Consider the following 227,722-nt stretch of genomic DNA (forward strand, 5'->3'; position numbering starts at 1 on the left):
ACATCGTTGGCTTCTATAACCCAGTGCGCTTGCACTCAACCCTGGGGTATCTGTCGCCCACTGCCCACGAGGCGAAATCGACAGTGAAAGAACCTATCCGCCTGTCCGAAATAACTTGACCACCACACCCGCTTGCGGGAGAGGGGCCGGGGGTGAGGGCAGGAGGGGCCATGGCTGACGCCCATGAGTTAGAACCGAAGGCCTTGCTTGATGTGGTGCCTAGCTAGACCACCCCTCACCCCAACCCTCTCCCCTGAGGGGAGAGGGAGAACACCTTGCTTAGGCTAGTTCGGGCGGTTTGGGCGCACTTTGCCTAGGCTAGTCCGGGCGGTCTGGGTGCACTTTGCTCAGGGCCAGTTCGCTTGTCTTTGACGAGCTTGCTTCAGCCACCCAGCAGCCTGTAGCACAACCGCGCCGCCACCCGCGCCCCACACCCATCCCGGTCGTACAGCGGATTGAATTCCGCGATGTCCGCCACGCGCAGCTTGCCGCTGTCGCGCAGCCGCGTGGCGATGGCTTCCACCACGGACAGCGGTACGCCGTACGCGGCCGGCGCAGACACGCCCGGCATTACCGCGGCGGGCAGCACGTCGAGGTCGATGGTCAGGTAGACATGGTCGGCTTCTGCCACCCATTCATCCAGCGCGGCCAGGCGAGCGTCGAGGTGGCGCTCCTGCAGGTCCGCATCCTCCACATACCGCACCCCCAACGTACTGGCGCGCGCGAACAGCGCGGCCGTATTGCCGAGCCGGCTTACGCCCAGGCAGGCGTAGTCGAAGCGCAGGCCGCGCCGCTGGCAGTCGATGGCGATCTGGTCGAAGGGCGTGCCCGAGCTGGCGGGGCGGCTGCCACGCAGGTCGAAGTGCGCATCCAGGTTGACCACCAGCACGCGGCCGCGGTCGCCGTGCGCGTCCAGGTGCGCGCGCAGGCCCTGCCACGTGCCCCAGGCCACCTCGTGGCCGCCGCCAAGCACCAGCGGCCAGGCGCCCACCGCCAGTTCGGCGGCGACGGCCTGACCCAGCCGCTGCTGCGCGTCTTCCAGCGCATCGCCTTCGCAAAGGATGTCGCCGCCGTCGATCAGGCGGCCGATGCCGTGCGCCGGCACGCCCGCCAGTGCGCGGCGGATCTCGCGCGGGCCGCCGGCGGCGCCGGGCCGACCCTGGTTGCGCAGCACGCCGGCATCGCAGCAGAAGCCCAGCAGCACCGGCACGCCGGGCGTGCGCGGCGTGGCCGGCCCGCCGACGATGTCGAACAGGCGGCGGGTATCGCCCGCTTCGCCGGCATCGCGCCGGCCGCGCCAGACCGTGTCGCCGGACTGCGCGAGTTCGGCCAGGTCGCTCATTTCAGGCGTCGTCCCAGGGTTTCGGGCACCATCGCCAGGCCGATCAGCGAGACCAGGCCGCAGCCGATCACGTACAGCGCCGGCGCGTTGGCGTCGCCGGTGATCTGGATCAGCCGGGTCGAGAAGTACTGCGCAAAGCCGCCGAAGATGGCGATCGCCACGCAATAGGCAATGGACAGGCCGGTGGCGCGCAGGCGCTGCGGCAGCACCTCGCTGACCAGCACCATCGTCGCCGGCGCGGTCATCGACATCGGCACCGACAGGCAGCCCACCACCAGCAGCAGGCGCGCCAGCGACGGCTCGGCATTGATCAGCACGAAGGCCGGGTAGATCATCGCCAGCAGCGCCACGCGCGACCACAGCACCACGGTTTTGCGGCCGATGCGGTCGGCAAGCCAGCCGGCGAACGGCGACAGCGCCACCTGCACCAGCGCGGCAATGCACGCGGCCCAGATGCTCAGCGACAGCGGCATCTTCAGCACGCTCACGGCGTAGTTGCTGATGTAGTAGACGACGATGTAGGTGGAAGAGGCCAGGCCGATCATCAGCAGGATGCTGGCAAGCACCTCATGTGCGTGCGCACGCAGCAGTGGCCATTGCGCGGCATGCTCGCCGTGGCGCGCGGGCGCGGCGGTCTCTTCCAGCCGGCGGCGGATCAGCAGGCCGACGGGAATCACCAGGATGCCGATCAGGAAGGCCAGGCGCCAGCCCCACGCTTCCAGGTCGGCCGGCGCGAGCACGTTGCTCAGCACCAGGCCGGTGATCGCGCCCAGCAGCGCCGCCAGGCCCTGGCTGAACGGCTGCCATGCGGTATAGAAGCCGCGCGTGCGGTCGTCGGCGTATTCCAGCAGCAGCGCGGTGGAGGCGCCCATCTCGCCGCCAATGGCGAAGCCCTGCACCAGCCGCGCGATCACCACCATGATCGGGGCGAGGATGCCGATCTGCGCGTACGGCGGCGTGACCACGAAGATCAGCGAGCTCAGGCCCATCAGCCACAGCGTCAGCGCCACTGCCGGCTTGCGGCCGGCGCGGTCGGCGTACATGCCGATCAGCAGGCCGCCGAGCGGACGCATCAGGAAGCCGACGCCGAAGGTGGCGAACGACATCAGCAGCTGGCCGGTGGGATTGTCGACGGGGAAATAGAGCCGGCCGATCAGCGTGGCAAAGAAGCTGTAGACCACGAAATCGTAGAACTCGAGGCCATTGCCGATGGTGATGGCGGCAATGGCGCGCGTGCGCGACAGCGGCGGCTGCGGCGCGGCGACCGCCACGCCGGCGGTGGTGTCGATGGACATGGGTGTCTCCGTGAAGGGTATGGCGACGGCCGGGTGCGCGCGTGGCGCCCCGGCCGGTAAGGCGGCTCTTGCTGGCCTGTTGGCCGGGATCAGTCGCGCGACGCGTTCAGCATCGGCAGGTCCAGGCCCTGCTCGCGTGCGCAGTCGACAGCGATCTGGTAGCCGGCGTCGGCATGGCGCATCACGCCGGTGGCGGGGTCGTTGTGCAGCACGCGGGCGATGCGCGCGGCGGCCTCATCGGTGCCATCGCAGACGATCACGACGCCGGAATGCTGCGAGAAGCCCATGCCCACGCCGCCGCCATGGTGCAGCGAGACCCAGGTCGCGCCGCTGGCGGTGTTCAGCAGTGCGTTCAGCAGCGGCCAGTCGGAAACGGCATCCGAACCGTCCTGCATGGCTTCGGTCTCGCGGTTGGGGCTGGCGACCGAACCCGAGTCCAGGTGGTCGCGGCCGATCACGACCGGCGCCGACAGCTCGCCGCTGCGGACCATCTCGTTGAACGCCAGGCCCAGCTTGGCGCGCAGGCCCAGGCCGACCCAGCAGATCCGCGCCGGCAGGCCCTGGAAGCTGATGCGCTCGCGCGCCATGTCGAGCCAGCGGTGCAGGTGCTCGTCGTCGGGGATCAGTTCCTTGACCTTGGCGTCGGTCTTGTAGATGTCCTGCGGATCGCCCGACAGCGCGGCCCAGCGGAACGGGCCGATGCCGCGGCAGAACAGCGGGCGGATATAGGCGGGCACGAAGCCGGGGAAGTCGAAAGCGTTGGCGACGCCTTCTTCCTTGGCCATCTGGCGGATGTTGTTGCCGTAGTCAAAGGTCGGCACGCCCAGCTTCTGGAACGCCAGCATGGCTTGCACGTGAGCGGCCATCGAGGCCTTGGCGGCCTTCACCACCACGGCCGGCTCGCGCTGCGCGCGCTCGCGGTATTCGTCCCAGGTCCAGCCGGCGGGCAGGTAGCCGTTGAGCGGGTCGTGCGCGCTGGTCTGGTCGGTGACCATGTCGGGGCGCACGCCGCGGCGCACCAGTTCGGGCAGCACTTCGGCGGCGTTGGCGCACAGCGCGATCGAGATCGCCTTGCCTTGCGAGGTGTAGCGGTCGATGCGGGCCAGCGCGTCGTCCAGGTCAGTGGCCTGCTCGTCGACGTAGCGGGTCTTCAAACGGAAATCGATGCGGCTCTGCTGGCATTCGATGTTGAGCGAGCAGGCGCCGGCCAGCGTCGCGGCCAGCGGCTGCGCGCCGCCCATGCCGCCCAGGCCCGCGGTCAGCACCCAGCGGCCCTTCAGGTCGCCGTTGTAGTGCTGGCGCCCGGCTTCGACAAAGGTTTCATACGTGCCCTGCACGATGCCCTGGCTGCCGATGTAGATCCAGCTGCCGGCGGTCATCTGGCCGTACATGGCCAGGCCCTTGGCGTCGAGTTCGTTGAAGTGTTCCCAGTTGGCCCAGTGGGGCACCAGGTTGGAGTTGGCGATCAGCACGCGCGGGGCGTCGCGGTGAGTCTGGAACACGCCGACCGGCTTGCCGGACTGGACCAGCAGGGTCTGGTCGTCTTCCAGGCGGGTCAGCGCCTCGACGATGCGGTCATAGCACTCCCAGTTGCGGGCGGCGCGGCCGATGCCGCCGTAGACCACCAGTTCCTTCGGGTTCTCCGCGACCTCGGGGTCGAGGTTGTTCATCAGCATGCGCAGGGGGGCTTCGGTCAGCCAGCTCTTGGCGGTGAGCCTGGTGCCGCGGGCGGCGCGGATTTCGGTGTCGCGGAAACGGGTGGTGGTCATTTGGACGGGCTCCTTCGGTGTCTCTTTGCTTTGCCTTGGGGTGTCGCTTTTTTGGGCGACGCATAGGCATGTATAATCTTGTATATACAGGTAAGGATGTATAGGGGTTATCCCGTAGTTTTGGTGTTCGTTTATTGCTCCTGTGGAACTGGGGTCGCTTTGCGGACCTGGCAGGCTCGCTTGAATGGTTGGCGTAGCTGGCAAGGCACTTTTTGTCCGGGCGACAAAAAGGATGGTGGCGGCACGGCGATTTGGCTTTCTTTACTTCGTTGGGGCTCCGGCCCTCACCCCGGCCCTCTCCCGCAGGCGGGAGAGGGAGCGAACAAGCGGGCAGGGAAAGGCTTGCACCCGCGATAGCGCCAAGCGAGCGCAGCGACGCGTTCCATGCCAGGGGCCCCCGACCTGAGATACTGCCGGCGCGCAGCGCAGCCGTAGGCGTTCCTGAGTTGACCCACGCAGCAGGGGCCACCCACAGCTCTGGGCTCGTTCAATCACCGCGTTAATCCCAGCCACCTTGGCGCACCAAGGCGTCAGGCAGCCCTGCTCCGCAACGAAGCAAAGCCCCGTACGAAAGCCCTTGCCCACTACGATAAGAGTGGCCGCCCGCAGGGCCGTAAACGCGCTTTTTGGTGACTTTTTGTCGCTCGGACAAAAAGTTACCCGCCCTTCAGGGCGGAACCGGGCATATCAAATATCCACCAGATGCCAAGCCCTAGCCAATCACGCAAACAAAGCCCAAATAATCAGGAAGTAAACCGCCCCTCAAGCCGATGCAACGACCCCGGATGCACCAGCCTGACAGACGTCACGACCCTTCCAGCCGACCATGTCCGTCTCCGGATCAGCAGGCACGGCTCGCCCTTGTCGATGTCCAGCAATGAGCATTCCTCCGGATGCGCCAGCACGGCTTCCACAACGTGCTCGCCTTCGGTCAGCGGCGCGACGCGCGTCAGGTATTGATAGGGCGTTTCGCGCGTAAAGTCCTGCTCCAGGTAATCCGGCGCGACGGAGGCATTGACGTAGCGGTCTTCCAGCTGGATCGCGACATCGTCTTCATAGTGGACGATCACCGAATGGAACACGCGCTGATCCAGCGGCACATCCAGTGCCGTGGCCTGCACGGCCCCGGCGCGTTCTTCCTGCACACTGATCACCCGCGCATGATGCCGATGCCCCCGCGCCGCAATATCATCCGCAATATTGTTGACCGCATAAAGCGCGGTCCGCAGCTTGGGCTCGGCCACAAACGTCCCCACCCCCTGCAGCCGCACCAGCATCCCCTCCGCGGTCAACTCCCGCAGCGCCCGATGCACGGTCATGCGGCTGACGCCCAGCGCTTCCACCAGTTCAGCCTCGGAGGGCACCCGATGGTGAGGCGGCCAGCTGCCGTCAGCAATCCTGCTGCTGATGTGTTGCTTGACGCGCGCATAGAGCGGCGCCGGCGTGGATGCGAGCGGCAACGTTTTCCCCCGGGTGGCGACAGCCGCCGAATGTATCACGCGCCCTGGTGTTGTTCGACGCCGCGCGGCCCGCACGCTTGCAGGAATGCATCGAGAGGCGTCGGCCGCCCGATCGCATAGCCCTGCGCATAGTCGACGCCGATCGCGCGCAGCGCGTCGAGCGTGCGTTCGTCCTCCACCCACTCCGCCACGGTCTTCACGCCGAGCCGGTGGCCGATGTCGTTGATCGAGCTGACGATCTCGCGGTCGACGGCGTTGTCCGCCAGCTGGCGGATAAAGCTGCCGTCGATCTTCAGGAAATCGACCGGGAACTGCTTCAGGTAGGCGAACGACGACAGCCCCGAGCCGAAGTCGTCGAGCGACACGGTGCAGCCCGCGCGCCGCATTTCCGACACCAGCCGGTTGGCCGCCGCCATGTTGTTGATCAGCGCCGTCTCGGTGATCTCCAGCCGGATGCGGCTGGCGGGCAGCGCGCTGGCATCGAGCTCGGCATGCAGGAAGGGCAGCAGGAACGGTTCGCCCAGCGAGTTGGCCGACAGGTTGATCGACACCGACAACCCCGGCACCGCACGCAGCCGCTCGCCATAGCCGTGCAGCACATTGTGGATGACCCAGCGGTCGACATGGCCCATCAGGTCGTAGCGCTCGGCGGCGGGAATGAAGGCGCCGGGCAGGATCATTTCGCCGCTCTCGTCGACCATGCGCACCAGGATCTCGATGTGGCGGATTTCTCCACGGCCCGTGCCGGCAGGCTGCAGCGCGCGGATTTCCTGCGCGAACAGGCGGAAGCGGTTGGCTTCCAGCGCCGAGTGGATGCCCGCGGCGACTTCCAGTTCGCGATGGTGGCGGCGCGCGTCGCTCTCGTCGCGCCGGTAGACCGAGACCCGGCTGCGGCCGGCGGCCTTGGCGGCGTAGCAGGCGACGTCGGCGCGGCTCATCAGTTCGCTGACGGGCGGCACGTCGAGGTCGATCGCGGCGATGCCGATGCTGGCGCCCATGTCATAGACCCGGCCTTCCCACGGGAAGCGCCGGCCGCGAATGGCGTCGATCACGCCCTGGCAGACCTGCTCGGCCTGGTCCACGGTGCAGTCCTTGAGCAGCAGCGCGAACTCGTCGCCGCCCAGCCGCGCCAGCAAGTCTTCGGGGCGCACGTGGTTGCGGATCAGGTAGCCCAGCTCGCGCAACAGCACGTCGCCGGCGCCGTGGCCGGCGGTGTCGTTGACGATCTTGAAGCGGTCCAGGTCGATGAAGCACAGCGCGGCGCGGTGGCCATGCAGCCGCGCGGCGTCGCAGGCCTCGCGCAGGCGCTTTTCGAACCAGGTGCGGTTGGGCAGGCCGGTGAGCGCGTCGTGCATGGCCGAGCGCGCCAGCTCGCGCTGCAGCGCGCGCGCGGTGGTGATGTCCTGGAACACCAGCACCGCGCCCAGTACTTCGCCGGCGGCGGTCAGCACCGGTGCGGCGGAGTCCTGCACGTCGTGGCGTTCGCCGGTCAGGCTCTGCAGCACCGCGCCGTCCTGCAGGTAGGCAGGCGTCAGCGTGCGCAGGCAGGATTCGACCGGGCTGGGGATCGGCTCGCCGGTGGCTTCGTCGACGATGCGGAAGACCTGCTCAAGCGGCAATCCGCAGGCGCTGCACATGGTCCAGCCGGTCAGCTGCTCGGCGATCGGGTTCATGAAGGTGACGTGCATATTGGCGTCGGTGCAGATCACCGCATCGCCGATCGAGCGCAGCGTGATATGCAGGCGCTCTTTCTCTTCGAACAGCGCCTCGGTCAGGCGGCGCTGTTCGGTGATGTCCCAGTTGGTGCCGACCAGCGCATGCGCCATGCCGTCGGCGCCGCGCGTGACCATGGCCATGGCGCGCACGTGGCGCACCGCGCCGTCGGGGCGCCGGACGCGGTACTCGGTGTCGAACGGCGCGGCGCCGCGGATGGCCTGGCGCATCTCGGTACTGACGCGGCTGACGTCTTCGGGGTGCAGCATGGCGACCCACTGCTCGGACTGTGGCGCGCCGAGCGCGGGATCGGTGCCGTGCAGCGCATACATGCGCGCGTCCCAGGTGATGACGGCGCTGGCGAAGTCCCATTCCCAGATACCCACGCCGCCGGCCTCTACCGCCAGCTGGATGCGGCGCGACAGCCGTTCCAGCTCTTCCTGCGCCAGCTTGCGCGAATGGACGTCCTCGACCTGGGCGATAAAGTGCTGCGGCGCGCCGGTGTGCTCGTCGCGCGCCAGCGAGACCGCCAGCAGCGCCCAGCGGTACTGGCCGTCCTTGTGCCGGTAGCGCTTCTCCATGCGGTAGGACTCGATCTTGCCGTCCATCAGCAGCGCCGCCTGGCGCAGGTCGTCGGTCAGGTCGTCGGGGTGGGTCAGCTGCTGGAAGGTGATGGCGCGCAATTCCTCGGCGCTGTAGCCCAGCAGCTCGGTCATGGCGCGGTTGACGGTCTCCCAGCGGCCGTCCATGCCAACCAGTGCCATGCCGATCGCCGAATGCTCCATGGCCTGTCGGAAGCGCTGCTCGCTGCTGCGCAGGCTGGCGCGGCCATGGCGGTTCTGTTCGGTCAGGTAGGCGATGCAGACCGGGAGCACCATGATCACCGCGGCCGACAGCGGTACCGCTTCATGGCGGTGCCCGGCCAGCATCAGCGCCTGCAGCGACAGTGTCGCCACCAGCGTCAGCAGCGCGGTGGCGAACGGGTTGCCGGCCAGCGCCACCAGCACCAGCGGCAGCGACATCGCGGCAAACGGGTCGTTACCCTGCCATTGCGCGAGCGCGCCGATCGCCAGGCACAGCGCCAGCAGGCCGGCCTGTGGCACCAATACTGGCCGCGCGAAGGCGGCGCGCACGCGCCCGGGCGTCATCGACAGCATCATCGGCAGCAGCAGCGCCATGCCCAGCGCGCTGGCCTGCCACCAGGTCCACCACACCGACGCAAAGGCAGTGCCGTGCAGGCTCGCGATGGCCGCGGCACCCGCGCTGGCGCCCAGCGCCGGCGCGACGATGCCGGCGACCGCCAGCATCACCGCGAACGACGCCAGCGGCCCGTGGCGGAACAGCCCGGCGTGCCGGTCGAGCAGCCGCAGCAGGCCGGTGGCGCACAGGATCTCGGCCAGGTTGGCGCCGGCCAGCATCAGCGCGCTGGTGGTGCTGTCGCCGGCGGCATGGTTGGCCAGCAGGTTCGCGCCCAGCATGCCGGCCAGCAGCCACGGCGTCTCGCGGCGGGGTCGGTGCAGCAGCAGCCCCAGCGCGAAGGCGTTGGGCAGCCAGACCGCGGCCACGTTGCCCGGCAGCCGCGCCAGCCACATGCCTGCCGCTGCCAGGGCGAAATAGCCGGCACCGGCCAGCAGCAGGGGCTGCCAGCGGCGCGGCGTGGCGGAATGGACAGTGGCGGCCTGGTGGCTCGGCGGGGCCGTATCGGGCGTCATGGACGGGTGCGGTGCAAAGGGCAGCAAATCGGTCGGGGCCGGGCGGCAGGCCTGGCGCGCCTGGCGACGGGGCAGTATCGGCCCGTCGAGGCGCGGACGGACTGCCGCCCAGCGTAGCGGCAACTGTAACGGGGATGGGCACCCGAGCAAAAGCCGGACAGCGGGCTGCAGTGGGCGTTGTTGCCACTGGTGTTCGCGCCGGTTTTTTGGTAGGGCGGCGGGACGGGGGTGGGGGAAGGCCGGCGATGACCTCGCGGGTAATCGCGGCGCTCCGGCGCGGCATCCATCATGCAGCCATGGCCCGCCAGCCGGGCCGACCGGAACCCCAACCAGCACAGGAGAACACCATGTCAGCTGCCGTCCAGTCTTCCCAGTCCACCGCTGCCACCGTGCCCGCCGATCCCGCCACGCTCGCCGACCGCTACCTCGCCGCCTGGAACGAAACCGATCCCGCGCGCCGCCGCGAACTGATCGCGCTGGCGTGGACCGAATCGGCCAGCTATGTCGATCCGCTGATGCGCGGCGACGGCCATGCCGGCATCGACGCCATGATCGCGGCGGTGCAAGGCAGGTTTCCCGGCTTCCGCTTCACCCGCGTCAGCCCCGTCGACGCGCATGGCGAGCACCTGCGCTTCAGCTGGGAGCTGGGGCCCGCGGGCGAGCCCGCGTTGGTGGTCGGCACCGATTTCGCCACCGTTGCCGCCGATGGCCGGCTGGCGCGCATGACCGGCTTTATCGACCGGGCTCCCGCCGGGCTGGCCTGAGCGCCCCGGGCCCAGGTGCCCACGCGCCCTCAGCGCCTCAGCGCCTCAGCGCCTCAGCGCTCCAGCGCTCCAGCGCTCCAGCGCCCCGGCGCCCCGGCGCCCCGGCGCGCCTGTGTGGCCTTGCCCACCGACAGCCCCCCGTCCGCTGGACGCATGCTGCTGCATCCAGTGCGGCGGACGGGGGAGCGAAGATGGCGCGTGTTTTGCGAGTGGCGGCGTGGGGGCTGGCCGGCGTGGCCGCCGCCGTGGCGGTGGCGGCCTATGCCGCGGTCTGGGTCGGCGAGCGCAAGGCGTCGCGGATCGTGGCGGTGCAGGTCGCGCCGCTGCCATTGCGCGACGACGCCGCCGCCATCGCCCACGGCAAGTACCTCTACGAATCGCGCGGCTGCATGGAGTGCCACGGCGCCGGCGCCGGCGGCAAGCAGGTGTTCGACGATCCCAACGGCCTGCGCGTGCGCGCGCCCGACCTGACCCGCGCCAATCCCGCCATCGCCGCGTACCGCGCCGAGGACTGGGTGCGCAGCGTGCGCCATGGCGTGGCGCCGTCGGGCAGGCCGCTGCTGATCATGCCGAGCGAGGACTACAACCGCCTCAGCGACGAAGACCTGAGCGCGCTGGTGGCCTACCTGCGCAGCCTGCCGCCAGGCATGGGCGCGCCCGCCGAAGTCAACCTGCCATGGATGGTGCGGGCGCTGTACGGCGTGGGCATGGTGCGGGACGCGGCTTCCAAGATTGACCACAGCCTGCCGGTGCAGCCCGCGCAGGTGCCGGCGCCGACGGCGAAGTACGGCGGCTATGTTGCCAATGCCTGCCTGGGCTGCCACGGACACGACTTCAGCGGCGGCAAGATCCCCGGCGCGCCGCCCGACTGGCCGCCGGCGGCCGACCTGCGCCCGGTCTCGGGCGGCGCCATGTCGCGCTATGGCCAGGCCGGCGCGTTCATCGAGATGATGCGCAGCGGCAAGCGGCCCGACGGCTCGAAGATCAGCCGCGTGATGCCGTTCGACTCGTTCGGGCGCATGAACGATACCGAACTGACCGCGCTGTACCTGTTCCTCGCCGATATGCCGCGGCGCTGACGGCGCGCTGTCACTGCACCCCGCGCTTGCACCCCGCGCTTCATTGCCTTGCCAGCCGGCGCCCGGCGGCGATGCCCGGCAGTTCCACCCAGCGGTGCAGCAGCAGCGCCAGCCCCAGCGCCAGCGCGGCGTCGATGGCAAAGCGCAGCAGCTGCAGGCCGGTCTGGTCGGGCGTCAGTTCCGGCATCAGCCGCTTGACGCCCTCGATCACCGTGGGATGCACCAGGTAGAGCGCGTACGACAGCTCGCCCAGCCACACCAGCGCGCGCGGCACGCGCAGCATGCCGGTATGCTCGGCCGCGACCGCGCCCGCCAGCAGCAGTGCCGCCGGCACGCCGCGGCCGGCCAGGCTGAAGTCCGGGCCGACCAGCGGCAGCGACAGCGCGAACGCCGCGCAGCCGGCGGCCAGCATCGCCAGCGCGATCGACGGCGTCAGCAGGTGGCGCCAGCGCGCATAGGCCCAGGCCAGCAGGCAGCCGAGCAGGAATTCCAGCACCAGCGGATTGCTCGCCATCGCCAGCCATGGCGCTGCGAACGGATGGCCCTGTGCGGGATCGGCGACCAGCGTGCCGAAGCGCCACCACGGCAGCACCAGTGTCGCCAGCGCGAACAGTGCCAGCACCACCCACAGCGCGCGCCGCCCGGCCAGCAGCAGCCCGAGCGCGAACGCTGCGTAGAACGCGATCTCGTAGTTGAGCGACCAGCCGACGTACAGCGCCGGATAGCCGTAGTAGGGCGCATGCGCGGTGCTGGTGGGCAGGAATGCCAGCGACGCGGCGAACAGCGCCGGCGTCACCGGATTGAGCAGCAGCGCGTGGAGCACTGACATCGCCCAGTACGGCGGCGCCAGCCGGAACGCGCGGCGCACCAGGAAGCTGAACGGGCGCTCCGGCCGCGGCCGCGCCAGCACCGCGACCCAGGCAATGATGAAGCCGCTGATGACGAAGAACACATCGACGCCGACGTGGCCGCGCTTGATCACATTGGCGGTCAGCCAGCCCAGCACGGGGGCGTCGGCCCCGCCCAGCGCGAGGCCGGAGTGGTAGACGACCACGAAGGCCGCGGCCAGGCCGCGCAGCGCCTGGATGCTGTCGAGCCGGGCAATGGCAGGGGAGATGGCAGGCGCGATGCGGGAGGCGGCGGGAGCTTCGGCGGCGCGCGGGCGTGCCGCGGGCTGCACGGCGCGTGGCGGTGCTGGCGTACCCGTCACCGGATGGTGGCGTTGTGGAATAGTCGGCGGCACTGTTTCAGCGGCAGGAATCCGCAAGCGATGAATCCATGAGGGACAGCGGGGGGATGCACAAAGTTCGTGCAAAAGCCGTCTGAACGCGCATTTGCGCCGCACCCGGCGCACGGCCTCCGGCAAGGTGACCGGAATTGCACTATCCTCACTTGTCCCGTGCGCCACGCTGTGCGCGCGGGCAGTGCCCCCGCATCCCCACGCGTTTGCTACACGCCGGCCCCCGCTGGCGCTGACCGCGTGCGGGCCCGGGCACGCCATGACCAGTGGGCAACGTACCCAAGGAGTGTCCCCCATGACCACCCTCAACATCAACGTCAACGGCAAGACCCGCACGGTCGATGTGGATCCGTCCACGCCGCTGCTGTGGGCGCTGCGTGACAACCTCGACATGACCGGCACCAAGTTCGGCTGCGGCATCGCCGCGTGCGGTGCCTGCACCGTGCATGTCAATGGCCAGGCGACGCGCAGCTGCGTGACGCCGGTTTCCGCCGCCGCCGGCGCCAGCATCACCACCATCGAAGGCGTGGACACCGACAAGGTCGGCCGCGCCGTCCTCGACGCGTGGATCAGGCACGATGTCGCGCAATGCGGCTACTGCCAGAACGGGCAGGTGATGAGCGCCATCGGCCTGCTGCGCGGCAAGCCGCGCCCCACTGACGCCGACATCGACCAGGCCATGGCCGGCAACCTGTGCCGCTGCGGCACGTACCAGCGCATCCGCGCGGCGATCAAGGACGCCGCGCGCGCGCTGGCCCCGTTGGCCTGAACAGGAGGAACCGATCATGCGAATCCGAGGCATTGAAGCACTGGCCGGTGGCCAGGGTAGCAACGACGGCGCGGCGCAGGGCGGTGGCATTGCCACGCTCAGCCGCCGCGGCTTCCTGAAACTCACCGGCCTGGCCGGGGGCGGGCTGGCGCTGGGCGTGGCTCCGCTGGCGCAGGCGCAGGAAGCGGGCAGGTCCAAGGCACCGCCGCCGCAGGCGTTCCTGATCATCGCGCCGGACAACACCGTCACCGTGGCGGTGAACCGGCTCGAGTTCGGCCAGGGCGTGCATACCGCGCTGCCGATGGCGCTGGCGGAAGAGCTGGACGCCGACTGGCGCAATGTGCGCGCAACGCTGGCGCCGGCGGGCGACGCGTACAAGGATCCCGCCTTCGGCATGCAGATGACCGGCGGCTCGACCGCGCTGAACCATTCGTTCGAGCAGTACCGCGAGCTGGGCGCGCGCGCCCGCGCCATGCTGGTGACTGCCGCCGCGCAGAAGTGGAAGGTCGATCCGGCCAGCGTCAAGGTCGAGCAGGGGGTGCTCACCTCCGGCAGCCATCGCGCCACCTTCGGCGAACTGGCGCCGGCGGCGATGGAGCTGCCCGTGCCGCAGCGGGTCACGCTGAAGGACCCGGCGCAGTTCCGCATCGTCGGCAAGCCCACGCAGCGGCTCGACGCGCGCGGCAAGATGGCGGCGACCACACCGTTCGGCATCGACACCAGGCTCGACAATATGGTGGTGGCCGTGGTCGCGCGGCCGCCGCGCTTTGGCGGCAAGGTGAAGTCGTTCAACGCCGACAAGGCGAGCGCGGTGCAGGGCGTGCACGGCGTGATGCAGGTGCCGGTCGATCGCGGCGGCACCGGCGTGGCGGTCGTCGGCAGCGGCTACTGGCCGGCCAGGATGGGCCGCGACGCGCTGGAGATCCAGTGGGAAGACACGGGCTCCAAGGCCTCGTCGCAGGCGCTGTTCGAGGAGTACGCCAGGCTGGCCGCGCAGCCCGGCATGGTGGCGCGGGCAGGCGAGGGTGATATTGGCGCGGCCATCAGTGGTGCCGCGCGCAAGGTCGATGCGGAGTTCCGCTTCCCCTACCTCGCGCACGCGCCGATGGAGCCGCTCAACTGCACGCTGCAGCCCGACGTGCAGGGCGGCAAGGTGCAGGCGGTCAAGGTATGGGTGGGGTCGCAGTTCCAGACCGTCGACCAGGCCGCGATCGCGCGCACGCTGGGCCTGCCGCCCGACAAGGTGGTGCTCAACACCATGATGGCCGGCGGCGGCTTCGGCCGGCGCGCGGTGCCGACCTCCGACTACCTCGTCGAAGCGGCCAACGTGCTCAAGGCCTGGGTCGCCGCGGGGCATGCCGAGCCGCTCAAGGTGGTGTGGAGCCGCGAGGACGATATCCGCGGCGGCTACTACCGTCCGCTGCATTTGCACCGCGCGCGCATCGGCTTCGATGCGCAGGGCAAGGTGGTGGGCTGGCAGCACACCGTGGTCGGGCAGTCGATCCTGAAGGGCACGCCGTTCGAGCCCTTCATGGTCAAGAACGGCGTCGACGCGACCATGACCGAGGGCATCGTCGAGAACGACTACGACCTGCCGCTGCAGATGTCGGTGCATCACCCGCAGGTGGACGTGCCGGTGCTGTGGTGGCGCTCGGTCGGCAACACGCATACCGCCTTCGTCAAGGAAACACTGGCCGATGAAATGGCCGCCGCCGCGAAGCAGGACCCGGTGGCGTTCCGGCTGGCGCGCCTCGACGAGAAGAAGCACGCGCGCCATCGCGCCGCGCTCCAGTTGGCGGTCGACAAGTCCGGCTACGGCAAGCGCAAGCTGCCCAAGGGGCATGCGTGGGGCGTGGCGGTGCACGAGTCGTTCAGCACCGTGGTGGCCTATGTGGTCGACGTGTCGCTGGTGAAGGGCGAGCCGCGCGTGCACCGCGTGACCGCCGGCGTGCATGCCAACCGCGTGGTCAACCCGCTCTCGGCCGAAGCCCAGATCCAGGGCGGCTGCGTGTTCGGGCTGGCGATGACGAAGCCGGGGTTTGCCATCGAGATCGAGAATGGCGCCGTGAAGAACAGCAACTTCACCGACTTCCCGCCGCCGCGCATCACCGACGCGCCGGTGGTGGACGTGCTCTTCGTGCCGTCGCAGGACAACCCCACGGGCCTGGGCGAGCCGGGCGTGCCGCCGATCGCGCCCGCGGTGGCGAATGCGCTGTTCCGGCTGACCGGCAAGCGGCAGCGGCAATTGCCGTTCGTGCTGGCGTAGGCGGCCGCCAGGGACTGGCGGGCGGCGCGTGCGTCCGGGGCTAGGGCGCGCGGCCGTCGGCCGTTTGCCATGCCTGGCGGAAGCGGTGCAGGTCCGGCGCGCTGGCGTCGGTCACTGCCCAGTAGTCCATGCCCCCCGCCTGCCAGCGCTCGATGCGGTAGCCCTGCCGCAGCCATGCGCCATCCATGTCGGCCGGATGCACCGCAGCGGCGGCGGGCAGCACGAAGACGTCGATCGGATGGTGGTTGCGCCGGTAGACCAGCACGGCCACGCGCTGGCCATGCAGGTAGTCGAGCCGTCCGCCGGCAAGCGGAAACCCCTCGGCGGCCAGGTCGTACACCGGGGGCGCATAGTCGAGGCGCCCGTTGAACCAGGGCTTGATCGTGTGGCGGTCGGTCGAGGCGATGTCGATGGTGTGCGCGGTGACCAGCGCGCGCACGTGGCTGCCGACCACTTCCCGCGTCATGGCTTGCTGCGGCGACTCCTGCCTCGCCACCAGCGTCAGCGCGAAGGCCAGCGATGCCACCGTCAGCGCCGCCAGCCCGGCGTTGACCGCCGGACTCCATGAGAACCAGCCGCGCCAGCCGGCGCGCGTGGCCTGAGCCGCCATCGGCCCCGTCGTGCCGGCTGGCGGCAGGGCCGCGGCGATGCGCGCGCGCAGCGCCGGGCTTGCCTGGTGGTAGGCGGCGCCTTGCCGCACGGCGGCGCGCAGGGCGCGCAGGCGGCGCAGTTCAGCCGCGCACGCGGGACACGTCGCCAGGTGCCGCTCCAGCCGCGGGCTTTCCGCCGCGCCGAGTTCGTCATCGGCGCAGGCGGGCAGGAGTTCGCAAACCTCATTGCAGTCCATGGCCTGTCTCCCCGGCCGGGCGCGATGCCGGCGCCACTGCCGCTACGCGCGGAGCAGCCGTTGCGGCATTGCCCTCGTGACGCAGCGCGGTGACCGTGGCCGCCAGCATCCGGCGCCCGCGCGCCAGCCGCGACATCACCGTGCCGATGGCGATATCGGCCACGCGGGCGATATCGCGGTAAGGCAGCTCCTCCAGCTCGCGCAGCACAAGCACCTCGCGATAGGCCAGCGGCAGCTGCTCCAGCGCACGGTGCACCAGCATCACGTCTTCCTGGCGCAGCAGCCACTGCTCCGGGCTGTCCGGGCCGTCGTGCCAGGCGGGCAGGGGCTGGTCCTCGTGCAGGTCGTCGTAGCCGCACACTTCGCCGGCGGCCTTGCGCTTCTGGCAGGCGGTGAACCAGGTGTTGCGCACGATCGCCAGCAGCCACGGCCGTGGCTGGTCGCCACGGAAGCTGCCGAACAGCCGCCAGGCGCGCAGGAAGGCTTCCTGCACCACGTCGTCGGCTTCCACGGCGCTGCCCGACAGCCAGCGCGCCAGGTTGTAGGCGGCATCCAGCTGCGGGAGCACCAGTTCGTCAAAGCGGCGGCGTTCGTTGGATGCGTGATCCATGCGAGCCTCGGTTGGTTGCGGCGCCGATGCGGCAGGTTCCCGCGGATCTGGTAATACCGGCACTGCGGCCAGTTTATTCCCGCCGCGGCCAGATTTCGCGCAACTGGCCGCGAGCGGGAATAAGCGGCCGCGCGCGGCGGTATGACAGGCAATGCAGCAACGCCGCGAAGGAGGCACCATGGACACACTGAAGCGACGTGATTTCCTCAAGCTGGCGGGGGCCGCCGGCGGTGCGGTATTCGCGTCGGGGCTGCCGGGGTGGGCGCACGGGCGCGACCAGGACTTCTATTTCGTGCAGCTTTCGGATTCGCACTGGGGCTTCCAGGGCCCGGCCAATCCCGACGCGCGCGGAACCTTGCCCAAGGCGGTCGCCGCGGTCAATGCGCTGCCGCAGGCACCGGACTTCATCATGTTCACCGGCGATCTCACCCACACCACCGACGATGCGCAGGAGCGCCGGCGCCGCCTGCGCGAGTTCCGCGACGTGATCGGCGGCCTCGGGGTCAGGACAGTGCGGCTGATGCCGGGCGAGCACGATGCCAGCCTCGATGCCGGCGCGGCCTTCCAGGAGTTGTTCGGGCCGACGCACTACACCTTCGACCACAAGGGCGTGCACTTCATCGTGCTCGACAACGTCTCCGATCCGGCGGGGCGCGTCGGGGACGCACAGCGCGCATGGCTGGCGGCGGACCTGGCGCGGCAGGCAAAAGACGCACGCATCGTGGTATTCACGCACCGGCCGCTGTTCGACCTGTATCCGCAATGGGACTGGGCCACGCGCGACGGCGCGCAGGTGATCGAGACGCTGATGCCATATTCCAACCTGACGGTGTTCTACGGCCATATCCATCAGGAGCACCATCACATGACCGGCCATATCGCGCATCACGCGGCGCGCTCGCTGATGTTCCCGCTGCCGCCGCCGGGATCGCAGCCGCAACGCCTGCCGCTGCCATGGGACGCGGCCCGGCCCTATCGCGGGCTGGGGTGGCGCCAGGTCGAGGCCAGGCCCGCGCCCCCGCGGTTTGCACTGGACGAGCGGCCGATCGCCGCCTGAGCCGGAGACCGCCATGCCTGCATCGACAATGGGACGCCGCACCGCCATGGGCCGGATGCTGGGGCTGGGGATGGCGCTGGCGGCCGGCACCGGCCGCGGCGATGCGGCGGCGCCGCGCGTGATCCGCGTGCATGCGCGCAAGTTCGTGTTCACGCCGGACCGTATTGCGCTGCGCGCGGGCGAAGCCGTGGTGTTCGAGCTGACCGCGCAGGACGTGATCATGGGCTTCAGCGTGCCGGACCTCGGCGTGCGGGCGGATGTGCCGCCCGGCAAGACCGTGCGCCTGCCGGCGACCGCCCGTGGCGCCGGCCGCTACGGCTTCCTGTGCGACATCTTCTGCGGCTCGGGGCACGAAACCATGAACGGCGTCATCGAGGTCTCGTAGCCCGCCATCACCCGGGCGGGTCACCCCCATTGCGCCGGCAGGCCACGCCGGCGCGCCCTGGCACCATGTTGTAATCGTGCAGCCGACAAGGCGGGCGGCAGGCGGCCCTATTGCCTTTGCCCTGCGAGCCGCGTAGAACGTAGGGGAATCGGCGCCGGCAGTGGCGCCGCAGCCGCCTGCCATGCGCGGCAGCGCACAATGCCAGAGGATCGAGGTGTGGCCATGGAGACCCAAGAGAGCGCGCTGACGCTTGCCCTGATGACCCAACCCGCGCGGGCCACGATCTGCCGCGCGCTGCTGGAAGCCGGCGAGGAAGGGGTGCCCGCCGCCGAGCTGGCGCGGCTGGCCGGCCTGAGCCTGCCGCGCGCCGCGCATGTGTTCCAGGAACTGATGCAGGCTGAAGTGGTGGCGCTGGCCATCCGCGAGCGCCAGGTCTGCTACCTGCTCAAGGCCAGGCGCGCGGTACGCGAGGCGCTGGGCTATATCGACAGCAGCGGCCTGGCTGACTGACCGACGCGGCTCACACGCCGGCGCCATGCCGGCGCCTATTTGCGCACCTGCTCCAGCGCCCGCTTGCGCGCGGCCTCCTGATCCTGCATCAGCCGGTACGCCGCGTAGTACTTGAAGATATTGCGCACATAGGTGGTGGTCTCGATGCCGATCTTTTCCGCCACCACGATCTCGACATTGTTGAACCACTTGTCGGGATTCAGCCCGCGCGCCGCCGCTTCCTTGCGCATCTTGGCAATATTGCCCGGCCCGGCGTTATAGCTGGCAAAGGCGAACAGCGGCCGGTCCGATTCCGAGAAATGCGCGTCGGGGAAGTACTTCGTCATCAGCCGGTCCATGTATTTGGCGCCGGCATGGACGTTGGACTCCGCCATCCTGATATTGCCGACATTCAGTTCCTTGCCGGTGGCCGGCATGATCTGCATGATGCCGACCGCGCCGACATGGCTGCGCGCCTCCTGGTTCAGCTGCGACTCCTGGAAGCCCTGCGCGGCCAGCATCAGCGGGTCGAAGCCATAGTCCTTGCCGTACTTCTCGAAGAAGGCGATGGTCTGCTGGAAGCGCTTGTACTCGGCATCGTCGGTATTGTTCTTGATCTGCTTGACGCGCTGCATGTACTGCTTGAGCAGGTACTCCGCCACGCCCTGCTTCTTGACGTAGTTGACGTAGAAGTCATCGATCGCCTGCCGCAGCTGCGGGCTGTTCTTGCGGAAGGCCCAGCCGACATAGCCGCCTTCGCGCACGGCGAGGTCTTCGCGCACCTTGATGTCCGGCAGGATCTGCGCCCACATCGCGGCCTTCCAGTCGTCGACCACCACGATCTGCAGCACGCCCGCGTTGAGCATCTCGAGCGCGTCTTCGTCTTCGAGCGCGTCGGGCAGCAGGACCAGCTTGATCGGCGCCTTGCCGGCGTGGCGCAGGCCGTCATTCAGCACGGTCAGGCTTTCGAAGTAGCTGCTGGCGCGCCGTACGTGCACGGTCTTCCCGGCGAGGTCGTCGAGACGCTGCAACGCCGGCGACTTAGGCCCGGTGACCACCAGCTCGCGCACCGGCTTGCGGTCGCGCGGCGCGGCGAAATCGACCTGCCTGAGCCGGCTCTCGGTCTCGGTCAGGTTGCCGGCGGCGATATCGCCAAGCCCCGCCATCAGGTCGGGCAGCAGGCGATCGCGCGTGGTCGGGATGATGATGACGGTCAGCGGGCGCTTGCCGAGCTGGTCGGCGTACTTCTTGTTCAGGTAGCGCTCGAAGTTGCGCACCAGCTCCGCGGTCAGTCCGCGCTCGCGCCCCTTGTCGCTGAAGTAAAGCGTGCGGCTGTATGGCACCAGCACGCGGATGACGCGGCTCTTGAGCATCACGTCGAAGTCGCCGGTGCGGGGCTTGTTGGCCAGGCTCATGCCACGTGGCTTGGCGGGTGCCGCCTGGCTCGCCGGCGCGGCAGTTGCCGGTGCCGCCGCGGCGGGCGCCGGCTTGGGCGAAGCCGGCATTTGCTGCGCGACGGCAGAGGGCGCGCGCAGGTCGAGGAAACCCATCAGGCCGGCTAGAAGGAGGCCTGCCAACCATAAGGACGGGCGGGCAGCGGACATGGCGTGGAATGCAAGCCGCGCAAGCATGCGCGCGGCTTGCCCACATCGAGTCTAGGCGCGATACGGCGCCTTGCAAGCACGGGCCAGTGCGCCGGCTGCGGAAGGGCTGCGAAGACATGCGCAACGCGTCGAGCGCGGGAAAAGAAGATGGCCGGCTTGCGCCGGCCATCCATGGCATCTGTACCTGCGCGATGCCGCTACTGCTTGGGCGCTGCCATTTCCTGGCGGGCCGCGGCGTCCGCCGCCTGGTTCTCGACCTTGCGCTCCTGCTTGGCCTCGCCGACTTCTTCCTTGTACTCGCCCTTGGCGGCCTTCTTCTTTGTCTTGTATTCGTCGGAGGCGCGCTTGCGTGCCTCGCGGCGCTCGACCAGCGGGTCCTTGGGCGGTTCGATCTGGGTCATGCCGGGCGGTACGCCCTGCGCGCCGGCCGGGGGCGCCGCGGGCGCGGCCGTGGTCTGGGCGAAAACGGTGGCGCAGCTGAGGCCTGCCACGCCGGCGGCAATCGCACCGACGATCTTGGGAAGGCGAGCGGGCTGTTTCGGATCCATGGAAAACCTCCAGAGTTGTTGTCGGACGCGCCGGCAGTGGAGGGGCCCGGCGCGGCTGAAACCGCGCATCGCCACCGAGGCGGCGATGCAGCGGTAGCCCTCAGTCTAGGCACCGGGGCCGCGTTGCGCTGTCGGTCGAACGCTGATGCGGCGCTGCCATTACTCTTACACGGCGGCATTGATGCATGGCCGCAACAAACTCCGGTAAAGGGGGCCGACCGTCACTCAACACCCGATCGCGCACCGCATCGCGCGGCCTCCGGCGCGGATTTCAGCGAGGCGGCGACAACGCCATACCGGCAGTGCGGCAATCCCTTCACAGCATGCTGAAGCGCGGCGGAGGCAAGCGCCGCCGCCAGCGGTGAGCGTCAGATCACTCCCTCCGCCCGAAACGCCTGCATCTCCTGCCGGGTCAGCCCGACCGCGGCGTAGATCTCGTCGTTGTGCTCGCCCACTGACGGCCCGGTCCGTGGCACGGCGGGCTCGTACCCGGAAAAGCGCGGCACGTGGCACGGCGCGGGGACCGAGCCCAGGTCCGGATCGGGCAGGCGCACGATGGCCTCGCGCGCGCGGAAGTGCGGGTCCTCCAGAATGTCCTGGATGGTGAAGATCTTGCTGAACGGGATCTGGTGCGCCTCCAGCGCCGCCGCCACGGCGTGGTAGTCGTGCGCCGCGAACCAGGCGCAGATGGCGGCATCCAGCGTGTCGAGGTGCCGAACGCGCGCCGGGTTGGTGGCGTAGCGCGCATCGTCCGCCAGTTCCGGCTGCCCGATCGCCGCGCACAGGCGCCGGAAGATCGGGTCGGACGATGCCACCATCGACACCCAATGGCCATCGGCGGTCGCATACATGTTGGACGGCGCCGTGTACGTGGCCAGGTTGCCCGCGCGCTGGCGCACCTGGCCGAGCTGTTCGTATTCCACCGCGAGCGGCTCCAGCAGGCGGAACAGCGCCTCGGTGGCGGACAGGTCGATATCGCGTCCGGGCGCCGCGGGATCGCGCCGGCGCTCCGCCGCCGCGGTGGCAATGGCGAATGCGCCGAACAAGCCCGCCACCACATCGCCGGCCGGATAGTTCATGTGCAGCGGCGGGCCGCCCGGCTCGCCGGCAAGGTTGGTGAAGCCGCTCATGGCTTCAAACACGCGCGCGAAGCCTGCGCGCGACGCGTACGGGCCGGTCTGGCCGAAGCCGGTCAGGCGCAGGACGATCAGGCGCGGGTTCGCTTCGCGCAAGGTCTTGGCGTCGAGGCCCCAGCGATCGAGCGTGCCGGTGCGGAAGTTCTCGACCAGCACGTCGAATCCGGGCAGCAGCCTGAGGAACAGCGCGCGCCCCTGCGGCTGCCGCACGTCGAGCGAGATGCCGCGCTTGCCGCGATTGGCCACCTTCCAGTAAAGCGGCAGCCCATCCTTGACAGGGGCCAGGCCACGCAGGGGATCGCTACCGTCGGGCAGCTCGAGCTTGACCACGTCGGCGCCCATGTCGGCGCACAGCGTGCAGGCGAGCGGGGCGGCCAGCACCGTGGCCATGTCGAGGATGCGCAGGCCGGCGAGCGGGCCGTCGGTCTTGCCGTTGCCGTCCACAAACGAAGTCTGGTTCATGCGTCCACCTTGATGTCGCGCGCCTTGATCAATGCTGCCCAGCGCTTTGCCTCGGCCTGCAGCAGCTGGTCGAACTGCCCGGCGTCGAGCGCGAGGACTTCCGCGTCCAGCGCCGCCAGCCGGCTGCGCACGTCGGCGGTGCCCATCGCCGCCTGCAGCGCGGCGCCGAGGTAGTCGACGATGGCCGGCGCCGTGCGTGCGTGAACGGCCAGGCCATACCAGGACTGCACCAGCGCATCGGGATAGCCCGCCTCGGCGATGGTCGGGACCTCCGGCAGCGAGCGCGTGCGCCGCGAGGCATTGACGGCGAGAGGGCGCACGCGCTTCGACTGGATCAGCGGCAGCACCAGGTTCTGTGACACCAGCGCGAACTGCAGCTGCCCGCGTCCCAGGTCCGGCACCGAAGGCGGCTGGCCCTTGTAGCCGACATTGGTCACGCGCACGCCGGTGGCTTCGAAAAAAAGCTCCTGCGCCAGATGCAGCGAGCTGCCCGCGCCCGGCACCGGCACGTTGACCGCGCCGGGCCGCGCCTTGGCCCACGCCGCGAATTCCTTCAGCGTCTTCACGGGCACGTCGTTGTGCACCACGAACACCGACGGCACCGCCGCCACCGAGCCGATGGCCCGGAAATTCTGCACACGGATGCCGGAGTCCGGGTAGAGCGTCTGCGCCACCGCCAGCACCGGCGTGACGCCGAGCAGCGTGTAGCCGTCCGCCGGCGCGCGACTGGCGAACTCGATGCCGATGCGGCCATCGGCACCCGGCTTGTTCTCCACGACCACGCGCTGTGGCAGGTCGAGCGACATGCGGTCGAGCGCGGCGCGCAGCGTGACATCCACCACACCGCCCGCCGGGTAAGGGATGACCGCGCGCAGCGGCCGCTCGGGGAAGTTGCCCGGGCCGGTGCCGGCGCGGGCCAGCGCCGGCAACAGGCCGGGCGCGGCCATCATCAGGGCGGTCTGGAACGCGGTCCTTCCGAATGCTCGGCGATCCATGTTGTCTCCTTTCATTCTTGTATCTGTGTTGGCGCCTGCCGGTCAGTCCGGCAGGTAGGGGCGCAGGCATTCGAGCGACTGGCGCGTCTGCCGCACCAGCCGGTCCATGATCCGCGCCACCGGCTCGACTTCCTTCACCCAGGCAACGCTCTGGCCGGCCGCCTCGTACATCAGCGGCGCGATCTCATGCTCTTCCACCGCCGCCAGCAGCCTGCCGGTCAGCGCCTGCTGGTAGGGCATGTCGAGCGGCGCCGGGGCATCGGCTGCCGCCCACGCATCGGAGAAGGCGCTGCGTACCACGCGGCAAGGCTTGCCGCTGTGCGCACGCGTGATCACCGTGTCTTCGCTGCCGGCGGACAGCAGCCGGTCGGTCAGCGCGGCCGGCAGCCGGTGCTCGGCGCTGCCCAGCCACACGGTGCCAAGCCAAGCGCCCTGCGCCCCCATCGCCAGCGCCGCGGCGATCTGGCTGCCTTCGCCGATGCCCCCGGCGGCAAGCACGGGGCGTCCCTCGGCAGCCGCGATGATCTGCGGCACCAGCGTGAAGGTGCCGATCGTGCCGGTATGTCCGCCGGCGTCATAGCCCTGCGCGACCAGCACGTCGACGCCGGCCGCGATCGCCTTGCGCGCATGCTTGACGGCGCCGACCAGCGCCATCGTGGTCTTGCCGGCACGGCGCACCCTCGCGATGGTATCGGCCGGCGTGCCGACACCGGCGGCGAACACCTCCAGCTCGCTCTCCGCCACGGCGGCGACCTGCTCCTCGAACAAGGCCTGCGAACGCACGTACTGCGAGAAGAAGTTGCCCGCCGTGGCCGGCGGCACGTCGAAGCGCGCGAACAGGCCGTCGACGAAGCGGCGATGTCCTTCGGGGATCGCGGCGCTGACATCTTCGGGGGTGGAGACGCCCGGCAGCGTGGTAGGCAGCAGCAGGTCCACGCCGACCGGCGCCTCCGGGCACAGCGCGCGCAGGTCGCGCAGCTTCTGCGCCAGCTCGTTGGGGCCGTCGCGTGCCGCGGCATACACGCCGAGCCCGCCGGCGTTGGAAATGGCCGCGGCGACTTCAATGCTGTGCGCCAGCCCGAACACCGGGTAGCGGATCCCCAGCCGGCGGCACAGCGCGTTGGCCAGGCCCTGGTCGGTAGTGCTTGCCATCACTGCGCTCCGAACAGGTCCGGCTCGAAGTCGAGGCACGGGTGCTGCGGCATCGCCGAAGCGGTCTTCATCACGTATCGGCCGATCAGGTTCTTGTGGACCTCGCTGGTGCCTTCGCCGATCTGGTTCATCTTGGCGTCGCGCAGGAAGCGCTCGATCGGATACGCATTCAGGTAGCCGTTGCCGCCCAGCAGCTGCGCGCAGTCCACCACCACGCGCATGCACAGGTCGGTGCTGTGCATCTTGGCGATTGAAGCGTGGATCGAGGTCTCGGGGTCCTTGCGGTCGTAGCGCTGCGCCGAACTGTAGACCAGACAGCGCGCGGCTTCGATGCGCGCTGCCATGTCGGCCAGCATCCACTGGACGCCCTGGTGCTCGCCTACCGCCTTGCCCGATACCTGCCGGTGTCCGGCGTATTGCGCGGCAATCTGCAGCGCGCCGGTCATCCGCCCCAGCGCGATCGCGGCATGGCCGATGCGTGCGCGCACCAGCGTGTCCTGCGCCAGCGCCATGCCCTGTCCCTCATCGCCGAGGCGATGCGAGACCGGCACGAAGACATCGTCGAGCCGGACCTCGGCGATCGGCACGCCATGCCAGCCGAGCTTGGGAATGATCGGCGAGACACTCAGTCCTTCGGCATCGCGCGGCACCAGGAACGCCGTCAGCCCCTTGCTGCCGCCAGGACCGTCGGCAAGCGAAGCCACCACGACAAACATGTCGGCCACGTTGGCGCGGGTGATGAATTTCTTTACGCCGGAGAGTCGATAGCCGCCGGGCTGCCGGCTGGCGACAGTGCGCAGCCGGGCGAGGTCCGAGCCGGCGCCGGGTTCGGTCAGCGCGAACGCGGACTGCTTGCTGCCGTTGGCGAGCAGCGGCACCGTCTGGGCGCAAAGCTCCGGCGACCCGCCCGCGACGATCGGGCGCGAGGACAGGTCGGTGCCGGTGACGAGCGACGCGGCCGTGCTGCACGTCCGCGCAATCTCCTCGATGATCCTGACGCGCAGCAGCATCGAAGCCTCGGTGCCGCCGAGCGCGGCGGGAAACGCCGTGGCGAGGACGCCGCTTTCCGCCAGCGCGCGGAAGGTGTCCCAGGCGAACTCGTCGTTGCGGTTCACCGCGTTGGCCCTGGGGCCGATGGTGTCGCGGACCAGTGCCTGGACACGGGCCAGCATGTCGTTCTCCGCCGCATCGAGCGGCGCCAGCGGATGGTGTTCGGCGGACAGGGGCATGGGGCGGGGTCTCCTTGGTGGTCGGGTGCGATTGCCTCTAACGATAGAGAGGCGGTATCCTCGGATCAATGCCGCCATGGGAAAGCAGATATCTCCATAGGAGATAGCAGGAGGGGATATGCAAACGGATGCGGGACACGACCTGACGCTCAAGGCGTTGGCCACGTTCGTCGCCGTGGCGCGCACGGGCAGCGTTTCCGGCGCCGCGGCGCAGCTTGGCCTGGCCCAGTCGGCAATCAGCCGGCAGGTCGCCGAGCTGGAGAAGATGTTTGGCGGCCCGCTGTTCTACCGCACGGGCCGCGGCGTGCGCCCGACCACGCTGGCTGCGCAGGTGCTGGCCGATGCCGGGCCGCTGCTGGACGGCGCCAGGCAACTGGTCGAGTCGGCGCGCGGCCGTGCCGGCAACGTCAGCGGCATGGTCACGCTGGGGCTGGTACCGGCGGTGGCGCCGCTGCTGTCGAGCCGGCTCTATGCCGCCGTGCAGGAACGGCTGCCCGCGGTGAAGCTGCGCATCGTGGAAGGCTACAGCGGCGAGATCGAGACGCGGCTGACCCAGGGCAGCATCGATCTCGCCGTGCTCAACCGCTATCGTGCCGAAGGCCGGAACAGCTACCGCCGGCTGCTCGATACGCCGCTGATGCTGGTTGGACGGCGCGAGACCTTGCAGGCCCACTGGCGCGCCGCAGGCGGCAGGCCGGCTTCGATGCTGCTGCGGCAGATCGGCGGCGTGCCGCTGGTGCTGCCGGTGCCCCCCAACGCCATTCGCAACCTGCTGGAAGAGGCTGCCGCCGCGCACCGCATCGTCCTCAATGTCTGCATGGAGGCCAGCTCATCGGTGGTCATCAAGCGCATCCTGTCAGACCATGCCGCGTTTTCCGTGCTGCCCTACCACGCCGTGGCGGCCGAGCTGGAGAGCGGAGAGTATGACGCCGTGCCCCTGGCCGACCGCGCCATGCGGCAGAGCGTGGTGCTGGCGACAAGCAGCCAGCGCCCCTTCACCGCCGCGGCGCGGCAGGTGGCGCAGATGATCCCCAAGCTTGCCGAAGCGCTGATCGGCGAAGGGAAGTGGCGGCGCTGACGGAGATGCGGGGCGCGTGACGCGCGACGGCGCTCACGGTCAGGCCCCGCTGTCCACATGCCTCGGCCCGAACGAAGCGGCTTCCATCACGATCCGCGGCTGCCTGAGCGCGCCCGGTAGCCCGCACCTCATCCGCACCTCGTCCGCACCGCACCTCAACTGCGGTCTTTATGCGTTCTTTATACGCACCGATCACCTTTCTACCCGGTTTTTACGACCCCGTCGCTAAGCTGCAAGGCGAAACCATTCAAAGGTACTTCGTCATGGACGGGATCTACTTGATCGCATTGATCGGCTTCGCAGTGCTGAGCGCAGCCCTGCTGGGGCTTTGCGCAGCGCTCGCGCCCAACGCCTCGGCAAGCGGCGAACACGGCGGCCCGCATCACCAGATGCCGGCAAAGAACAGCGCGTCGGACAGGGGGTTGTGATGAGCTGGACGGATCTGTTGAGCGGCGCGCTCGCCGTTGCCATTTTTGTTTACCTCCTCATTGCGTTGTTCCGGCCGGAGAAATTCTGATGTCCTCCCAATTCGTGGGCCTGCTGGTCCTCTATCTCGCCGTCCTGCTGGCGTGCGCCCCATTTCTCGGACGCTATATGCGGCGCGCTGTCGAGGACGGCAGCTATTCGCTGACCGTCTGGGGCCGTCCGCTCGAGCGCGTGCTGTATCGCCTGGGTGGCGTGCGCGCCGAATCCGAGATGGGGTGGAAGCAGTACACCATCGCCGTCCTGGCCTTCAACCTCCTTGGCGTGGTGGCGGTCTATGCGCTGCAGCGCGTGCAAGGGATGTTGCCGTTGAACCCGCAAGGCTTCGGCGCGGTCACGCCGGACTCGGCCTTCAATACGGCCATCAGCTTTGTCAGCAACACGAACTGGCAAGGCTATGCCGGCGAGTCGACCATGGGCTATCTGACGCAGATGCTCGCGCTCACGGTGCAGAACTTCCTGTCCGCGGCAACCGGCATCGCCGTGGTGTTCGCGCTGATTCGCGGCTTTGCGCGCCAGAGCGCCGCCACCATCGGCAACTTCTGGGTCGACATGACCCGGATCACGCTGTACGTGCTGGCGCCGATTGCGACCGTGATTGCACTGGCGCTGGTCAGCCAGGGCGTGATCCAGAACTTCGATGCCTACAAGGAAGTCAGCCTGGTCACGCCGGTCGAATATAGCCAGCCGAAGGTCGACGCGGCCGGGCAGCCGGTGCTCGATGCGCAGGGCAAGCCGGTGACGGAAGACCTGAAGACCGACAAGCAGACGCTGGCAATGGGGCCGGTTGCCTCGCAGGAAGCCATCAAGATGCTGGGCACCAACGGCGGTGGCTTCTTCAATGCCAACTCGGCGCATCCGTTCGAGAACCCGAATGCGCTCGCCAATCTCATCGAGATGCTGGCGATCTTCCTGATCCCGGCGGCGCTGTGCTTCACCTTTGGCGAAATGGTCGGGGACAGGCGGCAGGGCGTGGCCGTGCTGGGCTCCATGACGGTCATCTTCGTGGCGATGGCTTGTGTTGCGGCGATGTCCGAGCAGATGGCCAATGCGGCGCTGTCGGGCTTGCCGCTCGACCATGCCGGTTCGCTGTTGCAGGCAGGCGGCAATATGGAAGGCAAGGAAACCCGCTTCGGCATCGCTGCGTCGGCGTTGTTCGCCACCATCACGACCGCGGCATCGTGCGGCGCGGTCAATGCCATGCATGACTCCTTCACCGCCATCGGCGGGCTGGTGCCGATGCTGCTGATGCAACTGGGCGAGGTCGTGTTCGGCGGCGTGGGCTCGGGGCTGTACGGCATGCTGGTCTACGCCGTGCTCGCGGTGTTTATCGCCGGGCTGATGATCGGCCGCACGCCGGAGTATCTCGGCAAGAAGATCGAAACCTATGAAATGAAGATGGTGGCCGTGGCGATCCTGGTCACGCCGCTGCTGGTGCTGCTCGGCACGTCGGTGGCGGTGATGGCCGAGGCGGGGCGCGCGGGTGTGTTCAACCCCGGCACGCACGGCTTCTCCGAGATCCTGTACGCGCTCTCGTCGGCGGCCAACAACAACGGCAGCGCCTTCGCGGGCCTCTCCGCCAATACGCCGTTCTACAACACGCTGCTGGCCGCGGCGATGTGGTTCGGAAGGTTCTGGATCATCATCCCCGTCCTGGCGCTGGCGGGTTCGCTGGCAGCCAAGAAGCGCGTGCCCGTGAGCGGCGGCACGATGCCGACGCACGGCCCGTTGTTTGTCGTGCTGCTGGTGGGCACGGTGCTGCTGGTCGGAGCGCTGACTTATGTCCCGGCGCTGGCGCTGGGTCCCGTCGCCGAGCAGTTGCAGGGCGCGGTGACGGCAACCGCAGGCAAGTAGGAAGCCAGGTAAATCGACCACAGATCAAGACAACGAGCATTCCCACAAGTTCGGCCCCTGCAGGCCCTGGCCAATGCAGGTGCCGGCTGTCTCTAGCGGATTGCGGAGAAACCATGCAACATGAATCGACGGCCCCAGTGGCCAAGGGCAGCGCCAGCAGGACCGGCGCATCGTCCGCCAACCTGCCTCAGGCGAAAAGCGCGCCGGTATCGGACCGGCAACACGGTTCCCACCATCATCGCCCGCCCGCGCGCGGCATGTTCGCGCCGGAGTTGGTGAAGCCCGCGCTGATCGCGGCCTTCAGCAAGCTGTCGCCGCGCGACCAGCTGCGCAACCCAGTGATGTTCGTGGTCTACGCGGGCAGCATCCTGACGACCATCCTTTTCCTGAAGGCAATGGCGGCACCGGCAGCGGGCGGCGAATCCGCCGGCTTCATCCTGGCGGTATCGGTATGGCTGTGGTTCACGGTGCTGTTCGCGAACTTTGCCGAGGCGCTTGCCGAGGGCCGCAGCAAGCAACAGGCCGAAGCGCTGCGCGGGCTGAAGACCACGGTGACCGCCCGTGTGCTGAAGGAAGGAAGGCGCGGCGGCGCAACGGAAGCGCGCCCCGCGACGGCGCTGCGACGCGGCGACGTGGTGCTGGTCGAGGCTGGCGAGATGATCCCCGGCGACGGCGAAGTGATCGACGGCGTGGCCTCGGTCGACGAAAGCGCCATCACCGGCGAATCGGCGCCGGTGATCCGCGAGTCGGGCGGCGACTTCTCGTCGGTGACCGGCGGCACGCGCGTGCTGTCCGACTGGATCGTGGCGCGCATCACGACCAACCCCGGCGAAAGCTTCATCGACCGCATGATCACGATGGTCGAAGGCGCCAAGCGGCAGAAGACTCCGAACGAGCTGGCGCTGACGATCCTGCTGGTCGGGCTGACCATCGTTCTTCTGCTGGCGACGGCCACGCTGCAGCCGTTCTCGCTTTACAGCGTGCTGGTGACCAAGGCTGGCGTGCCGGTGACGATCACCGTGCTGGTGGCGCTGCTGGTGTGCCTGATCCCGACCACGATCGGCGGGCTGCTTTCCGCGATCGGCGTGGCCGGCATGAGCCGGATGATGGAAGCGAACGTGATCGCCACCTCGGGCCGCGCGGTCGAAGCCGCCGGCGACGTGGACGTGCTGCTGCTCGACAAGACCGGCACCATCACCCACGGCAATCGCCAGGCCTCGCGCTTTATCCCGGCGCCGGGCGTGTCGCCGTCGCAGCTCGCGGAAGCGGCGTGGCTGTCGTCGCTGGCGGACGAAACGCCAGAAGGGCGCAGCATCATCACCTTGGCCCGACAGCTGCCGGGGCTGACCGCACCCGCGATCGCAAGCCTGAAGCCGGAATTCGTGCCGTTCAGCGCGCAGACGCGCATGAGCGGCGTGGATCTGCGCGATGGCGGCAGCGAGCGCCAGGTGCGCAAGGGTGCCGCGGATGCCGTGCGCCGGTACGTCACGGAGCGCGCCGGCAAGTTCCCCGACGCGTTGTTGCAAGCCGTCGATGAGGTCGCGCGCGCAGGCAGCACGCCGCTGGTGGTTGCCGACGCCAACGGCGATTCGGTGCGCGTGCTTGGCGTGATCGAACTGAAGGACATCGTCAAGACCGGCATCCGCGAGCGCTTCGGCGAGCTGCGCAAGATGGGCATCAAGACCGTGATGATCACCGGCGATAACCGGCTGACGGCGGCTTCGATCGCGGCGGAAGCAGGGGTAGACGACTTCCTGGCCGAAGCCACGCCGGAAGCCAAGCTCAGGCTGATCCGCCAGTACCAGGCCGAAGGGCGGCTGGTCGCGATGACCGGCGACGGTACCAACGACGCTCCTGCGCTCGCACAGGCCGACGTGGCCGTGGCGATGAACAGCGGCACGCAGGCCGCCAAGGAAGCCGGCAACATGGTGGACCTCGACAGCAATCCGACCAAGCTGATCGAGATCGTCGAGATCGGCAAGCAGATGCTGATGACGCGCGGCTCGCTGACGACCTTCAGCGTGGCCAATGACATCGCCAAGTATTTCGCGATCATCCCGGCGGCCTTTGCCACCACGTATCCGCAGCTCAACCTGCTCAATGTGATGGGGCTGGCCACGCCGGCGTCGGCAATCATGTCGGCGGTGATCTTCAACGCGCTGATCATCGTCGTGCTGATTCCACTGGCGCTGAAGGGCGTGGTCTACCGGCCGCTGGGCGCCGCGGTCCTGCTGCGCCGCAACCTGCTGATCTACGGCCTTGGCGGCATCCTGGTGCCGTTTGCCGGCATCAAGCTGATCGACATGATCCTGGCCCTCTTAGGCTGGGTCTGATTTCCCCCTGCCTTCTGGAAAATTTCGGAGCATATTCATGAATACGCAAGTGCAGTCCCTGCAGCCATCGCCGGCACCCGCGCAAGGTGGCCTGTTGCGGCCCATGCTGGTGGTGTTCGCTGGCCTGTCGCTGGTGACCGGCCTGCTGTATCCCGGCGTGATCACGGCAATCTCCAAGGCCGTGTTCCCGCATCAGGCAGGCGGCTCGCTGATCGAGATGGATGGCAGGACCCTTGGTTCGGAACTGATCGGCCAGCCGTTCTCCGACCCCAAGTACTTCTGGGGCCGGCTGTCGGCCACGGCGCCGATGCCGTATAACGCCGCGGCTTCGGTCGGGTCCAACCTCGGGCCCTCCAATCCGGCGCTGACCGACGCCGCGCGCGCGCGCATCGACGCACTGCGCGCAGTGGATCCTGACAATCAGGCGCCGGTGCCCGTGGATCTGGCCACCGCGTCCGGCAGCGGGCTCGACCCGCACATCAGCCCTGCGGCCGCGGAATACCAGGTGGCGCGCGTCGCGCGCGTCAGGGGGATCCCGATTGAACAGGTCAAACAGCTGGTTGCGGCCAACACGGAAACGCCGCTGCTGCCGCTGCTGGGAGACCCAGGCGTCAATGTATTGAAGCTGAACCTGGCATTGGATGCCATCGCACGCAAGTAGCACGGTGCCTGTGATGCGGGACGATGCCGCCGCGCGCGGAAGCGTCCCGCATGCGTGCAACGACGATGTCGCGCGGATGCGCGGCGGTACTGTCTTGCCTGCGAGAAATCCCGGCGCCATCGCGGCACCATCGCGGCCCTTTAACTGCGGCCCTTTAATTGCGGCCCTTTAACTGGATTTGAACACGGGCACCGCGGCTTTTGATGCCGTTTTTACGCGTCAGGCCATATCGTGACGAGGCTCCCGGAAACGGGGGATTCCTTCAACTCTCGTCACATCAACAATGACTGACCTGCGCCATACCGCGGCCGCACTGCTCGCATGTTCCGCAACTTCCGTTCTCGTCTTCGCTGCCATGCCCGCCATGGCGCAATCCCAGCCTGACGCAGAGGCGTCCCCGCATACCTTCACGGCGAACGTCACGCTGGCTACCGACTACCGTTACCGCGGACTGATGCAGACGAACCGCCGGCCGGCGATTCAGGGCGGGTTCGACTACAGCCATTCGAGCGGCTTCTACCTGGGCAACTGGAACTCGAGCATCAGCTGGCTGGGCGACAGCAATGCCGAGGTGTCGGCCCCGATCGAGATGGATTTCTACGGCGGCTACAAGAATACGCTCGGCGGCGACTGGACCTACGACGTCGGCGTGCTGCAGTACTACTACCCGGGCGACTATCCGGCCGGCTACACGCGCCCATACACCACCGAGGTGTACGCGGCGCTGGGCTACGGTCCGGTGACGTTCAAGTACTCGTATGCCCCGACCAATCTCTTTGGCTTCGCCGACAGCAAGCACAGCTGGTACGCAGACCTGACCGCCAACGTGCCGCTCGATGTCTGGGACCTCACGCTGAACGCCCATGTGGGTTACCAGAAGGTGCAGGTCGCCAATGCCTCTTACGTGGACTGGAAGGTCGGCCTGACGAAGGACCTGGGCAAGGGACTTGCGCTGGCGGTGGCCTATATCGACACCAATGCCGACAAGGCGGTGTACACCAATGCCAAGGGCCGCTACATGGGCCGTGGCACCGCATGGGCTTCCCTGACGAAGACGTTCTGAGCGCGCGTGGCCGGCGCCGCTGATCTTGATGCCGATATTTTTGATGCCGATTTAATGCGCCGGCCCGATTTTCTTGCATCAAATTTAGACGGCGCTGGCTAGCATAAAACCATGTTCAACACGTGACCCGCCAGCGCGGGTTCATCCGATATGCGACAGTCAAGCCTGCCCGTTGATGGCGTTCCCCGACGTACGGCCTTGCGCGGCGGCGAAGGCACCATGCCCTCGCTGCGCGTGGTCTCCCGGCCGGCACCGGCCTGGATCCGCATGCGCCTTGCGGTGGCATCCACCGAGGTGTTCGGGCTGCGGCAGGCCATGCACAGCGCGCTCGGCGAGCTGGCTCGCGTCTATGTGGTGAACGTCGACTACCGCCACGGCGAGACCACGATGCACGTGGAGATCGCCCGTGCCGACCTCGACGCGGCCATGCACGCCATCATGCTGGCATTTCCGGCCGCGGAGTTCGGGGTTACGACTGCACTGGGAGACGACCATGTGGCGCACTGAGGAAGAGAGCTTCTCCGGGGCCGCGGTTGATGCCTGCACCGCAGCCTGCACCCGCCTCGCGGCAAGTTCCCGCACGTCGCCCTGGGGCATCTGGGTGCCCATGGTCACGCCGATGCGTGCCGGCTCGCTGGATTTGTCGGGCGCCGCCAGGCTGGCTGAACGCTACGTCGAGGCCGGCGTGAATGGCCTGATCATACTGGGAACGACGGGCGAGGGCAGCCTGCTTTCGTCGCACGAGCGGCAAGTCTTCACGGCAGCGGTTCTCGAAGCCGTGCATGGCGAGCTGCCGGTGATGGCAGGCGTCGGCGCCGTCGATACGCGCGCGGTGTGCGCGCAAATTGCCGAACTGGATGCCTTTGATCTTGCCGGCTACCTGGTGCCGCCGCCTTACTACCTGCGACCCTCCGATGAGGGCATCGTGTGGCATTTCAACGAAGTGGCGTGCGTAACGGCCCGACCCCTGATGCTCTACAACGTACCGAAGCGAACGGGCTGCGCGATGTCGCCGGCGCTCGTTCGATCGCTGCTTGCACATCCACGGGTTTCCTCGGTCAAGGAGTGTGATGCCGGCAATCTGCGCGCGCTTGCCGGCGATCCCTATGCCACCGCGTTGTGCGGCGAGGATGCTGCCATGCTGGATCATCTGCTGGCGGGCGGCGCCGGTGTCATCGCCGCGTCGTCGCATATCCGTCCGGATTTGTTCGTGCGCTTGCTGCATCTGGCGCAGACCGGCCGCTTGCGTGCGGCGCGCGCATTGTTTGCCAGGCTCGCGCCGTTGACCTCGCTGATGTTCGCGGAGCCGAATCCCGCACCGGTGAAGGCTGCCCTGGCACTATCCGGCGCGATTTCCCCGGAAACCCGCCTGCCGTTGCGGCCGGCAAGTTCCGCGCTGGTCCAGAGGCTGGAGGAAGCCATATCTCTTCTTCCGCCGACTTCCATGGCCCGGGATGAGCATCTGGCGGCCTGAAGGCATGCCATCGTTGGCCCCGAACCTGTCGAGGCGACAATGCAACCCTCCGTCCCACTCTTCCTTACCTGCACGGCGTGCGGCCATGTTCACTCCGAGACCCTGCAGCATGTGATCTCGGGAAAGCTGCCGCAGCCTCTGGCTTGTCCGGCTTGCCAACGCGCGCTGAGCATCGACTGGGACTGGGTCAAGGACCAGGCTGAACAGCTGGGGCTCGTCTCCTCGCAGCGGTAGGGCGCTCGCCCGTACCGCCTGCTCCCACCTCGATTTCCCGCCGTCCGGGAAAACCCCCATTTGGCCGCTGTCTTGAAATGGCCATACCCCGTCCCTATAATTAGCACTCGTCGGGGGTGAGTGCTAACAGCATGTAGTGCCCCTTGCGACACCTGAACATTTCAGACGGCCGTCGCCTCGGTAGCCGGCCGATTTGTGATTAAACACTCACTTTTGTATCTAGGAGTCCGTATGAACCTGCGTCCTCTGCACGACCGCGTGATCGTGAAGCGTCTGGACAACGAAACCAAGACCGCGTCCGGTATCGTGATTCCCGACAACGCTGCCGAGAAGCCCGATCAAGGCGAAGTGCTGGCGATCGGCCCCGGCAAGAAGGATGACAAGGGCAACAACATTGCCCTGGACGTCAAGGTCGGCGATCGCGTGCTGTTCGGCAAGTATGCCGGCCAGGCCGTGAAGGTGGAAGGCCAGGAACTGCTGGTCATGCGCGAAGAAGACATCATGGCCGTGGTCAACAAGTAATTCGTTACTTGCCACACCCCACCCGTACAGATTTCAGGAGATTCAAGAATGGCAGCTAAAGACGTAGTGTTCGGCGACGCCGCACGTGCCAAGATGGTCGAAGGCGTGAACATCCTCGCCAACGCCGTTAAAGTGACCCTGGGCCCGAAGGGCCGCAATGTGGTGCTGGAGCGCAGCTTCGGCGGCCCGACCGTGACCAAGGACGGCGTGTCCGTGGCCAAGGAAATCGAGCTGAAGGACAAGCTGCAGAACATGGGCGCCCAGATGGTCAAGGAAGTGGCTTCCAAGACCAGCGACAACGCCGGTGACGGTACCACCACCGCAACCGTGCTGGCCCAGTCGATCGTGCGCGAAGGCATGAAGTACGTTGCCGCCGGCATGAACCCGATGGACCTGAAGCGCGGTATCGACAAGGCTGTCGGCGCCGCCGTGGAAGAGCTGAAGAAGGTCAGCAAGCCCACCACCACCAGCAAGGAAATCGCCCAGGTTGGCGCGATCTCGGCCAACAGCGACGCCTCGATCGGCGAGCGCATCGCCGAAGCCATGGACAAGGTCGGCAAGGAAGGCGTGATCACCGTCGAAGACGGCAAGTCGCTGGCCGACGAGCTGGAAGTCGTGGAAGGCATGCAGTTCGACCGCGGCTACCTGTCGCCGTACTTCATCAACAACCCGGAAAAGCAGGTTGTCCAGCTGGACAGCCCGTTCGTGCTGCTGTTCGACAAGAAGGTTTCGAACATCCGCGACCTGCTGCCGGTGCTGGAGCAAGTGGCCAAGGCTGGCCGCCCGCTGCTGATCATCGCTGAAGACGTCGAGGGCGAAGCCCTGGCGACCCTGGTGGTCAACAACATCCGTGGCATCCTGAAGACCGCCGCCGTCAAGGCTCCGGGCTTCGGCGACCGCCGCAAGGCCATGCTGGAAGACATCGCCATCCTGACCGGCGGCACCGTCATCGCTGAAGAAATCGGCCTGACGCTGGAAAAGGCCACCCTGAACGACCTGGGCCAGGCCAAGCGCATCGAGATCGGCAAGGAAAACACCATCATCATCGATGGCGCCGGCGACGCAGCTGCGATCGAAGGCCGCGTGAAGCAGATCCGCGCCCAGATCGAAGAAGCGACCTCGGACTACGACCGTGAAAAGCTGCAAGAGCGCGTGGCCAAGCTGGCCGGCGGTGTTGCCGTGATCAAGGTTGGCGCTGCCACCGAAGTCGAAATGAAGGAAAAGAAGGCCCGCGTGGAAGACGCCCTGCACGCCACCCGCGCTGCGGTGGAAGAAGGCATCGTCCCCGGCGGTGGTGTGGCCCTGCTGCGTGCCCGCGCTGCGATCTCGGCACTGACCGGCGAAAACGCCGACCAGAACGCCGGTATCAAGATCGTGCTGCGCGCCATGGAAGAGCCGCTGCGCCAGATCGTGCTGAACGCCGGTGAAGAAGCTTCGGTGGTCGTTGCCAAGGTTATTGAAGGCAAGGGCAACTACGGCTACAACGCGGCTTCGGGCGAGTACGGCGACTTGGTCGAAATGGGCGTGCTGGACCCGACCAAGGTCACCCGCACCGCACTGCAGAACGCCGCTTCGGTGGCTTCGCTGATGCTGACCACGGACTGCGCTGTTGCCGAATCGCCGAAGGAAGAGTCGGCTCCGGCAATGCCGGGCGGCATGGGCGGCATGGAAGGCATGATGTAATTTGTGCCGACTGACTGCCGGCCGTTATGGCTGGCAGGCTGTCACAGCAAAAACCCCCGCGGGTGTGAGCCCGCGGGGGTTTTTGTTTGGGGTCTTGCCTGATTGATGACTGACGAATGACAGGTGGATGACCGACTGATGACTGGCTGACATCGGGCGCGGTGGCGTTCAGACCTCCACGACGCAGCACCAGTCGAAGCACTTGTTCTCCAGCTCGCCCGTGCGCCGGCTGACATAACCCCGCGGATTGCACACCACGCGCGAATCGTCGATGCAGTAGTCGAAACTGGTATGGGTATGGCCATGAATCCACAGGTCCGCCTGCGCCACCAGGTCGGGCCGGCGTGACAGGAATCCGCCGGAAACCAGGTCATGCGAGTAGCGCGGGTCAAGACTGCCCAGGTCAGGGCCATGATGGGTGACCACCACGGTCTTGCCTTCGAACGGTTGCGCCAGCTGTGCGGCCAGCCAGCCCGAAGCGGCCTCGTGGCGCGCCAGCGCGTCTTCCGGCGTGAAATGGCGGGCCTTGCCGTCGCCGCCGTCGACTTCGATCAGCCTGTGGTCCAGCATCACGCCCGCGCAGGCCTGCATCGAATCCTCGCGCCGGTCGACGCCGAACAGCGTGTAGTCCGTCCACCAGGTCGTGCCCAGGATCCGCACGCGGCCACCGGCGCTGTCGAACTCGGCAACGGCGCCATTGAGCATGTGCATGCCGGGATGCTCCGCAGCCGCCTCGGCCATCTGCCTGTCCACGGCGTCGAATCTGCCTTCGTAGTACTCATGGTTGCCCGGGACATAGATCACAGGCTGCGAGAACGTGCGCGCGGCCCAGTCGATGCCGTCGCGGCCATTGGCGATGTCGCCGGCCAGCACCACGATGTCGGCATCGCAGCCGGGCACTTGCTGCGGCATGTTGTGCTCGATATGCAGGTCGCTCAGGATACGCAGTTTCATGGGAACTCCGGGGCGATGGGTCTGGCTGCAGCCGCCGCGCCGGCGGTGGGGGCAGTGGTGGCATTCTTAAGAACCCTGGCGCCGCGGTCAAGTCCCCGGCGCGCACGCCGGCCGGCAAAGCAAAAAAGCCCGGAACCAGGTCCGGGCAAGGGACTGTCTGGCCGGCGTTGCACCGGGAGACAGCCGGGGGAACCGTCCAGGGTTACCCGTAAGTCCTATCCTCCCTGCCCCGCCATGGTGGGCAACAGGACGCGATAGATCTGGATAAACGCCGGCCCCAGCAGCACCAGCAGCAGCGAGGGGAAGATGGTGAAGATCAGCGGAAACAGCAGCTTGAGCGCGATCTTGGCGGCCTGTTCCTCGGCCAGCATGCGGCGCTTGGTGCGCAGCATGTCCGACAGCACCCGCAGCGATTCGCCCAGGCTGGTGCCGAAGCGGTCGGCCTGGATCAGCATCGAGGCGAACTTGTCGACGTCTTCCACGCCGGTGCGCAGCGAGAGGTTGGACAGCGCCTTTTCCTTGGAGAAGCCGGAGCGCAGTTCGAGCAGCATCAGATTCAGTTCGTCGGCCATTACCGGGCAGCGCAGCGCGAGCTCATCGGCGACCCGCATCAGGGCGGCGTCCAGGCCCAGGCCGGCTTCCACGCACACGGTCAGCAGGTCGATGACGTCGGGGAATTCCTCGAATACCGTGCGCTGGCGTTCGCCAACCTTGCGCGCCAGCACGACGTTGGGCAGGTAGTAGCCGATCGCGCCCAGCAGCGCCAGCAGGGCGAACATCGTGTACTGGTCGTCGAACGCCCGATTGCCATTCAACGCCAGCAGCCCGGTCATCGGCAACACTACCGCCAGCACGGTCTTGGCGCCAAAGTACAGCGGTGCCGCGCTCGCGCTGCGCCAGCCGGCATTGGTGAAGCGCACGCGCAGCTGTGAGTTCTCCCAGCCTTCCTTGGGCAGGGACAGCCGCGACACCGGTTGTGCCCAACGCACCAGCTTCTCGACCCAGGCCTGCTGCGCGCCTGGCGCGGAAGGCGTGCCTGCCTGGCCGGCGAGTTGCTCGACGCGTCCATGCATGCGGTTTGGTGAAAACGCGTACATCACGGCAAGCACTGTGCCGAATGCCGCCACGAAGACCAGCGCAAGCACGACCAGCTGCTCGGCAGGAATACCCTCGATGATGCCTTGCATGATTGACTCCCCTCAGGACCGTTGTGCCGCCGCGGCTTGTTGTTGTCTCATACACGGATGCGGATGATCTTGCGCATCCATAGCACGCCGAACACCATCGACACCAGCGCGCCGCCGATCATGCGCCAGCCGATCGGGTCTTCCCACAGCACCTTCATGAAGCCGGGGTTCACCACCATGATCATGCCGCCGGTGGCGAACGGCAGCAGACCCAGGATCCATGCAGACAGGCGCCCTTCGGCCGAAAGCACGCGGATCTTGTCGAACAGCTTCAGCCGCTCGCGCACCATGTTGGCGATGGTGTCGAGGATCTCGGCCAGGTTGCCGCCGCTTTCGCGCTGGATCAGCACGGCGATGACAAAGTAGCGCAGGTCGCCCACCGGCACCCGGATTGCCAGGTTGGTCATGGCCTCGTCCAGCGCCACGCCGTAGTTGATCTCTTCGAACGTGGTGCGGAACTCCGGGCCGATCGGGGCTTTGATCTCCTGGCCGACCATGCCCAGCGCACCGCTGAACGAGTGCCCGGCGCGCAGGGAACGGCTGATCATGTCGACGGCGTCCGGGAGTTGTTTTTCCATCTGCTTGAGTCGTTTGATCCGCAGGTGCATCACGTGCAGCACGGGCAACAGCCCGGCCACGGCGGCAATGGCCAGTACCACCGGCGCCGGCACCGGCACCAGCGGGATCAGTGCCACCGTGCACAGCACGACAAGCGCGCAGTAGCCCAGTAGTTGCGATACCGACCAGGAACTGCCGGACTGCTCCAGCCAGCGGTCCAGCGTGCCGATGCGTGGCAACCGCATCAGCCATTGCTGCATCCGCGGCGAATCGCTGAGCAGGCGCTTCTTCAGGATCGACAGGCGTTCGGCGTTGATGTGACCGCCCGCGGACAACGCACGCAGCCGGGCGTCGATACGCTTGGCGGCGGGGCCGTGGTAATTGTTCCACCAGAGATAGATGCCTTCGATGCAGAGCACCACCGCCGCGAATAGCATGATGCCGAAGGCATAGAAGATCGTGCTCATATGCGTCTCCCCCGAGAGAATGTGCCGCGTCCGTGGCGCGGATCACACTTCATAGCGATGCGCCGGATCGTAGGTTTCATCAGGCAAGCCCACGCCGAACACGCGCAGCCGTTCGGCAAACTTGGGATACACCCCGGTGGCGCGGAAATGGCCGCGCACGGTGCCGTCCGTGTCCACGCCGGAGCGCTGGAAGGTGAAGATTTCCTGCATGTTGATGATTTCGCCTTCCATGCCGGTGATCTCCGAGATGCTGATGATCTTGCGTCGCCCGTCGGTCATGCGTGCGGCCTGGACGATTACCGTGATGGCTGAAGAGATCTGCTGGCGAATCGCCTTGGCCGGCATGGTCAGGCCGGCCATGCTGACCATGTTCTCGAGACGGGTCAGCGCGTCGCGCGGAGTATTGGCGTGGATGGTCGTCAGAGACCCCTCATGGCCTGTGTTCATCGCGTTCAGCATGTCCAGCGCCTCGCCGCCGCGCACCTCGCCCAGGATGATCCGGTCCGGGCGCATGCGCAGCGAATTGCGTACCAGCGAGCGCTGCGTGATCTCGCCCTTGCCTTCGATGTTCGGCGGGCGGGTTTCGAGGCGCAGCACATGAGGCTGGCGCAACTGCAGTTCGGCCGCGTCCTCGATGGTGACCACGCGCTCGTCCTCGGGGATGAAGCCGGACAGGATGTTCAGCAGCGTGGTCTTGCCGCTGCCGGTGCCGCCGGAGACCAGCACGTTGACCTTGGCATGCGCCAGCGCCTGCAGCATCTGGGCCATCGGCGGGGTCAGGCTCCTCAGGTTCACCAGGTCGGATACCTGCAGCGGATTGACCGCGAAGCGGCGGATCGACAGCAGCGGCCCGTCGATCGCCGATGGCGGGATGATGGCGTTGACGCGGGAACCATCGGGCAGGCGCGCGTCGACCATCGGGCTGGTCTCGTCGATGCGACGCCCCACACGCGACACAATCTTCTCGATAACCTTCATCAGATGGGCGTCGTCGTAAAAGCCGATATCGGTGAGTTCCAGCTTGCCGCGCCGCTCGACATAGGTCTGCTTCGCCGTGTTGACCAGGATGTCGGACACGGTCGGATCCTGCAGCAGCGGCTCGAGCGGGCCGAAGCCGAACATCTCGTCATAGATGTCCGACGTCATCTGGCGGCGTTCCGTGTCATTGATCAGGATCCGCTCTTCGTCGATGATGGCGTCGATCAGCACCCCGATCTCCGTCTTCACCTGCTCCAGCGGGTAGCGCGCGAGCCGCTCGAGTTCTACCCGGTCCAGCACCGCGTCGTGGACGATCTTCTTGAAATTCCGGTAGGCCTGCGTGGTGCCATGGCTGCGGGCGGGCGCAGCATGGCCGTTCATTTGCAGAGGCGGGTTCTCCGGTAGGGAAAGCTGTTCGCGGATCGACATGATGGACTCCGGTTCGTGATGCGGTTCAGGCGGCGGTCGACTTGGGGCGCAGGAACAGCCTGGCCAGCGACGGCCTGGCCGGCTGCGCCTGCCGCTCGGTCCCGGTGCCCGCGGCGAGCGTGGCGCCGAGCGATAGCAGCGCCTTCGCGATGGCGCTGCGCTTCTGTTCCTTGAGGACGGGGACGCCGTGGCCGATCGATTCATCCACCACGGCAGCATCATCGGGCAACGCGTGGAAGACCTTCATGCCGAACACTTCCTCCAGCTTGGCACGCGGCAGCTCATCGCGGCGGCCCTGCCGGTTCAGCAGGATGCGGATCTTGTCCTCGGTGTAGTGCAGCGCGCGCAGGATATCCAGCAGGCGCTTGCCGGTGCGGACATAGGGGATGCTCGGCTGCACCGTTACGCAGATGCTGTGGCTGCGGTCGAAGGCCGCAAGCGACAGTGGAGTGACCGACTGCCCTATGTCGATCAGGATGAAATCGTAGCGCGGGCTGACCACGGACAGGATGTGGTCGATCCTGTCCTTGCGGACCTCATTGGCCTTGATCGGGTCGATCGCACCGGCCAGGATATCGAATCCCTCCTCGACGCGGGTCATGCAGGCGTCAAGGAAGGTATCGTCCATGCGTTCCAGCTGCGAACACACGTCCGGCAAGGTCGCCGGCGGCGTCTTGTCGCTGACCAGGAAAGCTGTGTCGCTGAACTGGGTGTTCAGGTCGATCAGCAGCACCCGCTTGCGCTCGCCGGCACTCAGCGCGTAGGCGAGGTTGCCGGCGATGAAGCTGGTGCCGGCGCCGCCCTTGCATGAAACCAGTGAGATCACGCGCGCTTCGTTGCGCTCCCTGGGCACGTGGTTTGCCTCCAGCCGCCCGAGCGCCTCGCTCAACTGGCCCTTGTCGAGCGGCCACGGCAGGATGTCTCGCACCCCGGCACGCAGCGCCCGGATCAGGACATCCGGTTGCTGCGCCGACGTTACCAGGATGCAGGGCAGGTCGGGATGCTGCTGGCGCAAGGCTTCGATGCCGAGCATCTGCGTTCCGCCGCGGAAGTCCTGGTCGAGGATGAGCGCATCCGCGCTGCGCAGGTGGCTGCCATGCGTGCATAGCGCGGCGGGAGCATCCTGCAGCCGCATGATCTGGAAGGTTCCAGAGGCGTCTGCCAGACGCGAGAGCTCGCCCAACCTTTCAGCATCCTCGGAAACGATCAGAATTCTGAGCATGGTGTTGCTCCTGGTTATGCGTGCTAGTTGCAGATCTTGCCGCCGGTTGAAGAGTTCAGGCTCTCCCGCGGCAGCGTGGTCGTGAACGAAGGCATGGCCAGCGTGATCGGCACGACCGGGATAAAGGTCTTGACCGAGACGTTGGCCACGCTGACGGTGACCGAGCGGCACGTGTTGCGGGCGGCGTCGGCATCCGCGTCGCACCCGCTGGGTTCGTAGCCGATCTGGATGTTGGCGGCCTGCAGCTTGGGCATCAGGTTGGTCATCCTGGCCTTGATGGTCGTGTCTTTGACGTCGCACACCGCCGCGATGCGGGCGCCCAGCCGCGTCGCCTCGCCAGCGGTGTTCCAGTAGAACAGCACGCGCGAGAATTCGGCAATGCCGATCAGCAGCATGAAGAAAATGCTGGCGACGATGGCAAACTCGATCGCGGTGGCGCCGGCCTGGTGCCGACGCGAACGGATGGCACGAAGCGGGGTCATAGCACTTGTCTCATCACGGTTGCGATATCGGAGAACGCCAGGTTTCCAACCTTGATGTAGGTCTGGATTGGCGAATATGCGTAACCCGTTATCTTCACTTCGACCAGGTTGATGGTGCCGGCCTGCACGCCTGAACTGTCGCCGTCCTCGTAGATCGGGACGTTGGCAAACTGCTTGCCGCCACAGCCGCTGGCGTCGACCCGGTCACAGACGACTATCATCGAAGTGCTGAGGCCTTTCACCAATACTTCGCCTTCGCAGACCGTCTTGCCATAGACGGCCATGCACTTTGCCTGCGCCAGCGGATAGTTGGGCTCGCTGGGTGCGTACTGCGACAGGAAGCGTGCGGCGTCGCGCGTGGCCTTGGTCAGGGCGTTGTATTGGTAGATCGCGCGGCCGTACTCCGCCACCCCGCTTACCAGCAGAAGCAACGGCACCAGTACCAGTGCGAATTCCACAGCCACCACCCCGCGCCGATTGCGCCGATGGTGTTGACTGCGCCTGCGCTGTCTGCATCGCTCCATGATTCGCTCCTATTGCACCAGCACCGGCACGCGGGGGCCAGCACCCGTATCGGACCCGGGCACACCCTGGGTCGCGCAGGGACTGGTGGCGTCCTTCGAATTACCGAGATATTCGAGGTACACCACATCCTTCGCGCTGGGCTCCTGCATCGGCTGCACCATCAGCATGCAGTTCCAGGAGACCACCTTGGCCAGCTTGGTCGAGGCGAATTCGGTGCAATCCACCATCGGCACGTGCACCAGCCTGCGGTCAGCGCCAGCCTTGTGCACCGCCTGTGTCGATGCCGTGCCCTTGGTGGTCAAGCCGCTATTTGCATCCGTCTGGTATGGCAAGTTGGCGCCTCGCTTCTGGATGAAGTCAGCGTAGGCGTTGCCACCGTTTGGCGGATTCCATGTGGTGACACTGTAGGCATAGCCGGTAAAGTCAGGCGCCCCATCAGCCGGTCCCTTGTAAGAGCCGGTATAGATGCCGAAGCGGGTATTCCATGCCGCGATCAGCGCCGAGATATTGCCCGGTTCGCCGACTTTGGAGCCCACTGCCGGCAGGTCGCACTGTCCGCTTCCGGCAATCAGGTCCGCCAGCTCGGAAGCACCGCCGGCCGGAGGCGACAGGTCAGCCCAGCCAAAACTGCCGGGGCCATACGGGTCCTTCGGATCGACCTTGGATTTGATCCAGTCGCCCTTGTTGTACGCTGCCTTTGGTGGATTCGCCGTTGGCGGAGTGCAGACATAGACCGGGATGGCACAGGCTGTCTGCGCGCTGGTGGTGGTGGCCACGGCCATTGCGTTCACGGTACTGGGCTGGATGTCGATGCCGGGCAGCAGGTTAAGGAGATGGATGAACCAGTGGGCAATACCGGTGCGCTCGGCGGTGCACTTGACGTACTTCACCTTGTCCAGCGCGTACGGCACGTTGTCCTTGGTGTAGTAGGTGCCGTCAGGCGTGTCGCTGTACGAGACGTTGAGATCCTTGACCATCTTCACTGCCTCGTTCTGGAACATGGCAGCGTTGCTCGTGCCGGTGGCGAGGCCGGCCGCCTCCGACACGAGCAGCGGCGTGGCCCCCGTGACATCGCGCGCGGCGGACAGCGCGCAGGCATCGACGCTGTTCTGCAGCTCGCTCTTGGTCACATAGAGCTTGCCCAGGTCGAGCGCCAGCCCGACGAAGCCAATCAGTACGGCCAGCGACAGGCCCACGATGATGGCGATCGCGCCACGCTGCCGCTTGCGCCAGGTGGTCCGCCGGCCTCGGTAAGTGGTAGGGCGTGACATATCGGCTCTCCGTGGTTTTCGCCGATCAGCGCGATCCGCCACCTGACATACCCACTCCGCCGTAGCCGCCGGCGCCGAAGTCGATCGTCATGGAGGGCGAGCTGCCTTGCTTGCCGTTGGCCAGCGAACGGTCGAAGTTCCTCATCGCCGCCACGGCGGTCTTGCCGTCGGCGCCCGTGACGGTGGGAAGGCCTGCGGGCGCATCGGGATTGATGATCTGCAGCTGCGTGACCGTGGCGAGCGCCACGCCGCGCTGGCCGTCCCACACCGGCGTCGAGGTCATGCAGGCCGACAGCGTGAGGCAGGCCAGGCCGCCGAGCATCAGCGTGGTGGCGCCGCGCGAAAGGTTGCGTTTCTTGCTCATGATCGTTCTCCTGTGGGCGCGGCGGTTCAGTTGCCGCCCGCGGCGGTGCGCGTGGCGGTGCCGGCGGCTCGTGCCTGGGCCAGGCGCGCAGCGGTGGCTTCGATGCGGGCGATGCGCGCGGCAGTGTCCTCGGCGGGTGGCGCGGCGGCGATATTGCGAGCAGCTGGTTGGGCCGGGTCCGGCGCGCCGGAGGTCCGAGGCATCGCGGTCGCGGCTGCCTGCGCTCCTGATGATCCGGCAGTTGCGGGCGGATCCAGCGGGCGGCCCGTCGGCACCATCGAGACCGACGTGGGCGCGCCCTCGCTGCGCGGCGCCGTCGGCGGCGTGACAGGTGCGGCGGCCGGGGCGGGCTGCGAGGGGGCCGGCGCGGGCTGCGGTGCGGGCTTGCCACTGCCTTCCATATTGCCCATGAAGTACAGCGACAGCGGGTTAGGCGTGGAGAAGCTGTCGGTCGGCAGCGGGTAGTTGTTGGTCTGCATCGGCTTGACCAGGCGCGGCGTGATGACGAACACCAGTTCGGTCAGGTCCTGCTGGTACTGCGTGCTGCGGAACAGCGTGCCCAGCACCGGCACCTCGCCCGCGCCCGGCAGCGCCTTGAGGGAGCCGCGCGCGCTGTCGGTGAGCAGGCCGCCGATAGCAAAGCTTTCGCCATCGCGCATCTGCACGGTGGTGGAGGCGCGGCGGGTGGTGATGACCGGCAGGATGGTCTGGCCTGCCAGCGTGCCGCCGCGGATGGTGGCACCCGTGGGCGACAGCTCGGACACTTCAGGCGACACCTTCAGGTGGATGCGGCCGTTTGCCAGCACGGTCGGCGTGAACTTCAGGCCCACGCCGAACTCTTCTTCCTGCAGCGTGACAGTGCCGGCCCCGTTCAGCACATTGGCCTGCGCCACCGGGATGTAGATCTTGCCGCCGGCGAGGAAGCTGGCCTCCTGGCCGCTGATGGTGACCAGGTTGGGCTCGGCCAGGATCTTGACCAGGCTGTCGTTCTTCTGCGCGTCGATGGCGAACTCGAACGGCAGGTTGTTGGCCTTGCTGCCGAAGATCGCCCCCGAAGCGCCGGTCAGCAGCGACGTCACGACACCACCCGTCCAGGAGCCGAAGCCGCCCTGCAGGTTGACTGCGGAACCTAGCTGGTTGAGCAGTGTCTTGGATACCTCGGCCACCTTGACTTCCAGCATCACCTGCTGCGGGCTGTCGACGGACAGCATGTTAAGCACGCCGCCTTTCCTGTCCCCGTTCTTGCCGTCGGTGCCTTGCGCAGCGTTGGCATACGCCTGGGCGATGTCCATGGCCTGCTGGGCGGACTGTGCATTGGTGACGCTGCCGGTCAGCACGAGGTTGTCGGCGGCGGTCATCACACGGATGCCAGGCTCGCCGGGCAGGAGCTGGCCGAGCGACGTCTGCAGGCCCCCGGCATCGGCATTGACCACGACGTTGATGATGGTGCAGGCGCCGCTGCGGCCCTGCACGATCATGTTCGTGGTGCCAACGCTGCGGCCGAGCACGTAGAGTGTCTGGGGCGACACCATGGTCGCCTGCACGACGTTGGGATTGCCCAGCGTGCGATTGCGCACGGGCTCCTGCAGCGAGATCAGCTGCGACTTGCCGACAGGCACCATCACGCTGGATTCGCTGCGGATCGCACCGACGCAGTTGGGGCCGCGCGCGTCGGCGGCCGGCGCTGGCGCCTGCGCCGAGGCCTGCGCCACCGTGGTCGGGGCGCCTGGCGTCATGCTGATGGTCATCTGCATGGGTGCCGCAGGTGCCTTGGCGGCTGCTGGCGTCGTAGTTTTGGTCACGATGCCCGCCTCCATGGCGGCCTGCGCCGCGGCGGCCAGCGGAGTGAAAAGGATGGCGGCAAGCACCAGGGTACGGGTGCCGCCTGCGGCGTCGGATCTTTTCTGGTTCATTTTGAATCTCCCCCCGGAGAAGCTGTGATGCAGATCAGGATTCGTTGAGCGTTGTGCGCGACGCGGTCAGAAGCACTCGACGCCGCCCTGCATGCCTGCCAGCACACCGATGCAGTTGCCACGCGCGGGCTGCGCTGCAACCGTGCGGGTCTTCACCACGGTGCGCGTGGCAGTCTGGGTCACGACCTTGACGGCCGGCGCTTCGGGCGCCTTGCCCAGCAGCGTGCCTTTGGTGGCGCCGCCAGTGTTGATGTCCGCGACGTCCATCTGGTTGCGCAGCACCAGCGACAGCGTGCCGACACTGCGTGCCACGTCGAGCTTCTCGGCCTGCTCCGGCGTTACTTCCAGCGTGACGGCATTCACCACCTTGGGTTGGGTGTCGTCGCGGCTGACCTGTTGCGCTACCGCCAGCACCAGGATCTTCTCCAGCACGATCTTGGAGATGTTGCTGTTCTGCGTATTGCGCGCTTCCTCATTCGTGTTGACGATCACGTCGACGTAGTTGCCCGGCAGCGCAAAGCCCGCGACACCGACCACGTCGTTGACGCGAACCGTGATCGCGCGCTTGCCGTCGTTGATGACCGCGGACAATCCGCCCTTGGTGCCGATCGGCGCCAGCTTGGCATCGAGAACCGGCTCGCCGCGCTGGAGGCTGGTGCGGATCACGCGGCCCTCCAGTGCCTTCAGGTCCTGGAAGGAACCGGGCGGAACGCTGCCAGCCGGCCAGCTGACCAGCTGCAGCTGGCTGCCGTTGAGCGGTTGCCCCAGGTTCAGGTCGTTGGCGGCGACCACCACTTGCCTGATCGAGCTCGATGACTGCTGCACCAGCCATCGCGAGGCCGACACCACTGCCGCCACGCCGGCGACCAGGGCAATCAGCAGCATCAGGATTGCGCGCATGTTTTTCATGATGACTCTCCCCAGAAATTCCGAATGGTGTCCGCGTTGGCTGCTACCGTTCAGCTCGCGGCGTGGTGGTTGTCTGACCAGCGGCGGGCGCTACCGGCCTTTGGCATTCCCTCGGGCGAAGTGCGCAGCCCGTAATAGCCCTGCCAGGCCGCCACCAGACCTTCCTCGGTGACCTGGGGCGCAGCGCCGTGGTAGTGCACGCCGGAGGCCACCAGGCGCAGCAGGTCGCGCGGAATGCAGGCGAACAGGGGCGTATCGCTGGCGTAGTGCAGGCTGTCGACAAGGAAGTCGAACACCGCCTCACTGGTCGCGAGCCCGTATTCGGCGGCGGTGCGCTGGTACACCTCGCGGTAGTCGTCCACCGAAAGCGGGCCCACGTAGAGCTTGCTGCCGAGCCGGCGCAGGAAGGCATCGTCGCCGAGCGCCGCCGGTTCAAGGTTGCTGGAAAACACCGGCCAGACGTCGAATGGCACCGAAAAGCGCACGCCCGTCTGCAGCGTGAACATGTCGATGTTGCGGTCCAGCGGCACGATCCAGCGGTTCAGCAGGTCGGTGACGCCAACCAGCTGGCGGCCCAGGTCGTCGATGATGTAGATGCCGTTGTTCGCCTTCATGTGCGGCGGAGCCTGGTAGAAGCCGGCGACGGGGTCGTGGCGCAGGTCCAGCATGGACAGGGTCAGTTCGCCGCCGGACAGCACTACCGGGCGGTGGCAGAGGATCCAGCGGCGGTCCAGGGAACGGCGCGCCAGCGAGCCTTCGCTGTCATCGCAGGGCACATGGACCAGCGGGTCGAATACCTGGATGATTTCGCCGGCCACGGTGATGGCATGCGGCACCGGCACCGCGCCCGGCAGCAGCATCCCCAGGCGCTGCGCCAGGTAGGTCTTGCCGCTGCCGGCGGGGCCGTAGATCATCAGGGCCCGGCAGGTATTCAGCGACATGCCGATGGCATCCAGCAGGTGGACCGGGATCACCAGGTCATGGAAGGCCGCGGTGACGTCGGCCTTGGTCACCGATGCCTGGCCGATCGAGTGGCGCTTTACGGCCTGGACATAAGCGTCCAGCGTGACCGGCGCAGCGCCGATGTAGCTGCAGCGCGCCGAGGCTTCGGCCGCACGGGCATAGCCGGCGTCCGTCAGCCGGAAGCGAACGTCCAGATCGCTGGCGCCGCGGTGGGCGATCTCCAGCAGGCGCTCGCGTACGGCAACGGCGGCGACCTCGTTGACCACGGTGCCCGGCAGCTTCAGCGTGTCGGTCAGCACCGCCAGCGTCACGGTGCGGTGCTGGTAGGCTGCCTTCATCAACAGGCTCAGCAGCAGTGCCACTTCCAGCCCGGTGTCGGCGATGGTGCGCGGCAGGACGTGCCAGGGGGACGGAGCCACCGTGCCGTGATCGGGCTGGGTACTCCTGACCGTCGCTACCGCCTCGAGATGCCGCGTAGCGTGTCCCGCGTCTTGGTACTCGTTCATTGCCATCCCCCGTTTGCTGATCTGCGTGTTCTTGTGCTTCAAGGCGCGCGTCGATTGACTGCGTAGTCGTGTTGGGTTCTCAGGTGCCGGCAAAGAGCATGGCAAGCGTGCCGGCGGCAATGGCGACGCCGTAAGGTATCGAGCCAGCGGATGCTTCCGCTTCTGGCTGCACCGGTCTCGCGCGGCGTTGAACCGCCACGCTGAGCATGTAGCTGACTCGCGACAGGGTCACCAGGGTCTGCCTGGTGATCAGAAGCTGCACCAGCGCCCACACACCGCCTATCACGCAGGTCGCTAGCGCGACATTCACAACCATGGCCATGCCAAGCCAGGCCCCCACGGCTGCCAGCAGCTTGACATCGCCAGCGGCCATGCCGCGCAGCAGGTAGAAGGGCAGGAAGAGAGCCAGGCCCACCAGCCAGCCATACAGCCATGTCAGCGAGCCCGCGGTGATGCCATGGATGGTCATCTGCACCGGCAGCGCGGCGAGCCAGGCGCCGAAGGTCAGCCAGTTGGGAATGCGGCGCCGGTCCAGGTCGATGGCCGCAGCGGTCAGCACGATGCCGATCGTGGCGGGGCCTACGAGGGAGGCGAGAGTGGTGGCGGCTTGCATGGCGTATCGGCTTGAGGGTTGGAGCGAGCGGGTCAGGGAATTCCTGGGCGGATGTTTCAAGGCATGCTTGAGGCGATCAGCTCGTACATCTCTTTCACCGCGCCGCTAACCTTGAAGACGGAGCCGATGATGGCCACCGCAATCAACATGCCGAGGAGAGCGTATTCGATAGAGGAGACGCCTTTGTCGTCTTGCAGCAGATCCCTTGATATGGTGAGGAGCTTCGACATTGGCGTCTCCGGTGTCACAAATGATGGATCGATCCGCTTGCGCGCTGTAGGGCCGGATCCTGGAAGGATGGCCGCACAGGCGCGCAATCTTTCGGAGCGATTGTTCGCTCAGCCGTTGGCCGTCTGGAGCTCGGTGCCGATCTTGTCGAACGTCTTGTCCAATTCGACGCCAACGAGCTTGACGGCCGCGATGATGACGACAGCAATCAGCGCGGCAATCAGGCCATACTCGATAGCCGTCACGCCTTCTTCATCACGGATGAATTGCTTGAACATAGTGGTCAGGTTTTGCATGATTAACTCCTCTGGTTGGTGACAACAAGCACTGCAGGACTTCAGGTTTGCGACGGAGATAAGCCGGCGCGAGTCTCAGCGCCGGCACGTACGAAAACACGGCGGAGCGCAGATGGCACATGCATGGAAGGGCCAGCGGCCAGGACCGCCGCAACTGGCCTGCGGGCTGCGCGCCTCCAATCGGCGCTCGGCCGAAGCGTGCATGCAGCGCGCTACGTGGTGTGCATGGCCTGCGCGGGCCATGCAACGGAACGGCACGCTGCCGCCCATGCGGGCGGATGCGGCATGGCAGGCGTTCCGGTGCGTCAGCGCGAAATGGCGTGCGGCAGGCATGGCAAGATTCCCCGTATCGTTTTTGGTTCTGATGCCGGCCAGTCGCTCCGGCATCTCGGCATTCGTCTTTGTGACGGTGCCGGTGCCAGGACATAGGCAAGCGGCGGGCCAGCCAGCGTGAAACCCTTGTGCCATAAGGCTTTGCGGGAAGCGGCGGTGAAACGGCGGCAGGCCATCGAGGCTTTATGCGAAGCTTTCACCGCGCTTCGTTGCCGGCGGGAAACGCAAGCCGCGCAGGCCATTTCGGATGAGCCAACTAACGGATGAGGACGCGCGGCGCGCCGGCGCGCGCAGGCGTTCGATCCGGGGCAAGCGCTTCAACCAAAAGCATGATCTGGCAGGGTTGGGGGAGAGCGATGCATACCGCGCTTGGATGGGTGATCGCGATGCTCGGCGACTGCGGCGCGGCCAGAGCCGTCTGATGGATGAGGAAGCCGGACCAGCGGGCCAGCGTTTCCGGATAGAAACGTTGATACCTCCTGTGGCGTGCCTGGCATGTCTTGAAATGTCAGTCAGATCCCTTGCAACCCCTGTATTTGTGCGGCTATCCGACCAGATAGGCCCCATGATTCACGGTGGAAACGTTGCCCGCTCCGGCGCCGCCCGGGATGGCGATCCACGCGTTGCCGACGCTCGCGCGCCTTGCTTTCCGTTCGGTCCGCGACAAAACTGGGCCAGGAAGAATGGCTGCGCACCCGCTATGCCCAACGGGGTGCCGCACGCACGAGACCAAAAAGACAGGGGGAATGATGTCGCATCGACAGCCGGCGTGGTTGCGCGCGCGCACGTCCCCTGATGCAGGTGTTGCGAGCATCGGAGGATCCAGGTCATGTCCAACTATGAAACCCAGCTCCTGTCGCTAGTGGTGCCGTTCCACAACAACGGCGCTGCGACAGATGGCTTCCTGGCGCGCGTGCTGCCGATCCTGGAATCGCTGCACGCCACGCAGTTCGAGATCGTCTGCATCAACGACGGCAGTACGGACGACACGCTGCCCAGGCTGGTCGAAGCAGCGCGCCGGGATGGCCGGATTCGCGTGATCGAGCTGACGCGCTGCTTTGGCAAGCAGGCGGCCCTGACTGCCGGCATGGACGAGGCACTCGGGGACGCCGTGATTCCGTTCGATGCGGATCTGCGCGATCCGCCAGAACTGATCCCGACGCTGGTCCAGTGCTGGCGACAAGGCGCGGAGGTTGTGCTTGCCCAATGCACGGGTCCCGGCAATGGCTCGTACCTGAAACGGTTTTCCGGAGCCGTTTGCGATCGCTTGCACAACGCACTGTCAGACCTGAATATGCCCAGCAATGTCGGTGAATTCCGTCTGATGGATCGTGCCGTAGTGAATGCCATCAAGCAGCTCCCCGAAAGGCACCGATTCATGAAGGGCCTGTTCTCCTGGGTGGGCTTCCATACCGTGATCGTGCCGTATCAGCGTGAACAGTGCCGTGCAGGCCTATCGAACGAGCAGGGAAGCGGGCGATGGAGGACGACGCTGGCCGACATCGCCAGCTTTGGTTCGGTGCCGCTGCGCGGCTGGACCTATCTTGGTTCGTGCATCGCGCTGGTCTCGATCTGCTACGGCCTGTACATCGCCGCATATAGTGCAATGGGCGATGCGGACGTGCCCGGCGTTGCGCCGGTGATCGCGCTGCTGCTGTTTTTCAGCGGCGTGCAGCTGATTGGCATTGGCCTGGTTGGCCAATACATCGGGCGCATCTACGAGGAATCAAAAGGCAGGCCGATTTACCTGGTCAAGCGCCGCTACCATATGCGCCGTCCGCAACGGCGCGCAGGCGGGGACGGCAAGGTCATTTCATTGGTGGCTGGCAAGCGCAGCTGACAAACGCCCTGCGCAGGGTGTGGCTGGCCGGCGTCGCGGTCGGCTATTCTTCGCAGGAAAGCGAAACGGACAATGCGCAAATGACACATCGCCGGCGGAGAGCCCCGATGGACTCCGCCAGCGACGTAGACACGAATAAGTCGGGCGTGAAGGGAAGCTGATATTGCGGCTGGTGCTGGAGGGTCTCCCGCCTCAACTTCCCTGCACGCAAACCATCCCCATATCCCCCTTCCTCACCTGCAGCTTGTAGTCCCGCATCAGCCTGAACAACGTCACCCGCGAGATCCCCAGCTCCGCCGCGACATCGATCAGCCGCTCATGATTGCGCTGCAGCGCCTCGACAATCGCATGCTGCTCCGCTTCCTCGCGAATTGCCGCCAGCGTCTTCGGCCGTTCTTCCACAGGCACGGCCAGTTCCAGGTCCGCCGGCTGGATCACCCCTTCCTCGCACATCGCCGCCGCATGGCGGATGCGGTTGATCAGCTCGCGCACGTTGCCAGGCCAGTTGTGCTGCTGGATCGCGCGTAGCGCGGTCGGCGAGAAGCCGCGGATCCGGGCCGGCGACTGCTTGCGCACGCTTTCGAGCACGTGCTCTGCAATCAGCATGATGTCGCTGCCGCGTTCGCGCAGCGGCGGCTGGCGTACTCGCAGCACGCACAGGCGGTGGTAGAGGTCGCCGCGGAAGCGTTCGGCGGCGATGGCGGCGTCGAGATCGACGTGGGTTGCCGAGATGATGCGCACGTCGACTTCGATCGATTCGGTGCCGCCGAGGCGCTCGATGCGGCCGGTTTCCAGGAAGCGCAGCAGGCTGGTCTGGCTTTCCAGCGGCATGTCGCCGATTTCGTCGAGGAACAGCGTGCCGCCCTGTGCCATCTCGATGCGGCCCGGCTTGCGCTTGGTGGCGCCGGTAAACGCGCCGCGCTCGTAGCCGAACAGTTCGGACATCAGCAGCGTGGGCGGGATGGCGGCGCAGTTGACGGCGACGAAGGGCTTTTGCGCGCGTTCGCTGGCACGGTGGATGGCCTGCGCGGCGAGTTCCTTGCCGGTGCCGGACTCGCCCGAAATCAGTACCGGGGTGTCCCAGCGCGAGACCTTCTCGATGCCGCGGAACAGCGTCTGCATGGCGGAACAGGTCCCGATCATGCCGTCCGGGCGCGAGCTGGCCGCGGCGCGCTGCACGGCTGGCCGCATCTGCGCCATGCCTTGCGCATGGCCGAGCGAGTGAGCCAGGTCGGCGGACTCGAATGGTGAGGTGTAGTAGTCGACGAAATAGAGCCCGAGCAGGCGGCGTGCCGCTTCGCTCAGCGCCTCGCGGCTGGCGACGATGCCGATCCAGCCGAATTGCGGCTGGGCCAGCCAGGGTTCGAACGATTCCAGCTCGGCATCGCTGAAGCCGCTGTGGACGTCGAGCAGGGCGGCAGCCGGCTGGGCGCTGTGGGCGAGCGCGTGCAGCTCTTGCAGGTTCGACGCGAAACTGAGCTTCCAGCCCCTTTGCGACAGGGCCCTGCACAGCATGGCGTCGTGGTGCTGCGACAGGTACAGCAGCGGGCGGTTGGCATACGCGCTCATACGATTTCCCCGGATTTCTTCTTATCTGTCGAAGCCGGCCGCGGCGGCTGCCACGCACCGGATTCGGTGGCCTCAAGCCTGCGCCGTCGATGCATCATGGATGCGTCGCTGGCGTCTTCCCCGAATTCTGTTCTTGCCGTCCCGCCGTTGCGCTGCGATGAACCGCTGCCGCGCCGATGTCGATGGCATCGGTCGCGGCAGCGGCATTTCGCCGCGCCTGCATGGCAGGCCGGTCAGCACCCCATTCATCCGGACGCGCCGGCAAGCCGGTGCATCCGCGGTCCCCATTGCCGCCCGGTGGTCCGGGCTGGCGGGGTCTTTCCAGGTTCCACGGGCCGCGCGCTTGCGCGCGGCCCGTGTCCTGAAAGACCTCCTCTAATCTTGTCGGCAACCGCTGCGCCATAGGCAACAGCGGGCACCGGTGCGGGCTAGTGACTGCCGCGTGGCCCAACGCTTACAGCACCAGCCCGACGCCCACCCTGGGATGCGAGAGTCGATCTGAAACTGACCCTTCGGCGAACGCATGCCAGTATGTTTGCCGCTTCCGTTTCAGACTTCCCCTGTGTCGGGCTTCTGTTCGCGGGGACATAAGTGCGACGAACGTGCCAGTGCAGAATAAGTCTTTGATTCGAAAAGAAAATCGTGAAAAACGAGAGTGCCGGTCGCTGACGTGTCGTAAAAAAACGTTCCGATCCTGATACATCGCAGGCTGTAGGTATGCTGCGATGCACCATATTCGGGGCGGACCATGTGAGACATGCGTCACAACTTTATAAGGCGATGTGCCGTTGGGTCTACCTGGATAGCTAATCCGCCATCCGAAAGAGGGGAGGCGCTAATTCGGACGTTCGGGCGTCATGGCTCCGATGCTGCACGCGGGAGCCGATTCAGGGGAGTTGCATTTCCTTTACACCGGCCGGGAGCTTTTTCTGTTCGCGCACGCCTGCCAGACATCTGCTGTCTCAGCCTTTTAGCGCTTCGCGGCCGGGCTTAGCCATCGCGGAAGGCTTGTGCGAAGGCCGTTGACAGGCATCTGCATGGTTTCGCGCATGACGCAGCCTTCGCCGTCTCATCATTTTGGATGAGTAGCGTGGGCGATCCATGCGCGCTGGCATGGCCAGCAAAACGGTTGCATCGGTGAAACTCAGGTTCGTGCGCAGGACTCGCTCAGAGGCACTGGGCCGGCGCCGGAATCGCCTGCCAGCCGTTGAATTATCAGGCGTTATCGAAAATGATTCGTATTGCCAACATCTGCGTACGAAACAATTTCATGAATGAAACTGCTGGTGTTGCCCGCCAACGGTGGATGCGCCTTGCGTGGCCTCGCCGCGCACCTGCTCCTGCAGCCAGGCGTGGAAGGCATGGATGGCCTTTTCCCGCGGATTGCCTTCGCGCCAGGTGACCCAGTAGTGCAGGCTGGACGGAATCCGGGTTGAGCCGATCTGCACCAGTTGGCCGCTGGACAGGTAGTCGTGCGCCAGCTGGGCGCGCGCGGTGGCAAGGCCCAGGCCGGCCACGGCCGACTGCAGCATCAGCCCCGCATCCTGGAAGATCGGGCCGCGCTCCGGCTCGTCGCCCGGCAGGCCGGCGGCTTCCAGCCAGTCGCGCCACGGGCGCAGCGCAAAGCGCAGCATCGGCAGGCGCGGCACGTCGGCCAGCGTGAAGCCGGGGTAGCGCGCCAGCAGCGCCGGGCTGGCCACGGCGATGACGTGGTCCTCGATCAGGTTGTGGCATTTGAAGCCGGGCAAGTCCACGCGCTGGTGCCAGATGCCGACGTCGACGCTGTACGGGTCGGGCGGGCTGATCTCGGCGTGCAGCCGCAAATGCAGGTCCAGCGACGGCACCTGCGCGTGCAGGCTGGGCAGCCGCCGGATCAGCCAGGCATTGGCCAGGTCCTCCATCACGCTGACCTGCAGCCGCACCACCGGCGGCGCGGCGCTGTTGCCGGCTTCGCGCAGCGCGCTTTCGATGCTGTCGAGCGCGGCGCGCAACTGTTCGGCCAGCCGCGTGCCCGCGCTGGTCGGCGTCATCTGGCTGCCGGTGCGCTGGAACAGCTTGGTGCCAAGGCTGGCTTCCAGCCCGCGGATATGGTGGCTGATGGCACTGTGCGTAAGCGCCAGCTCTTCGGCAGCGCGCGAGAAGCTGCGGTGGCGCGTGGCGGCCTCCAGCGCACGCAGCGCTTGCAGCGGCGGCAGGTGGAGGGGGCGATCGGCGGGTTTGCCGGGGGAGTTGGCCATGGCCGTCAAATTCTACTCACAATTGCCGCGGGTATCTTTCGTTGGCCTTGCACCGGAATGGGGATGACAATGCTGGCCATGACGATTACCACTCCTTCTGCCTTGTCTTCCGCCCCCGCGCCGACGCAACAAACCGCCGTCCGCTGGCGCGTGCTGGCCGTGTTCTCGCTCGGCTTCCTGGTTTCCTATGTATTCCGCGGTGTCAACCTGGGCTTCGCGCCGCACCTGACGCGCGAACTGGGGCTCAATGCCGGCGACCTGGGTTTGCTCACCAGCTTCTACTTTCTTGGCTTTGCCTGTGCCCAGCTGCCCGCCGGCATCCTGCTGGACCGCTACGGCCCGCGCCGCACCGAGGCGGCGATGCTGCTGATCGCCGTTGCCGGCTCGCTGGTGTTCGCGCTGGCGCCGGGCATGGCCGGGCTGGCCGCCGGCCGGCTGCTGATCGGCGTGGGCGTCTCCGTGTGCCTTGGCGCCGCCATCCAGGCGCTGTCGATGTGGTTCCCGCTGTCGCGCATGCCGTTGCTCAACGGCGTGGTGATGGCGATCGGCGGGTTCGGCGCGGTGCTGGTCGGCACCCCGCTGTCGTGGCTGTTGTCGCTGACGGACTGGCGCATGGTCAGCGCCGGGCTGGCGGCTGTGTCGCTGGCGATGGCGGCGCTGCTGTGGTTCGGCGTGCCCGACAAGCCGCGCGCCGGCAAGGAAAGCCTGCGCGAGCAGTTGCGCGGCACGCGCCAGATCCTGGGCAGCGAGCGCTTCTGGCGCGTGGTGCCGCTGACCCTGCTGAACCAGGGCGTGTTCCTGGCGGTGCAGACGCTGTGGGTCGGTGCCTTCCTGCGCGATGTGCCCGGCTTCGATCCTGCCACCAGTGCGCGGCTGGTCTCGGTGATCGGCTTTGCGATGATGGCGGGCTGCGTCGGCTCGGGCTGGGCGGCGCGCCACCTCGAGCGCATCGGCGTCAGCCTCTATGCCTTTGCTGGCATCGGCATGACCGGCTTTATCGTGGTGCAGGCGCTGCTGATGGCGCAGGTGCCGCTGCCGCCGGTGCTGCTGTGGGCGGCCTACGGCGTGTTCGGCTCCAGCGGCATCCTGACTTATGCGGTGCTGGCGCGCAGCTTTCCCGACGCGCTGATCGGGCGCGCGACCACGGCGCTGACGTTGACGGTGTTCCTGGCGACCTTTGCGTGCCAGGTCGGGGTGGGATTCGTGCTGGACCTGTGGCCGTCCAGCGGCGGCCATTACCCCAAGGCGGCGCACATGACGGCGTGGGGCGGGCTGGTGGTGTTGCAGGTGCTGGCGGCGGTGTGGTACCTGATGGGCGCGCGGCGGAAGCCGGCGGATGCCGGCGCCCGCTGAAACCTTCGCGGGAGGGCACACTGCTTAATAGATGCCAGGCACGGCGCGATACCGGACTTTCTCGCGATACTGGCGGTACTCGGGATCGTCGGATAGCAACGCCTCTTCCCGATTGATCCGAACAGCCTGAAGTGCATACAGGCCCGTGTAGACCAGCAGGTTTTGCAGTCCGAAGTTTGTGAGCAGGAAGCCGACGTCAGCGATGAGATAACCAAGGTAGATCGGATGCCGCACGAAGCGGTAAGCCCCGTGCGACACGATCCCGCGGTTGGCAGGCAGAATCCCGAACGAGAACCGCAGCGTCAGCTTGGCGTAGATTTGCCACACGATCCCCGCGATCTGCAGGATGGCGCCTACGAGCTCCGGCGCCAGGTGCTGCCCTGGGGTCAACTGAATACCAAGGAAGTAATACGTGCCGCCCAAGGAGCAGAGAACGGTGACTGGATGCCAGTCTCGCCTTTTTGGCACCCGGGCAAAGAGAGACAGGCCGACTGTCAGGCAGTTCGCAAGCACCAGCAACAGCAACGTGATGCGTGACGGATCTACCAGCCACTGCCGGATCGCGGCATAGGCGAACGCGCCAAGTATCAGCGCGGTAGAACATCTCAAAAGCACCTCGAGCAGTACTTCCCGAAAATCGACCTTAGGTTCCGATATAACCGGCTCGCTTTGGATGAGGCCTTCTGACATCGTTTCCCCCGTTCGTTCCAGCGGAATCTTCGCCCCGCCGTGATGTCTGCTTGTCCACAAAGCGTAACTTCACGGCCCCGGACGCCATATCGGGCAAAAGGATGTTTCATCTGTGAACGGCTGCACAGGGAGCCCGCTCAGAGCACGACCGGCCGGTCATCCAACTCATTGGGGTTGTGCCCCCCATCCGACGGAAAATGGCTGGCCAGCAACTCATGGATGCGCGCCACCGTGACCAGCACCGGCGCTACCGACAGGTCCTGCTTCAGCCCATGCGCCAGTTCATCGCACAGTTCGCGCCAGACTGCCGGACCCACGCTGGCATCAATGCCGCGGTCGGCCAGCAGCTCGACGGCGTGGTCGGCCAGGTTGATATAGAGCAGCACGCCGGTATGGTCGGCGGTATTCCAGACCTCAAGCGCGCCGAACAGGAAGCGGGCGCGTTCCCGCGGGGTCACGTCGGCCCACGCGTGGCCCAGCGGCAGGCTGGCTTCTATCACCACGCGGATTTCGCCGCGATGGCGCGACTCGCCGGCATGCACGGCCGCATGGAGCTGCTGCTGGGCCTCGGCCGGGAAGTGCCTGCGTGCGTAGCCGGCGCTGGTGGCGAAATGGTGCAGGGCACGTCGGAGATGGGGCATGGTCATCGCTCCTTGTGTCACCAGTTGCCGGACGCGCCGCCGCCATCGAAGCCGCCGCCGCCTCCGCCGCTGAAGCCGCCACCACCACCGCCACCGCCGAAACCTCCTCCGAAGCCACCGCCGCGGCGCCCCCAGTCCTGCCCCATGCCGTAGCCGCCCAACCCGCCCAGGCCGCCGGCGATCACGTCACGGCCGCGCCGGGTGGTGACGATCTGCGGCCCGCGCGAGCGCCGCATCGCGCCGATAAAGAAAAACAGGATGATCGCCAGCGGAAACAGCACCGGCAGCCAGTCGGCCAGCGCGGAAGATTGCTGCGCCTTGCGCGGCTGCGGACCGGCCAGGCCTTCCTTGTCGATGGTGGCCTGGATGGCGGAAATGCCGGCAGCCAGCCCGCCGTAGAAATCGTTCTGGCGGAAGTGCGGCGCCATCACGTCCTGCAGGATGCGCTTGGACATGGCATCGGTCAGCGAGCCCTGCACGCCTCGGCCGACCTCGAGCCGCATCTTGCGCAGCCCGGGCGGATTGTCCTTGGCGATCAGCACGATCACGCCGTCGTCGATGCCCTTGCGCCCGGCGCGCCAGGCATCGGCCACGCGGATGCTGTAGGCGTCGATGGGCTCGGGCTCGGTGGTCGGCACCATCAGCACGAAGATCTGGCTGCCGCGCTGCTGCTCGTATTCGGCAAGCACGTTTTCCAGCGCGGTGCGCTGCTGCGAGCTCAGCGTGCCGGTCAGGTCGGTGACGCGCTGGGTCAGCGGCGGCACCGGCACGAAGCCGTCGGCCGCCAGCGCCGGCGCGCACAGCCATGCCGCCAGCCACAGCAGCAGCGCTGCCATGCCGGTGCGCCAGAAGGACGGCTGCTGCGAACGGCCGACGGTCAGGCCCATGGCCGCTGCCTCAGAACTTGACCGCCGGAGGCGTCGAGATGGCCTTTTCGTTGTCCACCGTGAACGATGGCTTGACCGGGTACTTGAAGATCATCGCGGTCAGGTTGGTGGGGAAGCTGCGCGCCAGGATGTTGAAGTCCTGCACCGCGGCGATATAGCGCTGGCGCGCCACGGTGATGCGGTTCTCGGTGCCTTCCAGCTGCGACTGCAGGTCGCGGAAGGAGGCGTCGGCCTTCAGCTGCGGGTAGTTCTCGGACACCGCCAGCAGGCGCGACAGCGCGCTGGACAGCTCACCCTGCGCCTGCTGGAAGCGCTTGAACGCTTCCGGGTCGTTCAGGGTCTCGGGCGAGACCTGGATGCTGGTCGCGGCGGCGCGCGCCTTGGTCACCGCTTCGAGCGTCTCGCGCTCGTGCGTGGCGTAGCCCTTGACGGTGTTGACCAGGTTGGGGATCAGGTCGGCGCGACGCTGGTACTGGTTGATGACCTCGCCCCAGGCCGCCTTGACCGCCTCGTCCTTGGCCTGGAAGTCGTTGTAGCCGCAGGCGCTCAGCAGGCTGGCCATGGCCGCCAGCAGCAGCCAGCGCAGCACGGACAGCGGCGAGCGCGATGGCGAAGACGGGGAGGAAGAGGCGCGCATCGTGGGACTCCGCAGGTTAGGCATGGTTAGCATGGATCAGCGAGTCCCAAGTGTAGCGCACCGCCCATCTGCCAGGCGACGGCCAGGCGACGCCCGGGCAAGGCCCGGCGCGTCGCCCGCCGGCGGGGCCTCAGGCCGCCGCGAACGCCTTGCGCGCGGCGTCGAAGGTGGCGTCCAGGATGGCGTCGTCGTGCTGCGCCGAGACAAAGCCGGCCTCGAACGCCGACGGCGCCAGGTAGACGCCGTTGTCCAGCATCGCATGGAAGAAGCGGTTGAAGCGCGCGGTGTCGCTTTTGGTCACTTCGGCAAAGCTGCCGGGCACGCCTTCGCGGAAATACAGGCCGAACATGCCGCCGATGGCGTCCGCGGCGAACGGCACGCCGGCCGCGCGCGCGGCTTCGGCCAGGCCCTCGGCCAGCTTGCGGGTCTGCACGGCCAGCCGGTCGTAGAAGCCGGGCGCCTGGATCAGCTTGAGCGTGGTCAGGCCGGCGGCCACCGCCAGCGGATTGCCCGAGAGCGTGCCGGCCTGGTAGACGCCGCCCAGCGGCGCCAGCTTGGCCATGATGTCGCGCCGCCCGCCGAAGGCCGCCGCCGGCATGCCGCCGCCGATGACTTTGCCCAGGCAGGTCATGTCCGGGCGGATGCCGTAGTGGGCCTGGGCGCCGCCCAGCGCCACGCGGAAGCCAGTCATCACTTCGTCGAAGATCAGCACCGCGCCGTCGCGGCTGCACAGTTCGCGCATGGCCTTCAGGAAGGCGTCGCTGGCGCGCACCAGGTTCATGTTGCCGGCCACCGGCTCGACGATCACCGCGGCGATCTCGCCGGCGTGCCGGGCGAAGGCCTGTTCCAGCTGCTCGACGTTGTTGTACTCCAGCACCATGGTGTGGCGCGTGACGTCGGCCGGCACGCCGGCGGAGGAGGGCGCGTTCTGCGTGGTGTCGGCGAAGGTCAGCAGGCCCGAGCCGGCCTTGACCAGCAGGCTGTCGGCATGGCCGTGGTAGCAGCCCTCGAACTTGATGATCAGGTCGCGGCCGGTAAAGCCGCGCGCCAGCCGCAGCGCGCTCATGGTGGCCTCGGTGCCGGAAGACACCAGCCGCACCTGCTCGATCGACGGCACCAGCTTGCAGATTTCTTCGGCCATGACGATCTCGCCCTCGGTGGGCGCGCCGAACGAAAAGCTTTGGGCACAGGTCTCCTGTACCGCGCGCACCACCTCAGGGTGGGCATGGCCGACGATCATCGGGCCCCAGGAGCCGATGTAGTCGATATAGCGCTGGCCATCGGCATCCCACATATAGGCTCCTTCGGCGCGCGTGATGAAGCGCGGCGTGCCGCCCACCGAGCGGAAGGCGCGCACGGGGGAGTTCACGCCGCCAGGAATGGTCTGCTGGGCGCGGTCGAAGAGCTGCTGGTTACGGGACATGGCGTTGAGTGGGATCAAGGACTGCTGGGAACGTGGCGGCGCGGCCGGCGTCTCGTCGACATGCAGGCAATACCGTGGAATTTCACGGCAATTGACTGCCAATCCGGCGCTAACATGCGCGAACACGGCGGAACTGGCACGATTCTGGCGGTCGCCGGCTGGCGCGGGCGGCACGGTTTCGGTACCATCTGCGCTGGATTTTAATGGAGAGTGGCCAGAGCCTGTTATGGAATACAAGACTTGGATGTGCCTGATCTGCGGCTGGATCTACGACGAAGCCGCTGGCGCGCCGGAAGACGGCATTGCCCCGGGGACCCGGTGGGAAGACGTGCCCATCAACTGGACCTGCCCGGAATGCGGCGCGCGCAAGGAAGATTTCGAGATGGTGGCCATCTGACGCTGGCCGCCATCCGGCACGACGCCAGCTTGCGCGCCATCGAAGCTTCATAGAAAGCCGTCAGACTGGCCGCGCGCGTCGCGCCGATACGACAGAACGCCGGCAGGGGCCCGCCGCCCCGGATTGACGGCCCACCGGCGTCTTGTCACACTCTGTTGCAAATTATGTGGCCGTCCATCCACCATTGGTGGGGAAGACGGCTGGCAGGTGCGGGTTCCACGCACCGCCGTTGCCGGGTATGGGCCCGGCCTTGAAGGGAAGCAGAATAATTTTTTCGGGGGTCCGTCGGGGCGCGCATGGGTCGCGCTGCTCCGCACGGGTGTTCTCTGGTGCTTGCCGGCGCGCCGCATGGCGTGGCCGGTCGCGGGAACAACATGCGGGTCGCTCAAACAGAAGAAAACCAGCGGGTCAATGCCGCCGGCGTCAGCATTGCGGCGCCTGGCGCACCAATACCGGACACCCAGTCGCGCGCGCGCCGCAAGGTGCTGGTCATCGACGATTCCAGCACCATCCGCCGCACCGCGGAGATCTTCCTGTCGCAGGCGGGATTCCAGGTAATGCTGGCCGAGGACGGCTTCGAGGCGCTGGCCAAGGTCGGCGAGCTGCATCCGGACCTGGTCTTCTGCGACATCCTGATGCCCCGGCTGGACGGCTACCAGACCTGCTCCCTGATCAAGAAAAGCCCGCGCTTCCACGCCATCCCCGTGATCATGCTGTCCTCGCGCGACGGCGTGTTCGACCGCTCGCGCGGCCGCCTGGTGGGGGCGCATGACCATCTGGCCAAGCCGTTCACCCGCGAAGCGCTGCTGCAGGCCGTGCAGGCCTGCCTGCCGGTCCACGCTGACGGAGCGGAACGGGCTTTGCCGGCATGAACGAACCGAAGGAAACCTCATGACTGCCATCAACAAGATCCTGATCGTCGACGATTCCCCGACCGAAGCGCTGTTCATGTCCGACCTGCTCGGCAAGCGCGGCTTCAAGGTCTCGGTCGCCGGCAACAGCGACCAGGCCTTCGCGCGCCTGGAATCGGAAAGCTTCGACCTGATCCTCATGGACGTGGTGATGCCCGGCCAGAACGGCTACCAGGCCACCCGCGCGATCAAGCGCGACGACCGCTTCAAGGACATCCCCGTGATCATGTGCACCAGCAAGGGCCTGGACACCGACCGCATCTGGGGCATGCGCCAGGGTGCGTCGGACTACATCGTCAAGCCGGTCGACGGCGAGGAACTGCTGGGCAAGATCGCCGCGCTGGCGCACTGAGCCGCCAGCGCCGGCCGTACGGGATGCCACCACCAGTACCGGGGACCGCCATATGAACGCGCCACGCCAAGACCTACGCGCCCGCCACACCCGCCTGCAGGACTACCAGGCCATGCTGGCCCGGCGCCTGCGCGAGGCGCGCAGCCTGCCCGCCGCAGACAGCTACCTGGCGCTGCAGATCGGCGCGCGCCACTGGCTGCTGCCGCTGGCGGAGACCGGCGAGGTGCTCGACATGCGCCAGCCCAGCCGCGTGCCGCTGACGCAGCCGTGGTACAGCGGCCTGGTCAATGCGCGCGGCAGCCTGCTGGGCGTGATCGATTTCAGCCTGTTCTGCGGCGGCGCGCCCACGCCGGTGCAGCCTGGCAGCAAGCTGGTGGTGCTGTCGCGCCAGGTGGAGCGCGCCTGCGCGATCCTGGCCACGCGCGTGGCGGGTTTGCGCCATGCCGCGGAGCTGGGCCTGCCGCACGGGGAGGCGGCGTGGCAACCGGATGAGGCGCCGGCCTGGGAGGGCCAGCGCTTTGCCGATCGCGACGGGCGCGACTGGCAGGTGCTCAACGTGCCCGCGCTGCTGGACGCGCCGGCGTTCCTGCAGGTGGGCCGCAGCGCGGCCTGAGGCCGGCGCGCGCGGCGCCCGAGCCGCGCGCGGGAAAAAAGACAAGCGCTGGCCCCGGCCTGGCGCACCCGGCACGAGCCGCCGGGCACACAACGAATAAAACGGAAGAGGGTGCCATGGGTTTCAAGAAATTCAGCCTGGGCCGGCGTACGCCGGCAGCCGACGCCGCGGGAGCGGCCGCCCTTGGCGGCGGGCCGGACATGGCCTATGCCGGCGACCGGGAAGCCGCGCCCGCCGGGCTTGGCGCCACGCCGCTGGAGCATGTGTCGGCGTGGATGGGCCGCATGCCGTTCTCGTCGCAGCAGCGGGTGCTGACGGTGGGCGTGGTGGTGTCGCTGGTGGCGCTGCTGGGCTCGGTGTACCTGGATAACCGCATCGCCAACAATGCCGCGGCGCAGATCGAGATCGCCGGCGACATGCTGATGCACTCGCAGCGCCTGGGCAAGGCGGTGCCGGTGGCGCTGCTGGGCAATGCGCAGGCCTTTACGCAGCTGCGCGAGTCCAAGGAGACGCTGGCAAAGGACCTGAAGGCGCTGCAGGACGGCAGCGACGAGAAGCGCGTGCGCGCCACCGCGGGCGATGCCGCGCCGCTGCTGGAGGCCGCCATGACGTCGTGGAAGCGCTCCGAGAAGAGCGCGGCCGACGTGCTGGCCCAGCAGCCGGTGCTGACCACCATCGGCCAGACCCTGCAGGTCTTCAACGCCTCGAACCCCGAACTGCTGGAAGCCGCCGAGCAGGTGGCCGCGATCAAGCTGCAGTCCGGCGCCAATGCGCGCGAGGTGGCGGCCTCCGCGCAGCTGGTGATGCTGACGCAGCGCCTGGGCAAGAACCTGAACGAGTTCCTGGCCGGCGAAGGCGTCAATCCCGAAACCGCGTTCCTGCTCGGCAAGGACACCAACACCTTCCGCGAGACGCTCGACGGCCTGATGAACGGCAGCGAAGCGCTGCGCCTCTCCGCGGCCACCGACGAAGAGACGCGCGGCTACCTGAAGCAGCTGTCGCAGCGTTTCGACGCGGTACAGAAGACCACCCAGACCATCCTGCAGAACCTGCCCGGCCTGATCGCCGCCAAGCGCGCGCAGCAGCAGATCTTCAACGACAACGAGGCGCTGCGCGGCGAACTGTCGGCCTTGCAGCGCGCCTATGCCGAGTCGGCGCGCCTGCGCCCGGTGACGCTGGGCGCGACCGTGGTGTCGGCGCTGCTGACGCTGCTGTGCCTGGTCGGCCTGGCCGCGCTGTACCTGCGCGATTCGCGCATGCGCGCGGTCGAAGCCGAGGCGCGCGAACGCGAGGCCGAAGCGCGCCGCCTCGATGAAAAGCGCAATAACGACAACACCCAGAAGGCCATTCTGCAGCTGATGAACGAGCTGCAGGACATCGCCGACGGCGACCTGACGCGCCAGGCCACGGTGACCGAGGACATCACCGGAGCCATCGCCGACTCGGTCAACTACACCGTGGAAGAACTGCGCGAGCTGGTCGGCCGGGTGCAGCAGACCGCCGGCGAGGTGACGCAGGCGTCTGGGCAGGTGCAGGCCACCTCGACCCAACTGCTGTCGACTACCGAGGAGCAGTCGCGCCAGATCCGCCAGACCGGCGAATCGGTGGTGGAGATGGCCGACCGCATTACGCAGGTGTCGCGCGGCGCGGCCGAGTCGGCCAATGTGGCGCGTGCCTCGCTGACCGCGGCCGAGCAGGGCCAGCAGGCGGTGCAGGACGCCATCACCGGCATGAACGACATCCGCGAGCAGATCCAGGAAACCTCCAAGCGGATCAAGCGCCTGGGCGAATCGTCGCAGGAGATCGGTGAAATCGTCGAGCTGATTTCCGACATTACCGAGCAGACCAACGTGCTGGCGCTGAACGCCGCCATCCAGGCCGCCTCGGCCGGCGAAGCCGGGCGCGGCTTCTCGGTGGTGGCCGAGGAAGTGCAGCGGCTGGCTGAACGTTCCGGCGAGGCCACCAAGCAGATCGGCGCGCTGATCCGCACCATCCAGACCGATACCCAGGACGCCGTGCACGCCATGGAGCGCAGCACGCAGGGCGTGGTCGAGGGCGCGCGCCTGTCCGACAACGCCGGCGCGGCGCTGGTCGAGATCGGCCGGGTGTCGCGCCAGCTGGCGGAACTGATCGAGCAGATCTCGCAGTCCACCTCGCACGAGGCCGACCTTGCCACCACCGTGGCGCGCCATATCGAACGCATCCTGCAGGTGACCGAGCAGACCACCAGCGGCACGCGCCAGACCGCGCAATCCGTGCGCCAGCTGACGCTGCTGTCCGAGGAACTGCGCAACTCGGTGTCGCGCTTCAAGATCGTCTGAGTGGCCGGATGACGCCTGCGACCGCTTCCGCGCAGCGCGGCAACTGCCGCCACCGCCGCCACCGCCAACGCTGCGCCTGCCAACAAGCCAACCCAGCGCCTGCCTGCCGCCGCGGCGGGCCGCCCGCGGCCGCCCTGGCGGCGCCGCACTGGAAGCCGTCATGTCCATGAATTTCCCGATCCCGAGCGACGCGGCCGATGCCAACGCATCGCTGCCGGCGCCTGCCATGCCCGAACCGGAAGCGGCGCCGCTGCCCGCATCGGCCACCACTGCCGTGCCGGCCGACGCCGGCGGCGCGGCGCGCGACCTGTCGGGGCTGGCGTGGCTCGCGCCGAGCCTGCGCGGCGCGCTCGAAGACGCGGCCGCGGAGCTGGGCCACTACGTCGATGAAATCCGCCAGGCGCCCGAGGCGCTGGGCGCGCGCGATACCACCTCGCTGCGGCTTGCCGGCCAGCACCTGCACCAGGCCGCCGGCGCGGTGCACATTGTCGGCCTGCGCGGCACCGATCCGTACTGCCAGGCGCTGCGCCGGCTGCTCGAAGCCATCGATGCCGGCCAGCTCGCCGCCGATGCGCAGGCGCTGGCGGTGTTCCGCGCCGGCGTGCAGGCACTGGCCGAATATGTCGACGACCTGATGGCCGGCGACGACGAGGCCCCGCTGCGGCTGTTCCAGCCCTACGCCGGCGTGCTGGCGCAACTGCGCGAGGAGCGCGTGCATCCTGCCGACCTGTGGCTCGACGAGCTGCAGATGCTGCCCGGCATGCTGCTGCCGGCGCGCAGCCCCGCCGCCATCACGCGCGCGCGCCAGCAGTTCGAGGCCGCGCTGCTCAAGGCCATGCGCCTGCCCGCCGCGTGCCATGACGCTGCCCTGCTGCGCGAGGCCTGGCTGCCGCTGCATGCGGCGCTCGACGAAGTGCGCGCCAACGAGCAGGAGCCGCGCCGCGCCGCCGACCATCCGGACCGTGACGTCTGGCATGTGCTGGGGCTGGTGTTCCGCGCGCTCGCGCATGGACTGCTGCCGTCCGACCTGCTGGCCAAGCGCTTTGCCGGGCGTGCCAACCTGTTGCTGCGCCAGTACCAGCAAGGGCATGTGCGCGTGCCGCAGGCGCTGCTGAACGATGCGGTGTTCCTGCTGGTGTGCACGGGGCTGGCGAAAACGTTGGCCGGCGACGCGGCCCAGGCCGATGGCGCCGCTGCCGTGCGCAGCGACATCGCCCGTACGCTGGCGGCCTTCCGTCTCGACGCCGCGCACGCGGTGGCCGATGCCGACTTTCGGCTGCGCTACTACGGCTGGCTCGACCCCATCGATACGCGCAACCTGCAGCAGGCCGCGGCGGGGCTGGAGCAGGCCGCGGCCGGCGACCAGGCCGGCTGGGAAACCGCGCTGGCGGCGCTTGCCGAAGCCGCACAGCCGCTGGGCCAGCCGCCGCTGCAGCGCTGCCTGTCGCAGGCGGCGATGGCGGCCGCGGGGCCCGGTTGGGAGCTTAGCCGTGCCGGAGCGCTGGGCGCCAGCGGCATCGCGCTGTTCCTGGCGCGTGCGCTGGCCTTGCCGTGGCGCGTGCACGGACAATCCGCCCATCCCGCCGCGGCGCGCTTTGCCGCGCAGTGCGAGGCACTGGCCGACTGCCTGCACCAGTCGCTGTCGGATCCCGCCGTGGGCGCACCGGCGTGGCTGGCCAGCATGGTCGACGATGCGCGCGCGCAGGCGCTGCGCGGCGAGGCCGTGGCGCAGCTGCGCGCGCAACTCGACAGTGGCGAGTCGTGGCTGGACAGCTATGACCGCAACGCCGCGCGTGCCGATGGCGCCGGCCACCTGCGCGACGCACGCCAGGCGTTCGCGGCGCTGGGCAGCACGCTGGAGCGGCTGCAAGCGTCGCCGGCGCTGCCGGCCGTGCTGGCCGGCGACGCGGGCAGGGCCACCGCTGCGGTGCGGGACGTCAACGCGCGGCTGGCCGCGGTCGGCGATGCCTTGCATGCATCCGACCCCGCCACGCGCACCGAACTGCTCGCCGCCGTGGCGGCAGAGCTGGGCACCGTCCATGCCTTTGCCGATGCGCTCGAATTCGGCCGCGCCCGCCGTCACGACATCCCCGCCGAAGCGGCCGCCGCCGCCGACGGGCGCGCTTCCCAGGATCCGCTCGCTGCCGCCCGCGACGCCGCGGCCGAAGCGCTGCAGGCCGGCCCCATGCCCGACGCGCCGCAGGTGCAGCGCCTGCGTGCCGCGCTGCAGGCGCTGGCGGACCAGGCCGCGATCGACGACAACGCGCCGCTGCGGCGCCGCGCCGCCGATGCCACCACGCAATGCAATGCCTGGCTGGCCGGCAGCGACGATGCCGCCGGCCGCCTGATGCTGGCGCTGGCCGATGCCGCGGGCGAACCCGAACCTGCGCCGCTGCCTGCCGCCGCCACAGCGCCGGCCCTGCCCGCGGCCGGCGACAGCGCGGCGGTCGATGCCGAACTGCTCGACATCTTCCTGAACGAAGCTGACGAGGTGCTGGGCGGTATTGCCGGCGACCTCAACACAGGCGTCGATGCGTTGCGCGATGCCGATACGCTCAGCCGCGTGCGGCGCGCTTTCCATACGCTCAAGGGCTCGAGCCGCATGGTCGGGCTGCATCGCTACGGCGAAGCCGCCTGGGCGGTGGAGCAGGTGATGAACCTGTGGATCGCCGAGGCGCGCGCGCCGGTGCCGGCGCTGCTGTCGCTGCTGCGCCGCGCGCACGCCGAGCTCTCGGCGTGGGTGGCACAGCTGCACCGCGATGCAGCCGCGACGCACGACATCGCGACGCTGGTGGCGACCGCCGAGGCGGTGCGCGACGGCGGCCTGGTGAAGGCTGAAGAGCCGGTGCCAGCCGAGCGATCGATCCCCGACGCGGATCCGCAAGCGGCGTCCGCGCACGACAGCCAGCCGGGCGCGGCGGCACCGCAGGACACGCCCGCCGACGACGACAACGTCATCCCGTTCCGCCTCACCGGCGGCCTGTCCGGCGACGAGGACAACTACAAGGTCATCGGCCCGGTGCGCATTGGCCTGGCGCTCTACAACGTCTACCTGCAGGAGGCCGACGGCCTGCTGCGCCAGTTCGCCACCGATGTCTCCGAATGGCGCCACGAGGGCCGTCCGTGCCCGAGCGAGCTGGCGCTGCGCGTGGCGCACACGCTGCAGGGCAGCGCCTCGACCGTGGGGCTGGAGCCGGTGCGCGAGATCGCCGAAGCGCTGGAAGGACTGCTGCTGCAGCTGGGCGCGCACCCCGTGGCGATGCATCCGGGCGACTTCCGCCTGCTGGAGCAGGCGGCGGAGCGGCTGCGCGGCATGCTGCACCAGTTTGCGGCCGGCGTCTGGCCGCAGGCCGATAGCGGCCTGCGCCGCAGCCTGGTGGAATTCGGCGAACGCGCCTTGCTGCGCCCACGCGTGTCCGTGCCGGCATCGCCCGCGCCGGTGGACGGAATGGCGCAGCTTTATGGCCAGCCGCTGCACGAGGACAACGAAGCGCGCAACGAAGCGCCAAACGAAGCGCCATTGGTGCCCGCGCTTGCGTCCGCGCCAGCGCCGGCCCGGCCCGCGCCGCCTGCGCAGCACGATGCCGTCGTGATTACGCTGCCGACTTCGCACCGGCCGCCGGCCGCGGTGGAGGCCGCCGACGCTGCGGCCGACTCCGCGCCTGACCCCGCGCTGGTCCAGATTTTCCTCGAGGAAGCCCAGGGCACGCTGCCCGAACTCGGCAAGCTGGTGCGCACCTGGGAAGCGGCGCCCGCGGACACGCGCCACGGCGGACTGGTGCTGCGCGCGTTGCACACGCTCAAGGGCAGTGCGCGCATGGCGGGCGCGATGGCGCTGGGCCAGGCTGCCCACGAGATGGAGACACTGCTCGATGCCAGCCTGCGCGCGCAGGCCGGGCAGGGCGCGCCGGGTGCCGGCCCGCAGTTGTTCGGGCGCCTCTACGCCTGGTACGACCGCATCCTGGCGCACGCCGAAGCGCTGCAGGCCGGACGCCTGCTGCCCGCTGACGACCCCGATGCGGTCAACGGCCTGGGCGGGTCACCGCAGGAAGAAATTGAACCCGCTGCCGAAGCGCAGCCTGAAGTGGCCAGGGATGCTGCTGCCGAGGCCACCGCGGCGGTTTCCATGCTGCCCGTCATGCCCGGGCCCGCGGACGTGATGGTGCCGATGCCGCCCATTTCATCCGCACCGGCCACGGCACTCGCGCCGGCCGCCGAGCCGCAGCGTGCGCTAGTGCGTGTGCAGGCGCGCGCGCTCGACACGCTGATCAACGAGGCCGGCGAAGTCGGCGCGACGCGCGCGCGGCTCGACAGCGAGCTCGACGCGATGCGCACCTACCTGGGCGAACTCAACGACAACGTCGCGCGCCTGCGCGGCCAGTTGCGCGAGATCGAGATCCAGGCCGAATCGCAGATGGCGTCGCGCATCGCCGACGCGCAGCACAAGCAGGAGTTCGACCCGCTCGAGTTCGACCGCTTCACCCGCTTCCAGGAACTGACGCGGATGATGGCCGAATCGGTCAACGACGTGGCCACCGTCGAACAGAACCTGCAGCGCGGCTTCGACCGCGCCGCCGGCGACCTGGCTGCGCAGGCGCGCCTGACGCGCGGGCTGCAGCGCAGCCTGATGCAGGCGCGCATGGTGCAGTTCGACGCGCTGGCCGAGCGCCTGTACCGCGTGGCGCGCCAGGCCGCCGCCGAGACCGGCAAGGAGGTGCGGCTGCTGATCAAGGGCGGCACGGTGGAAATCGACCGCTCCGTGCTGGACCGCATGGCCGGCCCGATCGAACACCTGATCCGCAATGCGGTGGTGCATGGGATCGAGCCCGCGCTGCAGCGGCGCGCCGCCGGCAAGCCCGCCACCGGCGCGCTGACGCTGGAGGTGCAGCAGGAAGGCAATGAAGTGGTGCTGCACTTCGTCGACGACGGCAATGGGCTGGACCTGGCGCGCATCCGCGCGCGCGCGGTCGAGCGCCGCCTGCTTGTGCCGGACGACGACGCCGGCGAGGCGCGCCTGACCGAGATGATCTTTACCCCCGGCTTCTCCACGGCCGACACGGTCTCCGAGCTGGCCGGGCGCGGCGTCGGCATGGACGTGGTGCGGGCCGAGACCGTGGCGCTGGGCGGCCGCATCACGCTGGCATCGAAGGCCGGGCAGGGCACTACCTTTACCGTGCACCTGCCGCTGACCACCGCCATCACGCAAGTGCTGGTGTTTTCGCTGGGCGCGCGGCGCTATGCGGTGCCCAGCGGCATGATCGACCAGGTGCAGCAGCTGCGCGCGCCGGCGCTGGTGGAGGCCTACAACCAGGGACGCTTCGCGGTGGCCGGCGCCGAAGTGCCGTTCTTCTACTTCGGCGCGCTGCTGGAAGAGGGCAATGCCGTGGCGGCTGGCCGCAAGTATTCGCCGGTGGTGCTGGTGCGCAGCGGCGCCGAACGTGTCGCCGTGCACGTGGACGAGGTGGTCGGCAACCGCGAAGTGGTGGTCAAGCACATCGGGCCGCAGCTGGCGCGCCTGGAAGGCATTGCCGGCGCGACCACGCTCGGCGACGGCGAGATCGTGCTGATCTACAACCCGGTGGTGCTGGCCCAGCGGCTGCTGCGCGAGCGCGGCCAGCCCGCGCCGCAGCAGATGGTCCCGGCGCAGTTCGCGCCAGAGCTGGCGCAGCCGGCGTCCGAGCCGCTGGGCGCGGTGGCCGAGCTGGCCGGTGACGGCAGCGCCGCGCCGGTGCGCGGCCTGGCGCTGCAGCCCACGGTGATGGTGGTCGACGATTCGCTGACCGTGCGCAAGGCGACCCAGCGCCTGCTCACCCGTGCCGGCTACCAGGTGGTGCTGGCGCGCGACGGCGTGGATGCGCTCAAGCAGCTGCAGGACGTGATGCCGGATGCGATGCTGGTGGATATCGAGATGCCGAACATGGACGGCTTCGACCTGACCCGCAACGTGCGTTCCGACTCGCGCACGACGCACATGCCGCTGGTGATGATCACCTCGCGCACGGCTGACAAGCATCGCCGCTATGCGGAGGAGATCGGCGTCAACGTCTACCTCGGCAAGCCGTATAACGAGGACCACTTGCTGGCCACGCTGCAGCGCCTGCTGGGCGAACGCGCGGCGGGGACGGCGGCATCGGTGGCGCAGATGCTGGGCGAGGGGCCGGTGGGCTGAGCGTTTCAAACGCTATCGGTTTGCTCCCCTCTCCCGCTCGCGGGAGAGGGGCAGGGGGTGAGGGCGGGCGCGGCAGACCGACCCGCTTCACTTCGTCGATGCTCCGGCCCTCACCCCAACCCTCTCCCGCACGCGGGAGAGGGAGACCACCGTCAGTTGACGTGAGGCATCCGGCCAAAAGAAAAGCGCGCCATCGCGAGACGCGCGCTCTTCCTCTCCTCCGGCAACGCCGCGTTGCGGCGTTCCCATCCTCGACCTACCAGCGCATCTGGCTGTTGCGCCCGCCGGTGCTCACCGTAGCCGTCTTGGTCCGGCCCTGGTAAGTCGCCCGCACGCTGTACGTGCCGCTCGGCGCCTTCAGCAGGCAGCGCGGCCCGTCGGCGACAAAGCTCGCCACTTCCTTGTTGCCGCGCATCAGCTTGACGTCGACATCGGATAGATACTCGCCGCGATCGCCCTGGGTAAACAGCAGGCTCATGTTGAAGTTGCGTGCCAGCCGTTGCAGCGCAACTTGCTCGTCCTCGGCGACGCCGCCGCAGATATAGGTCACCGGCCCCGCGGTACGCTGCACCATGGCGTCACGTGGCGGCGGAGCCGGCGGCGTGGTCAGCGGTGGGCGGGGCTGGGCCGCGGTAGCTGGCGCTGCGGGCACGGCAGGTGCGGCACCGGCCGGTGGCGGCGCTGGCGATGCCGTTGGCGGTGGCGCGGCAGTACCCGGTGCCGGCTGGGCCACTGGCGGCGGCATGGTGGTGGGCGACTGCGTTGCGGGCGCGCTCACGCCCGGAGTTGGCGCGATGGCGCCGGCAGGGGGCGGGGCGGTCGCTGCGGGGGCAGTTGTTGCCGGAGCAGTCGTTGCCGGAGTGATTGCAGGCGCTGGCGCTGACGCCGGCGCAGGCATGGCGGGCGCGGGTGTCGGCGTGGCTTCGACCACCGGTGCCTGGGCATGGCTGGCAGCCGGCACAAGCGCCAGCAGAGCGACCACACCGGCGCTGAGCGCGATCACAAGGCGCTTGACGCGAGTGCGGCGTGCGAGCCGCGCTTCGACGCGCTTCAGTGACTGGGTCGGGGCAAACGGGGGCAGGTGCGGCATCGTGGCCTCCTTGGCGAACTTCAGGATTCACATGCCCGGAGGACCCCGTGTGGATCATTCCGGGTGTCTTCCTTTCCATGCTAGGGCGCTAGCCGTGGCCACACTGCCCGGCGTGGTCCTACATCCGCGTCAGCGGACCGCGCGTCATGGGCACCCGGGCGGCGTGCCAGGCACTTGCCGGAGTTCCAAAGTAAAACGGCGCTTCCCTTGCCGGAAAGCGCCGTTGCCTGGCCTCAAGCGAGACGTCTGCCTACCTGCGGCTCACCAGCCGGGCCGGGACCGACAGCGTCAGCGCCGCGCCCACCACCAGGCACGCGGCCAGCAGGTACATGCCGGAGTCCGTGCTTCTGGTCAGGTCCTTGAGCCAGCCCACCGCATACGGGCTGAGAAAGCCGGCGAGGTTGCCGAGCGAATTGATCAGCGCAATGCCCGCTGCCGCGCCGGTGCCGGCCAGGAACGACGTGGGCAGGCTCCAGAACAGCGGCAGCGTGGTCAGGATGCCGATCGTGGCCAGCGTCAGCGCGAACATGGCCAGCGTGGTATCGGTGGCCCAATGCACCGACAGCAGCAGGCCAAACGAGCCGAGCAGCGCCGGGACCGCGATATGCCAGCGCCTTTCGCCGCTGCGGTCGGCGCTGTGCGCCACCAGCACCATGCCGATCACCGCGCAGCCATACGGGATCGCGGTCAGCAGGCCGATGTCGAGCGCGCTCTTCACGCCGGTCTGCTTGATGATGGTCGGCAACCAGAAACTGACGCCGTACAGGCCCATGACGAAGCAGAAGTAGATCGCGCTCATCAGCCAGACGCGCGGGCTGAACATCACGGTACGGATCGGCGGGTCTTCCTTGTGCGCGTCTTCGGCGGCGATATTGCGCTCGAGCAGCGCCTTTTCCTCGGCCGTGAGCCACCTGGCGTGCGCGATGCGGTCGTCCAGGTAGGCCAGCACCCAAAGCCCCACCAGGATCGACGGCACGCCTTCCAGCAGGAACATCCACTGCCAGCCCGACCAGCCGTTGTGGCCGTCGAACGACTGCATGATCCACCCCGACAGCGGCCCGCCGATGACGCCAGACAGCGCGATCGCGGTCATGAAGAAGGTGGTGGTGCGCCCGCGCCGGTTGGCCGGATACCAGTAGGTCAGGTAGAGGATGATGCCGGGAAAGAAGCCGGCTTCGGCAATGCCCAGCAGGAAGCGCAGCACGTAGAACATGGTCGGCGTGGTGACGAACATCATCGCCGCCGAGATCGCGCCCCAGGTGATCATGATGCGCGCGATCCAGATGCGCGCGCCCACCTTGTGCAGGATCACGTTGCTGGGCACTTCGAACAGGAAGTAGCCGATGAAGAAGATGCCGGCGCCCAGCCCGTAGATGGTTTCGCTGAACTGCAGGTCGTTGAGCATCTGCAGCTTGGCGAAGCCGACGTTGACGCGGTCCAGGTAGGCGACCACGTAGCACAGCAGCAGGAAGGGCACCAGGCGCCAGCTCACCTTGCGGTAGGTGGCGTCTTCAAAGGCGGCGTCGCCGACGCCGGGGCTTACTGCGGTCGTTGTCATGCTGTCTCCTGAGGATGTTTGCGTTCTTCAGACGCGGTACAGCGGTGTTACGACAAGGGAATTTCCGTGGGCTCAGACACAGCGCCCGCCGTCGACTTCGATGCAGGTGCCGGTGATGAAGGCGGCTTCGTCGGAAGCCAGGTACAGGCAGGCGTTGGCCACGTCCTGCGGGGTCGACATGCGCCCCATCGGGATGGTGGCGAGGAATTTCGCGCGATTCTCGGGCGTGTCGGGCATGCCCATGAATTCTTCCAGCAGCGCGGTGGCGCCGATCACCGGGTTGACGCAGTTGACGCGGATATTGTCCTGGCCCAGTTCCGCCGCCATGGCCTTGCTGGCGGTGATGACCGCGCCCTTGCTGCCGTTGTACCAGACCAGCCCCGGGCGCGGGCGGATGCCGGCAGTGGAGGCGATATTGACGAACACGCCGCCGCCGCGCCGGCGGAAGTGCGGAATGAAGGCACGCGCCGACCAGTAGATGCTCTTGACGTTGACCGCGTAGACGCGGTCGAACTCGTCCTCGGTGATGTCGAGGATGGGTTTGTTGCGATGGGTGGTGCCGGCGTTGTTGACGACGATATGCACGTCGCCGAAGGCGGCCAGGGCGGCCTCGCGCATGGCCTCGGTATCGTCGCCGCGCGAGACGTCGGCGCGCACCGCGCGCGCCTGGCCACCCGCCTCGCGGATTGCCGCGGCCACGCGCTCGGCGGCGTCTTCGCGCAGGTCGGCCACCAGCACGCTGGCGCCCTCGCGTGCGAAGGTGTGGGCAATGCCTTCGCCGAAGCCGGAACCGCCACCGGTGACGATCGCTACCTTGTTGGCCAGTCTCATTGGTTGTCTCCTTGGGTTGTGGTTATTGCTATGGCATTTGACTATCTGCTGGTTTGCTCCCCTCTCCCGCTTGCGGGAGAGGGGCCGGGGGTGAGGGCAGGCGCTGGCATACCGAAGCGCTTCACTTCGTGGATGTTCCCGCCCTCACCCCCACCCCTCTCCCACTGCGCGGGAGAGGGGAGCGTCCGCAGCGGGCGGCAGTCAGATTCAGGCGGCATCAGCAGACAAGCGGCGCTGATTCGCCCTCAATGCGCAAACGGCCCCTGCCCGCGCAACGCATTCGCCACCATCATCACCGCCAGCAAGAACGGCAGCGCCACATACAGGCACCAGTGCACGCGGTCTCCCACCACATCGCCCCACTTGCGCTTGAACACCTGCAGCCGCGGCATGCCGGAGGGATTGGTGGCGCGCTTGTTCCGCACGTGCCACGCCATCCAGAAAAAGAAGATGGCAAACGCGACGGAAAGGAAATTGATGTTACCCATGTTGGATGGCGATGGTTTTCAGTGTGGTGAATCCGTACAGGGCCTCGAAGCCCTTTTCGCGGCCGTAGCCGGACTGGCCGGAGCCGCCGAAGGGCAGTTCCACGCCGCCGCCGGCACCGTAGTTGTTGATAAAGACCTGGCCCGCGCGCAGCTTGTGCGCCAGGCGCAGCTGGCGCCCGCCGTCGCGGGTCCAGACGCCGGCGACCAGACCGTAGGGCGTGCCGTTGGCCAGCGCGATGGCCTCCGCCTCGGTGTCGAAGGGCATGGCCGCCAGCAGCGGGCCGAACACTTCTTCCTGCGCCAGCCGGTGCGTGGGCGGGACATCGCGGAACAGCATCGGCACCTGGTAGTAGCCGGCCTCGGGCGCCTCGGCCACGATCTGGCCCTGCGCCATCACCGCCACGCCGGCGTGCTGCGCATCGGAGACGAAGTCCCAGACGCGCTGCTGCTGCTTGCGGCTGATCAGCGGGCCGCATTCCAGGTCAAGCTCGGACGGACCCACGCGCAGCGACTCGAACACCGAGGCAATCCGGTCGAGCAGCGCGTTGTAGACCGGGCGCTCCACCAGCAGGCGGCTGCCGGCCGAGCAGGTCTGGCCGGCGTTCTGCACGATGCCGTTGACCACCACCGGCACGAGCGCGTCGATGTCGGCATCGGCAAACACGATCTGCGGCGACTTGCCGCCCAGTTCCAGCGTGACCGGCACGTGGTTCTCGGCGGCCAGCTGCGACACCAGCTTGCCCGTCTGCGGCGAGCCGGTGAACGAGATGTGGTTGATGCCGGGATGGCGCGCCAGCGCGGCACCGGCCTCGTGGCCGTAGCCGGTGATGATATTGAGCGCTCCTTCGGGCAGGCCGGCCCCGGCGGCGATCTCGGCCACGCGCAGCAGCGACAGGCAGGCGTCCTCGGCCGGCTTGACCACGCAGGCATTGCCGGCGGCCAGCGCCGCGCCCACGCTGCGGCCGAAGATCTGCAGCGGGTAGTTCCACGGGATGATGTGGCCGGTCACGCCGTGCGGCTCGCGCACCGTCAGCACGGTGTAGCCAGGGTTGTAGGGGATGGTCTGGCCGTGCAGCTTGTCGACCGCGCCGGCGTAAAACTCGAAGTAGCGCGCCACCGCGCGGGCGTCGGCGCGGGCCTGGCGCAGCGGCTTGCCGGTATCGCGCGCTTCCAGCGCGGCCAGCTCTTCTTCGTGGGCGATCAGCGCCACGGCAACGCGGTTGAGCAGGCGCACGCGCTCGGCGGGGGACATCTGGCCCCAGGTGCCGTCGGCGGCCTGGCGGGCGGCATGGACCGCGACGTTGATGTCGGTGGCGTTGCCGCGGGCGATCTCGGCGAAGGGCTCGCCGTTGGACGGGTCGAACACCTTGATGCGCAGGCCGTTGTCCGGCGCGATCAGGCGGTTGGCGACAAAGTGCTGGGCATGCATGGGTGGCTCCGGGGCAGCACGAAGGCTGCGGCTATTCAGTGTCGGCTGAAGAATGCGCCATTATCGCGCACGCGGGCGTCGCTGCAACGCGTTGCAGCGGGTCTGGAGCGATGGCTTGTCAGCAACCGGTCAGGCGCGAGCCGCTATAATGCCCGCCATCCGACAACACAGCGCAGGCATCTGGAGAACCGCATGAGCTTCAACCTCGTCACCCCGGGCAAGGACATCCCCAACGATTTCAACGTCATCATCGAGATCTCGGCCCAGAGCGATCCGGTGAAGTACGAAGCCGACAAGGAAACCGGCCTGCTGTTCGTGGACCGCTTTATCGGCACCGGCATGCGCTATCCGGCCAACTACGGCTACATCCCGCAGACCCTGTCGGGCGACGGCGACCCGGTTGACGTGCTGGTGCTGTCCCCGTTCCCGATCCTGGCCGGTGCCGTGGTGCGCTGCCGTGCACTCGGCATGCTGAAGATGACCGACGAGTCGGGCGTGGATGCCAAGCTGGTCGCCGTGCCGGTGGACAAGCTGTCGCCCGCTACCGCCTACATGAAGGGCCTGTCGGACGTGCCGCAGAACCTGCTGGACCAGATCAAGCACTTCTTTGAGCACTACAAGGCACTGGAAGCCGGCAAGTGGGTCAAGGTAGAAGGCTGGGCCGGCATCGAGGAAGCCCACAAGGAAATCACCGACGGCGTGGCCAACTACAAGAAGTAAGCTGAACCGTCGCTGAAGAAACCCCGCCGCGGCGGGGTTTTTTGTTGCCCGCCGCTTGATGGCGGTCGGGACCTGTCCGTGCCGCTTGCGCTACGCTGGGCCCGTGTCGAACAAGAAGGAGAACCCACATGAACCGGACCACACAGGGCATGAAGCCGATGCAGGGCCTGCCGGAGGTGTTGTCGCCATCGCGCCGCTATGACCGGCTCGCGGTGGGCTTCCATTGGGCGGTGTTCGTGCTGGTGGCGCTGGCGTATGCAGCCATCGAACTGAAGGGCAGCTTCGACAAGGGCACGCCGGCGCGCGTGCTGGTCATGGACATCCATGAATGGGCCGGGGCGCTTGTGCTGGGGCTGGCGGTGCCGCGGCTGCTGTGGCGGCTGGTGCGCGGCGCACCGGCGCCAGAGCCCGGCCCGCGCTGGATGCATCTGGCGGGCGAAGCCATGCACGGGGTGCTGTACCTGTTTATCCTGGCGCAGCCGCTGCTGGGACTGCTGGCGATGAATGCCGGCGGCCACCTGCTGGCGCTGCCGCCGCTGGGGATCGAAGTGCCCGCGCTGGTGGCGGCGGACCCCGCGCTGAAGGACACGGTCAAGGCCATCCACGAAACGCTGGGCACCGCGTTCTACCTGGTTATCGGGCTGCATGCGATGGCTTCGCTGTTCCACCACTACATGCTGGGCGACGACATGCTGCGGCGCATGTGGCGCTGAGCGCCGCCGCGGCTCAGGATCGGGCGAAGGGATTGCGTTCGCCGAGTTCGTCGAGGTAAGCGTCGATGCCGTGGCGCTCGCGCGCGAGAAAACGCTCCACGGCATCGGCAAAGTCGGGATGCGCCAGCCAGTGCGCCGAGCGCGTGGCCACTGGCAGGAAGCCGCGCGCCATTTTGTGCTCGCCCTGCGCGCCGCCTTCGAAGGTGCGGATGCCGTGGGCGATGCAGAACTCCAGCGGCTGGTAGTACGCGGTCTCGAAGTGCAGGCAGGGGTGGTATTCGAGCGCGCCCCAATAGCGCCCGTACAGCGTGCTGACCTGCGGCGCGTCGTCGTAGACCAGCAGCGACGAGGCGATCGGCTGGCCCGCGCGCTCGGCCACCACCAGCAGCAGGTGCTGCGGCATCGCCGCGCCGATGCGCCGGAAGAAGTCCAGGTTCAGGTAGGGCGTGGAATGGTGCTCGCGATAGGTCTGGCGGTAGCAGCGGTTGAAGAAGCGCCAGGCCTCTTCGTCGATCTCGTCACCGCGCAGGTGGCGGAAGGTGATGCCGGCCTGCGCCACCTGACGCCGCTCGGCGCGGATGTTCTTGCGCTTCTTCTGCGACAGGGTGGCGAGGAAATCGTCGAAATCGGCGTACGGTTTGCTGCCGCCTTCGCCGCCATTGGTCCAGTGGAACTGCACGCCGTGCCGCATCAGCATGCCGGCCTGCTGCATCAGCCCGGCTTCGGCCTCGTCGGGGAAGAGGATATGCAGCGACGACATGCCGCTTTCCGCCGCCAGCGCCAGCGCCACCTCCAGCAGCAGCCGGCGCGCTTGCGGATCTTCAGCGATCAGCCGCGCGCCGCGCACCGGCGTGAACGGGATCGCCGACAGCCATTTGGGGTAGTACTCGATGTTGTGCCGGGCATAGGCATCGGCCCAGGCCCAGTCGAACACGTACTCGCCGTACGAATGCGCCTTGGCATAGAGCGGCATCGCCGCGGCCAGCCGGTCGCCGGCCCACAACGTCAGGAAGCGCGGATGCCAGCCGGTTTCCGCGCATGCGCTGCCGCTGGCCTGCAAGGCATGCAGGAAGGCGTGGCGCAGGAAGGGCGTCGGTTCGGGCTGGCGCGCCAGCAGCGCATCCCAGGCGGCCGGGTCGATCTCGGCCAGGTCGGAGACGATGCGCGTCTGGTAGTCCGCAGTGTCCGCTTTGCTGGCTTTCTGGTCGTCTGCGCGGCTGCCTGTGGCCGCCGTGTCGCCGGAATCCGACTGCATGGGCTGTCGCTGAAGGGATGGGAACGGGAGCGCCTCGCGCGGCGCAGGGCGGCTTGAGTCTACCGGAAATGGCGGGGAGGCGCTGCGGCACGGCCCCGGCGGCGCGGCCCCGGGTAGCGACGTAGAATGGCGGATATGCGTCACCCCTCCCAGGTTCAGGCGCGGATGACCCGCCCCATGCCTGCCATACCCCAGGGCCCGATATGAAGACTCCGTTTTTCAACCTCTATTCCCACGGCTTCGCCCGCGTCGCCGTTGGCGTGCCGGTCTGCCGCGTGGCCGACCCCGCCTTCAACGCGCGCGAGACGCTGGCGCTGGCCACGCAGGCCGCGCAGCGCGGCGCCGTGCTGGCCGCGTTCCCCGAGCTGGGCCTGTCGGCCTATACCTGCGACGACCTGTTCCACCAGCGCACGCTGCTCGATGCATGCGAGGCCGCGCTCGGCACCATCGTCGAAGCTTCGCGCAAGCTGCCGCTGGCGATGGTGGTGGGCATGCCGCTGCGCGTGCAGCACCAGCTGTTCAACTGCGCCGTCGTGGTCGCCGCTGGCCGCGTGCACGGCGTGGTGCCCAAGTCGTACCTGCCCAACTACTGGGAATTCTATGAAGGGCGCCAGTTCAGCGCGGCCGACTGCGCCACGGTGGACAGCGTGCGGCTGCTGGGCCAGGACGTGCCGTTCGGCGCCGGGCTGCTGTTCGATATCGAGGGCCTGCCCTTCTTCCGTTTCCATGCCGAGATCTGCGAAGACGTGTGGGTGCCGGTGCCGCCGTCGTCGTTCGCGGCGATGGCCGGCGCGACCGTGCTGGTCAACCTGTCGGCATCGAACATCGTGATCGGCAAATCGGGCTACCGGCACCAGCTGGTGTCGCAGCAGTCGGCGCGCTGCCTGGCGGCGTACCTGTACACCTCGGCCGGCAAGGGCGAATCGTCGACCGACCTCGCCTGGGACGGGCAGGCACTGATCTACGAGAACGGCGAAATGCTGGCCGAATCCGAGCGTTTCTCCGACGACTCGCACCTGCTGTTCGCCGACGTCGATGTCGAGCGCCTGTCGCGCGAGCGCATGCACCAGGTCACCTTCGGCCATTCGGTGCGCCGGCACAAGGCCGAGGTCGAAGCGTTCCGTGTCATCACCTTCGCGCTCGACCTGCCGCGCGAGAAGTCGCTGCCACTGGCACGCAATGTGGCGCGCTTCCCGTACGTGCCGGCCGACCCGCGCCAACGCGACGAGCGCTGCATGGAGGTCTACAACATCCAGGTGCAGGCGCTGGTGCAGCGGCTCGCCGCCAGCAAGATCAGCAAGGTGGTCATCGGCGTTTCGGGCGGGCTCGATTCCACGCATGCGCTGCTGGTGTGCGCCAAGGCGATGGACCGGCTGGGGCTGCCGCGCACCAATATCCTGGCCTACACCATGCCCGGCTTCGCCACCAGCGACCGCACGCTGGACCAGGCGCGCAAGCTGATGCAGGTGGTGGGCTGCAGCGCCACCGAGATCGATATCCGTCCCAGCTGCCTGGCCATGCTGAAGGACCTGGGCCATCCGTACGCCGCCGGCGAGAAGGTCTATGACGTGACCTTCGAGAACGTGCAGGCCGGCGAGCGCACCAACCACCTGTTCCGCCTGGCCAATTTCCAGGGCGCCATCGTGATCGGTACCGGCGACCTGAGCGAACTGGCGCTGGGCTGGTGCACCTATGGCGTGGGCGACCACATGTCGCACTACAACGTCAACGCCAGCGTGCCCAAGACGCTGATCTCGCACCTGGTGCGGTGGGTCGCCGAGACGGGGCAGATCGGCGAGGGCGGGGCGGACGTGCTGCTGGCGGTGCTCGGCACCGATATCAGTCCCGAGCTGGTGCCCGGCGACAGCAACCATGGCCCGGAGCAGAAAACCGAAAGCACCATCGGGCCGTACGAGCTGCAGGATTTCAACCTCTACTACACGCTGCGCTTCGGCTTCGCGCCGTCCAAGATCGCCTTCCTGGCCCAGCACGCCTGGGGCGACCGCGAGCGCGGCATGTGGCCGTACGGGCCTGAGGTGGCACGCAACCAGTACGGGCTGCCGGAGATCAAGCGCAACCTCGCGATCTTCCTCGACCGCTTCTTCCGCACCAGCCAGTTCAAGCGTTCCTGCATCCCGAACGCGCCCAAGGTGGGATCGGGCGGTTCGCTGTCGCCGCGCGGCGACTGGCGCGCGCCGAGCGACTCGGAGTCGGCGGTGTGGCTGGCGGACCTGGAGAAGGTGCCGGATTAAGCCCTCGCCTGGCGCGAAAGGTGGGCGGCCGGCGCGTCGGGTGCGCGCTTGTCCACAGCTTGTCCGTTCGCCGTCCACAGGGTTATCCACAGCGCCGCGCGCGCGCCGGCGAACGTTCCTGCCATGCCGCAGGCGGCTTTCGGGGAATGTGAGCGCGCAATGGCTGTTAAAATGCCAGCCGGAGAGCGCCGCGTCCGCGGCGGTGCGCCGCCAGGCGCGTGAACAAACGATAACCAGGGGCCAGTCATGAAGCAGATTACCGCCATCATCAAACCGTTCAAGCTCGACGAGGTGCGTGAAGCACTGGCTGACGTCGGCGTGACCGGGCTGACGGTGACCGAGGTGAAGGGATTTGGCCGCCAGAAAGGGCATACCGAGCTTTACCGCGGCGCCGAATACGTCGTCGACTTCCTCCCCAAGATCAAGATCGAGGTGGTGGTGGCCGAGAACCAGCTGGACACCGTGCTTGACGCCATCGTCAAGGCCGCGCATACCGGCAAGATCGGCGACGGCAAGATCTTCGTGACCGAGATCGAACGCGTGATCCGCATTCGTACCGGCGAGCAGGACGAAGCCGCGGTCTGACCCGCCGGCTGCAAGTGCAAGAACGCCGCCCGACCGGGCGGCGTTTTTTGTTTTGGGGCTTGTCCTGCGGGATGCCGGCTCAGCTCGGCAGCTTCCAGCCGTAGCGCACCGACACCAGCCGCATCGCGATGATCGCCAGCGCGCCGGTCATCAGCGCCGCCTCCTGCTGCACTTCCAGCCAGGTCAGGCCGATGTAGATCCAGCAGCCGACAAAGGAGCAGGTCGCGTAGGGCGAGCGGTCGCGCAGGATCAGCGGTACTTCATTGCACAGCACGTCGCGCACCACGCCGCCGAACACCGACGAGATGATGCCCATCATCACCGCCACGGTCGGCGTCATCTGCGCCACCAGCGCCAGCGAGGCGCCGGTGACCGAGAACAGCCCCAGCCCGATCGCGTCGGCGACGATCATGGCCCGGTCCGACGCCACGCGGCTGACCACCCGCAGCACGAATGACGCGCCGAACGACATCGCGAAGATCAGCAGCACATAGCCTTCATGGTCGACCCAGTAGAACGGGCGCCGGTCCAGCAGCACGTCGCGCAGCGTGCCGCCGCCAAAGGCCGTGGCGAACGCGACCACGAAGGTGCCGACCACGTCGAGCCGCTGCTTGCGCGCGTCGACCACGCCCGACACCGCGAAGGCGAGCACACCGATGACCTCCATGATATGGAGGATCAGGGGCAGGCGCCCCATCAGCAATTCGAGCGGGAGATGCATCCGCGGCGCTGGTCAGGCCCGGCGCATCAGGGCTTCGGCTGGCGCAGCAGCACCATCAGCGCGCCGGCGCCGCCTTCGGCCTCGCGTGCCTGCACGAAGGCGAGCACTTCCTCCTTCTGCACCAGCCAGCTGCGCACCTTGCCCTTGAGCACCGGCAGCTTGTCGGGCGAGCCCAGGCCCTTGCCGTGGATCACGCGCACGCAGCGCACGCCGTTGCGCACCGAGCGGCGCAGGAATTCGGCCAGCGCTTCGCGCGCCTCGTCGCTGCGCAGGCCGTGCAGGTCGACCTTGTCCTGGGGCACCCATTCGCCGCGGCGCAGCTTGCGGATCACGTCCATGCCGATGCCTGGCCGGCGGAACGACAGGGTCTCGTCGGTCTCCAGCAGGCTTTCGACGTCGAACTCATCGGACAAAGAGGCTTGCAGCACCGCCTGGTCGTTGCGTTGCGATTGCACCGGCACTGGCGCGGGCTTGCTGGCGGGGTGGTGGGCGCGGTTGCGGTCGCGCAGCTCGCTGACCTGGCCCACGCTGGCACGGAACACGTCGGCCTCTTCGCGGGCACGCTGCGCCGCCTGCTCGGCGGCTAGGCGCTCGGCTTCGCGCCGCTCGGCATCGGCCTTGAGGTTGTCGCGCAGGCTGGACAGGTCGTTCAGGCCGAAGCGCTGGGTCGGTCGGTCGGGTTTGCGGGCGCCTTGCGTCATGAAAAATCTCCGGGTACTCGCCGGGATTATATCGACCGGGGCAGGGCAGCCGCGCAGGCCGCGGGAAAGGGGCGAACCGGCCGCGGCGGCCGGTTCGGAGTGGCGGGATTACTTCAGGGCTTCGACAAAACGCTGCGCATCCAGCGCGGCCATGCAGCCGGTGCCGGCGCTGGTGATCGCCTGGCGGTAGACGTGGTCCTGCACATCGCCGGCGGCGAACACGCCCGGCACGCTGGTGGCGGTGGCATCGCCCTGCAGGCCCGACTTGGTCACCAGGTAGCCGTTCTTCATCTCCAGCTGGCCGGCGAACAGGTCGGTATTGGGCTTGTGGCCAATGGCGATGAACACGCCCGCCAGCTTCAGCTCTTCGGTCTGGCTGGTCTTGGCGTTGCGGATGCGGATGCCGGTCACGCCGGAATCGTCGCCCAGCACTTCGTCCAGCACGTTGTCGTAGCGGATTTCAATGCGGCCTTCCTTCTCGCGCTGGAGCAGGCGGTCGACCAGGATCGGCTCGGCGCGGAAGCTGTCGCGGCGGTGGATCACGGTGACCTTGCTGGCGATGTGCGACAGGTACAGCGCCTCTTCCACGGCGGTGTTGCCGCCGCCGACCACGGCGACTTCCTGGTTCTTGTAGAAGAAGCCGTCGCAGGTGGCGCAGGCCGACACGCCGCGGCCCATGAAGGACTCTTCCGACGGCAGGCCCAGGTATTGGGCCGAAGCGCCGGTGGCGATGACGAGGGCGTCGCAGGTGTACTCGCCGGCGTCGCCGATCAGCGTGAAGGGACGGGCCGGCTTGCCGTTTTCGTCCACCAGCCTGGCGGTGTGGATGTGATCGAAGATGATTTCGGTCTTGAACTCCTCGGCATGCGCCAGCAGGCGCTGCATCAGTTCGGGACCCTGCACGCCCTTGGCATCACCCGGCCAGTTCTCGACGTCCGTGGTGGTCATCAGCTGTCCACCCTGGGCCAGGCCGGTGATCAGCACCGGTTGCAGGTTGGCGCGGGCCGCGTAGACCGCGGCGGTATAGCCGGCGGGACCAGAACCGAGAATCAGCACTTTTGCGTGTTTTGCCATGATGCATTCCTGTGGCCGGTGCGGCATGATGCCCACCGGCATTGCTCGAAAGCGACATTATAAGAGGAGCGGCATTTGCCCACTGTTGCAAATTCCAATGGGTGCGATAGCCGCCGCCCACGTTAAAATGGCCGCCACGATGCCCGTCAGTCACCTCGTCAGTCACCTCGTCAGTCAGCACTGACTCAGGCCAACGGCGGCGCCAAACGCATCCGGAATCACCTTAAAGAGTCCTATCCAGGCATGGCCCGAGCTACCACGACCACCCGCACCGATCCGTCGGCCTTGCCATCCCGCATCGGCAAACTGCTGGGCGAGGTGCGCTGGTTCCTGCTGCTGGCCGTCACGCTGGGCTTCCTGTGCGTGCTCGCCAGCTACAGCAAGACCGACCCCGGCTGGTCGCATGCGAACCAGGTCGCCGATATCCATAACCTGGGCGGCCGCGTCGGCGCCTGGGTAGCGGACGTGCTGTTCTTTATCTTCGGCTTCTCCGCCTACTGGTGGGCGGTGCTGCTGGTGCGGCGCTGCTGGCGCGGCTGGCGCACGCTGACGGCCGAGCTGCCGGAGCGCGAGGATCATCGCCAGGGCGTGGCGGTGAGCTGGATCGGCTTCGCGCTGACGCTGCTGTCCAGCATGGGGCTGGAGGCGATCCGCATGTACCCGCTGCGCGCCGCGCTGCCGCGCGCGCCGGGCGGGGTGCTGGGCGACACGCTGGGCGGCTGGATGCAGGTGGCGCTGGGCTTCACCGGGGCGACGCTGCTGCTGCTGATGCTGTTCGCGATCGGGCTGTCGCTGTTCTTCCACTTCTCGTGGCTGTCGGTGGCCGAGCAAATCGGCGGATTCGTCGAGACCATGTTCCTGGGCTTCAAGGCACGCCGCGAGAGCAAGCAGGACCGCATCATCGGCGAGGCCGCCAAGGTCGAGCGCAAGGAAACCGTCGAGGTGCAGCGCGTGCGCATCGAAGAGGCACCGCCCGTGCAGATCGTGCGGCCCCAGGCGGTGCCCAAGCATGAACGCGTGGAGCGCGAGAAGCAGCAGCCGCTGTTTGCCGATATCCAGGACTCGGACCTGCCGCCGCTGTCGTTGCTCGACCCGATCCCGCCGCACCAGGAAACGGTCAGCGCCGAGACGCTGGAATTCACCTCGCGCCTGATTGAAAAGAAGCTCAAGGACTTCGGCGTCGAGGTCAAGGTGGTGGCGGCCTACCCGGGCCCGGTCATCACGCGCTACGAGATCGAGCCGGCCACCGGCGTCAAGGGCAGCCAGGTGGTCAACCTGGCGCGCGACCTGGCGCGTTCGCTGTCGCTGGTGTCGATCCGCGTGGTCGAGACCATTCCCGGCAAGAACTACATGGGGCTGGAGCTGCCCAATCCGAAGCGCCAGACCGTGCGGCTGTCGGAAATCCTCGGCTCGCAGGTCTACAACGAGAGTGCTTCCAGCCTGACCATGGCGCTGGGCAAGGACATCGCCGGCAAGCCGATGGTGGCGGACCTGGCCAAGATGCCGCACTGCATGGTCGCGGGCACCACGGGCTCGGGCAAGTCGGTGGGCATCAACGCGATGATCCTGTCGCTGCTGTACAAGGCCAAGCCGGACAACGTCCGCCTGATCCTGATCGATCCCAAGATGCTCGAAATGAGCGTCTACGAGGGCATCCCGCACCTGCTGTGTCCGGTGGTGACCGACATGCGCCAGGCCGGCAACGCGCTGAACTGGGCAGTCGGCGAGATGGAGCGGCGCTACAAGCTGATGAGCAAGCTGGGCGTGCGCAACCTGGCGGGCTACAACAAGAAGATCGACGAGGCCGCGGCCAGGGAAGAGAAGATCCCGAATCCGTTCAGCCTGACCCCGGACGCGCCGGAGCCGCTGGACAAGCTGCCCACCATCGTCATCGTCATCGACGAGCTGGCCGACCTGATGATGGTGGTCGGCAAGAAGGTGGAAGAGCTGATCGCGCGCATCGCGCAGAAGGCGCGCGCCGCCGGCCTGCACCTGGTGCTGGCCACGCAGCGCCCGTCGGTGGACGTGATCACCGGCCTGATCAAGGCCAACGTGCCGACCCGCATTGCTTTCCAGGTCAGCAGCAAGATCGACTCGCGCACCATCCTCGACCAGCAGGGCGCCGAAGCGCTGCTGGGCATGGGCGACATGCTCTACCTGGCGCCGGGCACCGGCTTGCCGGTGCGCGTGCATGGCGCCTTTGTCTCGGACGATGAAGTCCACCGCGTAGTGGAGAAGCTGAAGGAAGGCGGGGAGGCCAACTACATCGAAGGCATCCTCGAAGGCGGCCTCACGGACGACGGTGGCGGCGATGGCCTTGGCGGCGGCGCAGGTATCGGCGGTGGCGGCGGCGAGGCCGATCCGCTGTATGACCAGGCCGTGGAAGTGGTGCTGAAGAACCGGCGCGCGTCGATCTCGCTGGTGCAGCGCCACCTGCGCATCGGCTACAACCGCGCCGCGCGGCTGCTGGAGGATATGGAGAAGGCCGGGCTGGTGTCGGCCATGTCGGGCAATGGCAACCGCGATATCCTGGTGCAGGGCGGTGGCGCGGCTGCGCGGGATGATGACTGAGTAGTGATGGCGCATCCCGGCCAGGCTGGGATTGCCGAGCCCGTCTGTGCACTAACGGCGCTTGAGCAGCAGATCGAGCTTCGCGTTGACGTTCTCGAATTGCTTGCCGACACTTGCTTCCAGCCGCTCGATACGCGCATCGACCGCATCAAGGCGACCGGTGAGGCGGCGGTCCATTTCGGTGATCCGGGAGGCGAGCGGACCGGTGGCCTTTTCGATCTTGTCTTGCGTGCTTTCATTCAGCCAGGACATCACGGAAAAGATGAACGCTACGCCGGCAAGAATGCCCGTGAGCACCATCGCGGGATTCATGGGCTTGGCAGCAGCCATTTCCCGCCGGGCTTCGAGTTCAATCCTGACCTGACGTGTCACGATCCTCTTCATCTCGTCGCGGTCGACACGCCTGGCGTCGTGCCGGAATGGCTGACGCCCTGGCGCAGGTTTGTCGGTGGTCATATTGCTGGCCCAGTATGTTTGACCGCCTCCCGGCGAAGCAGCGAGCAAGAGGCGGCGTGGCGAGTGCTCTATGTACATGCACTGCATTGTCTTCGACGGCAGGTAAGGAAGTGTTTCGTCCCGATACGAATTTCGCCTGACCCGGGCATTTGCCGCAAATTGAGAGTTTTCGTGCCCGAAGCGGCGCAGTTCGCGCACCATCTGCCGTAATATCCAGTTACCCGCGAAGCACGGGCGGCGCGGAATCCTGCACCGGAAGCCGGCTCTAACAGGACACGTTGACCGTGCAGTGGACTGCCTGGGCAGACGCCGCACTGGGTTAACGCATTCGAAAACAACCAGGATCCAAAATCATGCGCAACCGCATCCTCGTGTCGGCCTGCGCCGCGCTGGCGATGTTTGCCATCCAGGCGCCGGCCCATGCTGCAGCCACCGACCAGCTGCAGAGCTTTGTCACCGGCGTGAAGAGCGCGCGCGGCGAATTCACCCAGCGCCAGGTCAAGGGGCAGGGCGCCAACGTCAAGGTGACCGGCAACTCCAGCGGCACCTTCGTGTTTTCGCGCCCGGGCAAGTTCACCTGGCGCTATACCAAGCCCTACGAGCAACTGCTGCAGGCCGATGGCCAGACCCTGTACATCTACGACAAGGACCTGAACCAGGTCACCGAGCGCAAGCTCGACGCCGCGCTGGGTTCCAGTCCCGCGGCGATCCTGTTCGGCAGCAACGACCTGGAAAAGAACTTTGCCATCAAGAACGGCCCGACCCGCGATGGCGTGGAATGGCTGGAACTGACGCCCAAGGCCAAGGATACGCAGTTTGAGCGCATCGGCATCGGCTTCAAGGGCGGCAACCTCGAAGCCATGGAGCTGCGCGACGCCTTTGGCAACACCACCTTGCTGACCTTCACGAACATGCAGAAGAACCCGCCGCTGGCGGCCGATGCCTTCCGCTTCACGGTGCCCAAGGGCGCCGACGTGATGAAGCAATGAGGCCCGCCATGATTGCCAACTCAGCCATGGTCGTTCGCATTGTCGCTGCCCGCGGACGTTACGGCGCAGCGCTCCTGGCCGGTGCCGGCGCGCTGGCGCTGGCGGCTTGCGCCGGCACCGGCGGCGGTGCGAGCAAGTTCGATGTCGACTCCTTCCTGCGCGCGCCGGACACGGCGTTGCCCGAAGTGCTTGGCAACGCGGAGTTCCTGAAATCGACGCGCGTGCCCGCATCGGAATGCGCGGTCATGCTGCAGTCCGCCAGCACCGGCGTGCTGGAAGACCTGCCGCCAAGCAGCCACGCGCGCGGCCCCGCCTGGCTGCTGCATCCCAAGGGCAATCCCGAGCAGGTCTGGCTCGTCGTCAGCGAGTCTGGCGGCGAACGGACGTGCCACGGCCCGTTGCCGGCCGACGCGATGAAGACGCTGGCCGAACGGGCCAAGGGCTGAACCCCAGCAAGTTTCAGATCCGCCTGAAATGAAACTGAACGCTGCTGTCCGTCATGTGTCCCAGAATGCTCATACTTGACGTACCTGACAGGAGAACGGAATGACCGCGAGGCGGATGACGACACGTGCCCGGATGCTTCCCTGGATTGCCGCAGCGGCTGCCGTGGTGGCGGGCTGCGCGACGCAGCCCAACGAGCCCGCACCAATGCCAGGCCCGCAAGGCGCGCGGGGCACCCCGGCCGGCTGTGCCGCCGACAAGGTTGCCGACGACACGCTGGTGGGCAAGAGCGAGGCCGAGGCCGTCGGCCTGCTGCAAGGCTGCGCGTGGCGCATGGGAGAACGCGACGGGCAGCAGTTTCCCGGCACAATGGACTACAACCCTCAGCGCCGGACCCTCGGCATCAAGGCTGGCAAGGTCGCGTGGGTGCGGCGCGGCTGAAGCGATGCACCAGCGCGTCCACTGGTGTATCGAGTCGCGCAATCATTGATCTCTCAACAGACGGCCGACATGACAAAAATGTAATTTGACCGGCTGAACAAGAATCAATATTGTTTATGGCTGTCCGGAATCCAATAACCGGGCAGTCCCGGGTGTCCCGGATGCTGGCGACTGCCCAACCATGCTGGGGAGCCATCCGCGTGAAGACCACTATCCGAACCTTGCTGCCGCGTGTCGCGGCGCTGGCCCTGCTGACGCTGCCGCTGGCGGCCGCGGCGCAGGAAAAGGTGCTGAACCTCTATACCGCACGGCACTACCAGACGGACGAGGCGCTGTACGCCAACTTCACCAAGCAGACCGGCATCAAGATCAACCGGATCGAGGGCCAGGAAGATCCGCTGCTGGAGCGCATCCGCAATGAAGGCGCCAACAGCCCGGCGGACGTCTTCATCACCGTCGATATCGGCCGGCTGTGGCGGGCCCAGCAGGCCGGCGTGTTCGCGCCGGTCAAGTCCAGGGTGCTGGAATCGCGCATCCCCGCCAACTACCGCGACCCGAACGGGGAGTGGTTCGGCTTCTCGGCGCGCGGCCGCGTGATCGCGTACAACAAGACCGCGGTCAAGGCCGGCGACATTGCCACCTACGAGGACCTGGCCGACCCCAAGTGGAAGGGCAAGGTGTGCACGCGTTCCAGCGGGCACGTCTACAACCTGTCGCTGGTGTCCAGCCTGATCGCGCACGACGGCGAGGCGCGCACCGAGCAGTGGGCGCGCGGCGTGGCAGCCAACCTGGCGCGCGCGCCCAAGGGCGGCGATACCGACCAGCTCAAGGCCGTGGCCGCGGGCGAGTGCGACGTGGCGATCTCCAACACCTACTACATCGCCCGCCTGCTGAAGTCGACCAAGCCGGAAGACAAGGCGGTGGCCGACAAGCTGGGCGTGGTGTGGCCCAACCAGAAAAGCCAGGGCGTGCACATGAACATCTCCGGCGGCGGCATGCTGAAGCACGCGCCGAACAAGGAAGCGGCGGTCAAGTTCCTGGAGTACCTGGCCAGCGACGATGCGCAGCGCTACTTTGCCGACGGCAACAACGAATGGCCGGTGGTGCAGGGCGTGAAGGTCAGCAATCCGGCGCTCGATGCGCTGGGCGAGTTCAAGGCCGACAGCATCAACGTGGCCGAGCTGGGCAAGTACCAGCCGCAGGCGCAGAAGCTGCTGGACCGCGCGGGCTTCAAGTAAGCCGCAGGTCGGGCCGGCCGTCCCTGAGGGCGGCCGGCCGGTTCCGCATTACAGCAGGAACCGCTTGTTTCCCTTCACCTCGGCCGGCTCGACCTTGCGGAACGTCAATTTGACGCTGCTGTCGAGCCGCCGCCCCGCCTGGCGCCGGATCAGCGCGCGGTGCAGCAGGCCCTTGTGGCCGACCGTGCCTTCCGCATAGGGCTGTTTCCCGACCGTTCCCAGCGCCATAGCGGCCAGCGCCAGGTTGCGCTCCGCCGCACTCTTTTCCAGCAGCTTGTCCAGCGCCATGCGGGCACGCACCTGCGCGGCCAGCGCCGTATCGCCGGAATTGGCGCGGGCACGCTCGGCATCCCATGGCAACCGCACCTTGCCGGCCAGCCGGCGCAGCGCCGCGCGGAGTTCCGCGCCATCCATGCGCGCTTCCTGCACGATCCACACCGCATCATGGCGCACTGCCGCTTCGGCATCCGCCATGCGGCGAACCAGCGAGGGCTGCAGGGCGGGTGAGGTGAACTGGCGAGCGCGGCGGATTGCGTTGAGCGCGATGCGGCGTACCTGCGCATTGGCGTGGTCGGCAAGGTCGTCGATGATGCGCCCCGCGGTATCGGCGGACTCGATCATCTCGGCCAGTTGTCCGGCCAGCGAGATTTCTTCCACGCCGCTCAGCGTGTTGCGGCTGACCAGCCGGTTCAGCTTGAACAACAGGATGTGGTATCGCAGCATACGCCCCCGTCATGCATTCAGGCGGCAGGCGCGGAAGGGCCCGGCGTGCCGCTGTTCTTGTCCCCGGGCGAGCGCCGGGCCATGAAAGGCTATCGGCGCGGCACGGCGGGACTTTAACGGACTGGCGGCCAGTTTGCTCGCGGGGCGGCTCAGCGCTGCGCCTCGCGCCGGATCGTGCGCGACAGCACGATCACCGGCAGCAGGCCGACGGCAACGATCACCAGCGACGCGGTCGCGGCTTCGGTCAGGCGTTCGTCGGCAGCGAGGTTGTAGGCCTGCACTGCCAGCGTATCGAAGTTGAACGGCCGCATCACGAAAGTGGCCGGCAGTTCCTTCATCACATCGACAAAGACGATCAGCGCCGCCGTCAGCAGGCTGCCGCGCAGCATCGGGAAATGCACGCGCCGCAGCGTGGCGCCGGGGCCGTGGCCGAGGCTGCGCGCGGCGGCGTCCATGCTGGGCGTGATCTTGCCCAGGCCGGCATTGACCGTTTGCAGCGCCACGCCAAGGAAACGCACCAGCAGCGCATACACAAGTGCCGCGATGCCGCCGGTCAGCAGCAATCCGACCGACAGCCCGAACTGTTGCTGCAGCCATGCCGACAGCGCGTTGTCGAAGCGCGCCACCGGCACCAGCACGCCCACGGCGATGACCGAGCCGGGCAGCGCATAGCCCATGCCGCAAAGCCGCGTCAGCCCGCGCACCAGCCAGCCGCGCCGGCCGTTCGCGGCGCGTCCGGCGTAGCCGATTGCGAGTGCCACCAGCACGGCCGCCAGCGCCGTCGCGCTGGCCAGCAGGAAACTGTTGCGCACCAGCCCGACAAAGCGCGGACCGAACTGGGCATCGCCATCGGTAAAGGCCATGCGGCACAACATCAGTGCCGGAACCAGGAAGCCCAGCAGCACCGGGACGGCGCAGAACGCCAGCGCGAGCCAGCCGCGCGTGCCGCCCAGCGTCCATGCCGCGGCGCGGCGCTGGTTGCCGTAGACCTGAGCGCGGCCGCGGCTGGCGCGTTCCACCAGCAGGATCGCGGCGACGAACGCCAGCATGCATGCAGACAGCTGCGCCGCCGCATTCTTGTCGCCGAGCGAGAACCACGCGCGGTAGATGCCGGTGGAAAACGTGGGGATGGCAAAGTACGCCACGGTGCCGAAGTCGGCCAGCGTTTCCATCATCGCCAGCGCGGTGCCAGCGACGATGCCGGGCCGGGCCAGCGGCAGCACCACGCGCCAGAGCCGGCTCCAGGTGCCGTGGCCGAGCAGGCGCGCGGCTTCGATCGTGTTCTGTGTCTGCTGCAGGAAGGCGGCGCGCGCCGTCAGGTAGACGTAGGGATACAGCACCAGCGAGAACAGCACGATGGCGCCGCCCAGCGAGCGGATGTCCGGGAACCAGTAGTCGCGCGCCTTCCAGCCGGTCAGCTCGCGCAGCCAGCCTTGCACCGGCCCGGCGAACTGCAGCGCATCGGTGTAGGCGTAGGCGATCACGTAGGCCGGCATCGCCATCGGCAGCACCAGCGCCCATTCCATCGCGGCATGGCCAGGAAAGCGGTAGGTCGAGACCAGCCATGCCGTGGTCACCCCGAGCAGCAGCACGCCCGCGGCCACGCCCAGCAGCAGCCAGATGGTGTTGAGCACGTACTCTGCCAGCACCGTGTCGATCAGGTGGCGCCAGGTCTCGCCGGCGGGCAGCAGCACAGCCGAGGCGACCACCAGCACCGGCACGGCGATCAGCAGCGCCATCGCTAGCGTGGCCAGGGTCAGGGGGTGGAAGCGGCGGCGGCTGGGAAGGAGCATGCGGTGGATTCGATGGAAGCGCGCCCTGACAAAGTGGTGCCGGCGCGGCACGCGGGCTGCCGCATTCTAGCAATGCCGCGCGCACAGCCGGTGCACAAGCGGCGCGCAGCGGCGCAGAATCCGGCCCGCGGCGCGGCGCCTCGTCCCTATAATGCGCACATGCGAACCGATTCCTATTCCCGGTTACCCGGAGCCCAGGCACGCACCCGGCCGGTCGCGCGCAGCGGCACCCACGCGACTGCCGCCGGTGCCGCCGTCATCGAGGTCGACCGTATCCGGCATGCCTTCGGCCGGCAGGCGGTGGTCAAGGGCCTGTCCTTTGCGCTGGCGCGCGGCAATATCGCCTGCCTGCTGGGGCCCAGCGGATGCGGCAAGACCACCGTGCTGCGCGCCATCGCCGGCTTCGAGCCGTTGCAGGACGGCCGCATCGTGCTGGACGGGCAGACCGTGTCGTCGTCGGACGCGCTGGTGCCGCCGGAGCAGCGCCGCATCGGCATGGTGTTCCAGGACTACGCGCTGTTCCCGCACCTGGACGTGGCGGCCAACGTCGGCTTCGGGCTGACCCGCGCCGGCCGCGCCGAGCGTGCGGCGCGTGTGGAAGAGGTGCTGGAGCTGGTCGGACTCGGCGGTTCGGGACGCAGGTATCCGCATGAGCTGTCCGGCGGCCAGCAGCAGCGCGTGGCGCTGGCGCGCGCACTGGCGCCGCAGCCCGAACTGCTTCTGCTCGACGAACCGTTCTCCAACCTCGATGTCGACCTGCGCGAGCGCCTGAGCCTGGAAGTGCGCGCGATCCTGAAGGCGCAGGGCACCACCGCCATCCTGGTCACGCATGACCAGTACGAGGCCTTTGCCATGGCCGACGAGATCGGCGTGATGCATGACGGCGTGATCGAGCAGTGGGGCAGTGCGCACGAGTTGTACCACCGCCCGGCGACGCGCTTCGTGGCGGGCTTTATCGGCCAGGGGGTGCTGATGCCGGGTCACCTGCGCGGCGATGCGCGGATCGAAGTGGAACTGGGCATGCTGCGCCCGGCCGTGCCTCTGCAGCTGCCCGCGGATGCCGCCGTCGACGTGCTGGTGCGTCCTGACGACATTGTCCACGACGACGCCAGCCCGATGCAGGCGGAGGTGGTGCACAAGGCCTTCCGAGGCGCCGAGATCCTGTACACGCTGCGGCTGGCCAGCGGCGGCCGGGTGCTGGCGCTGGTGCCCTCGCACCACAACCACGCGGTGGGCGAGCGCATCGGCATCCGCGTCGAGATCGAGGACGTGGTCGCCTTTGCCGCCTAGCCCGGCGCTCAGGCCCGGCGCCCGAGCGCGGGACGCCGATGGTCTACACTGTGGCGTTCTGCAATCGCAAGGTTTGATGACGTGGCGGACTCGCTGTTCTCCGATACCCCTGACCGTTCCCGCCAACCGCTGGCCGAGCGCCTGCGCCCGCGCACCATCGACGAGGTGATCGGGCAGCAGCACCTGCTGGGGCCGGGCAAGCCGCTGCGCGTGGCGTTCGAGTCGGGCGAGCCGCATTCGATGATCCTGTGGGGCCCGCCCGGTGTGGGCAAGACCACGCTGGCGCGGCTGATGGCCGATGCGTTCGACGCCGAGTTCATCGCGCTGTCGGCGGTGCTGTCGGGCGTCAAGGACATCCGCGAGGCGGTGGAGCGCGCCGAGCAGTTCCGCGCGCACGGGCGGCGCACGCTGGTGTTCGTCGACGAGGTGCACCGTTTCAACAAGAGCCAGCAGGATGCCTTCCTGCCGCACGTCGAGAGCGGCCTGTTCACCTTCATCGGCGCGACCACCGAAAATCCATCCTTCGAAGTCAACGGCGCATTGCTGTCGCGCGCGGCGGTCTATGTGCTCAAGAGCCTGGACGATGCCGAGCTGACCCAGCTGGCCCTGCGCGCCAGCGAAGAACTCGGCGGCATCGCGTGGCAGGACGAGGCGCTGCAGTTGATCGTGGCATCGGCCGACGGCGACGGGCGCAAGCTGCTGAACAACATCGAGATCGTGGCGCGCGCCGCGCGCACCGCCGGCGCCGCGCAGATCGATACCGCGCTGCTGGGCAGCGCGCTGTCGGAAAACCTGCGCCGCTTCGACAAGGGCGGCGATGCTTTCTACGATCAGATCAGCGCGCTGCACAAGTCGGTGCGCGGCTCGGACCCCGATGCCGCGCTGTACTGGTTCTGCCGCATGATCGACGGCGGCGCCGATCCGCGCTACCTGGCGCGGCGCATCGTGCGCATGGCGTGGGAAGACATCGGGCTGGCCGACCCCCGTGCCGCGCGCATCACGCTGGACGCGGCGGAAACCTACGAGCGGCTGGGCTCGCCCGAGGGCGAACTCGCTCTGGGCCAGGCGCTGATCTACCTGGCCGTCGCGCCCAAGTCCAACGCGGGCTACAACGCGTACAACGCGGCACGCGCCTTCGTCGGCAAGGACAAGTCGCGCCCGGTGCCGGTGCACCTGCGCAATGCGCCGACCAGGCTGATGAAGGAGCTTGGCTACGGCCATGCCTACCGCTACGCGCACGACGAGCCCGAAGCCTACGCCGCCGGCGAGCATTACTTTCCGGACGACCTGAAGGCGCCGGGCTGGTACCAGCCGGTGCCGCGCGGGCTGGAAGGCAAGATCGCCGAGAAGCTGCGCCACCTGCGCGAACTGGACGATGCCTGGCATCGCGAGCAGCGTGCCGCGAAGCCGAAGGACCAGGGCAAGGGCGGCAAATCCGGCGAATAGGTTTGCCTGTTTGCTAACGTGTGTGCAGTAAAATGGCGGGTCCGCCGGCATGTCGCTGGCCCTGCACTTCACCTCAAGCAACATGCTCGACATCCAGCTGTTCCGCAAAGACATCGACGCCGTGGCGCAACGCCTTGCCACGCGCGGCTTCCAACTCGACGTGGCGGCGTTCCAGGCACTCGAGGCCGAACGCAAGCAACTGCAGACCCAGACCGAGGAACTGCAGGCGCGCCGCAACAGCCTGTCCAAGCAGATCGGCATGCTCAAGGGCAAGGGCGAGGATGCCTCGGCCGTGATGGCCGAAGTCGGTGGCATCGGCGACACGCTCAAGGCCTCGGCCGCGCGGCTCGACGAGATCCAGGCGCATCTGTCAGAGCTGATGCTGTCGATCCCCAACCTGCCGCACGAAAGCGTGCCGGTGGGCAATGACGAGACCCAGAACGTCGAAGTGCGCCGCGTGGGCGAGCCGCGCCAGTTCGACTTTGCCGTGCGCGACCACGTCGACGTGGGCGAGAAGCTGGGCCTGGACTTCGATACGGCGGTCAAGGTGACGGGCTCGCGCTTCTCGATGCTGCGCGGCGGCGTGGCGCGCCTGAACCGCGCGCTGGTGCAGCTGATGCTCGACACCCATACGCAGGAACACGGCTATACCGAGATGTACGTACCGTACATCGTCAACGCCGCGTCGATGCGCGGTACCGGCCAGCTGCCCAAGTTCGAGGAAGACCTGTTCAAGGTGCCGCGCAAGGTCGGTAGCGAAGAAGGGGAGCGCATCGAGAACTTCTACCTGATCCCCACCGCCGAGGTGCCGCTGACCAATATCGTGCGCGACGCCATCGTCGCCGGCGAGAAGCTGCCGCTGCGCTTCGTCGCGCATACGCCGTGCTTCCGCTCGGAAGCCGGCTCGTATGGCAAGGACACGCGCGGCATGATCCGCCAGCACCAGTTCGACAAGGTCGAGATGGTGCAGATCGTTCCGGCCGCGCAATCGTTCGACGCACTGGAAGAACTGACCGGCCACGCCGAGGCGATCCTGAAGAAGCTGGAACTGCCGTTCCGCACCATCGTGCTTTGCACGGGCGACATGGGCTTCGGCAGCACCAAGACCTATGACCTCGAAGTGTGGATCCCGGCGCAGAACACCTACCGCGAGATCAGCTCGTGCTCGAACATGGGCGACTTCCAGGCGCGCCGCATGCAGGCGCGCATGCGCGCGGGGCAGGGCAAGCCGGAACTGGTGCACACGCTGAACGGCTCGGGCCTGGCCGTGGGCCGCACGCTGGTGGCCATCCTTGAGAACTACCAGAACGCTGACGGCTCGGTCACGGTGCCGGCCGCACTGCAGCCTTACATGGGCGGCGTCACTCGCCTGGAACCGGAGCTGTAAAAAATCTGTTGCCGGCCTCTTGCACTGGCCGGTGCGGTGTGGCTATAATCTCGGTTTCGCCACACGGCAAAGCAGTTACCGGAGAGGTGGCAGAGTGGTCGAATGTACCTGACTCGAAATCAGGCGTACCGGCGACGGTACCGTGGGTTCGAATCCCACCCTCTCCGCCAGACAAGAAGCTGCCCGGTCTCGACCGCCGGACAGGCAACAACAGTGTAGTAAAACTCAGGCCGACGCCCACGCAAGTGAGCGTCGGTTTTGTTTTTTCCGGCGGTCGGTTTCATCGCTGCCAGCGCCTGGCGGTGCACTATCATGGCGATCCAGCGGACTGCCATGAACGAGGCCACCCATGACAATGCCACCCGCCACGCCTGCCGAATTCCACGGCGACCCCGCCGAACTGCCCGACGACCCCGACCTGATTGCCGGCATGCCGTACCGCCATCACAAGGGCGGTGCCTATGCGGTGGTCGGCATCGGGCGCCTCGAGGCCGACCTCGCGCCCGCGGTTGTCTATCGCGCGATGCGCGATCCCGCATTGCTCTGGGTGCGCCGCGCCGACGTGTTCAGCGAGCCCGTGGCGACGCCGCAGGGAGAGGTGCCGCGCTTCGCGCCGGACTGGCCCGCGGCGCTGGCCTGCCTCGACTTCCTGCCGCGCAGGACGGTGCTGGAGGTGCTGGCGCTGCATGACACGCCGTACCGGCACTACCACGGCCGCCGCCATGTCCTCGAGATGTTCGAGGTCGCCCACGCGCGCGGCATCGCGCTGGATCCGGCGCAGGCGCTGGCGGTGCTGTGCCACGATGCGGTCTATGTGCCGGGCTGCGAGCACAACGAGTCGGCCTCGGCGGCCCTGGTCGAGACCATTGCGCCGGAGGTGGAGCGCACGGTGCTCGGCCGGGCCGCGCTGATCGTGCGCGATACCCGCACGCATACGCCGACCATCGACGGCTCGGATACCGTGCTCGATCTCGACCTGTTCCGGCTGGCCGCGCCTCCTGACGTATTCGATGCCCACAGCGCCGATGTCTTCGCCGAGAACCGCGGCATGCTGGCCGCGCGCACCGGCTTGCATGGCGATGCGCTGCTTGCGGAGTTCAAGCGCCGCCGCGCCACCTTCCTCGGCGAGCTGGCACAGCGGCCGCGCCTGTTCCTGACGCCTCCTTTTGCCGACTGCGAGGCGCCCGCGCGCGCCAATATCGCGCGCATCGGCGGCACGGAGGGAGCGCGTGCCTGAGCTGCCGGCACGCATTGGCGCGGTTGCCGATGCCTGGCTGACACCGGGGACGGCGCTGGGGTTGCTGGGGCTGTTCACGCTCGCCACGGTGTTGCTGCTGTGCCTGGTGCCGCTGCTGGTTGCGCTGTTGCGCCCGCTGGTGCGCTGGCTCGACGGCATGCGCGTCTGGGGCGCCGGTGCCCTGTCGACGCGTGTGGCCGCACAGGATCGGCCGCGCCGGTTGAGCACGCTGACACTGCGCGTGCTGGAACGCGATATCGCCGAGCTGCTGCTGGTATTGGTGGCCGGTGCCGCGCTAATGGCCTGCGGGGCGGCATTGTTCTGGCTGGCCGCCGAAGTCGCCGAGGGCGAGGAAGTGGTCCATCTCGACCAGCTGGTATTTGCGCAGCTGCGCGCATGGCGCCGCGACTGGCTCGATATCGCCATGGTCGCGGTGACCGAGCTGGGCGGTGCGCGCATCTCGGTGGCGGTCGGCGTGGCGGTGTTCGCGTGGCTGTGGTGGCGGCGCGCATGGATCACGGCGCTGTACTGGGCCGCGGCGCTGCTTGGCGCGCGCGCCTGCGTGATGGCGCTCAAGCTTGGCATGGCGCGGGTGCGGCCGGCCAGCATCTACAGCGGGCTCGAGTCGTATTCCTTTCCCAGCGGCCACGCCACCAGCAGCATGGTGACCTACGGCTTCCTGGCGTTCCTGCTGTGCCTGCGCCAGCCATGGCGCGTGCGCATTCCGGTGCTGGCGCTGACCGTGGTGGCGGTGGTGGCGATCGGGGTCTCGCGGCTGTACCTGGGCATGCACTGGCTGTCCGACGTGGCCGCGGGCTATGCTCTCGGGCTGGCGTGGATCGCGTTGCTCGGCACCGCCTACCGTACGTTGCACGTGCCGGCGCCGCGGGATGCGGTGGCGCCGTGGCGGCTCGGCGCGGTGGCCGCTGCCGCGGTGGTGGTGGCGTTCAGCTACGTGGCATGGTCTAGCATGCCGGATACGCTGGAGCGCTATCGCCAGGCAGGACCCGCTACGGCTGTCCCACTGCAGGCTCGTCTGGCGACGGCAGGCGCGATACCAGCAGCTGGTCGATCTTGTGATGGTCGATGTCCAGCACTTCAAAGCGAAAGCCCGCCACGGTAATCGACTCGGACTTCTTCGGGATGCGCTTGAGCGCGTAGATCACCAGCCCGCCGGCGGTGTCGACATAGTCCTCGCCGGGCAGGGCATCGAGGTCCAGTGCTTTTTTCAGATCCACCAGCGGCGTAAGGCCGTCGACCAGCCACGAGCTGTCGTCGCGGCGCACGATCTGCTCGTCTTCGCTCGAGTAGAGGATATCGCCCATCAGCGCGCCGACGATATCGTCGAGCGTGACGATGCCCACCACCAGCCCGTACTCGTTCATGACTACGGCAAAGTTCTGGTGCATCTCGCGGAAGCGCGTCAGCGACTCGGACAGGGTCAGGGTGTCGGGGATCACCAGCACGTTCTTGTCGTGGTGGCGGCCGATATTGCCGATCACCGTAGCGCTTTCATCGGCCAGCAGCAGCTGCAGGATGTCCTTGGAATCGATATAGCCCTGCACGTCGTCAAGGTCGTGGCCGCACACCGGGTATTGCGCATGCGGCTGGTTGACCAGCTTGCGCCGCACGCTGTCGGCGGGCTCGTCCAGGCTCAGCCAGACCACGTCGTCGCGCGGCGTCATGATCGCGGTAATGCCCTTGAACTCGAGTTCGAACACGTTCTCGATCAGGTGCAGCTCATGCTTGTGCAGCACGCCGGCCTCGGCCCCGGCATCGACCATGGCGGCGATGTCCTCGGTGGTGATCTGGTCGACCGGCTTGGTCGGCAGGCGCAACAGCCGCAGCGTGGCATCGGCGGCGGCGTTGAAGACCCACACCAGCGGCTTGAGCACGCGCAGCAGCGTCAGCATTGGGTCGATCACCGCCAGCGCGCAGGCTTCCGGGAAGGTCATCGCGATGCGCTTCGGGATCAGGTCGGCAAACTGGATGAACAGCAGCGTCACGATCAGGAACGAGCCGATATTGGCCACGCGCTGCGCGTGGGCCACCTGCATATACGGCGACAGTGTTTCCAGCAGCAGGTCGGACACGTGCTTCTCGCCGAGGATACCGGCGAGGATGGCCACGCTGTTGACCCCGATCTGCACAATGGTGAAGAAATTCCCTGGCTCTTCCTTGAGCAGCAGTACGCGCGTGGCACGGCCATCGCCGCGCTCGGACAAGACCTGGAGCTTGGTGCGACGTGCGGCGGTCAGCGCGATCTCGGAGATGGAGAAGAAGGCGCTGACCAGGACAAGGGCGGTCAGGGTCAGGACAAACATGGCGGTCTGGCGCATGCGGCCAGCGAGTGCAGGCGGCTTGATGATGGTGCACCGCCTGTGAAGCTGTCAAATCGGCGCCGGCGCGGCCGTCATTCCAGTATCGCCGTACGCACCTTGGCCCCGCCCGGCAGCGCGCCTTCGAGGCTGATCACCGGTGCTTCCAGCCGCTGTGGCAGCGTGGCCGCCAACTCCTGCGCGGCCTGCGCGAACTGCGCGCGCAGGTCGTCCGCCAGGCTGGAGCCGGCGCGGTGGCTGGCGCGCAGCATCTGGATCTCGAACGGCAGTTCCGGCGCCACGTCATGTAGCGCCACATGGCCGGGATTGGCGCTGAGCGCGGTGTACTGGTCCAGCAGGGTCAGGCCAAGTCCGGCATCGACCAGCGCCAGCGCCAGCGAATAGGTCTGCACCTCCAGCGTCGAGCGCGGCTCGAGCGCGTGCCGCGCCAGCGTCTGCCGCACCAGCAGGCCGAGCGAGCTGTTGTCGTCATAGCCGATGAAGGGGCGGTCCATCAGCCGCTGCATCGGCACCTGGCGGCGGCGCCCCGCGGCAGGAAGCGGCTGGCCGCGCGGCACCGCCAGCAACATGCGGCCGCTGGCCACCGGTTCGCTCGAAATGGCCTCGTGGCGCGGCGGCGAGAACGCGAAACCCAGGTCGATCTGGTTGGCCAGCAGCGCGCCGACGATCTCGTCGGTATGGTGGGTCAGCACCTGCACCTGTGTGTCGGGGTGGCGCGCGCAGAAGCGCCGCACCGCCGGCACCAGCAGCGGGTTGGCCAGGCTCGGCGTGGCGGCCACGCGCAGGCGCCCGGCACCCCTATGGCGCAGGCTTTCCGAGACACGGCGCACCCGCTCGATCTCGCCGTATAGCCTTTCGACATCGCCGTACAAGGCGTTGGCCTCCGGCGTCGGCTGCAGGCGCCCGCGCACACGCTCGAACAGGCGGAAGCCGAGCGAGGCCTCGGCATGCTGCAGCACGCGCGTGACCACGGGCTGGGACACGTGCAGCAGGCGCGCGGCTTCGCTGACGGTGCCGGTCAGCATCACGGCGCGGAAAACCTCGATCTGGCGCAGGCGCATGGGATTTGGGGCGTCTGGAACGATAGGCACAGGCATCCATAGCCTGAAGACATATTCTGGCACGTATTCGCATTGGGCAAGCCGGCCCCGCTGTTCTACCCTCTGGCATCGATCTTTTGATGCAACAAGGAAGTCAATGCGGGTAGTAATCGTGGGCGCCGGAGTGGTCGGCATGACGACGGCGTGGCGCCTGGCGCAGGACGGGCATGAGGTGACGGTGCTGGAACGGCACCAGGGTCCCGGCGAGGAAACCAGCTTTGCCAACGGCGGGCAGCTCAGCTACAGCTACGTGGCGCCGCTGGCCGGGCCGGGCGTGCTGGGCAAGGTGCCCGGCTGGCTGCTGCGGCGCGATTCGCCGATGCGCTTCCGCCCGGTGGCCGACCCCGCGCAATGGCGCTGGCTGGCCGCTTTCATGGGCGCCTGCAACGCGGGCACCAGCGAGGCCACCACGCGCAAGCTGCTGCGCCTGGGCTTCTATTCGCGCGACCAGCTGCAGGCGTTCGTGGCGCAGCACGAGCGCGGGGACAGCGGCTTCGGCTTCGATTTTGCGCGGCGTGGCAAGCTGGTGGTGCACCGCGACGAAGCGGCGTTCGCCTCGGCCTGCCGGCTGCTGGATTACCAGGCCAGCCTGGGCTGCGAGCAGCAGGCCCTGGACCGCGATGCCTGCGTCGCGCTGGAGCCTGCGCTGGCCGGCATCCGCGACGAGATCGCCGGCGCCATCTACACGCCGAGCGAGGAGGTGGGCGACTGCCACCGCTTCTGCGTGTCGCTGGCACGGTTGCTGCAACACGGCAGCGGCACGGGCGTGTCGCTGCGCTTCGGCACCGTGGTGCAGGGGCTGATGCAGCAGGGCGGTCGCGTGACCGGCGTGCGCACCGATGCCGGCGAGGTGCCGGCCGATGTGGTCGTGGTCGCGGGCGGCATCGGCAGCGTGCCGCTGCTGCGCCCGCTGGGCGTGCGGCCGATGCTGTGGCCGCTCAAGGGCTATAGCATCACCGTGCCGCTGGCCAGCGGCGCGCGCGCGCCGCATATCAGCGTGACGGATTTCGCCAACAAGATCGTTTACGCGCGGATCGGCAATACACTGCGGGTGGCGGGCATGGCCGACCTGGTGCGCGGCGGCACCCGCATCGACCCGGAGCGGGTCGGCACGCTGGTGGCGCAGACGCGCGCCTTGTTTGACGGCATCGTGCCGGATCTGCCGCTGGCGCAGCTGCAGCCGTGGGCTGGCCTGCGCCCGGCCACGCCGGACGGGCTGCCGCTGATCGGGCCATCGCGCGTGTCGGGCCTGTGGCTGAACCTGGGCCACGGCGCGCTGGGCTTCACGCTGGCGATGGGCAGCGCCGGCCTGCTCGCCGACCGGCTGGCGGGGCGTCGCCCGGCTCTGGACGTCAAGGACTTCGATGCCGCGCGCGCATAGCGCAGCGGCATGCAGCAATGGTTCCTGCAGTACCCGTGAGTTCGCATTACCTCGAGAAAACGAGCCTCAATGACCAAGCCCCATTACAAGGAGCGCGACATGAAACCACTGCACACCCGCCTTGCCATCCGTCCCGGCACTCGCCGCATGCTCGCGGCCGCCGCGCTGCTGCTGGCCGCCGGCGCGGCCCAGGCTGCCGACGGCGACACGCTGAAGAAGATCAAGGACAGCGGGGTGATCTCGCTGGGCTACCGCGAATCGTCGATCCCGTTCTCGTACACCGACGGCAAGGAGGTGATGGGGTACTCGCACGAGATCCTGCTGCAGATCGTCGACAAGGTGAAGAACGAGCTGAAGATACCCAACCTGCAGGTGCGGCTGACGCCGATCACTTCGCAGAACCGCATCCCGCTGGTGCAGAACGGCACTATCGATATCGAGTGCGGCAGCACCACCAATAACCTGGAGCGCCAGAAGCAGGTGGCCTTCTCCAACAGCCTGTTCGTCTACGGCATCAAGATGCTGACCAAGAAGGATTCGGGCGTGAAGGAGTTCACCGACCTGAAGGACCGCAATGTCGTCACCACTGCCGGCACCACCGGCGAGCGCCTGCTGGTCAAGATGAACGGCGAGAAGGCGATGAACATGAACCTGATCAGCACCAAGGACCATGGCCAGTCCTTCCTGATCCTGGAGAGCGGCCGCGCAGCTGCCTTCGTCATGGACGAGCCGCTGCTGTACGGCGAACGCACCAAGGCCAAGAGCGCCGGCGACTGGGTGGTGGTCGGCGCGCCGCTGCAGACCGAGAACTACGCCTGCATGTTCCGCAAGGACGATCCCTCGTTCAAGAAGCTGGCCGATGGCGTGATCGCGGACCTGCAGACCAGCGGCCGCGCGGAGAAGCTCTACAACAAGTGGTTCATGTCACCGATCCCGCCGCGCAACATCAACATGAACTACCCGCTGTCGGCCGACATGAAGGCACTGTTCGCGGCGCCCAACGACAAGGCCTATCAGTAACCGGGAGGGCGGTGCCGCCGTGGCGTATGCATCGCCCGGCGGTTATATAGCCATAATGAATCGTTATTTCGCCGTCGATAGCGTTTGCGGTAGTGTAGAGCCCGATATAGGCTCATAGCAGCACAACCGGCCGGCAGCCTTCCACGAGAGGCGAGCCGGCGTTGCCTGCCCACTTACTGCCTAATTGCCACAAGCGCATCCACTGGAGAACATATGCGATCGATTCGTACTGGCTGGTTCAAGTCGCTGCTGGCGGCCTCACTGATGGCCGGGGCCGGCCTGGCGGCCACCGCGGCCCATGCCGCAGACCTGCTCGATACCGTCAAGCAAGCCGGCGTGCTCAAGATCGGGCTGGAGGGCACGTACCCGCCGTTCGGCTTCCGCGGCGCCAAAAACGAGCTGGAAGGGTTTGACGTCGACGTCGCGCGCGCGGTGGCGGGCAAACTGGGGGTCAAGCCCGAGTTCGTCACCACTGAATGGAGCGGCATCATCGCCGGCCTGCAGGCGGGCAAGTTCGACGTGATCGTCAACCAGGTCAATGTCACGCCGCAGCGCCAGCAGGTGCTGGACTTCTCCACGCCCTACGTCTACTCGGATGCGCAGCTGATCCAGCGCAAGGACGACAAACGCCAGTTCAAGTCGCTGGAAGACCTGAAGGGCCACAAGCTCGGCGTCAGCCTGGGCAGCAATTACAACGAGCTGGCCAAGTCCGTGGCCGGCATCGACGTCAAGACCTATCCCGGCGCGCCCGAGTACCTGCGCGACCTGGCGGCACAGCGCGTTGACGCCGCGCTGAATGACCGGCTGATGGTCGCCTACCTGGTCAAGACGGCCAACCTGCCGCTGCGGCCGGGCGCGATCGTGGCGGGCGCCACCACGCAGGTGGCCATCCCGTTCCGCAAGGACAATCCCAAGTTCGCGCAGGCCATCAACCACGCGCTGGAAGACCTGAGCAAGGACGGCACGCTTGGCAAGCTCTCGGTGAAGTGGTTCGGCACTGACGTGACCAAGCCCGCCGGCAAGCCGGTCAAGTAAGCCGGTCTAGTAAGCCGATCAAGTAAGCCGGCCAGCGAGCCGGGCGGTATCATGTCGCGGCGCGGCGGCCTGCAAGGCTGCCGCGCCGCTTTGTTTTTTTACCTTTAGTCCGCCGCCACGCCCATGTCCGCTCTCCAGCTCGTCATCGATTCCCTGCCCGTGCTGCTGCAGGGCACGCTGCTGACCATCAAGTTCGCATTGTGGTCGATGCTGTTCGGGCTGGTGATCGGCACCGTGGTGGCGCTGATGGGCATCAGCCACAGCCGCCCGCTCAAGGCGGTGGCGCGCACCTATGTCAGCATCATGCGCGGCACGCCGCTGCTGGTGCAGATCTTCGTCGTGTATTACGGGTTGCCGGGCGTCGGCATCGCGCTGGAGCCCACACCGGCCGGCGTGCTGACGCTGAGCCTGAATGTGGGGGCGTACCTGTCGGAAAGCATGCGCGGCGCCATCCTCGGCGTGGCGCGCGGCCAATGGCTGGCCGCATACAGCCTGGGGCTGACGCCGGCGCAGGCGCTGCGCTACGTGGTGGGCCCGCAGGCGCTGCGGCTTGCGGTGCCGAGCCTGTCGAACAGCCTGATCAGCCTGATCAAGGATACGTCGCTGGTGTCGGTGATCACGGTGACGGAGTTGCTGCGCACCGCGCAGGAGGTCATCGCGGCGACGTACCAGCCGTTGCCGCTGTACCTGGCGGTGGCGGCGATTTACTGGGTGTTGAGCACGGGGCTGTCCGGCCTGCAGCATATGCTGGAGCGGAGGTTGTCGTTGCCGGGCAGGCACTGAGCCCACCGACAAGAAAGAGGAGGGCGGTGTTGGGTGCTCCCAAGCCGCCCGAGCTAGCCCAAGCAAGGTGTTCTCCCTCTCCCCTCATGGGGAGAGGGCCGGGGTGAGGGGCGGGCTAGCAAGGTACCACGTGAAGCAAGGCCAACGGTTTTAACCCACGGGCAGTCAGCTGTTGACACTCCGGCCCTCACCCCCGGCCCCTCTCCCGCGAGCGGGAGAGGGGAGCAAACCGCCGGCATAGCAGCAGGATTTACCCCTGTGCGATCCGCCCCGCGATATGACCCAGCGCCTCTTCCACCTGGTCCACCAGGATCAGGCACAGGTCGCCCGGCTTCAGGTGCGACAACGCGGTGTCGATGGCCACAAATTCGCCACGGATTTCCTCGACCTGGCTGGTGCGTTGCGCGCCTTGCAGGCCTTCGCGCAGCAGCGCCAGCACCTCGCCGTCGGCACGCCCGCGCTGGCACTGGTCCTGGTACAGCACCACTTCGTCGAACACGCCGCCCAGGATCTGCGTCTGGCGGCGGATGTCCTCGTCGCGGCGATCGCCCGCACCGCTGATCACGACCACGCGGCGGCCGGCCGGCATGGTCTCGACCGCGTTGCACAATGCCTGGATCGCGTCCGGATTGTGGCCGTAATCGGCGATCAGCATGGCGCCCTTGTAGTCGAACACGTTGAAGCGGCCGGGAGCCGTCGCGGCGTCATTGACGAAGGTAGCCAGGCCGCGGCGGATGATGGCCCAGTCGATGCCCAGCGCCCACGCGGCGGCGATCGACGACATCGCGTTCTCGACCTGGAAGCCGATGGTGCCGTTGCGCGTCAGCGGGATCTCCGCCAGCGCGATGCGCACCTGGGTATCGCCCTCCGACGCCACGACCTCGGCCCCGTCGACAAAGACCACGCGCTTGCCTTGCGCGCGGTGCGTGGCCATTGCCGGCTGGTTCGGATCGTGCGCGAAGAAGGTCACGCTGCCGGGGCAGGCGTCGGCCATACGCACCACCATCGGGTCGGCGGCGTTGAGCACCGCCATGCCGTGCGGCGCGACGTTCTGCACGATCACGCTCTTGAGCACGGCCAGGTCTTCCACCGAATTGATGTACGACAGGCCCAGGTGGTCGCCTTCGCCGACGTTGGTCACCACGGCTACGTCGCAACGGTCGAAGGCCAGGCCTTCGCGCAGCAGGCCGCCGCGCGCGGTTTCAAAAACGGCCGCGTCGACATCGGGGTGCAGCAGCACGTTGCGCGCGCTGCGCGGGCCGCTGCAGTCGCCGGTGTCGATGCGCTCGCCCTGGATATAGACGCCGTCGGTGCCGGTCATGCCCATGCGCAGGCCGCTGGTGGCCATGATATGGGTGATCAGGCGCACGGTCGTGGTCTTGCCGTTGGTGCCGGAGACGGCCACCACCGGGATGCGGCCATCGTCGCCATCGGAGAACATGGTCGAGATGATCGCCTCGCCCACAGCGCGGCCCTTGCCGTACGACGGTTGCAGGTGCATGCGCAGGCCCGGCGCGGCATTGACCTCGACGATGCCGCCGGCCTGTTCCTCGAACGGCTTGAGCATGGTCTCGCACACGGCGTCGACGCCGGCGATGTCCAGGCCCACCATCTGCGCCGCGGCCACGGCGCGCGCGGCGATGTCCGGGTGGACGTCGTCGGTCACGTCGGTGGCGCTGCCGCCGGTGGACAGGTTGGCGTTGTTGCGCAGCACCACGCGCGTGCCCTTGGCCGGCACGGAATCGGCGGTCAGGTTCTGCTTGGCCAGCACCGCCAGCGCGATATCGTCGAAGCGGATCTTGGTCAGCGAGGTGGCATGGCCTTCGCCGCGGCGCGGATCACGGTTGACTTCCTCGACCAGCGCGCGCACGGTGTGCACGCCGTCGCCGGTCACCTGCGGCGGATCGCGGCGCGCGGCCGCCACCAGCTGCTTGCCGACCACCAGCAGGCGGAAGTCATGGCCGGGGATATAGCGCTCGACGATGACGTCGGAGCTGATGTCCGAGGCGACCTCGTAGGCTGTCATCACTTCCTCGCGGGTGCGGATGCGCACCGCCACGCCCTTGCCCTGGTTGCCGTCTCGCGGCTTGACCACCACTGGCGCGTCGATTTCCTGCGCCGCGGCCCAGGCTTCCTCGGCGCTGCGCACCGAGCGGCCCAGCGGCACCGGCACGCCGGCGGCGTGCAGCAGGCTCTTGGTCAGTTCCTTGTCCTGCGCGATCGATTCGGCCACGGCGCTGGTGCGGTCGGTCTCGGCAGCCTGGATGCGGCGCTGCTTGCTGCCCCAGCCGAACTGCACCATCGAACCCTGCGTCAGGCGCCGGTAGGGGATGCCGCGCGCCACGCCGGCATAGACGATCGAGCCGGTGCTGGGCCCCAGGCGCACATCTTCGTCCAGGTCGCGCAGGCGATGCAGCGCGTCGGGCAGGTCGAAGGCGGTGTCGTTGCGCGCGGCCAGGCACAGGGCCTCAGCCAGCTCGAACGCGAGCCGGCCGACTTCTTCCTCGCTGTACTGCACGATCACCTGGTAGGTGCCGGGCTCCACCGTCTGCGCGGTGCGGCTGAACGTGACCGGGCAGCCGGCGGCGGCCTGCAGGCGCAGCGCGGCGACTTCGAGCACGTGCGCGAGCGAGAGCTCGCCCGATTCCTCGTCCGGGCGCAGCGGCCCGATCTCGGGAAAGCGCGCGCGCAGCCGGTCTTCAAAGCCGGGCAGGTCCGACAGAATGTCGGCGGTGTCCTGGCAGGCCACGATGGCTTCAATGGCCGTGTGGCGGCACCACAGGTTCGGGCCCCGCAGGGCCCGGATACGGGAGACTTCCATGGAACGGTTCCGTGTCTTCTATGCGCTGTGTTCAGGCGCCGCGTCAGGCGCGGCGCGCGGGCTGGCCCATCCAGTGGTGCACCAGGTCGACGGTGGCCGCGGTGGCGGCCTCGTCGCACTGCAGCACCAGCAGGTCGCCCGGCACCAGCTGGCCGAGCGCGGTCTCGATGGCATTGGCACGTGCGCCTTCGTCGATGATCTTGGTCACGCGGCGGCCTTCGTACAGCCCTTGCTTGAGCAGCGCGCGGGCCTCGGCATCGGGCAGGTCGCGCTTGACGCTGCGGTCTTCGCACAGGAAGACGCGGTCGAAATGCTGGCCCAGCACCTTGCCCTGGCGTACCAGGTCTTCATTGCGGCGCTGCACGCCGGCGCCGTAGACCACCATGCGGCGTTCGGACGGGAAGCGGTCCAGCGCGGCCGCCAGCGCTTCCAGCGCGGGCGCGTTGTGGGCGTCGTCGATGACCACGGTGGCGCCGTTGCGCTCGAACAGCGTGAAGCGGCCCGGCACGTCGACCTGGCCGACGTCGAAAGTCACCACGCCGGCGCGGATCAGGTCGTTGGAGATGCCCAGCGCCCAGCCCGCGGCCACGGCCGCCAGCACGTTCTCGACCTGGAACGCCACGCGGCCGGCATAGGTCAGCGGCACCGCGGCCACGTCGACCAGCGGCGTTTCCTTGCTGCCGACGGCCAGCACGATCTTGCCTTCGCGCACATACACCGCGCGCTTGCCAGCGGCGCGATGCGACATGATCGCGGGCAGCTCCGGCGTCAGGCCGAAGAAGATCACGTCGCCGTCGCACAGCTCAGCCATCTCGACCAGGCGCTCGTCGCGCCCGTTGAGCACGGCGGCGCCGTCCTTGAGCACCACGTCGACCTGCGTGCGCAGCACGTTGTACATGCGGTCCTCGTCCTCGACGTAGTAGTCGCCGAGGTGGTCGGGCTGGTCGAAGTTGGTGACCACGCCGACCTGGCAGCGGTCATAGACCAGGCCTTCGGACAGGATGCTGCCGCTGTCGTTCTCGAACACGGCGGCCTCGACCGCGCGGTTCATCAGGATGCGGTGGCCGGCGTCCCAGTTGGCGCGGTCGCCGCCCTGCACCAGGCGGCGGTCCAGGAACAGGCCATCGCTGCAGGCCAGGCCGGTATGCTTGCCCGACAGCTGCAGCAGGCGCGCGACCAGGCGCGCCACCACGGTCTTGCCGTTGGTGCCGGTCACGCCGACCACCGGAATGCGGCCGCAGTCGTCCTGCTCGGATTCGGGGAACAGGTGGTTGACGATGGCGCGGCCCACCGGACGCGGCGTGCCTTCGGCCGGCTTGATGTGCATCAGCAGGCCCGGACCGGCGTTGACTTCGACGATGGCGCCGCGCTGTTCGGCCAGCGGGCGCGAGATGTCCTCGGCCACAAGATCCACGCCGGCGATGTCCAGCCCAACCACGCGCGCGGCCAGCGACGCATGCGCGGCCACGCTCGGGTGGACGCGGTCGGTCACGTCGAAGGCGACGTTGCCGTTGCGCTGGATCAGCACGGTGCGGCCCTCAGCCGGCACTGAGCTGCCGTCCATGCCCTGGCGCTTCAGCTCCAGGCGCGCGGCGGAATCCAGGCGCACACGGTTCAGCGGATGGTCTTCGGTGCTGCCCCGCCGCGGATCGGAATTGATCTGCAGCTCGATCAGCTCGTCGATGGTGGACTTGCCGTCGCCAACCACGCAGGCGGTCTCGCCCATCGCGGCGGCAACCACGCGGCCGCCCACCACCAGCAGGCGGTGTTCGTTGCCGGGGATGAAGCGCTCGACGATGACGCCGCTGCCTTCGTCCAGTGCCACCGCGTAGGCGGTCTCGACTTCCTCGCGGGTGACCAGGTTGGTGAAGACGCCGCGGCCGTGGTTGCCGTCATAGGGCTTCACCACCACCGGCACGCCGATGTCTTCGGCGGCATCCCAGGCGTCTTCCGGCGAGTCGACCATGCGGCCTTCCGGCACCGGCACGCCGCACGACTCGAGCAGGCTCTTGGTCAGGTCCTTGTCGCGCGAGATGCTTTCGCCGATGGCGCTGGTCCGGTCGGTCTCGGCCGTCCAGATGCGGCGCTGGCGCGCGCCATAGCCCAGCTGGACCAGGTTGCCGTCCGACAGGCGGATGGCGGGGATATCCCGGTCATCGGCGGCATCGACGATGCACGCGGTGCTGGGGCCGAGGCAGTGCTCGTCGACCAGGCGGCGCAGGTGGTCGACGGCGGCGGGGACGTCGAAGGGACGATCCTCGATCGCGGCCATGACCAGGTCGCGCGCGCTGAACAGGGCGGCGCGGGTGACTTCCTCGTGCCAGGCACGGACGATCACCTTGTAGACGCCGCGCACCGGGGTCTCGCGCGCCTTGCCGAAGCCGCCGGGCATGCCCGCCAGGTTCTGCAGCTCAAGCGTCACGTGTTCCAGGATATGGCCGGGCCAGGTGCCTTCCTTCAGGCGCTGCAGGAAGCCGCCGCGCTCGCCGATGCTGCAGCGATGCTCGATCAGCGAGGGCAGCCATGCCGACAGGCGTTCGTAGAACCCCGGAATCGTGTTGGAGGGAAAGTCCTCCAGTTCCCCGATATCGACCCATGCCTCCAGGACGGGCCGATATGTCCACATATTCGGGCCGCGCAGCGACATGACATCGAAAATCTCAATGTCCTTCTTTTTCATTGAATTTGCTTGAGGCAGTGGGCGGAACGCCCGAGAAATGGAAGCCTAACCTTTCAATAACGTTACAGCTTAGTACAGGTTGACTATCTTCGATTAAAAGTGTTTGTGCAGTGCATCAGGCCAACCCGCGGGTTCGCTGTTATTTACGTCGTTATGTATACTGCGGGCGAATTCACGGGCAGCCACAGCGCGCCCGGCCTAAATTTGTTTCAAGTTATGTCCTTTTCCCCTGGACGCTGCACGCCGCGCCATCCATGACCCAGTCCTCCCTGCCTGCCCTTAACACCCCCGCCTCCGACGAGCCGTGGCGTGCCGAATCCGGAACGTGGCTCCGTCCCGGCGAGAACATCCTGGCCGGACTGGTGCTCGACCTCGACGCGAGGCTGCATTTTACCCAAGGGTGGCTGGTTGTGACCGACCAGCGCATCGTTGCGCGGCCGCCGGGTGAAAAAAATGTGCGGGAATGGAACATCGCGCCCGAACTGCGCCTTTCCCATACCGATCATGCCGGGGTCGGCACCCTCGAACTGGCCGGTCCAACGGGTCGGCTGGCCAGCTGGCGATATACGCTTGGTTACAATCCCGCCGCGCTGCGGCTCGCCGACCAGTTCGAAATGCGCCGCGATGCCACCTCCGCGGCCGAAATGGGCAAGTCAGGCGAAGTGGCGTGCCCGACCTGCAAGGCGCCGCTGCCCCCCGATGAAGAGGAATGCCCCCAGTGCAACCGCGAGCTGGAAACGCCGCCCTCGACCTGGGCGCTGCTGCGCCTGTGGCGCTTTGCCCGGCCCTACCGCTGGCAACTGTTGGCCGGTTTCCTGCTGACGGTGCTGTCTACCGGCGCTACGCTGGTACCGCCGTACCTGACCATGCCGCTGATGGACAAGGTGCTGATTCCGTACCAGAACGGCGTGCCGATCGACTACGGCCGCGTGCGCATGTACCTGGGTGGCCTGCTCGGCGCCGCGCTGGTGGCATGGAGCCTGGGATGGGCGCGTACCTATTTGCTGGCGCGCGTATCAGAGCGCATCGGCGCGGATCTGCGCACAACGACCTATGAACATCTGCTTAAGCTGTCGCTCGAATATTTCGGCGGCAAGCGTACCGGCGACCTGATGGCGCGCATCGGCTCGGAAAGTGACCGCATCTGCGTGTTCCTGTCCCTGCACTTGCTGGACTTTGCCACCGACGTGCTGATGATCGTCATGACGGCGGTGATCCTGATCTCGATCAATCCATGGCTGGCGCTGGTGACACTGGTGCCGCTGCCGTTCATCGCCTGGATGATCCACCTGGTGCGCGACCGCCTGCGGCACGGTTTCGAGAAGATCGACCGCATCTGGTCGGAGATCACCAACGTGCTGGCCGACACCATCCCCGGCATCCGCGTGGTCAAGGCGTTCGCGCAGGAAAAGCGCGAAGTGACGCGCTTCCACGAGGCGAACAAGCACAACCTGGCCATCAACGATCGCGTCAACGCGGTATGGTCGCTGTTCACGCCGACCGTGACGCTGCTGACCGAGATCGGGCTGCTGATCGTGTGGGTGTTCGGCATCTGGCAGGTATCGCACAGCGCCATCACGGTGGGCGTGCTGGTTGCGTTCCTGACCTATATCAGCCGCTTCTATACGCGCCTCGATTCGATGAGCCGCATCGTTTCGGTGACGCAGAAGGCCGCGGCGGGCGCCAAGCGGATCTTCGACATCCTCGACCATGTCTCGAGCGTGCCGGAGCCGGTACGTCCGACCAGGCTCGACAAGATCGAAGGCGCGATCGACATGCGTGACCTGGGCTTCCGCTACGGCAACCGGGCGGTGATCCGCGGGCTCGACCTGTCGATCGCGCCGGGCGAGATGATCGGGCTGGTCGGGCACAGCGGCTCGGGCAAGAGCACGCTGGTCAACCTGATCTGCCGCTTCTACGATGTTTCCGAAGGAGCGATCCGTGTCGACGGCGTCGACATTCGCTCGCTGCCGGTGTCCGAGTACCGCCGCCACATCGGCCTGGTGCTGCAGGAGCCGTTCCTGTTCTTCGGCACCATCGCCGACAACATCGCCTACGGCAAGCCGGACGCCACGCGCGAGGAGATCATCGCCGCCGCGCGCGCCGCGCATGCGCACGAGTTCATCCTGCGCCTGCCGCACGGCTACGACTCGCTGGTCGGGGAGCGCGGCCAGGCGCTGTCGGGCGGCGAGCGCCAGCGCATCTCGATCGCGCGCGCGCTGCTGATCAACCCGCGCATCCTGATCATGGACGAGGCGACGTCGTCGGTGGACACGCAGACCGAGAAGGAAATCCAGAAAGCGCTCGACAATCTGGTGCAAGGCCGCACCACCATCGCCATCGCGCACCGTCTGTCGACGCTGCGCAAGGCCGACCGCCTGGTGGTGATGGACCGCGGCAAGATCGTCGAAGTCGGCAGCCACGACGAACTGCTGTTGCGCGAGGGCGCTTATTTCAAGCTGTACCAGGCGCAGGCGCGCAACGTCGATACCGAGGACGACGATGAGCGCGAAGCCGTGACCGAACTGCCGGAGGTGGCCAATGCCCACTGAGATGACTTTGGCTGACACCGATGCCGCAGCCACCGCGACCTTCACGTTGTCACGCAATCCGTTCGGCCGCCTGACGCTGATCCATGGTGACGGCACGATCCATGAAGGGGTGGTGCCGGTGCGCGCCTTCCCGATCTCCGCGCCGCAAGGTGGCATCGGCATGATGAGTGCCGACGGGCATGAGGTGGTGTGGATTCCGCGCCTGGAGGCTCTGCCTGCCAACGAGCGCCGCATGATCGAAGAGGAACTCGCGTCGCGCGAGTTCATGCCGGAGATCGAGCGCATCATCGAGGTCTCGACGTTCGCCACGCCGAGCGTGTGGACCGTGCAGACCGATCGCGGACGGACCTCGCTCGTGCTGCGCGGGGAAGAAGCGATCCGGCGGCTGTCAGGCAACACGCTGATGGTGTCCGACAGCCATGGCATCCATTACCTGATCCGAGACCTGATGGTGCTGGACAAGCACAGCCGCAAGCTGCTGGACCGGTTCCTCTGATTGCTGGCAGGCGGGCAGTGCAAGCCGAAGCGGCGCCTGGCGGCGCCGCGTTTCGTTCACTGGTAGTCCAGCGTAAATATCATGGCGCTCGACACCGTGCCAGGCGATGGCGTGCCGCCCAGCGCGACATAGCGTGCACCAAAGCGGTAGGTGGAAGGCACGTTGGCGGTAATGTTGCCCATGGCATTGCGTACTTGCAGCGGCACTGGCGTGCTGCCGGTGTCATTGACGATCTGCACGCCCGCACCGCTGGCTCTGCCGCCTGTCCCCGCATTGGCGATTCCGAGAATGCCGTTGGGCGCTGATTGCACCGGGGTTCCGCCTGCTCCGTCCAGTGTCAGGCCGACGAGGGCAGCCCCGCTGCAGGTCAGCTGGATCGAGAAGGGCGTATTGCCGGCGGCCCCTTGGGTCGCCAGCGTACTGGCACTGACATTGGGCAATGTCACCACGGCGGGGTAGTTGACATTGCAGGCAATCTCGCGCGGCGAGGCACTGCCAGAGAAGCCGATGTAGTTGACATAGCCGCCGCCGAGCGCTCCAGCCGTCGAGCCCTTGTAGACACCAAAGCCGAAGCGGGTCTGCGTGGGATCGAGATCGCCGGCGGAAATCACTCCGGTCTTCACGAATTCCACCGAAACCGAGACGGAATAGGTCATGTCCGCGTTGACCGTGCCAAGGTTGGCGGCGCGTGTATCGCAATTGACCCCCCAGGCGTTGGTCATCGGCTGTCCCGCGGCGTTGCGCAGCCGGATGCCGATGCCGGCGACGCCGGTGGAATAGACGCCCGGCATGACTTCGTTGCCCGAGCCGTAGTAGCAGGAAATGATCGGCGCGCCGGCCACCACGTATGGCTGGGTCTCAGTGCATGTGCCAGTGAAGGTGTAATAGCGGACGGTGCCGGGAATCGCGCTGCCGACCGGGAGGTTAACTGCCACCGCCATATTGTTCATGGTCTGCAGGTAGGGCATGGCGGGCGTGCTGGTACAGCCGGCATGGGCGAGGTGCGGGGCGCTCAGGCACGCGAGCACAAGAAGCCAGCGTTTGAGCGCACCGAGCAGGCGGATACCGATGGGGAGAGCGTTGTGCATTGGGTTCAGCGGTTGCGGAGGCTGGCGGTGGCCGTGGAACCCCAAATTGCATTCGCTGGAATTGGCGCCGCCTGCCCGTTAAAGAATGAGCCAACTGTAGTCGTACCGCTTTGCGCCGATGGGCGGAAATTTCCGAATGCGTTGGGAAAATTTCGGCAGATGCGCTGCTCGTGCCGTGACCGGTACCTCTGATGTGCTGCCGTGCGCGCATGAAAAACGGGCCAAATGGCCCGTTGACTGTTATCGCCCAAATCGCATGCCTTGCACGTGGCAGCGCCGCTGAAGCAAAGCTAGTGCAGCATGTCCGGCGAGTCGTCGTCTTCGTCCCAATCCTCATGCATCATCGGCGCATCCGGTGCCATGTCGAACACCATGGAGTGGTAGCGGATGCTGAACCACTCCCGGAACATGCCCAGCGTCAGGGTCTCGGGCCATAGCGAATCGTCGAACCACTCGGCCAGCATGAATTCGAAGAATTCCTGCCAGCGCTTCTCGACCCAGTGGACCGCGTTGGCATGCGTATCCGCGAGTTCCTCCGGCAGCAGGAATACGCTCTGGTCCTCGCGCACCTGCTCCAGCGTGAGGCCGGAAACCGGCTGCGGATCAACCGCCTGGATCCAGTCGAGGAACGGCTGTTCGGGGACCAGCGCGACCATGGCGCGGTTGATGGTGAAGCGGGGATAGTCAGACATGGGGACAGGCTTGGAGGCTTCGGCTGAGTATTGTAATCGTCGGATGCCCGAGGTAGCGCTTTGCCGCCGCAAATGCGCGGCGGTTATCGTTTTCCTGTGACCGGAAACAAAAAACCCGTGAAGACGGTGGTCATCACGGGTTTCCCGGGCTTCTGAGACGGAAGTCTCGGAAGTGTTTAACTGGTGGAGCCGGCGGGAATCGAACCCGCGTCCGCAAGCCCTCCACAGAGAGTTCTACATACTTAGTTCTGTCATTTGATTTAACCGGCGCATCGCGGACGAACACGCTCTACGACGGCGAGTCACTAAATTTTCGTCTCCGGACCCGTGACACTTCCGGAGCTTATCTGACGTAAATGACCTCGCGTGGTCTTGCGACCCTAGCCCGTCAGCGAGCCAGTGCGAGGACGGCGGCCCTTAGGCTGCCAGTGCGTAACGTTCGTCGTTAGCAGTTATTGCATTCCCATTGATTAACGAGGTGACGGGTCCTCGGTATGCCCTCCACTGCTTTGTAACCCACGTCGAAACCAGGTCGGCCCCAGTGAGAAGAAGCTGGATTGTACCCGGTTGGATGGAAAGTGTCGCGGGGAGTTCCATCCCGGCCAGGTGTGCGCTGACCGCCACGCCGCTAGCGCATGGCCGCGGGTACCAGCAGGGGAATCAGTTCAGCCGGATGGCGTACCAGGTGGTCGGCGCCCCACGCCTCTGGCGGCTCGCCGTCGCCGCAGTAGCCATAGGCGGCCGTGACCGTCATCATGCCGGCGGCCTTGCCCGCCTGGATGTCCCGCAGGTCGTCGCCGACGTACACGCAGCGGTGCGGATCGACCCCGGCGCTGGCCGCGGCATGCAGCAGCGGGGCAGGGTGGGGCTTGGCATGGGAGGTGGTGTCTCCGCTGACCACTGCGCTGGCACGCGGCGCCAGCCCGATGGCGGCGACCAGCGGCACCGTGAAGCGCGTAATCTTGTTGGTGACGATTCCCCAAGGGATGCCGGCTGCCTCCAGCGCCGACAGCACTTGCGGCATGCCGTCGAACAGGCGCGTGTGGACGGCGATGTCGGCTTCGTAATAGTCGAGAAAGATATCCCGCAACGCCGGAAAGTCCGCGTCCTCGGGTACCAGCCCGAACGCCGCGCCGAGCAGGCCGCGCGCGCCATGCGAGGCGACGGGCCGGAGCTTCTCATACGCCACCGGCGGGCGGCCGCGCTCGACGACCAGCCGGTTGGCGGCAGCGGCCAGGTCCGGCGCCGTGTCCGCCAGCGTGCCGTCGAGATCGAAGAAGACGCCTGCGATGCCCCCGCTCATGCCGACACCCGGCGGAACGCCATCATGTAATTCACATCCGTGTCGCGGCCTAGCGCGTAGACCTGCGATAGCGGGTTATAGGTCATGCCGCGCATCTCGATCAGATCCAGCCCCGCGTTGCGGGCGAAGCGCGCCAGTTCCGAAGGGGTAATGAACTTTTCATAATCGTGCGTGCCGCGCGGCAACATGTTCAGCACGTACTCTGCGCCCACGATGGCCAGCAGGTAGGCTTTCAGGTTGCGATTGATGGTCGAGAAGAAGACGTAGCCGCCCGGCTTTACCAGCGTTGCGCAGGCCTGCACGATCGACGCCGGGTCCGGTACGTGTTCGAGCATTTCCATGCACGTCACGACGTCTATGCTGCCGGGTTCGCGCGCCGCCAGCGCTTCTGCCGCGATCTCCTCATAGGTGACGGCAACGCCGGACTCCAGGCTGTGCAGGTCCGCGACCTTCAGCGCCTTGCTGGAGAGATCGATACCGCGCACGTTCGCACCGAGGCGCGCCATGCTCTCGGACAGGATGCCGCCGCCGCAGCCCACGTCGACCACCCGCTTGCCTGCCAGCCCGGCAATGCCTTCGATCCAGCCCAGGCGCAGCGGATTGAGTTCATGCAGTGGCTTGAACTCGCTCTCGGGGTCCCACCAGCGGTGGGCGAGCTCGCTGAACTTGTCGATTTCCTTGGGGTCGGCGTTCCGGCGCAGCGGATCGGGATGGGTGGACAGGGTCTGGGAGGGCAACGTCATCGTATGCGGGCCGGCGGCAACTGCCCACGCCGGCGGAGGAGGTGTGTGGGCAACTGTATCAAAAAAAAAGCCCAGCTTGCGCTGGGCTTTCTTGATCGGAAAGGATCCGATTAACGTGCGCTGCGGGTGCCGACCACTTCGACTTCCACGCGGCGGTTCGGCTGCTGGCAGGCGATCTGGGCAGTGCGGTTGCCCTTGCACGACTTCGGATCGACCTTCAGCTGGCGCTTGCCCTTGCCTTCGGTGTAGACGCGGTTGGCTTCAACGCCCTTGCTCACCAGATAAGCCTTGACCGATTCAGCACGGCGGATCGACAGGCGATCGTTGTACTTGTCCGAGCCGAACGAGTCGGTGTGGCCAACGGCGATGATGACTTCCAGGGTGATGCCTTGCAGCTTCGAGACCAGGTCGTCCAGCTTGGCCTTGCCTTCCGGCTTCAGGACAGCCTTGTCGAAGTCGAACAGGGTGTCAGCAGCGAAAGTGACCTTCTCGCTCGAGACGACCGGCGGAGCGACCGGTGCCGGTGCCGGTGCCGGTGCTGCGGGAGCCAGGGCGCCGTCGCACAGCGCGTTGGCGGTTGCCGGAGTCCAGGAGCTGTCGCGCCAGCAGAGCTCGTTCGTGCCATTCTTCCACACGTACTCGCTCGTACCGTTGCCCCAGTTATCGTTCACTGCCTTCTTTTCGTAGGGGACGGACTGGGCTTGAGCGGATGCAGCCATTACTGCGGTAGCTGCAACGAGCGCGAGCTTGGCAAATTTTTTCATATTTCTCCTCTCAGGATGAGATCACCGCAGGGTTACTGCGAGCAAATGGACGAAAACAAGTCATACATTCTTCGGAGTATAACATTCTCGATGTGGTGTATGCTCCACTTCGAACAATGTCTGGCTCTTCGCTGGGGAATTGTGCCACAAGGGTCGTTTCCTACGAAGTAAATATATTCGATTCGCCCCATGGGTTTTGGGTCTGTGGTGTTTGTGCAACATGGGTCTTGTGTCGCCCGCAAAGCCTTGTGGCATCAGGGTTTCCGGGATTTGGGCAGGGTCGCCGGCTGGCTCCGGCGGGGCTGTCCCGACGCGGTAAGTCGGGGGTGCCGGCATGTTAGAATGGCACGTTGCCCAGCCGTCAGGCGCCCGCCGGCGCCACGTGCAAAAGGGCCTGTCATTCGCTTAAACCTGCCGCATAAACCACGCCGCAATGGATCCATTCGCAAAAGAAACCCTTCCGGTCTCCCTCGAAGAGGAAATGCGCCGCTCCTATCTCGACTACGCCATGAGCGTGATCGTCGGGCGCGCGCTTCCCGATGTGCGGGACGGCCTGAAACCGGTGCACCGGCGCGTGCTGTATGCGATGCACGAGCTCAACAACGACTGGAACCGTCCATACAAGAAGTCGGCCCGTATCGTCGGTGATGTGATTGGTAAGTACCATCCGCACGGTGACACTGCTGTATACGACACCATTGTCCGCATGGCGCAGGACTTCTCCCTGCGTTACATGTTGGTGGACGGGCAAGGCAATTTCGGCTCGGTCGACGGTGATAACGCCGCGGCCATGCGTTATACCGAAATCCGCCTGTCGAAAATCGCCCACGAGATGCTGCATGACATCGACAAGGAAACCGTCGATTTCGACAGCAACTATGACGGCTCTGAAAAAGAGCCTACTATTCTCCCGGCCCGTATTCCCAATCTGCTAATCAACGGTTCCTCGGGTATTGCTGTGGGCATGGCCACCAATATCCCGCCGCATAACCTGAATGAAATCGTCGACGGCTGCCTGCATATGCTGCGCAATCCGCAGGCGACGGTGGATGAGCTGATTGAATTGATTCCGGCTCCGGATTTTCCGACCGCCGGCATTATCTATGGCATCCAGGGTGTGCGCGAAGGCTATCGCACCGGCCGCGGCCGCGTGGTCATGCGCGCCAAGACGCACTTCGAGGACATCGACCGGGGCCAGCGCCAGGCAATCATTGTCGACGAGCTGCCCTACCAGGTGAACAAGCGCACCCTGCTGGAGCGCATTGCCGAGCTGGTCACCGAAAAGAAGATCGAGGGCATCTCGGATATCCGCGACGAGTCGGACAAGTCCGGCATGCGCGTGGTGATCGAACTCAAGCGCAACGAGGTCCCCGAGGTCGTTCTCAACAACCTGTATAAGAACACCCAGCTGCAGGACACGTTCGGCATGAACATGGTGGCGCTGGTCGACCGCCAGCCGCGCCTGCTGAACCTGAAGCAGATGCTGGAGTACTTCCTCGCGCACCGCCGCGAGGTCGTGACCCGCCGCACCGTGTTCGAGTTGCGCAAGGCGCGCGAGCGCGGCCATGTGCTGGAAGGCCTGGCGGTGGCGCTGGCGAATATCGACGAGTTCATCGCCATCATCAAGGCCGCGCCAACGCCGCCGATCGCCAAGCAGGAACTGATGTCCAAGGCCTGGGATTCCAGCCTGGTGCGCGAGATGCTGGCACGGGCCGAAGGCGAAACCCCCGGCGGCCGTGCGTCGTACCGGCCGGACGGCCTGCCGGCGGTATTCGGCATGCAGGCCGACGGCCTCTACAGGCTGTCCGACAGCCAGGCGCAGGAAATCCTGCAAATGCGCCTGCAACGCCTCACCGGGCTGGAGCAGGACAAGATCGTCCAGGAATACCGCGACATCATGGCGGAAATCGCCGATCTGCTGGACATCCTGGCGCGCCCGGAACGCATTACCGCGATCATTACCGACGAACTTACCGCGATCCGCGCCGAATTTGGGGACGACCGCCGTTCGCAGATCGAACTGAACGCAACCGAGCTGGACACCGAGGACCTGATCACGCCGCAGGACATGGTGGTCACCCTGTCGCACAGCGGCTATATGAAGAGCCAGCCGATCTCCGAGTACCGCGCGCAGAAGCGTGGCGGCCGCGGCAAGCAGGCGGCGGCGACCAAGGAAGACGACTGGATCGACACCCTGTTCGTGGCCAATACCCACGACTACATCCTGTGCTTCTCGAACCGCGGCCGGCTGTATTGGCTGAAGGTCTATGAGGTGCCGCAGGGCTCGCGCAACTCGCGCGGCCGTCCGATCGTCAACATGTTCCCGTTGTCGGACGGCGAAAAGATCAATGTGATCCTGCCGGTGCGCCAGTTCGATGCCGAGCACTTTATCTTCATGACCACCGCCCGCGGCACGGTAAAGAAGACGGCGCTGACCGAGTTCTCCAACCCGCGCAAGGCTGGCATCATCGCCGTCGACCTGGATGAGGGCGACTACCTGATCGGTGCTGCGGTGACCGACGGCCAGCACGACGTAATGCTGTTTTCAGATGCCGGCAAGGCGGTGCGCTTCGATGAAAACGACGTTCGCCCCATGGGTCGCCAGGCGCGTGGCGTGCGCGGCATGAACCTGGAAGACGGCCAGGCGGTGATCGCCATGCTGGTGGCGCCCGCGGAAGCCGGCGAGGGGGCCGCCGAGGAAGCCGAGGCGGGTGTGCGCGGCAGCGTGCTGACCGCGACCGAGAACGGCTACGGCAAGCGCACGCCGATCGCCGAGTACACTCGACACGGCCGCGGCACCAAGGGCATGATCGCGATCCAGACCAGCGAGCGCAATGGCCGCGTCGTCGCGGCGGCGCTGGTCTCGCCGGAAGACGAAATCATGCTGATCACCACCGGCGGTGTGCTGATCCGTACCCGTGTCGGTGAAATCCGGGAAATGGGCCGCGCCACCCAGGGCGTCACGCTGATCAACGTTGACGAGGGCACCAAGCTGTCCGGCCTGCAGCGCATCGTCGAGAGCGACGCCGACAATGGGGCCGGCCCGGAAGAGACGGAAGAGGCTGGCGGTAACGCCGATGCCGACGCCAATTCGTAACCAATTGGCCCCATCGCGCGTTAAAACGTAAATTGTTGCAACAACAGGACGCCAGCCGGAACTCGACTTGCGGCTGTCCGGACTAAAACGGACGTATTTACCAGGGAGTCACAATGCTCAAAACCTATCGACGTATCGCTGTTCTGGCCGCTTTCGTTCCGACCTTCATGGTGGCGCAGCATGCCCATGCACAGGACGCGGAAAAGACGGCAGCCATCAAGGAACTGCTTTCCGTCATGCAGGCTGACCAGGCCGTCAAGGGCCAGGCAGAAAACTGGCAGCAAGGCGCCAAGCAGGAAGCCCCGCTGGTGCTGGAGCAGGTTCTGGTCGAGAACAAGACCCTGAGCGACAAGCAGAAGCAGGCCGCGGTTGAAAAGCTGAAGAAGAACGGCGCGGTCCAGCGCATGGTCGACGGCGCCGGCACGGCATTCAACACCGACGGTTTCCGCAAGGATGCCATCCAGGCCCACTACGACGCCTTCGGCAAGTACTACTCCACGCAGGAACTGAAGGACCTGACCACGTTCCTGAAGTCGCCGACCGGCCAGAAGTTCATGGCCAACCAGGGCAAGGCGACCCAGGAGATCTGGGGTTCGATGATGCAGAAGTACGGCCCGCAGGTCGGCAAGTCGATGCGCGACGCCGCCGAGAAGGAAATCACCGCCGCGTCGAAGTGATCTTCGCCGCAGGGTCCGCCTGAGGCAATGCGCCGCAATGCTACGTTCAGGCCGCCTCGCGCGGGCCGGCGCAGCACCGGGGTCCGGCCCCGGGCGCCCAACCAGGCGCGGGTTTGAGGGATAATGGCTGCTTGGGTAACTCCGGCAGCCATTTTTCCTTTCCCGTCTCATGAACGATCCCCAGAATCCCGCCATTGCCGGCATGATGCAGCGTGCATTGGCCGAACGCGTCTACAACTTCTCCCCGGGCCCGGCCATGCTGCCGGCCGAAGTGCTGCAACAGGCCGCCGAGGAAATGCTGTCATGGCACGGAACCGGGGTTTCGGTGATGGAAATGAGCCATCGCAGCCGCGAGTTCGAGGGCATCCACAACGAGGCCATCGCCGACCTGCGCGAGCTGCTGCATATCCCCGACAATTTCCGCGTGCTGTTCCTGCAGGGCGGGGCCATTGGAGAAAACGGCATCGTGCCGTTGAACCTGATGCGGCTGCGCAATGCCGATCAGCCCAAGGCCGACTTCGTCGTCACCGGCACGTGGTCGATCAAGACCGAGCAGGAAGCGCGCCGCTACGGCGCGGTCAATATCGCCGCGTCCAACGAGGCGGAAAAATTCCACCGTATTCCCGCTGTTGCCGACTGGAAGCTGTCGGATGACGCCGCGTACGTGCACTTGTGCACCAACGAGACCATCGTTGGCGTCGAGTTCCAGGAGATTCCCGATATCGGCCAGGTCAAGGGCGGGCGCGTGGTGGTGGCCGACGCTTCGAGTCATATCCTGTCGCGCCCGATCGACTGGTCGCATGTGCAGGTGGTCTACGGCGGCGCGCAAAAGAATATCGGCCCGGCCGGCGTCACCATCGTGATCGTGCGCGAGGACCTGCTGGGCCACGCGCATCCGCTGTGCCCGTCGGCATTCAACTGGCGCCAGGTGGCCGAGAACAACTCGATGTACAACACGCCGCCGACTTACGCCATCTACATCGCCGGGCTGGTCTTCAAATGGCTCAAGCGCCAGGGCGGCGTGCCGGCAATCGAGCAGCGCAATATCGCCAAGGCTACGGCGCTGTACGACTTCCTGGACCAGAGCGACTTCTACCGCAATGAAATCGAACCGAGCTGCCGTTCGCGCATGAACGTGCCGTTTTTCCTCGGTGATGAATCGCGCAACGATGCCTTCCTGGTGCAGGCACGCGCCAATGGCCTGGTGCAGCTCAAGGGGCACAAGACCGTGGGCGGCATGCGCGCCAGCATCTACAACGCGATGCCGCTGGAAGGCGTGACCGCACTGATCGATTTCATGCGCGAGTTCGAACGCACCTCGGCCTGAGGTGCGCGCCCGCACTCAGCCGGCGTGCAATCGCGCGCTCAGGCTGGCGCGGACAGGTTTTTCCCCGGCCGCCGCGCCCCGGCGGCCCACCGGATTTATACAATGACAAGTCAAGACAGCACCCCTGCGCACGAGGAGACGCAGCCCGACGGCAACCACCTGAGCGATGCCGAACGCAATCTGTCGGTCGAGCTGGCGCCGCTGCGCGAGCAGATCGACACGGTGGACCGCGAACTGCTGGCCATGCTGAACCATCGGGCCAGGCTCGCGCTCGAGGTTGGCGAGGTCAAGAAGAAGTACGGCGCGCCCGTGTTCCGTCCGGAGCGCGAGCTGCAGGTCATTCGCAAGGTGCAGGGCGCAAATCCGGGTCCGCTGCTGGGCGAGAGCGTGGCCGCGATCTGGCGCGAGGTGATGTCCGCCTGCCGCGGGCTCGAGAAGCCGCTGGAAGTCGCCTTCCTGGGGCCGGCCGGCACGTTCTCGGAGCAGGCGCTGTATGCCCACTTCGGCCATGAAGTGAGCGGCGTGCCGTGCCCCAGCATCGACGAAGTGTTCCGTGCGGTGGAGGCGGGCACGGTCGAATACGGCGTGGTGCCGGTGGAAAACTCGACCGAGGGCGCGGTGTCGCGCACGCTCGACCTGTTTCTGCAGACGTCGCTGAAGATCAGCGGTGAGATCGCGCTGAAGGTGCACCACAACCTGATGGCGTCCACGCCCGACATGAAGGGCGTGACCGTGGTGCGCGCGCACGCGCAGGCGCTGGCGCAGTGCCAGCACTGGCTGACCGCCAACTATCCGCACCTGGAGCGCCAGGCGGTGTCGAGCAATGCCGAGGCCGCGCGCATGGCCAGCGAGGACCCGACCGTCGCGGCGATCGCCGGCGAATCCGCCGCCAACCGCTACCACCTGCACCTGGTGCGCACGCATATCCAGGACGATCCACACAACCGCACTCGTTTCGCCGTGATCGGCCGCTATGAGACCGAGCCGTCGGGCAGCGACCAGACCTCGATGATCCTGTCGGTGCCGAACAAGGCCGGCGCGGTGTATCAGCTGCTCGCGCCGCTGGCCGAGAACGGCGTGTCGATGTGCCGCTTCGAGTCGCGTCCCGCGCGCAGCGGTGCGTGGGAATACTACTTCTACGTCGACGTCGAAGGGCACCAGCATGAGCCGGCGGTGGCACGCGCCATCGACGAACTGCGCCGCAACGCGGCCTACCTGAAGGTGCTGGGCTCGTATCCGTCGAGCAAGTAACGAGCAGGAAGGCGAGCAAGCAGGGTGAACGAGTAAGGCCAGCGCAACCGGAGCAAGGAGACAAGATGGCAGAGCAGGGTAAGCATGGCGGCATGGTGTTCGGGCCGGACTATGTGCGGGCGATCTCGCCGTACGTGGCCGGCAAGCCGATTTCGGAAGTCGCGCGCGAATTCGGCCTGGATGAGGCCGGCATCGTCAAGCTCGCCTCCAACGAGAACCCGCTGGGGATGCCGGCGTCGGCACAGCGCGCTGTGGCTGCCGCCGTGGCCGACCTGGGGCGCTACCCTGATTCGAACGGCTTCGCGCTGAAGGCAGCGCTGTCGGCGCGTTTCGGCGTGCCGGACGACTGGCTCACGCTCGGCAACGGCAGCAACGATATCCTCGAGCTGGCGGCACACGCGCTGGTCGAGCCCGGCCAGTCGATCGTCTACGCCGAATACTCGTTCGCGGTCTATGCGCTGGCGACCCAGGAGATCGGCGCCCGGGCCATCGAAGTGCCGGCGCGCGATTACGGCCACGATCTCGAAGCCATGGGCGCCGCAATCGCGCCGGATACCCGGCTGGTCTTTATCGCCAACCCGAACAATCCCACCGGCACCTTCCTGCCGGCGGCACAGATCGAGGCCTTCCTGCGGGCAGTGCCCCCGAACGTGGTGGTGGTGCTGGACGAGGCCTACAACGAATACCTGGATGCCGACCAGCAATACGATTCGATCGAGTGGGTGCGCCGCTACCCCAACCTGATGGTCTCGCGCACCTTCTCCAAGGCGTATGGCCTGGCGGGGCTACGCATCGGCTATGCAGTGGCGCAGCCGGCACTGACCGATCTGCTTAACCGCATCCGGCAGCCATTCAATGTCAACAGCGTGGCGCAGGCCGCGGCGATCGCAGCGCTCGGGGATGCCGAGTTTCTGAGCCGCAGCGCGGAGCTGAACCGTGCTGGCAAGGCGCAGCTGGTCGAGGGCTTCGACCGGCTCGGTCTGGAATACGTGCCGTCGTCGGGCAACTTCGTGCTGGTCCGCGTCGGCGACGACGACGGTGCCGGTGCGCGCGTCAACCTGGCCTTGCTGAAGCAGGGCGTGATCGTGCGCCCGGTGGGCAACTACAACCTGCCGCGCTGGCTGCGCGTGACTATCGGCCTGCCCGAGGAAAACGCAGCCTTCATTGCGGCACTGGAGCGGGCGCTGGCGTAAGCCCCGCTACAATCGCGGCGATTCGCGCCGGGCCGGTGTGCCCGGCGCCGTGCCTTTTTGCTATCGCTCGGCCCGGCCGAGCCACTGCCCGTCGGGCTTGAAATCGTGAGTGCTTTGCATTTTTCCCGTGTTGTCATTGTCGGCGTCGGCCTGATCGGCGGATCGCTCGCGCTGGCGCTCAAGCGTGCCGGCGTGGCGGGCACGGTGGTCGGCGTGGGCCGTTCGCCCGCGTCGCTGCAGAAGGCGCTGGACCTTGGCGTGATCGACGAAGCGGCGACGCTCGCCGATGCCGCGCGCGGCGCCAGCCTGATCGTGCTGTGCGCGCCGGTGGCGCAGAACTTTGCGCTGCTGCATGCGCTGGAGCCCCACCTGCAGCCTGGCACCATCGTCACCGATGCGGGCAGTACCAAGTCCGATGTGATCATGGCGGCCAAGACCGCACTGGGCGACAAGGTAGCGCAGTTCGTGCCGGCGCATCCGATTGCCGGGCGCGAACTCAACGGCGTGGAGGCCGCGCTCGCCGACTTGTATGTCGGCAAGAAAACCGTGCTGTGCCCGCTGCAGGAAAATGCGCGCGACGATGTCGCGGCTGTCCGCGCGATGTGGGAGCAAGCTGGCGCGCAGTGCCACGTGATGTCGGCGGTGCAGCACGACGCGGTTTTCGCATCGGTCAGTCACCTGCCGCACGTGCTGTCGTACGCGCTGGTGGCGCAGGTGGCCAACGCCGAAGACGCCACGCTGAAGCTGGACTTCGCCGGCGGCGGGTTCCGCGATTTCACGCGCATCGCGGCCTCGTCGCCGGAAATGTGGCGCGACATCTGCGTAGCCAACCGAGATGCGCTGCTGCGCGAACTGAATACCTACCAGTCGGTGCTCGCGCACCTGAAGACGCAGATCGAGAAGGGCGACGGCGACGCGCTCGAACGCATCTTCACGCGCGCCAGCAAGACCCGGCAGGCCTGGGGCGCCGAGCGCGCTGCGGGCAGCAACAATATCGAACCCTGATATCGAACCCTGAGCCAGCGCGTGGGCGGGAAGCTGCCGCAAGCGCGACTGAACTGCTGAACCTGCCTTACCGAGGCGCCCCGGCGCCTACCGAGACCATGGAACACCTGACGCTTGGCCCCCTGACCCGCGCCACCGGCACCGTGCGGCTGCCGGGCTCGAAGAGCATCTCCAACCGCGTGCTGCTGCTGGCCGCGCTGGCCACCGGCGAAACCCGCGTGCGCGACCTGCTCGATTCCGACGACACCCGCGTGATGCTGCAGGCGTTGCGCACGCTGGGCGTGGCGTGGCAGCAGGATGGCGCCGATTACATTGTCACCGGCGCCGGCGGCAATTTCCCGAACAAGTCGGCCGAGCTGTTCATGGGCAACGCCGGCACGGCGATTCGCCCGCTCACGGCCGCGCTGGCCCTGCAGGGCGGCAGCTACAAGCTGTCGGGCGTGCCGCGCATGCACGAGCGGCCGATCGGCGATCTGGTCGACGGCCTGCGCCAGGTCGGCGCAGTGATCGACTACCTTGGCAATGAAGGCTTCCCGCCGCTGCATATCCAGGCGGCCGGCATCCGCATCGACGCGCCGATCCGCGTGCGCGGCGATGTGTCGAGCCAGTTCCTGACCGCGCTGCTGATGAGCCTGCCGATGGCGCAAAGCGAAAGCGGCCGGATCGAGATCGAGGTGGTGGGCGAGCTGATTTCCAAGCCCTATATCGAGATCACGCTGAACCTGCTGGCGCGCTTCGGCATCCAGGTCGAGCGGCACGGCTGGGAGCGCTTCGTGCTGCCGGCCGGCGCGGCCTACCAGTCACCCGGCGAGATCTATGTGGAGGGCGATGCGTCCTCCGCATCGTATTTCCTGGCGGCCGGCGCGATCGGCGGCGGCCCGGTGCGGGTAGAGGGCGTGGGCATGACCAGCATCCAGGGCGACGTGCGCTTCGCCGATGCGCTCAACCGCATGGGCGCCAACATCATGGCTGGCGACAACTGGATCGAAGTGCGCGGTACGGAGCGCGACGATGGCCGCCTGCACGGCATCGAACTGGACTGCAACCACATTCCCGACGCGGCCATGACACTGGCGGTGGCGGCGCTGTTTGCCGAAGGCACCACGACCCTGACCAATATCGCCAGCTGGCGCGTCAAGGAAACCGACCGGATCGCGGCGATGGCAACGGAACTGCGCAAGCTGGGTGCAGTCGTGGAAGAAGGGGCGGACTATCTCCGTGTGACGCCGCCGCCTGCCTGGCAGACCCCGGCCGACGGCATTGGCACCTATGATGACCATCGCATGGCGATGTGTTTCTCGCTGGCCGCATTCGGGCCGCTGCCGGTGCGGATCAACGACCCGGGTTGCGTGGCAAAGACGTTCCCGGACTACTTCAGCGTGTTTGCCGGCGTTACGCGCTGACCAGGTTGGCGGGCGTGGCCGGGGTGCTGGGTGCGTCACGGCTGACAGCAGCCTGGCGGCGTTCGCGCCGTTCCCAGTAGCGATCGAAGAAGTAGTGGGCCACGGTATTGACGGCCGGTTCGATGAACGTGACGGCACCGCTGATAGCAATGCTGCCGGTCAGCGCATACGTCACGCTGAAAGCGATGCCGAGGTGCATGATGCCGAACGTCAGGGTTTTTGCCATGGTAGATTGCCTCGCAACTGAAAACTGGAGCGTGCTCGCCGCGATTGCGGCGAAGTGCCATGAATCAAATGATAATGATTCTCAGTTGGTTTAACAATAAATCGTTTCTTTGAGTTTCATAACCAATGACTATCGTCAACGTCATCACCATTGACGGGCCGACCGCCTCGGGGAAGGGCACGGTCGCGCACAAGGTCGCCGACGCGGTGGGCTTCCACCTGCTCGACAGCGGTGCCCTGTACCGCCTGGTGGCGTTGGCCAGCGATCGCGCCGGCGTTGACCTGGCCGACGTGGACACCCTGGCAAAGGTCGCCTCCCGCCTTGAAGTGAAGTTCGGCCCCGACAGGGTCTGGCTGCAGGGAGAGGAAGTCAGCCTGGCGATCCGGGCCGAGGCCATCGGTAACCGCGCCTCGGCCATCGCCGTGCACCAGCCGGTGCGCGACGCGCTGACCCAGCTGCAGCGCGACTTCCGCAAGCTGCCTGGCCTGGTTGCCGATGGCCGTGACATGGGCACAGTGATCTTTCCGGACGCCCAGCTGAAAGTGTTCCTCACGGCAAGTGTTGAAGCGCGTGCTCGCAGGCGCTATAAACAATTGATTGATAAGGGAATTTCTGCTAATATTGAAGACCTTTTGCGTGACCTCGAGGCGCGCGACGCGCGGGATCGCAACCGCGCCGCCGCACCGCTGCGTCCCGCCGAGGATGCAAAACTGCTGGATACCTCCGACATGACGGTGGATCAGGCAGTGGCGCAGGTGCTGGAGTGGTTTGTCGCTGTGCGGTCCGGTGCATGAATGCATCGGACGCATGACAAGCGAACGGACCTCGCCCGCACCAGATGGCGCCAGCCCGGATATGCCTGATCGGCCCGAAGCTGGCTTTTGTCAAACCTGACCCCGCTGCGATGGCAGACTGAGCGCGATAGTCGCGCCGGCCAGCGTACTGCGGATTTCACCTTACGTTTATGTCCGACCTGCAAACTAACGAATCCTTTGCCGCACTGTTCGAGGAATCGATCGCCCGCTCCAATATGAAGGCTGGCGAAGTGATCTCCGCTGAAGTCGTGCGCATCGACCACAATTTCGTGGTCGTCAATGCCGGCCTCAAGTCCGAGGCATTTGTGCCGGTGGAGGAGTTCCTGAACGACCAGGGCGAACTCGAAGTGCAGGCCGGCGACTACGTCTCCGTGGCCATCGACGCACTCGAGAACGGCTATGGCGACACCATCCTGTCCCGCGACAAGGCCAAGCGCCTGGCATCGTGGCTGAACCTCGAGAAGGCGCTGGAAGACGGCGAGATCATCTCGGGTACCGTGACCGGCAAGGTCAAGGGCGGCCTGACTGTCATGGTCAACGGCATCCGCGCGTTCCTGCCGGGCTCGCTGGTTGACGTGCGTCCGATCAAGGACACCACCCCGTACGAAGGCAAGACCCTGGAATTCAAGGTCATCAAGCTGGACCGCAAGCGCAACAACGTTGTGCTGTCGCGCCGTGCCGTGGTCGAAGCCACGCTGGGCGAAGAGCGCCAGAAGCTGATGGAAACCCTGAAGGAAGGCGCCATCGTCAACGGTATCGTCAAGAACATCACCGACTACGGTGCGTTCGTTGACCTGGGCGGTATCGACGGCCTGCTGCACATCACCGACCTGGCCTGGCGCCGTGTCCGCCACCCGAGCGAAGTGCTGTCGGTTGGCCAGGAAATCACCGCCAAGATCCTCAAGTTCGACCAGGAAAAGAACCGCGTCTCGCTGGGCGTGAAGCAGCTGGGCGAAGATCCGTGGGTCGGCATCTCGCGCCGCTACCCGCAAGGCACCCGCCTGTTCGGCAAGGTGACCAACCTGACCGACTACGGCGCGTTCGTCGAGATCGAAGCCGGCATCGAAGGCCTGGTGCACGTGTCGGAAATGGACTGGACCAACAAGAACGTTGCCCCGTCCAAGGTTGTCCAGCTGGGCGACGAAGTGGAAGTCATGGTCCTGGATATCGACGAAGACAAGCGTCGTATCAGCCTGGGCATGAAGCAGTGCAAGGCCAATCCGTGGGACGATTTCTCGCGTAACCACAAGAAGGGCGACAAGCTGAGCGGCCAGATCAAGTCGATCACCGACTTCGGCGTGTTCATCGGCCTGCCTGGTGGCATCGACGGCCTGGTGCACCTGTCCGACCTGTCCTGGCAAGAGTCCGGCGAAGACGCCGTGCGCAAGTACAAGAAGGGCGACGAAGTCGAAGCCGTGGTTCTGGGCATCGACGTCGACAAGGAGCGCATCTCGCTGGGCATCAAGCAGCTGTCGGGCGATCCGTTCAACAACTTCATCTCGGCCAACGACAAGGGCTCGATCGTTACCGGCACCATCAAGGCCGTTGACGCCAAGGGCGCCGTGGTCCAGCTGGCTGACGACGTGGAAGGCTACCTGCGTGCTTCGGAAATCTCCGCTGACCGCGTGGAAGACGCCCGCAACGTGCTGAAGGAAGGCGAGCAGATCACCGCCCTGGTGGTGAACGTCGACCGCAAGTCGCGCAACATCAACCTGTCGATCAAGGCCAAGGACAGCGCAGAGCAGCAAGAAGCGATGCAGAAGTTCCAGGCTGACACCGGCACGGCTGGCACGACCAACCTTGGCGCCCTGCTGAAGGCCAAGCTCGGCCAGGACAACCAGTAATCGCAGGCCCCCGCGCTTGCGCGAATGCCCATGACCAAGTCGGAGCTCGTCGAAAAACTGGCTGCCCGCTTCCCCCAGCTGCTGCTGCGGGATGCGGACATCTCGGTCAAAACGATACTCGACGCGATGTCCGAGGCGCTGGCCGATGGCCATCGCATCGAGATCCGCGGATTCGGCAGTTTTGGTCTGAACAAGCGTCCGCCTCGCGTGGGGCGCAATCCCAAGTCCGGCGAGCGGGTGCTGGTACCTGAAAAACGGGTACCGCACTTCAAGGCGGGCAAGGAGTTGCGCGAACGGGTTGACCGCAGCCAGCCGACGCCCGCGGGCGTCAATGGCAACGGCCATTCCGTCAGCACGGCCCAGGCCGTGCCGGGCAAGGCAAGCGCTGGCGCCGCTGCGGCGGCGCTGCACGAGGGTGGACTGAACCTGGTCCGCCCCTGAGCATCGTCTGCCTGCCCAGTTGTCTGGCAAGTAAAAAAAGCGCCCTTCGGGGCGCTTTTTTGTTCTGCGCTTAGTGGCCCGCGTTGCTCGCTGCCGACGAGGCTTCGCCGCCCAATCCATGTCAGCGCCCGCTGAGCCGCGCGCGTTAGCCTCCCGTAACCGCCGCGTTACCGAATCGATGAAGTGATTCCGTTACAATGCCGGGGTCATTGCCGGCCCGCGCACAAGCGCCTGCGCCGCCTAAACGTCACGCTGCCAAGCTGCCTACCTGCATGAAACTGTTCGCCTGGATCGTCCGTATCGTCGTATTCGTGCTGCTGTTCGTGCTGGCGCTGCGCAATACCGCCGACGCTTCGCTGCAGCTCTTCTTCAACGCCGTCTGGCACGCCCCGCTGATCCTGATCCTGTTCGCCGCCTTCGTGCTTGGCGCAGTCGCGGCGCTGGCCTCGGTGGCGCCTGGCCTGATGCGCCAGCGCATGGAGATCGCCAGGCTGCGCCGCGCACTGACGCAGGTTCAGGCGGCCGCCGCATCCGCATCCGCATCGCCGCAGCCGGCAGTTGCAAGCGCGGCTACGCCGCGCGACGCCAAGCCGGTCCCTTACAACGTAGTCGGCCCGAAAGTCTGATCCATGATGTTTGAAACCTGGTGGTTGCTGGCGCTGCCACTTGTCTTTGGCCTCGGCTGGATGGCGGCGCGCTTTGACGTGCGACAGCTCATCAGCGAGCAGGGTGCGCTGCCGCGTTCGTATTTCAAGGGCCTCAATTTCCTGCTCAACGAGCAACCCGACAAGGCCATCGACGCCTTTATCGAGGTGGCGCGCCTTGATCCCGAAACCACCGAACTCCACTTTGCCCTCGGCGCGCTGTTCCGCCGCCGTGGCGAAACCGAGCGCGCCATCCGCGTGCACCAGAATCTTGCGACCCGTCCCGACCTGCCCGAGCCGGAGCGCGAACATGCGCTCTACGAACTGGGCCAGGACTTCCTGCGCGCCGGCCTGCTGGACCGGGCCGAGGAGTCGCTGCGGCGGCTGATGTCCGGCCCATATGCAGCCTCGGCCAAGCGCGTGCTGCTCGAGCTGTACGAGGTTGAGAAAGAGTGGCAAAAGGCCATCGACGCCGCGCGCGAATTGCAGACCCTGGAGCAGAAGAGCTATAGCCTGCAGATCGCCCAGTTCTGCTGCGAACTGGCGCAGGACGCGCTGCAGCGCAAGCGCCCCGAGGATGCGGTGAAGTGGCTGAACCAGGCCATCGAGGAAAATCCGGCCAATGTGCGCGCGCCCATCCTGCTGGGCGACGTGGCGGCCGCCGCTGGCGACGCGCGTGCCGCGCTCGGCCACTGGCTGGGCATCGAGCGGCAGGACGCCTCTTTTCTGCCGCTGGTTGCCGACCGCGTGGTCAAGGCCTATGCCGGCCTGCAGCAGGAAGGCTCGGCGCTGGAGTGGCTGCATGGCCTGCTCAAGGGCAAGCTGGCGCCTGAACTGCTCGACACCGCCTACAAGGCCGAGCTTGAAACGAACGGCCCCGAGGCCGCGGCGCGCCTGATGCGCGAGCAATTGCGGCGCCAGCCCACGCTGCTGGCGCTGACAAAGTACTTCGAGGCGCAGGCCGCCGTAACCTCGGCCGAAGTGCCGGCCGGTGCCGATGCCCCCGCCGAGGACGGTGCCGGCGACCGCGATCAGGAAACCGGCGCGATCCGCGACCTGCTGCAGGCGCGCACGCGCAACCTGGCGCGCTACACCTGCCGCGAATGCGGTTTCCGCGCCCGCCTGTTCTACTGGCAATGCCCGGGTTGCAACCGCTGGGAAACCTACGCCCCGCGGCGTTCCGAGACGCTCGGCTAAGCCCGGCGCGCAGCACCACAGAACCTGATCTGAAGCCATGAAAGTCACCATTATCGGCAGCGGCTATGTCGGCCTCGTCACCGGCGCCTGCCTGGCGGAGCTGGGCAACGATGTGTTCTGCCTCGACCTGGACGAAAAGAAGATCGCGCTGCTCAATGCTGGCGGCGTGCCGATCTACGAGCCGGGCCTGCAGGAGCTGATCCAGCGCAACCGCGCGGCCGGCCGCCTGGTTTTTTCCACCGACGTCGCCGCCAGCGTGGAGCATGCCGACGTGCAGTTCATCGCCGTCGGCACGCCGCCGGACGAAGACGGCTCGGCGGACCTCAAGTACGTGCTGGCCGCGGCGCACAATATCGGCCGGCACATGACCGGGTTCAAGGTGGTGGTCGACAAATCCACCGTGCCGGTGGGCACGGGCGACCGTGTCACTGCCGCGATCCGCGAGGAACTGGCCGCGCGCGGGCTCGAAGACCTGCAGTTCTCGGTGGTGTCGAATCCCGAGTTCCTGAAGGAGGGCGCGGCGGTCGAGGATTTCATGCGCCCCGACCGCATCGTGCTGGGCTGCAACCCGGACGCCGCCGGCCGGCATGCGCAGGCCACCATGCGCACGCTGTACGCGCCGTTCAACCGGCACCATGAGCGTACTTTCTATATGGACGTGCGCTCCGCCGAGTTCACCAAGTACGCCGCCAATTCGATGCTGGCCACGCGTATCTCGTTCATGAACGAACTGGCCAACCTGGCCGACGAGGTCGGCGCCGATATCGAACTGGTTCGGATGGGTATCGGCTCGGATCCGCGTATCGGCTACAGTTTCCTGTATGCCGGCGCCGGCTACGGCGGTTCGTGCTTTCCCAAGGACGTGCAGGCGCTGATGCGCACCGCGGCCGACCATGGCAAGCCCATGCGCGTGCTCGAGGCGGTGGAGGCGGTCAATGGCGCACAGAAGCGCGTGCTGGGCGAGAAGATCGTGCGCCGCTTCGGCGACGACCTTGCCGGCCGCACTTTTGCCATCTGGGGGCTGGCATTCAAGCCCAATACCGACGATATGCGCGAGGCGCCGTCGCGGGTCCTGGCGCGGGAGCTGGTGTCGCGCGGCGCGGCACTGCGCGTGCACGACCCGGTATCGATGGCCGAAGCGCGCCGCGCGCTGGAGGCCGACCTGTCCGATCTGCCGGACGCGATGGCGCGCGTCAGCTTCCACGACAACCAGATGGATGCGCTGGACGGCGCCGACGCGCTGGTCATCGTGACCGAATGGAAGGTATTCCGCAGCCCGGACTTCGGCCAGATCAGTCGCAGGCTGAAGACGCCGGTGATCTTCGACGGGCGCAACCTGTATGAGCCACAGGCGATGGCCGAGAGTGGCGTCGAGTACCACGCCATCGGCCGCCCGGCCCGGCCCGGACAACAGGCCGCGTACGATTTCGCGAACAAATAGAGCGTGCACGGGTCAACGACTGATCAACCGACATGCTGACGAGGCGGCGCTGGCTGCCTCGCAATCGCCAAGGATCTACATGAACAAGACCATCCCGCAGGAACAGATCCGGCAGTCCCACATCCTGGTGGTCGGCGACATGATGCTGGACCGCTACTGGTTCGGCGACGTCGAACGCATCTCGCCGGAAGCCCCGGTGCCGGTAGTGCAGGTCAAGCGCAGTGACGAGCGCCTGGGCGGCGCGGCCAACGTGGCGCGCAACGCCGCCGCGCTGGGCGCGCGCGTGGGCATGCTGGGCGTGGTCGGCGACGACGAGCCGGCGCGCACGCTCGAGGCGCTGCTCGCCGAAAGCCACGTCGAGCCCTACCTGCACCGCGACCCCAAGCTCAACACCACCATCAAGCTGCGCGTGGTCGCCCACCAGCAGCAACTGCTGCGCGTGGACTTTGAGAACGCCCCGGCGCACGAAGTGCTGGCCGCAGTACAGGACCGGTTCCAGGGCCTGATCAACGACTACCAGGTGCTGGTGCTGTCCGACTACGGCAAGGGCGGCCTGACGCACGTTTCCCGCATGATCGACGCCGGCCGTGCGGCGGGGCGCAAGGTGCTGATCGACCCCAAGGGCGACGACTACTCGCGCTACCGCGGCGCCACGCTGATCACCCCCAACCGCTCCGAGATGCGTGCCGTGGTCGGCGCCTGGAAGACCGAGGCCGATCTCACCATCCGCGCACAGAACCTGCGCCGCGAACTGCAGCTCGAGGCGCTGCTGCTGACGCGCTCGGAGGAGGGCATGACGCTCTACACGGAAGCCGAAGTGCTGCATGTCTCGGCCCAGGCGCGCGAGGTCTATGATGTATCCGGTGCCGGCGATACCGTGATCGCCACCCTGGCCACCATGCTTGGCGCCGGCGTGCCGCTCAAGGAGGCCGTGCAGCATGCCAACCGCGCCGGCGGCATCGTGGTCGGCAAGCTCGGCACCGCCGTCGTCACCTACCCTGAATTGTTCGGCGCCGCCCCGTGATGCGCGGCGCCCATTACTGAAGCGACCATGACCATCATCGTGACCGGCGCCGCCGGCTTTATCGGCAGCAACCTCGTCAAGGGCCTGAACGACCGGGGCGAGACCAATGTCATCGCCGTCGACAACCTGACCCGCGCCGACAAGTTCCACAACCTCGTCGACTGCGAGATCTCCGACTACCTGGACAAGGAGGACTTCCTCGAGCGCTTTGCAAAGGGGCAGTTCGGCAAGGTCCGCGCGGTGTTCCACGAAGGCGCCTGCTCCGACACCATGGAGAGCGACGGGCGCTACATGATGGAGAACAATTACCGCTACACGCTGTCGCTGATGGAGAGCTGCCTGGAGCAGGGCGCGCAGTTCCTCTATGCATCGTCGGCCGCCACCTACGGCGCGTCGCAGGTGTTCCGCGAGGACCGCGAGTTCGAGCGTCCGCTGAACGTGTATGGGTACTCCAAGTTCCTGTTCGACCAGATCGTGCGGCGCAGGCTGCCGTCGGCGTTGTCGCAGATCGTCGGCTTCCGCTATTTCAACGTGTATGGTCCGCGCGAGAACCACAAGGGCCGCATGGCCTCGGTGGCCTTCCACAATTTCAACCAGTTCCGCGCCGACGGTACCGTGAAGCTGTTCGGCGAGTACGGCGGCTATGGTCCCGGCATGCAGAGCCGCGACTTCATCTCGGTCGAGGACGTGGTCAAGGTCAACCTGTATTTCCTGGACCATCCCGAGAAGTCCGGCCTCTTCAACCTGGGCACCGGCCGGGCGCAGCCGTTCAACGACATCGCCGTCACGGTGGTCAACACGCTGCGGGAGGCGGAAGGCAAGCCGCGCCTGTCGCTGGACGAACTGGTGCAGGAAGGCCTGGTCGAGTACGTCAAGTTCCCGGACGCGCTGCGCGGCAAGTACCAGTGCTTTACGCAGTCCGATGTGTCAAAGCTGCGCGGCGCCGGCTACAGCGAGGCCTTCCTGACGGTCGAGGAAGGCGTGGCGCGCTACTGCCGCTGGCTGATCGAGCGCAACGGCTGACGCCTGAACCCCGCATTACCGCGATCCCAATGACCGGCCGACACGTTTTCGTGCGGCCGGTGTCAACTTGTGTTGCCGTACGCGCCGCCGTGGCGCGCTGAACCTATCCTGAGCTGGCCTCGCCGCGATGGCGGGGTGGTACTTCACACCATCCACAGCAAAGGAGCTTTCATGTTCAAGCATTGGGTCTGGCAACTCGTCCGTCGTTTTTCTCTGCTGGCTGCGATGTGCCTGTGCGCTGGCGGCGCTGCGCATGCCGCCATCGACGTCAATACGGCCGACGAGGCCGCGCTGACTTCGGTCAAGGGCGTTGGCCCCGCCACCGCACGCAATATCGTCAATGAGCGCAACAAGCGCGGCCCGTACAAGGATGCCGCCGATCTTGCCGAGCGTGTCAGCGGGGTAGGGCCGAAGTCCGTGGCCAGGTTGCAGGAAGGGGGGCTGGTGTTCGGCGCGGCCCCCGCTGCTGCACCGGCTCCGGCGGTTCCCGCGGCTCCCGCGGCCAAGGCCGCCAAGGCGTCTGCCACACCGCCAGCCGGCGCCGGCAAGGCAGGTCGCTGAAACGGCAGCGGAGCCTGTCGCCCTGTGCCGGATCCGGATGTGTCCGGGCTCGTCGTTGCTGGTACGTCTCATGCTACATCTGTGCGGCTTCGCAGCCATCCGGCTGCGGAGTATCATGCGGACGCCGCGCCGGCAGGATCTGCTGCGCGCGCGTGCTGACCGGCAATATGCAGCCGGTTGGCGGCGATCACCAACCACAATCGCGGCGGCCGCTGACGGAGCGGCCCGCCCGGACACAGGGAGCACAACATATGGCGAATGGCGAGGACGCGGGTTTCCTGCCGAAATGGCGGCTCAAGACCGAAGGGGTAATCGGGCCCGACGAACGGCTGCCGGCCGGACAGACGCTGCTGGCCGGCATCCAGCACGTGGTGGCGATGTTCGGCTCGACCGCTATCGCGCCCATCCTGATGGGCTTCAATCCCAATATCGCCATCCTGTTTTCCGGTATCGGCACGCTGATCTTCTTCCTGTGCGTGCGCGGCCGGGTGCCCAGCTACCTCGGCTCCAGCTTTGCCTTCATTGCCGTGGTGATCGCCGCCACCGGCTACGCCGGCAGCGGCCCCAACCTCAATATCCCGGTGGCACTGGGCGGCATCATTGCAGCGGGTGCCCTCTACACGTTGATCGGCCTGGTGGTGCAGGCCGTGGGCTACGCCTGGGTGGAAAAGCTGATGCCGCCGGTGGTCACCGGCGCGATCGTCGCGGCCATCGGGCTGAACCTGGCACCGGTTGCGGTCAAGGCGGTCAGCGGCTCCTCGCTCGATACCTGGGTGGGCCTGCTGACGGTGCTGGCAGTTGGCCTGGTCGCGGTGCGCGCGCCGGGCATGCTCGGCCGCCTGCCGGTGCTGATCGGCGGACTGGCCGGGTACGTTGCCTACTACGTGGGCACCAGCGTGATGGGACTGGGCAAGCCGATCGATTTCTCCGGCGTTGCCGCGGCCAGCTGGTTCGGTCTGCCTGCGTTCACCACGCCGGTGTTCGAGGCCAGCGCCATGCTGCTGATCGCGCCGGTGGCGATCGTGCTGGTGGCGGAGAACCTTGGCCACATCAAGGCCATCGGCGTGATGACGGGCCGCAACCTCGATCCGTATATCGGCCGGGCGTTTATCGGCGACGGCATCGCGACCATGCTGTCGGCTGGCGGCGGCGGCACCGGCGTGACCACGTATGCCGAAAACATGGGCGTGATGGCGGTCACCAAGATCTACTCCACGCTGATCTTCGTGGTGGCGGCGGCGGTGGCCATCCTGCTGGGTTTTTCGCCCAAGTTCGGTGCGCTGATCCTGACCATCCCGGGGCCGGTGATCGGCGGGCTGACCATCGTGGTGTTCGGCCTGATCGCCGCGACGGCGGGCCGGATCTGGGTGCAGAACAAGGTGGATTTCTCCAGTTCGCGCAACCTGATCACGGTCGGCGCCACCCTGACGGTGGCCGCGGGCGACCTGACGCTGAAGCTGGGCGGTATGACGCTGGGTGGCATCGGTACCGCAACCTTTGGCTGCATCCTGCTGTACCACCTGCTGGGTGAAGGCAACCACGAGGCCGACTGAGTCGCGCGGGGTGGCGGGGAGCGGGCGGCGCGCATTGGCGCAAATCCCGCCTGCCGGCGAGGGAAAGGTGACTGGATTACAATGGCCCGCGAACCTGACCTACCATCGCCTCCCCCTCCCCCATGGCTTACAAGACTATTGAAGACACCATCGGCAATACGCCTCTGGTCAGACTGCAGCGCATTCCCGGTGCCGACAACGACGCGCGCGGCAATGTGATTCTCGGCAAGCTGGAAGGCAACAACCCCGCCGGTTCGGTCAAGGACCGCCCGGCGGTATCAATGATCGCCCGCGCCGAGGCGCGCGGCCGCATCAAGCCGGGCGATACGCTGATCGAGGCCACTTCGGGCAATACCGGCATCGCGCTGGCCATGGCGGCCGCGATCCGCGGCTACAAGATGGTGCTGATCATGCCCGAGGACCTGAGCCTGGAGCGGCGCCAGAGCATGGCGGCCTATGGTGCCGAGATCGTGCTGACCCCGGTGAAGGGCGGCATGGAATACGCCCGCGACCTGGCGGACGCGATGGAGCGCGAAGGCAAGGGCGTGATCCTTGACCAGTTCGCCAATCCGGACAACCCGCAAGCCCATTACGAAGGCACCGGCCCCGAGATCTGGCGCGATACCGATGGCCGCATCACCCATTTTGTTTCGGCGATGGGCACGACCGGCACCATCACCGGCGTGTCGCGATTTTTGAAGGAGCAGAACCCGGCTATCCAGGTCATCGGCGCCCAGCCGGCCGAAGGCTCTCGCATCCCGGGCATCCGCAAGTGGCCGGAAGCCTACCTGCCCAAGATCTATGACCCCGCGCATATCGACCGCACCGAGCCGGTGAGCCAGGCCGATGCCGAGCACATGGCGCGCCGCATGGCGGCTGAAGAGGGCATCTTCTGCGGCATTTCCGCGGCCGGCGCATTGTGCGTTGCGCTGCGGATCGCCGAGGAAGTGGAGAACGCCACCATCGTCTTCGTGGTGTGTGATCGCGGCGACCGCTACCTGTCGACCGGCGTGTTCCCGGCCTGATGTTTCCGGCCTGATCCGGACTGACCGGGCCAGATCCCGGCGGCGGCGCCGGACAAAAAAATGCCTCGCGCAAGCGAGGCATTTTTGCGTCCGGGTGCCGGAGGTGGCTCAGCCCATTGCTGCCTTGACCGCTTCGCCCAGCTGGTACACCGCCAGCGCGTAGAAGAAGCTGCGGTTGTAGCGCGTCAGCACATAGAAGTTGCGCAAGCCCAGCAGGTATTCAGTTGGCTGGTCCGGCGTGGGCAGGTCCACCACCAGCACGCCGGTTTCGCCTTCGCGCGCCGTGTCGATGGGCTCGTCCACGCGCAGGCCGGCGCGGGCCAGCTGGTTGAGCGTGCGCGTCGGCCACGGCTCGCCATCCGCCGCAGCGGTGGCGACGCCAAGGCTGCCGCTGTCGCCGGCAATGCGCCATGCCACCGGCCGGCCCGGTTCCCAGCCGTGCAGCTGCAGGAAGCGCGCCACGCTGCCGATGGCATCGGTCGGGCTGTTGCGCAGATCGATGCGGCCATTGTTGTCGTAGTCGATGGCGTATTCGCGCAGGCTGGTCGGCATGAACTGCGGGATGCCGATCGCGCCGGCGTATGAGCCCAGCACCGAGTACACATCGGTGCGCGTATCGCGGCACCACAGCAGGTAGTCGGCCAGCTGGTTGCGGAACAGCGTGGAGCGCGCGGCGCGGTTCGGCGTGTCGGGGTAGTCGAAGGCCAGCGTCGACAGCGAATCGAGCACGCGGAACGTGCCCATGTCGCGGCCATAAATGGTCTCCACGCCAATAATGCCGACGATCACCGAGGCCGGCACGCCGAATTCGGACTCGGCGCGGCGCAGCGCGTCGCGGTTGTCCTGCCAGAAGCGCACGCCGGCATTGATGCGGATCGGCTCGATAAAGCGCGAGCGGTAGGCGCGCCAGCTTTTGCGGCCGGTAGTGGCGGGCGGCATGATCAGCCGTACTACGGTCGCGGAATAGACCGCCTGGCCGAACCAGTCCTGCAGCGCGCCGCGGTCGAAGCCGTGGCGTGCCACCATTTCATCGATAAAGGCGCGGGTTTGCGGGTTGTCGCGGTAGCGGCCGGGTTCGATTTCTTCTTCACGCACGCTGACGCGGCGCTTGCCGGCGGCGAGAAGGCTGGGGGAGAGGCCGCAGAGTCCGAGTGCGGCAGCGGAAAGCGCGGCGCCCAGCAGGGGGCGTCGCAGTGAGCGCTGGGTGTCGGTCATGGTGTCCTTTGCAAGTCGCTCCGAGTATAGCGGATGCCACTGCAGCGGCCGGGCGCGAACCTGCGCGAATGGGCTTGCCAAAGCCTCGCCAGCGAGGACGCGCATTGGGTGGCAAGGTCCGCCCTGTGCTAACGTAGCGAATGGAGACAACCGAGCGACGATAAGAGATGCCGACAGGCTATTACACGCACCCCGAGTTCCAGCGGCACGAGATGGGGCATTTTCATCCCGAGTGTCCGGAACGCCTGCAGGCGATCGAGGATCACCTGATTTCGCACGGCATGGACGGCCTGCTGGAGCGCCGCGAGCCCACGCCGGCCACGCGCGAGCAGATCGAGCGTGTGCACCGGGCCGACTATGTCGATTCTCTGGAAAGCAGCAGCCCGGCCAGCGGCTACTACCCGATCGACCCGGATACGTCGATGAACGCCCACACGCTGAGCGCGGCCAGGCTGGCCGCCGGCGCCGCGGTGGCAGCGACCGATGCGGTGATCTCCGGCGAGTTCGAGAACGCTTTCTGCTGCGTACGCCCGCCCGGCCACCATGCCGAGCCGGACCGCGCCATGGGTTTCTGCTTCTTCAACAACGTGGCCATTGCCGCACGCCACGCGCTGCAGGCGCATGGGCTGGAACGCGTCGCCATCATTGATTTCGATGTCCACCACGGCAACGGCACCGAGTCGGCCTTTCGCGGCGACGAGCATGTGCTGATGTGCAGTTTCTTCCAGCACCCGTTCTACCCATACAGCGGCACCGAGCACCTGGCGGCCAATATGGCAAACATCCCGCTGCCGGCCTACACCAACGGCATGGCCGTGCGCGAGGTGGTCGAGACCATCTGGCTGCCGCGCCTGCACGAGTTCCGCCCGCAGATGCTGTTCATCTCCGCCGGCTTTGACGCGCACCGCGAGGACGACCTGGGACAGATGGGCCTGGTGGAACAGGACTATGCGTGGATCACCGGCCAGCTTGTCGACGTAGCGCGCGCGCATGCGCAGGGGCGCATCGTCAGCTGCCTGGAAGGCGGCTATAACCTGAGCGCGCTCGGCCGCAGCGTGCTGGCCCACCTGAAAGTCCTGCTGGAACGATAGGAGGCATCCGTCATGGCCGAGAACGATGCGCGCGTGGACGCGCCGCTGCTGACCGAAACGCGCGATGCCGCGGGCGTGGTGCGCGTGACCATGAACCGGCCGCAGGCCTTCAACGCCTTGTCCGAAGGCCTGCTCGATGCGCTGGCCGAGACCTTCCGCCGGCTCGCCGCAGACGACGCCGTGCGCGTCGTGGTGCTGGCCGGTGCCGGCAAGGCCTTCTGCGCCGGCCATGACCTGCGCGAGATGCGCGCGACTCCGTCGCACGACTACTACCGGCGCCTCTTCGACCGCTGCACGCGCGTGATGATGGCGATCCAGAAGATGCCGCAGCCCGTGATCGCGCGGGTACAAGGCATCGCCACCGCGGCCGGCTGCCAGCTGGTGGCGATGTGCGATCTCGCGATTGCCGCCGATGACGCGCGCTTTGCGGTGTCCGGCGTCAATCTCGGCCTGTTCTGCTCGACGCCGGGCGTGGCGCTGTCGCGCAACCTGCACCGCAAGCAGGCAATGGAAATGCTGCTGACCGGCGACATGATCGATGCCGCCACCGCGCGCGAGCGCGGGCTGGTCAACCGCGTGGTGCCGGCCGCGGCACTGGACGAAGAGGTGGCGCGTCTGGCCGCCAGCATCTGCGCCAAGCCGGCAGCGGCCGTCGCCGCCGGCAAGGGGCTGTTCTACCGCCAGCTTGAAATGGGTATCGAAGCCGCCTACCAGCTGGCGGGCCAGACGATGGCCTGCAACATGATGGATGATTCCGCGCTGGAAGGCGTGCAGGCCTTCCTCGACAAGCGTGCGCCGTCCTGGCGCGGCGAATAGTCGACTTCCCTGGATCCTTTATGCTGAGTGAGCATAAAGACATCGGTAAAAATTCGTTTATGGTATGAAGCGAATCGCATAAAATACGCGTTTTACAAAAATAAGTGCGGCAACAGCGCTCGAGACAACCTCGCCTGTTGCCGTTTTCTTTTGGTCACCTTTCCATGATCGAACTGCAAGGACTGTCGCAGCGCTTCCCAGGCGCGTCTGGCGACGTGCATGCATTGCGGGACGTCAGCCTGTCGATTGCAGCGGGCGAAGTCTTCGGCATCATCGGCCGCAGCGGCGCCGGCAAGAGCACGCTGGTTCGCGCCATCAACCTGCTGAACCGGCCCAGCAGCGGCCGCGTGGTCGTCGCTGGCCAGGATCTGACTGCGCTGGACAACGGCGCGCTGCGCCTGGCCCGGCGCGAGATCGGCATGATCTTCCAGCATTTCAACCTGCTGTCGTCGCGCACCGTCTATGACAACGTGGCGCTGCCGCTGGAGCTGGCGGGCAAGCCCAAGGCGGAAATCGCCGCCACTGTACTGCCGTTGCTGGACCTGGTCGGACTGTCGGCGTTGAAGGACCGCTACCCGGCGCAGATCAGCGGCGGGCAGAAGCAGCGCGTGGGCATTGCGCGCGCGCTCGCAAGCAAGCCCAAGGTGCTGCTGTCTGACGAAGCCACTTCGGCGCTGGACCCGGAAACCACGCGTTCCATCCTGGAACTGCTCAAGCAGATCAACCGCGAGCTGGGCCTGACCATCGTGATGATCACGCACCAGATGGAGGTCATCAAGCAGGTGTGCGACCGGGTTGCCGTGCTCGAGGCCGGCCAGGTGGTCGAGCAGGGCCGCGTGATCGACGTGTTCCTGCGTCCGCAGCACGACGTCACCCGCGCCATGATCGGCGATGTCATTTCGCAGGAGCTGCCGGCAAGCGTGCTCAAGCGCGTCGAAAGCCGGCTCGGCAACGGCCGCGACCACGTCTACCGCCTCGCATTCACCGGCGAGGGTGTCGACCAGCCGGTGCTGGCGCAGGCGATCCGCCGCTACGGGCTGGACTTCAACATCCTGCACGGCCATATCGACGAAATCCAGGGCCAGGCCTTCGGCTCGCTGGCGATCATGGCCACCGGCGAGCTGGCCGACGTGAAGGCGGCAATGGAATACCTGCAGGCGCAAGGCGTCGTGGTGGAGGAGTTCGAGCATGTGGTCTGAAATGTCTGACCTGTTCCTGACCTCGTTCAACGAGACGCTGCTGATGGTGGCGATCTCGGGCGTGGTCGGCTCGCTGCTGGGCGTACCGCTGGGCGTGCTGCTGCACCTGACCAACCGCGGCGGCGTGCTGTCGCACCCGCTGTTCAACCGCACCATCGGCGTGATGGTCAATGCGGTGCGTTCGATCCCGTTCATCATCCTGCTGGTGGTGGTGATCCCGTTCACGCGCTTTATCGTGGGTTCGTCGATCGGCACCACCGCGGCGATCGTGCCGCTGACCATCGCGGCGGTCCCGTTTATTGCCCGCCTGGTCGAAAGCGCGCTGCGCGAAGTCGACAAGGGCCTGGTCGAGGCTGCCCAGTCGATGGGCGCGACTACCGGCCAGATCGTGTGGAAAGTACTGTTGCCCGAGGCCATGCCCGGCGTCGTCGCCGGCCTGACCATCACCTTCGTCAGCCTGGTCGGCTACTCGGCCATGGCCGGTGCGATCGGCGGCGGCGGCCTGGGCGACCTGGGCATCCGCTATGGCTACCAGCGTTACATCACCGAGGTGATGGTGGCGGTGGTGGTGATCCTGATCATCTTCGTGCAGGCGGTGCAAAGCTTCGGCGACTGGCTGGTCCGGCGCATCAGCCACCGTTGAACCAAACCTTTTTCGAGATAGGAACGTACATCATGCAACGTCGCAACCTGCTGCAATGGATACTCGGCGCCGCGCTCGGCGTCTCGCTGGCCACCGGCGCGATCGCCCAGGAAAAGCCGATCAAGATCGGCGTGACCGGTGGCCCGCACGCCCAGATCATGGAACAGGTGAAAAAGGTCGCCGCCAAGGACGGCCTGAACATCCAGGTGGTCGAGTTCAGCGACTACATCCAGCCCAACGCCGCGCTGGCCGCCGGCGACCTGGATGCCAACAGCTACCAGCACCTGCCTTACCTGGAAGCCCAGATCAAGGACCGCGGCTACAAGTTCACGCATATCGCCTATACCGTGACCTTCCCGATGGGCGTGTACTCCAAGAAGATCAAGTCGCTCGACCAGCTCAAGCAGGGCGCGCGCGTGGGCGTGCCCAACGATCCGACCAATGGCGGCCGCGGCCTGCTGCTGCTGCAAAGCAAGGGCGTGATCAAGCTCAAGCCCAACGCCGGACTGAAGGCGACTCCGCTGGACATCGCCGAGAACCCGAAGAAGATCCGCATTGTCGAGCTGGATGCCGCGCAACTGCCGCGCTCGCTGGATGACCTGGATGCCGCGGCGATCAACGGCAACTACGCGGAATCGGCTGGCCTGTCGCCGATCAAGGATGCGATTGCCATCGAAGGCCCCAAGGGCCCATACGCCAACCTCATCGCGATCCGCGAGGCCGACAAGAGCAAGCCCTGGGTGGCCAAGCTGGTGAAGGCGTACCACTCGCCCGAAATCAAGCAGTACGTCACTTCTACCTTCAAGGAATCCGTGATCACCGCCTGGTAAGCGCGGTTAAGTACCGGTCACTTTGAGGTTTCCGTCCAATCAGACGATGCGTGCAAGCCTCAATTTCCGGCACAATCTCCGGACGGCTGATGACTGCCGGGCTATGCCCGGCATCATTTTGCCGATAAAATAGTACGATCGTTCGAAAAACAGGAGAGCCGCCAACCCGGTGGTTATAATGACGAGCGAACTAAATTTCTGACTATCAGCTATCAGTGGAGTGAGCGCATGAAAGTACTCGTCGCAGTCAAGCGGGTGGTGGATTACAACGTCAAGGTCCGCGTCAAGGCGGACGGCACGGGCGTCGATCTGGCCAACGTCAAGATGAGCATGAACCCGTTCGACGAAATCGCCGTCGAAGAGGCCGTGCGCCTGAAGGAAGCCGGCGTCGTTACCGAAGTCGTCGCCGTCTCGTGCGGTGTCACGCAGTGCCAGGAAACCCTGCGCACCGCGATGGCCATTGGTGCCGACCGCGGCATCCTGGTGGAGTCGAACGAAGACCTGCAACCGCTGGCCGTGGCCAAGCTGCTGAAGGCGCTGATCGACAAGGAGCAGCCGCAACTGGTGATCCTGGGCAAGCAAGCCATCGACGATGACTCGAACCAGACCGGCCAGATGGTGGCCGCGCTGGCCGGCCTGCCGCAAGCCACGTTCGCCTCGAAGGTGGTGGTGGCCGATGGCAAGGCTTCGGTGACCCGTGAAGTCGACGGCGGCCTGGAAACGCTGTCGCTGACGCTGCCGGCCGTGGTGACGACCGACCTGCGCCTGAACGAGCCGCGCTACGTCACGCTGCCGAACATCATGAAGGCCAAGAAGAAGCCGCTGGATACCGTCAAGCCGGAAGACCTCGGCGTCGACGTGAAGCCGCGCCTGTCGACCCTGAAGGTGGTCGAGCCTGCCAAGCGCAGCGCAGGTGTGATGGTGCCGGACGTCGCGACGCTGGTGCAGAAGCTGAAGAACGAAGCCAAGGTTATCTGAGAGCGCGGGGGAGAAATAACATGACTGCACTCGTCATTGCTGAACACGACAATCAATCGATCAAGGGCGCCACGCTGAACACCGTGACCGCCGCAGCCCAATGCGGCGGCGACGTGCACGTGCTGGTGGCCGGTTCCAACGCCAAGGCCGCGGCCGACGCCGCCGCCAAGATCGCCGGCGTGACCAAGGTCCTGCTGGCCGACGCCGCCTACTTTGGCGACGGCCTGGCCGAGAACGTGGCCGAGCAGGCGCTGGCCATCGCCAACGACTACTCGCACATCCTGGCTCCGGCTACCCCATACGGCAAGAACATCCTGCCGCGCGTGGCCGCCAAGCTGGACGTGGCCCAGATCTCGGAAATCTCCAAGGTCGACGCCCCGGACACCTTCGAGCGTCCGATCTACGCCGGCAACGCCATTGCCACGGTCAAGTCGGAAGACAAGATCAAGGTGATCACCGTGCGCGGCACCGCGTTTGACGCCGCCGCGGCCGAAGGCGGCTCGGCCGCCGTCGAAACCCTGCCGGCCGTGGCCGATGCAGGTGTTTCGCAGTTCGTTTCGCGCGAAGTGGCCAAGAGCGACCGTCCGGAACTGACCGCCGCCAAGATTATCGTCTCGGGTGGCCGTGGCGTGGGTTCGGGCGAGAACTACACCAAGGTGCTGACGCCGCTGGCCGACAAGCTGGGCGCCGCGTTGGGTGCCTCGCGCGCCGCCGTGGACGCCGGCTTCGTGCCGAACGACTACCAGGTCGGCCAGACCGGCAAGATCGTCGCGCCGCAGCTGTACATCGCCGTCGGTATCTCCGGCGCGATCCAGCACCTGGCGGGCATGAAGGACTCCAAGGTGATCGTCGCGATCAACAAGGATGCCGAAGCCCCGATCTTCTCCGTGGCCGACTACGGCCTGGTGGGCGATCTGAACACCGTGGTGCCGGAGCTGGTAGCCGCGCTGGGCTGATGCCGTCAGCTTGCCGGCCGTGATGCAGGTGACGCGGCCGGCACTGTTCGCAAAAGGAGCCGTTCCCGGGATTTCCCGCGAACGGCTTTTTTGCGTCTTGTGGACTAGGGGGGCGCGATACCTGCAAACAACAAGGGCGGCCCGCTGGGCCGCCCTTGTTGTTTATGCGTTGCCGCCGTCAGGCATGCGCCGGCCGCGGTGCTACGTGATGGCGCGTGGGCTTGAGGTAGCGTCCCACCGACAGGTCATCGGCACGGATCGCCGGCGAAGTCCCGGAAACCAGGTCCGACAGCAGCTTGCCGGAGCCGCAGGCCATGGTCCAGCCCAGTGTGCCGTGCCCGGTGTTCAGCCACAGGCCGCGTACCTGCGTCGGGCCGACGATCGGCGTGCCGTCCGGCGTCATCGGGCGCAGGCCGGTCCAGAAGGCGGCCTGGCTGACATCGCCGGCGCCGGGGAACAGGTCCGTGACCACGTGTTCCAGCGTGCGGCGCTTGGCCGGGTCCAGGCCGCGGTCATAGCCGACGATCTGCGCCATGCCGCCGACGCGGATGCGATCGTCGAAGCGGGTGATGGCAACCTTGTAGGTTTCATCCAGCACCGTTGACACCGGGCTGCGCGAGGCGTCGATGAGCGGCACCGTGATCGAGAAGCCCTTGAGGGGGTACACCGGCAGGTTGGACATGCCAGACAGGAACGGCTTCACCAGCTGCGTCGACCAGCTGCCCAGCGCCACGACCACCAGGTCGGCGGAGATCGGCTCGCCGTTGACGACGGCGCCGGTGACGGCATCGCCCTGCGTCATCAGGCTGTCGATCGAGCGGTTGTACAGGAACCTGACGCCCAGCGTCTCGGCCATGTGCGAAAGCCGTGTCGTGAACAACTGGCAGTCGCCGGTTTCATCGTTGGGAAGGCGCAGGCCGCCGCTCAGCTTGTGGCTGACTGCGGCCAGCGCCGGTTCGCTCGCGGCGAGTTCTTCGCGCGAAAGCAACTGGTAGGGCACGCCGGCTTCTTCCAGCACGGCGATGTCCTTGGCCGCGCCTTGCAGCTGCTCGTCGGTGCGAAACACCTGCAGCGTGCCTTGCTGGCGGCCTTCATATGCGATGCCGGTTTCCGCGCGCAGTGCGCGGATGCAGTCGCGGCTGTATTCGGCCAGCCGCACCATGCGCTCCTTGTTTACGGCGTAGCGCTCGGCGCTGCAGTTCAGCAGCATTTGCCACATCCATTGCAGCTGGAACAGCGTGCCGTCCGGACGGATGGACAGCGGAGCGTGTTTCTGGAACATCCACTTGATCGCCTTCAGCGGCACGCCCGGCGCAGCCCACGGCGACGCATAGCCCGGGGAGATCTGCCCCGCGTTGGCAAAGCTGGTGCCAAGCGCGGGCCCGGCCTCGCGATCGACGACGGTCACTTCATGACCGGCCTTGGCCAGATACCACGCACTGGTGACGCCAATTACGCCACTGCCAAGTACGAGAACGCGCATGTTCGGGGGCTCCCAACTACGATGTCAGGTTGAAGAAGGATTTGTCTCTATACTATTGAAGACATTCCAGTCATAGTTACCGAATTTCTCAGCAAAACAGGAAAAACTAATGAGAACAAGCCGTCAGCCCGTACGCACCCTCGACCGGCTCGACCGCAGGATCCTGACGCTGCTGCAGGCAGACGGCAGGATCTCGATGAAAGACCTGGCGGAGGCGGTCGGCCTGACCATCACGCCTTGCATCGAGCGGGTCAAGCGCCTGGAGCGCGATGGTGTCATCATGGGCTACTACGCGCGGCTGAACCCATCCTTGCTGGGCAGCGCGCTGCTGGTATTCGTCGAGATCTCGCTCGGCAATAAATCGGGCAATATGTTCGAGCAGTTCCGGCGCGAGGTGCTGCGCATCCCGGAAGTGCTGGAATGTCACCTCGTGTCGGGCGATTTCGACTACCTCATCAAGGCGCGCATCCGCGAGATCGGCGAATACCGGCGGCTGCTGGGCGACATCCTGTTGCAGCTGCCCGGCGCCGCGCAGTCGAAAAGCTATGTCGTCATGGAAGAAATCAAGGAAACGCTGGCAATCTCGGTCGAGGACAAGAGCCAGCCGGCCTGATCACGCATGCCAGGCCAACGATGCCGGCAAACATGAAGCGCCCCACCAAGTCCTCTCAAGGCACGGCTCCCGATGCCGATACGCAGGCGGGTCCGCGGCCGCCCGTCGCGCGCAAGGGACGCGGCGCGGTCAGCAACCTGCAGGGACGCTTCGAGCGAGACCAGCGCGAGACCTTCGACGACGGCTGGGGTACGCCGGACATGGACCAGCCGGCCACCCCAGTCGGGCAGGCGCATCCGGTGGATGCCTCCAACACCGCCCCGGCGCCGGAAACGCCCTTGCCGCCGCTGCGCACGCAGGTACGCATCGAACGTGCGCGTTCGATCCTGACCCGCAACGCGTCGCCAGATATCCCGTTTGACGTCTCGCTGAACCCGTACCGCGGCTGCGAGCACGGCTGCATCTACTGTTTTGCGCGGCCCACGCACGCCTACCTTGACCTGTCGCCAGGACTCGACTTCGAAACCCGGCTGTTCGCCAAGGCCAACGCGGCCGAGAAGCTGCGCGAAGCGCTGGCCTGGCCCTCGTACCGCTGCGAGACCATCGCGCTTGGCGTCAACACCGACGCCTACCAGCCGATCGAGCGCGAGCAACGCATCACCCGCGGCCTCCTCGAGGTGCTGAGCGAGCACGATCATCCGGTCGCACTGATCACCAAGTCGTCACTGATCGAGCGTGATATCGACCTGCTGGCGCCGATGGCCGCCAAGCGGCTCGCGGTGGCCGCGGTCACCATCACCACGCTGGATGCGGACATTGCGCGCACGCTCGAGCCGCGTGCGGCGACGCCGTCACGGCGGCTGCGTACGATCCGCACGCTGACCAACGCCGGCATTCCGGTGGGCGTGAGCATTGCCCCGGTGATCCCGTTCATCACCGAGCCTGACCTGGAGCGTGTGCTGGAAGCGGCGCGCGAGGCAGGCGCCGTCTATGCGAACTACATCGTGCTGCGGCTGCCCTGGGAGGTGCGGCCGCTGTTCGAGGAATGGCTGCAGGCGCATTTCCCCGACCGCGCCGAGCGGGTCATGAACCGCGTTCGGGACATGCGCGGAGGCAAAGCCTACGATGCCAGCTTTGCCACGCGCATGCGGGGTACGGGCGTGTGGGCGGACTTGCTGCGTCAGCGTTTCTACAAGGCCGCCGACCGGCTCGGCTTCCGCTATAACCGGTTCGAACTGGATACTTCGCGATTCCGGCCGCCCGCGGGACCACGCGGCAAGGATGATCCGCAAGGCTCTTTGTTCTGAGCGGCTTCGGTGGCCTGCTGGTCGCCGATCATGCGGCTGGCCAGGTCCAGTGCGGCCTTTGCGCTCGATGGCGGCAGTCCGGAGGACAGCGCCAGCCTGACGGCGATGGCCGCCAGGCGTCCTTCGTCATACGTTGGCATGTCGATTGGTGCTCCTTTGCGCCGCCAGAGCCACGCTCCGCCGCGCATGTCGCCGCCAGGATCGGACGGTCTTTCCAGTATGGGCGATTTGCGCGAAAGGGGCATTGCCGATTGCGCCTGCATTGACCGGGCGCAAGTGCAGGCAGCAATCAGGCGTCAGGGAGTTTGCAGTAAGGCGGATCGCCAAAGCGCTCGGCAAAGAATTCGACCAAGGCGCGCGACTTGGCAGGCACTTGGCGCTTGTTCACGCCGGCCGGCCGGGCGCTGGCCGTGGAAGTGGGCAGGCCAAGGTCGCGTGCCACCGCGGCTATTGCGACAGCTCGCGCGCGGCCTCGACCTGCGATTCGAAGAAGGTCTGGAAGCTGATGGCCAGCCCCGCCATCAGCAGGCCGGTGCCGATCAGCAGGGACAGGATCACCAGGATCACGACCGGCCAGCCGGAGCGTGTCGGCTTGCCATGGGGGTTGAAGCGCGCGTCCCATCTATCGTCCGGGCGCAGGCCATAGACGATCGCGGCAAGGAAGGCGCTGATGACCGAGACCCCGCCGGCAACGGCGAACGTCCAGTTGAGCGCTGGTGTCCCGGCATCAGTCGTCATCGAGGCAATGCCGATGACGCCGGCGAGCAGCCCCAGCAGGTGAGCCCAGCCGTACACGTCGCGCAGCCCGCCCAGGTAAAAGCGGTGCGCCCCGAGGCTGCCGAACAGGAACGCCAGCGCGACCGTCAGCAGCTTGGACTTGCCGCGGGCCGGAGCGGGGGCGCGAGTGGTTGCGGGACTGGCTGGCGTGGCGGCAGGCATGGCGTAGGGACGTGCGTGGCAGTTCGGGAAAACGGCGGCACACGCGTGCCAGCCGGCAGCCATTGTACGCCGGCGGTCACGGCCAGGGAGGGGAAGTGCGTCAGCAGACGCGCAGGGCGACGCTAATGCCAGCCGCCCGCGAGCAGGCTCTTGATAAAGGTGGCGGCGTGTTCGCTGATATGCGTTTCGCTGTAAAGGACCAGGGTAAGGATGCCCATGAACAAGACAGACAGCGATAACTGGCCGGCGTGTTCGACCAGGTCGCTAAGCAGGGGTGACATGACAAACCTCACAGAATTATTGTCATTCTGGAGGCTGCGCCCGAGCTGTCATGATCGGGTCCGACAGGAGGTGTCGGGCAGAGGCAGGTCAGTTCGATTGCCGTCTGCACTGGACGGCACGCTGTGAGCCCCGGGCAGCGCCGGGCGGCAGCCTGTGTGCGACACCCGGAAAGTGGGGCACACACGCAAATACAGACAACCGGGGCGTGGGGCGAGTTCCGCAGCGCGTTTCCCAAGGCGTCGGCGCCACGCGAGCACCGGCCGCAAAAATCGAGTCAGCGTCCGCCGTTGTCGCGGCCGCCTGCCTGCCAGCCGGGACCCACGTTGGTGGGGCGCGAGTCGTTGCGGGAGTCGGAAGGGTTGCTGCGCTGATCCTGGGCTCGCGCACGGTTGTCGTCGCGAGTCCCCTGCATGGCAGCGGCGCGGCGGCCGCTCAGGCGGTCGTCGGCGCGGGCGCGGGCTTCCATGCGGTCGATCTGCGCCTGTACGTGGTCGCGGCTTTCGGCGCGCACGCTGGCGACCTGCCAGCCATCGCCGGACTGCAATCGCACCGCCCGGGCTTCAACACGGTTTTGTTGCCAGAACGCGACCTGGGCATGACTGGCGGCTACCGCGCCGACCAGGCCCGAGGCCACCAGGATGCCAGCCACCAGGTCGCGCAGGAGAGAGCGGGTGATCATGCGGATTCCCAGGTTCCTGTCGCGCTAAGTTGCTGTTGGAAGATGGGTTCATGGTACGCATGGGCCATCAGGTCGCGCTATGCCAAGCGCGTTACCGGTGTAACGGATTGTTTCGGACACACGGGCCTCGCTTTTCCTCGCACTGGGGCGGCTTTGCGGGCTTTTGCGCGGGTCGTCTCAGCCTACGGCGTGTAGCGGATCCGGTAGATCGCGCCGGCCAGGTCATCGCTGACCAGGAGCGAGCCGTCAGGGGCGACCAGCACGTCGGCAGGACGGCCCCACGGCCTGCCGCGCAGCCATCCATGGGCGAACACCTCCTGCCGGACGGCCTTGCCTGACTCGTCCAGCACAACGCGCACCACGCGGTAGCCGGATGGCTGGCTGCGGTCCCAGCTGCCATGTTCCGCAATGAAGACATTGTTGCGGTATGCCGCCGGAAACTGGCTGCCGGTATAGAAGCGCATGCCAAGGGCGGCCACGTGCGCGCCCAGGCGTGCCACCGGCGGGACAAATTCCGAGCAGGGGCGCTTGCTGCCGTATTCCGGGTCGACGACGTTGCCGGCGTGGCAGTACGGATAGCCGAAATGCTGGTTGTTCGCCGTGGCGCGGTTCAACTCGTCGTCGGGAACATCGTCGCCCATGCGGTCGCGGCCGTTGTCCGTGAACCACAGCTCGCGCGTGGCCGGATGCCAGTCGAAGCCGACGGTATTGCGCACTCCCCGGGCCGCCACCTGCAGGTCGCTGCCGTCGGGCTTCATCTTCATGATGTTGGCGTAGCGGTTCTCGTCGGGCGCGCAGATATTGCAAGGCGCGCCGACCGGGACGTACAGGTAGCCGTCCGGCCCGAAGGCGATGAATTTCCAGCCGTGGTGATCGTCTGACGGAAAGCGGTCGCTTACCACCACCGGTGCCGGCGGGTTGTCCAGCCGCGCTTCGACATTGTCGAAACGCACGATCCTGGATACCGACGAGGCGTACAGGCTGCCATCGCGCAGCGCCACCCCGGCCGGCATGCGCAGCCCGCTGGCAATGGTGCGCACGCGCGGCCGGGCGCCGAGCGCGTCGGTGACCGCGTAGACCTTGCCCTCTCGCAGCGAACCGACGAAGAGCGTGCCCGACGGCGACAGCGCCATGGCGCGCGCGCCCGGCACCTCCTGCGTCAACACGTCGATGCGGAAACCGGCCGGCAACTTGATCTGTTCAAGCGGCAACGCCGCCGCCGCGCTGCCTGCCAGCAGAACCACGGCGAGCAGGGCGGATTGCCGTACAGTACGAAGCAAGAAGTGCAGATGCGGACGCATGTCAGGCCTCCCGTCGCGGTTTTTGCCACGATGCCTGCACGGCACCGGCACGTCAATCACCTAAGTGTTTGTTTGGCCTCGGAAACTGGGCTATACTCTTGTGTTTCGTGTTCGTTTGAACACCCGGACACCCGTTTTCTGAGGACTCATCCCATGGTCGTTATCCGTCTGGCTCGCGGCGGCAGCAAGAAGCGCCCGTTCTTCAACATCGTCGCTACCGACTCGCGCAACCGTCGCGATGGCCGTTTCATCGAGCGCGTTGGCTTCTACAATCCGCTGGCTTCGGAAGGCGAAGAAGGCCTGCGCCTGGCGCAAGACCGTCTGGCCTACTGGCAAGGCGTTGGCGCCCAGCTGTCGCCGACCGTTGCCCGCCTGGTCAAGCAAGGCGCCAAGGCTGCTGCCTGATTGCCGCCGGTCCATCGGACTGAGCGAACTATAGCGTGCCCGCAAGGGCACGTTCTTCGTTGCGCACGTGACTGAACGCAAGCAGCGGCCGCTGAACCGGCCGCAGGGCCCGCAAGGTGAGGCCCCCAAGGCCCTCAAGATGCCCGCGGCGCTGCTGTATGCCGACGCCCTGCCGGAAGACCTGGTGGAAGTCGGCTATGTCGGCGCGGCCTATGGCATCCGCGGCTGGATCAAGGTCCAGCCGCATGCCAACGACGCGTCCGCGCTGCTGCATGCGCGTCGCTGGTGGTTGCTGGCGCCGCCGCAGGCGGGGCTGGTCGCGGCCGATGCGCAGCATACCCAGCCGGTCTGCGTGAAGATCGCGCAGTCGCGAGAGCACAGCGGCACGGTGGTGGCCAATGCTGCCGGCGTTGCCGACCGCAATCTTGCGGAAGCGCTCCGCGGCCGTCGCGTGTGGATCCGGCGCGCGGATTTTCCGGCGCCGGAAGAAGATGAGTTTTACTGGGTCGACCTGATCGGCTGCAGCGTCAGCAACGAGCAAGGCGAGTTGCTGGGCGAAGTGTCCGGCCTGATCGATAACGGTGCCCACCAGATCCTGCAGATCGCGTACGCGCTGCCGGACGGCAAGGCCGGCGAACGGTTGATCCCGTTTGTCGATGCGTTCCTGCGCACGGTCGATACCGCCGGCAAGCGCATCGTGGTGGACTGGGGACTCGATTACTGATCCCGGCTTAGCCAGTTTGAGCCCGGCATTGTGCCCAGGAGGGGGAGAGCGGATGCAGTTCGATGTAATCACGCTGTTTCCCGAGATGTTTCGTGCGCTGACCGACTGGGGCATTACCAGCCGGGCAGCCAAGCAGCAGCGGTATGCGTTGCGCAGCTGGAATCCACGCGATTTCACGGTCGACAACTACCGCACCATCGACGATCGCCCCTATGGCGGCGGCCCTGGCATGGTGATGCTGGCCAAGCCGCTGGACGATGCGATCGATGCCGCGGTGGCAGCGCAGGCGCAGGCCGGCGTGCCGCGGCCGCACATGGTGCTGATGTCGCCGCAAGGCAAGACGCTGTCGCACGCCAAGGTGATGGAGCTGGCCGAACGGCCTGGCCTGGTCCTGTTGTGCGGCCGCTATGAGGCCATCGACCAGCGGCTGATCGACCGCCGCGTGGACGAGGAAATCAGCCTCGGCGACTTCGTGCTGTCGGGCGGCGAACTGCCGGCGATGGCGCTGATCGACGCGGTGGTGCGCCACCTGCCGGGCGTGCTGGGCGACGCGCAGTCCGCGGTGCAGGACAGCTTCGTCAACGGCCTGCTGGATTGTCCGCACTACACGCGGCCGGAAGAATATGAAGGCGTGCGGGTGCCCGAGATACTGCTCGGGGGCCATCACGCCGAGATCGAGAAATGGCGGCGCCAGCAGGCGCTGGCCAATACCGCGAGAAAGCGCCCCGACCTGATCGAGGCGGCTCGCGAACAAGGTTTGCTGTCCCGCGCCGACGAGAAATTCTTGTCGGAATGGGCGGCGAAGGAAGGGCGGGAGGCAACTCCCGCCAGGTAAAACCCCATCCTCTGCCGGGGCCCGGGACATGCCTGGGGCATACAACGCCGGCACGATGGTTACGGAGAAAAAACGATGAACCTCATCGAGCAGATCGAGAAGGAAGAGATCGCGCGTCTGACCGCGAACAAGACCATCCCCGCATTCGCACCCGGCGACACTGTGATCGTCAGCGTGAACGTGGTGGAAGGTAACCGCAAGCGCGTGCAGGCCTACGAAGGCGTGGTGATCGCCAAGCGTAACCGCGGCCTGAACTCGTCCTTCATCGTGCGCAAGATCTCGTCGGGTGAAGGCGTGGAACGTACGTTCCAGCTGTACTCGCCGCTGATCGCTGCCATCGAAGTGAAGCGTCGCGGCGACGTGCGTCGCGCGAAGCTGTACTACCTGCGCCAGCGTTCGGGCAAGTCCGCACGTATCAAGGAAAAGCTGGTGTCGAAGGCTGCCGCCGCTGCCAAGGCTGCGGAGTAAGCCGGACATGCCGGCCGGGGCGACCCGGCCAGCGTTTCCTCAGGAAGGGCACCCCATGGGTGCCCTTTTTGCATTGGCGCGCAGGCAACAGCCGATTTTGCTGCGGCGCCGAATTGCCTGCTTCTGTCATACTTGCAGTTGTTATGCGTCCCGCCTTCGATCCCGAATCCCTTCCCGTCGTCGACACCGACCTGCGCAATGCGCCATTGAGCGAACCGCGCCTGCAGGTCGACTTCATTCGCCACCGCTTCGAGGTGCCGCCGGCCTGGGCGCCGGAGCTGACCGACGAATCGCGCGTCTACGACCGCAGCCGGGGCCTGCGCGATGCCGCCGTGCTGGTGCCATTGGTGGAACGCCGCGATGGCCTGACCGTGCTGCTGACCCAGCGCAACGCCAACCTGAGCGCGCACGCGGGGCAGATCAGCTTCCCGGGCGGCAGGCAGGAGCAGTGGGACACGAACCGCATCGACACGGCGCTGCGCGAAACCGAAGAAGAGGTGGGCCTGGCGCGCGACTACGTGGAAGTGCTGGGCGCGCTGCCTGATTACATCACCGGCACGGGGTTCCATGTCAGCCCGGTGGTCGGCCTGGTGCGCGATGGTTTCACGCTGCGCCCGGATGCCTCGGAAGTGGCCGATGTGTTCGAGGTGCCGCTCGCCTTCCTGATGAACCCGTCACACCATGAGCGGCGCCTGTTCCGCTGGGTCGACGGCGAACGACTGTTTTACGCCATGCCCTATCCGCGCGAGGGCGGGGGCCACCGCTTTATCTGGGGCGCCACCGCGGGTATGCTGCGCAATCTCTACCACCTGTTGGCGGCCTGAGCGGCAGCCTCGGACTTCTCTCAGGCTGCCGCCTGCTTCGTGTCGATGCAGTGTGGGCAGCTCTTGCCGATCACGTAGTGCGGGCTCTGTTGTTCTTCCGGCGTGACCACGGCACGGCAGGCGAAGCACTGCTTGGGGCCGGCGGGCTCCAGGTTCGGGTTCAGCGCGGTGCGGTAGTCGAAGACGAAGCAGTCACCGCGATAGTGGCTGCCGCCCACGTCCTCGAAGTACTTCAGGATGCCGCCCTCGAGCTGGTACACGCGCTCGACGCCGACTTCCTGCATGTGGATCGCCGCCTTCTCGCAGCGGATGCCGCCGGTGCAGAACGACACCACGGTCTTGCCTTCCAGCTCTGCCTTGTGCGCGGCGACCGCGTCGGGAAATTCGCTGAACTTGGCGATGTCGTACTCGACTGCGTCTTCGAACGTGCCGACCGCCACCTCGAAATCATTGCGCGTATCGAGCATCACCACCGGGCGGCCTTCGTCGTCATGCCCCTGGTCCAGCCAGCGCTTCAGGTCCGCCGGCCGCACCGACGGCGCACGGCCGTCCTCGGGGCGGATGAGCGGCATCTTCATGGTGATGATTTCCTTCTTGGCGCGCACCAGCATGCGCTTGAAGGGCTGGTTCTCCGACAGGCTTTCCTTGGGCGCGATATCGGCGAAGCGCGCGTCGGCATGCAGCCACGCCATGAAGCCGTCGATGGCTTCGCGCGGGCCGGCCAGGAACATGTTGATGCCCTCGGGCGCGAGCAGGATCGTGCCTTTCAGGCCGGCCACTTCGCAGCGCTCGCGCATGGCCGGGCGCAGGGTCTCGATGTCGTCCAGCGAGACGAACTTGTAAGCGGAAATGTTGACGATCTGCATGAGGAGCGGCGCCTGCACGGCCGCGCCCGGAAGCGCGGAAAGGGCGTTGGCGGCTTGCAATAACTGCCTGATTGGAAAGGCGAAATTATAACGCGCGCGGGCGCTTCCGCCGCGCATTCCCAAGCACCCCGATCAGCTTTGCGCAGCCGCGTGCACGCATCGCCTGCACGCAATATTGGAGGCCGGCAGACGGGTCGAACCGGTACAATGTCGCCCATGTCCGCACCCCGCTTCGTCCACCTCCGCCTGCATTCCGAATACTCCGTCGTGGACGGCATCGTCCGCCTCGACGACGCCGTCAAGGCCGCTGCCGCCGATGGCATGGGCGCGCTCGCCCTGACGGATCTTGCCAACGCCTTCGGGCTGATCCGCTATTACAAGGAAGCGCGCGGCAAGGGCGTGAAGCCGGTGGTCGGGGCCGATGTCTGGCTGACCAATGCCGAAGACCGCGACAAGCCCGCACGCCTGCTGCTGCTGGTGCAGGACCGGCGCGGCTACCTGAACCTGTGCATGCTGCTGTCGCGCGCATGGCTGGGCAACCAGCACCGCGGCCGCGCCGAGATCGATCCGTCGTGGTTCCTGGAGCCGGGCGAAGACGACATGCCGCTCGCCACCGGCCTGATCGCGCTGTCCGGCGCGATGGGCGGCGATATCGGCATGGCGCTGGCCAACGGCAATGCCGAGGGCGCGCGCCGTGCCGCGCAGCACTGGGCGTCGGTGTTTCCGCAGCGCTTCTATGTCGAACTGCAGCGTGCCGGCCATGCCGGCACCGATGCCTACGTGCAGCAGGCCGTGCAACTGGCGGCCGAGCTGCAGCTGCCGGTGGTCGCCACGCACCCGGTGCAGTTCATGACGCCGGACGACTACACCGCGCACGAGGCGCGCGTGTGCATCGCCGAGGGCGAGCTGCTGGCCAACCCGCGCCGCACACGGCGCTTCACCACCGACCAGTACTTCAAGACCCAGGACGAGATGTGCGCGCTGTTCGCGGATATCCCCTCGGCACTGGAGAACGCGGTCGAGATCGCGCGCCGCTGCAACCTGACACTGGAGCTGGGCAAGCCGCGCCTGCCGCTGTTCCCGACGCCGGACGGCATGTCGCTGGACGACTACCTCGTCTTCATGGCCAAGGACGGCCTGGAAAAGCGCATGGCGGTGCTGTTCCCGGACGAGGCGGTGCGCGAAGCGAAGCGCGCGGAATACTACGCACGGCTGGAGTTCGAGACCGGCACCATCATCAAGATGGGCTTCCCCGGCTACTTCCTGATCGTGGCGGACTTTATCAACTGGGCCAAGAACAACGGCGTGCCGGTCGGGCCCGGCCGGGGCTCCGGTGCCGGTTCGCTGGTCGCGTATGCGCTGGGCATTACCGACCTCGATCCGCTCAAGTACGCATTGCTGTTCGAGCGTTTCCTGAACCCGGAACGGGTATCGATGCCCGACTTCGATATCGACTTCTGCCAGCACGGCCGCGATCGCGTGATCACGTACGTGAAGGAAAAGTACGGCAAGGACGCGGTGTCGCAGATCGCCACCTTCGGCACCATGGCCGCCAAGGCCGCGGTGCGCGACGTGGGCCGCGTGCTCGACCTGGGCTATGGCTTTGTCGACGGCATCGCCAAGCTGATCCCGTTCAAGCCGGGCAAGCTGGTCACCATCGAGGAAGCGAAGAAAGAAGAGCCGCTGCTGACCGAGCGCGAGAACAACGAGGAAGAAGTGCGCCAGCTGCTGGAGCTGGCGCAGCGCGTCGAAGGCATGACCCGTAACGTTGGCATGCACGCCGGCGGTGTGCTGATCGCGCCCGGCAGGCTGACCGATTTCTGCCCGCTGTACACGCAAGGCGCGCAGAACGACGGCATGAGCGGCGTCGTCAGCCAGTACGACAAGGACGACGTCGAGGCCGCCGGCCTGGTCAAGTTCGACTTCCTGGGCCTGACCACGCTGACCATCCTGGACTGGGCCGAGCGCTATATCCGCCGCCTGGACCCGAGCAAGGGCGACTGGAACTGCAGCCATATTCCGCTCGACGACGGCCCCGCCTTCGACATCCTCAAGACCGCCAATACGGTCGCCGTGTTCCAGCTGGAAAGCCGCGGCATGCAGGGCATGCTGAAGGACGCCAAGCCTGACCGCTTCGAGGACATCATCGCGCTGGTGGCGCTCTACCGCCCGGGCCCGATGGACCTGATCCCCAGCTTCTGCGCGCGCAAGCACGGCCGCGAGAAGGTGGAGTATCCCGATCCGCGCGTCGAACCCGTCCTGAAAGAGACCTACGGCATCATGGTCTACCAGGAGCAGGTGATGCAGATGGCGCAGATCATCGGCGGCTACTCGCTTGGCGGCGCCGACCTGCTGCGCCGCGCGATGGGCAAGAAGAAGCCCGAGGAGATGGCGCAGCATCGCGTCATGTTCCGCGAGGGTGCCGACAAGAACGGGCTCAATGCGCAGCAGGCCGACGACATCTTCGACCTGATGGAGAAGTTCGCGGGCTACGGCTTCAACAAGTCGCACGCGGCAGCGTACGCGCTGCTGGCGTACTACACCGCCTGGCTCAAGGCCCACCATCCGGCCGAATTCATGGCAGCCAACATGTCGCTGGCCATGGACGACACCGACAAGGTCAAGATCCTCTACGAGGACTGCAAGCTCAACAAGATCGCGGTGCTGCCGCCGGACGTCAACGCCAGCGAATACCGCTTCGCGCCGACCGACCCGAAGACCATCCGCTATGGCCTGGGCGGCATCAAGGGCAGCGGGCAGGGCGCGATCGAAGACATCCTGCGCGCGCGCGAAGAGGGCGGGGCGTTCAAGGACCTGTTCGACTTCTGCGAGCGCGTCGACCGCCGCCAGGTCAACCGCCGCACCATGGAAGCGCTGATCCGCGCCGGTGCCTTCGACAGCCTGAACGACAACCGCGCCCAGCTGCTGGCTTCGGTGCCGATCGCCATGGAAGCCGCGGAGCAGAAGGCCGAGTCCGCCAACCAGGTGTCGCTGTTCGACCTGATGGGCGATGCCGGCGAAGCGCACCGCCCCGAACTGCTCGACGAGCCGCGCTGGAGTCCCAAGCGCACGCTGCAGGAAGAAAAGCAGGCGCTCGGCTACTACTTCTCCGGCCACCTGTTCGACGCCTACCGCGACGAGGTGCGCCGCTTCAACAAGGGCACGCTGGCCGCGCTGGAAAAGGAAGTGCAGGGCAACGGCGGCGGCTTCGGCCGCGACGTGCGCGGCAAGACCATCGCCGGCGTGATCTCCGGCATCCGCACCCAGATGACCCAGCGCGGCAAGATGCTGATCGTGACGCTGGACGACGGCACCGGACTGGTCGAGATGACGGTGTTCAACGAGGTCTTCGACGCGAACCGGCAGATGTTCCGCGAGGATGAGCTGCTGATCGCCACCGGCAACGCGCGGCACGATACCTTTACCGGTGGCGTGCGCTTTACCGCGGAATCGGTGATGGACCTGACCGCGGCACGGATCCGGTTTGCGACGGCCGTGCGTCTGGCGATGAACGGCAATTCTTCGACCGGGATGCTGCGCGAACTGCTGACGCCGCACCTGGCGCGCGCCACCGGCGCGCAGGGATTGCCGGTGAGGATCGGCTACCAGGCCCGGACCGCGTCGTGCGAAGCCGTGCTGGGGCAGGAGTGGCAGGTGATACCGTCCGACGAAGCGTTGGGCGCGCTGCGCCAGGCGCTGTCGCCTGAGAGCGTGAATACGCTTTACGAATGACGCCGCACCGGCGGCGTGCTCAGGCGCGCCGCGCGGCCATCGCCTGCGCCGCCAGTGCCAGCAGGCTATCGACGTGGGTGCCGATGCGCGGATCGTAGTCCAGCATGGACATCGGCTGCGCCAGCCTCGCCTGGCCGGACTGCGCGGCCTGCACGGCGGCGCGGATGGCCTGGTCGAGCGTATCGGCGCGGTCGCGCGCGAACGCATGGACGGCCTGCGGCCGGATCACTTCCAGGCAGGCGATATTGTCGGCAAACACCAGCGGTGTGCCGCACAGCACGGATTCCACCCCGACCAGCCCGAACGGTTCATAGCCCGATGCCAGGATGGTGAAGTCCGCGGCACGGTAGAGCGCGTCGATCCGGCTGCTGTAGCCCAGCTCGCGCACGCGCGGGATGGTGCGCCCGACCGGGCGGCCCGCCACTGCCAGCGTAATCGGCAGACTGGATTTCGAGAAGTAATCGGCCAGCAGGTCGAATCCCTTGCGGGCATGTCCCGACGACGGAAACAGGAACACGACCTCATCGTCGCCAAAACCGAACTCGCTGCGCAGCGACGCGCGCGTGGCGTCGTCGACCGGCGCAAAGCGCTGCGTGTCGACCGGCGGGTAGAGCAAGTGCACGCGGTTTTCCGGTATCCCATACAACTCGACCACTTCGCGCCGCATCAGCGCCGAGTGCGCCACCACGCAATGCGCGCCGGCGTACTGCGCGCTTTCGAGGTCGATCTGCCAGCGATCGGAGCGGCGCGGCGGCGTGCCGCGCGCGGCCAGGTAGCCGCGATGGGTGCCGCCGCAGATGGCGATGTCGGATCCGCGCACGCGATTGCAGCCGATCAGCACCGCATCGGCAGGCAGGCGCGCCTGCAGGCGCCAGGAAAAATAGCGGTCGCGCAGCTTGCCCGGCAGCCACGACACCACGATCCGGTGCGGCTCGATGCCGGACGCTTGCGCCACGCCGGCATCGAAGCGGCGCGCGTAGACAGACACCTCGGTGCCCGCGCGGCCGGCCATGGCCTGGCTGATGTCGAGCGCATAGCGCTCCAGGCCGCCGCCGGCGCCGAAGCGGTTGCAGGAAATGCCAATTTTCATCGGTGGATACAATGAGAGGGTGGGGCGTCAGGCTTCACCGCGCGCCCTGGCGCTGTCCGCGGCGTGCAACTGCGCCAGCTTCGCGTACTTGTAGTAGCTGGCCTGCGCATTCATCAGCGCGACGCCAAAACCCGCGCTGCCGTCGAGAAAGCCACGCTTGAAAATGTAGGTGCGGATGAACGCCCACAGTCCGTGGCCGGCGGCCGAAGCCACCGAACTGCGCTTGCCGCGCGCGTAGGCCTGCTGCGCGCCGGCGCTTGAGTAGCTGTCGATCTTGCGCAGCACGTCCGACAACGATCGGTAGCTGTAGTGGATCAGCGGCTCGCGCAAGCGGGTCACGGGATCGTCCACCTTCAGGTGTTCATGGACCAGGTCTTCGGTGAAGCGACCGCGGCCGTTGCGGAACACGCGCGTGACATAGTCCGGATACCAGCCAGCATGGCGCACGAAGGTGCCGCAGAACGCGGACAGGCGCGGCAGTGCCAGGGCCTGGGCATCGGGCCGGGCGATATGCCGCAGGATTTCATCGCGCAGCGCAGGCGTAACACGCTCGTCGGCATCCAGGCTGAAAATCCAGTCGCCCCTGGCGGCACTGACCGCGTGGTTCTTTTGCGGGCCGAATCCCGGCCAGACCTCGGTCTGGATCACAGTGGCGCCGGCAGCACGCGCAATCGCCACGGTGTCATCCGAGCTGGCCCAATCCACTATAATCGCCTCTTCGCACCAGGACACACTGTCGAGGCAAGCCCCGATATTGTGAGCTTCATTTCTGGTAATGATGACGGCCGAGACTTTCATGGAATATGGGCGGCACCCCTGTCGGGCAGACCGACGAGCCGCCGGCGCCGCCAACAGCCAAGTGCTGAGGGAAGATCGCGTATTCTACCGCACCGGCGCAGTGGTCCCGGCGCCGCCTGGCGGTTGCCGCCGACTGGCGGGCAACGCCCCGGCGCCGTTTTCTCAATTGCGATTTTGATGATAAGAGCACATTTGTCCCGATTCACAGGGATGGAAAAAGTTTTCTCCCTGGTGGCATGTGCCGCACTGATTTCCTTTCCCATCCTGCTGCTGACCTATCCTTCGGCGGCCAATGGCTGTTTCAGCTTCCTGCTGCTGTGGTGCGTGTTCGCGCTGTCCGTGCAGCCCCGCGCCAGCCTGTGCGGCTGGGGGACGATGCTGCGCGAGCATTGGGTGGTGGCGGCGGCGATGGCGGCCGTGCCGGCGGCCTTCCTGCTGCGCCAGGCAGTCAGCGGCGATGGCATGGGCCTGCCGTATCTCTACCTGCGCTTCGCCTTGTTTGGGCTGCTGGCCTGGGGCCTCGCACTGCTCGACCGGCGTGCGCTGCAGGCCGTGCAGTGGGGACTGGTGGTGGGCGCGATCGTTTCGGCGGTCTGGATGTACACCGCAACCGCCGGCGGCCGGCCGGACCATGTCGGCGTCAACAACGTCATTCCCTTTTCCAACCTTTCCCTGCTGATGGGGATGCTGGCGCTGATTTCGATTGGATGGGACCGGCGCGGCCAGTGGCTTTCGATGGCTCCCAAACTGCTGGCCGGCGCGGCCGGAGTCTATACGTCGTATGCCAGTGCGACCCGTGGCGGCTGGCTCGCCATCCCCGTGCTGCTGCTGATCGCGATCACCATCATGCGCAAATGGACCATCCGCGCCCGTGCCGCCTTGCTCGCGGTCCTTGTGGGAGGCATGGCGGTAGCCGGATACTGCAGCGATGTCGTCCGGAAGCGTGTGAACGAGGCGGTCGCCAATCTCAATGCCGCGGTTTCGTCACCGGGCATCGATGCGGCCGTGGTGACGCACCGCGGGCTGGATACGTCGGAGGGCTGGCGCCTGCAACTGTGGAAGGCCTCGCTGCGCATGCTGGAAACGCACCCGATGACAGGCGTGGGACCGGACGCGTTCGAGGCCAACCTCAAGGCCATGGCAGCAAGCGGATTCATCACGCCTGCAACCACCCAGTTCGCGCACTCGCACAACGATGTGCTGTACATCGCGGCGACGCAGGGGATTCCCGGGGTGCTTGCGGTACTCGCGCTATACCTCGTGCCGGCAGGCTTTTTCCTGCGCCATCTGCGCAGCCACGACATGGTCACGCGCACCGCTGCCACCATGGGGCTGGCCATCAGCATCGGCTTCCTGCTGTTCGGGCTGACCGAAGCAATGTTCTTCATCGCCATGACCAATGCCTTCTACACGCTGATGATCGCGACGTGCTTTGCCATCGTGGTCGCGCAGCGCAAGGCGCCTGAGTGGCCGGCACAGCCTGGCGCACGGGCGGTGGCGGCATGATCGGCGCCTACGTCATCAACCTGGCGAGCGCGGGCTCGCGCCGGCAACGCATTTCCGCGCAGCTTGAACGCCTCGGCGTCCCGTTCCAGGTCTATGCTGCCGTGGACGGGCGCGCGCTTGCCGAACACGACGTGGCGCGCCGCTACGATGCGGCCGCGGCCGCGGTGCGGTACCGGCCCATGAGCCGCGGCGAAGTCGGGTGCGCGCTGAGTCACCTCGGCGTATGCCGCCAGATGCTGGAAGACGGCGCGGCATTTGCGCTGGTGCTGGAGGACGACGCCTTGCTGGGCGACGACCTGCCGGCGGTGCTCGCCGATCTGGAAGCCAGTCTCGACCCGGACCGTGCGGAAGTGGTGCTGCTGTCCCACGTCGACAAGTACACCCGCTGGGGCACGCGGCCGCTTGGCCACGGGCGCAAGCTGGTGCGCCGCTATGGCGAATGGTGGCGGGCGCATGGCTACGTGGTGACGCGGGCCGCGGCCGAGCGCCTCCTGGCGGGGCTCCAGCCGGTCTGGTGTGCCGCCGACTACTGGTCCGCCTTCGAGAAACAGGGCCTGGTGACGGTCCGTGCCGTGGTCCCGTATTGCATCGGCCTGACCGAACTGGCGCAGGACTCCGCGCTGGAAGGCCATCGTGCCGATCTCGATGCCAGCGACAAGGCGCGGCGCAGCATCGGCTATTATCTGCGCCGCTACGTCTACCAGCGGTTCCTGTTCCAGGTCTTCGTCCGGCCCTTCCTGCGCGTAGCGCGGCAGAAGCGGGCGGGATAAGGCCGCCCGGCCAGATGCCGGACCAGCCCTGACGGCGCACTCATACAGAAAGACATTCAGTGACCACATCCAAACCGCCCATCTCGCCCGGCTCCACCGTGCCCTCCAGCATGGCCAGCCGGCTCTGGTCTTATCTGCGCCCCGAGCTGCGCGTCTTTGTCGGCGCCATCATCGCCATGGCGGTGGTTGCGGCCAGTGAAGGGGTAATCCCCAAGGTCGTCAACGATTTGCTCGACAAGGGTTTCGGTGGCGACTACGCCGGCACGCTGTGGCATGTGCCTGCCATCCTGACCGGCGTTGCGCTGATCCGGGGTGTTGCGCAGTTTGCTTCCGGCTATCTGCTGAACCTGATCTCGAACCGCGTGCTGCTGAAGATGCGCATACAGATGTTCGAGCGCCTGCTACATGCGCCAGCGGGGTTCTTCCACCGCAACACGGCGGCATCGCTGATCAATGCGGTGATCTTCGAGGTCAACCAGGTGCTGCAGATCCTGACCAGCGTGTTCATCACGCTGGTGCGCGATTCCCTGACCGTCGTGGCGCTGCTGATCTACCTCTTCTATACCAACTGGCGCCTGACGCTGATCGTGGCGGTGATCCTGCCGGTGATCGGCTACCTGATGTCAAAGATCAACCGCCGGCTGCGCAAGCTCAACCGCGACCACCAGACCTATACCAACAACGCTGCCTACGTGGTGGAGGAGGCGGTTGGCGGCTACAAGGTGGTCAAGCTACATGGCGGCGAGCAGTACGAGCTGTCGCGCTTCCGCATCGTGGCCGAGCGGCTGAAGAATTACTCGATGCGCATGGCGGTGGCCGGCGGCCTGAACCAGCCGGTGACGGCGTTCCTGGCTGCGCTGGCACTGTCGGTGATCATTACCATTGCGATGGTGCAGGCCCAGGGCAACCAGACCACCGTGGGCGGCTTTACCGGCTTCGTGATGGCGATGCTGCTGCTGATCTCGCCGCTGAAGCACCTGACCGACATCAACCAGCCGCTGACGCGCGGCATTACCGCCGCCGAGATGATCTTCCGGCTGATCGACGAGCCGATCGAGCCGCAGGACGGCGGCAAGGCCATCGGCCGCGCGCGCGGCGAACTGGCCTTCGAGGGCGTCGGCTTCCGCTATGGCGAGGCACAACGGCCCGCGCTGCAGCAGATCGACCTGCGCGTGAGCCCGGGTGAGGTGGTGGCGCTGGTGGGGCCGTCGGGCAGCGGCAAGACCACGCTGGTCAACCTGGTGCCGCGTTTCTTCGATCCGACCGAAGGGCGCATCCTGCTGGACGGCGCGCCGCTGGGCGAGCTGGCATTGAAGGACCTGCGCAACCAGATCGCCTTTGTCAGCCAGGACGTGGTGCTGTTCAACGATACGGTCGCCGCCAACGTGGCGTATGGTGCGCATGGCGAGACCGAGATCGACATGGCGCGCGTGGAGCGTGCGCTGGCGGCTGCGTACCTGACCGAGACCGTGAAGGGCTTGCCTGACGGACTGAACACCAATATCGGCGACAACGGCATGAAGCTGTCCGGTGGCCAGCGCCAGCGCCTGGCAATCGCCCGGGCGCTTTACAAGGATGCCCCGATCCTGATCCTGGACGAGGCCACCTCCGCGCTGGATTCGGAATCGGAACGCCAGGTGCAGGCGGCGCTGGAAGGACTGATGAAGGGCCGGACCACGCTGGTGATCGCGCACCGGCTGTCGACCATTGAGAATGCCGACCGTATCGCCGTGCTCGACCATGGGCGGGTCGCGGAGCAGGGCACCCACGCCGAACTGCTGGCGGCCAACGGCCTCTACGCCGGTTTGCACCGGATCCAGTTCGCGTCCCAGTAAAGAACGGCGGACGGCGGCGCGGCGATCCTGCCGCGGCCATGACGAAAAAGGGGCCGGCACGTCGGGTATCGTGCCGGCCCCTTTTTGGTTTTCGCTGGTTGCAGCCGCTCAGTTGGGCGATGCCACCGGCGGCTGCTGCGCCATTACTTCGTCGATGGCCGCGAGCACCTGCTCGCGCGTCGGCACCACGCCATGCCCGCCCATCGAGACCGCGCGGCCCGGCGTGTTGACGCCATACAACTCGCGCGAAGTCGTCGTGAAAAGCAGCACGGTCGGGCGGCGCATCGCATCGGCGATATGCACGAAGCCCGTGTCCATGCCAACCACCAGGGACGACTTGCCCACCACCTGCGCCAGCCCGGTGATGCTCAGGCGCGGCATCACTTCCGCACCTGGCACGCTCGCCGCGATCGTCTCGGCTTCCTTGCGTTCGGCATCGTTGCCCCACGGCACCAGCACGCGCAGGCCGCGTGCGGAGATTGCGCCGCCCACGGCTATCCAGTCAGCGATCGGCCATTTCTTCTCTTCGCTCGAGGTGGCGTGGAACAGCATCGCATACGGGCCCTTCGCCGCCGGGGCGGGCGTGTCCGCGGACATCTCCAGGCCGTAGTGCATTTCCCTGGTGAGTTCGTAGCCGAAAGCGCGGCTGACCGCGCGGCGCATGCGCTGCCTGGCGCAATCCTCTTCGATCACGGGCTGGAACACATGGTTATAGCCGAAGCGCGCACCACTTTCGCCCAGCTCCGCCACCGGATAGCCCCACCGGTGCCGCGTACGCGCCAGCCGCGTCACGATCGCGCTCTTGTACACGCCATGGACGTCCAGCACCGCATCGTACTTCTCGCGGCGCAATTCTCGCAGTGCGCTGAAGATCTCCCGCAGCCCGGCCCAGCTGCGTGCCTTCTTGAAGTTACGCAGCGGCGCGGCGATGACACGCTCGATATTGGGGTTCCAGCGTGGCACGTCGGCGCAGTAGGAATCGGCGATCCAGTCGATCTTGACGCCGGGGAATGCGCGCTGCAGGTCGGCGACCAGCGGCAGCGTGAATACCATGTCGCCCAGCGAGGTCAGCTTGACGATGAGAATGCGTTTCATCGGGAAGGGTTGGCGCATGAAGCCCGGGGGCGCTCGCCTTGTTCAGGAAGGGACGTAGTATGCCTTATCCAGCAGGCAACTGGTTTTGCGATGCATGAGCAACATTGTGCCCGGCCTTGTCCCGGCGATCCGGTAGACTTTAAAGCAGTACCCCGGACGCAAGAATTAATGACGACACAGCCGACCGGAACGCATCGCCAACAGGAGACAACCATGCCCGACACCGCTTTCCCCATCAGCCGCTACTCCGTCCCTGTGCTCAAAGACCTCCCCGACGACATCCGCACCCGCATCCTGGAAGTCCAGGACAAGGCTGGCTTTGTCCCCAATGTCTTCCTGGCGCTGGCGCACCGTCCCGACGAATTCCGTGCCTTCTTCGCCTACCACGACGCGTTGATGCTGAAGGACGGCGGCCTGACCAAGGGCGAGCGCGAGATGATCGTGGTGGCCACTTCCGGCGCCAACCAGTGTCTGTACTGCGTGGTGGCGCATGGCGCGATCCTGCGCATCTACGAGAAGAAGCCGCTGGTGGCGGACCAGGTCGCGGTGAACTATCTGAAGGCCGATATCCCGCCGCGCCAGCGGGCCATGCTCGACTTTGCGATGAAGGTATGCAAGGCGTCGCATGAAGTCGGCGACGCGGATTTTGCCGCGCTGCGCGAGCATGGGTTTTCTGACGAAGACGCGTGGGACATCGCCGCGATCACCGCGTTCTTCGGGCTGTCGAACCGGATGGCCAACACCATCAGCATGCGGCCGAACGACGAGTTCTATTTGATGGGCCGCGTGCCCAAGGCGAAATAGGCCGACGCCAGCGAGAGCCAGCGAGAGCCAGCGAGAGCCAGCGAGAGCCAGCGAGAGCCAGCGAGAGCCAGCGAGAGCCGGCGCGCCGGGGAAGCTCAGCGCACCTCGGCGCAATTACCGCTCTTGGGGTCGAACAGCACCGGCCAGGCCTGCTCGTAGATGCCCGGCGTGCAGTACTTCTCGCAGCGGTTATGGGCCAGCGTCACGCGGCGCGGATCCTGCCACACCAGCAGCTTGCACTGGCTCCCGTCGATGGCCTGGAGTTCGATGTGCGGCGTCGTGCGTACCTGGCGGAACTGGACCAGGTTGAACTCGCAGCTGCCGCGCCGCGACACCCACAGTTTCCATTTCAGCGCCTCCACCTTGTTGGCGGTGACGTCCATCAGCGCGTCCTCGCGGAAGCCGTCTTCCTCGGTGCGCTTGCATGCGCCGGCAATGGTGATGGTCTTGGCTGCGATCGGCGCCGCGCGAGCCTTTGGCGGCGGCGCTTCGGCAACCGGTGCGGCGGGGGGCGGTGGGGGTGGCCGCCGGTACTGCGCGATCGGCAGCGGCACGCAGGCAGTGCCCAGCAGGACGGCCAGCAGGCAGGCCCCATGTTTCGTGGCGTTCATGCCGGACTCCTTCTCGCAACCCTCGACCTTCGCTTAGTTATAGCGGATCGAAGACAAATTAGGAGTAGGACCATCCCCCAGCCAGGTGTCAGGGCATGACTACATCAGGATGATGTCGTACTGCTCCTGGTGGAAGGTCGATTCGACCTGCAAGGAGATCGGCTTGCCGATGAAATCGCCGAGCATCGCCAGGTGCTGGCTTTCTTCTTCCAGGAACAGGTCGATGACTTCCTGCGAGGCCAGGATGCGGAATTCGCGCGGATTGAACTGGCGCGATTCGCGCATGATCTCGCGCAGGATGTCGTAGCACACCGTGCGCGGCGTCTTGACCTGGCCCTTGCCCTGGCACACCGGACATTGCTCGCACAGCACGTGCGCCAGCGATTCGCGCGTGCGCTTGCGCGTCATCTCTACCAGCCCGAGTTGGGAGAAATTATTGACCGTGATGCGGGTGCGGTCGCGCGACAGCGCGCGCTTGAGTTCGGAGAGCACCGCTTCGCGGTGTTCGGCATTCTCCATATCGATGAAATCGATGATGATGATGCCGCCGAGGTTGCGCAGCCGCAGTTGCCGCGCGATGGTGTGGGCCGCCTCCAGGTTGGTCTTGAAGATGGTGTCGTCGAAATTGCGCGCGCCCACGTAGCCGCCGGTGTTGACGTCGATCGTCGTCATCGCCTCGGTCTGGTCGATCATCAGGTAGCCGCCTGACTTCAGGTCGACCCGGCGCGACAACGCCTTCTCGATCTCGGCGTCGATATTGAACAGGTCGAAGATCGGCCGCTCGCCGGTGTAGTGCGACAGGCGCGCCAGCACCGCGGGCGTGTACTCCTTGGCGAAATCCACCAGCATCTGGTAGTTCTCGCGCGAGTCGATCTGGATCACGCCGGTGGCGTCGTTGATGAAGTCGCGCAGCACGCGCTGGGCCAGGTTCAGGTCCTGGTAGAGCAGCGCCGGTGCCGGCAGCGTGGTGGCGTTCTGGCGGATCGCGCCCCAGATCTTGCGCAGGTAGGCGATATCGTTGCCGAGTTCCTCGTCGGTCGCTTCTTCGGCGATGGTGCGCACGATAAAGCCGCCGCGCTCGTCGGCCGGCACCAGGCCCTGCACGCGGCTGCGCAGCGCTTCGCGATCCACTTCGCCTTCGATGCGCTGCGAGATGCCGATATGCGGGTCCTGCGGCAGGTACACCAGCGTGCGCCCGGCGATGCTCACCTGCGTCGACAACCGTGCCCCCTTGGTGCCGATCGGGTCCTTGATCACCTGCACCATCAGCGCCTGGCCTTCGAACAGGGTCTTCTCGATCGCCAGCTGCGGGGTGCCGCCGTTGCGGTCGTTGTCGCGCGGGTGCCAGATATCGGCCACGTGCAGGAACGCGGCGCGCTCCAGGCCGATGTCGATGAAGGCGGACTGCATGCCGGGCAGCACGCGCACCACCTTGCCCAGGTAGATATTGCCGACCAGCCCGCGCGTGAGCGTGCGTTCGACGTGCAGTTCCTGGACGGCAGCCTGCTGCACGATGGCAACGCGCGTCTCCTGGGGCGTGATGTTGACGAGGATGTCTTCAGTCATAGCGGTGAAACGCGGTCGCCGGTGGTCCGGCGGTATTGGGTTGCCCGGCGCGGCCGGGTCTTGTCCTGGGCGGCGGCGCGGCCGGGGCTCAGAACTGCAGGCGGGCCTGGCGAAGTAACGCCGCCGTCTCAAACAAGGGCAAGCCCATGATACCTGAATAGCTGCCGGCGATACGCTCGACGAACTCCGCCGCGCGGCCCTGAATCCCGTACGCGCCGGCCTTGCCGAGAGGCTCGCCGCTGGCGACGTAGCGCGCAATCTCGTCCGGTTGCAGCGGGCGGAAGGTCACTTCGGAGACCGATAGCGCGTGATGCATGCCGAGCGTGGAAACCACCGTGACCGCCGTGAGCACGCGGTGCGTGCTGCCGGCCAGCGCGGCCAGCATGGCCTGCGCATCGGCGGCATCGTCGGGTTTGCCGAGGATGCGGCCGCCCAGGCAGACGGTGGTGTCGGAGGTCAGCACCGGCGCGTCGGGCAGGGCGCGGCGCTCTCGGCGCCGCAGCGCGGCTTCGGCCTTCAGCGCACAGACGCGCTGCACGTAGTCGTCGGGAGTTTCGCCGGGCAGGACGGCTTCCAGCGCCTCGGCGTCTTCGTCGTCAGCGGCAAGCAGCAACTCGTAGCGTACGCCCAGCTGGGTCAGCAGTTCGCGGCGGCGCGGGCTTTGGGAGGCGAGGTAGAGGTAGTCGTGCATCGCGGCAGGCGGGGGTCTGGAGCTGCCGGCGGCGGGCCGGCAGTGGCGTGAATTGTAACCCCCGCGGCGGCGCGGTTCCGTGTCAGGCGCGGTGGTAGGGGTGGTTCTGCGTGACCGACCAGGCCCGGTACAACTGCTCGGCCAGCAGCACGCGCACCATGCCGTGCGGCAGCGTCAGGCTGGACAGGCGGATCAGCGTATTGGCGCGCGCCTTCAGTGACGGGTCGAGCCCGTCGGCGCCGCCGATCAGGAAGGCGACATCGCCGCCCTCGCGCTGCCAGTCGGTCAGCTGCGCAGCCAGTTGCACGGTGGTGAAGTCGCGGCCGCGTTCATCCAGCGCGACGATGCGGCACTGCTTCGACAGCGAGCCCAGCACGGTGTCGATGCGCGCGGCTTCGCGCTGCATCACCGTGGCGGCGTTGTTGCTGGAGGACCGGGCTTCCGGCTTGACCTCGCGCAGCTCGATGCGCAGCTCGGGCGGCATGCGCTTGGCATACTCGTTGAAGCCGGTTTCGATCCAGGCGGGCATCTTGTGGCCGACGGCCACGATTACCAGTTGCATGGGGGCGGGTTTGCGGCGGGGCAGGGGCCAGTGCAGGCGACGCGGCCGTCAGGCGGCCGCGCGCCGCGGCATCAGGCCGAGCGGGTGGTGCGCTTGCGCGCGGCCGGCTTGGCTGCCGCGGTCTTGGTGGCCGTCTTGCCAGCGGTCTTGCCAGCCGTCTTCGTGGCGGTCTTCGTGGCAGTCTTCGTCGCCGTCCGGGTTGCGGTCTTGCGCGCCGTGGTGCCGGCGGCGGTCTTGCGCGGCGCGGCGGCGCGGGTGCCGGCGGTCTTGGTGGCTGCCGTCTTGGTGGCAGTCTTGCGTGCCGGCTTGCGCACCGTGGCGATCGCGTCCGGGTCGGTGTCCTCGTGGCCCATCGGCGGCGACGGCTCCTTCATGCCTTCGGGCAGGCGGGCCAGTGCCGGACGCAGGCTGCTGGCGCGGCGCGTGCCGCGCGCGGCCGGGACTTCGTCCTCATCCTCTTCCATCGGCTCGCTGGCCTTGGCCAGGCCGCGGGCACCGGTGGCCAGCTTCATGCGCACCGGCTTGTCGCCCCAGATTTCTTCGAGGTTGTAGTACAGGCGCAGCTGCGGCTGCAGGATATGGACCACGGCGTCGCCGCAGTCGACCAGCACCCACTCGCCCGTCTCCAGGCCTTCGACCGCCACGATATGGCCGCCGGCTTCCTTCACCATATCCCGCACCGACGCTGCCAGCGCCTTGGTCTGGCGGTTGGAGGTCCCGCTGGCAATCACCACCCGGTCGAACAGTTCGGTCAGGTGGCTGGTGTCGTACACCTTGATGTCCTGCGCTTTGACATCCTCGAGGCCGTCGACGATGGCGCGTTGCAGTTTACGAATATCCATGGTGTCTTCTTGTTCAGCTGAGATCGGTTGGGTGGTGGGCGCCGGTTGCGGGCAACCGGGTCAGGCCCTGGCCGGGGCGTCGCGGTACAGCCCGTGGCTGGCGATGTAGTGTGCCACGCCCGGCGGCAGTTGGTCATCTGCCGGTTGGCCGGCCGCAAGGCGCTGGCGCAGGTGGGTGGAAGACAGGTCGACGGCGAGCGTCTGGTCGATCCACATCCGGCCGGAGGGCGTGCATTGTATCAGGGTCGTGTCGGCCTGGCGCTGCGACAGCGCTTCCAGCACCGGGCCTTCCAGCGCGGCCAGCTCGAAGCGCGGGCGGGTGGCGGTGCACAGGTGGACGTGCTCGAACAGTTCCTGCCAGCCGTGCCAGGTGTGCAGGCGCAGCAACTGGTCGGCGCCCATCAGCCAGCACAGCGAGGCCTGGGGGCCGTATTCGTCGCGCAGCTGGCGCACGGTGTCGATGGTGTAGCTGGGGCCGGCGCGCTCGACTTCCATGCGGCTGACGCGGACCCTGGCGCCGGTGTCGCCCAGGGCGGCCGCGGCCAGTTCGGTCATGGCCAGGCGGTCCCCCGCAGGCGTCACGTCGGTGCCCTTCTGCCACGACTGGCCGGTGGGGATCCACACCAGCTCGTCCAGGCCCAGGTGGTCGATGCACAGCCGCGCCAGCGCCAGGTGGCCGACATGGGGCGGGTCAAAGGTGCCGCCGAGGATACCCAGTCGGTAGGGCCGGGCGGGAAGGTCGCCCGCGTTGGCGGCGGGCGTATGGTCTTGCGCGGGATTGGCCATAGGTCTGCCGTCAGGCCCAGTCGCGTGCCGGCAGGAAGTCGGTGTACAGCGCCGCTTCGGGGCTGCCCGCTTCAGGTTGCCAGTCATAGCGCCAGGTCACCAGCGGCGGCATCGACATCAGAATGGATTCGGCGCGTCCGCCCGACTGCAGGCCGAACAGCGTGCCGCGGTCGAACACCAGGTTGAATTCGACATAACGCCCGCGCCGGTAGGCCTGGAAGCCGCGCTCGCGCTCGCCGTAGGGCATGTCCTTGCGAGCCTCCAGGATGGGCAGGTAGGCGTCCAGGAAGGCATCGCCGACCGATTGCATCATGGCGAAGCTGCGCTCGAAGCCCAGCGCCGAGAAGTCGTCGAAGAAGATCCCGCCCACACCGCGCGCCTCATTGCGGTGCTTCAGGAAGAAATACTCGTCGCACCACTGCTTGAAGCGCGGATACAGCTCGTCGCCATATGGCGACAGCGCCTGCTTGCAGGTGCGGTGGAAATGCGTGCAGTCGCCGGCGTTGCCATAGTAGGGCGTCAGGTCCATGCCGCCGCCGAACCACCAGACCGGCTCGGCGTCGGGCTTTACCGCCACGAAGCAGCGCACGTTCATGTGGACCGTGGGCACGTAGGGATTGCGCGGGTGGAACACCAGCGATACGCCCATCGCCTCGAAGCTGCGCCCGGCCAGTTCGGGCCGGTTGGCGCTGGCCGATGGCGGCAGGGTTTCGCCGCTGACGTGGGAAAAGCCCACGCCGGCGCGCTCCATCACCGCGCCGCCTTCCAGGATGCGGGTACGGCCGCTGCCGCGCAGGCGTTCGGTGGGCGGTTTCTCCCAGGCGTCGGTCAGGAACGGCTGGCCGTCGATGGCGCCAATGGCATCGGTGATGCGGTCTTGCAGACCGAGCAGATAGGCACGGACTGCCTGGGAATCGATCATGGTGGGCTGAATCGGATAAACCGACGAATGGACCGGCCGGATGGCAGTCCGGCAGCCAGCCGGCTGCCGGGTGCGTCACAGCATTGTCACGATTGTACCGGCTGGGGCGGCCTGTTGGTCGCCCAGGGCCCGCTGAGGTCCCGCCGGCGGCCAATCAGCGCTTGATGGCGCGGTAACCGATATCGGTCCGGTACTGCATGCCGTCGAACCGGATCTGCTCGACCGCGGCATAGGCGGCGCGCTGCGCGGCCTTGACGGTGTCGGCCAGCCCGACCACGCACAGCACGCGCCCGCCCGTGGTCAGCAGGGTGCCGTCCTTGAGCGTGGTACCGGCGTGGAAGGTCACGCTGTCGTCGGTCTCGGCCGGGATGCCGGTGATGACATCGCCCTTGCGCGGGTTTTCCGGGTAGTTGTGGGCGGCCATTACCACGCCCAGCGCGGTGCGGCGGTCCCAGTCCAGCTCGATGCTGTCGAGCTTGCCGTCGACGGCGTGCTCCATCACGTCGACCAGGTCGGTCTTCAGGCGCGCCAGGATCGGCTGGGTTTCCGGGTCGCCCATGCGGCAGTTGAATTCCAGCGTCTTCAGGTTGCCGTCCTTGTCGATCATCAGGCCGGCGTACAGGAAGCCGGTGTACGGGATGCCGTCCTTTTCCATGCCGCGCACGGTCGGCAGGATGATCTCGCGCAGCGCGCGCGCGTGCAGTGCGGGCGTGACCACCGGGGCGGGGGAGTAGGCGCCCATGCCGCCGGTGTTGGGACCGGCGTCGGCGTCCAGCAGGCGCTTGTGATCCTGGCTGGTGGCCAGCGCCAGCACGTTCTTGCCGTCGACCAGCACGATGAAGCTGGCTTCCTCGCCCTCCAGGAATTCCTCGATCACGACGCGCGCGCCGGCATCGCCCAGCTTGTTGTCGGCCAGCATCATGTCGACCGCGGTGTGGGCTTCTTCCAGCGACATCGCCACCACCACGCCCTTGCCCGCGGCCAGGCCGTCGGCCTTGATCACAATCGGCGCGCCCTGCGCGTCGATATAGGCATGCGCCTGGGCGGCATCGGAGAAGGTCTGGTAGGCGGCCGTCGGGATGCCGTGGCGCTGCATGAACGCCTTGGCGAAGTCCTTTGACGATTCGAGCTGCGCGGCCGCCTTGCTCGGCCCGAAGATGCGCAGGCCCTTGGCGCGGAAGATATCGACGATGCCGGCCGCCAGCGGTGCTTCCGGCCCGACCACGGTAAAGGCCACGCCTTCACGCTCGGCAAAGGCGGCGATGACCTCCGGATCCGTCAGCGGAACATTCTGCAGGCGCTTGTCGAGCGCGGTCCCGCCGTTGCCCGGCGCCACGTACACCACCTGTACCCTGGGGGATTGGGCCAATTTCCAGGCCAGCGCGTGTTCACGTCCACCCGAGCCGACAACCAATACTTTCATGATCCACTGCCAGAAAAGAAACAGATACTAAAAGGCGGCGGCCTGGTCTGAGTCCGGGTCGCCGCCATGGGGGGGCTTGTTGCTTCAGCTTAGTCTTCGATCACCGCGTTGGTGAAGACTTCCTGCACGTCGTCGAGGTTTTCCAGGGCGTCGAGCAGCTTCTGCATTTTGGCCGCGTCGTCGCCGGCGAAGCTGACTTCGTTCTGCGGCTTCATGACCACGTCGGCCACTTCGGCCTTGAAGCCGGCGGCTTCCAGCGCGGTCTTGACCGCCGGGAAATCGTTGGGCGGGCAGGTCACTTCGATCGAGCCGTCGTCATTGGTGACGACGTCGTCGGCGCCGGCTTCCAGCGCGGCGTCCATCAGCTTGTCTTCCGGCGTGCCGGGCGCGAACAGGAACTGGCCGCAGTGCGTGAACATGAATGCCACCGAGCCTTCGGTGCCCATGTTGCCGCCATGCTTGGAGAACGCGTGGCGCACTTCGGCCACGGTACGGGTGCGGTTGTCGGTCAGGCAGTCGACGATGATGGCCGCGCCGGCCAGGCCGTAGCCTTCGTAGCGGATCTCTTCATAGTTGGCACCCTCCAGGCCGCCCACGCCGCGCTGGATCGCGCGCTGGATGTTGTCCTTGGGCATGTTCGCGTCCATGGCCTTGTCGATCGACAGGCGCAGGCGCGGGTTGGAGTCGACATCGCCGCCGCCGAGCTTGGCGGCAACGGTGATTTCCTTGATCAGGCGGGTCCAGATCTTGCCGCGCTTGGCGTCAGCGGCGGCTTTCTTGTGTTTGATATTGGCCCATTTCGAGTGACCGGCCATGATGCTCTCCGAGGCGGAAAAGGTGTTATGCGGTGATGGAATGCGGGATGCCAGGCGCGGGCGCCAGGTGACGGATATGCCTGGCGGCTGGCTATAATCAGCCCAGGATTTTATCACGCGGGCCTGCCCGCGCCGCGCCCGTGGCGAGTTCCACGGCACTTGCTACCAGGAAGACCATGGCCGACCCCATCCTTATCGCCAAGAACGCCAAACACGAGCTGGTGCTGCTGCCGCAGATGGGCAACCGGCACGGCCTGATCACGGGCGCCACCGGCACCGGCAAGACCGTCACGCTGCAGACGCTGGCACAGGGCTTTTCGCGCCTGGGCGTGCCGGTGTTCATGGCCGACGTCAAAGGTGACCTGACCGGCATTTCTCAATCCGGCCAGCTGTCGGACAAGCTCAGGCAGCGCCTGGCCGACCTTGGCCTGCCGGAGCCGGCATGGGGCGGGTGCCCGACCACGCTGTGGGATGTGTTCGGCCAGAAGGGCCACCCGGTGCGCGCCACGGTCTCGCACATGGGCCCGCTGCTGCTGTCGCGCATGCTGGAGCTCAACGATACCCAGCAGGGCGTGCTCAACCTGGTGTTCCGCATTGCCGATGCCAATGGCCTGCTGCTGCTCGACGCCAAGGACCTGCGCGCGATGCTGCAGTACGTGGGCGACAACGCCTCGCAGTTCACGACCGAGTACGGCAATATCTCCGCCGCCTCGGTCGGCGCGATCCAGCGGGGGCTGCTGGCGCTGGAGTCGCAGGGGGGCGACGTCTTCTTCGGCGAGCCGATGCTGAACCTGGAAGACTTCATCCAGACCGAGAAGGGCCAGGGCGTGGTCAATATCCTGGCGGCGGACAAGCTGATGAACTCGCCGCGGCTGTATGCGACCTTCCTGCTGTGGATGCTGTCCGAGCTGTTCGAGAAGCTGCCCGAGGCCGGCGATCTCGACAAGCCCAGGCTGGTGTTCTTCTTCGACGAGGCGCACCTGCTGTTCAATGACGCGCCCAAGGCGTTGCTCGACAAGATCGAGCAGGTGGTGCGGCTGATCCGCTCCAAGGGCGTGGGGGTGTATTTCGTCACGCAGAATCCGGTCGACATCCCCGACACGGTGCTGGGCCAGCTCGGCAACCGCGTGCAGCACGCGCTGCGCGCGTTCACGCCGCGCGACCAGAAGGCGGTCAAGGTGGCCGCCACCACCATGCGCGCCAACCCCGGGCTGGACCTGGAAACCGCGATCGGCGAACTGGGCGTGGGCGAGGCGCTGGTGTCGTTCCTGGACGCCAGGGGCACGCCGTGCGTGACCGAGCGCGCGTGGGTGCTGCCGCCGGGCAGCCGCATCGGCCCGGCGACCGACGAGGAGCGCAGGCAGCTGATCGCGAACTCGCTGGTCGCGGGGACCTACGAAACGGCCGTGGATCGCGAATCGGCTTACGAAAAGCTGCGTGGCGACGTGCCGACGGTTGCCAACGGCAAGGGCAGGCAGCCGGGAGCCAAACCTGAAGCCAGGCCGGAAGCGGAACAGGACGGCGGCTGGCTCGGCACTGCGGGGGATATCTTCGGCACGCTGACCAAGGGCACCGGCAAGAGCGGGCGCGGCGACTCGATCCTCGAGTCGATGGCCAAGTCGGCCGCGCGCACGGTGGGGTCGCAGGTAGGCCGTGAGCTGATTCGTGGCGTGCTTGGCAGCCTGCTCGGGAAGAAGAAGTAAAAGACCTGGAAAAGGAACAAGGGCCGCGCAGTGTGGCCCTTTGCTTTCAGTGGCGCTGGGCGCCTTGCTGCGCCTTCGCCGCCGCCGCGTCCTCGCGCATCTTGCGCGCGAACATCCGCGCGAAGAACCAGCCCATGCCGATGATAAAGGCGATCACGCCCAGGCTCATCAGGCCGGTGCTGGTGCTGAAAAGAATCTTGATGGCTTCCATGGTTGGCTCCCTGGTTGGCGGCATTGGGTTGGCGGCAGGTGCCGGCGGAAGAACCGCCAGCGGCTGCCGCCAGTGTAGGGAGCCATGCGGCGCCGGCTATTGAGGCGGGTCAAGCCCGCGCCAGGCCGGCCCGTGTCAGTTCTTGGTGCCGAACAGCCGGTCGCCCGCATCGCCCAGGCCCGGCACGATGTACGCATCCGCATCCAGGTGGCTGTCCAGCGAGGCCACGTACAGCTTCACGTTCGGATGCGCCTTCTGGAACACCTCCACGCCTTCCGGCGCCGCCACCAGCGCGACGAAGGTGATGGCCTCGTCCTTGACGCCGCGGCGCTTGAGCACTTCCACCGCGTGCGCGGCCGAGTAGCCGGTGGCCACCATCGGATCGCACAGGATAAAGCTGCGGTCTTCCAGGTCAGGCAGCCGCACCAGGTATTCGACCGGGCGGTGCTGCTCGTCGCGGTACACGCCGATATGGCCGATGCGCGCCGACGGGATCAGCTCGACCAGGCCATCGCTCATGCCCACGCCGGCGCGCAGCACCGGGACGATGGTCAGCTTCTTGCCGGCGATCACCGGGGCATCCAGCTCCACCAGCGGCGTGTCGATGCGACGCGTGGTCAGCGGCAGGTTGCGCGTGATCTCGTAGCCCATCAGCAGCGTGATCTCGCGCAGCAGCTCGCGGAAGGTGCGCGTGGACGTTTCCTTGTCGCGCATGTGCGAGAGCTTGTGCTGGATCAGCGGGTGGTCGAGGATGAACAGGTTGGGAAAGCGCGGATCTTGTTTCATGGCTGGCGGCGAGGGCTCGGCGGGGATAGGGGCAAGCGGCTGAAGCGGGCGGCCGGGTCGGGTGGACCCGGCCGCCGCGCCGTTGTAGCCGGATTGTAATGGAAGCGGGCCGCAGCGCGGCTGCGGCCCGGTCCCCGGCAAGCGTGGGCCTTGGCCGGCGCGCGTCAGTCCAGCGCGCGGTCCTTGGACTCGATATCCACCATGAAGATGGCAAACGCCGCCACGGCAAGGAACGACGAAAGCAACCCAAGTGCCAGCGTGAACTGGGTGGCCATGATCGGCGCGATGATCGAAGGGGCGAACAAGCCGCCGAATCGTGCCATCGCACCGGCGGTACCCATCCCGCTGGCCCGCAGGTCCGTCGGATACACCTCCGGCGTGAAGGCGTAGAGCGCGCCCCAGGTGCCAAGCAGCGCAAAGCTCATCAGCAGGGTGGAGCCGACGATCAGCGCGGTGGACGTGCCCAGGCTGTACAGCATGCAACCTGCGGCGCTGAGCAGCAGGAAGCCGATCAGGGTCGGCTTGCGCCCCCAGCGCTCGACGCCGTGCGCGGCGAGCGCGAAGCCGGGGAGCTGCACCAGCGCGAGCAGGATCAGGAAGACCTGGCCGCGCATGAAGCCAAAGCCCTGGCCAGCCAGCTTTACCGGCAGATAGACAAAGACACCGTAGTAGGCGATCGAGATCAGCATCCACGCTGCAAGCAGGCAGATGCTGCGGCGCCGGCATCCGGCCGCGAACAGCGCAAACACCGATTTGCGCTCCATCTTCTGCGGCTCCAGCACCCCGATTTCGGCCGATACCCGATTGGCCTTGGCAACGCGCTGAAGCACCGCGCGCGCCTCTTCCGAGCGTCCCGATTTATTCAGGTAGAGCGGCGATTCCGGAACAAAGAGCCGGACCACCACGCCGACCAGCGCGGGGAGGCCGGTGACGAGGAAAATCAGGCGCCACGCATCATCGCCTCGCGAAACCGCGACCAGGGCAAGGATGGCGAGCAGGATCGTGCCGACGGCCCAGAAGGACTCCAGCAGCACCAGCCAGCGGCCGCGCCGGTCGGAGGGGAGGAACTCGGCCATCATGGTGTAGTCGACCGGCAACGTGCCGCCCACGCCGATGCCGGTCAGGAAACGCAGCAGCAGGAGCCACTGGAAATCCGGGGCGAAGGCCGAGGCGACACCGCAGATGGCGTCAAGGATCACCGCCATCATCAGCACCGGCCGGCGGCCGATCCTGTCCGCCAGCCGGCCGAAGGCAAAGGCGCCGATCAGCATGCCGACGAAGAACATCGTTCCGGTCTGCAACGCCGTCGGCACAGGGATGCCAAAGGTCGCGGCAATGGACGGTGCGGTGAAGCCGATCGACAGGACCTGCATCGCGTCAGCCAGCCAGACCAGGCCAAAGATGGCGAACAGCCGGTACTGGAACCGGCCGACGCCGGCTGCGCGGATGCCTTGCTCGATCGTGATGGTCTGGGACGACGATGCCCGCGCGCTTGGCTGCGGGGGCGCGCCGATCGCTGCCTCGGGGATTGTCGTTGCTGCCATTGAGGAAATTGATGACGACATGTTGTCTACCTTGTCTTTATAGGCTGGATCTTGAATTCGGAAGCCCACGCGGCGCGCTGCGGCGAAGCATGGTGGCTACCCCAATCTAGCGAGGCCAGAACTGACCAGGTAGTCCTCTCGCAACACCTTCCTGATACTGATACGACATAGTCACTCCTTGTTGTCTACCCTTGGTTGTCCGGGCCCGAATTCCCGGTCGGCACGGCGGTGGACTATGCAAGCCCCGGGCCAGCGCTTCCGGTGATGTAAAGGGCCAATCTTGTGGTCTTGTTGTCTCGTCTGCCGCTTGTGTGCGCCGTCCTTGTGCCGCGGGCACCGCGGCGCGGCCTTTTGGTATCGATGCCGGCACTCATGTAGTGCGCACTACATGATCGTTCAGCGTAAGCTACATGAAACTGGCGGGCAAGGCCGAACTGCGGTTTCTCTCCTCGGGGTTTTCCCGCGCCTGGCGCGCAGCGCGCCGATATGTCGGCGCAGGTCTCCCTGCCCGGTGGCAAGGCGCCTTGCCAGGCACGGCACGGATACTGTCAGCATGGATGCGGAAGGCGCGGCGAGCGGCCGCGCAGGCCTCCGCTGGTCTTCAGTGCGCAGGCGCCGCGCGCAGCCGCGCGACGGTGTTCTCCAGGTCCTGCCAGGCGGGTTGGTCGGGGGCAAAGCGCGCGCGCAGGTATCGCACCAGTTGCGCGATCTGCCGGTCGTCGAAGGTGTCGGCATAGGCCGGCATCGCGCCCAGTTCACTGTTGGGCGGCGCGGGCATGCCTCGCAGCAGCACCTGGATCACGTTGTCAGGCAGCTTGCTGTGCAGGTTGGTGTTGAGCGCGAGCGACGGCTTCACGCCGAACTGTGCGATGCCTTGCTCGGACTGGTGGCATACCGCGCAGGCGCTTTGGTACAGCCGTTCGCCGGGGCCGCCGAGCGTGCGCGCGGCCTGCGCGCTGCGTTGCTCGATCTGCGCCGCCTGGGCGGCCAGCACGGAAGGCGCGGCGGAAGCTGCGGGCGAGCCGAACGACGCGACGTAATGCGCAATCGCGCGCACATCCGCTTCGGGCAGCTGCGCGAGTTCTTCCACCACCGGCGCCATCGGCCCGGCGGCTGCGCCATGATGCGGCGCAAAGCCGCCGCGCAGGTAGGTGAACAGCGCCGCCTCGGTCCACGGCACCGGCGCATGCGACAGCGCGGTCAGCGGCGGCGCTTCCCAGTTTTCGGCACTGCCGCCGGTCAGGTACTTGCGGCCGCCCTGCTCGGCGCCGAGGGCGTTGCGCGGGGAATGGCAGGCGCTGCAATGGCCCAGTCCTTCGGCAAGATACGCGCCGCGGTTCCATTGCGCGGAGCGCGCGGGGTCCGGCTTGAAGGGTTCGTTGCGATGGAACAGCAGGTTCCAGCCCGCCAGCAAAGGGCGCACATTAAACGGGAACGCGAGCCGGGTCTGCGGCACCTCTGACTTCACCGGCTCGGCCGACATCAGGTGCGCATACAGCGCCTGCATGTCGGCATCGCTGACCTTGGCGAAGGCGGTGTAGGGGAAGGCCGGATACAGGCGCCGCCCGTCGCGGTGGATGCCCTCGCGCATGGCGCGCTCGAAGGCGGCGAACGACCAGTTGCCGATGCCGGTCTGCACGTCGGGCGTGATGTTGGTGCTGTAGACCGTGCCGAACGGCGTTTCCAGCGGCAGGCCGCCCGCATTCTTTACGCCGCCGGGCATGGTATGGCATACCGCGCAGTCGCCGGCCGCGGCCACCAGGCGGCCGCGCTCAAGCGTCGCCGCGGAATAGAAGCCGGGCTCGGGCGGTGCGACTGGGGCGATCGGCGCGCGCCACGGCATCAGCGTCGCGCACAGGCCGGCCGCGGTCGCGGCAGCGGCGGCGATCCAGCCGCGCTTGCTGCGCTTGCCGGCGCGCTTGCCCTCACTCTCGGCCAGTGCCAGGCGGATGCGTTCGGCGCTGAAGGGCGGCGTGCGCAGGCGCACGCCGGTAGCGTCATAGATGGCGTTGGCCACGGCCGCCGCCGCGGGCAGCGTATCGGCCGGGCTCGCGGCCAGTTGGTCGCGCTCGGTGAGCGCGCCTGCGAGGCGGATTTCGGGCAACGCTGCGCTGCTTGCAACAGCAGGGAGTGATTGGCCGGCAGGCGCATCGGTGGCGGGCCAGGTGTCGAAGGCCGGGACGGCGGCGGTCAACTGCAGCGTGGCGTCAGCGACGGCCTGTTCCAGGGAGCGCCCGGCAGGTGTGGCTGGCGCGGGCGCCAGCGATTCGCTGTCATGTCCCACCGTCACGCGCGTGACCGCGAGTTCGCCGGTGGTGCCGTCGACTTCGACTTCCGCGACCCATGCCGACCAGCTCTGGCCGGCATCGTGGTCGATGGCATGCGCATAGGCAAAGCCGCGGCCGCGTCGCACGTTGCCGGCCGATGTGGCGGCATGCGGGGCGGATGAGGTCCATCCGGCGCGCTCGCTGACTTGCCTGACCAGTGCCGAGCCTCGCGCGTCGTCGAGGTGCGAGAGCCGCAGCGAGACCGGATCGGTCCCGGATGCGGCGGCAATTTCATCGAGATGGGATTCGCGCGCAAAGACATGCGCGCGCGCCGCGGCAAGCGGTGCGGCATCGAAGGCGGCCACGGCGCCGGCGGTGCCGACATCGACATCGGGAATGCGGTAGGGCGGCATGGCTGCGCTGCCGGTGTTGCCGCTGTTGCCGGTATCGCCCGCGTCCGTCACGGGCGAGGCGGTATGCGTCAGCCACAGTGCCAGCGGCACGGGCGGTGCCGCGGTGCCGCCCAGCGTCGAGGCGTAGGCGTCGATGGCATTGCCGCTTTGCGCGGTGTCGATGCGCACGGCGAGCTGCGCACCGGACAGGCCGATATCGTCGGCGCACAGCCGGCGCATCACGGGTTTGCCGGTGGCATGGGCCAGCAGGGCGGCGTCGGCGGCTGCGTGGTGAGCGAGCAGCACCGGATCGCCCGCATCGGCAGGCGCCTGCCAGCCGGCCAGCGCCACCTGTTGCGGAGCGATGCCCAGCAGCGCAGCCAGTTCCTCACGCAGCGCGCCAGGGCGCGGGCTTGGCAGCCACACATGCAGCATGCCGTCGCGCCAGTCCGCGATCGCGGTGCAGAACGCTTCGGTCCGGATGCCGGCCAGCGGCCACTGGTAGTGCTGCGCGTGGCGCGTGGCGGCGCTGGCAAGCGCGCGGGTGGCGTCGCCGCGCTGCGCAACCGCGTGGCGCGGCACGGGGGCGTCGTCCGCGCGAGGCGGTGCCGACCAGCGTGCCCGCAGGGCGCCGGCGGCGTTGGCCGCCATTGCATCGCTTTCCGCGACCACGCCTGCAAACTGGTTGCGCACCACGACCGCACGAACGCCGGGCAACGCCAGGGCGGCATCGCGGTCAGCGCCAAGCAGGCGCGGTGCCAGCGGCTTGCCGTCGATCCAGCGCAGCCCCGGCGGCGTCAGCACCTGGGCGACGAGACACATGGAAGCCGGCGGTGGTGCATGTCCCGCCAAGGTGCCGGCTTGCGCGGCCTGCCGTACGAGTTCCTGCTTCACGATGCCGCTCCCTCGCCGGCCTGGCGCATCAGCACCGCGGCGCGCTGCACCGCGCGCACGATTTCCACATGCGTGCCGCAGCGGCACAGGTTGAAGCGCAGCGCCTCGCGGATCTGCGCTTCGTCGGGATCGGGATTCTGCGCGAGCAGCGCCTTGGCGGTCATGATCATGCCGTTCAGGCAATAGCCGCATTGCGCGGCCTGCTCGTCGATAAAAGCCTGCTGCACCGGGTCGGGATGCTGCGCCGTGCCCAGGCCTTCCAGCGTGGTGACCGCGTGGCCCACAGCGGCCCTGACCGGCAGCACGCACGAGCGCGCGGGCAGGCCGTCGACCAGCACCGTGCACGCACCGCACTGGCCCAAGCCGCAACCGTACTTGGGGCCATTGCAGGCCAGGTCGTTGCGCAGGATGTAGAGCAGCGGCGTGTCGGGCGCCACGCTGAGCGTGTGCTCGGCGTGGTTGACTTGTAGCGTCAGGGGGCGAGGCGTGTTCATCGGGGGCGGCAGGTTGCAGATCACGCGGCGGGCACGCCGCGCCCCTTCGTGCGAGGGGCTGCGGCGTGCGGGTTCAGGTCAGGCGTAGGGTCTCCGTTACGCCGCCGCGGACAGCGGCGCGGACCCGGCCGACACCAGCGGCACGTTGAACACATCGTAGCCGAAACACCAGTCCGGGTTCTCGTTGCTGCGCAGCCATGTGTTGTTGTGCGAGACCAGCTGGACCTTGCCGGCGCGCTCGGCGCGGTTGGCTTCATACAGCGCGAACGCGGCGGCGTAGTCGTCCAGGCCGGTCTCGGTGAAGCAGCGCGTCAGCATGGCGGCATCCTCGATCGCCATCGCGGCGCCCTGCGCCATGTGCGGCTTCATCGGGTGGCAGGCATCGCCCAGCAGCACCAGGCGGCCGCGGCTCCACAGCGGCAGCGGGTCGCGCTCCAGCAGCGGCCACTTGGTCACTTCGACCGTGCCTTCGATCAGCGACTGCACGCCTTCATGCCAGCCGTCGAACGCGGCACGCATTTCCTCGATGCTGCTCGGCACCCAGCTCTTGCTCATGTCCCACTCGGGCTCGGGGACGCCGGTGACGTAGTAGATCTCGTCCAGCTTGCTGGTGTCGAAGTACACCATCATGTGGCGGTCGTCGGTCCACCACTTGGTGCAGCGCTCGTGCGTGTAGCCCTTGACGCGCGAGATCGGGAACACCGCGCGGTGCGCCACGTAGCCGGTGTACTTGGGCGGCTCGGCGCCCAGCAGGGTTTCGCGGATGCGCGAGTTGACGCCGTCGGCGCCGATCACGATATCCGCCTGGTCCACCGTGCCGTCGGTGAAGCGCAGTTCGACCACGTCGCCCTGGTCGGTGACGCTTTCCAGCTTCTTGTTGAAGAACAGCGTGCCCGGCGCCACGGCGTCGGTCAGCAGCTTGTGGAAGTCGCCGCGGTGCACGGTCAGGTAGCTGGCGCCATAGTGGCGCTCCGCATAGTCGCCCAGCGGGATCTGCGCGATCACTTCGCCGGTCAGGCCGTCGCGGCTGTACCAGAAGTCAGGGTGGCAGCCCATGTCGTTGAGCGCGTCCTCGATGCCGATGCGCCGCATGATCTTCATCACATTGGGCCCGACGTGGATGCCCGCGCCCAGGCGCGAGAACGCCGGTGCCTGTTCATACAGCCTGACTTGGAAGCCGGCTCGCTGCAGCAGGGCGGCCGCGGCCGTTCCTCCGAGTCCGGCGCCGACAACTGCGATTCGCGGTTTGCCTTGCACGTTATTTCTCCTGGGGCAATGACACATGGGTCGATGGGGGCTTGGGCGACCAATCCGGCCGGCCGTTGAAAACGAGTGTACACACTCAAAATATCAACAGCAAGAAAGAAAACGGTGATCCTATGGAAAACCCTGATATCTGCATGATGTGCCGCGCACAATGCTTGAATATGGCGAAATTGTGCGCAAAAACAGGGATTGGTTAATTAAGTATGCACTGAACGAGTGAATCGTGTTGGGCGCAGATTCTATTTGCCTGGATAAAGTGTGTACACTACAATCGATCGCAGCATGCAAGGCCATTCGGGCAGGGCAGGCGGGTAGACAGACAAACAGATGACGGAGTCGACAGTGCAGAAAGTTTTCCGAATCGGCCAGATCGTGCCGAGCTCCAACACCACGATGGAAACCGAGATCCCGGCCATGCTGGCCGCGCGCCAGCTGGTGCGTCCGGAGCGCTTCACCTTCCACGGCAGCCGCATGCGAATGAAGAAGGTGGTCAAGGAAGAGCTGGCGGCGATGGATGCCGAATCCGACCGCTGCGCGGTGGAACTGAGCGACGCCCGCGTCGACGTGCTCGGCTATGCCTGCCTGGTAGCGATCATGGCGATGGGCCACGGCTACCACCGCGTGTCCGAGCAGCGCTTGCAGGCGCACACCGCCGAGAACGGCGGCGACGCGCCGGTGATCACCAGCGCCGGCGCGCTGGTCGATGCGCTCAAGGTGATGGGAGCCAAGCGCATCGCCGTGGTGGCGCCGTACATGAAGCCGCTGACCGAACTGGTGGTCGACTACATCCGCAACGAAGGCTACGAGGTGGTCGACTACCGCGCGCTGGAGATCCCCGACAACCTCGACGTCGGCCGCCACGACCCGTCGCGGCTGCCGGAGATTGTCGCGCAGATGGATTTCGCCGATGCCGATGTCATCGTGCTGTCGGCATGCGTGCAGATGCCGTCGCTGCCGGCGGTGGCCAAGGTGGAGGCGATGACCGGCAAGCCGGTGGTCACTGCCGCCATCGCCACTACTTATGCCATGCTCAAGCGCCTGGGCCTGGAGCCGGTGGTGCCGGGCGCGGGCGCGCTGCTGTCCGGCGCCTACTGAAGGAGCCGGACATGACGACCAGCACCTTCCTCTACGGCGCCAGCGTCCATGCCAACGGCATCCGCCAGCACTACCTGCGCTATGGCGGCCAGGACGGCGCACGCGCGCAGCGTGATTCCGTCATCATCGTGCCCGGCATCACCAGCCCGGCGGTTACCTGGGGTTTCGTCGGCGAGCAGTTCGGGCGGCAGTTTGATACCTATGTGCTCGACGTGCGCGGCCGCGGCCTGTCGCAGGCCGGCGCGGAACTGGACTACAGCCTCGATGCGCAGGCTGCAGACGTGATCGCGCTTGCCGAAGCGCTCGGGCTGCAGCGCTATGCCATCGTCGGCCATTCGATGGGCGCGCGTATCGGCATCCGCGCCGCGCGTAGCAAGCCCGCCGGCCTGACGCGGCTGGTGCTGGTCGATCCGCCGGTATCGGGCCCGGGCCGCCGTGCGTATCCGGCGCAACTGCCGTGGTACATCGATTCGATCCGGCTGGCGCAGCAAGGCATCGACGCGGAAGGCATGCGCCGTTTCTGCCCGACCTGGACCGAAGACCAGTTGCGCCTGCGCGCGCAATGGCTGCATACCTGCGACGAGCGCGCGATCCTGGCCAGCTTCAACGGCTTCCATGAAGACGATATCCACGCCGACCTGCCGCGGGTCGACGTGCCGGCGCTGCTGATGACCGCGGGCCGCGGCGACGTGATCCGCGAGGAAGACGTGCAGGAAATGCGCAAGCTGCTGCCCGCGCTGCTGGTCGCGCATGTCGGCAATGCCGGCCACATGGTCCCGTGGGACGACGAGGCTGGCTTCTACCATGCCTTCGGAGACTTCCTCGGCGCGGCGCTGAACTGATCAAGGAGGGAACATGCCCGTAAGCGATTACGACCTCACCACGGCGTGGAAGCAGGTGCTGACGCTGTCGAAGCTGCAACCGGGGCAGACCGTCACCGTGCTGACCGGCGCTGCCACGCACCCGCAGACGCTGCGCACGGCGATGGTGGCGGCGCAGTCGATGGGCGCCATCGTCAACCGGCTCGACCTGCCGCCGGTCAATGGCGAGAAGGCGCTCAGCCGCGACGCGCTGGCGTATCTCGGCACCACGCCGCTGACCGGCAACCCGGCAGCCATTGCCGCGCTCAAGGCAAGCGACCTGGTGCTGGACCTGATGACGCTGCTGTTCTCGCCCGAGCAGCACGACATCCTGTCCGGCGGCACTAAGATCTTGCTGGCGGTGGAGCCGCCCGAAGTGCTGGCACGGCTGGTGCCGACCGAGGCCGACCGCGCCCGCGTCAAGGCGGCCACCGAACGGCTGGGCAAGGCGCGCGAGATGCATATCGTGTCCGATGCCGGCATGGACCTGCGCTGCCGCCTGGGCGAGTTCCCCGCGATCAGCGAGTACGGCTTTGTCGATGAGCCCGGCCGCTGGGACCACTGGCCGAGCGGCTTCGTGCTGACCTGGCCGGACGAGGGCGGCACCAACGGCACCATCGTGCTGGACCGCGGCGACATCCTGCTGCCGATGAAGTCCTACCTGCAGGCGCCGATCCGCATCACCGTCGAAGCAGGCTACGTGCGCCGCATCGAAGGCGGCGTCGATGCCGAGCTGTTGGCCGACTACATGGCCTCGTTCAACGACCCCGAAGCGTATGCGATGTCGCATATCGGCTGGGGCCTGCAGCCGCGCGCCAGCTGGTCGGCACTGGCGATGTACGACCGCGAAGCCACCATCGGCATGGACGCACGCGCCTACGAGGGCAATTTCCTGTGCTCGTTCGGCCCCAACAACGAAGCAGGCGGCAGCCGCACCACCGCCTGCCATATCGATATCCCGGTGCGCCACTGCACGGTCAGCCTCGACGGCGAGCCGGTGGTGGTGCGCGGCAAGGTGATGGACGGGCACCATGCTCCCGCCGCATCGCTCTACAAGGCAGACAAGGACTCGCGCCATGGATGACGCAGTGCAGACCTACCAGCGCCAGGGCTTCGGCGCGTCGATGGAGCTAAGGGCGCCGTACGGCCTGCTGATCATCGACTTCGTCAACGGCTTTGCCGATCCGGCGGTATTCGGCGGCGGCAATATCCCCGAGGCCATCCGCAACACGCAGCCGCTGTTGCGCGCCGCACGCGAGCAGGGCTGGCCGGTGGCGCACAGCCGCATCGTGTTCGCCGACGACGACAGCGACCACAACATCTTCACGCTGAAGGTGCCCGGCATGCTGACGCTGAAGGAAGATGGCCACAACAGCCAGATCGTGCCCGAGCTGGCGCCCGCGCCGGGCGAGCTGGTGGTGCGCAAGACGGTGCCGTCGGCGTTCTTCGGCACCTCGCTGGCGGCGTGGCTGACGCAGCGCGGCGTGCAGACGCTGCTGGTGGCCGGCTGCGTCACCAGCGGCTGCGTGCGCGCCAGCGTGGTCGACGCGATGTCGCTGGGCTTCCGCCCGCTGGTGGTGTCCGATTGCGTGGGCGACCGCGCCATCGGACCGCACGACGCCAACCTGTTCGACATGGCGCAGAAGTACGCGACCGTGCTCACGCGCGATGAAGCGCTGGCGCAAGTCGCGGGTGAGGGCGCGCGCGCAGCCGCCTGAGCCGACGGTGCGCCCGCGCCGCGCTTCAGCCCGCGGCCGCCCGCTTGGCGCGTGCGGCCTTGCGCGCCGGCAGCGCCGGCGGCACGCTGGCTTCCGGCACCGCGCCTGGCACCGTTACCGTGCGCAGCACTGTCTGCTGGATCACATCGCGCCAGTGCGCCAGTGCGGGCGGGCTCATCATGGCCTCGCCCAGGAAGGCGCCGAGCGTATGATGGTTGGAGTTGTAGAAGTAGCCGAGCGAAGCGATCACCATGTAGACGTCGCGCGCGCCGATCTCGGGACGGAACAGCCCGGCGGACTTGCCGCGCGTGAGGATCCCGTCGAGCACCGACAGCGCGTAGCTGGAGATTTCCCTGAGCCGGACCGACTTCTTCGCGTGCTTGCCCTGGCTCATGTTCTCGCTGGACAGGATCGCGACGAACTCGGGGTGGTCGAGGTAGTACTGCCAGATGAAGTCGATCAGCTGCGACAGCGCGCGCACGGGGTCGGCGGCGTCGAGTTCCTGCTCCAGCTGCTGCTCGGCTTCGTTGAGCTGCAGGTAGATGGTCTCCAGTACTTCGACGAACAGCTTTTCCTTGCTGCCGAAGTAGTAGTAGATCATCCGGTCATAGGTCTTGGCCAGCGACGAAATGCGCTCGATGCGGCCGCCGTCGTAGCCGCGCTGGGCGAAGACCTTGATCGCAGCCTTGAGTATGCGGTCGCGGCTGTCCTGCGCCTGCCTGGCTCGCGTGCCTGGGGCGGCCCGCTTTGCAGCCCGCTTGGCGGCAGGTTTCGCCGCGGTGGTGTTCGTCATGATGGTTGGGTGGCTCTGACTCTGTTGGCTGGCAGTATAACGGCGCCCCCGTTGAAGGAGATTGGAAGACGATGACGGCAACGACCCTGCAACCCGTGGCACAGGCCGATCCCGCCACGCCGCGCGCGCTGCGGCTGGCGCTGCTGCAGGCAACCGGCGTGCTGCTGGTCACGCGCGCGCCGCAGGCGGCGGCACATCCCGCGCCCGGCCAGCCCGGCGCGGCGTCGGACTACGTGCCGGCGCTGCCGGATATCTTCATCGCCGTGCGCGACAGTGGCGAGGTGCTGGCCTTCAACGGCCATGTCGACCTGGGCACCGGCATCCGCACGGCGCTGGCGCAGATCGTGGCGGAGGAACTCGACGTGCCGCTGTCGCGCGTGCGCATGGTGCTGGGCCATACCGAAGCCACCCCCAACCAGGGTCCGACCATCGCCAGCGCATCGATCCAGATTTCCGCCATCCCGCTGCGCCGAGCCGCGGCGCAGGCACGCGCGTGGCTGCTGGCGCGTGCCGCGCAACAGCTCGGCGTCGCGCCCGACCAGCTCGAAGCGCAGGACGGCGAGTTCCGCGTGCGCGGGTCCGACGCCGCCATCGGCTACGGCACGCTGGTGCAAGGCGGGCATGTGGCACTGCCGCTGGCCGACGACGTGCCGATCAAGCCGGTCGAGTCCTACCGCATCGTCGGCCGCCCCGCGGGCCGCGTCGATATCCCCGACAAGGCGCGCGGCGTGCTGACATTCGTCCATGACGTGCGCGTGCCCGGCATGCTGCATGGGCGCGTGGTGCGGCCGCCTTACGCCGGGCGCGACAGCGGCGACTTTGTCGGCAACAGCCTGCTCGCGGTCGACCGCGAATCGGTGCGCGATGTGCCGGGACTGGTCGACGTGGTGGTGCAGGGCGACTTCGTCGGCGTGGTGGCCGAGCGCGAAGAGTATGCAGTGCTTGCCGCGCGCAAACTGCGGGTGCAGTGGAAACCCGTGCCGCCGATGCCGTCGCTTTCGGACCCGGAACCCGCACTTCGCGCCAACCCGGCAACGCGGCGCGAATTGCTGAACGACGGCGAGATGCCCGCGGCGGGCGCCGGCAAGACGCTGGATCGCCATTACGTCTGGCCATACCAGATGCATGGTTCGATCGGCCCATCGTGCGCGGTCGCCGACTGGCATGAGGATGGCCTGACGGTATGGTCGGGCACGCAGAACCCGCACGTGCTGCGCATCGACCTGGCACGCCTGTGCGGGCTGGGCGAGGACAGCATCGAGATCGTGCGCATGGAAGCCGCCGGCTGCTACGGCCGCAACTGCGCGGACGATGTCTGCGCCGATGCCGCGCTGCTGTCGCGTGCCGTCGGCCATCCGGTGCGCGTGCAGCTGTCGCGCGAGCAGGAACACCTGTGGGAACCCAAGGGTGCGGCCCAGTTGATGGATGTCAGCGCAACGCTGGGCGCCGACGGCGAACTGCTCGGCTATGACTTCACCAGCCGCTATCCGTCCAACGATGCGCCGACGCTGGCACTGGTGCTCGCCGGCATCGTGCCCAACGCGCCGCGCACGCTGGAGATGGGCGACCGCACCGCGGTGCCGCCGTATGCCTACCGCGCGCGCCGCATCGGCTGCGACGACACCCCCGCCATCGTGCGCGCGTCATGGTTGCGTGGCGTATCGGCGCTGCCGAATTCATTCGCGCATGAATGCGTGATCGATGAACTGGCCGCCGAAGCCGGCGTCGACCCGATCGATTTCCGGCTGCGTCATTTGCCCGACACGCGCGCCGCCGAACTGCTGCGCGCGGTGGCCGACGCGGCGGGCTGGCAGCGCGGAGTGCAGGGTTCGCGCGGCAACGCTGGCAACGACGGCATGCTGCGCGGGCGCGGTGTTGCCTATGCGCGCTATATCCACAGCCGCTTCCCGGGCTTCGGCGCGGCATGGGCGGCATGGGTGGTCGATGTGGCCGTGGAAGCGGCAACGGGCCGCATCGCCGTGGAGAAACTGGTGGTCGGACAGGACACCGGCATGATGGTCAACCCGGATGGCGTGCGCCACCAGATCCACGGCAACGTGGTGCAGGCCTTGAGCCGCGTGTTGAAGGAGCAGGTGCGCTTCGACGCCGACGGTGTCGCCAGCCGCGAGTGGGGCAGCTATCCGTTGCTGACGTTTCCGGAAATCCCGCCGATCGAGGTGGTGCTGATGCCGCGGCAGGAAGAGCCGCCGATGGGGGCAGGGGAGTCGGCATCGCTGCCGGGGGCGCCGGCGATCGCCAATGCGTTGTTCGATGCGATCGGGGTGCGGCTGCGGCGGCCGCCGTTCGTGCCGGAGATGGTGTTGGCGGCGTTGCGGGGCTGAGGGCCTCAGCATACCGCTGTCTGGCTCCCTCTCCCGCTTGCGGGAGAGGGTTGGGGAGAGGGTGGGCGTATCAACGAAGTGAGACGCCGCGATGCTTGCCGCACGCCTGCCCTCACCCCCGGCCCCTCTCCCGCAAGCGGGAGAGGGGAGCAGATCGGCAGCATGCTTGACCCCCAGTCAAGCTCAAGCGCCCCCATTCCCCTCGTCAATCTCACTCATCTTCCGCAGCAAGTACGTCACCGCCACCCGCTCCGCCGGGTTCAGGCCGCCAAACGTCTGCTCCGAAATCTGCTTCGCGAACGGCACGGTTTCGTCGATCAACGCCAGCCCACCGGGCGTCACCGTCACCACCACCTTGCGCCGGTCGTTCGGGTCATGCGACACCGCAATCAGCTTGCGCGCCTTCAGCCGCTCGATGATGCCGCGCACCGTCGCCTGGTCGATCGCCGTGGCGCGCACCACTTCATTGAGCGAGCACGGCTGCCGGTCCCTGACCGCGCACAGCACCACGAACTGCGCCGCGGTGAGCTGCGAATCCGGGATGGTCTGCTGGAAGATCGCCACGTGGCGCTGGTATGCGCGCCGCAGCAGGTGGCCGACCTGCTCGGTGAAATCGTAGTCGGGGGCGGTCTGGTCTGCTGACGATGCGGAAGATGCGGAGGGGTTGGGCACGTCGATCGTGATGCGTTGGATGAGCGTGCCCCGAGTATATCCGCTGCTTATTCCGCAGTGATCCCCGCCGTCTTCGCCACCTTGCCGAAGCGCTCGTATTCCGATTGCGTCAGCGCCTGCAGTTCGGCCGCGCTGGATCCCTTGGGACTGAAGCCCGCCTGCACCAGCTTCTCGCGCACATCGGGACGTGCCAGCGCCTCGACGAAGGCGCCGTTGAGCGCCTGCACCACCGGCCCCGGCAGGTTGGCCGGGCCATAGACCCCGAACCATGGCTCGACCGCATAGCCCTGCAAGCCGGCCTCGGCCAGCGTCGGCACGTCGGGCAGGGACGGTGAGCGCTGCTTGCCCGCTACAGCGAGCGCGCGCAGCTTGCCCGCCTGAATATGCGGCAGCGACGCCGGCAGGTTGTCGAACATCACGCTGATATGGCCGCCCAGCATGTCGTTGATGGCCGGACTGCTGCCCTTGTATGGCGCATGCGTCAGGCTGGTCTGCGTCATCTGCGCGAACATCGCGCCGGCCAGGTGCATCGAGGTGCCGGTGCCGGCGGTTGCATAGGTCAGCCCGGGATTGGCCCTGGCGTAGGCCACCAGTTCCTTGACGGTCTTCACCGGCAGCGCCGGGCTGACCTCCAGCACGATGGTCGAGGTGCCGAGCAGGCTGATCGCGGTGAAGTCCTTGCGCGGGTCGAACGGCACCTGCTTGTAGATATGCGGGTTGAGCGCATTGGTGGAGATCGCGCCGAAGCCGATGGTGTAGCCGTCCGGCGCGGCCTTGGCCACGGCGTCCATGCCGACATTGCCGCCGGCGCCGGGGCGGTTCTCGATGACCACCGGCTGCCCGAGCTTCTCGCCCACGCGCTGGCCGACCGTGCGCGCCACCAGGTCGGTGGTGCCGCCGGCGGCGTAGGGCACGACGAAGCGGATCGGACGGGAGGGATAGCTGTCGCCGGGCGCGGCGGCGGCACTGAAGCTGCCAGCGAGCGCAGCGGCGCCTGCCAGGGCAGCGGGCAGCAACGCGCGGCGGCCGGCGTGAGCGGGGTGGGTCGGCATGGCGAGAAGTCTCCTTGGGTTGTTATCGTGGCGCCGGCCGTGACGCAGGCGGCGCGCGGCCATTGTAGGGGATCGGCAGGACGCGCGCCGGGCCGGGGCAGCCGCCGATGCGGTTGCGCCTTTTCGAATACAATCGTCGGGTCGCTTCGCGGGGCCGCGCGGGGCCGGTGCGCCGGCCCTGCGGCCCGCTTTCCACGAATTCCCGTGTCCGCCTCCCAGAAGTCCCTCGCCGCGCCTGCCGCGCTGCCGTCGCCGCAGCGCGCGGGGCTTGCCATCGCCGCCGTCGGCGCGGTGCTGTTTTCCGCCAAGGCGATCGTCGCCAAGCTGATGTACCGCTACAGCGTCGATGCCGTGATGGTACTGACGCTGCGCATGCTGTTCGCCGTGCCGCTGTTCATCGCGATCGGCTGGTGGCAGTCGCGCCGGCTGGCGCCGCTGTCGTGGGCGGACCGCGGGCGCGTGGTGTTCCTCGGTTTCATCGGCTATTACCTGTCGAGCTTCCTGGATTTCATCGGCCTGCAATACATCACCGCCGGGCTGGAGCGGCTGATCCTGTTCCTGACCCCGTCGTTCGTGCTGCTGGCCACCGCGCTGGCGTTCCGGCGGCCGATCCGTTCGCGCCAGTGGCTCTCGCTGCTGCTGGCGTATGCCGGCATCGTGCTGGTCTTCGCCCATGACCTCGACGTCAGCGGCAGCCAGGTGTGGCTGGGCGGCGCGCTGGTCCTGGGCAGTGCCATGACGTACGCTGTCTACCTGATCCTGAGCGGCGAGCTGGTGCGGCGCATCGGCTCGCTGCGGCTGGTGGCTTATGCGATGTGCGTGTCCACCGCCTGCTGCGTGATCCAGTATGTGGCGCTGGGCCGGCCCGTGGCCGAGCTGGCGCAGCCGGCGCCGGTGATGTGGCTGTCACTCGTCAATGCGGTGTTCTGCACGGTGCTGCCGGTGTCGATGACCATGGTGGCGGTGGCGCGCATCGGTGCGCCGCTGGCCTCGCAGGCCGGCATGATCGGCCCGGTATCGACGCTGTTCCTCGGCTACTGGCTGCTGGGCGAGCCGATCAGCGGCGTACAGCTGGCCGGCAGCGCGCTGGTGATGGGCGGCATGTACCTGCTTTCGGCCAGGAAAACCTGATGCATCGGCCGGGCTCTCCCGACCGTTCCAAGACAACAGACAAAGGAGAATCACATGGACATGGGATTGCGTGGCAAGCATGCGCTGGTCTGCGGCGCCAGCAAGGGCCTTGGCCTGGCCTGCGCCGACGCCCTCGCGGCGGAAGGCGTTGACGTGGTGATCGTGGCGCGTGGCGCCGAGGCGCTGGAGAAGGCCGCCGCCGACCTGCGCGCCCGCCATGGCCGCCGCGTGATCGCGGTGGCAACCGACATCACCACGCCCGAAGGACGCAAGACGGCGCTGGACGCCGCCGCCAGGCTGGGCGACCTCGACATCCTGGTCAACAACGCCGGCGGCCCGCCGCCGGGCAATTTCCGCGACTGGGAGCGCAGCGACTGGCTGGCCGCGCTCGACGCCAACATGCTGACCCCGATCGAGCTGATCAAGGCCACCGTCGACGGCATGATCGCGCGCAAGTGGGGCCGCATCATCAATATCACCAGTGGCGCGGTCAAGGCACCGATCGACGTGCTGGGGCTGTCCAACGGCGCGCGCTCCGGCCTGACCGGCTTTGTCGCGGGCGTGGCGCGTGAAGTGGCGCAGCATGGCGTGACCATCAACAACCTGCTGCCCGGGCCGTTCAATACCGATCGTCTGCGCAAGACCATGGAAGGCGGCGCGAAGCAGGCCGGCCTGAGTGTCGAGGAAGTGGCGCAGCGCCGTGCCGCGCAGAACCCGACGCGCCGCTTCGGCGAGCCGGCCGAGTTCGGCGCCGCCTGCGCCTTCCTGTGCAGCCGCCAGGCCGCCTATATCACCGGGCAGAACCTGCTGATCGACGGCGGTGCCTACCCCGGCACGTTCTGATCCCCACCAGCCTGCTGCAGTCTCACCACCCCAACCAGGAATTACTGATGACACGCCCCCGCATCGCGCTGATCGCCCACGACCACAAGAAGGACGACATCGTCGCCTTTGCCACGCGCCATCGCGCGTTTCTCTCGCAATGCGAGTTGCTGGCAACCGGCACCACCGGTGGCCGCCTGATCGACGAGGTGGGACTGGAAGTGACGCGCATGCTGTCGGGGCCGTGGGGCGGCGACCTGCAGATCGGCGCGCAGCTGGCCGAAGGGCGCGTGCGCGCCGTGGTGTTCCTGCGCGACCCGATGACGCCGCAGCCGCATGAACCGGATATCAACGCGCTGGTGCGCGCTTGCGACGTGCACAACGTGCCGTGCGCGACCAATGTCGCCACTGCCGAGCTGCTGATCGCCGGCCTGGCCAATGAGGCGGATGGCACGCAGGCAAGCTGAATTTCACCGATCGATGCAACACCACAACTAGGAGCGACGCAGATGAGCAAAGCCATCCGGATCGAGCAGACCGGCGGTCCTGAAGTCATGCAGTGGGTCGATGTGGAAGTGGGCGAGCCCGGCCCCGGCGAGGTGCGCGTGCGCCACGAAGCGGTGGGCCTGAACTACATCGACGTCTATTTCCGCACCGGCCTGTACAAGCAGCCGCTGCCGGGCGGCCTGGGCATGGAGGGCGCGGGGGTGGTCGAGGCGGTGGGCGAGGGCGTCGGCCACGTGAGCGTGGGCGACCGCGTCGCCTATGCCGGCCGCCCGACCGGCGCGTATGCGCAGGTGCGCGTGATGCCGGCCGATATCGTGGTGCGGCTGCCGGACGCGATCCCGTTCGACACCGCCGCGGCCATGATGCTGCAGGGCCTGACCGCGCAATACCTGATCCGCGACAGCTACAAGGTGCAGCCGGGCGACACGGTGCTGCTGCACGCGGCTGCCGGCGGTGTGGGCCTGATCGTCAGCCAGTGGCTGAAGGCGCTGGGTGTAACCGTGATCGGCACCGTCGGCACGGATGAGAAGGCCGAGCTGGCGCGCGCCAACGGCTGCGCCCATACCATCGTCTACACGCGCGAGTCGTTCGTGGACCGCGTCAAGGAAATCACCAACGGCAAGGGCGTGCCGGCGGTCTATGACTCGATCGGCAAGGACACTTTCCAGGGCTCGCTCGACTGCCTGGCGCCGCGCGGCACCATGGTCAGCTTCGGCAATGCCTCGGGCCCGGTGCCGCCGTTTGACCTGTCGGTGCTGGGCAGCAAGGGTTCGCTGCGGCTGACGCGCCCGACGCTGATGACCTACGTGGTGCACCGCGAGCTGCTCGAGCCGATGGTGGCCGACCTGTTCGACGCAGTCACGACGGGCAAGGTCAAGGTCGATATCCGCCAGCGCTATGCGCTGTCGGAAGTGGCGCAGGCGCACCGCGACCTGGAATCGCGCAAGACCACCGGCTCGACGATTCTGCTGCCGCGCTGAATCCGGTTCGGCGCAGGTATAAAAAATCCCCGTGGCACTCGGTGCCACGGGGATTTTTATTTGCCTGCTTCAGTGCGGCCGCACCGTGGTCGCGGTGGCGCGCGCCTGCGCCTGGCGCAGGATATGCGGCGGCAGGCGCTTCAGGATCAGGTGGACGGCCAGCGGGATCAGCACCACATCGTCAATGATGCCGAGCCCCGCGACCACGTCAGGCACGAGGTCAATCGGCGAAATCGCGTACAGCAACAGCCCGATCGCCGCGGGTTTCAGCCATGCCGGGGCATCCGGGTGGCGCAGCGCATACCAGAACAGCCGCCCATCGCGGCGTACCAGCGTCCACAGGGCCGAAAATCGCTTCAACATGAGAGGCCTCCTTCACATGGCGCGCGCCTGACACTGGCGCATACGCAGTGAGGTTGGGCCGTTGCGGACGGCTTCAAGTTCCGCGGGGGGAATGTGATGGGAGGGGCAGTGGTATCGCGGCTTCTGATGCCCGCGGTTTTCTCCCCTCTCCCGCGCGCGGGAGAGGGGCCGGGGGTGAGGGCGGGAGGGTCAAAGGCTGATGCCCTTGGGTTAGAACCGTTGGCCTTGCTTGATGTGGTTCCTAGCCAAACCGCCCCTCACCCCAGCCCTCTCCCCGTGAGGGGAGAGGGAGAACACCTTGCTTAGGCCAACTCGAGCGGCTTTGGCGCACTCTGCTCAGGCGAGCCCGGGCGGCCTTGGTGCACCCATCACCCCGGAATCTTCCCTTCCACACCCTCGACGTAGAACTTCACGCCGTGCAGGAACTTGTCATCCGCGACCTGATCCTTCGCCAGTTGCTCGTTCCCGGTGTTGTCCTTGATCGGACCCTTCCAGATCGGCGCGCTGCCATCGGCAATGCCCTTCTTGCGCTCCTCGACCAGCTTCTTCACATCTTCCGGCACGACCGCGTTGAACGACTTCAGGTCGATCATGCCTTCCTTCAGGCCCCACCACGTGGTGCTGTTCTTCCACTGGTTGTTCAGCACGTCTTCCACGACCTTGTTGTAGTAGACGCCCCACGAAATCACCGACGCGGCCAGGTGGGCCTTGTCGCCGAACTTGGTCATGTCGCTGTCCCAGCCGAAGGCATGCACACCCTTCTCCTGCGCGGTCTGCACCACGGCGGCGGAGTCGGTGTTCTGCATCAGCATGTCGACGCCCTGGCCGATCAGCGTGGTCGCGGCCTCGCGTTCCTTGCCTGGGTCGAACCACTTGTTGACCCACACCACCTTGACCGTGGCGTTGGGGTTGACGCTGCGCGCGCCCAGCGTGAACGAGTCGATATTGCGGATCACTTCGGGGATGGGCACCGACGCCACCACGCCCATCTTGCCGGTCTTGCTCATCTTGCCGGCGACCACGCCCGCCAGGTACGCGCCTTCATAGGTGCGCACGTCGTACTGGGCCAGGTTGCCGGCGGTCTTGAAGCCGGTGGCGTGCTCGAACTTCACGTCCGGGAATTCCTTGGCCACCTTGAGCATCGATTCCATGTAGCCGAAGGTGGTGCCGAAGATCAGCTTGTTGCCCTGGCTGGCCAGGTCGCGGAACACGCGCTCGGCGTCGGCGGCGGATTCGGGCACGTTCTCGACGAAGGAGGTCTTGACCTTGTTGCCGAACTTTTCTTCCACGGCCTTGCGGCCGTTGTCATGCGCGAAGGTCCAGCCGGCATCGCCGACCGGGCCGATATAGACGAAGGCGACCTTGAGGGGCTCGGCCGCCTGGCCGGCAGCGGGCGCGGCGGTGCCGGCCGTCTCGGCAGGCTTGTCGGCTTCCTTCTTGCCGCAACCGGCCAATGCCAGCACTGCGGTGGCGGCCAGCGCCGCCAGGGTTTTCCTGCGCGTGACGATCATCATTTCTCCTTGGTGAATTGTTGGTAGCTCAGGGATTTCCGTCAAAACAATCGATCCGATCCTGGCGATCAGGCATTGCCGGGCCGGAACGGCTTGCCCAGCGATGCCGGCATGTTCAGGCGTATCCACGCGGGGTTGCGCGAGATCAGCGCCAGCACCACGATGGTGGCCGCGTACGGCAGCATCGACAGGAACTGCGACGGTACCGATACGCCGATGCCCTGCAGGTAGAACTGCAGGATCGTCACGCCGCCGAACAGCCACGCGCCGATCAGCACGCGGCCCGGGCGCCAGGTGGCGAAGGTGGTCAGTGCCAGCGCGATCCAGCCGCGGCCGGCGACCAGGTTCTCGACCCACATCGGGGTGTAGACCAGCGACAGGTAGGCGCCCGCCAGCCCGCAGCAGGCGCCGCCGAACAACAGCGCGCCGAAGCGGATGGTGCGCACCGGATAGCCGAGCGCGTGCGCGGATTCCGGCGATTCGCCGATCGCGCGCAGCGTCAGGCCCGCGCGCGTGCGGAACAGGAACCACATGATGGCAAGGCACAGCAGCAGGCTGAAGTACACCATCCAGTGATGCTGGAAGAACGCCGGACCGACGAAGGGCAGTTCGGCCAGCCCGGGCACCGCCTTGGCCTGCGCCGGCATGGCAAAACCGACGAAGCGCTGGCCCATGAAGGCCGACAGCCCGGTGCCGAAGATCGACAGCGCCAGGCCGGTGGCGACCTGGTTGGTGGCGAGCACCAGCGCCAGCCACGAGAACAGCGTGGCCATCAGCATGCCGGCCAGCGCACCGGCGGCAAAGCCGAGCATCGGCGACTGGGTCTGGTAGCCGACCATGAAGCCGGCCACCGCGGCGACCAGCATCATGCCTTCGGCGCCCAGGTTGAGCACGCCCGAGCGCTCGTTGATCAGCAGGCCCAGCGCCGCCAGCAGCAGCGGCGTGCCGGCGTTGATGGCGGTGGCGATGAGGGGAGCGAGTTGTTCCATATGCTTTGTTTGCTCCGCTCAGGCCGTGGTGGCGCGCCAGCGCAGGCGGTTTTCGATCAGCGTGTCGCAGGCCAGCAGGAAGAACAGCAGCATGCCCTGGAACACCCAGCCTATGGCCGAAGGCAGGCCCAGGCGCGATTGCGCCATCTCGCCGCCGATATAGAACAGCGACATCATGATGCCGCCGAAGACGGTGCCAACCGGGTGCAGCCGGCCGATAAACGCCACGATGATCGCGGTGAAGCCGTAGCCCGGCGAGATCGACGGCAGCAGCTGGCCGATCGGGCCGACCACCTCAAACGCGCCTGCCAGCCCCGCGGTCGCGCCCGAGATCAGCAGCGCGCTCCACAATGCGCTGCGCGCCGAAAAGCCCGCGTAGCGCGCCGCCGCCGGCGCGGTGCCGCCGACCTGCAGGCGATAGCCGGCAAAGCTGCGGAACACGAACACCGTCATCACCGCCACCAGCACCAGCATCACCGCAAAGCCGGCGTGCAGGCGCGAGCCCGACATCAGGTTGGGCAGCAGGAATTCGGACGAGAACACCTTGGACTGCGGGAAGTTCATGCCGTTGGGATCCTTCAGCGGCCCGTTGACCACCCACAGCAGCAACTGTTGCGCGATATAGGTGAGCATCAGCGAGACCAGGATCTCGTTGGCGTTGAACCTGTCCTTCAGCAGCGCCGTGAGCGAGGCCCACGCCATGCCGCCGACGATGCCGGCGAGCGAGGCCAGCACCAGCACCACGGTGCCATTCATGGCCTGTCCCGGCACGTCGAAATACAGCACCGCGGCGCCCGCACAGATGCCGCCGGCGATCAGCTGGCCGTCGGCGCCGATGTTCCACACGTTGGCCCGGTAGCACACCGACAGTCCGAGCGCGCACAGCACCAGCGGCACTGTCTTCAGCAGCACCTCGCCGATGGCGCGCCTGTCGCGCAGCGGATCGGCCAGGAACACCTTCAGCGCGGCCACCGGGTCCTTGCCGAGCACCAGGAACAGCAGCGCGCCGAACAGCAGCGTCAGCGCCAGCGCGACCACCGGCGAGGCATAGGCCATGGTGCGCGACGGCAGCCCGCGGGGCGCCAGCGTGAGCGGGGAACGGGGGAAGAGGCGTCGCACATCAGCCATGGCTTCCCACCTCCGCGGGGTGTGCCTTGGCGGGACCGCCTTGCCACAAGCCGCTCATCCACAGGCCGACCTGCTCGCGCGTGGCGGTTTCGGTCGGCACCGGGGGCGACAGGTGGCCCTTGGCGATCACGTGCAGCCGGTCGCAGATCGCGAACAGCTCGTCGAGTTCTTCTGACACCACCAGGATGGCGCAGCCGGTGGCCTTCAGCGCCAGGATCTCGTTATGGATCTGCGCCGCGGCGCCCACGTCCACGCCCCACGTCGGTTGCGCCACGATCAGTACCTTGGGGCCGCTTTCGATCTCGCGGCCGACAATGAATTTCTGCAGGTTGCCGCCGGACAGGCTGCGCGCCAGCGCATCCGGTCCGCTGGCCTTGACACGGAAGCGGTCGATCACCGCCGCCGCCAGCCCGGTCGCCGCGCGCGGCGAGATCATGCCCTTGCGCACGTAGGGCGGCCTCTGGTGCGACAACAGGATATTGGTGGCCAGGCTCATGCCCGGCACCGCGCCACGCCCCAGCCGCTCTTCTGGCACGAATGCGAGGCCGGCGCGGCGGCGCTGGCGGGCGTCGAGCTTGCCGACCGGCCTGCCGCCGATCTGCAGCGATGCGTTGGCCGCGCGCGTGTCCTCGCCTGAGAGCGCCGCCAACAGCTCCTGCTGGCCGTTGCCGGAGACGCCAGCGATGCCGACGACCTCGCCCGCATGCACGTCCAGCGAAATCCGGCTGAGCTCGGTGGCGAAGGCATGCGCGCGCGGCAGCGACAACTCCTGCACGCTCAGTCGCACTGGACCGCGGAAGGCAGTCACGCGCGCCTCACGCGGCGGCTCCCCGCCGATCATCAGCCGCGACAGCGACGCCGCGGTTTCGCGGCGCGGATCGCACACGCCGGTGACCTTGCCCATGCGCATCACGGTGGCGTGATGGCACAGCGCGCGGATCTCGTCGAGCTTGTGGCTGATGTAGAGGATGCTGGTGCCTTCGTCGGCCAGCTGGCGCAGCGTGACGAAGAGCGTTTCGACCGCCTGCGGCGTCAGCACCGAAGTGGGCTCGTCCAGGATCAGCAACTGCGGGTTGGCCAGCAGCGCGCGCACGATCTCCACACGCTGGCGCTCGCCGACCGACAGCGTGTGCACGTGGCGGTTCGGTTCCAGCGGCAGGCCATAGCGCTCGGCGGTGGCGCGGATGCGCTCGGCCAGCTGCTTCATGTTGCCTTGCTGGCTGGCAGGCAGGCCGAGCGCGATGTTCTCGGTCACGGTCAGAGTGTCGAACAGCGAGAAATGCTGGAACACCATGGCAATGCCCAGGTTGCGGGCATCGTGCGGGCTGTTGATCGTGACCGGCGCTCCGTTGAAGTGCACCTCGCCGGCATCGGGCCGGACGGCGCCGAAGATGATCTTCATCAGGGTGGACTTGCCGGCGCCGTTTTCGCCCAGGACGGCGTGGATTTCGCCGGGAGCGACGGTAAGGCTGACGTCATCGTTGGCGACGACGCCCGGATAGCGCTTGCTGATATGGGCAAGCGCCAGCCTGGGAGGGGTTTGTGATGTCACTGAGGCAGCTCGGGTTGTTGTGAGGGCAGCAACGTCGGGATGAGTCAAAGCGCGGCAGTGCGTGGCGCAGGATCGCCGCGCCGCATTGCAGCATTCATCATGAACTGGTGATGCTCGATATAGGTGTCGAATTATATAAGTGCGCGGGGGGTGGAAGGCCTGAAACGGGCGAGTGTCCAGTCCCCGCAACGGTTGCAGGCAGGTTGCAAGTCGCATGCCGGCTACGGCACGAAAAAAAGCCGCCGCCTCCTGGTGGAGGCGGCGGCTTGCCGAAGCTGATGGGGTCAGGATTGCGAATGTTGTCTCCCCTCTCCCATTTATGGGAGAGGGGCGGGGGAGAGGGCGGGAGTGTCCACATCGTGAGGGCCGTTGCTATTGCCAGCGCCGGCCCTCTCCCCCAACCCCTCTCCCGCGCGCGGGAGAGGGGAGCAAACCGGTAGGCGAATTACGCCCCGGAACCCGCCGCGATCGTCGCGAACCGCCCGTCCCGGAAATCCGCCAGCGTCTGGTAGATCTGCTCCTGCGTGTTCATCACGAACGGGCCGTACTGCGCAATCGGCTCGTTCAGCGGCTTGCCGGCGATCAGCAGGAAGCGCGCGTCCGCGTCGGCCCGCACCACCACGCCGTCGGCCGTGCCGGCGTTGTCCAGCACGCCCATGCGCTGGGCCTCGACCACCGCGCTGTCGTCGTCGTCGCCGATCGACACCTCGCCCTGGTAGACGTACACAAAGGCGTTATGCCCGGCCGGCAGCGCTTGCGCGAACGATTGCCCGGCCGGCAGGTGCACGTCGAGGTAGAGCGGCTCGGTCACCGGTCGAGTCACCGCGCCGGCCACGCCGTGGCTGGCGCCGGCCAGCACGCGGACCGTGCCGCCGCTTTCGTCGTCCCCCAGTGCCACCGTCGGAATCTCGGCCGACGGCATGTCGCGGTACCACGGCGCGGTCATCTTGTCCGCGGCAGGCAGGTTCAGCCAGAGCTGGAAGCCTTCCATGCGGCCGTCTTCCTGCTCGGGCATTTCCGAGTGCACCACGCCGGCGCCGGCCACCATCCACTGGGCGCCGCCGTTCTGCAGCAGGCCTTCGTTGCCGGCGCTGTCGCGATGGCGCATGCGGCCGGCCAGCATGTAGGTGATGGTCTCGAAGCCGCGGTGCGGGTGATCGGGGAAGCCGCCGACGTAGTCGTCCTTGCTGTCGGTGCCGAAGGCATCGAGCATCAGGAACGGGTCCAGCCGGCGCTGCAGGTTCTGCGTCAGCACGCGGGTCAGCTTCACGCCGGCGCCGTCGGAGGTGGCGATGCCCCGAACGACGCGGTCCACGGTGCGCGAGCGTTGCACGCTTTCCGCGGCGGTGGCGGGAACGGTGGTGAAGAGGCTACGGGTATCCATGTCTTTCTCCTGTGGGCGGGAGGCGCGGCGATCGTGCCGCGCGGTCCCGTCGTTTCAGCTACCCCGTCAATTTAGTGGTTTGGCCGGGAAAGAGTAGAGGGCGGGAAGACAACAGATTGTTCCATTCATGGGTCAACGGACCTGACCGCCACTATCGGAATTGGAACGACGCGGCGGGCGGCGCCGGCCCTCCGGACCGGTGCCGCGAACGCCTCGCGGCAGCATAAAATTGCCGCGAAATCCGGGCCGGAAAGCGGAAAGATGACAAGATCAAAGAAGATCGCTATAATAGCGCTCTCTTTGTCATCCGTTGATGTGAATTGCAAGGTGGCCGAATCCGCGCCAGCCCTTGCCAGTCAACGGCCAAATGGATCGGCGGCGCGCCCAAAAACCTCAATACCTGCGCTGCCACTGGCCAACTGGTCGCCACGCCTAACGCGTCGCCGGTTGCGCCGCTTCAGGGACTGCCCGGACGCATGGCCGGCTTCCCGTCAATCGGGCCTCCCCCCGCCAACGCGGAAGGGCCCACAGACCGTCCGCCGGCAATCGTGCCGGTCATGGCGGCAAGGCAATCTGAACCGGGCCGGTGGCGCCTCCATCTCCGCACCCACCAGCCCATATTGTTTTCCGCGATCGGAAAGTGGCGTGTTGCGCTCTTTTCGGGCCGCAGGAGGGGAGAGTATGTCAAAGCAATCGGCCCGGTCTTTCGCCTGGGCAGGACTGACGCTTGCCGCGATCGCCGCATTGGTCGCGTGGATCGGCGTCGATGTGATTCAAAAATATCAGGAGCGCCTGATTTACGACGTCGCCGACCATCTGCGCCTGGTCGCGATCTCGATGGCGCTGGCGCTGGCCACCGGCATCCCGGCCGGCATCGCGCTGAGCCGCCCGTGCATGCGCCGCTGGGCCGACCGGCTGATGCAGGTCTTCAACGTCGGCAATACGGTGCCGTCGCTGGCGGTGCTGGCACTCGCGCTGGCAGTGCTCGGCATCGGCGAGCGCCCGGCGATCCTGGCGCTGTGGCTGGCTTCGCTGCTGCCGATCGTGCGCAACACCTACGAGGGGCTGCGCAGCGTCTCGCCCACGCTGCTGGAAGCGGCGCGCGGCATCGGCATGACGCCGGTGCAGCGGCTGGTGCGCGTGGAACTGCCGAACGCGCTGCCGGTGATGCTGGCCGGCATCCGCATCGCGCTGGTGATCAACGTCGGTACCGTGCCGCTGTCGTTCCTGATCGGCGCCAACAGCCTGGGCGAGCTGATCTTCCCGGGCATTTACCTGAACAACCAGTCGCTGCTGCTGCTGGGCGCGGCCGCCACCGCGCTGCTGGCACTGGCACTGGACGCGCTGTTCGCCGCTGCCGGCCAGATGTACCTGCGCCGCCGCGGGCTGGCGCGCTGACGCGCTTACCAAGGTTAACGAGGGGGCCGACATGAAAGACCCAATGCAATTCATCCGCCGCCGCGCGCGCCGCGCCGCCATGCTGGTGGCAGCCGTCACCGCGCTCGCGGCAGGACTGGCGCTGGCCACGGCGCCCGGGGCGCACGCCGCTGCGGCAGCCAATACCGCCAATGCCGCCGCAGCGCCGATCCGCGTGGGCGGCAAGAACTTCACCGAGCAGCTGCTACTGTCGTCGATGACGTCGAAATACCTGCGTGCCAAGGGCTTCAGCACCGAACTGACCGCCGGGCTGGGCAGCACGCTGATGCGCCAGGCCATGGAGAGCAACCAGCTCGACGTGGTCTGGGACTACACCGGCACTGCGCTGATCGTGTTCAACAAGGTCCAGGAAAAGCTGGGCGCGAAGGAAAGCTATGAGCGCGTCAGGCAGCTGGACGGCGCGCGCGGGCTGGTGTGGCTGGATGCCTCCAACATCAACAACACCTATGCGCTGGCGATGCCGAAGGAACGCGCTGGCAAAGGCGTGACCACGCTGTCGGCGTTTGCCGAGCAGATGCGCAAGGCCGGTCCCGATGCCAGCCACCCGTTCGCTGTCGACATGGAATTCGCTGCGCGCCCGGACGGCCTGGAGCCGCTCAAGGAACTGTACAAGCTGCCGTTCTCGCGCCGCGACGTGATCCAGCTCGACCCGGGCCTGGTCTACACCGCGCTGAAGAACAACCAGGTCGAACTGGGCCTGGTCTACGCCACCGACGGCCGCGTCAAGGGCTTCGACCTCGTGCTGCTGGAAGACGACCTGCATTTCTTCCCGCCGTACAACGCGGTGCCGGTGGTGCGCAAGCCCGTGCTCGACAAGCATCCGGAACTGGCGGGCCTGCTCAACGCGCTCGCGGCCAGGCTCGACAACCAGAGCATGACCGACATGAACTACAAGGTGGACATCGGCCAGCAGCCGGTGGACAAGGTGGCGGAGGACTTCCTGCGCAGCCACGGACTGATCTGAGGAGGGCCGCATGGACTTGTTTTCTTACCTGCAGCACAGCTGGCCCACGCTGCTGAAGATGACCGGCGAGCATCTCGTGCTGGTCGGCTCTGCGGTCGGGCTGGCGATCCTGATCGGGGTGCCGCTGGGCATCGTGATCACGCGCTTCCGCGCACTGGCCACGCCGCTGCTGGCGCTGGCCACCATCGTGCTGACGCTGCCGTCGATCGCGCTGTTCGGGCTGATGATCCCGATCTTCGCGCGCTTCGGCCATGCGCTCGGCTACGTGCCGGCGGTGACGGCGGTGTTTCTGTATTCGCTGCTGCCGATCATGCGCAACACTTACACCGCGCTGGCCAATGTCGACCCCGGCATCCAGGAAGCGGGCCGCGGCATCGGCATGACCACCTGGCAGCGGATGCGGCTGGTCGACCTGCCGCTGGCGGTGCCGGTCATCCTCGGCGGGGTGCGAACCGCCGTGGTGATGAATATCGGGGTTGCCACCATTGCCGCCATCATCGGCGCGGGTGGCCTTGGGGTGCTGATCCTGCAAGCGATCAGCCAGAGCAACATGAGCAAGCTGGCCGTGGGCGCGGTCCTGGTCAGCCTGCTCGCCATCGTGGCGGACGCTTTCCTGCAGTGGTTGCAGCGGGCGCTGACGCCGAAGGGGATCCGTCCATGATCGAACTCGACCAACTCACCAAGTCCTTCCAGCAGAAAGACGGCACCGAAGTGCGGGCCGTCGACGCCGTGTCGCTGACGGTGCCGCGCGGCGAGATCTGCGTCTTCCTCGGCCCGTCGGGCTGCGGCAAGACCACCACGCTGAAGATGATCAACCGGCTGATCGAGCCGACCGCGGGCACGGTGCGCATCGAGGGCGAGGACACGCGCGGCATCGACGGCGTGACCCTGCGCCGCAAGATCGGCTACGTGATCCAGCAGATCGGCCTGTTCCCCAACATGACCATCGAAGAGAACATCATGGTGGTGCCGCGCCTGCTCGGCTGGGGAAAGAAGCAGTGCCGCGAGCGCGCCCGCGAACTGATGGCGATGGTGCAGCTCGACCCAAACCTGATGCTCGGCCGCTACCCGCGCGAGCTGTCGGGCGGGCAGCAGCAGCGCATCGGCGTGATCCGCGCGCTGGCGGCCGATGCGCCGGTGCTGCTGATGGACGAGCCCTTCGGCGCGGTCGACCCGATCAACCGCGAGAGCATCCAGAACGAATTCCTGCAGATGCAGCGCCAGCTCGGCAAGACCGTGATCATGGTCTCGCACGATATCGACGAGGCGATCAAGCTGGCCGACAAGGTGGCCGTGTTCCGCCGTGGCAAGCTGGTGCAGTTCGACCACCCCGACGCGCTGCTGGCGCACCCGGCCGATGAGTTCGTGCAGGCCTTCGTCGGCCACGACAACACGCTCAAGCGCCTGCTGCTGGTGCGCGCCGGCGACGCCGCCACCATGCCGCCGAGCTGCCGCCCCGACATGCCGCTGGCCGAGGCGCTGGGCGTGATGGATGATGCCGACGTGCGCCACCTGCCGGTGGTGGACGAGGCGCAGCGCGCGGTCGGCTATGTCACGCGCCGCGACGCGCGCTCGGGCAAGGGCGTGTGCAGCGAGGTGATGCGGCCGTTCGCGGTGACCGCGGCGTTCGACGAGCACCTGCGCATCGTGCTGTCGCGCATGTACCAGCACAACACCAGCTGGCTGCCGGTGATGGGTGCGGACGGCGACTACCTGGGCGAAGTGACGCAGGAATCGATCGCGGGCTACCTCAGTTCGGGCCGCTCGCGTGGCCAGTCCGCGCTGGCGATGCCCGCGGCTGCCGCGCCGGCGCCGCTGCGCGCGGCGGCCTGAGCGCGGCAGCCTGAGGACAGGGCAGAGCGCGCGCATCCGGGCTATGCTTGACGCATGCTCCGCTACTGCCGCTCCCCGCTTTGCCTGGTCGTCGAAACCCGCTGGCTGATCCCGCGCGGCTTTGACGGCTTCACGCCCGGCCCGCTGATCCTGCTGCGGCCCGGCGCCAGCGACGCGCTGATCGAGCATGAGAAGGTGCACGTGCGCCAGTTCTGGCGCAGCTGGGGGCTGATGGGTGTGCTGTATCTGGCCAGCCGGCGCTGGCGGCTGCGCTATGAAGTGGAGGCGTACCGCGAGCAGTTGCGGCACTGTCACCCGGACTCGGCATACGCATTTGCGCGCGTGCTGGCCCAGAAATACCGGCTGAAGATTTCAGAAGCCGAAGCCTACCGGTTGCTGACGCAGTGTCCGGAAGGCGCATCGGAATAGGTCCGAATGGATACGGCCCGCACCGGTTGCCCGGTGCGGGCCGTCTTGCTGTCTGGCGGAAGCGGTGAGATTCGAACTCACGGATGGGTCACCCCATCGGCAGTTTTCAAGACTGCTGCCTTAAACCACTCGGCCACGCTTCCGGAAAGTGCGGGCATTGTAGCGCGAAAGGGCGGGTCCTTCGGCGCTTCGTTGCCATCGACCTGACGGTCAGGCCGCGCATTATACAAGGCCCGCGTGCAACGAGGTGGTCTTGCAGCGCGGCAAGGCGGCATGCGTAAACTTCCTGCCACACCGCCGGCCGCGGCTGTCGGCGTCTGTCTGACACAGCGGAACCTTCACATGGGCCCGCCGCTCATATTGGAGTGCATGGGATCGCGGCGCGTGCCACCGGTGTGTGTCGGTGTGCCGCAATCCCTGCTTCGACTGGCAACAGAGGAGAACTCAATATGCGAATGCAAAGCAAGAAATGGCTGATCCTGCCGGCAGCTACCGCGGTGGCGGTGCTGGCCGGTTGTGCCGCACCGTATAACGGCGGCTACAGCAATACCGGATACAACACCGCGCCGCCTCCGGCCTACCAGACCACCAACACCTCGCAGGCGCCTGCCGGCTCGGTGTACTACGGCCGTGTGGAATCGATCGAGCCGATCACCTCCACGCAAAACAGCTCGGGCTTGCTGGGCACCGTCATCGGCGGTGCCGCGGGCGGCCTGCTGGGCCACCAGATCGGCGGCGGGCGCGGGCAGACCGCGGCCACCATCGGCGGTGCCGTGGTGGGCGCAGTGGCGGGCAACCAGATCGAAAAGCGTGCGGGCAGCAATACGCAGAACGCGTATCGCGTCAACGTGCGCCTGGACGATGGCCGCGTCGCGACCGTGACGCAGTCGAACCTGGGCAACCTGCAAGTCGGCATGCGCGCCCGCGTGGCCAACGATATGGCGACGCCGTACTGACGCTGACGGCTGTCCGAAGGCAGAAAGGCCACGCGATTGCGTGGCCTTTTTGTTGAGACTGTCGGGACTTGTCGGGACGCCGCTGCGTCCACAATTCAGTCCTTCAGGAACATCTCCTGCAGGTCATTCAGGAAGCGCCGGCCCAGTTCCGTCGGCCGGATGGTCGTCAGGTCCGCTTCCAGCAGTCCCTTCTTTTCGGCTTCGGCGAGTTGCTTGCTGATGGTGTGCAACGGCAGCCCGGTGTAGTCCTGGAAGCTTGCTGCGGGGACGCCATCGGTCAGGCGCAGCGCATTGAGCATGAACTCGAACGGCAACTCGTCGGCGCTCACGTCGCGCGCTTCCTGCACGGCATTGCCGGCAAGCGCCTGCGCCATGTAGGTGGCGGGATGCTTGTGCCGCATCTGGCGCAGGATGCGGTGCGGGAACGACAGCTTGCCGTGCGCGCCCGCGCCGATGCCGAGGTAATCGCCGAAACGCCAGTAGTTGAGGTTATGGCGCGCCTCGCGATGCGGCTTTGCATAGGCCGACGTCTCGTAGTGGCGATAGCCCGCCTCGGCCGTGCGTGCCTCGATCAGGTCCTGCATCTCGTACGCGCTGTCGTCGTCCGGCAGCGCGGGCGGGAACTTGGCGAACAGCGTGTTCGGCTCCAGCGTCAGGTGATACAGCGACAGGTGCGTGGTGCCGTACGAGAGCGCGGTTTCCAGGTCCTGCCGGCATTCTTCCGGCGTCTGTCCGGGCAGGGCGTACATCACGTCGAGGTTGATATTGTCGAAGCTCGCCTGCGCGATATCGATCGCCTTGCGCGCCTCGGCGCCGCCATGGATGCGGCCGAGCGCCTGCAGGTGCCGGTCGTTGAAGCTCTGGATGCCGATCGACAACCGGTTGATGCCGCTGGCGCGGTAGCTGGCGAACTTGTCGGCCTCGAAGGTGCCGGGGTTGGCCTCCATCGTGATCTCGGCGTCGGCATCGAGAGGCAGCAAGGCGCGGATATCGGACAGCAGCCGGTCCATGCCGGCGGCCGACAGCAGGCTGGGCGTGCCGCCGCCGATAAAGACGGTATGCACGGGACGGCCCCATACCAGCGGCAGCGATTGCTCCAGGTCCGCGCGCAGCGCGTCCAGGTAGATCTCTTCCGGGATCTCATGGTTGTTGGCGCCCGGCGCCGCGTGCGAATTGAAGTCGCAATACGGGCACTTGCGCACGCACCACGGGATATGCACGTACAGCGACAGCGGCGGCGATCCGGGCAGGCTGATCTGCCCGGGCTTGAGCCATAGCTGCTTGGTGTCGACGGCAGAGGCGGCGGGCGGCGCGCTGCCGGCCGGTACGATCGGGATCATCGGCCGTTGCGCTGCGCGGCGTCGGCTTGCAGCCTGGCCACCAGCGCGCGCAGTGCCTGGGCGCGGTGGCTGATCGCGTTCTTCTCTTCCGCCGATAGCTCGGCGGCCGTCTTGCCCAGCACCGGCAGCAGGAAATGCGGATCGTAGCCAAAGCCGCCCGCGCCGCGGGGCGCGTCGACGACCTCGCCATGCCACACGCCTTCGGCGATCAGCGGGCAGGGATCCTCTGCATGGCGCACGAACACCAGCACGCAGTAGTAGTGCGCATGGCGGTCCAGCTTGCCGGCCAGTTGCGACACCAGGTACGCGTTGTTCGCCGCATCCGACTTGGGCTTGCCGGCCATCTGCGCATAGCGCGCCGAATAGACGCCGGGCGCGCCGTCGAGCGCGCGCACGCTGATGCCAGAATCATCGGCCAGCGCGGGCAGGCTGGACAGCCGGCTGGCGTGGCGCGCCTTGGCCAGGGCGTTCTCGACAAAGGTGACGAAGGGCTCTTCGGCCTCCGGGATGCCCAGGTCGCCCTGCGGCACCACGTCGAAGCCGAGCGGTGCCAGCAGCGTGCCGAACTCGCGCAGCTTGCCGGGATTGTTGGAGGCCAGTACCAGTCGTTGCATGGTCGGATCCTGGGTCAGGCCAGGCCGAGCGCTTCGCGCTGGTGCTGCACCAGGCGGGCGATGCCGGCTTCCGCCAGGCGCGTCATGGCGTCGAGGTCGGCGCGGCTGAAAGGCGCGCCTTCGGCAGTGCCCTGCACCTCGACAAAGCCGCCGCTGCCGGTCATGACCACGTTCATGTCGGTGTCGCAGTTGCTGTCCTCGGCGTAGTCCAGGTCGAGCACCGGCACGCCGTCGACCATGCCGACCGAGACCGCGGCCACGTGGTCGCGGATCGGGTTGCCGACGATCAGGCCGTCGCGCAGCATGGTGGCGACCGCGTCGTGCGCGGCGACAAAGGCGCCGGTGATGGCCGCGGTGCGGGTGCCGCCGTCGGCCTGCAGCACGTCGCAGTCGAGGTGGATGGTGTATTCGCCCAGCGCCGCCAGGTCGAACACCGAGCGCATGGCACGGCCGATCAGGCGCTGGATCTCCTGCGTGCGGCCGGTCTGCTTGCCGCGCGCGGCCTCGCGGTCCGAGCGCGTATGCGTGGCGCGGGGCAGCATGCCGTACTCGGCCGTGACCCAGCCTTCGCCGCTGCCCTTCTTGTGCGGCGGCACCTTGGCGAGCACGCTGGCGGTGCACAGCACCTTGGTATCGCCAAAGGCACAAAGGACGGAACCCTCGGCGTGGCGGGTGTAGTGGCGGGTAAGGCTGATGGAACGCAGCGCATCGGCTGCGCGGCCGCTGGGTCGCATGGAATGTTCGGGTCGGAATCGGGGGAGAGACCGCGATTCTACCGCCGCGGGGCCGCGCGCGCTGCATACCGGCGCGCGGCGAAGGATAGAGGCCGCCGGCGAACCCGGTCAGCGCATCAGGTTGCTGGTCTTGTCGATGGCGGCGCGGATCTCGGCGATCGAACGCTCGATCTCTTCCTCGGACAGCAGGTCGCTGTCCGTGCCGGTGCGGTCCAGGATCGACGTGGTGAACGCGTTCAGCGGCAGCGTATCGGTCATCACCGAATCCGGGCCGGTGGCGTTGTTGTCGAGCTCCCACATCATGGCGATGCCGGTGGTGTTGTCGGCACCTTCGCCGGCGTTCTGCAGCGCCTGCTCGATCAGCGCCGGCACCGCCTGTACCACCGACAGCCGCGACAGCTTGTCGACCAGCGCCTGCTCGTCCAGCGGACCCCACAGGCCGTCGGAGCAGAGCAAGGCGACGTCGCCGGGCTCCAGCCGCACCGGGCCGCCCAGGTCGATCAGCGGCAGGTTGGGCGAGCCCAGGCAGTTGTAGAGCTTGTTGCGCTCGGGGTGGTTGGCCACGTGCATTGGCAGCACGCGTTCCTGCTGCAGCAGGTTCTCGATCTTGGAGTGGTCGCGCGTGCGCGTCAGCAGGCGGCCCTTGCGCAACAGGTAGTAGCGCGAATCGCCGGCATGGGCCCAGTAGACCTGGCCATGCTGGACCAGGCAGCAGACCACCGTGGTGCGCGGCACGTCGGCCATGCGGTTGGCTTCGGCGTAGCGGTGGATTTCGCGGTGCGCCAGCATGATGGTGTCCTGCAGGAACTCCGCGGGATTGCGTATCACCGGGCGCGCCTGGGTCTGGAACTGCCGCGCGAGCGTCTGCAGCGCCTGCTGCGCCGCGACTTCGCCGTGCGCGTGGCCGCCGAGCCCGTCGGCCAGCACCATCAGCAACGCGTCGCGCGTGAAGCAGTAGCCCATGCGGTCCTGGTTGACGCGGCGGCCGCCTTTCCTGCTTTCCTGGTAGACAGAGAATCGCATGTTGGCTTCGGAACTTCAGTAAGGTCACCGCGCCCCGATGGGCGCGATTTGTGATTTATTCTACGCCCGCGCCGGGGGCCGGCTCGTCGCGGCGGCGCAGCAGCGTCAGGAAGCGCGAAGCGGGGGCAGGGCGCTCGGCAGGCGCTGCTGGCGGCGCGGCCGCCAGCAGCGCCTGCTCGCTCAGCGCATTGGTCTGCTCGCGCAGTTCCTTCTGCAGCCGGAACACGCTCTGCGGCCGCTCCGACGGCGCCAGCCGCAGGCACCATTCGACCAGGTCGACCATACCGTTGGTATAGCTGCTGCGCAGCCGCACCAGCGCCTCGCCCATGCGGTCTTCCTTCTCGCGCTGGTTGGCCTCCTGCGGCGGCATGCCGGCCATGCAGGCATAGAGCGTGGCACCCAGGCTGTAGATATCGGTCCAGGGCCCCAGGTCGGAATGCTTGCCGTACAGTTCGGGCGCGGCAAAGCCGGGCGTGTACATCGGCTGGAAGCGCGCCGCTTCCATGGTCAGCGTCTGCCGCGCGGCGCCGAAATCCAGCAGGATCGGCGACTCGTCCTCGCGCAGGTAGATGTTGCCGGGCTTGATGTCCAGGTGCAGCAGCTTGTGGATATGCACTTCACGCAGGCCGCTCATCAGGTCGTGGAAGACCTTGCGCATGAAATGCTCGCGCAGCACCTTGGCGCGGCCCTGCTGCCGGGCCGCCAGCACGTGCTCCTGCAGCGTCTTGCCCAGCTCGTAGTTCATCACCATGTAGACCGTGGCGTTCTCGCGGAAGAAATTCACCACGCGCACCACGCTGGGATGGGAAATGCGGGCCAGCGAGCGGCCCTCTTCAAAGAAGTACTTGAGCCCGAGGCGGAACGCCGCGGCGTTTTCCTCGGGCACCACGGGGATCAGTTCGCCCGGGTTGCGCCGCGCCAGCGACGACGGCAGGTACTCCTTGATCGCGACCGGCGCGCCGGTTTCATCGGTGGCCAGGTAGACGAAACTGAACCCCCCGCTGGCCAACTTCTTTACAATACGATAGTTGGACAACAGCGTGCCGACGGGCAGCGGTGCACTCTTCAGTTGTGTCGTGCCCTTGGACTCTGTCATGGGAATAGGGGCCGGATTTGCCTCCGCGGATTTGCCAACGGATTGTCCGGGCTAATCGGTCACTTGTAAAGAACACAAATACGGGCATTGTTGCCCTCCTTTCAACGTTTTGAGAGCGCTCCCGGATCCGGTCGCGGGAGGCTCGAGGAGGGTGCCCGCGGGCCGGCAGCGCCCCGCGGCCGCCTCCACTCACGAGAACATCCAATGATCCACAGCATGACAGGCTATGGCCTGGCGACGCGCCAGGCGCCACTGACCAACGCACAGGGCGAGCCGAGCGGGCGCACTGCCTCCGTTTCGGTGGAATTCCGCACTGTCAATTCGCGTTTCCTCGACCTGTTGTTCCGGGCCCCGGAAGAGTGCCGCGCCTTTGAGCCGGCGCTGCGCGAGATGCTGATGGCCGAACTGTCGCGCGGCAAGCTGGAATGCCGCATCAACCTGCAGCGCACCGATTCGGGCGGCGCCACGCTGGCGCTCAACGACGGCCTGCTGTCGCAGATCCGCGCGCTGGAGTCCACCGTGGCCGGCACCTTTCCCAGCGCCGGCACGTTGCGCATGGGCGAGATCCTGCGCTGGCCGGGCGTGCTGGTCGAGCCCGAGCTGTCGCAGGACGCGCTGCGCGAAGCCGTGACCGGCGCCGCGCGCGAGGCGCTGGACCAGCTGCTGGAAGCGCGCCGCCGCGAGGGCGAGGCGCTCAAGGCGGCGCTGATGGAGCGCGTCGACGCCATGCTGACAATCGTCGAGCGCCTGACGCCGGCGATCCCGCAACTGATCGCGCACCACCAGCAGAAGCTGACCGAGCGCCTGCAGGAAGCGTTCAACCTGGCCGCGCCCACCGGCATGCCGTCGATGAGCCGCGACGAGATCGCCGAGCGCATCCGCCAGGAAGCCACCGTCTACGGCATCCGCATCGACATCGCGGAAGAGCTGTCGCGGCTGCAGGCACACCTGAACGAGACCCGCCATATCCTGAAGAAGGGTGGGCAGGTCGGCAAGCGCCTCGACTTCATGATGCAGGAGCTGAACCGCGAGGCCAACACGCTCGGTTCCAAGGCCGCCGCCAAGGAGCTGGCCGATGCCTCGATGGAGCTCAAGCTGCTGATCGAGCAGATGCGCGAGCAGGTCCAGAACCTCGAATAACGCAGCAAGGCACCGGCATCACCCCAGGAATCACCCCGAAGTCACCGAATCATCATCATGAGCCAAACGTCTCAAACCGCGCCGCATCCTCCTATCGACACCGTCTACCCGGGCAACCTGTTCATGGTCGTGGCGCCGTCGGGAGCCGGCAAGTCGACGCTGGTCAACGCGCTGCTGGCGCAGGATCCGGCCATCCGCCTGTCGATCTCGCATACCACGCGCGCGCCGCGCCCGGGCGAGCAGAACGGCCGCGAATACCACTTCGTCAGCGTCGACGACTTCCGCGCCGCGCGTGACCGCGGCGAATTCCTGGAGTGGGCCGAGGTCCATGGCAACTATTACGCGACCTCGCGCGTGTGGATCGAGCAGCAGATGGCGCAAGGCAACGACGTGCTGCTCGAGATCGACTGGCAGGGCGCGCAGCAGGTGCACCAGCGCTTCTCCAACGCGGTCGAGATCTTTATCCTGCCGCCGTCGCTGACCGCGCTGGAAGAGCGCCTGAAGAAGCGCGGCCAGGACGAGCCCAAAGTGATCGTGCGTCGCCTGCTGGCGGCGGGCAGCGAGATGTCGCATGCGTCGGAGTCGGACTACGTCATCATCAACGAGGTCTTCGACGATGCACTGGAAGAGCTGCGCAACGTGGTTCGGGCTACCCGTCTGCGCTTTTCGTCGCAAAAGGCACGGCACGCGGAGCTGTTCATCGAGCTCGGCATCCACTGAGCCGAGGCACGCGAGCGCAGGCGCCTCCGGCGTTTTCCGCCGCGTGCTGTAAAATAGCAACCCAACAGGTTTTGTCCCAAGGTGGATTTGATATGGCGCGTATTACCGTCGAAGATTGTCTGAAACACATCCCGAATCGCTTCGAGCTCGCCCTGGCGGCCACGTACCGTGCGCGCCAGCTGGTGCAGGGCCACACGCCCAAGGTCGAGGCCAAGGACAAGCCGACCGTGGTGGCACTGCGCGAGATCGCGTCGGGCCAGGTCGGCATCGAGATGCTGAAGAAGGTCCCGACCTGATCGACCCGATCGAGCGGCCGGCCCATGGCTCATCCTCGCAACGTGCCAGCATATTTCCAGGCTCTCCAGCCGGATTCCAGGGGCCGCCGCCATGCCTTCGCCGCATCTGCCCTCCCAGCCTTCCTCTCCGCCAACGCCCGCGGCGGGCGCGCTCGGCGATGCGGCGCCGCCCACGGCGCGTAAGCGCACCATCCCGGGCCAGTCTTCCGTGAACGCGCGCACCGGCGCTCCCAATCTTCCCGATCCGCTCGGCGACGATGTCGTCGGCGAGCGGGCCGTCGCGCCCGCGCTGGCACCGGGCAAGGCGAGGGCTTCCGCGCTGCAGGATGAGCTGGCGGCAGTGCAGGAAGCGACGCCTCCGGTGGCTGACAGCCTGTTTATCGATGCAGTGCTGGCGCAGTCATACCGGCACTTCTTCGGGCCGACCTCGCAGCCGGCGGTGCCGCCGCGCCAGCAGGTCATTTCCATCACCCGGCTGATGGAAAAGCTCGCGTACCTGAAGGCCCCCGACCTGGCGCGCGTACGCGAGGCCTTCCAGTTTTCCGACGAGGCCCACCTGGGCCAGTACCGCCAGAGCGGCGAGCCCTACATCACCCATCCGGTGGCGGTGGCCGAGCTGTGCGCGGACTGGAAGCTGGACGTGCAGTCCATCATGGCGGCGCTGCTGCACGACGTGATGGAAGACCAGGGCATCACCAAGAGCGAGCTGGCCGAGAAATTCGGTCCCAAGGTCGCCGAACTGGTCGATGGCCTGACCAAGCTGGACAAGCTCGAATTCCAGAGCCGCGAGCAGGCGCAGGCGGAAAGCTTCCGCAAGATGCTGCTGGCGATGGCGCGCGACGTGCGCGTGATCCTGGTGAAGCTGGCCGACCGTACGCACAACATGCGCACGCTCGACTTCGTGCCGCCGGAGAAGCGCCGCCGCATCGCGCTGGAGACCATGGAGATCTATGCGCCGATCGCGCATCGTCTCGGTCTCAACACCATCTACCGCGAACTGCAGGAACTGTCGTTCAAGGTAGGCTCGCCGTTCCGCTACGCCACGCTGGAAAAGGCGGTCAAGGCCGCGCGCGGCAACCGGCGCGAGGTTGTCAAGCGCATCCTCGAGGCTGCGCAGAAGGGACTGGCCGATGCCGGCATCGTGGCCGAACTGTCCGGTCGCGAGAAAACGCTGTACAGCATCTACCGCAAGATGCACGACAAGCAGCTGTCGTTCTCGCAGGTGCTGGACGTGTACGGTTTCCGCGTGGTGGTGGAAACGCAGATGCACTGCTACATGGCGATGGGCGCACTGCACGGCCTGTACAAGCCGATGCCCGGCAAGTTCAAGGACTACATCGCGATCCCGAAGATCAACGGCTACCAGTCGCTGCACACCACGCTGGTCGGACCGTTCGGCACGCCGGTCGAGTTCCAGATCCGTACGCGCGACATGCACCAGATCGCCGAGGCCGGCGTGGCCGCGCACTGGATGTACAAGCACCAGGCCGACCACGCCAACGATATCCAGCAGCAGGCGCACCAGTGGCTGCAGTCGCTGCTCGATATCCAGAGCCAGACCGGCGATTCTCAGGAATTCCTCGAGCACGTCAAGATCGACCTGTTCCCCGACGCGGTCTACGTGTTCACGCCCAAGGGCCATATCCGCGCGCTGCCGCGCGGCGCCACCGCGCTGGACTTTGCCTACGCGGTGCACAGCGACCTGGGCAACCAGTGCGTCGCGGTCAAGATCAACAACGAGCTTCTGCCACTGCGCACGGAATTGAAGAGCGGCGACATCGTCGAGGTGGTGACGGCGCCGTACTCGAAGCCGAATCCGGCATGGCTGTCGTTCGTGCGCACCGGCAAGGCTCGCGCGGCGATCCGCCATTACCTGAAGACCACCAAGCTGGACGAAGCGATCCAGCTCGGCGAGCGGCTGCTGGAACAATCCGCGCGCCAGCTCGGCATCGAGCTGAAGGCCGTGCCGCAGTCGGTGTGGGACCGCATGATCCAGTGGACCGGCAACAAGCATCGCGAGGACATCTTCGCCGACCTGGCACTGGGCCGGCGCGTGCCGGCGGTGGTGGCCAAGCGCATGGAGATCCTGCTGCAGGAACTGTCCGGCGACGTCGACAGCGCGCTGCTGGCGGCGGTGCAGACCTTTGCCGGCGAAGAAGCGCCCGCGGTGCCGATCACCGGCGACGAGGGCATGTCGATGATTTTCTCGGCGTGCTGCCGCCCGATCCCCGGCGATTCGATCGTCGGCTACCTGGGCAAGGGCGAAGGGCTGCAGATCCACGTGCAGGACTGCAAGATCGCCAAGCGCCTGCACAGCAAGGATCCGGAGCACTGGATCGACGTGATGTGGGCCAAGAAGACCACGCGTGCCTTCGACGTGTCGATCAAGGTGATGGTGCGCAACGTCAAGGGCATCGTCGCGCGCGTCGCCGCGGACCTGACCGCCGCCGATGCCAATGTCGCGCACGTGGCGATGGAGCAGCAGGACGGCAGCCACCAGGAAGCCACCTACATGCAGTTCATCATCCAGGTGCAGAACCGCCTGCACCTGGCCAACGTGATGCGCGGGCTGCGCCGCAACCCGGACGTCATCCGCATCTTCCGCGACCGCAACGACGGCTAGTCGGGTTGTGCGGCCTTGCCGTACTACTTGTACAGTCTGCGGCCGCACGCCTGGCCAGGGCCGCCCCAAAACGTCCGCCTGCTTATTGTTTTTTTGACGGGTAGCTGACTTCCAGGATATCGATCTGCTCGACCCCGGCCGGCGTGCGCAGCGGCACGGTGTCGCCTTCGCGCGCCTTGATCAGCGCCTTGGCGATCGGCGAGATCCAGCTGACGCAATTGCTGTCCAGATCCACTTCGTCCATGCCCACGATGGTGATGGTGGTCTCTTCACCGGCGCGGTTGGCATAGGTGACGGTGGCGCCGAAGAAGATCTGGTCGTTGTCGCCCTGCAATGAGGGATCGACCACCTCGGCCTTGTCCAGGCGGCGCGTCAGGAAGCGGATGCGGCGGTCGATCTCGCGCAGGCGCTTCTTGCCGTAGAGATAGTCGCCGTTCTCGGAGCGGTCGCCATTGGATGCCGCCCACGAGACGATCTGCACCACGTCGGGCCGGTCGACGTCGATCAGCTGCATCAGCTCATTGCGCAGGCGGTTGTAGCCTTCGGCGGTGATGTAGTTCTTGGTGCCGGGTGGCAGCGGCGTTGCGCCTTCGGGGAGGTCGTCGTCCTCGTCGCCTGAGGACTCTTTGACAAATGCCTTGTTCATGGTCCGGATCACTTCGTCGGGTTCTCATTATAGAAAAACGCTGCGTGCAGACCCACGCCCGCAAAAAGATGAGAAAAAAGTGCCGAGGGGGGTTCACAAATCTGAAATCTCAGATATAATCTCTTTTCTCGAGTGCGGCTGTAGCTCAGTTGGATAGAGTACTTGGCTACGAACCAAGGGGTCGTGGGTTCGAATCCTGCCAGCCGCGCCACCTATGCAGTAAGAAAAGGGCTTCCGGAAACGGAAGCCCTTTTTGTTTTTCTGCCTGCCTCACTCCAGGTCTTCCTCCCGTCGCTTGTAATTGCCGCACCGACAGCAGCTTTTGCTGCACCACGGCTTGCGCGCGCACATGCCGCCTCCTAGGCTCGAACCAACAGGCGAAGTACGCCGACCCTCCGGAGCAATGGGTATGGAAAACGACTGGCGCGTCGAGCAGTACCGCGACATGGATGTCTACGTGCTGGTGTCGCCGCAGGGCGAGCGCAGTATCGGTCGATGGGGCTATGAAGTGCGCGTGGCGCAGGAAGGGGCAGACCCGGCCGACGCGGGCGACATCGAGGTGCTGGCGAGCGGCGCGCAGCAGTTCGCCACACGCCACGCTGCGGAAGTCGCTGCCTTTGGCGCCGGATATGCGCTGGTGGACCGAATGCTCGGGCCGCCGCCGGAGTGATGCCCGGGCACGCCCCTTGCCCAGCTATTGCGAACAGCGCAACGGCATATATCACACGATGATCTATCGACCTTGACCGGGATCATTTTTGATCTGGCCCGGCATTCCTACGCTGGATGTGGAAGCGAGCGACGTCTTGCTCGCCATTGCAGCAGAAGGAGTGCCGCGCCATGCCTGAATTCGAAGGCTACAAGGTCGTCTATGAAGTGATTGCGTTGCCCAAGCGCAAGTGGGCCATCCTGATCGAGATCGTTCGCCGTAGCGATGGCATCGTTGTCGCCGGGCGGCATAACCCGTTCCCCAACCACGCATTCGACACCAAGCTCGAGGCGCTCGACCAGGTCAACCGCTACATCGAGGCACTGCTCGCCGCGCACGAGGCCGATGGTAATGCCAGGCATCGCGCATGATCGTCGGCAGCGATTTCGCATTGAGCAGAGAAAAGACTTGCCAGATGTGTGTAACTACTGCATAATTTATTTCTTCGGACGCGGGGTGGAGCAGTTGGCAGCTCGTCGGGCTCATAACCCGAAGGTCGCAGGTTCAAGTCCTGCCCCCGCAACCAACGCCTTTCGCGGCATTCGCCGCAACCCTTCAAGGCGTTGTTCTCAAGGCCGACCGGCCTGATCTTTCCCTGCTTTGAAGTGAATCTGCAAACCTCCGCGATGATCGCGCGCGGTGCTTGCACGCCCTCAGGCCGGCAATCGCTGTGCCGCCTTCAGGAAAGTATCGCGCACCAATGCCTGGTCTTCGCGCTCGGCCGCTTCCGCACGCTCGCGCAACCGCTTGGCCAGCACCGCCAGCGTGCCTTGTGCCTGCGGACCGCCTGCCGCCTGGCATTTGGCCACCGCCTCGCGCATCACGGCATCGAGCTCGGCGCCGACATCCGCACCATCGAAGGCGCTCACCGACAGGGCTGAAATTCGTTCCAGATAGAGATTGACCAGCGCTTCGTCGTGTAGCGGTTCGGACATGTCGTCT

The 227,722-nt window shown here is 66.9% G+C and carries 204 protein-coding genes, 4 tRNA genes and 1 other RNA gene; 108 read left to right on the plus strand and 101 right to left on the minus strand.

Annotated features, from left to right (window positions below; all coding sequences use genetic code 11):
* Positions 1–382: 382 nt before the first annotated feature.
* From hutG to VSR71_RS10420, 5 genes are all read right to left on the minus strand, one after another.
* Entirely contained in the window at positions 383–1,342 is a 960-nt protein-coding gene (gene hutG, locus VSR71_RS10400) for a formimidoylglutamase (RefSeq protein WP_342913799.1), read from the minus strand.
* Positions 1,339–2,637, minus strand: coding sequence for an MFS transporter (locus VSR71_RS10405; protein WP_342913800.1), 1,299 nt, complete (start codon positions 2,635–2,637; stop codon positions 1,339–1,341). Before VSR71_RS10405 ends, hutG begins: the two co-directional genes overlap by 4 nt.
* A gap of 89 nt (positions 2,638–2,726) precedes the next feature.
* Positions 2,727–4,406, minus strand: coding sequence for a urocanate hydratase (gene hutU / locus VSR71_RS10410; RefSeq protein ID WP_342913801.1), 1,680 nt, complete (start codon positions 4,404–4,406; stop codon positions 2,727–2,729).
* A 743-nt stretch (positions 4,407–5,149) separates the two neighbouring features.
* The gene (gene hutC, locus VSR71_RS10415; protein ID WP_342913802.1) at positions 5,150–5,866 is read right to left on the minus strand and encodes a histidine utilization repressor; all 717 of its coding nucleotides are present in this window, start codon (positions 5,864–5,866) and stop codon (positions 5,150–5,152) included.
* 35 nt (positions 5,867–5,901) lie between these two features.
* Complete coding sequence (locus tag VSR71_RS10420; RefSeq protein ID WP_342913803.1) at positions 5,902–9,291, minus strand: diguanylate cyclase; 3,390 nt, start codon at positions 9,289–9,291, stop codon at positions 5,902–5,904.
* A 347-nt stretch (positions 9,292–9,638) separates the two neighbouring features.
* On the opposite strand from VSR71_RS10420, the gene VSR71_RS10425 reads away from it, so the two are divergent.
* A complete protein-coding gene (locus tag VSR71_RS10425) occupies positions 9,639–10,055 on the plus strand; it encodes a nuclear transport factor 2 family protein (protein ID WP_342913804.1) in 417 nt (138 codons plus the stop codon).
* A gap of 191 nt (positions 10,056–10,246) precedes the next feature.
* Positions 10,247–11,134, plus strand: a complete 888-nt coding sequence (locus VSR71_RS10430; RefSeq protein ID WP_342913805.1) for a c-type cytochrome — start codon at positions 10,247–10,249, stop codon at positions 11,132–11,134.
* Between the two features lie 40 nt (positions 11,135–11,174).
* Here the strand turns inward: VSR71_RS10430 and VSR71_RS10435 are convergent, their stop codons facing one another.
* The gene (locus VSR71_RS10435; protein ID WP_342914071.1) at positions 11,175–12,263 is read right to left on the minus strand and encodes an acyltransferase; all 1,089 of its coding nucleotides are present in this window, start codon (positions 12,261–12,263) and stop codon (positions 11,175–11,177) included.
* 406 nt (positions 12,264–12,669) lie between these two features.
* On the opposite strand from VSR71_RS10435, the gene VSR71_RS10440 reads away from it, so the two are divergent.
* Both VSR71_RS10440 and VSR71_RS10445 read left to right on the plus strand, forming a co-directional pair.
* Positions 12,670–13,143, plus strand: a complete 474-nt coding sequence (locus VSR71_RS10440; protein ID WP_342913806.1) for a (2Fe-2S)-binding protein — start codon at positions 12,670–12,672, stop codon at positions 13,141–13,143.
* A 16-nt stretch (positions 13,144–13,159) separates the two neighbouring features.
* On the plus strand, positions 13,160–15,409 hold the full coding sequence (locus VSR71_RS10445; protein ID WP_342913807.1) for a xanthine dehydrogenase family protein molybdopterin-binding subunit: 2,250 nt from the start codon (positions 13,160–13,162) through the stop codon (positions 15,407–15,409).
* A 40-nt stretch (positions 15,410–15,449) separates the two neighbouring features.
* Here the strand turns inward: VSR71_RS10445 and VSR71_RS10450 are convergent, their stop codons facing one another.
* Both VSR71_RS10450 and VSR71_RS10455 read right to left on the minus strand, forming a co-directional pair.
* On the minus strand, positions 15,450–16,256 hold the full coding sequence (locus tag VSR71_RS10450; RefSeq protein ID WP_342913808.1) for an anti-sigma factor family protein: 807 nt from the start codon (positions 16,254–16,256) through the stop codon (positions 15,450–15,452).
* Complete coding sequence (locus tag VSR71_RS10455; protein WP_342913809.1) at positions 16,243–16,866, minus strand: RNA polymerase sigma factor; 624 nt, start codon at positions 16,864–16,866, stop codon at positions 16,243–16,245. Before VSR71_RS10455 ends, VSR71_RS10450 begins: the two co-directional genes overlap by 14 nt.
* Positions 16,867–17,044: 178 nt before the next feature.
* On the opposite strand from VSR71_RS10455, the gene VSR71_RS10460 reads away from it, so the two are divergent.
* The 3 genes from VSR71_RS10460 to VSR71_RS10470 all read left to right on the plus strand — a co-directional run bounded on the left by VSR71_RS10460 (position 17,045) and on the right by VSR71_RS10470 (position 18,818).
* On the plus strand, positions 17,045–17,923 hold the full coding sequence (locus VSR71_RS10460) for a metallophosphoesterase (protein WP_342913810.1): 879 nt from the start codon (positions 17,045–17,047) through the stop codon (positions 17,921–17,923).
* Between the two features lie 13 nt (positions 17,924–17,936).
* Entirely contained in the window at positions 17,937–18,308 is a 372-nt protein-coding gene (locus VSR71_RS10465) for a cupredoxin domain-containing protein (RefSeq protein ID WP_428979382.1), read from the plus strand.
* 222 nt (positions 18,309–18,530) lie between these two features.
* Complete coding sequence (locus tag VSR71_RS10470; protein WP_342913811.1) at positions 18,531–18,818, plus strand: ArsR family transcriptional regulator; 288 nt, start codon at positions 18,531–18,533, stop codon at positions 18,816–18,818.
* Between the two features lie 35 nt (positions 18,819–18,853).
* Here the strand turns inward: VSR71_RS10470 and VSR71_RS10475 are convergent, their stop codons facing one another.
* The 6 genes from VSR71_RS10475 to VSR71_RS10500 all read right to left on the minus strand — a co-directional run bounded on the left by VSR71_RS10475 (position 18,854) and on the right by VSR71_RS10500 (position 25,923).
* Entirely contained in the window at positions 18,854–20,401 is a 1,548-nt protein-coding gene (locus VSR71_RS10475; protein WP_342913812.1) for a lytic transglycosylase F, read from the minus strand.
* Positions 20,402–20,598: 197 nt separating this feature from the next.
* Entirely contained in the window at positions 20,599–20,949 is a 351-nt protein-coding gene (locus tag VSR71_RS10480; protein ID WP_342913813.1) for a hypothetical protein, read from the minus strand.
* Positions 20,950–21,317: 368 nt separating this feature from the next.
* A complete protein-coding gene (locus tag VSR71_RS10485) occupies positions 21,318–22,547 on the minus strand; it encodes a CoA transferase (protein WP_342913814.1) in 1,230 nt (409 codons plus the stop codon).
* Entirely contained in the window at positions 22,544–23,542 is a 999-nt protein-coding gene (locus VSR71_RS10490) for a tripartite tricarboxylate transporter substrate binding protein (protein WP_342913815.1), read from the minus strand. Before VSR71_RS10490 ends, VSR71_RS10485 begins: the two co-directional genes overlap by 4 nt.
* 42 nt (positions 23,543–23,584) lie before the next feature.
* The gene (locus VSR71_RS10495; RefSeq protein ID WP_342913816.1) at positions 23,585–24,694 is read right to left on the minus strand and encodes a nitronate monooxygenase; all 1,110 of its coding nucleotides are present in this window, start codon (positions 24,692–24,694) and stop codon (positions 23,585–23,587) included.
* A complete protein-coding gene (locus tag VSR71_RS10500; RefSeq protein ID WP_342913817.1) occupies positions 24,694–25,923 on the minus strand; it encodes an acyl-CoA dehydrogenase family protein in 1,230 nt (409 codons plus the stop codon). The genes VSR71_RS10495 and VSR71_RS10500 overlap by 1 nt, the downstream gene beginning before the upstream one ends.
* Positions 25,924–26,041: 118 nt before the next feature.
* Between VSR71_RS10500 and VSR71_RS10505 the strand changes: the two genes are divergently transcribed.
* The 11 genes from VSR71_RS10505 (at position 26,042) to groL (ending at position 37,308) form a co-directional block, all read left to right on the plus strand.
* A complete protein-coding gene (locus VSR71_RS10505) occupies positions 26,042–27,001 on the plus strand; it encodes a LysR family transcriptional regulator (protein WP_342913818.1) in 960 nt (319 codons plus the stop codon).
* A gap of 263 nt (positions 27,002–27,264) precedes the next feature.
* Positions 27,265–27,429, plus strand: a complete 165-nt coding sequence (locus VSR71_RS10510) for a hypothetical protein (protein ID WP_342913819.1) — start codon at positions 27,265–27,267, stop codon at positions 27,427–27,429.
* Entirely contained in the window at positions 27,429–27,518 is a 90-nt protein-coding gene (gene kdpF / locus VSR71_RS10515) for a K(+)-transporting ATPase subunit F (protein WP_012352274.1), read from the plus strand. Before VSR71_RS10510 ends, kdpF begins: the two co-directional genes overlap by 1 nt.
* Positions 27,518–29,338 carry a potassium-transporting ATPase subunit KdpA gene (gene kdpA, locus VSR71_RS10520; RefSeq protein WP_342913820.1) on the plus strand — a complete coding sequence of 607 codons (1,821 nt, stop codon included), beginning with the start codon at positions 27,518–27,520 and terminating at the stop codon, positions 29,336–29,338. Before kdpF ends, kdpA begins: the two co-directional genes overlap by 1 nt.
* A gap of 257 nt (positions 29,339–29,595) precedes the next feature.
* Positions 29,596–31,671 (plus strand): potassium-transporting ATPase subunit KdpB, encoded by a 2,076-nt coding sequence (kdpB, locus tag VSR71_RS10525; protein WP_428979386.1) that lies wholly within the window; start codon positions 29,596–29,598, stop codon positions 31,669–31,671.
* A 37-nt stretch (positions 31,672–31,708) separates the two neighbouring features.
* Complete coding sequence (gene kdpC / locus VSR71_RS10530; RefSeq protein WP_342913822.1) at positions 31,709–32,332, plus strand: potassium-transporting ATPase subunit KdpC; 624 nt, start codon at positions 31,709–31,711, stop codon at positions 32,330–32,332.
* A 283-nt stretch (positions 32,333–32,615) separates the two neighbouring features.
* Entirely contained in the window at positions 32,616–33,395 is a 780-nt protein-coding gene (locus tag VSR71_RS10535) for a TorF family putative porin (RefSeq protein ID WP_342913823.1), read from the plus strand.
* A 219-nt stretch (positions 33,396–33,614) separates the two neighbouring features.
* Complete coding sequence (locus VSR71_RS10540; RefSeq protein ID WP_342913824.1) at positions 33,615–33,902, plus strand: hypothetical protein; 288 nt, start codon at positions 33,615–33,617, stop codon at positions 33,900–33,902.
* Positions 33,889–34,869, plus strand: coding sequence for a 4-hydroxy-tetrahydrodipicolinate synthase (gene dapA, locus VSR71_RS10545; RefSeq protein WP_342913825.1), 981 nt, complete (start codon positions 33,889–33,891; stop codon positions 34,867–34,869). Before VSR71_RS10540 ends, dapA begins: the two co-directional genes overlap by 14 nt.
* 465 nt (positions 34,870–35,334) lie before the next feature.
* Positions 35,335–35,625 (plus strand): co-chaperone GroES, encoded by a 291-nt coding sequence (gene groES / locus VSR71_RS10550; RefSeq protein ID WP_010813047.1) that lies wholly within the window; start codon positions 35,335–35,337, stop codon positions 35,623–35,625.
* A gap of 48 nt (positions 35,626–35,673) precedes the next feature.
* Positions 35,674–37,308 (plus strand): chaperonin GroEL, encoded by a 1,635-nt coding sequence (gene groL, locus VSR71_RS10555; RefSeq protein WP_342913826.1) that lies wholly within the window; start codon positions 35,674–35,676, stop codon positions 37,306–37,308.
* A gap of 168 nt (positions 37,309–37,476) precedes the next feature.
* On the opposite strand, the gene VSR71_RS10560 is transcribed toward groL, so the two are convergent.
* From VSR71_RS10560 to VSR71_RS10630, 15 genes are all read right to left on the minus strand, one after another.
* On the minus strand, positions 37,477–38,262 hold the full coding sequence (locus VSR71_RS10560; protein WP_342913827.1) for a metallophosphoesterase: 786 nt from the start codon (positions 38,260–38,262) through the stop codon (positions 37,477–37,479).
* Positions 38,263–38,477: 215 nt separating this feature from the next.
* The gene (locus VSR71_RS10565; protein ID WP_342913828.1) at positions 38,478–39,449 is read right to left on the minus strand and encodes a type II secretion system F family protein; all 972 of its coding nucleotides are present in this window, start codon (positions 39,447–39,449) and stop codon (positions 38,478–38,480) included.
* A 47-nt stretch (positions 39,450–39,496) separates the two neighbouring features.
* Positions 39,497–40,474, minus strand: a complete 978-nt coding sequence (locus tag VSR71_RS10570; RefSeq protein ID WP_342913829.1) for a type II secretion system F family protein — start codon at positions 40,472–40,474, stop codon at positions 39,497–39,499.
* 42 nt (positions 40,475–40,516) lie between these two features.
* Positions 40,517–41,881 (minus strand): CpaF family protein, encoded by a 1,365-nt coding sequence (locus tag VSR71_RS10575; protein ID WP_342913830.1) that lies wholly within the window; start codon positions 41,879–41,881, stop codon positions 40,517–40,519.
* 25 nt (positions 41,882–41,906) lie between these two features.
* The gene (locus VSR71_RS10580; RefSeq protein ID WP_342913831.1) at positions 41,907–43,103 is read right to left on the minus strand and encodes an AAA family ATPase; all 1,197 of its coding nucleotides are present in this window, start codon (positions 43,101–43,103) and stop codon (positions 41,907–41,909) included.
* 23 nt (positions 43,104–43,126) lie between these two features.
* Entirely contained in the window at positions 43,127–43,585 is a 459-nt protein-coding gene (locus VSR71_RS10585) for a TadE/TadG family type IV pilus assembly protein (RefSeq protein ID WP_342913832.1), read from the minus strand.
* Positions 43,582–44,109, minus strand: a complete 528-nt coding sequence (locus VSR71_RS10590; protein ID WP_342913833.1) for a TadE family protein — start codon at positions 44,107–44,109, stop codon at positions 43,582–43,584. The genes VSR71_RS10585 and VSR71_RS10590 overlap by 4 nt, the downstream gene beginning before the upstream one ends.
* 9 nt (positions 44,110–44,118) lie before the next feature.
* Complete coding sequence (locus VSR71_RS10595) at positions 44,119–45,381, minus strand: pilus assembly protein TadG-related protein (RefSeq protein ID WP_342913834.1); 1,263 nt, start codon at positions 45,379–45,381, stop codon at positions 44,119–44,121.
* A 25-nt stretch (positions 45,382–45,406) separates the two neighbouring features.
* A complete protein-coding gene (locus tag VSR71_RS10600) occupies positions 45,407–45,745 on the minus strand; it encodes a hypothetical protein (RefSeq protein WP_342913835.1) in 339 nt (112 codons plus the stop codon).
* A gap of 26 nt (positions 45,746–45,771) precedes the next feature.
* Positions 45,772–47,658: a type II and III secretion system protein family protein gene (locus VSR71_RS10605; protein ID WP_342913836.1), complete on the minus strand. Its 1,887-nt coding sequence runs from the start codon at positions 47,656–47,658 to the stop codon at positions 45,772–45,774.
* 66 nt (positions 47,659–47,724) lie between these two features.
* A complete protein-coding gene (gene cpaB, locus VSR71_RS10610; protein ID WP_342913837.1) occupies positions 47,725–48,567 on the minus strand; it encodes a Flp pilus assembly protein CpaB in 843 nt (280 codons plus the stop codon).
* Between the two features lie 50 nt (positions 48,568–48,617).
* Positions 48,618–50,036 carry an ATP-binding protein gene (locus VSR71_RS10615; protein ID WP_342913838.1) on the minus strand — a complete coding sequence of 473 codons (1,419 nt, stop codon included), beginning with the start codon at positions 50,034–50,036 and terminating at the stop codon, positions 48,618–48,620.
* 79 nt (positions 50,037–50,115) lie between these two features.
* Positions 50,116–50,649, minus strand: coding sequence for an A24 family peptidase (locus VSR71_RS10620; protein ID WP_342913839.1), 534 nt, complete (start codon positions 50,647–50,649; stop codon positions 50,116–50,118).
* A 56-nt stretch (positions 50,650–50,705) separates the two neighbouring features.
* Positions 50,706–50,879 (minus strand): Flp family type IVb pilin, encoded by a 174-nt coding sequence (locus tag VSR71_RS10625; RefSeq protein ID WP_342913840.1) that lies wholly within the window; start codon positions 50,877–50,879, stop codon positions 50,706–50,708.
* A 108-nt stretch (positions 50,880–50,987) separates the two neighbouring features.
* A complete protein-coding gene (locus VSR71_RS10630) occupies positions 50,988–51,173 on the minus strand; it encodes a Flp family type IVb pilin (RefSeq protein WP_342913841.1) in 186 nt (61 codons plus the stop codon).
* Positions 51,174–52,335: 1,162 nt separating this feature from the next.
* Here VSR71_RS10630 and VSR71_RS10635 point away from each other — a divergent pair.
* Positions 52,336–53,346, plus strand: coding sequence for a glycosyltransferase family 2 protein (locus VSR71_RS10635; RefSeq protein ID WP_342913842.1), 1,011 nt, complete (start codon positions 52,336–52,338; stop codon positions 53,344–53,346).
* Positions 53,347–53,538: 192 nt separating this feature from the next.
* Here VSR71_RS10635 and VSR71_RS10640 read toward each other — a convergent pair whose 3' ends face one another.
* Entirely contained in the window at positions 53,539–54,915 is a 1,377-nt protein-coding gene (locus VSR71_RS10640) for a sigma-54 dependent transcriptional regulator (protein WP_342913843.1), read from the minus strand.
* A 1,268-nt stretch (positions 54,916–56,183) separates the two neighbouring features.
* Positions 56,184–57,152, minus strand: a complete 969-nt coding sequence (locus VSR71_RS10645) for a LysR substrate-binding domain-containing protein (protein ID WP_342913844.1) — start codon at positions 57,150–57,152, stop codon at positions 56,184–56,186.
* Positions 57,153–57,230: 78 nt separating this feature from the next.
* Here VSR71_RS10645 and VSR71_RS10650 point away from each other — a divergent pair, with 78 nt between their 5' ends.
* The gene (locus VSR71_RS10650; protein WP_342913845.1) at positions 57,231–58,505 is read left to right on the plus strand and encodes an MFS transporter; all 1,275 of its coding nucleotides are present in this window, start codon (positions 57,231–57,233) and stop codon (positions 58,503–58,505) included.
* A 24-nt stretch (positions 58,506–58,529) separates the two neighbouring features.
* On the opposite strand, the gene VSR71_RS10655 is transcribed toward VSR71_RS10650, so the two are convergent.
* The 5 genes from VSR71_RS10655 to hemL form a co-directional block, all read right to left on the minus strand.
* The gene (locus VSR71_RS10655; protein ID WP_342913846.1) at positions 58,530–59,195 is read right to left on the minus strand and encodes an isoprenylcysteine carboxylmethyltransferase family protein; all 666 of its coding nucleotides are present in this window, start codon (positions 59,193–59,195) and stop codon (positions 58,530–58,532) included.
* Positions 59,196–59,332: 137 nt separating this feature from the next.
* Positions 59,333–59,836, minus strand: coding sequence for a TPM domain-containing protein (locus tag VSR71_RS10660; protein ID WP_342913847.1), 504 nt, complete (start codon positions 59,834–59,836; stop codon positions 59,333–59,335).
* Between the two features lie 17 nt (positions 59,837–59,853).
* Entirely contained in the window at positions 59,854–60,672 is an 819-nt protein-coding gene (locus tag VSR71_RS10665) for a TPM domain-containing protein (protein ID WP_428979387.1), read from the minus strand.
* Between the two features lie 61 nt (positions 60,673–60,733).
* Positions 60,734–61,360 carry a LemA family protein gene (locus VSR71_RS10670; protein WP_342913849.1) on the minus strand — a complete coding sequence of 209 codons (627 nt, stop codon included), beginning with the start codon at positions 61,358–61,360 and terminating at the stop codon, positions 60,734–60,736.
* Positions 61,361–61,490: 130 nt separating this feature from the next.
* Entirely contained in the window at positions 61,491–62,783 is a 1,293-nt protein-coding gene (gene hemL, locus VSR71_RS10675) for a glutamate-1-semialdehyde 2,1-aminomutase (RefSeq protein WP_342913850.1), read from the minus strand.
* A 226-nt stretch (positions 62,784–63,009) separates the two neighbouring features.
* Between hemL and VSR71_RS10680 the strand changes: the two genes are divergently transcribed.
* The 6 genes from VSR71_RS10680 to VSR71_RS10705 all read left to right on the plus strand — a co-directional run bounded on the left by VSR71_RS10680 (position 63,010) and on the right by VSR71_RS10705 (position 73,546).
* Positions 63,010–63,180 carry a rubredoxin gene (locus VSR71_RS10680; RefSeq protein ID WP_010813017.1) on the plus strand — a complete coding sequence of 57 codons (171 nt, stop codon included), beginning with the start codon at positions 63,010–63,012 and terminating at the stop codon, positions 63,178–63,180.
* A gap of 374 nt (positions 63,181–63,554) precedes the next feature.
* Positions 63,555–64,052 carry a response regulator gene (locus VSR71_RS10685; protein ID WP_342913851.1) on the plus strand — a complete coding sequence of 166 codons (498 nt, stop codon included), beginning with the start codon at positions 63,555–63,557 and terminating at the stop codon, positions 64,050–64,052.
* A gap of 19 nt (positions 64,053–64,071) precedes the next feature.
* Entirely contained in the window at positions 64,072–64,443 is a 372-nt protein-coding gene (locus VSR71_RS10690) for a response regulator (RefSeq protein WP_029045760.1), read from the plus strand.
* Positions 64,444–64,495: 52 nt separating this feature from the next.
* The gene (locus tag VSR71_RS10695; protein ID WP_342913852.1) at positions 64,496–65,056 is read left to right on the plus strand and encodes a chemotaxis protein CheW; all 561 of its coding nucleotides are present in this window, start codon (positions 64,496–64,498) and stop codon (positions 65,054–65,056) included.
* 116 nt (positions 65,057–65,172) lie between these two features.
* Complete coding sequence (locus VSR71_RS10700) at positions 65,173–67,377, plus strand: methyl-accepting chemotaxis protein (RefSeq protein WP_342913853.1); 2,205 nt, start codon at positions 65,173–65,175, stop codon at positions 67,375–67,377.
* Between the two features lie 160 nt (positions 67,378–67,537).
* Positions 67,538–73,546, plus strand: a complete 6,009-nt coding sequence (locus VSR71_RS10705; protein ID WP_342913854.1) for an Hpt domain-containing protein — start codon at positions 67,538–67,540, stop codon at positions 73,544–73,546.
* A 256-nt stretch (positions 73,547–73,802) separates the two neighbouring features.
* Here VSR71_RS10705 and VSR71_RS10710 read toward each other — a convergent pair whose 3' ends face one another.
* The 5 genes from VSR71_RS10710 to VSR71_RS10730 all read right to left on the minus strand — a co-directional run bounded on the left by VSR71_RS10710 (position 73,803) and on the right by VSR71_RS10730 (position 78,942).
* The gene (locus VSR71_RS10710; protein ID WP_428979388.1) at positions 73,803–74,291 is read right to left on the minus strand and encodes a hypothetical protein; all 489 of its coding nucleotides are present in this window, start codon (positions 74,289–74,291) and stop codon (positions 73,803–73,805) included.
* A gap of 595 nt (positions 74,292–74,886) precedes the next feature.
* A complete protein-coding gene (locus VSR71_RS10715) occupies positions 74,887–76,194 on the minus strand; it encodes an MFS transporter (protein ID WP_342913855.1) in 1,308 nt (435 codons plus the stop codon).
* Between the two features lie 72 nt (positions 76,195–76,266).
* Entirely contained in the window at positions 76,267–77,025 is a 759-nt protein-coding gene (locus tag VSR71_RS10720; protein WP_342913856.1) for an SDR family oxidoreductase, read from the minus strand.
* A 245-nt stretch (positions 77,026–77,270) separates the two neighbouring features.
* Entirely contained in the window at positions 77,271–77,513 is a 243-nt protein-coding gene (locus VSR71_RS10725; RefSeq protein WP_342913857.1) for a hypothetical protein, read from the minus strand.
* Positions 77,506–78,942 (minus strand): aldehyde dehydrogenase family protein, encoded by a 1,437-nt coding sequence (locus VSR71_RS10730; RefSeq protein WP_342913858.1) that lies wholly within the window; start codon positions 78,940–78,942, stop codon positions 77,506–77,508. The genes VSR71_RS10725 and VSR71_RS10730 overlap by 8 nt, the downstream gene beginning before the upstream one ends.
* A gap of 192 nt (positions 78,943–79,134) precedes the next feature.
* Here VSR71_RS10730 and ppa point away from each other — a divergent pair, with 192 nt between their 5' ends.
* Both ppa and VSR71_RS10740 read left to right on the plus strand, forming a co-directional pair.
* Positions 79,135–79,662 carry an inorganic diphosphatase gene (ppa, locus tag VSR71_RS10735; protein ID WP_029045751.1) on the plus strand — a complete coding sequence of 176 codons (528 nt, stop codon included), beginning with the start codon at positions 79,135–79,137 and terminating at the stop codon, positions 79,660–79,662.
* Between the two features lie 128 nt (positions 79,663–79,790).
* Positions 79,791–80,375 (plus strand): cytochrome b, encoded by a 585-nt coding sequence (locus VSR71_RS10740; RefSeq protein WP_428979383.1) that lies wholly within the window; start codon positions 79,791–79,793, stop codon positions 80,373–80,375.
* 13 nt (positions 80,376–80,388) lie between these two features.
* Here the strand turns inward: VSR71_RS10740 and VSR71_RS10745 are convergent, their stop codons facing one another.
* The gene (locus VSR71_RS10745; protein WP_342913859.1) at positions 80,389–81,630 is read right to left on the minus strand and encodes a GNAT family N-acetyltransferase; all 1,242 of its coding nucleotides are present in this window, start codon (positions 81,628–81,630) and stop codon (positions 80,389–80,391) included.
* Between the two features lie 203 nt (positions 81,631–81,833).
* Between VSR71_RS10745 and VSR71_RS10750 the strand changes: the two genes are divergently transcribed.
* Together VSR71_RS10750 and glnK are read left to right on the plus strand one after the other, a co-directional pair.
* On the plus strand, positions 81,834–83,882 hold the full coding sequence (locus tag VSR71_RS10750; RefSeq protein WP_342913860.1) for an NAD(+) synthase: 2,049 nt from the start codon (positions 81,834–81,836) through the stop codon (positions 83,880–83,882).
* A gap of 246 nt (positions 83,883–84,128) precedes the next feature.
* Positions 84,129–84,467 carry a P-II family nitrogen regulator gene (gene glnK, locus VSR71_RS10755; protein ID WP_006162803.1) on the plus strand — a complete coding sequence of 113 codons (339 nt, stop codon included), beginning with the start codon at positions 84,129–84,131 and terminating at the stop codon, positions 84,465–84,467.
* Between the two features lie 79 nt (positions 84,468–84,546).
* Here the strand turns inward: glnK and VSR71_RS10760 are convergent, their stop codons facing one another.
* The 3 genes from VSR71_RS10760 to trxB form a co-directional block, all read right to left on the minus strand.
* Complete coding sequence (locus VSR71_RS10760; RefSeq protein ID WP_342913861.1) at positions 84,547–85,188, minus strand: trimeric intracellular cation channel family protein; 642 nt, start codon at positions 85,186–85,188, stop codon at positions 84,547–84,549.
* A gap of 26 nt (positions 85,189–85,214) precedes the next feature.
* Positions 85,215–85,889 carry a Smr/MutS family protein gene (locus VSR71_RS10765; RefSeq protein WP_342913862.1) on the minus strand — a complete coding sequence of 225 codons (675 nt, stop codon included), beginning with the start codon at positions 85,887–85,889 and terminating at the stop codon, positions 85,215–85,217.
* A 108-nt stretch (positions 85,890–85,997) separates the two neighbouring features.
* On the minus strand, positions 85,998–86,963 hold the full coding sequence (trxB, locus tag VSR71_RS10770) for a thioredoxin-disulfide reductase (RefSeq protein WP_209805313.1): 966 nt from the start codon (positions 86,961–86,963) through the stop codon (positions 85,998–86,000).
* Positions 86,964–87,206: 243 nt separating this feature from the next.
* Between trxB and VSR71_RS10775 the strand changes: the two genes are divergently transcribed.
* Positions 87,207–89,534 carry a DNA translocase FtsK gene (locus VSR71_RS10775; RefSeq protein ID WP_342913863.1) on the plus strand — a complete coding sequence of 776 codons (2,328 nt, stop codon included), beginning with the start codon at positions 87,207–87,209 and terminating at the stop codon, positions 89,532–89,534.
* 51 nt (positions 89,535–89,585) lie between these two features.
* Here VSR71_RS10775 and VSR71_RS10780 read toward each other — a convergent pair whose 3' ends face one another.
* Positions 89,586–90,191, minus strand: coding sequence for a hypothetical protein (locus VSR71_RS10780; protein WP_342913864.1), 606 nt, complete (start codon positions 90,189–90,191; stop codon positions 89,586–89,588).
* A 152-nt stretch (positions 90,192–90,343) separates the two neighbouring features.
* Here VSR71_RS10780 and lolA point away from each other — a divergent pair, with 152 nt between their 5' ends.
* The 4 genes from lolA to VSR71_RS10800 all read left to right on the plus strand — a co-directional run bounded on the left by lolA (position 90,344) and on the right by VSR71_RS10800 (position 93,102).
* The gene (gene lolA, locus VSR71_RS10785) at positions 90,344–90,979 is read left to right on the plus strand and encodes an outer membrane lipoprotein chaperone LolA (protein ID WP_063237046.1); all 636 of its coding nucleotides are present in this window, start codon (positions 90,344–90,346) and stop codon (positions 90,977–90,979) included.
* A gap of 26 nt (positions 90,980–91,005) precedes the next feature.
* On the plus strand, positions 91,006–91,425 hold the full coding sequence (locus VSR71_RS10790) for a hypothetical protein (RefSeq protein WP_342914075.1): 420 nt from the start codon (positions 91,006–91,008) through the stop codon (positions 91,423–91,425).
* 100 nt (positions 91,426–91,525) lie between these two features.
* The gene (locus tag VSR71_RS10795) at positions 91,526–91,864 is read left to right on the plus strand and encodes a hypothetical protein (protein WP_342913865.1); all 339 of its coding nucleotides are present in this window, start codon (positions 91,526–91,528) and stop codon (positions 91,862–91,864) included.
* Positions 91,865–92,064: 200 nt separating this feature from the next.
* Positions 92,065–93,102: a Fe(3+) ABC transporter substrate-binding protein gene (locus tag VSR71_RS10800; RefSeq protein ID WP_342913866.1), complete on the plus strand. Its 1,038-nt coding sequence runs from the start codon at positions 92,065–92,067 to the stop codon at positions 93,100–93,102.
* Positions 93,103–93,150: 48 nt separating this feature from the next.
* On the opposite strand, the gene VSR71_RS10805 is transcribed toward VSR71_RS10800, so the two are convergent.
* Both VSR71_RS10805 and VSR71_RS10810 read right to left on the minus strand, forming a co-directional pair.
* On the minus strand, positions 93,151–93,825 hold the full coding sequence (locus tag VSR71_RS10805; protein WP_342913867.1) for a hypothetical protein: 675 nt from the start codon (positions 93,823–93,825) through the stop codon (positions 93,151–93,153).
* 149 nt (positions 93,826–93,974) lie between these two features.
* Complete coding sequence (locus VSR71_RS10810) at positions 93,975–95,618, minus strand: iron ABC transporter permease (protein ID WP_342913868.1); 1,644 nt, start codon at positions 95,616–95,618, stop codon at positions 93,975–93,977.
* Positions 95,619–95,777: 159 nt separating this feature from the next.
* On the opposite strand from VSR71_RS10810, the gene VSR71_RS10815 reads away from it, so the two are divergent.
* From VSR71_RS10815 to VSR71_RS10840, 6 genes are all read left to right on the plus strand, one after another.
* On the plus strand, positions 95,778–96,908 hold the full coding sequence (locus VSR71_RS10815) for an ABC transporter ATP-binding protein (protein ID WP_342913869.1): 1,131 nt from the start codon (positions 95,778–95,780) through the stop codon (positions 96,906–96,908).
* Positions 96,909–96,989: 81 nt separating this feature from the next.
* Positions 96,990–98,354 (plus strand): replication-associated recombination protein A, encoded by a 1,365-nt coding sequence (locus tag VSR71_RS10820; RefSeq protein WP_342913870.1) that lies wholly within the window; start codon positions 96,990–96,992, stop codon positions 98,352–98,354.
* Positions 98,355–98,436: 82 nt separating this feature from the next.
* Positions 98,437–99,741: a serine--tRNA ligase gene (gene serS / locus VSR71_RS10825; RefSeq protein ID WP_342914076.1), complete on the plus strand. Its 1,305-nt coding sequence runs from the start codon at positions 98,437–98,439 to the stop codon at positions 99,739–99,741.
* 80 nt (positions 99,742–99,821) lie between these two features.
* Positions 99,822–99,911, plus strand: a tRNA-Ser gene (locus VSR71_RS10830).
* Between the two features lie 185 nt (positions 99,912–100,096).
* Positions 100,097–100,978: a DUF1653 domain-containing protein gene (locus VSR71_RS10835; protein WP_428979389.1), complete on the plus strand. Its 882-nt coding sequence runs from the start codon at positions 100,097–100,099 to the stop codon at positions 100,976–100,978.
* Positions 100,971–102,101 (plus strand): phosphatase PAP2 family protein, encoded by a 1,131-nt coding sequence (locus tag VSR71_RS10840; RefSeq protein ID WP_342913872.1) that lies wholly within the window; start codon positions 100,971–100,973, stop codon positions 102,099–102,101. The genes VSR71_RS10835 and VSR71_RS10840 overlap by 8 nt, the downstream gene beginning before the upstream one ends.
* Here VSR71_RS10840 and VSR71_RS10845 read toward each other — a convergent pair.
* Both VSR71_RS10845 and VSR71_RS10850 read right to left on the minus strand, forming a co-directional pair.
* On the minus strand, positions 101,989–103,302 hold the full coding sequence (locus VSR71_RS10845; protein ID WP_342913873.1) for a hemolysin family protein: 1,314 nt from the start codon (positions 103,300–103,302) through the stop codon (positions 101,989–101,991). The two genes, VSR71_RS10840 and VSR71_RS10845, sit on opposite strands and share 113 nt — an antisense overlap.
* 89 nt (positions 103,303–103,391) lie before the next feature.
* On the minus strand, positions 103,392–104,378 hold the full coding sequence (locus VSR71_RS10850; RefSeq protein WP_342913874.1) for a LysR family transcriptional regulator: 987 nt from the start codon (positions 104,376–104,378) through the stop codon (positions 103,392–103,394).
* Positions 104,379–104,514: 136 nt separating this feature from the next.
* On the opposite strand from VSR71_RS10850, the gene VSR71_RS10855 reads away from it, so the two are divergent.
* From VSR71_RS10855 to VSR71_RS10870, 4 genes are all read left to right on the plus strand, one after another.
* Complete coding sequence (locus VSR71_RS10855; RefSeq protein WP_342913875.1) at positions 104,515–105,798, plus strand: D-amino acid dehydrogenase; 1,284 nt, start codon at positions 104,515–104,517, stop codon at positions 105,796–105,798.
* A gap of 99 nt (positions 105,799–105,897) precedes the next feature.
* A complete protein-coding gene (locus VSR71_RS10860; RefSeq protein WP_342913876.1) occupies positions 105,898–106,818 on the plus strand; it encodes a glutamate/aspartate ABC transporter substrate-binding protein in 921 nt (306 codons plus the stop codon).
* Between the two features lie 213 nt (positions 106,819–107,031).
* Complete coding sequence (locus tag VSR71_RS10865) at positions 107,032–107,853, plus strand: transporter substrate-binding domain-containing protein (RefSeq protein ID WP_209760524.1); 822 nt, start codon at positions 107,032–107,034, stop codon at positions 107,851–107,853.
* Between the two features lie 123 nt (positions 107,854–107,976).
* Positions 107,977–108,636 (plus strand): amino acid ABC transporter permease, encoded by a 660-nt coding sequence (locus tag VSR71_RS10870; protein WP_342913877.1) that lies wholly within the window; start codon positions 107,977–107,979, stop codon positions 108,634–108,636.
* A 250-nt stretch (positions 108,637–108,886) separates the two neighbouring features.
* Here the strand turns inward: VSR71_RS10870 and cphA (VSR71_RS10875) are convergent, their stop codons facing one another.
* Both cphA (VSR71_RS10875) and cphA (VSR71_RS10880) read right to left on the minus strand, forming a co-directional pair.
* Positions 108,887–111,457, minus strand: coding sequence for a cyanophycin synthetase (gene cphA, locus VSR71_RS10875; protein WP_342913878.1), 2,571 nt, complete (start codon positions 111,455–111,457; stop codon positions 108,887–108,889).
* Positions 111,458–111,500: 43 nt separating this feature from the next.
* Positions 111,501–114,137, minus strand: a complete 2,637-nt coding sequence (gene cphA, locus VSR71_RS10880; RefSeq protein ID WP_342913879.1) for a cyanophycin synthetase — start codon at positions 114,135–114,137, stop codon at positions 111,501–111,503.
* 254 nt (positions 114,138–114,391) lie between these two features.
* On the opposite strand from cphA (VSR71_RS10880), the gene VSR71_RS10885 reads away from it, so the two are divergent.
* Positions 114,392–116,689: an ABC transporter ATP-binding protein gene (locus VSR71_RS10885; protein WP_342913880.1), complete on the plus strand. Its 2,298-nt coding sequence runs from the start codon at positions 114,392–114,394 to the stop codon at positions 116,687–116,689.
* The gene (locus tag VSR71_RS10890; protein ID WP_342913881.1) at positions 116,679–117,185 is read left to right on the plus strand and encodes a DUF1854 domain-containing protein; all 507 of its coding nucleotides are present in this window, start codon (positions 116,679–116,681) and stop codon (positions 117,183–117,185) included. The genes VSR71_RS10885 and VSR71_RS10890 overlap by 11 nt, the downstream gene beginning before the upstream one ends.
* Positions 117,186–117,241: 56 nt before the next feature.
* Here the strand turns inward: VSR71_RS10890 and VSR71_RS10895 are convergent, their stop codons facing one another.
* The 6 genes from VSR71_RS10895 to ompA all read right to left on the minus strand — a co-directional run bounded on the left by VSR71_RS10895 (position 117,242) and on the right by ompA (position 121,775).
* Positions 117,242–118,273: a fimbrial protein gene (locus VSR71_RS10895; protein WP_342913882.1), complete on the minus strand. Its 1,032-nt coding sequence runs from the start codon at positions 118,271–118,273 to the stop codon at positions 117,242–117,244.
* Positions 118,274–118,563: 290 nt separating this feature from the next.
* Positions 118,564–118,965 (minus strand): hypothetical protein, encoded by a 402-nt coding sequence (locus VSR71_RS10900; RefSeq protein ID WP_342913883.1) that lies wholly within the window; start codon positions 118,963–118,965, stop codon positions 118,564–118,566.
* A 181-nt stretch (positions 118,966–119,146) separates the two neighbouring features.
* Positions 119,147–119,505: a transfer-messenger RNA gene (gene ssrA / locus VSR71_RS10905) on the minus strand.
* 88 nt (positions 119,506–119,593) lie between these two features.
* Complete coding sequence (gene gph / locus VSR71_RS10910) at positions 119,594–120,268, minus strand: phosphoglycolate phosphatase (protein ID WP_342913884.1); 675 nt, start codon at positions 120,266–120,268, stop codon at positions 119,594–119,596.
* Positions 120,265–121,011 (minus strand): bifunctional 2-polyprenyl-6-hydroxyphenol methylase/3-demethylubiquinol 3-O-methyltransferase UbiG, encoded by a 747-nt coding sequence (ubiG, locus tag VSR71_RS10915; RefSeq protein WP_342913885.1) that lies wholly within the window; start codon positions 121,009–121,011, stop codon positions 120,265–120,267. The genes gph and ubiG overlap by 4 nt, the downstream gene beginning before the upstream one ends.
* A 110-nt stretch (positions 121,012–121,121) precedes the next feature.
* On the minus strand, positions 121,122–121,775 hold the full coding sequence (gene ompA / locus VSR71_RS10920) for an outer membrane protein OmpA (protein ID WP_063237069.1): 654 nt from the start codon (positions 121,773–121,775) through the stop codon (positions 121,122–121,124).
* 433 nt (positions 121,776–122,208) lie between these two features.
* Here ompA and gyrA point away from each other — a divergent pair, with 433 nt between their 5' ends.
* The 7 genes from gyrA to aroA all read left to right on the plus strand — a co-directional run bounded on the left by gyrA (position 122,209) and on the right by aroA (position 131,728).
* Complete coding sequence (gyrA, locus tag VSR71_RS10925; RefSeq protein WP_342913886.1) at positions 122,209–124,872, plus strand: DNA gyrase subunit A; 2,664 nt, start codon at positions 122,209–122,211, stop codon at positions 124,870–124,872.
* A gap of 113 nt (positions 124,873–124,985) precedes the next feature.
* The gene (locus tag VSR71_RS10930) at positions 124,986–125,549 is read left to right on the plus strand and encodes a DUF2059 domain-containing protein (RefSeq protein ID WP_029045717.1); all 564 of its coding nucleotides are present in this window, start codon (positions 124,986–124,988) and stop codon (positions 125,547–125,549) included.
* A 169-nt stretch (positions 125,550–125,718) separates the two neighbouring features.
* Positions 125,719–126,876, plus strand: coding sequence for a 3-phosphoserine/phosphohydroxythreonine transaminase (serC, locus tag VSR71_RS10935; RefSeq protein ID WP_342913887.1), 1,158 nt, complete (start codon positions 125,719–125,721; stop codon positions 126,874–126,876).
* Between the two features lie 102 nt (positions 126,877–126,978).
* Positions 126,979–128,127 carry a prephenate dehydratase gene (pheA, locus tag VSR71_RS10940; RefSeq protein ID WP_342913888.1) on the plus strand — a complete coding sequence of 383 codons (1,149 nt, stop codon included), beginning with the start codon at positions 126,979–126,981 and terminating at the stop codon, positions 128,125–128,127.
* Between the two features lie 65 nt (positions 128,128–128,192).
* Positions 128,193–129,320 (plus strand): histidinol-phosphate transaminase, encoded by a 1,128-nt coding sequence (hisC, locus tag VSR71_RS10945; protein WP_342913889.1) that lies wholly within the window; start codon positions 128,193–128,195, stop codon positions 129,318–129,320.
* A 105-nt stretch (positions 129,321–129,425) separates the two neighbouring features.
* Entirely contained in the window at positions 129,426–130,325 is a 900-nt protein-coding gene (locus VSR71_RS10950; protein ID WP_342913890.1) for a prephenate dehydrogenase, read from the plus strand.
* A gap of 98 nt (positions 130,326–130,423) precedes the next feature.
* Positions 130,424–131,728: a 3-phosphoshikimate 1-carboxyvinyltransferase gene (gene aroA / locus VSR71_RS10955; RefSeq protein WP_342913891.1), complete on the plus strand. Its 1,305-nt coding sequence runs from the start codon at positions 130,424–130,426 to the stop codon at positions 131,726–131,728.
* On the opposite strand, the gene VSR71_RS10960 is transcribed toward aroA, so the two are convergent.
* Positions 131,718–131,954 carry a DUF2061 domain-containing protein gene (locus tag VSR71_RS10960; protein WP_342913892.1) on the minus strand — a complete coding sequence of 79 codons (237 nt, stop codon included), beginning with the start codon at positions 131,952–131,954 and terminating at the stop codon, positions 131,718–131,720. The two genes, aroA and VSR71_RS10960, sit on opposite strands and share 11 nt — an antisense overlap.
* 125 nt (positions 131,955–132,079) lie before the next feature.
* Here VSR71_RS10960 and cmk point away from each other — a divergent pair, with 125 nt between their 5' ends.
* The 11 genes from cmk to cysM all read left to right on the plus strand — a co-directional run bounded on the left by cmk (position 132,080) and on the right by cysM (position 143,522).
* The gene (cmk, locus tag VSR71_RS10965) at positions 132,080–132,748 is read left to right on the plus strand and encodes a (d)CMP kinase (protein WP_342913893.1); all 669 of its coding nucleotides are present in this window, start codon (positions 132,080–132,082) and stop codon (positions 132,746–132,748) included.
* 170 nt (positions 132,749–132,918) lie between these two features.
* The gene (rpsA, locus tag VSR71_RS10970) at positions 132,919–134,613 is read left to right on the plus strand and encodes a 30S ribosomal protein S1 (protein ID WP_133094010.1); all 1,695 of its coding nucleotides are present in this window, start codon (positions 132,919–132,921) and stop codon (positions 134,611–134,613) included.
* A gap of 30 nt (positions 134,614–134,643) precedes the next feature.
* Complete coding sequence (locus VSR71_RS10975) at positions 134,644–135,054, plus strand: integration host factor subunit beta (protein ID WP_342913894.1); 411 nt, start codon at positions 134,644–134,646, stop codon at positions 135,052–135,054.
* 272 nt (positions 135,055–135,326) lie between these two features.
* Positions 135,327–135,680: a LapA family protein gene (locus VSR71_RS10980; protein WP_342913895.1), complete on the plus strand. Its 354-nt coding sequence runs from the start codon at positions 135,327–135,329 to the stop codon at positions 135,678–135,680.
* A gap of 3 nt (positions 135,681–135,683) precedes the next feature.
* A complete protein-coding gene (gene lapB / locus VSR71_RS10985) occupies positions 135,684–136,895 on the plus strand; it encodes a lipopolysaccharide assembly protein LapB (protein ID WP_342913896.1) in 1,212 nt (403 codons plus the stop codon).
* Positions 136,896–136,932: 37 nt separating this feature from the next.
* Positions 136,933–138,336, plus strand: coding sequence for a UDP-glucose/GDP-mannose dehydrogenase family protein (locus VSR71_RS10990; RefSeq protein WP_342913897.1), 1,404 nt, complete (start codon positions 136,933–136,935; stop codon positions 138,334–138,336).
* A gap of 79 nt (positions 138,337–138,415) precedes the next feature.
* Positions 138,416–139,360, plus strand: a complete 945-nt coding sequence (gene rfaE1, locus VSR71_RS10995; protein WP_342913898.1) for a D-glycero-beta-D-manno-heptose-7-phosphate kinase — start codon at positions 138,416–138,418, stop codon at positions 139,358–139,360.
* Positions 139,361–139,387: 27 nt separating this feature from the next.
* Complete coding sequence (rfaD, locus tag VSR71_RS11000) at positions 139,388–140,383, plus strand: ADP-glyceromanno-heptose 6-epimerase (RefSeq protein WP_342913899.1); 996 nt, start codon at positions 139,388–139,390, stop codon at positions 140,381–140,383.
* A gap of 171 nt (positions 140,384–140,554) precedes the next feature.
* On the plus strand, positions 140,555–140,944 hold the full coding sequence (locus VSR71_RS11005; RefSeq protein ID WP_342913900.1) for a helix-hairpin-helix domain-containing protein: 390 nt from the start codon (positions 140,555–140,557) through the stop codon (positions 140,942–140,944).
* 251 nt (positions 140,945–141,195) lie between these two features.
* Positions 141,196–142,497 carry a solute carrier family 23 protein gene (locus VSR71_RS11010; RefSeq protein WP_342913901.1) on the plus strand — a complete coding sequence of 434 codons (1,302 nt, stop codon included), beginning with the start codon at positions 141,196–141,198 and terminating at the stop codon, positions 142,495–142,497.
* A gap of 122 nt (positions 142,498–142,619) precedes the next feature.
* Positions 142,620–143,522: a cysteine synthase CysM gene (cysM, locus tag VSR71_RS11015; RefSeq protein ID WP_342913902.1), complete on the plus strand. Its 903-nt coding sequence runs from the start codon at positions 142,620–142,622 to the stop codon at positions 143,520–143,522.
* Positions 143,523–143,630: 108 nt separating this feature from the next.
* Here cysM and mltB read toward each other — a convergent pair whose 3' ends face one another.
* Positions 143,631–144,737, minus strand: coding sequence for a lytic murein transglycosylase B (mltB, locus tag VSR71_RS11020; RefSeq protein WP_342913903.1), 1,107 nt, complete (start codon positions 144,735–144,737; stop codon positions 143,631–143,633).
* Positions 144,738–144,904: 167 nt separating this feature from the next.
* Here mltB and VSR71_RS11025 point away from each other — a divergent pair, with 167 nt between their 5' ends.
* The 7 genes from VSR71_RS11025 to VSR71_RS11055 all read left to right on the plus strand — a co-directional run bounded on the left by VSR71_RS11025 (position 144,905) and on the right by VSR71_RS11055 (position 151,250).
* The gene (locus VSR71_RS11025) at positions 144,905–145,828 is read left to right on the plus strand and encodes a histone deacetylase family protein (RefSeq protein ID WP_342913904.1); all 924 of its coding nucleotides are present in this window, start codon (positions 144,905–144,907) and stop codon (positions 145,826–145,828) included.
* A gap of 12 nt (positions 145,829–145,840) precedes the next feature.
* Positions 145,841–146,644 (plus strand): enoyl-CoA hydratase, encoded by an 804-nt coding sequence (locus VSR71_RS11030; protein WP_342913905.1) that lies wholly within the window; start codon positions 145,841–145,843, stop codon positions 146,642–146,644.
* Between the two features lie 164 nt (positions 146,645–146,808).
* Complete coding sequence (locus VSR71_RS11035) at positions 146,809–147,843, plus strand: methionine ABC transporter ATP-binding protein (RefSeq protein ID WP_342913906.1); 1,035 nt, start codon at positions 146,809–146,811, stop codon at positions 147,841–147,843.
* Positions 147,833–148,486 carry a methionine ABC transporter permease gene (locus VSR71_RS11040; protein WP_342913907.1) on the plus strand — a complete coding sequence of 218 codons (654 nt, stop codon included), beginning with the start codon at positions 147,833–147,835 and terminating at the stop codon, positions 148,484–148,486. The genes VSR71_RS11035 and VSR71_RS11040 overlap by 11 nt, the downstream gene beginning before the upstream one ends.
* 32 nt (positions 148,487–148,518) lie before the next feature.
* Positions 148,519–149,316 (plus strand): MetQ/NlpA family ABC transporter substrate-binding protein, encoded by a 798-nt coding sequence (locus VSR71_RS11045; RefSeq protein WP_342913908.1) that lies wholly within the window; start codon positions 148,519–148,521, stop codon positions 149,314–149,316.
* A 228-nt stretch (positions 149,317–149,544) separates the two neighbouring features.
* The gene (locus VSR71_RS11050) at positions 149,545–150,294 is read left to right on the plus strand and encodes an electron transfer flavoprotein subunit beta/FixA family protein (protein ID WP_063237092.1); all 750 of its coding nucleotides are present in this window, start codon (positions 149,545–149,547) and stop codon (positions 150,292–150,294) included.
* A 20-nt stretch (positions 150,295–150,314) separates the two neighbouring features.
* Positions 150,315–151,250, plus strand: coding sequence for an electron transfer flavoprotein subunit alpha/FixB family protein (locus tag VSR71_RS11055; protein WP_029045693.1), 936 nt, complete (start codon positions 150,315–150,317; stop codon positions 151,248–151,250).
* Positions 151,251–151,428: 178 nt separating this feature from the next.
* Here VSR71_RS11055 and VSR71_RS11060 read toward each other — a convergent pair whose 3' ends face one another.
* The gene (locus VSR71_RS11060) at positions 151,429–152,733 is read right to left on the minus strand and encodes a D-amino acid dehydrogenase (protein WP_342913909.1); all 1,305 of its coding nucleotides are present in this window, start codon (positions 152,731–152,733) and stop codon (positions 151,429–151,431) included.
* A gap of 109 nt (positions 152,734–152,842) precedes the next feature.
* Here VSR71_RS11060 and VSR71_RS11065 point away from each other — a divergent pair, with 109 nt between their 5' ends.
* Positions 152,843–153,346: an Lrp/AsnC ligand binding domain-containing protein gene (locus tag VSR71_RS11065; protein ID WP_342913910.1), complete on the plus strand. Its 504-nt coding sequence runs from the start codon at positions 152,843–152,845 to the stop codon at positions 153,344–153,346.
* Between the two features lie 32 nt (positions 153,347–153,378).
* On the plus strand, positions 153,379–154,593 hold the full coding sequence (locus VSR71_RS11070) for a PA0069 family radical SAM protein (protein WP_342913911.1): 1,215 nt from the start codon (positions 153,379–153,381) through the stop codon (positions 154,591–154,593).
* A 447-nt stretch (positions 154,594–155,040) separates the two neighbouring features.
* Here the strand turns inward: VSR71_RS11070 and VSR71_RS11075 are convergent, their stop codons facing one another.
* The 4 genes from VSR71_RS11075 to VSR71_RS11090 all read right to left on the minus strand — a co-directional run bounded on the left by VSR71_RS11075 (position 155,041) and on the right by VSR71_RS11090 (position 157,794).
* Positions 155,041–155,532, minus strand: a complete 492-nt coding sequence (locus tag VSR71_RS11075) for a TM2 domain-containing protein (protein ID WP_342913912.1) — start codon at positions 155,530–155,532, stop codon at positions 155,041–155,043.
* 122 nt (positions 155,533–155,654) lie between these two features.
* On the minus strand, positions 155,655–155,813 hold the full coding sequence (locus tag VSR71_RS11080; RefSeq protein WP_342913913.1) for a hypothetical protein: 159 nt from the start codon (positions 155,811–155,813) through the stop codon (positions 155,655–155,657).
* Positions 155,814–156,088: 275 nt separating this feature from the next.
* Entirely contained in the window at positions 156,089–156,493 is a 405-nt protein-coding gene (locus tag VSR71_RS11085) for a hypothetical protein (RefSeq protein ID WP_342913914.1), read from the minus strand.
* A gap of 182 nt (positions 156,494–156,675) precedes the next feature.
* On the minus strand, positions 156,676–157,794 hold the full coding sequence (locus VSR71_RS11090) for a PQQ-dependent sugar dehydrogenase (protein ID WP_342913915.1): 1,119 nt from the start codon (positions 157,792–157,794) through the stop codon (positions 156,676–156,678).
* Between the two features lie 153 nt (positions 157,795–157,947).
* On the opposite strand from VSR71_RS11090, the gene rpsP reads away from it, so the two are divergent.
* The 5 genes from rpsP (at position 157,948) to VSR71_RS11115 (ending at position 161,050) form a co-directional block, all read left to right on the plus strand.
* On the plus strand, positions 157,948–158,199 hold the full coding sequence (gene rpsP / locus VSR71_RS11095; RefSeq protein WP_029045686.1) for a 30S ribosomal protein S16: 252 nt from the start codon (positions 157,948–157,950) through the stop codon (positions 158,197–158,199).
* A 139-nt stretch (positions 158,200–158,338) separates the two neighbouring features.
* Positions 158,339–158,923: a ribosome maturation factor RimM gene (rimM, locus tag VSR71_RS11100; protein WP_342914077.1), complete on the plus strand. Its 585-nt coding sequence runs from the start codon at positions 158,339–158,341 to the stop codon at positions 158,921–158,923.
* Between the two features lie 52 nt (positions 158,924–158,975).
* Entirely contained in the window at positions 158,976–159,758 is a 783-nt protein-coding gene (gene trmD / locus VSR71_RS11105) for a tRNA (guanosine(37)-N1)-methyltransferase TrmD (protein ID WP_342913916.1), read from the plus strand.
* Positions 159,759–159,833: 75 nt separating this feature from the next.
* Positions 159,834–160,226 carry a 50S ribosomal protein L19 gene (rplS, locus tag VSR71_RS11110; RefSeq protein WP_133094033.1) on the plus strand — a complete coding sequence of 131 codons (393 nt, stop codon included), beginning with the start codon at positions 159,834–159,836 and terminating at the stop codon, positions 160,224–160,226.
* Positions 160,227–160,369: 143 nt separating this feature from the next.
* Positions 160,370–161,050, plus strand: coding sequence for a CoA pyrophosphatase (locus VSR71_RS11115; RefSeq protein ID WP_342913917.1), 681 nt, complete (start codon positions 160,370–160,372; stop codon positions 161,048–161,050).
* A 20-nt stretch (positions 161,051–161,070) separates the two neighbouring features.
* Here the strand turns inward: VSR71_RS11115 and VSR71_RS11120 are convergent, their stop codons facing one another.
* Positions 161,071–161,916, minus strand: coding sequence for a sulfurtransferase (locus VSR71_RS11120; protein WP_342913918.1), 846 nt, complete (start codon positions 161,914–161,916; stop codon positions 161,071–161,073).
* Positions 161,917–162,132: 216 nt separating this feature from the next.
* On the opposite strand from VSR71_RS11120, the gene dnaE reads away from it, so the two are divergent.
* Positions 162,133–165,648, plus strand: coding sequence for a DNA polymerase III subunit alpha (gene dnaE, locus VSR71_RS11125; RefSeq protein WP_342913919.1), 3,516 nt, complete (start codon positions 162,133–162,135; stop codon positions 165,646–165,648).
* A gap of 19 nt (positions 165,649–165,667) precedes the next feature.
* Here the strand turns inward: dnaE and VSR71_RS11130 are convergent, their stop codons facing one another.
* Complete coding sequence (locus tag VSR71_RS11130; RefSeq protein WP_342913920.1) at positions 165,668–166,738, minus strand: glycosyltransferase family 4 protein; 1,071 nt, start codon at positions 166,736–166,738, stop codon at positions 165,668–165,670.
* A 27-nt stretch (positions 166,739–166,765) separates the two neighbouring features.
* Positions 166,766–167,536, minus strand: a complete 771-nt coding sequence (locus tag VSR71_RS11135; RefSeq protein WP_342913921.1) for a glycosyltransferase family 2 protein — start codon at positions 167,534–167,536, stop codon at positions 166,766–166,768.
* A 210-nt stretch (positions 167,537–167,746) separates the two neighbouring features.
* Here VSR71_RS11135 and VSR71_RS11140 point away from each other — a divergent pair, with 210 nt between their 5' ends.
* The 3 genes from VSR71_RS11140 to msbA all read left to right on the plus strand — a co-directional run bounded on the left by VSR71_RS11140 (position 167,747) and on the right by msbA (position 171,647).
* A complete protein-coding gene (locus tag VSR71_RS11140; protein WP_342913922.1) occupies positions 167,747–169,042 on the plus strand; it encodes an O-antigen ligase family protein in 1,296 nt (431 codons plus the stop codon).
* Complete coding sequence (locus tag VSR71_RS11145; protein ID WP_342913923.1) at positions 169,003–169,812, plus strand: glycosyltransferase family 25 protein; 810 nt, start codon at positions 169,003–169,005, stop codon at positions 169,810–169,812. The genes VSR71_RS11140 and VSR71_RS11145 overlap by 40 nt, the downstream gene beginning before the upstream one ends.
* A gap of 110 nt (positions 169,813–169,922) precedes the next feature.
* Positions 169,923–171,647, plus strand: a complete 1,725-nt coding sequence (msbA, locus tag VSR71_RS11150) for a lipid A export permease/ATP-binding protein MsbA (RefSeq protein WP_342914078.1) — start codon at positions 169,923–169,925, stop codon at positions 171,645–171,647.
* Between the two features lie 108 nt (positions 171,648–171,755).
* Here the strand turns inward: msbA and waaC are convergent, their stop codons facing one another.
* Positions 171,756–172,742, minus strand: coding sequence for a lipopolysaccharide heptosyltransferase I (gene waaC, locus VSR71_RS11155; RefSeq protein WP_342913924.1), 987 nt, complete (start codon positions 172,740–172,742; stop codon positions 171,756–171,758).
* Between the two features lie 213 nt (positions 172,743–172,955).
* Between waaC and VSR71_RS11160 the strand changes: the two genes are divergently transcribed.
* Positions 172,956–173,546: a peroxidase-related enzyme gene (locus VSR71_RS11160; protein WP_342913925.1), complete on the plus strand. Its 591-nt coding sequence runs from the start codon at positions 172,956–172,958 to the stop codon at positions 173,544–173,546.
* 95 nt (positions 173,547–173,641) lie between these two features.
* Here the strand turns inward: VSR71_RS11160 and VSR71_RS11165 are convergent, their stop codons facing one another.
* The 9 genes from VSR71_RS11165 to VSR71_RS11205 all read right to left on the minus strand — a co-directional run bounded on the left by VSR71_RS11165 (position 173,642) and on the right by VSR71_RS11205 (position 181,764).
* Positions 173,642–174,157 (minus strand): hypothetical protein, encoded by a 516-nt coding sequence (locus VSR71_RS11165; RefSeq protein WP_342913926.1) that lies wholly within the window; start codon positions 174,155–174,157, stop codon positions 173,642–173,644.
* 99 nt (positions 174,158–174,256) lie between these two features.
* Positions 174,257–175,723 (minus strand): ribonuclease G, encoded by a 1,467-nt coding sequence (rng, locus tag VSR71_RS11170; RefSeq protein ID WP_342913927.1) that lies wholly within the window; start codon positions 175,721–175,723, stop codon positions 174,257–174,259.
* A gap of 88 nt (positions 175,724–175,811) precedes the next feature.
* Entirely contained in the window at positions 175,812–176,414 is a 603-nt protein-coding gene (locus VSR71_RS11175; RefSeq protein WP_342913928.1) for a nucleoside triphosphate pyrophosphatase, read from the minus strand.
* An 82-nt stretch (positions 176,415–176,496) separates the two neighbouring features.
* Positions 176,497–176,976, minus strand: a complete 480-nt coding sequence (gene rlmH / locus VSR71_RS11180) for a 23S rRNA (pseudouridine(1915)-N(3))-methyltransferase RlmH (RefSeq protein ID WP_342913929.1) — start codon at positions 176,974–176,976, stop codon at positions 176,497–176,499.
* A gap of 71 nt (positions 176,977–177,047) precedes the next feature.
* Complete coding sequence (rsfS, locus tag VSR71_RS11185) at positions 177,048–177,818, minus strand: ribosome silencing factor (protein WP_342913930.1); 771 nt, start codon at positions 177,816–177,818, stop codon at positions 177,048–177,050.
* Between the two features lie 60 nt (positions 177,819–177,878).
* Complete coding sequence (locus VSR71_RS11190) at positions 177,879–178,604, minus strand: nicotinate-nucleotide adenylyltransferase (protein ID WP_342913931.1); 726 nt, start codon at positions 178,602–178,604, stop codon at positions 177,879–177,881.
* A 10-nt stretch (positions 178,605–178,614) separates the two neighbouring features.
* On the minus strand, positions 178,615–179,526 hold the full coding sequence (gene hemF / locus VSR71_RS11195; RefSeq protein ID WP_342913932.1) for an oxygen-dependent coproporphyrinogen oxidase: 912 nt from the start codon (positions 179,524–179,526) through the stop codon (positions 178,615–178,617).
* Between the two features lie 154 nt (positions 179,527–179,680).
* On the minus strand, positions 179,681–180,949 hold the full coding sequence (gene purD, locus VSR71_RS11200; protein WP_342913933.1) for a phosphoribosylamine--glycine ligase: 1,269 nt from the start codon (positions 180,947–180,949) through the stop codon (positions 179,681–179,683).
* 89 nt (positions 180,950–181,038) lie between these two features.
* Complete coding sequence (locus VSR71_RS11205) at positions 181,039–181,764, minus strand: YebC/PmpR family DNA-binding transcriptional regulator (RefSeq protein ID WP_342913934.1); 726 nt, start codon at positions 181,762–181,764, stop codon at positions 181,039–181,041.
* Between the two features lie 176 nt (positions 181,765–181,940).
* Between VSR71_RS11205 and VSR71_RS11210 the strand changes: the two genes are divergently transcribed.
* Entirely contained in the window at positions 181,941–183,467 is a 1,527-nt protein-coding gene (locus VSR71_RS11210; RefSeq protein WP_342913935.1) for a helicase HerA-like C-terminal domain-containing protein, read from the plus strand.
* 46 nt (positions 183,468–183,513) lie between these two features.
* Here VSR71_RS11210 and VSR71_RS11215 read toward each other — a convergent pair whose 3' ends face one another.
* From VSR71_RS11215 to VSR71_RS11240, 6 genes are all read right to left on the minus strand, one after another.
* On the minus strand, positions 183,514–183,678 hold the full coding sequence (locus VSR71_RS11215) for a DUF3149 domain-containing protein (protein ID WP_342913936.1): 165 nt from the start codon (positions 183,676–183,678) through the stop codon (positions 183,514–183,516).
* Positions 183,679–183,813: 135 nt separating this feature from the next.
* Positions 183,814–184,464 (minus strand): uracil phosphoribosyltransferase, encoded by a 651-nt coding sequence (gene upp, locus VSR71_RS11220; protein WP_342913937.1) that lies wholly within the window; start codon positions 184,462–184,464, stop codon positions 183,814–183,816.
* A gap of 164 nt (positions 184,465–184,628) precedes the next feature.
* Positions 184,629–186,029, minus strand: a complete 1,401-nt coding sequence (locus VSR71_RS11225) for an MFS transporter (protein WP_342913938.1) — start codon at positions 186,027–186,029, stop codon at positions 184,629–184,631.
* A 580-nt stretch (positions 186,030–186,609) separates the two neighbouring features.
* On the minus strand, positions 186,610–189,489 hold the full coding sequence (locus tag VSR71_RS11230; protein WP_428979390.1) for a c-type cytochrome: 2,880 nt from the start codon (positions 189,487–189,489) through the stop codon (positions 186,610–186,612).
* A gap of 68 nt (positions 189,490–189,557) precedes the next feature.
* Positions 189,558–190,055 (minus strand): (2Fe-2S)-binding protein, encoded by a 498-nt coding sequence (locus tag VSR71_RS11235; RefSeq protein ID WP_342913940.1) that lies wholly within the window; start codon positions 190,053–190,055, stop codon positions 189,558–189,560.
* 96 nt (positions 190,056–190,151) lie between these two features.
* On the minus strand, positions 190,152–191,312 hold the full coding sequence (locus VSR71_RS11240; protein WP_342913941.1) for an FAD-dependent monooxygenase: 1,161 nt from the start codon (positions 191,310–191,312) through the stop codon (positions 190,152–190,154).
* Between the two features lie 351 nt (positions 191,313–191,663).
* On the opposite strand from VSR71_RS11240, the gene VSR71_RS11245 reads away from it, so the two are divergent.
* The 4 genes from VSR71_RS11245 to VSR71_RS11260 are packed head-to-tail and all read left to right on the plus strand — an operon-like array spanning position 191,664 to position 194,994.
* Positions 191,664–192,416 carry a maleate cis-trans isomerase family protein gene (locus VSR71_RS11245; protein WP_284183104.1) on the plus strand — a complete coding sequence of 251 codons (753 nt, stop codon included), beginning with the start codon at positions 191,664–191,666 and terminating at the stop codon, positions 192,414–192,416.
* An 11-nt stretch (positions 192,417–192,427) separates the two neighbouring features.
* Positions 192,428–193,258: an alpha/beta hydrolase gene (locus tag VSR71_RS11250; protein WP_342913942.1), complete on the plus strand. Its 831-nt coding sequence runs from the start codon at positions 192,428–192,430 to the stop codon at positions 193,256–193,258.
* Positions 193,259–193,271: 13 nt separating this feature from the next.
* A complete protein-coding gene (locus VSR71_RS11255) occupies positions 193,272–194,360 on the plus strand; it encodes a 2,5-dihydroxypyridine 5,6-dioxygenase (protein ID WP_342913943.1) in 1,089 nt (362 codons plus the stop codon).
* A complete protein-coding gene (locus VSR71_RS11260) occupies positions 194,353–194,994 on the plus strand; it encodes an N-carbamoylsarcosine amidohydrolase (RefSeq protein ID WP_342913944.1) in 642 nt (213 codons plus the stop codon). Before VSR71_RS11255 ends, VSR71_RS11260 begins: the two co-directional genes overlap by 8 nt.
* 25 nt (positions 194,995–195,019) lie before the next feature.
* On the opposite strand, the gene VSR71_RS11265 is transcribed toward VSR71_RS11260, so the two are convergent.
* On the minus strand, positions 195,020–195,787 hold the full coding sequence (locus VSR71_RS11265) for a TetR/AcrR family transcriptional regulator (protein ID WP_342913945.1): 768 nt from the start codon (positions 195,785–195,787) through the stop codon (positions 195,020–195,022).
* A 71-nt stretch (positions 195,788–195,858) separates the two neighbouring features.
* On the opposite strand from VSR71_RS11265, the gene VSR71_RS11270 reads away from it, so the two are divergent.
* Positions 195,859–198,129 carry a xanthine dehydrogenase family protein molybdopterin-binding subunit gene (locus VSR71_RS11270; RefSeq protein WP_342913946.1) on the plus strand — a complete coding sequence of 757 codons (2,271 nt, stop codon included), beginning with the start codon at positions 195,859–195,861 and terminating at the stop codon, positions 198,127–198,129.
* Between the two features lie 183 nt (positions 198,130–198,312).
* Here VSR71_RS11270 and VSR71_RS11275 read toward each other — a convergent pair whose 3' ends face one another.
* Positions 198,313–198,801 (minus strand): MarR family winged helix-turn-helix transcriptional regulator, encoded by a 489-nt coding sequence (locus tag VSR71_RS11275; RefSeq protein WP_342913947.1) that lies wholly within the window; start codon positions 198,799–198,801, stop codon positions 198,313–198,315.
* 47 nt (positions 198,802–198,848) lie between these two features.
* Positions 198,849–199,853, minus strand: a complete 1,005-nt coding sequence (locus tag VSR71_RS11280) for a tripartite tricarboxylate transporter substrate binding protein (RefSeq protein WP_342913948.1) — start codon at positions 199,851–199,853, stop codon at positions 198,849–198,851.
* 243 nt (positions 199,854–200,096) lie between these two features.
* Between VSR71_RS11280 and VSR71_RS11285 the strand changes: the two genes are divergently transcribed.
* From VSR71_RS11285 to VSR71_RS11300, 4 genes are read left to right on the plus strand one after another with little or no spacing between them, the layout of a single operon-like run.
* Positions 200,097–200,984, plus strand: coding sequence for a DMT family transporter (locus tag VSR71_RS11285; RefSeq protein ID WP_342914079.1), 888 nt, complete (start codon positions 200,097–200,099; stop codon positions 200,982–200,984).
* Between the two features lie 54 nt (positions 200,985–201,038).
* Complete coding sequence (locus VSR71_RS11290) at positions 201,039–201,827, plus strand: SDR family oxidoreductase (protein WP_342913949.1); 789 nt, start codon at positions 201,039–201,041, stop codon at positions 201,825–201,827.
* A gap of 44 nt (positions 201,828–201,871) precedes the next feature.
* Positions 201,872–202,273: a methylglyoxal synthase gene (locus tag VSR71_RS11295; protein WP_209760587.1), complete on the plus strand. Its 402-nt coding sequence runs from the start codon at positions 201,872–201,874 to the stop codon at positions 202,271–202,273.
* A 42-nt stretch (positions 202,274–202,315) separates the two neighbouring features.
* The gene (locus VSR71_RS11300) at positions 202,316–203,293 is read left to right on the plus strand and encodes a quinone oxidoreductase (protein ID WP_342913950.1); all 978 of its coding nucleotides are present in this window, start codon (positions 202,316–202,318) and stop codon (positions 203,291–203,293) included.
* Positions 203,294–203,362: 69 nt separating this feature from the next.
* Here VSR71_RS11300 and VSR71_RS11305 read toward each other — a convergent pair whose 3' ends face one another.
* From VSR71_RS11305 to VSR71_RS11330, 6 genes are all read right to left on the minus strand, one after another.
* Positions 203,363–203,656 (minus strand): YkvA family protein, encoded by a 294-nt coding sequence (locus VSR71_RS11305; protein ID WP_062797448.1) that lies wholly within the window; start codon positions 203,654–203,656, stop codon positions 203,363–203,365.
* Positions 203,657–204,024: 368 nt separating this feature from the next.
* Positions 204,025–205,167: a BMP family ABC transporter substrate-binding protein gene (locus VSR71_RS11310; protein ID WP_342914080.1), complete on the minus strand. Its 1,143-nt coding sequence runs from the start codon at positions 205,165–205,167 to the stop codon at positions 204,025–204,027.
* Positions 205,168–205,235: 68 nt separating this feature from the next.
* Complete coding sequence (locus VSR71_RS11315; protein WP_342913951.1) at positions 205,236–206,156, minus strand: ABC transporter permease; 921 nt, start codon at positions 206,154–206,156, stop codon at positions 205,236–205,238.
* Positions 206,157–206,174: 18 nt separating this feature from the next.
* Entirely contained in the window at positions 206,175–207,284 is a 1,110-nt protein-coding gene (locus VSR71_RS11320) for an ABC transporter permease (RefSeq protein ID WP_342913952.1), read from the minus strand.
* Complete coding sequence (locus VSR71_RS11325) at positions 207,277–208,836, minus strand: ABC transporter ATP-binding protein (protein WP_342913953.1); 1,560 nt, start codon at positions 208,834–208,836, stop codon at positions 207,277–207,279. The genes VSR71_RS11320 and VSR71_RS11325 overlap by 8 nt, the downstream gene beginning before the upstream one ends.
* Before the next feature lie 445 nt (positions 208,837–209,281).
* The gene (locus VSR71_RS11330; protein WP_342913954.1) at positions 209,282–210,220 is read right to left on the minus strand and encodes a pirin family protein; all 939 of its coding nucleotides are present in this window, start codon (positions 210,218–210,220) and stop codon (positions 209,282–209,284) included.
* 681 nt (positions 210,221–210,901) lie between these two features.
* On the opposite strand from VSR71_RS11330, the gene VSR71_RS11335 reads away from it, so the two are divergent.
* The 5 genes from VSR71_RS11335 to VSR71_RS11355 are packed head-to-tail and all read left to right on the plus strand — an operon-like array spanning position 210,902 to position 214,883.
* Positions 210,902–211,618, plus strand: a complete 717-nt coding sequence (locus tag VSR71_RS11335) for an ABC transporter permease (protein WP_342913955.1) — start codon at positions 210,902–210,904, stop codon at positions 211,616–211,618.
* Positions 211,619–211,661: 43 nt separating this feature from the next.
* Positions 211,662–212,621, plus strand: coding sequence for a glycine betaine ABC transporter substrate-binding protein (locus VSR71_RS11340; RefSeq protein WP_342913956.1), 960 nt, complete (start codon positions 211,662–211,664; stop codon positions 212,619–212,621).
* Between the two features lie 10 nt (positions 212,622–212,631).
* Positions 212,632–213,282: an ABC transporter permease gene (locus VSR71_RS11345; RefSeq protein WP_342913957.1), complete on the plus strand. Its 651-nt coding sequence runs from the start codon at positions 212,632–212,634 to the stop codon at positions 213,280–213,282.
* Positions 213,279–214,454, plus strand: a complete 1,176-nt coding sequence (locus VSR71_RS11350; RefSeq protein WP_342913958.1) for a betaine/proline/choline family ABC transporter ATP-binding protein — start codon at positions 213,279–213,281, stop codon at positions 214,452–214,454. The genes VSR71_RS11345 and VSR71_RS11350 overlap by 4 nt, the downstream gene beginning before the upstream one ends.
* 54 nt (positions 214,455–214,508) lie before the next feature.
* Positions 214,509–214,883 carry a hypothetical protein gene (locus VSR71_RS11355; protein ID WP_342913959.1) on the plus strand — a complete coding sequence of 125 codons (375 nt, stop codon included), beginning with the start codon at positions 214,509–214,511 and terminating at the stop codon, positions 214,881–214,883.
* Between the two features lie 53 nt (positions 214,884–214,936).
* On the opposite strand, the gene VSR71_RS11360 is transcribed toward VSR71_RS11355, so the two are convergent.
* A tRNA-Ser gene (locus VSR71_RS11360) sits at positions 214,937–215,026 on the minus strand.
* A gap of 306 nt (positions 215,027–215,332) precedes the next feature.
* On the opposite strand from VSR71_RS11360, the gene VSR71_RS11365 reads away from it, so the two are divergent.
* Entirely contained in the window at positions 215,333–215,839 is a 507-nt protein-coding gene (locus VSR71_RS11365; RefSeq protein ID WP_342913960.1) for a glycine zipper 2TM domain-containing protein, read from the plus strand.
* A 95-nt stretch (positions 215,840–215,934) separates the two neighbouring features.
* Here VSR71_RS11365 and hemW read toward each other — a convergent pair whose 3' ends face one another.
* The 5 genes from hemW to VSR71_RS11390 form a co-directional block, all read right to left on the minus strand.
* A complete protein-coding gene (hemW, locus tag VSR71_RS11370; protein ID WP_342913961.1) occupies positions 215,935–217,179 on the minus strand; it encodes a radical SAM family heme chaperone HemW in 1,245 nt (414 codons plus the stop codon).
* Positions 217,176–217,793, minus strand: coding sequence for an RdgB/HAM1 family non-canonical purine NTP pyrophosphatase (rdgB, locus tag VSR71_RS11375; RefSeq protein WP_342913962.1), 618 nt, complete (start codon positions 217,791–217,793; stop codon positions 217,176–217,178). Before rdgB ends, hemW begins: the two co-directional genes overlap by 4 nt.
* A 14-nt stretch (positions 217,794–217,807) precedes the next feature.
* On the minus strand, positions 217,808–218,527 hold the full coding sequence (gene rph / locus VSR71_RS11380; RefSeq protein ID WP_342913963.1) for a ribonuclease PH: 720 nt from the start codon (positions 218,525–218,527) through the stop codon (positions 217,808–217,810).
* A gap of 108 nt (positions 218,528–218,635) precedes the next feature.
* Positions 218,636–219,550 carry a PP2C family serine/threonine-protein phosphatase gene (locus VSR71_RS11385; RefSeq protein ID WP_342913964.1) on the minus strand — a complete coding sequence of 305 codons (915 nt, stop codon included), beginning with the start codon at positions 219,548–219,550 and terminating at the stop codon, positions 218,636–218,638.
* Positions 219,551–219,605: 55 nt separating this feature from the next.
* A complete protein-coding gene (locus tag VSR71_RS11390; RefSeq protein ID WP_342913965.1) occupies positions 219,606–220,646 on the minus strand; it encodes a serine/threonine-protein kinase in 1,041 nt (346 codons plus the stop codon).
* A 204-nt stretch (positions 220,647–220,850) separates the two neighbouring features.
* Between VSR71_RS11390 and VSR71_RS11395 the strand changes: the two genes are divergently transcribed.
* The 4 genes from VSR71_RS11395 to VSR71_RS11410 all read left to right on the plus strand — a co-directional run bounded on the left by VSR71_RS11395 (position 220,851) and on the right by VSR71_RS11410 (position 225,425).
* Positions 220,851–221,786: a YicC/YloC family endoribonuclease gene (locus tag VSR71_RS11395; protein WP_342913966.1), complete on the plus strand. Its 936-nt coding sequence runs from the start codon at positions 220,851–220,853 to the stop codon at positions 221,784–221,786.
* Between the two features lie 57 nt (positions 221,787–221,843).
* Positions 221,844–222,506, plus strand: coding sequence for a guanylate kinase (gene gmk, locus VSR71_RS11400; protein WP_342913967.1), 663 nt, complete (start codon positions 221,844–221,846; stop codon positions 222,504–222,506).
* 92 nt (positions 222,507–222,598) lie between these two features.
* The gene (gene rpoZ, locus VSR71_RS11405; RefSeq protein WP_006578656.1) at positions 222,599–222,802 is read left to right on the plus strand and encodes a DNA-directed RNA polymerase subunit omega; all 204 of its coding nucleotides are present in this window, start codon (positions 222,599–222,601) and stop codon (positions 222,800–222,802) included.
* Positions 222,803–222,893: 91 nt separating this feature from the next.
* A complete protein-coding gene (locus tag VSR71_RS11410; RefSeq protein WP_342913968.1) occupies positions 222,894–225,425 on the plus strand; it encodes a bifunctional (p)ppGpp synthetase/guanosine-3',5'-bis(diphosphate) 3'-pyrophosphohydrolase in 2,532 nt (843 codons plus the stop codon).
* Positions 225,426–225,507: 82 nt separating this feature from the next.
* On the opposite strand, the gene greB is transcribed toward VSR71_RS11410, so the two are convergent.
* Positions 225,508–226,071 (minus strand): transcription elongation factor GreB, encoded by a 564-nt coding sequence (gene greB / locus VSR71_RS11415; protein WP_342913969.1) that lies wholly within the window; start codon positions 226,069–226,071, stop codon positions 225,508–225,510.
* 134 nt (positions 226,072–226,205) lie between these two features.
* On the opposite strand from greB, the gene VSR71_RS11420 reads away from it, so the two are divergent.
* The 4 genes from VSR71_RS11420 to VSR71_RS11435 all read left to right on the plus strand — a co-directional run bounded on the left by VSR71_RS11420 (position 226,206) and on the right by VSR71_RS11435 (position 227,306).
* A tRNA-Arg gene (locus VSR71_RS11420) sits at positions 226,206–226,282 on the plus strand.
* Positions 226,283–226,480: 198 nt separating this feature from the next.
* On the plus strand, positions 226,481–226,741 hold the full coding sequence (locus VSR71_RS11425; RefSeq protein ID WP_209760431.1) for a hypothetical protein: 261 nt from the start codon (positions 226,481–226,483) through the stop codon (positions 226,739–226,741).
* 170 nt (positions 226,742–226,911) lie between these two features.
* Positions 226,912–227,151, plus strand: coding sequence for a hypothetical protein (locus VSR71_RS11430; protein ID WP_342913970.1), 240 nt, complete (start codon positions 226,912–226,914; stop codon positions 227,149–227,151).
* A gap of 79 nt (positions 227,152–227,230) precedes the next feature.
* A tRNA-Met gene (locus VSR71_RS11435) sits at positions 227,231–227,306 on the plus strand.
* 127 nt (positions 227,307–227,433) lie between these two features.
* Here VSR71_RS11435 and VSR71_RS11440 read toward each other — a convergent pair.
* Positions 227,434–227,715, minus strand: coding sequence for a hypothetical protein (locus tag VSR71_RS11440; RefSeq protein ID WP_342913971.1), 282 nt, complete (start codon positions 227,713–227,715; stop codon positions 227,434–227,436).
* Positions 227,716–227,722 lie beyond the last annotated feature (7 nt).

The sequence above is a fragment of the Cupriavidus oxalaticus genome (assembly GCF_038900635.1).
Classification (GTDB): domain Bacteria; phylum Pseudomonadota; class Gammaproteobacteria; order Burkholderiales; family Burkholderiaceae; genus Cupriavidus; species Cupriavidus oxalaticus_B.

Bases quoted from the DNA above. Each gene is read 5' to 3' on its own strand.
- hutG (WP_342913799.1), bottom strand. From the start codon at position 1,342: ATGAGCGACCTGGCCGAACTCGCGCAGTCCGGCGACACGGTCTGGCGC.
- VSR71_RS10405 (WP_342913800.1), bottom strand. From the start codon at position 2,637: ATGTCCATCGACACCACCGCCGGCGTGGCGGTCGCCGCGCCGCAGCCG.
- hutU (WP_342913801.1), bottom strand. From the start codon at position 4,406: ATGACCACCACCCGTTTCCGCGACACCGAAATCCGCGCCGCCCGCGGC.
- VSR71_RS10420 (WP_342913803.1), bottom strand. From the start codon at position 9,291: ATGACGCCCGATACGGCCCCGCCGAGCCACCAGGCCGCCACTGTCCAT.
- VSR71_RS10425 (WP_342913804.1), top strand. From the start codon at position 9,639: ATGTCAGCTGCCGTCCAGTCTTCCCAGTCCACCGCTGCCACCGTGCCC.
- VSR71_RS10430 (WP_342913805.1), top strand. From the start codon at position 10,247: ATGGCGCGTGTTTTGCGAGTGGCGGCGTGGGGGCTGGCCGGCGTGGCC.
- VSR71_RS10440 (WP_342913806.1), top strand. From the start codon at position 12,670: ATGACCACCCTCAACATCAACGTCAACGGCAAGACCCGCACGGTCGAT.
- VSR71_RS10445 (WP_342913807.1), top strand. From the start codon at position 13,160: ATGCGAATCCGAGGCATTGAAGCACTGGCCGGTGGCCAGGGTAGCAAC.
- VSR71_RS10450 (WP_342913808.1), bottom strand. From the start codon at position 16,256: ATGGACTGCAATGAGGTTTGCGAACTCCTGCCCGCCTGCGCCGATGAC.
- VSR71_RS10455 (WP_342913809.1), bottom strand. From the start codon at position 16,866: ATGGATCACGCATCCAACGAACGCCGCCGCTTTGACGAACTGGTGCTC.
- VSR71_RS10460 (WP_342913810.1), top strand. From the start codon at position 17,045: ATGGACACACTGAAGCGACGTGATTTCCTCAAGCTGGCGGGGGCCGCC.
- VSR71_RS10465 (WP_428979382.1), top strand. From the start codon at position 17,937: ATGCCTGCATCGACAATGGGACGCCGCACCGCCATGGGCCGGATGCTG.
- VSR71_RS10470 (WP_342913811.1), top strand. From the start codon at position 18,531: ATGGAGACCCAAGAGAGCGCGCTGACGCTTGCCCTGATGACCCAACCC.
- VSR71_RS10475 (WP_342913812.1), bottom strand. From the start codon at position 20,401: ATGTCCGCTGCCCGCCCGTCCTTATGGTTGGCAGGCCTCCTTCTAGCC.
- VSR71_RS10480 (WP_342913813.1), bottom strand. From the start codon at position 20,949: ATGGATCCGAAACAGCCCGCTCGCCTTCCCAAGATCGTCGGTGCGATT.
- VSR71_RS10485 (WP_342913814.1), bottom strand. From the start codon at position 22,547: ATGAACCAGACTTCGTTTGTGGACGGCAACGGCAAGACCGACGGCCCG.
- VSR71_RS10490 (WP_342913815.1), bottom strand. From the start codon at position 23,542: ATGGATCGCCGAGCATTCGGAAGGACCGCGTTCCAGACCGCCCTGATG.
- VSR71_RS10495 (WP_342913816.1), bottom strand. From the start codon at position 24,694: ATGGCAAGCACTACCGACCAGGGCCTGGCCAACGCGCTGTGCCGCCGG.
- VSR71_RS10500 (WP_342913817.1), bottom strand. From the start codon at position 25,923: ATGCCCCTGTCCGCCGAACACCATCCGCTGGCGCCGCTCGATGCGGCG.
- VSR71_RS10505 (WP_342913818.1), top strand. From the start codon at position 26,042: ATGCAAACGGATGCGGGACACGACCTGACGCTCAAGGCGTTGGCCACG.
- VSR71_RS10510 (WP_342913819.1), top strand. From the start codon at position 27,265: ATGGACGGGATCTACTTGATCGCATTGATCGGCTTCGCAGTGCTGAGC.
- kdpF (WP_012352274.1), top strand. From the start codon at position 27,429: ATGAGCTGGACGGATCTGTTGAGCGGCGCGCTCGCCGTTGCCATTTTT.
- kdpA (WP_342913820.1), top strand. From the start codon at position 27,518: ATGTCCTCCCAATTCGTGGGCCTGCTGGTCCTCTATCTCGCCGTCCTG.
- kdpB (WP_428979386.1), top strand. From the start codon at position 29,596: ATGTTCGCGCCGGAGTTGGTGAAGCCCGCGCTGATCGCGGCCTTCAGC.
- kdpC (WP_342913822.1), top strand. From the start codon at position 31,709: ATGAATACGCAAGTGCAGTCCCTGCAGCCATCGCCGGCACCCGCGCAA.
- VSR71_RS10535 (WP_342913823.1), top strand. From the start codon at position 32,616: ATGACTGACCTGCGCCATACCGCGGCCGCACTGCTCGCATGTTCCGCA.
- VSR71_RS10540 (WP_342913824.1), top strand. From the start codon at position 33,615: ATGCCCTCGCTGCGCGTGGTCTCCCGGCCGGCACCGGCCTGGATCCGC.
- dapA (WP_342913825.1), top strand. From the start codon at position 33,889: ATGTGGCGCACTGAGGAAGAGAGCTTCTCCGGGGCCGCGGTTGATGCC.
- groES (WP_010813047.1), top strand. From the start codon at position 35,335: ATGAACCTGCGTCCTCTGCACGACCGCGTGATCGTGAAGCGTCTGGAC.
- groL (WP_342913826.1), top strand. From the start codon at position 35,674: ATGGCAGCTAAAGACGTAGTGTTCGGCGACGCCGCACGTGCCAAGATG.
- VSR71_RS10560 (WP_342913827.1), bottom strand. From the start codon at position 38,262: ATGAAACTGCGTATCCTGAGCGACCTGCATATCGAGCACAACATGCCG.
- VSR71_RS10565 (WP_342913828.1), bottom strand. From the start codon at position 39,449: ATGCAAGGCATCATCGAGGGTATTCCTGCCGAGCAGCTGGTCGTGCTT.
- VSR71_RS10570 (WP_342913829.1), bottom strand. From the start codon at position 40,474: ATGAGCACGATCTTCTATGCCTTCGGCATCATGCTATTCGCGGCGGTG.
- VSR71_RS10575 (WP_342913830.1), bottom strand. From the start codon at position 41,881: ATGTCGATCCGCGAACAGCTTTCCCTACCGGAGAACCCGCCTCTGCAA.
- VSR71_RS10580 (WP_342913831.1), bottom strand. From the start codon at position 43,103: ATGCTCAGAATTCTGATCGTTTCCGAGGATGCTGAAAGGTTGGGCGAG.
- VSR71_RS10585 (WP_342913832.1), bottom strand. From the start codon at position 43,585: ATGACCCCGCTTCGTGCCATCCGTTCGCGTCGGCACCAGGCCGGCGCC.
- VSR71_RS10590 (WP_342913833.1), bottom strand. From the start codon at position 44,109: ATGGAGCGATGCAGACAGCGCAGGCGCAGTCAACACCATCGGCGCAAT.
- VSR71_RS10595 (WP_342913834.1), bottom strand. From the start codon at position 45,381: ATGTCACGCCCTACCACTTACCGAGGCCGGCGGACCACCTGGCGCAAG.
- VSR71_RS10600 (WP_342913835.1), bottom strand. From the start codon at position 45,745: ATGAGCAAGAAACGCAACCTTTCGCGCGGCGCCACCACGCTGATGCTC.
- VSR71_RS10605 (WP_342913836.1), bottom strand. From the start codon at position 47,658: ATGAACCAGAAAAGATCCGACGCCGCAGGCGGCACCCGTACCCTGGTG.
- cpaB (WP_342913837.1), bottom strand. From the start codon at position 48,567: ATGAAAAACATGCGCGCAATCCTGATGCTGCTGATTGCCCTGGTCGCC.
- VSR71_RS10615 (WP_342913838.1), bottom strand. From the start codon at position 50,036: ATGAACGAGTACCAAGACGCGGGACACGCTACGCGGCATCTCGAGGCG.
- VSR71_RS10620 (WP_342913839.1), bottom strand. From the start codon at position 50,649: ATGCAAGCCGCCACCACTCTCGCCTCCCTCGTAGGCCCCGCCACGATC.
- VSR71_RS10625 (WP_342913840.1), bottom strand. From the start codon at position 50,879: ATGTCGAAGCTCCTCACCATATCAAGGGATCTGCTGCAAGACGACAAA.
- VSR71_RS10630 (WP_342913841.1), bottom strand. From the start codon at position 51,173: ATGCAAAACCTGACCACTATGTTCAAGCAATTCATCCGTGATGAAGAA.
- VSR71_RS10635 (WP_342913842.1), top strand. From the start codon at position 52,336: ATGTCCAACTATGAAACCCAGCTCCTGTCGCTAGTGGTGCCGTTCCAC.
- VSR71_RS10640 (WP_342913843.1), bottom strand. From the start codon at position 54,915: ATGAGCGCGTATGCCAACCGCCCGCTGCTGTACCTGTCGCAGCACCAC.
- VSR71_RS10645 (WP_342913844.1), bottom strand. From the start codon at position 57,152: ATGGCCAACTCCCCCGGCAAACCCGCCGATCGCCCCCTCCACCTGCCG.
- VSR71_RS10650 (WP_342913845.1), top strand. From the start codon at position 57,231: ATGACGATTACCACTCCTTCTGCCTTGTCTTCCGCCCCCGCGCCGACG.
- VSR71_RS10655 (WP_342913846.1), bottom strand. From the start codon at position 59,195: ATGTCAGAAGGCCTCATCCAAAGCGAGCCGGTTATATCGGAACCTAAG.
- VSR71_RS10660 (WP_342913847.1), bottom strand. From the start codon at position 59,836: ATGCCCCATCTCCGACGTGCCCTGCACCATTTCGCCACCAGCGCCGGC.
- VSR71_RS10665 (WP_428979387.1), bottom strand. From the start codon at position 60,672: ATGGCAGCGCTGCTGCTGTGGCTGGCGGCATGGCTGTGCGCGCCGGCG.
- VSR71_RS10670 (WP_342913849.1), bottom strand. From the start codon at position 61,360: ATGCGCGCCTCTTCCTCCCCGTCTTCGCCATCGCGCTCGCCGCTGTCC.
- hemL (WP_342913850.1), bottom strand. From the start codon at position 62,783: ATGTCCCGTAACCAGCAGCTCTTCGACCGCGCCCAGCAGACCATTCCT.
- VSR71_RS10680 (WP_010813017.1), top strand. From the start codon at position 63,010: ATGGAATACAAGACTTGGATGTGCCTGATCTGCGGCTGGATCTACGAC.
- VSR71_RS10685 (WP_342913851.1), top strand. From the start codon at position 63,555: ATGCGGGTCGCTCAAACAGAAGAAAACCAGCGGGTCAATGCCGCCGGC.
- VSR71_RS10690 (WP_029045760.1), top strand. From the start codon at position 64,072: ATGACTGCCATCAACAAGATCCTGATCGTCGACGATTCCCCGACCGAA.
- VSR71_RS10695 (WP_342913852.1), top strand. From the start codon at position 64,496: ATGAACGCGCCACGCCAAGACCTACGCGCCCGCCACACCCGCCTGCAG.
- VSR71_RS10700 (WP_342913853.1), top strand. From the start codon at position 65,173: ATGGGTTTCAAGAAATTCAGCCTGGGCCGGCGTACGCCGGCAGCCGAC.
- VSR71_RS10705 (WP_342913854.1), top strand. From the start codon at position 67,538: ATGTCCATGAATTTCCCGATCCCGAGCGACGCGGCCGATGCCAACGCA.
- VSR71_RS10710 (WP_428979388.1), bottom strand. From the start codon at position 74,291: ATGCCGCCGCCAGTGGCCCAGCCGGCACCGGGTACTGCCGCGCCACCG.
- VSR71_RS10715 (WP_342913855.1), bottom strand. From the start codon at position 76,194: ATGACAACGACCGCAGTAAGCCCCGGCGTCGGCGACGCCGCCTTTGAA.
- VSR71_RS10720 (WP_342913856.1), bottom strand. From the start codon at position 77,025: ATGAGACTGGCCAACAAGGTAGCGATCGTCACCGGTGGCGGTTCCGGC.
- VSR71_RS10725 (WP_342913857.1), bottom strand. From the start codon at position 77,513: ATGGGTAACATCAATTTCCTTTCCGTCGCGTTTGCCATCTTCTTTTTC.
- VSR71_RS10730 (WP_342913858.1), bottom strand. From the start codon at position 78,942: ATGCATGCCCAGCACTTTGTCGCCAACCGCCTGATCGCGCCGGACAAC.
- ppa (WP_029045751.1), top strand. From the start codon at position 79,135: ATGAGCTTCAACCTCGTCACCCCGGGCAAGGACATCCCCAACGATTTC.
- VSR71_RS10740 (WP_428979383.1), top strand. From the start codon at position 79,791: ATGAACCGGACCACACAGGGCATGAAGCCGATGCAGGGCCTGCCGGAG.
- VSR71_RS10745 (WP_342913859.1), bottom strand. From the start codon at position 81,630: ATGCAGTCGGATTCCGGCGACACGGCGGCCACAGGCAGCCGCGCAGAC.
- VSR71_RS10750 (WP_342913860.1), top strand. From the start codon at position 81,834: ATGAAGACTCCGTTTTTCAACCTCTATTCCCACGGCTTCGCCCGCGTC.
- glnK (WP_006162803.1), top strand. From the start codon at position 84,129: ATGAAGCAGATTACCGCCATCATCAAACCGTTCAAGCTCGACGAGGTG.
- VSR71_RS10760 (WP_342913861.1), bottom strand. From the start codon at position 85,188: ATGCATCTCCCGCTCGAATTGCTGATGGGGCGCCTGCCCCTGATCCTC.
- VSR71_RS10765 (WP_342913862.1), bottom strand. From the start codon at position 85,889: ATGACGCAAGGCGCCCGCAAACCCGACCGACCGACCCAGCGCTTCGGC.
- trxB (WP_209805313.1), bottom strand. From the start codon at position 86,963: ATGGCAAAACACGCAAAAGTGCTGATTCTCGGTTCTGGTCCCGCCGGC.
- VSR71_RS10775 (WP_342913863.1), top strand. From the start codon at position 87,207: ATGGCCCGAGCTACCACGACCACCCGCACCGATCCGTCGGCCTTGCCA.
- VSR71_RS10780 (WP_342913864.1), bottom strand. From the start codon at position 90,191: ATGGTGCGCGAACTGCGCCGCTTCGGGCACGAAAACTCTCAATTTGCG.
- lolA (WP_063237046.1), top strand. From the start codon at position 90,344: ATGCGCAACCGCATCCTCGTGTCGGCCTGCGCCGCGCTGGCGATGTTT.
- VSR71_RS10790 (WP_342914075.1), top strand. From the start codon at position 91,006: ATGGTCGTTCGCATTGTCGCTGCCCGCGGACGTTACGGCGCAGCGCTC.
- VSR71_RS10795 (WP_342913865.1), top strand. From the start codon at position 91,526: ATGACCGCGAGGCGGATGACGACACGTGCCCGGATGCTTCCCTGGATT.
- VSR71_RS10805 (WP_342913867.1), bottom strand. From the start codon at position 93,825: ATGCTGCGATACCACATCCTGTTGTTCAAGCTGAACCGGCTGGTCAGC.
- VSR71_RS10810 (WP_342913868.1), bottom strand. From the start codon at position 95,618: ATGCTCCTTCCCAGCCGCCGCCGCTTCCACCCCCTGACCCTGGCCACG.
- VSR71_RS10815 (WP_342913869.1), top strand. From the start codon at position 95,778: ATGCGAACCGATTCCTATTCCCGGTTACCCGGAGCCCAGGCACGCACC.
- serS (WP_342914076.1), top strand. From the start codon at position 98,437: ATGCTCGACATCCAGCTGTTCCGCAAAGACATCGACGCCGTGGCGCAA.
- VSR71_RS10835 (WP_428979389.1), top strand. From the start codon at position 100,097: ATGCCACCCGCCACGCCTGCCGAATTCCACGGCGACCCCGCCGAACTG.
- VSR71_RS10845 (WP_342913873.1), bottom strand. From the start codon at position 103,302: ATGTTTGTCCTGACCCTGACCGCCCTTGTCCTGGTCAGCGCCTTCTTC.
- VSR71_RS10850 (WP_342913874.1), bottom strand. From the start codon at position 104,378: ATGCGCCTGCGCCAGATCGAGGTTTTCCGCGCCGTGATGCTGACCGGC.
- VSR71_RS10855 (WP_342913875.1), top strand. From the start codon at position 104,515: ATGCGGGTAGTAATCGTGGGCGCCGGAGTGGTCGGCATGACGACGGCG.
- VSR71_RS10860 (WP_342913876.1), top strand. From the start codon at position 105,898: ATGAAACCACTGCACACCCGCCTTGCCATCCGTCCCGGCACTCGCCGC.
- VSR71_RS10865 (WP_209760524.1), top strand. From the start codon at position 107,032: ATGCGATCGATTCGTACTGGCTGGTTCAAGTCGCTGCTGGCGGCCTCA.
- VSR71_RS10870 (WP_342913877.1), top strand. From the start codon at position 107,977: ATGTCCGCTCTCCAGCTCGTCATCGATTCCCTGCCCGTGCTGCTGCAG.
- cphA (WP_342913878.1), bottom strand. From the start codon at position 111,457: ATGGAAGTCTCCCGTATCCGGGCCCTGCGGGGCCCGAACCTGTGGTGC.
- cphA (WP_342913879.1), bottom strand. From the start codon at position 114,137: ATGAAAAAGAAGGACATTGAGATTTTCGATGTCATGTCGCTGCGCGGC.
- VSR71_RS10885 (WP_342913880.1), top strand. From the start codon at position 114,392: ATGACCCAGTCCTCCCTGCCTGCCCTTAACACCCCCGCCTCCGACGAG.
- VSR71_RS10890 (WP_342913881.1), top strand. From the start codon at position 116,679: ATGCCCACTGAGATGACTTTGGCTGACACCGATGCCGCAGCCACCGCG.
- VSR71_RS10895 (WP_342913882.1), bottom strand. From the start codon at position 118,273: ATGCACAACGCTCTCCCCATCGGTATCCGCCTGCTCGGTGCGCTCAAA.
- VSR71_RS10900 (WP_342913883.1), bottom strand. From the start codon at position 118,965: ATGTCTGACTATCCCCGCTTCACCATCAACCGCGCCATGGTCGCGCTG.
- gph (WP_342913884.1), bottom strand. From the start codon at position 120,268: ATGAGCGGGGGCATCGCAGGCGTCTTCTTCGATCTCGACGGCACGCTG.
- ubiG (WP_342913885.1), bottom strand. From the start codon at position 121,011: ATGACGTTGCCCTCCCAGACCCTGTCCACCCATCCCGATCCGCTGCGC.
- ompA (WP_063237069.1), bottom strand. From the start codon at position 121,775: ATGAAAAAATTTGCCAAGCTCGCGCTCGTTGCAGCTACCGCAGTAATG.
- gyrA (WP_342913886.1), top strand. From the start codon at position 122,209: ATGGATCCATTCGCAAAAGAAACCCTTCCGGTCTCCCTCGAAGAGGAA.
- VSR71_RS10930 (WP_029045717.1), top strand. From the start codon at position 124,986: ATGCTCAAAACCTATCGACGTATCGCTGTTCTGGCCGCTTTCGTTCCG.
- serC (WP_342913887.1), top strand. From the start codon at position 125,719: ATGAACGATCCCCAGAATCCCGCCATTGCCGGCATGATGCAGCGTGCA.
- pheA (WP_342913888.1), top strand. From the start codon at position 126,979: ATGACAAGTCAAGACAGCACCCCTGCGCACGAGGAGACGCAGCCCGAC.
- hisC (WP_342913889.1), top strand. From the start codon at position 128,193: ATGGCAGAGCAGGGTAAGCATGGCGGCATGGTGTTCGGGCCGGACTAT.
- aroA (WP_342913891.1), top strand. From the start codon at position 130,424: ATGGAACACCTGACGCTTGGCCCCCTGACCCGCGCCACCGGCACCGTG.
- VSR71_RS10960 (WP_342913892.1), bottom strand. From the start codon at position 131,954: ATGGCAAAAACCCTGACGTTCGGCATCATGCACCTCGGCATCGCTTTC.
- cmk (WP_342913893.1), top strand. From the start codon at position 132,080: ATGACTATCGTCAACGTCATCACCATTGACGGGCCGACCGCCTCGGGG.
- rpsA (WP_133094010.1), top strand. From the start codon at position 132,919: ATGTCCGACCTGCAAACTAACGAATCCTTTGCCGCACTGTTCGAGGAA.
- VSR71_RS10975 (WP_342913894.1), top strand. From the start codon at position 134,644: ATGACCAAGTCGGAGCTCGTCGAAAAACTGGCTGCCCGCTTCCCCCAG.
- VSR71_RS10980 (WP_342913895.1), top strand. From the start codon at position 135,327: ATGAAACTGTTCGCCTGGATCGTCCGTATCGTCGTATTCGTGCTGCTG.
- lapB (WP_342913896.1), top strand. From the start codon at position 135,684: ATGATGTTTGAAACCTGGTGGTTGCTGGCGCTGCCACTTGTCTTTGGC.
- VSR71_RS10990 (WP_342913897.1), top strand. From the start codon at position 136,933: ATGAAAGTCACCATTATCGGCAGCGGCTATGTCGGCCTCGTCACCGGC.
- rfaE1 (WP_342913898.1), top strand. From the start codon at position 138,416: ATGAACAAGACCATCCCGCAGGAACAGATCCGGCAGTCCCACATCCTG.
- rfaD (WP_342913899.1), top strand. From the start codon at position 139,388: ATGACCATCATCGTGACCGGCGCCGCCGGCTTTATCGGCAGCAACCTC.
- VSR71_RS11005 (WP_342913900.1), top strand. From the start codon at position 140,555: ATGTTCAAGCATTGGGTCTGGCAACTCGTCCGTCGTTTTTCTCTGCTG.
- VSR71_RS11010 (WP_342913901.1), top strand. From the start codon at position 141,196: ATGGCGAATGGCGAGGACGCGGGTTTCCTGCCGAAATGGCGGCTCAAG.
- cysM (WP_342913902.1), top strand. From the start codon at position 142,620: ATGGCTTACAAGACTATTGAAGACACCATCGGCAATACGCCTCTGGTC.
- mltB (WP_342913903.1), bottom strand. From the start codon at position 144,737: ATGACCGACACCCAGCGCTCACTGCGACGCCCCCTGCTGGGCGCCGCG.
- VSR71_RS11025 (WP_342913904.1), top strand. From the start codon at position 144,905: ATGCCGACAGGCTATTACACGCACCCCGAGTTCCAGCGGCACGAGATG.
- VSR71_RS11030 (WP_342913905.1), top strand. From the start codon at position 145,841: ATGGCCGAGAACGATGCGCGCGTGGACGCGCCGCTGCTGACCGAAACG.
- VSR71_RS11035 (WP_342913906.1), top strand. From the start codon at position 146,809: ATGATCGAACTGCAAGGACTGTCGCAGCGCTTCCCAGGCGCGTCTGGC.
- VSR71_RS11040 (WP_342913907.1), top strand. From the start codon at position 147,833: ATGTGGTCTGAAATGTCTGACCTGTTCCTGACCTCGTTCAACGAGACG.
- VSR71_RS11045 (WP_342913908.1), top strand. From the start codon at position 148,519: ATGCAACGTCGCAACCTGCTGCAATGGATACTCGGCGCCGCGCTCGGC.
- VSR71_RS11050 (WP_063237092.1), top strand. From the start codon at position 149,545: ATGAAAGTACTCGTCGCAGTCAAGCGGGTGGTGGATTACAACGTCAAG.
- VSR71_RS11055 (WP_029045693.1), top strand. From the start codon at position 150,315: ATGACTGCACTCGTCATTGCTGAACACGACAATCAATCGATCAAGGGC.
- VSR71_RS11060 (WP_342913909.1), bottom strand. From the start codon at position 152,733: ATGCGCGTTCTCGTACTTGGCAGTGGCGTAATTGGCGTCACCAGTGCG.
- VSR71_RS11065 (WP_342913910.1), top strand. From the start codon at position 152,843: ATGAGAACAAGCCGTCAGCCCGTACGCACCCTCGACCGGCTCGACCGC.
- VSR71_RS11070 (WP_342913911.1), top strand. From the start codon at position 153,379: ATGAAGCGCCCCACCAAGTCCTCTCAAGGCACGGCTCCCGATGCCGAT.
- VSR71_RS11075 (WP_342913912.1), bottom strand. From the start codon at position 155,532: ATGCCTGCCGCCACGCCAGCCAGTCCCGCAACCACTCGCGCCCCCGCT.
- VSR71_RS11080 (WP_342913913.1), bottom strand. From the start codon at position 155,813: ATGTCACCCCTGCTTAGCGACCTGGTCGAACACGCCGGCCAGTTATCG.
- VSR71_RS11085 (WP_342913914.1), bottom strand. From the start codon at position 156,493: ATGATCACCCGCTCTCTCCTGCGCGACCTGGTGGCTGGCATCCTGGTG.
- VSR71_RS11090 (WP_342913915.1), bottom strand. From the start codon at position 157,794: ATGCGTCCGCATCTGCACTTCTTGCTTCGTACTGTACGGCAATCCGCC.
- rpsP (WP_029045686.1), top strand. From the start codon at position 157,948: ATGGTCGTTATCCGTCTGGCTCGCGGCGGCAGCAAGAAGCGCCCGTTC.
- rimM (WP_342914077.1), top strand. From the start codon at position 158,339: ATGCCCGCGGCGCTGCTGTATGCCGACGCCCTGCCGGAAGACCTGGTG.
- trmD (WP_342913916.1), top strand. From the start codon at position 158,976: ATGCAGTTCGATGTAATCACGCTGTTTCCCGAGATGTTTCGTGCGCTG.
- rplS (WP_133094033.1), top strand. From the start codon at position 159,834: ATGAACCTCATCGAGCAGATCGAGAAGGAAGAGATCGCGCGTCTGACC.
- VSR71_RS11115 (WP_342913917.1), top strand. From the start codon at position 160,370: ATGCGTCCCGCCTTCGATCCCGAATCCCTTCCCGTCGTCGACACCGAC.
- VSR71_RS11120 (WP_342913918.1), bottom strand. From the start codon at position 161,916: ATGCAGATCGTCAACATTTCCGCTTACAAGTTCGTCTCGCTGGACGAC.
- dnaE (WP_342913919.1), top strand. From the start codon at position 162,133: ATGTCCGCACCCCGCTTCGTCCACCTCCGCCTGCATTCCGAATACTCC.
- VSR71_RS11130 (WP_342913920.1), bottom strand. From the start codon at position 166,738: ATGAAAATTGGCATTTCCTGCAACCGCTTCGGCGCCGGCGGCGGCCTG.
- VSR71_RS11135 (WP_342913921.1), bottom strand. From the start codon at position 167,536: ATGAAAGTCTCGGCCGTCATCATTACCAGAAATGAAGCTCACAATATC.
- VSR71_RS11140 (WP_342913922.1), top strand. From the start codon at position 167,747: ATGGAAAAAGTTTTCTCCCTGGTGGCATGTGCCGCACTGATTTCCTTT.
- msbA (WP_342914078.1), top strand. From the start codon at position 169,923: ATGGCCAGCCGGCTCTGGTCTTATCTGCGCCCCGAGCTGCGCGTCTTT.
- waaC (WP_342913924.1), bottom strand. From the start codon at position 172,742: ATGAAACGCATTCTCATCGTCAAGCTGACCTCGCTGGGCGACATGGTA.
- VSR71_RS11160 (WP_342913925.1), top strand. From the start codon at position 172,956: ATGCCCGACACCGCTTTCCCCATCAGCCGCTACTCCGTCCCTGTGCTC.
- VSR71_RS11165 (WP_342913926.1), bottom strand. From the start codon at position 174,157: ATGAACGCCACGAAACATGGGGCCTGCCTGCTGGCCGTCCTGCTGGGC.
- rng (WP_342913927.1), bottom strand. From the start codon at position 175,723: ATGACTGAAGACATCCTCGTCAACATCACGCCCCAGGAGACGCGCGTT.
- VSR71_RS11175 (WP_342913928.1), bottom strand. From the start codon at position 176,414: ATGCACGACTACCTCTACCTCGCCTCCCAAAGCCCGCGCCGCCGCGAA.
- rlmH (WP_342913929.1), bottom strand. From the start codon at position 176,976: ATGCAACTGGTAATCGTGGCCGTCGGCCACAAGATGCCCGCCTGGATC.
- rsfS (WP_342913930.1), bottom strand. From the start codon at position 177,818: ATGGATATTCGTAAACTGCAACGCGCCATCGTCGACGGCCTCGAGGAT.
- VSR71_RS11190 (WP_342913931.1), bottom strand. From the start codon at position 178,604: ATGGCCAATCCCGCGCAAGACCATACGCCCGCCGCCAACGCGGGCGAC.
- hemF (WP_342913932.1), bottom strand. From the start codon at position 179,526: ATGATCGATTCCCAGGCAGTCCGTGCCTATCTGCTCGGTCTGCAAGAC.
- purD (WP_342913933.1), bottom strand. From the start codon at position 180,949: ATGAAAGTATTGGTTGTCGGCTCGGGTGGACGTGAACACGCGCTGGCC.
- VSR71_RS11205 (WP_342913934.1), bottom strand. From the start codon at position 181,764: ATGGCCGGTCACTCGAAATGGGCCAATATCAAACACAAGAAAGCCGCC.
- VSR71_RS11210 (WP_342913935.1), top strand. From the start codon at position 181,941: ATGGCCGACCCCATCCTTATCGCCAAGAACGCCAAACACGAGCTGGTG.
- VSR71_RS11215 (WP_342913936.1), bottom strand. From the start codon at position 183,678: ATGGAAGCCATCAAGATTCTTTTCAGCACCAGCACCGGCCTGATGAGC.
- upp (WP_342913937.1), bottom strand. From the start codon at position 184,464: ATGAAACAAGATCCGCGCTTTCCCAACCTGTTCATCCTCGACCACCCG.
- VSR71_RS11225 (WP_342913938.1), bottom strand. From the start codon at position 186,029: ATGTCGTCATCAATTTCCTCAATGGCAGCAACGACAATCCCCGAGGCA.
- VSR71_RS11230 (WP_428979390.1), bottom strand. From the start codon at position 189,489: ATGTGTCTCGTCGCCCAGGTGCTGACGCCGCCGGGGCTGCGCTGGATC.
- VSR71_RS11235 (WP_342913940.1), bottom strand. From the start codon at position 190,055: ATGAACACGCCTCGCCCCCTGACGCTACAAGTCAACCACGCCGAGCAC.
- VSR71_RS11250 (WP_342913942.1), top strand. From the start codon at position 192,428: ATGACGACCAGCACCTTCCTCTACGGCGCCAGCGTCCATGCCAACGGC.
- VSR71_RS11255 (WP_342913943.1), top strand. From the start codon at position 193,272: ATGCCCGTAAGCGATTACGACCTCACCACGGCGTGGAAGCAGGTGCTG.
- VSR71_RS11260 (WP_342913944.1), top strand. From the start codon at position 194,353: ATGGATGACGCAGTGCAGACCTACCAGCGCCAGGGCTTCGGCGCGTCG.
- VSR71_RS11265 (WP_342913945.1), bottom strand. From the start codon at position 195,787: ATGACGAACACCACCGCGGCGAAACCTGCCGCCAAGCGGGCTGCAAAG.
- VSR71_RS11270 (WP_342913946.1), top strand. From the start codon at position 195,859: ATGACGGCAACGACCCTGCAACCCGTGGCACAGGCCGATCCCGCCACG.
- VSR71_RS11280 (WP_342913948.1), bottom strand. From the start codon at position 199,853: ATGCCGACCCACCCCGCTCACGCCGGCCGCCGCGCGTTGCTGCCCGCT.
- VSR71_RS11290 (WP_342913949.1), top strand. From the start codon at position 201,039: ATGGACATGGGATTGCGTGGCAAGCATGCGCTGGTCTGCGGCGCCAGC.
- VSR71_RS11300 (WP_342913950.1), top strand. From the start codon at position 202,316: ATGAGCAAAGCCATCCGGATCGAGCAGACCGGCGGTCCTGAAGTCATG.
- VSR71_RS11305 (WP_062797448.1), bottom strand. From the start codon at position 203,656: ATGTTGAAGCGATTTTCGGCCCTGTGGACGCTGGTACGCCGCGATGGG.
- VSR71_RS11310 (WP_342914080.1), bottom strand. From the start codon at position 205,167: ATGATCGTCACGCGCAGGAAAACCCTGGCGGCGCTGGCCGCCACCGCA.
- VSR71_RS11315 (WP_342913951.1), bottom strand. From the start codon at position 206,156: ATGGAACAACTCGCTCCCCTCATCGCCACCGCCATCAACGCCGGCACG.
- VSR71_RS11320 (WP_342913952.1), bottom strand. From the start codon at position 207,284: ATGGCTGATGTGCGACGCCTCTTCCCCCGTTCCCCGCTCACGCTGGCG.
- VSR71_RS11330 (WP_342913954.1), bottom strand. From the start codon at position 210,220: ATGGATACCCGTAGCCTCTTCACCACCGTTCCCGCCACCGCCGCGGAA.
- VSR71_RS11335 (WP_342913955.1), top strand. From the start codon at position 210,902: ATGTCAAAGCAATCGGCCCGGTCTTTCGCCTGGGCAGGACTGACGCTT.
- VSR71_RS11340 (WP_342913956.1), top strand. From the start codon at position 211,662: ATGCAATTCATCCGCCGCCGCGCGCGCCGCGCCGCCATGCTGGTGGCA.
- VSR71_RS11345 (WP_342913957.1), top strand. From the start codon at position 212,632: ATGGACTTGTTTTCTTACCTGCAGCACAGCTGGCCCACGCTGCTGAAG.
- VSR71_RS11350 (WP_342913958.1), top strand. From the start codon at position 213,279: ATGATCGAACTCGACCAACTCACCAAGTCCTTCCAGCAGAAAGACGGC.
- VSR71_RS11355 (WP_342913959.1), top strand. From the start codon at position 214,509: ATGCTCCGCTACTGCCGCTCCCCGCTTTGCCTGGTCGTCGAAACCCGC.
- VSR71_RS11365 (WP_342913960.1), top strand. From the start codon at position 215,333: ATGCGAATGCAAAGCAAGAAATGGCTGATCCTGCCGGCAGCTACCGCG.
- hemW (WP_342913961.1), bottom strand. From the start codon at position 217,179: ATGATCCCGATCGTACCGGCCGGCAGCGCGCCGCCCGCCGCCTCTGCC.
- rdgB (WP_342913962.1), bottom strand. From the start codon at position 217,793: ATGCAACGACTGGTACTGGCCTCCAACAATCCCGGCAAGCTGCGCGAG.
- rph (WP_342913963.1), bottom strand. From the start codon at position 218,527: ATGCGACCCAGCGGCCGCGCAGCCGATGCGCTGCGTTCCATCAGCCTT.
- VSR71_RS11385 (WP_342913964.1), bottom strand. From the start codon at position 219,550: ATGCGATTCTCTGTCTACCAGGAAAGCAGGAAAGGCGGCCGCCGCGTC.
- VSR71_RS11390 (WP_342913965.1), bottom strand. From the start codon at position 220,646: ATGACAGAGTCCAAGGGCACGACACAACTGAAGAGTGCACCGCTGCCC.
- VSR71_RS11395 (WP_342913966.1), top strand. From the start codon at position 220,851: ATGATCCACAGCATGACAGGCTATGGCCTGGCGACGCGCCAGGCGCCA.
- gmk (WP_342913967.1), top strand. From the start codon at position 221,844: ATGAGCCAAACGTCTCAAACCGCGCCGCATCCTCCTATCGACACCGTC.
- rpoZ (WP_006578656.1), top strand. From the start codon at position 222,599: ATGGCGCGTATTACCGTCGAAGATTGTCTGAAACACATCCCGAATCGC.
- VSR71_RS11410 (WP_342913968.1), top strand. From the start codon at position 222,894: ATGCCTTCGCCGCATCTGCCCTCCCAGCCTTCCTCTCCGCCAACGCCC.
- greB (WP_342913969.1), bottom strand. From the start codon at position 226,071: ATGAACAAGGCATTTGTCAAAGAGTCCTCAGGCGACGAGGACGACGAC.
- VSR71_RS11425 (WP_209760431.1), top strand. From the start codon at position 226,481: ATGGAAAACGACTGGCGCGTCGAGCAGTACCGCGACATGGATGTCTAC.
- VSR71_RS11430 (WP_342913970.1), top strand. From the start codon at position 226,912: ATGCCTGAATTCGAAGGCTACAAGGTCGTCTATGAAGTGATTGCGTTG.
- VSR71_RS11440 (WP_342913971.1), bottom strand. From the start codon at position 227,715: ATGTCCGAACCGCTACACGACGAAGCGCTGGTCAATCTCTATCTGGAA.